Raw genomic sequence first — 230,686 nt, 5'->3', positions numbered from 1 at the left:
CTGGCCGTTATCAGCAGATGCTTCGACATTTACAGGAAGGTGTTTATCACCATCGAATATCCCCACCCATGATAAACTAATTCCTTTGTATCTTGCTCCACGCTGCCAGAATCATCCGACTTAACCCAGATATAAAAAAGCCGGCATCAAGCCGGCTTTTTATGTATTGCTGTAAAGTTTATAGCGAGGGTTCTTCGCTATAATCAATATCATGATAACTGAGGCAAGTGTCTACTTCATTGGCTGAACCTAAAATGACCGCAACACGCTGATGGATCTCTTGTGGGTCGATATCCAAAATATTTTCATAGCCAGTTGACGCTTTACCGCCGGCCTGTTCTACAAGCAATGCCATTGGGTTTGCTTCATACATTAAGCGCAATTTGTACGGCTTCAGTGGGTTCTTGTTGTCGGTTGGGTAAGTAAAAATACCACCGCGAGAAAGGACACGATGTACGTCGCCTACCATTGCAGCAATCCAACGCATATTAAAAGCTTTTTCTCGGGGGCCAATTTTACCTAAAAGCAGGTCAGCAATATAGGTTTGCATTGGCGCTTCCCAAAAGCGTTGGTTTGACATATTAATTGCAAATTCGGCAGTGTCTTTGGGAATGCTCATGTTGGCATCCGTTAACAAAAATTCGTCTGTTTCTGGGTGCAATGTATAGAGCTGAACCCCGTGACCAGTGGTGAGTGCCAACATTGTTGATGGACCGTACAGCACGTAACCCGCAGCAACTTGATTGCGACCAGATTGTAAAAAACTTTGCTCGGTTAGTTCACCTTCCACAGCTGGTAAGACTGAGAAAATGGTGCCAACTAAAGAGTTGATATCAATATTAGAAGAGCCATCAAGAGGATCGAAACATACTAGATATTCCCCGCCTTGATTAACTGCGACGACGTCATCCTCTTCTTCAGAAGCTAAACCATGGACACTATTATCACCCTTCAAAGCACCTTTAAGCATGTCATTGGTAATAATATCTAGCTTCTTTTGTGTTTCTCCTTGCACGTTTTCTTGTTCTGTCGCACCAAGAAGGCCAGCTAAAGCGCCATGTCTCACCGCTTTACTAATGGCTTTAGACGTTTCAGCTAAAGTGAAAATTAATTGCGTCAGCGAGTCGCTAGTGGCTTGCTGTTTGAGGGTTTGCGCAAGGGTTTGCATGGATGTTCCTTTAACGATTTATAGGTGACAGGTTAGCTCTTATTATTCGAGCGATATCATACCTCAAAGTGTTGCCATTTTCAGCGTTGGTTCATTGGTTTTTGTTTTTGCGAGGGTTAAGGCACAATGTGCGTTGCCTTTTTCATCTGGCTTTGGCCTTCGTCTTCGTATTCAAGGAATCATAATGAATACCCATTGGATTAAATTCGCGCTTATGGTGGTGCCTATGTTGCTATCAAATTCTGTTCAGTCTCAAACTTCAGCTATGCCTGAGGCTGGTAAAACACCGTTAACGATTGAGCGCCTGTATGCTTCTCCTGCGCTTGCAGGTTCGAGCCCTCGAGGGTTAAAAATTTCGCCAGATGGCCAGCGGGTGACCTACCTCGCACCAAGAGAAGATAACCAACACTTCTACGATTTATGGCAGATGGATATTAAATCCGGCAAGGTGAGTCGATTGCTGAATGCCGACAAATTGGCAACCGGAGAACTTTCAGATGAAGAGAAAGCGCGCCGTGAGCGGCAGCGGATTTATGGTCAGGGCATTATGGAGTATTTTTGGTCACAAGATAGTCAAGCGATTTTGATCCCTGCTAGTGGCCAGCTTTATTACTACTCAATGAAAACTGGCGAAGTAACACTGCTGCCGATTGGTGATGGATTTGCAACGGATGCTCGCCTATCGCCAAAGGGACATTTTGTGTCATTTGTTCGTGCGCAAAACTTATTTGTGTTGTCCCTTAAAGACAAGCAGTTGCATCAGCTCACCCAAGATGGCGGTGGTGCGATCAAGAATGCGATGGCGGAGTTTGTGGCCCAAGAGGAAATGGACCGAATGACTGGTTATTGGTGGTCACCAGATGAGTCAGCCATTGCATTTACTCGTGTTGATTAGTCTGGCGTGGAGTTAGTCACTCGTAACGAAATATATGCTGATGGCATCAAGTTGACGCAGCAACGTTACCCATATGCCGGTAAAGCCAATGTCAAGATAGCTCTCGGAGTTGTGTCACTTGCGACAGCGACTGAAAGTGCGCGCACAGAATGGGTTGCGCTAGGACAAAACCAAGATATTTATTTGCCTAGAGTGAACTGGCTGCCTGACAGTCAGACACTATCATATCAATGGCAAAGCCGAGACCAGCAAACATTGAAGTTAAACATAGTCGCTCGTGGCATGTTGGACTCTCCAAAGACGGTATTGACTGAAACTAGTGCCGCTTGGGTTAATTTGACCCATAGTTTGCATTTTCTAAAAAATAGCGAACAGTTTATATGGGCATCGGAGCGAGATGGTTTCAATCATCTATATTTATTTAAACAAGATGGCACCTTGATTCGTCAACTGACTCAAGGCCAGTGGGTGGTTGACGAAGTTGAATATGTCGATGAGCAAGGGAACTGGGTCTATTTTTCTGGACGAAAAACCAGTGCTTTAGAGCAACACCTTTATCGCACCCCATTAACTGGCGGCAATATTGAGCAAGTGAGTGAACGCGCAGGAATGCACAGTGTTGTTTTTGCGGACAATAAGCCAGTTTATTTAGATTACTTCAATAGTTTAAGCCAGCCGCCACAAATCAGCCTCCATGATGAAAAAGGCCAACAGTTGAATTGGGTGGCGCAGAACCGGGTCGATAATAATCACCCACTTTACCCGTACTTTGGGCTGTGGCAGTTACCAGAGTTTGGCCAAGTGCCCGCCAACGATGGGCAGGCGTTGCACTATCGTTTGTTTAAACCGGCAGACTTTGATGGAAACAAACGGTATCCAGTTGTGGTACGTGTTTATGGTGGCCCCCATGCCCAGCTCGTCGTCAATAGTTGGAGCAGCCACGATTACTACACCCAATATTTGTTGCAGCAAGGCTACCTTGTATTCCAACTTGATAATCGAGGTTCAGCACATCGCGGTACTCAGTTTGAACATGTGATTTACAAGCAGTTGGGTGACGCAGAAGTTGATGATCAAAAGGTGGGGGTCGATTTCTTACGGTCTTTACCCTATGTGGATGCGAACAATATTGCGATATACGGTCATAGCTATGGTGGCTATATGGCATTAATGAGCCTATTCAAAGCGCCAGACTATTTTAAGGCAGCTATTTCTGGTGCTCCAGTAACCGATTGGCGTCTCTATGATACCCATTACACTGAGCGTTATTTGAGCCATCCTCAGACCAACGCGAAAGGCTATGAAGCCAGTAGTGTCATGCCGTATGTCAAAGGCTATCAATCGGGACTATTGATGTACCACGGTATGGCAGATGACAATGTGCTATTTGAAAACAGCACCAAAGTGTATAAGGCACTACAAGATGAAGGTAAGTTATTTCAAATGATTGACTATCCCGGCTCGAAACATTCGATGCGCGGCGACAAAGTCAAGCGTCACCTTTATCGCTCATTGACCGACTTTTTAGATCGTCAGTTGAAAGGAAGCGAGTGAATTGCTCATTGATATGATCGATGGTCGTGCGGTTGCGCGATCACGCGACCCCGAAGAAAGCGGTTGATATACGTGCTGAAACACTGCGTCATTTGTTTGCGGTGGCTCGTATGCTTATCATTGGTGAATGGCTTCGATTTTTCGAAGCAATATCTCGAATCGCTTCAAAAAGTGAATGGTTCTTGAAGCCTTCAGTTGTTCGGGAAAACTGAGGGCTCTCGGCGAGCCGAGGTTATTGCTCTGAGGGGGCAGCCAATACAGCACTTTGTCGACGTTGTTGTTTCTCGGCAAGCTTAATGACACTTTGCCATTGGCTATGTTCATCGAATGTGATGTCGATATCGGGTTGGGTACTGATCCCGGTAATGCGCTGCCCTTGGTTATCATAGCTTAACGAGCCGCTCATACTGATTTTAAGCCCGCTGTAGGGCAACTCTATATAGTACTTTCTAGCTAAATCTCCAGCGGTTGCTTCTCCAATTAACTGAGCGTTAGACCAGCGTTTGGCATAGTAAGCCAGCCACTGGCAATCCTGTCGGCATTGTGGACCGATGATAAGCGTGAGTTGGTTGGTCAATGGCAGGTAGAATCCAGGTTCAAATCTCAATGTTCGCGCGAACCATTGACTGAAGTCCTGGCTATAGGTGTTATCAATATCTTTGGTAATGCGAATGGCTTGGCGTTCATTGGTGTGACTCAGTTGATGAAGTGGCGTAAATCGTAATGGTTTTAAATAGTCACTTCTTAAGTCCGTCGCCATGCGATAACGACCAAAACCAACAAAATCTTGGTTTAAACGGCGAACACGATCATATTTCATGAGTGTGGCGACAAACCAGTCACTAAAGCCCGTGGCTTGGCGTAAATCCAAAATCAGATTTGGTGCTAGCATGGCTTGCTGTAATGCGAGTCGCTGTTTCTGGCTGTGTTGATATCGGCTGATATCAGTGATGCGCAATACTCGTGGTGTATCACTGTTTAATTTGGGGAGTTCAGCCAAGGCTGGTGGAATTGGGAGCAAGTTCGCGGCCAGTGGCAGTTGCGTCTTTAGATACTCGCCTTGTGAATTCGCCAATGTAATTGAAACGTCGGTTTTCTGTGGTAAACCGATATCATGCCTGAGGATGTTGATTTGTTGTAACCAAGGTCGCAACAGGTTTTTACTGCGGCGCATTTGTGGGGGTAAATATCGTGCAGCTGCAAGCGCCCAAGTTGAGATAGGGATATCATCAATATGCGCAAGAAATGGGTATTCTAGGTTTAAGGTCTCACCTTGGTGGTTTAGGGCGAGCCATTGACTTTGCATGGGCCTTAACCCAATAGGGAGTTTACTTGTTTTTAAATCGGGCTGTATGACGCTTGCGCCGGGATCGGCAAGTAATGCCATGAGTTTGGTGGTCTCAGCTCCGAAATGTTCCCGGCTAATGCGGTGGGGAAAATGCTTGTCAATTTGATTAATTTTTTGGGTGATCTTTTTCTGTAGTTTTAAGCCTTGGATGCTGTAAAAGGCAGAGTGCTGCTCAATTTCATTGAATAAGACTTTGAGATCTTGGCGCATTTGTCGCTGAGATAAATACTGCTTTGTACTTTGCTGCGCATACGTCAGCCAACCGAGGTTCAGCACGCTGAGTAGCATGATTGCAGTAAAACTTAAAATGATTGCTCGATAACCAAATGTCATTTTGAGTCTCAGCGTTGCTTTACCTATAGCTTCCGTTTAAAGAATATCATTGATTGAAACGCCGATGCCGAGTCGGTTTGAGCTGGCGTTATAGTCAATTAAGCTTTCGCCATATCCATTAAAGTATTGTGCGTATAACCTTAAATTGCCCTTTATGGGATAGCTCCAGGTGAGCTCGTAGGCGCCTTTGTTATTTGAGCGGAGGTTATTGCGTAACATCATGGTGAACCGATGTTTTTCATAGCCATAGGCGGCAAAAAGCTCAAAGTTACCCATGTAGTCTTCAATGTCAGGGTTGTCATCACCCCGTGGATCGCCCTCATACTCCTTTTCATCTTCAGGGAGACGCCACCAAACCTTGGCGGCAAGCGCTAGAGGCCCCTTATCAAAGACCATGGTGCCATAAATCCGATTCCAGCTTCTGCTGCGACCGATAGATTGCCCATTGGATTGATGAACGGCACCCACACCCCAAAGTGAATTTGTTAGCCCTGCAATTTCCCAATCATTATTGAACATTAAAAATAGCTCTGGCTCGTGATTGGTTTCGCGAAAAGGAGACGAAATATCTTTGTTGTATACCTGCCAGTAGGATTGGTTAGTATATGCCGCAAATAAGTGACCGTTATCGCCAAACAAATTATAGGCGAGTGGGAATTTAAAGCTTATTTGGAACTTTGCTTCGAAGCGCTCAATGACTGAATCGGGATCAACTTGGCCATCAATTTCTTCCAAAAAGGGCTCGACATTGGGTGATGAATTATAGGTGACTGGCAGAATATAGTTGACCTTATGGGGCGTGATAACAAAGGGTTTTTCGGCCGTTTCTAACTCATCTTTTAATCGCTGTGAGAGAAGGGAATCGCCCCATGCGATGTGGCTGACCATCATCGTGCCCGTCATCGCTCCAGTGAGTAAAAGCCCTTTTATGTTTTTTATCATCTGTTTTCCCAAAGCAGTCCCGATTAATTTTAATGCATTCTATAGTGCTTAACCGTTAATGGAAAATGTTAAAGCATTTGTTCGTTTGGATTTTTTATTAGCGACTCCCCTAGCTAAAGGCGCCCAATCTATAATTTTTTTCCATATGTTAGTGCAAATCGCTTCTCTTGTATTTTTGCTGAATTCGTCATCATTCCGTTGAAAGTATCAAATATCGAGCGAACCCACGTTAAAACAAGCCTGTAAGCGCGTTGTAGCAAATGTATTTGCACATGCCCGCCTTGGTATCTGAATTGATATACCTTTCCCATCGCCCCTTAATAACTAAAAGTTATAAAAACTAACAAATATCTATTTATTGTGGAATATAAGAGCCCGCTATATTCAACGCCTAGCTTATTGAAGAGGAATTGGAATGGATATAGTAGCGCTGCCGGGGCAACAGCTAGGTAAAGTGTGGCTGATAGGTGCAGGTCCTGGTGATGTCGATCTGCTAACCGTGAAGGCATGGCGAGTTCTACAAACTGCTGATGTTGTGCTTTACGATGCATTAGTTAGTGACGATATTCTCAATTTAATTCCTCATCAAGCTGAAAAAATTGCAGTCGGCAAACGTGCGGGCAAACATAGTGCGGCGCAAGATGAAATAAATCAGCTGTTGGTCACGAAAGCTTTTACTAAACAGCGTGTCGTACGATTAAAAGGGGGAGACCCTTTTATATTTGGTCGTGGTGGGGAAGAGCTACAAACATTAGCCGAGTCAGGAGTAGAGTTTGAAGTCATTCCTGGGATTACGGCCGCAAGTGGAGCTGCGGCATACGGCGGCATCCCGTTAACCCATAGAGATTATGCCCAAGGGGTTACCTTCGTTACTGGTCACGGTCAGCCTGGTGGTAAAGGCGTGGATTGGCAAGCCCATGCAAGTAGCCAAAACACTTTGGTAATTTACATGGGAATAGGCAACGCTGAGGACATCAGTCAAGCGTTGATCCAGGCTGGACGCAACCCTCAAACCCCTGTCGCTATTATTTCTAAAGCAACCACAAAAGATCAGCAACGCTTTGTCGGTCAACTCGATCAGCTGGGGGCTTTAGCAAAACATCCCGAGTTACAAATGCCTGCCCTAATCATCATTGGGGAGGTGGTGTCGCTTGCTCAACAACTCTCTTGGTTTAATCCCCAGCAGACATCGTTAGATAACAAGTCATTAGCATTCGATTTATCGCAACACATCAACGTCAATTAAATGGAGACTCCCATGGCAGGTCAAAGATTGAGCCATTTACAGCAATTGGAAGCCGAGAGCATCCAAATTATTCGAGAGGTGGCAGCAGAGTTTGATAACCCTGTAATGCTGTACTCCATCGGTAAAGATTCTTCGGTGATGTTGCATCTTGCCCGCAAGGCATTTTACCCAGGCAAGATTCCTTTCCCACTTTTGCATGTCGATACGGGTTGGAAGTTTAAGGAGATGATCCAGTTCAGAGATGCGCAAGCTAAAGCCTTTGGTTTTGATTTGCTCGTGCATATGAACCCTGAAGGTGTTGAACAAGGAATAAGCCCTTTAACCCATGGCAGTGCAAAGCATACCGATATCATGAAAACACAGGGGTTAAAGCAGGCGCTTGATCAATATGGCTTTGATGCGGCTTTTGGCGGTGCACGGAGAGACGAGGAAAAGTCGCGAGCAAAGGAGAGAGTATATTCTTTTCGCGATCGTCATCATCGTTGGGACCCGAAAAATCAACGGCCTGAGCTTTGGCGTAATTACAATGGGGCCGTGAATAAAGGCGAGAGCATTCGAGTGTTCCCGCTTTCGAATTGGACTGAGCTAGATATCTGGCAGTACATTCATCAAGAAAACATCGAAATTGTCCCTCTCTATTTTGCCCAAGAACGTCCGGTTTTAGAGCGTGATGGGCAAATGATTCTTGCTGATGATGCTCGTTTGACCTTGGAGCCTGGTGAAGCATTGTCCCAGCAAAAAGTGCGCTTCAGGACGTTAGGTTGCTACCCCTTAACGGCCGCAATGCACTCAGAAGCAGATACCTTAGAGAAAATTATTGAAGAGATGCTACTGACTCGTTCAAGCGAACGTGAAGGGCGCCTGATCGATTCAGATCAGAGTGCGTCGATGGAGCTTAAGAAACGTCAGGGTTATTTCTAATCGATTGAATAAACCAGTTAATTTTTAACCTACTGAATAGGCTATAGCGCTTGTAGGTATCGAAAGATTGAAGGTAGAGGACTCTACAATGGATCAAGCAGTAAACAAAGCCAGACTAATGGCGGCTGAAATTGAAGCTCAGGGTGTAACAGCGTATCTCAATAATCAGCAGAGTAAAGGGCTACTTAGACTACTCACTTGTGGCAGTGTCGATGATGGTAAAAGCACTTTGATTGGTCGCTTGTTACACGATAGCGCGCAAATTTATGAAGACCAGCTGGCAAGCTTGAAAAGTGATAGCGCTAAGATGGGGACCACAGGTGAAGCGATTGATTTAGCCTTGCTGGTTGATGGGTTGCAAGCTGAACGAGAGCAAGGCATTACTATTGATGTTGCTTATCGCTATTTTAGTAGTGACAAGCGTAAGTTCATTATTGCTGATACGCCCGGTCATGAGCAGTACACGCGTAATATGGCGACTGGTGCGTCGACTTGTGAGTTGGCCGTGATCTTGGTCGATGCTCGTTATGGCGTGCAAACACAAACCCGTCGACACGCATTTATTGCTTCATTGCTCGGAATTAAGCACTTTATTGTTGCGGTTAATAAAATGGATTTAGTGGATTTTGATGAGGCGGTATTTACCAAAATTCAACAAGAGTTCAATGACTTCAGTGCACACTTAGATGAAATCGAAATTCACTATGTTCCTGTATCTGCACTGGAAGGTGACAATGTCGTTGAGCCAAGCTCGCGTGCTACTTGGTATCAAGGTTCGACTCTGCTTGAGCTTTTAGAAACGATTGAGACGCAAAGGCAGCTGAGTGAACTGCCTGCACGCTTACCTGTGCAGTATGTATCGCGACCCAACTTAGATTTTCGTGGGTTTGCTGGCACCCTTGCATCTGGCGTACTTAACGTTGGAGATGAGCTCGAGGCGCTCCCTTCAGGAAAACGCAGTAAAGTTGCTCGCATTGTTACTTTTGATGGCGACCTCCCGCAAGCGGTAGCAGGGCAAGCGATAACCGTGACCCTTGAGGATGAAATTGATATTTCTCGAGGGGATTTGCTAGCTGAAGTTGATACCAGTTTGCCTGTCAGCAGCCAGATTCGAGCTGATCTGGTGTGGATGGACGAACAGCCTTTACAAATTGGTCGTCTCTATGATGTCAAAGTCGCAGGCAAAAAAACGCAGGCGATAGTGGCTGAGGTTGAATATCAGATTGATGTGAATAGCCTTGAGCAAAGTTCGCCTGACACCCTTGGATTGAACGCGATAGCACGGGTTAAGCTAGAGTTGACCGAAGCAATTGCCGCCGATCCCTATACCAAAATCCGCGATACTGGTGGCATGATTCTGGTGGACCGTCTGACAAATGCGACGGTGGCTGCAATGATGGTTGTTGATGTACTTGATGACGTGTCAGCGGCCTCGAAGGTGCCGAGCCATGAATATAGTGAATTTGAGCTTGAGTTTAATGCGTTAGTTCGCAAGCACTTTCCTCATTGGCAAGCACTGGATATTCGCAAGGCCAGTAAGGGTTAAGCATGGCAGATATTTGGCTGTTAGCTGTTATTGTAGTGAGCCTTGTGTTTGGGCTGATGGCTGGCGTTGCTTCGCCAGCGACACTATTTTTGATTGCAGCTATCGCTACATATTTGTTGGATATGGTGACGATAGAAGCTGCGCTTGCCAGCTTTACCAATGCCAGTTTAGTGACGTTAATTTTACTGATTTTAACGACTGCGGCGCTTGAAAAAACGTCTTTACTTGGTCGTTTAAGTCAGGTGATCGGTAGTGACTCACTTCCCGTCACAATGGCAAAACTAGGATTTTCGACGGCGATACTTTCATCATTCACCAATAATACTGCTGTTGTGGGATCGCTCATAAGCGTGGTGCGCCGCAACCAAACTCATGCGCCTTCTAAGTTATTGTTGCCTTTGTCTTATGCCGCTATCTTGGGTGGCACATTAACTTTGATAGGCACTTCTACCAACTTGATTGTCAATTCATTTGTTGAAAATGCCGGGCTTACGCCTCTTGGTTTCTTCGAGTTTACTCAGGTTGGTTTGGTGATTGTGGTTGCTGGTATAGCGTTGTTAGTTGTTTTAGCTCGTTTGCTGCCAGACACAACCGAAGGGCAGCAAGATGAAAACTTGCCATATTTATTAGAAGCTAAAGTTGCGAATCATTCGAGCCTTATTGGTTCAAGCGTTCAAACGAACAAGTTAAGAGCTTTGAAAAAACTCTATTTGGTGGAGCTGGAACGCAGCGGAATTCGCATTTGCCCTGTGCCTCCGCAAATGATCCTTCAAGGCGGTGATACATTAAGGTTTAGTGGAGCGGTTGAGTCTGTTGAGCTGTTGCATCAATTCAATGGATTGGAGTGGTTTGGTAAGCAGCAAGCTAAAGGGCAAAATTTGGTTGAGGCGGTGTTGGCACCGTCTTCTTCACTCGCGGGAAGCTCCATTAAAGGCGTGAGATTTCGCGAGCGTTATGATGCTGCAGTTATGGCAGTTCGTCGTGGTCAATTGCAGCTCAAAGGGGGGCTCGGCGATATTGTGTTGCAAGCTGGTGATGTGTTGCTACTTACCCCCGGTGACGGTTTTTCTGGTCTCCAAGATCGTAATCGTGATTTCGCGGCGGTGAATGGCTTAGAGCATAATGTTCGGCTAGACGAGCCTCGAAGTCATTGGGTTCTTTTTGGCTTTGTGGCGACGATTGCAGCAAGTTTAATGCAGTGGTTACCGTTAACCAAAGGCTTAGTCTTACTGTTAATCAGTTACGTGGCTTTCGGCGCTGTGAGCATCAATGAACTCCGAAGACGCTTTCCGATTGAGCTCGTCATCATCGTTGGCAGTGCGCTGAATTTAGCGGCTTTAATGCTCAATACTGGTCTTGCTGACAATGTAGCCAATGGTTTATTAGACCTTTTTGGCGGTATGGGGGTGTACGCGGCGTTTATTGGTGTTTATTTGTTAACCCTGCTGTTAACTGAAATGATTACGAACAATGCTGCCGCCGCCTTAGCTTTTCCAATCGCGTATGCGATGGCATTACACTTTGGTGTTGATACGCGCCCTTTCATATTAGCCGTTATCTTTGGTGCTTCTGCCAGTTTTATTTCGCCTTATGGTTACCAAACTAACCTTATGGTTTTTAATGCCGGTCACTATCAATTCAGTGATTTTGTGCGCGTAGGTTTGCCGTTATCCATTTTGTACTCCGGGATTGTTGTTCTCATGGTGCCGGCTTTGTTTCCTTTTTAAGTTTTATATATTTTTGGAGTAGCGCTCATGGACGCACAAACCAAGCTAGAACAACCCGTTGCAGGTTCCAAAAGCTCTGATGTTGTTTGGCATCGCCACAATGTGACTCAATCCGATCGAGGGTTGATGAAAAATCAACAGCCTATGCTGCTCTGGTTTACAGGTTTGTCAGGCTCAGGTAAGTCGACGCTTGCTGGTGCACTTGAAAAGGCACTATTTGATGCCGGGGTTCATACCTATTTACTTGATGGGGACAATGTAAGACATGGATTATGTCGTGACCTCGGCTTTAGTTCGGAAGACCGCGATGAGAATTTACGTCGCGTTGGTGAGGTTGCCAAACTCATGGTGGATGCAGGCCTTGTCGTCCTTTCTGCTTTCATTTCGCCAACACGGGAAGAGCGTGAGGCAATTCGAAGCCAGTTCCCTAGTGGTCAATTTGTCGAGGTGCACGTGTCTACCCCAATTGAGGTTTGTGAGGCGCGTGACCCCAAAGGCTTATACCTAAAAGCCCGCAAAGGAGAGATTCGTGATTTTACGGGTATTTCAGCACCTTATGAGGAGCCTCAATCAGCGGAGTTAACGATCGACACCAGTAATGGAGATCTGGACATACAGGTGAAGGCATTGCTCGACTATTTGTCTGCCATTGGTGTGCACGGAGTCAGTGACTTTCAAATATAAATGTTAACTATTGCCCGCGTTTTGGCGGGCGTTTAAAGTATCACGCCGCAAGAAACGGTTAAGAAATAACAAAATCTTGGGAAAACTGAGCCTTTAAGCTCCGTAAATACTCCAAATCAAATTTAGGTTGGATTAACTGTGACAATTCATCACCAATTGGGGTGAAGCGGTAATAACTAAATAAAAGGTGTTCGCTTTTAGGTCGTAAATGGATCTGCTGATCCATCATTGTTAATGTGATGGGCTCTTTGCGATTTAACAGGCCAGTTTCAAACTCACTACGATGTAAGATACCAGCATCCACTAAAGTCAGGATATTAGAGTAGGGCAAGCCGAATTGTGACAACGCAAGGCTGGTAGCAGGGGATTTGCGAAAAAGTCGCCCAAGGCCGCCAGAGATCCGATAACCGCTAATTAATTTGAGCCGATTCTCTTTATTTACGCGAACGGACATGCCTAATGCTTTTTCGAGTATTTGTGCTTCTCTATGGGTGAGTTGCTGCAGTAAGGCGAGACTTCGGAGGCTAAAGTTACCGGGGCTCGCAATTTCACTCGCTAAAATTCTAGCCCATAAATCTTGCATCTTTCGATTATGGATTTGCTCTGCCATTTGAAAAAACTGGTGGCTCCAGTCCGGATCTAAGTCCACACCGGTAACGTCTGATGAGGTGTAGCTCAATGCTAGCTTATAGACTGTTTCAAGGTTGAGTTGATATTGGTTCAGTAAGCGTTGTTGCCGGTGCTGTGTACGCTCAATGATGGAGGCATTTGCACCTTTATAGTTGTCATCACTCACTAGTCCAAGTTGACGTCCAAGAAGTAGTGCCTTTTTACGGGCCGAGACATCCAATGAACTGTTTGTGGTTTCAGTTTCGGAGATTTCGAACTCTGCTTCTTGGCTCATGACTTCATCCATACTTTACAACGGCACGTGTTGCTAATTTATCCCTAAATTGCGGATTTTAAAAGTGCTTTTAGCTAAGCATTTTCATCCTATACTTTGTGCTTGTACAACAATATAGTTTCGTGACCTGGTTGTGGTGTAACAGGGATGCACCGAGCTAGGGTGAGTGAACATACCGCAAATCCTGCACCAATTAAGAATACAGCTTGTGGCGAGGTCAGCCATAGCAGCCCCAAAAGTGCCGGAATGATGACTGCTGCGATATGATTGATCGTAAAAGATACGGACATGGTCGCAGCGATGTCTTTCGGATCCGCTATTTTTTGAAAGTAAGTTTTTATCGCAATTGCTAAGGCAAAAAATAGGTGATCAAGTACATATAGAAAAGCTGCATATTGTGCCTGCTCAACAAAAGCGTAACTGATGAAAATGAAGATAAGTCCGATATATTCAAATATGAGTGTGCGTCGCTCGCCTATGCGGCCAATAAGTCGGCCTATTGCGGGAGCAAATAGGAGGTTGATGACGTAGTTGATGAGAAATAACGCTGTAATTTCAGTGATGGTATAACCGAATTTTTCAACCATCATGAAGCCCGCAAACACCATAAAGATTTGTCGCCGAGCCCCAGAAAAAAAAGTTAGTAAATAGTATAACCAGTAGCGTTTCCTAAAAATAAGCTTTTTATGCTGTACTTCTTGGGCTTGGTAGTGAGGAAACACTAGGCTCATTGCTATGACCAGTATTAGCCCCATGAGTCCAGCAAGACCGTACATCCAAACATAACCTAATTCGAGCCATGTCATGAGTATCCATATACTGGCGTACGCACTCAGTGCGGCGGCAGATTTCCATGCTAAAGCTTGCCCCATAAATGCAGCGGTTTGTTTTTTTGCAATCCATTGGAGGGTGAGAGATTGATTAATGGTTTCATAATAATGAAAGCCTATGGACATCATTACTGTGGTGCAATATAAGCCAAGAACTGAAGGAAACAGTCCGGTCAGAGAAATACCAATACAAAGTAAAGCAAGCGCTAGTAACGCAAAGGTTTGCTCTTTGAGAATGAGTAAAACAAAAATGGCGGTAAAGGCGAGAAACCCAGGCACTTCACGGAGGCTCTGTAAAATACCAATCTCAGCGCCGGTAAACTGTGCTTGCTCGATAACGAAATTATTGAGGAGGACTTGCCAAATCGCAAAAACGAAAGACATGACTGCGGTCATGAGCAATAGCAGTTGTTGTGGAGTGCGTTGCATTAGGCGATCCGAATTTAATACAGACAATGATAGTAACATGAAGTTTGGGCTCAATTTCTGTTAAAAATCATGTTGAATATTTACAGGAATAACTCCAGTTCACACCTTTGACTGATGCAATTGTTGCTGGGTTGTTGACTCGGCTGAGTTAATCTTAAATTGAGCTTAAAAAAAGGCAGCAAAGTCGTTAATCCACTGAACTTTTTTGATTTTGTGAGGCAGTTTCCATATCCACAATTTGCCACCTTTAGCGCCGACAGTGCGTGATCTAAGACATGACAAATTTACAGCAAATAGCCTAGAATTGTAGTCGTGAAATTTTTTAAATAATGTCACCGATTTGAGTTATAACTTTTATATGTTAGGGGTAACAGTGACCAAAGCACTAATTGTCTATTCGAGTGTACACGGGCAAACCGTCAAAATTTGTGAGTACTTGAAACAGAAACTTTCCGATCTTGGTGAACATGTCACGCTATGTAATATTCAAGACAACCCCGATTTAGCTGGCTTTGATAAGGTGATGATAGGTGCCAGTATTCGCCATGGGAAGCACAACCCAGCGGTATATGAGTTTATCAGTCGAAATCAAGCGCAATTAGAGGCCAAACCGAATTGTTTTTTTGCGGTTAGCCTTGTGGCACGAAAGCCTGAAAAAAACACCCCTGAAACCAACCCTTATATGCAGGCTTTTTTACAGAAAACGACCTGGCGCCCCGCTCAAATTGAGGTGTTAGGCGGTAATCTCAACTATCAGGGCTATGGACCGATGGATAGAAATATCATTCGTTTCATTATGTGGGTTAATAAAGGGCCAACTGAACTGCATACCAATGTAGAATATACGGATTGGCAAAAGGTTGATGCACTTGCCGAAGCCTTTCATCAGCAAGCAAATTAGGACGTGCCATAGCTATGGTTAGAGTGTGGTTAAATCGATTAAGTGAACTTCAACATCTAGCTTTGTTGTTGCTTACCAGTTATTTAATAATCACTAGTAATTGGATATTGATTGGCCGCGCATTACGCGACAATGCCAGCATCTGGGATACAAGCCATGTTTACTTAGGCTTAGTGACCGCAGTTTTATCAACCACCTTCTTAATTCGTAATTGTATACGTGGTAAATGGCGTCAGTATTTTACTTGGCTTGCTGGCGATTTCTCACAAGTAAAGCAAGATATCATTGGTTGCGCTAAGGGGAAGATCCCCGTTGCGGGCGGCAAAGGTTTATATAGTGTGCTTGAGGGAATAGGCATGCTGCTACTTTTTGCTACTGGCCTGACGGGAACCTTTTGGTTTTTGGCTCAAGGGACTGCTGACGCAATGCTGTGGCGTGGATACCATGTTGCATTTGCACAAGGGTTTATCGGATTTTTAATATTACATTTTATTTGCGCCTGCTTGCACGTCGCTGATTTTATTCGTCACTAGTATTCCCTATCGTCGCAATACGCTTGCATCTGTTTTTCTAAATTCCTTTACTTCTGTTTTAAAGGCTTCTTAATATAGAAGAGTCTTGATTAGATGGGAGTTTCTATTGGTATCCTGCACCCCAAAGCAGAGCAAGCCTCGAGTCTTACACCTTGTCGATGACGTTGCTTTAGGCGGCGTTATGGTTGCCCTAGCAGAGTTTGAGCGTTCGCAACTATTAGCAGGTTTTTGCTTCAGCACTCAACTTTTCAATTTTAAGTCGGCCAGAATTAAGAAGCTTAATGCAGATGTGATTTGTGTTCATAGTTCTTGCTCATGGGCAAAGTTAATTGGGTTGATTGCGCTTAGGTTGGTCAATTGGCATACCCCAATACTTCTACAAGAGCATCATTATTGTCGTGGCTTTATGACACATCAAGTGCGATCGCCTTGGCGATTTAAAATGATGTTGAAATGCAGCTACCTTGTCGCAAATCGGGTGTTGGCTGTCTCACGAGAACAAGCTTCTTGGATGCTTGAATGTCGATTGTTGTCTGCCGATAAACTGATCCTGACAGGGCAAGCCAGAGATGTCTCCGCGTTTGCGCATGTTCCAAGCTCTCGAACGAATCTAGACTCACCGATTCGGTTACTTGCCTATGGCCGTTTTGCTTTTCAAAAAGGTTTTGATTTGCTTATTGATGCAATGGCAATGTTACAAGATTTGCCCATTGAACTGGATATTGCGGGTGACGGAGAGTTAAACCAGCAGCTTCGTGCGCAGAGTAAGAATTTGCCTCAAATTCGGTTCATTGGGTGCCAAGCGGATATTCCTACTTTATTAATCAACTATGACGCTGTGGTTATTCCATCCCGTTGGGAGCCTTTTGGTTTAACGTGTATCGAATCAGTGGCGGCCAAAAAGCTTGTTTTTTGTAGTCAAGTCGATGGTTTGATCGATCAAAAACGAATGTTCTCCGATGCCTGCATCGAGCCCATAGATGAGTTAACTGCAGTGGGAATTGCTGAAACTATTCGAAATTATTTCGACGCTGAGCAGCGAGATATATGCGGGTCTCAAGCACTCAGGCCGTTGTCGTCGTTGCAAGAGAGTGCAACTGGCGTGCGAAAAGGCTTTACGTCGAAGTCGCCTAATGAATCGCTTGAATTGAACTTAGAATGGCGGCAGGAATGGCAGCGCGTGATGGCGAGGTGGCAAGCAGTACTGGCGCAGGTGACTCAATAAAAAAGCGACCTTCAGGTCGCTTTTTTATTTGCTTGGAGTCATGAGTGGAGTTGGAGACGCCGTCATGGTTCTTCGCAATTGCTAGCAGGGTGAATGTGTGTTCAGGTTGCTAGCCAGTTTTGAGTGATAAGAAATTAATTAGATCTATAAGTTGCCCAAGTGTACGAATGCTATCCATATTTACTTTGTATTTGTCGTTAATAACAAAGCTGGGTACGCCATCAATATAAAATTCTCTTTGCTGCGAGCGCCATAAAGCGAGTTTTGCATCTGTTTCAGGGCTATCCGCGATGGCATCATACTGTTCAGTATCAATGCCATATTTTTTAAATACGGCTTTGATTTCATCTCGATTATTGATCTTTGGCGTGTGGTCATCACCTGGCGCACCATGGTTATGTCCATGCTGTGCTCCTTCACCTTGTATCGCTGCGAACATTGCTTGATTCATCGTGCTACCTAACTTTAGGTGGTTGATGACAGCGAGCGAGCGCATCACTTCGGTGCCAATTTCACTATTCATATAGTCAACATGCTTGGTATCAAATTGAATGTTCTTATTCAAATTGGCTTTAATGTCAGCAATATAGTTAGCTTCCATGTTGTAGCAGTTATGACAGTAAAATGAGAAAAACTCGGTAAGTTTCGGTTGTTTGGTCGCGGGCTTTTCTGTCACTTGGACATAATGCATGCCTTCAACAAAATTAGCGGCGTAGCTAGTAAAAGATACGAATGTGATGGCCAATGCTAAGGTGATATTCTTAAACAAGCTGAATTCCTTTAAACAAACTAAAAATTTGAAAAGCCGAATATAAACAAGGTTTTGTTAAAAACCTGATGAATAGGGCATATCTTAAAGGGGGATTCTTAAATGCGGCTTAAATACATTTGAAATATTTTTAGAGATTTAAAAGCCACCTTTTAGGGTTTGCCAAGCCTGACATATTTCCCTAAATTTTTCTGCGTTCCCCTGATGGCGGTCAGGATGCCATTTTAAGGCTAGTTTTCTCCACTGTCTGCGCACATCGCGATTGCTTGCTGTTTCTTCTAGTTCAAATGTTCGCAGCGCTTTTTGTTTGTTCATGAGCTTGGGGTTTACGCCTATGTAACTTTGATAGTTGCTCCAAAACGAATCGAGCAATTCACGGACGACATTAGCGCTAGTGTCATAGTTATTCCAGTCCAAATAGTATTCGCGTAATGATGCTTCTTGCGCTAACAGTAATTCAGTATTGCTTGGCGTGACATGGCAAATAAAAATGTCCATTGCGCGTACTTGAAGCCATTGTTTGGGTTGCAACACTTCCTGTAGCTCATATAGTGCGTTCATCAATAGAAAGTTGCGCTTAAATAAGTTCTTTTCTGGATTACTATCTAAATCGGATATAAGCCCTTTATTTTGCAATTCTGCGGCCAAATGGTGCACTTTCCAGCTCTTGTTGGATTCTTGCAGCACACTGAGCAGCGGCCACATCAGCGGGTTATCACCTTTTGTGACTTCAGCACACTTGTTTTCTATCACGGGTTGTTCGGGTTTGAGTAGCATGCATCTGGGGCCATTTGTGAAGATCTAAATTTAACTATACATTGAAATGTTAAAATTGCAGGTTGTTTGCGGAGATTATTCGCCGACAAACGGGTATTCAAGCGTCTGTCGGCTGATTGGCGATGGGGTTAGATTTCGGTAAATGTTTCTGATTGAGGCAACCTTGATTTAGGTAGTTGTGCATTGAAATCATCTTCGGCGTGATAACCCAAAGCAACGACAACAGAGGCGCATAAGCCTTTTTCTCTTAGTCCTAACTCTTGATTTAATGTTGTTGCATCAAAGCCTTCAATTGGACACGCATCGATATCAAGAACGCTTGCCCCGAGTAATAAGTTGCCTAAGGCAAGGTAGACTTGTTTTTCCATCCAATGCTGTGCGTCTTTGAGCTCATTTCGATGCATATTGACGAAGAAAGACCGGCCTTTATGTTGTGCGCTTTTGGCCTCATCGTTTGCGAAACGACCATCTTTTTCTTCTTGTTCAAGTAAATGTTGTAGGTGCTCATTATCGATTGTGGTTCGTGTGCAAAGAACAAATACATGGGATGCATTCATAATCTTGTCGGTGTTAAATCCATAGTTCGTCGTTGATTGAGCGATCTTTTGTTTGCCTTCTTGGCCACTCGTGTAGATAAAATGCCAGGGCTGCGAATTCACCGAGGATGCACTGAACTGCAATAGCGTTTTAATTTCAGCAATTTTTTCTGCATCAATTTTCTTGTTGGCATCGAATACTTTGGTAGTGTATCGCTTTTTAGCTAAGAAACTAACATCGCTCATTGCATACTCCTGCAGTGCTAAGGTTAATAAATCGTTGACCAAACCAGTGTAACGTTTATTTCATTTTAAAAAACCAGCACGATGCCTAAGTTAGTTTCAAAATTATTTTGAAAATAAACGAGGCATTCATCATGTTTTTGTTTGTTATTGCGGATGAATCAAGAGAAGGTGATGCTATTCAATCTTGCTTAATGAATTTTGAAGCGGTAAACGAGGCCACTGCAGACAGTCGCCATCGATTTATTGCTATTGTGTGTTGAAACGATTTTCAACTTTAACTCATAACGCTGGATTTAGGCGTCTTTTAATAGCTTCGCACAAAGCTTAATAAAGTCTGATGAGGTGACAATGCCTTCGACTTTTTTGTTTTCATTCACGACGGGTAAACAGCCATGTTTGTTGCCAATAAATAAATCAACCACGTCACATAATGCTTGGTCACTATTGAGCTGCTGAATTTCTGTTTCAACGATATCGCTGATGGGAACAAAGCGCTCCTTTCTTTCTAACGCACCGGTACCATATTTGTTCAGTAACGAAATGACGCTAGCAACCATTTTCTTATGGGTGACAATGCCTACAAAAGAGCCATCTTCTTCTGAAATGACGGGTAAATGTCGGACACCGCGACTTTGCATTAAGAGGTGTGCATCTTTGAGGCTGGCCTGATCGCTAAGACATACCACTTGGCTTGACATGATATCGCGGACTTTCAATTCAGCGTTCATTCCTATATTTCCTTTAACAGTACCCGTATTGCGTATAGCCGTTATTATGCCCATTAATGAGCATATTAAAAGCTGATTTTTATCAATTTAACCTTTGTTTATGCTAACTTTTTTAGAGCGTTCCACTCCGTAAGTTAATAAATATAATCTAACTGTAGCCAGCTTCTAGATTCAACGTCATCGGCTTGGGCATAGAAGTCAGGAAAATCAATTCCAAAGAACTCACCACTTCGGTGGATCTCTTCATAATGTAGACCGAGTGTCCATTGTTTTGAAATTGCATACTTGAGGTACGCTTGATAGCGATCGCGCTCATCTTTAAAGTCCAGGTCTTTTCGGTTGGGGTTCCAATCGGTAAATCGCTCAATTTTTTTATTGTCTATTGAGTCCCAACGATGAGATTTAGCCAATAGGCCAAATGCAATATCCCGATATTTAGCTTCAAATTCAAGGTTGAGCGTATGTCCTAATGCGTAAGCGTAGCCGTTTTCCCAGAGTGCTGATTTTGAGTTCCAAAAGGTTGCGCGATAATTCTCTAAACCTTGTGTTGCAAACGGCTTCACCATTGCAAAATCACCATATATATCGCCCCGAATTGAGAGTGAGAGTTGGTTTTGTTGCCACTCGCCACCCATGGTAACCCCCAATAAGTTAACTACTGCGTAAAAATCTTCGTCATCCTCTTCGCCAAAGCTAGCGTACTCGACACCAGTTGCTGGGCCAATAAAATAGTGTTGCTGCCAAGCTTCTGGGTTGAGGTCATCTTGATTGATCCAATTATTGTAGCCCCCCAGTAGCAGTTTGTTCGACATTTGCCAATCTTCAACGCCTGCTTCAGAGAGCCCCATTTCCATAGAAACTTCAACCCATGTTGGTGTGCCCCACAGACTATCGTAGTTACCTTTCATGCTATTGATACTGGCATCTAAACCCAGAGTTAGAATGGACTTGTCTAAGTCTCGGGTATCATTGCTGGAGTGCATTGCCCCTGTATATACGGATAGGTCATCAACGACTTTACTGCGATTAAATCTTGGTTTGCTTTGTGCGTCGAACCAACCTCGAGCGACTTGAGAGGGATTAAAAAGCATTTCAAACGTCGTAGGGACCCAGCCTTCTTTATGAGCGAGCATTTCTGCCATTTGGAAATAGCTTTCGCCTAGGACTGAACCGCCCCAAGTTGTCACTATTTGGTCGTTGATACTGACGGCTTCTTGATATTCAACAAAAACTTCCCAAGTGGTTGAGGTTAAAAATGCCGCAAGTGTCGATTCATAGTAATTAAAGTTATAGTTTCGAAATGCTTGGTAATAGAGCGCACCAGCAAACGCATGCCCCCAGTTCATACTCATTGCATTGTCATCGAGTTTCCAATACTTTTTAGTAAATAACCTGTCATGGAAATATTCGAGTGCACCGCCTTCGACATCATAATCAAAATCTTTTTCCATCGTGCTTTCGCCAACTTGGTAAAGTACTTCGCCGAGCAATAAGATTGTCCCTATTTCAGCCAAGGCTCCCCACCAATCTTTTTCTATCAAGCTGTTCACATCTGCTTCGTTAGCTTCTTGTAATTGTTGCTCTACTTGGGGTGAGTTGACTGCGCCTAAACCAAATGTTGACGTATTGCCGATGAATAGCGTTTGGTGCTCGTTAGGGTATATAAAGCTAGCCTGTTCTTGCGAACCTAAGTTGGAGAACAAATGTTGCTGAGATGGCTCTTGTTCGGTCGTTGCCGCGTGCAAACTCGGGCTAAAGATAAAAGTAGAATAAATGAAGTGCTGCGCAATTTTGTTCAAAGCAAATCCTTAAGCAATGGTAATTGGGTTGCGAATACAAGCGATACATTCAGGTAGCAATTAAAGCCTTTGTTCCAAAGGTAGGGCGTGTTTGAACTATACGACCAATATGCTTGTGTCTATATCATAGCTGGCTGTTAGCGAAATGTTAATGTTAGATATTTTGCAATAAAAAAGCCCAGCATCTGCTGGGCCTTGTATACGAATAAAAATTACGCTGGAAAGTTACCAGATTTTGACGCGTTTTTCGGGGGCAATGTACATTTTATCCGTGGGCTTTAGCTCAAACGTATTGTAAAACTCAGGCATATTCGACAAAGCGCCGACAGCGCGGAAATGTGCTGGCGAATGGGGATCTGTTGCCACGCGGTTACGCATTGCTTCTTCTTTTATTTTGGCGCGCCAAATTTGCGAGAAGCCAATAAAGAAGCGCTCGTCACCACTTAGGCCATCGATCACGGGTGCTTCTTTGCCGTTTAACGATTTTTTGTAAGCTTTATAGGCAATCGTTACACCGGATAAATCACCAATGTTTTCGCCCAGTGTTAGCTCGCCATTGACGTGCAGATCATCAAATACCGCATAATCGTTGTACTGGCTCACCAAGGCTTTACCGCGGGCGGCAAACTCTTTTAGATCTTGCTCTGTCCACCAATCACGCAGATTACCTTCGCCATCATATTTTGCACCTTGGTCATCAAAACCATGGCCCATTTCATGGCCGATTACGGCACCAATACCACCATAGTTCACTGCATCGTCCGCTTGCATATTGAAAAACGGTGGTTGCAAAATTGCTGCAGGGAATACAATTTCATTCATGGTTGCGTTGTAATAAGCATTGACGGTTTGTGGCGTCATATGCCATTCCCACTTACGGATTGGCCCGCTTAGCTTCTCCAGCGATTTTTCATGTTGCAATTGACTCGCGCGAATTCCATTGCCGATTAAATCGTCAGCAGTGATGGTTAGTTTGCTGTAGTCTTCCCAGCGTTCAGGATAGCCAATTTTGGGATCAAATTTAGCCAATTTTTCTTTTGCGGCAACCTTGGTGTTGTCGCTCATCCAGTCAAGGTTATCTATGCTGTCGCCATAGGCGCCGCGCAGATTTTCAACCAAAGTTTGCATGCGGGTTTTGGCTTCTGGGGTAAAGTGACGCTTAACATAGACCTTACCCACCACTTCACCGAGAAGCCCGTTGACGGTGGCAACACCGCGTTTCCAGCGTGGCTGTTGCTCAGCCTGGCCGTTTAAGGTTTTAGAGAAAAACTCAAAGTTTTCTTTATCCAGTGGCTGAGAGAGCTGTCCGGCAAAGTGGGTTAGCAATTGCCACTGCATGTAGTTTTTCCACACGTCGAGCTTAGTCTCAGCAACAACCTTATCGAGCCCTTGAATATAACTTGGCTGGTTAATAATGATGTCAGACTGATCTGCAACACCTAGAGCCGTAAAGTAGCCATCCCAATTCATGTTTGGTGAGAGCTCGGCAAGCTCAGCGAGTGTTAGCTTGTTGTAACGCTTAGTGCTGTTGCGGGTTTCAACTTTATCCCAATGATTTTTGGCGATTTCAGTTTCAAGCGCAAGAACCTGCTCTGCACTGGCCTCTGGGTTTGCGAAACCTGCGAGCTGATACATCTTGGCAATATGGGCAACAAATGCTTGGCGGATATTAACGAAGCGCTCTGCATCGTTAAAGTAGTAGTCTTTGTCAGGCAGGCTCAAACCGTATTGCCAAATATGGGTGGCATAGCGGCTGGATTCTTTTGCATCTACACCAATGTAAAATGCCATTGGAGTGCCGCCGCCAAGCACTTGGCTTTCTCCAAAGTAAGCAACCAAGGCTGCTTTTGAGTCAAGCTTGGCGATTTTGTCTAATTCAGCTTGGATTGGCTGAATGCCTAATTTATCTAAGGTTTCTGTATCCATAAACGAGCGATATAGATCAGCAACCTTTTGTTCATCACTGCCTTCGGTGAGGTCTTTGCTTGCTGCAACTTCTTCAATAATTGCTTTGACGTCATCTTTTGATTTTTCACGTAAATCATAAAATGCACCAGCACTGGTTCTGTCGCTTGGAATTTCAGTGTTTTTGATCCAGCCACCGTTGACATAAAGGTAAAAGTCATCTTGAGGGCGAACGGATTTGTCAAAATTAGCAAAGTCGATCCCAGAAGTTAGCGCCTGTGTCACCGCAGCTGCAGTTGCTGTTTTTTCTGCTTTAGGTGCTGCGGTTTGAGTCGCAGGTTTATCATCATTACAAGCACTAAGGCCTGCAATCATGGAGGCACAAATACCACCAATAACTAGTTTTCTCATCTTGATTCCTTGTGATGTATAGGTCCAAATTGGACTCGCATATTTAGGTACTGTGTATTGTTATTATTTTGCTGACATTGATATCAATATTGAAAACGGCAATAACCGAATTGTTGCCTTTTTCGATATCTCTCACTTCAATGGTCGACACGATGTTACACAGAATCATACTTTGGAGGGCTCGGCCCATGCTCAAAATTGCGTAACCGCAATTTTGACAGCCTATGGTATGTGGAAGGTGTTATTTACACAAGCTTTGCGAAGGAGGTGCGTGATTAACAACTGTAAGTAAAGTTGTTTTGTGGGGATTGTTATGCGTTGGCTATAAGCAGCGCTCTTTTCTTGGTCGCTCAAAGTGAGAAGTGAATGCCCAATTGAGTTGCTCTAGTTAGGTGGCCATAGTGTCAATCCAAGTGTTTAATGACTTTTGCCGGGTTGCCACCGACAACGGTTTTAGAGCTAACATTTTTAGTGACGACTGCGCCTGCACCGATGACCGCTTCATCGCCAATCGAAACACCAGGGAGGATGATTGCACCACCGCCAATCCATACTCGTTTGCCGATAGTAATAGGTTTCGCGATTTCAATACCAGCCACTCGCTCTGAAGGAATGAGGGAATGATTTGCGGTGTACATCTGTACATTGGGTCCAATCATGGTTTCTTCACCGATATGGATAGGAGCGTTGTCTTGTAAGGTTGAGTTGGTATTGATAAATGCCCTTTCACCAATATAAACGTGCAGCCCATAGCTTATCGTAAAGGGTTTCATTATCAGCGCAGATGCTGACTTATGAGGCAAAAGTTCTGGGTCAACGTCATCATCGGCAGATTGGTTTGCTAGGCGATTCAATTGCTGCTGTTTTCGCCATATGGTTTGGATTTGTGGGTCGAGGCAGTTGTATTCAAGACTAGCCAGCATTTTTTGATAGTGATCGAGAGCATTCATAGTCAAATCCATCTAGTAAAATCGTCATCAGGTTAATCCCAGCAGGGAAAAGATAGCAAGCAATTGTTGGTCTTTTTTGGTCATGTCTTATAATGGCGCCACTTTAATATTTGCGAGCCTGAAACTAGCCGATGCGTATTGATAAATATTTGTGTGAAAATACATCTCTTACTCGTTCTATTGCCAAAAAATTATTGCGCCAAGGCGAGATCACTTGTGATGGTGAAATGGTCAAAAGTGCGAGCTTTAAGGTTTCTGCAGATATGGAGGTTTGTATAGATGGTGTTGCAATACCACCATTAGGTGAGCGATATATTATGCTCCATAAACCTAAGGATACAATTTGTTCAACCGTGGATGAGGTTTATCCCTCGGTGATCAATTTTCTAGATATAGAGAAGCCGGAAACCTTGCATATTGCTGGGCGACTTGATGCGGATACGACAGGGTTAGTGCTCATTACATCTGACGGCCAATGGTCGCACAATGTAACCTCACCTCGAAAAGAGTGCCAAAAGCGTTATCGTGTAACCCTGGCTGATGGCGTCGATGTATCGTTAGTCGAAGACTTTAAAGCTGGGATCCAGCTACGTTCAGAAGAGGGATTGACGAAACCTGCCAAACTTGAATTGATTGATAGCCATAATGTGTGGTTAACGATTAGCGAAGGCAAATATCACCAAGTGAAACGCATGTTTGCGGCTGTTGGTAACAAAGTGATGGAATTGCACCGGCAAAGTGTTGGGGAAATTGAGCTCGATGACGAACTTGAGCTTGGTGAGTGGCGGTATTTGACTGAGGCCGAGATCGCCTCAATCAAATAGTGACTTCACGTCCATGGGTAGGGTTCGCATTGAACGTGTCTTATTTTTGCAATTTGACGGTGCCGCTAATCGTGTTGATGCGAATATCTGCCTCTCCCGAGCCTACGGCAAACCGTAAGCTTTGGCTTGACGTATATTTAGATTTTTTAGGTTTGTCTTCGGTGAGTTGATTGCGAATTCTGCCGCTCGGACCCCCATCAAAGTCAATTTGTGCATCTGGCAGAGTCGCAAACGTCACGTCCATATCTCCACTGACCGTATTTAAGCGTAAGCTTGATTCAAGTTGATTGAGAGATATCTCCATATCCCCACTGACTGATTTAGCATCGAGATCCTTGACCTTATCTAATACCAGCTCGAGTTCACCGGAGACTAATTCGGCTTCGATTCGTTTCGCGGCTGATTGAGCCTTTAAGTCACCGCTCACAAGTCGGTAATGAACCTCGCCAGTGCTTTCTCTATCGTGAATACTTCCTGACACACTCTCAAGGCGAACTTTCCCGTTGAGTTGATAACTGCGGATATCCCCTGAAACCGTTGCAAGCTGGGTCTTGCCTGAGAGCTCTTTTGCGTCTAATTGGCCGCTGACTGTATCAATGCTAATTTTTCCTTCGAGAGACTCTACTTCAAAGTCGGTCGATACGCCCTCTGCACTGAGCTTGAGCTGGCGAGGCAGAAAGATGGTTAGATCCGAGCCATCACTGTTACTACCGTTATATTTACGAGGTAACTGATCTTCAATCATGACTTGATTGCCTTGTTGAACCAAGATAAAGCCTTCGCTGAGTTCATCTAGCTCACCTTTGACTTGGATCTCTAGTTTGTCCCAGCTTTTAATGGTGACCTGGCCTCGTTCAACTTTAAGTTTCACTTTGGGGGATTCTGAGACACTGATTGACTCATCAATGCTTTCTTGTGCCATGAGTGGTCCGCAACAGCTGATCGCAACGAGCAGGCTGAAGGCGCGAAGCGATCGTATCGGATGCATCGCCTTTGCCTGCGATACGATGTTACTTTTTAAACTTGTCATCATGGTGGGTCATTCCTTAGTCATTTCATTTTAAATATGATTCGTTGGCTTTGGCGTCAAATCAATTTTGCCATTGAGATACTGTTCTTGTGATTGCTGGAGCAATTCGATTTCTCGAGAATGGGTCCATAGCCAGAGTTGCAATAACTGTTTGTCGTGCGGGTCGTTTTTTAATGCTTGATATAAAAGCTGTGCTGCTTGCCGTAACTCTTCAATCGCACCAAACCACGGGCTGTGAGGGTCGAGTGCACTTTTCAATTGCTGGTCCCCAGCGCGCAGGGCAACCGTCTGTGTTGCTGTCGCTTGTTGTAGTTGCTCGATTTGTTGCAAATGCTGCGCATGAATTTGAGCCAACATTATTAAGGTGCTGTCTTGGTTGTTGTTGATGTTCAGGCCTTGCCAATTCAACAAGCCAATGACCGCTAAGAGGGTCATTGAACAAGCAATCATCAGCTTTGGCCAAGAACCTTGCTGGGGAGCGTTATCGACAACATCAAGTCGTGCCTCAATATTTGGCCATAGATCTTTGGCTGGTGTGAGGGTCTTTGGGGTTTGAGCTATCAAGTCATTTAATTTGTCTTCGCTCATGACAGCATCTCCTTTAATAGGTTTCTTGCCCTGTGGTATTGCGCTTTGCTGGTCCCTGGTGCGAGGTTTAGCAGTTTTGCAATCTCATTATGTTGATACCCTTCAATAGCATGTAGGACAAAAATTATTCTGGCTCTTTCGGGTAAACGTACGATGAGCTTGTCTAGGCCATCGTAATTATGTTCCTTGCCTGAACTTTGTGCCTGCGAGGCTTCAATTGGTAAGAATCGTGCCCAAAAACTTTTATGTTGTTTCACGCTATTGAGTGCCTGCCGAACCACTAATGCATGCATCCATGTTGTAAATTGGCTGTCACCACGAAATAAAGGCAATTTTTGCCATAGGCGAACAAAGCAATCCTGTGCGATCTCTTCAGCGAGCTGGCTTTGACCACTTAGTCGATAGCACAAAGCGTAAACTCGTCCTTGATGACGAAGATAAAGCTGTTGAAAAGCTGCCTTGTCTCCCTGTTGCGCTTGCGCCACAAGTAATTGCTCGTCAACTTTTGATTCACAGTCCTTTGAGAGTTTAGTCGTCACCTCAGGTGCTTCCTCATTTCATGTCCGTGGTTATTTGTGCTTAGGTTAAAACATTAGACAGATGCAAGGGTAGAAAAGGTTTAAATACGAAGATAAAAAATATACTTGCTAATGGGAGGGTTAGATTTGAGTTGGCAGCGTGTGCTTTGATTGACTTGTCTTCCCCGTTGTTGCTTGGTCAAAGAACTGGTGTTTGATGGAAGGATGTTGATTTATCGAAATTCAGACACAAAAAAACCTCGCTTAGCGAGGCCTTCAGTGAATGCAGATGAAAGAGTTGAACTTCTTGCTCAGTAGAGCGATGCATCTGAATCCGATTTGTCGTCCATTTTTATTGACTCTCAATAAAGCCAAGTAAAAAGTGGTGCCCGAACCCGGAATCGAACCAGGGACACGAGGATTTTCAATCCTCTGCTCTACCAACTGAGCTATTCGGGCGACGGGGGCAATTAAATAGGGTTTGACGTTCTGAGTCAACATTTTTCTACTGAAAAAGCGTAACTTTCACGTGTTTGAGTATCTTTTAAACGCCGGAGATGGTTTTTGCAACAAATTGGCAATTTGTTTGAACGACAACGCCATCTGTTCAGGTCTATTTGTTAGCAATGCTTATAGAATGGGTTTTAAATGCGCGTCGAGATCCCCCGATATGCCATCGTGATAGTCGAAAAACTGATCTCTTTGAGAGTTTGGGTACTGCTGTTATGGGCGGTGGTATTTGCCGCTGCTTTTATGATCGCAAGCCAATTACAATTTGATGCAAGTTTTAAAAGTTATTTTTCTAAGGCTGACCCAAGATTTCAGCAAAACTTGTCTTTTGAGTCTGACTATCAAACCAGTCAGCTGATTATCGTATTACAAGAATCTCGTTCTTGGCGGCAAGCACCTTTGCAAGCACGGCTCACCGAAATTTCACAGCAATTGCAGCAATTGCCTTTTGTTGAATCGATCGTTTCAATACAGGATCTTAAAGATAGTCAAGCCGCAGTACTTACTTATAAAAAGCATCCTCGAGAATCTTTGCTCATTAGTGAGGATGAACAAAAAGTATTGTTAAAGCTAACGATGACGCTGGAATCACTGCAGGGGAGCAACAGTCAGCTAGTGCAGCGTCATATGGAAGATATTGATGCTGTAATTAGCGCTTGGAAAAAGCAGTCATCCACGCTGGAAGTTTTTTATTCTGGAAGCCATGCGTTGAATCAACAATATGCGGAAGTATTAAAGCATGACTTACGCTGGTTTTTACCCGGATTAGCCTTTGTGTTGGGAATGATGCTTGTTGCCACAGTGCGTCACCGTGCGTGGTTAGTTGGAATCGTAGTGAACTCAAGTTTGACGTTACTGCTGACAATTGCATTTGCGGTGATTTTTGAATTGAAATTGGCTGCAATAAGTGCGGCAGTCCCCATGATTATTGGCAGCTTGTCAATTGCCTACGCAGTGCACCTTTATTTTTCATGGGCGCGTTTTAATCAGCAATTGTTTTCATTTCATGCCGCAATGAAGAAGAGTGTTGAGGAGAACATAATGCCACTGCTGGGTGGCACGATGACGACAGCACTGGGCTTTTCATGTTTGATGTTCAGTCCGTCCCCCCCCATTCAGGGGTTTGGCTTGATGATAGCGTTTGCGGTTGTTGTTAATTTTGTGCTCAATTTCAGCCTGTTACTGGTTATTGCGTCCTTTCAAAGAGTGCAAAAAGTCCGTTGGCAAGGGTTATTTCCCGTATTGGCCAATTTAAATGGTGGGCGACTGAATCGTTACGTTTTTGCTTTGATGGCTGGCTTAACCCTGCTCAGTGCCATGAGCTTGAGTCAGTTATCAGTCAACGACGACCCGTTTGGGTATTTTCCAGAAAATAGTAGCTTCAGCCGCTCTAAGGCCGCGCTTAATGATGGCTTCTTTGGTGTCAATCAAGTGATGTTTGAACTGGATACTCAAAAAGCAATGGGCGTGACCCGTTCTCAATACATTAAATTTGCCAACAAGTTTCGCCGCTATTTGCTGCAACAACCTCAAGTGATTCGAGTGGATAGTTTGCCTGATTGGCTCAAAACGTCCGGTGCGAGTGCCAGCCAATTTAGGCGGCTGTTTCGTGAGTACTCGGTTCCAGCGCTTGGATTAGCCACTGAAGTGAACCACAGTGCAAGTGCCAGTGTTGTCAGTGTGTTTTTACTTCCGATGGATGCATCAGAATTACTTTCGTTTGAAGCTCAGATCCAGGAGTGGTTAAAGAATAATGTGGACTCGTCTGAGCTGAAAGTGAGTCAGGCGCTTGGCTATCAAATGTTATTCGCGCATTTAAGTATCGAGAATAGTCAAAGCATGTTGGCTTCATTTGGATTAACTTTGCTACTGTCTTTATTGTTTGTGTTATGGGTGACCCGGTGCTGGAAGTCGACTGGTTTAGCACTGCTCGCGAATGCACTACCGCTACTATGGGTGTTTGGGATTTGGTACTGGCTTGGTCGTGACATCAGTTTAGGTAGCGCGGTCGTGATGGGAATGATTATCGGTATTATTGTAGATGATACATTGCATATTACTCTTAACGCTAAACCTACATCTCCCGACTCACTTCAACAGCCGTTATCTTTTCCAAGTCTTCCGGCATTAACGTTTACCTCTATGACTTTGGTCGTGGGGCTAGCCGTTGGCTTTGTATCAGAGTTTAAGCCAATTTTTGATTTGAGTTTACTGTCATGTATGACGTTAGTCCTAGCATGGTGGTTTGATGTGTATGTACTTACAAGTTTGATGAGACGATATATGGGGAGAGAGTCGTGAACGCACATGTAAACACGAGGTGTTTTCCTGCCCCAGCAGCGAGATCGGCGCTGGCACCGCGAAAGAACAACTTAAGAATTCTTGACTGGATGGAAACCGAAGGGGTTGACCTTCAAATGTATAGTTCGGCTGAGCAAAACTCCTTGTCGGTACTAATTCCCTTACTTTTATGTGGCGAGCAATCAGCGCAATTGGTATTCAGCCAAGAAGTGGCTCGGCTGGCGCATCAATGCCAACATAGTATGAAAGCTTTGCAAGAGGTCGAGTTGGATGAGTATTACCATGATCTGGCGCTTCAGCATGTGTTAAATCAGTTACCCAAACAGCCATTACAACGGCAGGCACAACGAAAAGCCAAACGCTTTTATACCAGCTTGGCGCGAGCAGATAATTTAAGCCAGCATTTTGTGCGAATTTCTACTCTTGATGCTTGTGTGACGCAATTAATGCAAGCTGTAGAGCATTGCTATTTAGGCGCTCACCATCCCTTTGCTCGTTTATGTGGCTTGATTAAAAAAGATGAAGCAAAACATGTCTATGTCAGCCGACAACACGCATTTCTTCTTGGTGCGACTAAGCAGGATTTTGTTGCAGAGCAACAATTGATTCTCGCCGCACTCTTTAGATTATTGAGCGAATTTGAACAAACTTTTACTCAGCTTGGGATTGATCTTAATCTTGTTTTTCAGCGTTTGGAGGCAAAATGGCAGTAAAATTTGCACCGCAGGATTTATCACTTTTATCACATAGTTACTTGTTACCCAATGAGTCTATTAGCAATGAAAGTTTGTATCATATGCTGCAAACCCAATGTGGTTTTTTCCATGCTCGAAAAGCAAAAATAATTGCGCATAAAATGGGGATTCAACAGCGGCATTGGGTGCGTGATTTATCAAAATCTCGCAGTCAGCCCTCTCCGACGGCTATTGATTTAGGGGCTCAGGTCTTGCGCAAAGCGCTTCAAGGAGCCAACTTAGAAGCCGCTCAACTCGACTATTTAATCAGTCATACATGTACGCCTCATACTCAAGTCCCCCCAAATGCTGCTTGGCTTGCTGATAAGCTGAACTTTGCAGGCCCCTATTTGGAGCTTCGCCAAGCTTGTACTGGTTTTGCGAATGGGCTGCAAGTGGCGTCAGCGTTTGCGGCGGCAGGCAGTGATTACCTTGCGATTACGGGGATAGAAACCGGATCTGTCTATTGTGAAATGAGCAAAGAGTTTTTGAACTCAGAGCAGCTTGTGAATTTGATGCAAATGGGGGATGGTGCTGCCGCAGTCGTTTTGGCACCGGCAAATGGTGGGCGTCAGCGGTTAAGTGATATTTACTTGGGGCAAGTTGGTCAAGGAAAGCAGCCGGGGTTTTATCTCGATGGTGGCTCACACAATATTGGTTTCGGAAATATGGCGCGCTTTAGTCATGATACCGAAGCCGTGCGAGCTCAAGGCAGCCAACTGTTTGAACTTGGGCTAAAAGCGGTGCTTGAGCGTGGTTATCATCTCGATGATTTCAAGTACATTTTACCCCATCAAGCCAATGGCCATATCGATAAGTTGCTGGCCGATGCTCTTGATATTGAGCCAAATCGAATTATCAATCATGCAAAAAATATGGGGAATCTTGGCTCGGCAGCGATCTGGGTTAGTTTTTCGCAGATGTTAGCATCTTACCCATTAGCTGAAGGAGATAAAGTGCTGGTACTCGGTGCTGAAGCGACCAAGTATTTATACGGTGGCTTTGTTTATACACATTAGATTTTGAAACCTCGCTAAGTCGGATATTCAACCCATAAAAAGCGGGCAAAAGTGAATACCTTTGCCCGCTCTTTATGGGTTCATGGTGTGATACGTGATCACATCAATGCTTACGGTTTAGCTTGCTTGCTGCTTCGGTTTAACTTTCTCTGCTTTAACTGCGCAAATCTTAAATTCAGGGATCTTGGACACCGGATCTAAGGCGTTAATCGTTAGCTTATTTGCTGCGGACTCTGCAAAGTGGAAGGGCAGGAATAACACACCAATTTGAGCGCGCTTCGTGACAAAGGCTGCAATCTCAATCTCGCCACGGCGCGTACTGAGCTTAAGCATGTCGCCATTGCCTACACCCAATTTTTCGGCATCGTAGACTGAAATCATTACTTTTGGTGAAGCAAGTAGATCAAGCCCTGGCGTTTTACGTGTGAGCGTACCTGTATGGAATTGCTCAAGTAGACGCCCAGTTGATAGCGTTAGTGGGTAATCTTTATCCGGCATTTCCGCAGGTAATCGATAGCCTACAGGCTTCAATTGCCCCGTGCCGCGAATAAACTCATCAACATGCAATATCGGGGTTCCTGGGTGGTTTTCATCAGGACAAGGCCATTGGATACCATTGATGTTATTTTCTAAGCGCTCCCATGTGATACCGCGATATTGGGGTGTGACTTGGTTTACTTCGGCCCAAATATCTTTTTCAGATTGATAGTTCCAATCTGCGCCCATAGCTTTTGCTATGTTTTGGATAATCTTCCAATCTTCAAGAGCCTGACCTGGCGGCTGCATGGCAACGCGCAGCTGTTGAACTCGGCGCTCGGTATTCGTGAAGTGTCCACGCTTTTCTGCAAATGCAGCAGCAGGGAGAACCACATGAGCAAGCTCAGCAGTTTCAGTCATAAAGATATCTTGGACAATCAAGAGTTCTATTTGATTGAGTGCCTCTAATACGTGTGCTTGATCGGGATCGCTCAGCACTGGGTTTTCACCCATGACATAGAGAGCCTTGAGTTTACCTTGGGTGACAGCATGCATCATTTCCGTCGCGGAGAAGCCCGGCTCCGTTGCAAGGTTGTCATTTTTCCAAGCCTTGGCAAAGGCATCCTTATGTTCAGGGATGTTCGTTTTTTGGTAGCCCGGGTAATAGTTGTATAGCGCACCCATATCGCATGCGCCTTGAACATTACTTTGGCCACGTAATGGGTTAATCCCTGCGCCATCAATTCCGAGGTTACCCGTAATTAATTGTAGGTTTGAGATCGTGGTGACATTGTCATGGCCAGAAGTATGCTGGGTAATTCCCATTGCATAGTAGATAGCTGTTTTCTTGGCCGTACCGATCATGCGTGCCATTGCGGCAATGTCTTGTTCGCTAACTCCCGTAATGATCGCTGCATTTTCTAGACTGTAGTCCTCTTTAAGGAGTTCATCTTTTAGCGCCGCAAATCCTTGCGTTCGGGCATTGATATAATCAAGGTCATGCCAATCATTCAGGATAATTTGTTGCATGATGGCGTTGAGCAACATGACATCGGTGCCAGGTTTTTGGGCAACGTAAAGCTCAGCACTATCGGCAATACCGACTTTCTTTGGATCTGCAACCATAAGGCGAGCACCACGTTCTTGGATCGCATTCTTAATATGGGATGCGATAATCGGGTGTGCGCAGGTCGTGTCAGAACCGAGGATGAAAATCAGATCGGATTGCTTGATGCTTGGAATATCGTTGGTCATTGCACCACTGCCAACGGTTGCGCGTAAGCCTGTTACCGTGGAGGAGTGACATAGTCGTGCGCAATGATCAATATTGTTAGTACCGATAACATTACGAATAAACTTCTGTAATACAAAGTTTTCTTCGTTTGTTGCTTTGGCCGATGACAAGGCTGAAATCGCATGGGACCCATAATCTGCTTTCGTTTTGGTCAAACGAGTCGCGATATATTCAACGGCCTCATCCCAACTTGCAGGTTGTAGCTCGCCATCTTTCCGGATAAGCGGTGTTGTCAAGCGTTTCGGACTTTGTAAGAAGTCAAATCCTGAGCGGCCTTTAACGCAAAGCATCCCCTCGTTGACTGGTGATGTGTCATCACCGGTTACACGCATAATTTTGTTTTTGGCTTCATCCACATGAAGCTCAACACGACAGCCAACTCCGCAATAGGTACAGACGGTTGACGTTTTCTTCAACTCAATGGTGCGACCTTGTGTCTTATCTCGAGCATCAACCAGTGCGCCAGTTGGGCAGACTTGAACACAATTACCACATTGAACACAATCACTATCATCCATTGACGCTTTAAAGCCTACACGAGGTGCAGTGCGCTGTAATTCCTCATTCGCCGTTAGCGATAGGGGCAGGGCTTGATAGCTATCGCGCTCAAAGCAAATTGCGTTATGGCCACTTTGGTTGTGACATGCCTCAACACAGGCGCCACAACTGATACAGCGGTTAGCATCAAAGGTAATAAACGGCGCGCTATCATCGACTTTAAATTTACGCGCTTGGCTCTGATCTAACTTCATGCCATCGACTTTATACTCGGTGGCGTAATCTCGCAGTTTACAATCTGTATTTGCTTGGCAAGCACATTCAAGACAACGCGCAGCTTCTTTCATGGCTTCATCTGGAATAAAGCCAAGTTCGACTTCCGCAAAATCCATAATTCGGCGTAATTCACCTAATTCAGGCATTTTTAAGCGTGGTGTCGGTTTTACCTCAGGGTATAACTCTACAGATAAAGATGCCGTTTTCTTTGCTTTAATCGAATTGAATTCAGCGGGCTCTAGATTACAGGTTAAGCCTTCTTTGAGTTGTTTCTCAATGGCGATAGCAGCTTTACGACCGTCACCAACTGCAGCCACAGCGGTCGCAGGTCCAGTGCGCGAGTCACCAATAACAAAAAGCTTATCGACACCCGCAGACATGGTTTGCTCACAACCTAGGAATGTCTTCCAGCGAGTGAGGGCAAGCTCGCCACTAGTAACATGGTTTTCTGGTTGTTCCAGAAACTCTAAGTCGACTTGCTGAGAGACCGCGGGAATCACTGTATCGAACTCTTGCTCAAACGTTTCACCAGTGGGTTTAGGAGAGCGTCGACCTGAGTCATCTGGTTCGCCTAAAGCCATCTTGGCAAGCGTTATCGATCTTACCCGGCCATTTTCGTCGGCATGGTTTTCAACAGGGTTGGTTAGGAAATGGAATTTAACGCCTTCCACTTCTGCTTCATGAATTTCGTATGGTTCTGCGGGCATTTCATCGCGGCCACGACGATAGATTAGCGTGACGTCTGCGCCTGCGCGTAATGCGGTACGAGCACAATCAATCGCTGTATTACCGCCACCGATGACGGCGACTTTTTTACCCGTTACTAATTTTTGGTCTGTGCAATAGTCGCGCAGATAATCGACACCAAGGTAGCAGCCATCTAAGTCACTTCCTGGGTAATTCATAGGCACCGCTTTTTGTGCGCCAATGGCTAAACAAACGGCATCGTAATCCGCGACAAGCTCGGTGAGGTTGGTATCGCGCCCGAGGCGGACGCCGGTTTGGATATCCATGCCGTTACGAGTGAGTAGTTCGATTTCTTTATCTAGAATGGCCTTTGGCAAACGGTATTCAGGAATACCATATCGAAGCCAGCCCCCAGCTTTAGGGCTAGACTCAATCACCGTGACCTCATGGCCATTGTTTGATAAATAGTAACCCGCACTTAATCCAGCAGGGCCACTTCCAATAATGGCAACTTTTTTACCGGTCGCAGGTGCTCTAGGTGGCACATAGGTGTCAGCATCGTTTAAATCAAGGTCTGCGGCATGGCGCTTGAGCTGGCGAATCGCAACTGGCTCATCAACCAAGCCCCGGCGACATTCGGTTTCACAAAATGCGGGGCAAACGCGGCCAATCGAAAGCGGCAACGGCAAAGTCTCTTTAATGACTTTGACTGCTTCTTTGTGATCACCTTGGGCAATATGGTACAGGTAAGACTGTACATCTACTCCTGCAGGGCATGCGGTTTGGCAAGGAGCCTCACAGTCGGCGAAATGGTCGCTCAAGATTTCTTTCAAAGCGGCTTGACGAACTTTACTGAGGTAGCTGGATTGTGTGATCACATCCATGCCCGACTCTGCCTGTGTTTCACAAGCACGAACACAGCGTTCGCTGCCATCGTTGTTTTTAATCTGGACTTGGCACAAGTTGCAGTGTTGTTTGCCAGCATCATGGGAATAGTCACATAGACTAGGGATGCTTACGCCCGCAGTAGTAGCAACTTTTAATAAGTTGTCACCCTGCGCTAAAGATAGCGACTTGCCATCGATTTTGATATCTATCATCGCGAGGCCTTTATTTCGGTTCAGTGCCATTTATTTCTTAACTGCTTGCATTTGCAATGAGCTATTTTTGGCTTGTAGGGTAAGGCAGAATAAAGAGAGTATACCTACGGTGTTTTTTCATGCAGCGAATGCTGTTTAAGTTTTCACTAAATTTGCAGATGTATTCACAGATGTTCGGCCTATTGTGCAGTTTAAGCTGGCTAGCATGCATTTATATGTGATCTAGATCATTTAAGTTAATATTAGACTAAAGTCTGATATTTGACCCCTTTAAAATCAATGGATTACAAATTCTGGTTTGACCAGTATTTCAGCGTTTTTGCGCTAGGAGCCCACTGGTCTGAGCTGTGCTGCTGTTTTTGTCAGCAGTATATGTGACTTACTTGTTAAACTGGCTTGGGTGACTAAATATCTCTAATTGGGTACATATATACGCACTTGTTATGTGGGTATTGTGTTCAATATTGTTGCTGAAACAATCATTGTATTCCCCGATGTTATTATTGTTAGCGCGTCATTTTTTTTACAAATACCACAACAAACAATGCGATGGTAAAACTGCCAGTAAAAGCTTCCATTGCCGCAATCGCACGACTTAATCCAATGGGCGTAAAGTCACCATATCCTAAGGTCGTAAAGGTGACGACCGAATAGTATATACAGTTGAAAAATAGCGAGACATTAGTTGCAAGGTCGTGCTGTGCTGAAAATACATGAACGGTGCCATCGAACTTGAGCCCAGTAAAGAGGTAAAGGATTGCGCAAATGAGGATGAACAAAGCAGAGAAAACAATGACTCGCAATGGTGCTTCTCCATAGCCGCAAAACAGATCGGTCGCTTTGCTTAGAACCCGAGCGCAGCTAAATTTAGGCATTTGTTGACGTCGCATGACCAATTCTTGACGTAAACAATGTCCTGCAAAAGTAAACAACCCTTCTTTTTCTGCCGCTTTACGAAGGTCACGGTAGATCTCTTCTGCTTGCTCAAAGTAGTCTTTGGCAATATCCCTTTCACCGACTTGTCGTGCTTGAATCGCGAGATTTTCTTGTTTTATTCGTTGTCCAAGCTTGATGTTCTCTATTCTTGCGCCGCGCCATTTCGCACCCAATAAATTACAGTTTAATAAATTTGCACAATGAATATTGGCTTCACGAAGATCGGCTTTCATCAGGCTGGCATTTTCAAGATTGAGGTTGAATAAGTGAGAGCCATTAAGATCGGCACGGTATAGCTCACAGAAACTCATGTCATAACCGGTTTTGGAATGATGTTTGACTAAATCAATGCCTGCTAAATTTGCTCTTTTTAACGCGAGTCCGCGCATCATACCGCCACTTTGGGCGTAAGCTTCAAGGCGTTTAGCATCGTCAGGGCGATTTTTAGTTATTCTTGGGTCGTGCCAGTAGCAAAGACCGGAATCTCCGGCTGGCTCGCTACACGAAAAGCCCTCGTCTTCGTGATAGCAGCAAATATCATCTCGGGTTTCCATAGTTATAAGTATAGCCAAATATTGAATGGACTAATTCTTCGGCCAAACTGTCGTGCACGGGAGATGCTCTATAGTTGAGATGAAACCATATTATTCGTTTTTAAGCGTCATTATTGATTCTGTCCTCCAAAGGGTAGCCAGAGACAATTCTTCAAGGGAATTGTGTGCCTAGGGATTATAATTATTTGCAAAAATATTCAGCATAAACCTGAATTGAGCCTAGGTTTCAATGATGGCATAGGTTAAAATGCCGCCCTTGCAAATCGATTAATCGTAACAAGTTGAAAAAACATGTTTGAAGTAAATCCGGTAAAATTCAAAATCAAGGAGCTGTCAGACCGTACAGAACTCCTGAGGGGGTACCTTTGACTATGACGCAAAACAAGAGCGTCTAGAAGAGGTAAGCCGTGAGCTGGAAAGCTCTGAAGTGTGGAATGACCCTGAGAATGCCCAAGCGTTGGGTAAAGAACGTGCTGCACTCGAAGCCGTTGTGAAAACCATTGATGATATGGATTCTGGGTTAGAAGATGTCGAAGGGTTAGTTGAACTCGCCGTCGAAGAAGACGATGAAGAAACGTTCAATGACGCCAGCAGTGAGCTTGATGAACTAGAGAAGCGATTAGAGGAGCTTGAATTCCGTCGTATGTTCTCTGGTAAACATGATACGGCCGATTGTTACTTAGATATTCAATCAGGCTCGGGCGGCACTGAAGCTCAAGATTGGGCTAATATGGTGTTGCGCATGTTCCTGCGCTGGGGCGAAGCCCACGATTACAAACCTGAATTGATAGAAGTAACAGATGGTGATGTCGCAGGAATAAAAGGCGCAACGATTAAGTTTACCGGTGAGTACGCTTTTGGTTGGTTAAGAACCGAAACCGGTGTCCATCGCTTAGTACGAAAGTCGCCTTTTGATTCTTCCGGTAAACGCCATACTTCATTTTGCTCTGTGTTTGTTTACCCAGAGATTGACGACTCCATTGAGATTGATATCAATCCTGCTGACTTGCGTGTCGACACTTATCGCGCTTCGGGCGCAGGTGGTCAGCATGTGAACAAAACTGAGTCCGCGATCCGGATTACTCACTTACCGACCAATACGGTTGTTCAGTGCCAAAATGATCGCTCGCAACATAAAAACCGTGATTCAGCGATGAAACAGCTGAAGGCTAAATTATATGAGCTTGAAATGCTCAAACAAAATGCAGATAAACAAGCTGCAGAAGATGCTAAGTCTGATATTGGTTGGGGTAGCCAAATCCGCTCCTATGTATTGGATGATGCCAGAATTAAAGATTTACGTACCGGCGTAGAAAACCGTAATACTCAGAGCGTCCTTGATGGCGACCTGGACAAGTTTATTGAAGCCAGCCTGAAGTCAGGCCTGTAACGAGAGAAGAAGATGACTGAACAAGTTCAAGATGAAAACAAGCTAATTGCAGAGCGTCGTGCCAAACTTGCGCACATCCGCGAAAACTGTCCGGCGAATGGTCACCCAAATAACTTCGATCGAAAACACAAGGCTGCGGATATTCAGGCTGAATATGGCCAATATAGCAAAGAAGCGCTCGAAGAGATGGGCGTACAGCGCTCTATCGCGGGTCGAATTATGGCAAAGCGTGGCCCATTTCTTGTGTTGCAAGACGTCAGTGGTCGTATCCAAGCCTATGCAGGCAAACCCGTTCAAAAAGATTTGAAAGCAACTTATCAAGGGTTAGATATTGGTGACATTATAGGTGTTACCGGTCAATTACACCTTTCTGGTAAGGGTGATTTGTATGTCAACATGGAAGAGTATCAGCTACTAACCAAAGCTCTGCGTCCTTTACCTGAGAAATTCCATGGTTTGCAAGATCAAGAGACTCGTTACCGCCAGCGTTACGTTGACTTAATTGTGAACGAAGAGTCTCGTAATGCTTTTGTGATGCGTTCTAAAGTTGTGACTGCGATTCGTAATTTCATGGTCAAAAAAGAGTTCATGGAAGTAGAAACGCCGATGATGCACACCATTCCTGGTGGCGCGTCAGCTCGACCTTTCATTACACATCATAACGCGCTCGATATCGAAATGTATTTACGTATTGCGCCAGAGTTATATTTGAAGCGTTTGGTTGTCGGTGGGTTTGAGCGGGTGTTTGAAGTTAACCGTAACTTCCGTAACGAAGGCCTATCGCCGCGTCATAACCCTGAATTCACCATGATGGAATTCTATATGGCGTATGCAGATTACAATGATCTGATGGACTTGACCGAAGAGATGTTGAGCTCTATCGCAGTTGAGCTTTGTGGGTCGCCACAGCTACCATACGGTGAGCACACGGTTGATTTTGGTGGTCCCTATGCGCGTTTGAGCATGCTGGATGCAATCAAAAAATATAACCCTGACAATGCTGAAATTCAGTCTATGACCTATGAAGAGGTGAAAGACGTTGAGTTTATGCGTAAGCTAGCCAAGAGCCTGCATATTGAAGTGGAGAGCTTCTGGACCTGTGGTCAATTGCTTGAGGAAATCTTTGGTGAGACTGCTGAGCCGCAATTAATGCAGCCAACCTTTATTACTGGTTACCCTGCAGATATTTCGCCGCTGGCTCGTCGCAACGATGATAACCACTTTATTACTGATCGCTTCGAGTTCTTCATCGGTGGCCGTGAAGTGGCAAATGGTTTCTCTGAGCTGAATGATGCAGAAGATCAAGACAACCGCTTTAAAGCGCAAGTTGATGCCAAAGACGCTGGTGACGATGAAGCGATGTTCTATGATGCAGATTACATCGCAGCACTTGAACATGGCTTACCGCCAACAGCTGGACAAGGTATCGGCATTGACCGTTTGGTGATGCTATTTACAAACACTCACACGATTCGTGACGTGATTCTATTCCCTGCACTGCGCCCACAGACTTAAATTTGTAGAGCGAATAGCTAGCCATTAGAAACCAGCCTTCGGGCTGGTTTTTTTGTTGTGGGGTCTGCTGAAATTTTGAGTTGAATTTACAATAGAGTATTGAAAATCAATTGCCTAATATTTAGTGTATGCGTTAAGTATGAAAATAGAGTCGTGCCTTTCATATATCCCATGTATAGATAACAAGGAATTAAGTTATGTCTATTCAAAAATGTACTGTTTTTTTGATTGTACCATTCGCTATTTCAGGTTGTTTGAGTTCAACCGAGTCCGATAATATTGATAATAATGCGCTGTGGGCATCAATAAAGATAGAGGATAGAAATGCAGGGCCAACTGCGAAAGTAACTGCTGAACTGAATGTAGGAGGTTTTAGCGGTACTAACGTTGAGCTTTCTGATGGGGAAAAGCTGGAAGTTACTGTGAATGGGGAAACCAGTGAACTTAAACATGATACTGATTTTCTAGATATTGACTATCAAACCCATGTGCAAGTAACACGGGAAGTGACGTTGTTTACCATTGATTTTTATAGAAATGGAGAACCCGATATTTTAGGTTCGAATGTGGAGTTGCCTTTAGCTTTTGATATAGTGGAGCCAGAGGAAGAACAAAGGATTTTTTCTGATACACCATTGAGTGTGCAATGGAACTCTGCATTATCTGATAGTGAAATGAAAGTTAATGTAAGTGTTAGTTGTGGCACATCTACAGGTGGCACTGTGGCACTAGCAAAGGATTTTATGACAGCTGACGATGGGAATTACAACGTCAACCTGAATACTGCATTTTTAAATGAAATACAGGATCTAGATAGAGAGCAAAGCTGCGATGTTGAAGTTGAATTGCTTCGTCGAAGTGAAGGCTCGCTCGCAGATGGATATGGAGAAGGGGGCGAAATTGTTGCCTTGCGTGCTCGTAAAGTAGACGAAATCACTCTAGTTATTAATAATTAGCTTTCAGACCTTTAAAGATGAAACTATTTTGCATTTTATATGACCAGCCTTCGGGCTGGTTTTTTATTGATTTGAAAAGAAAGTTGGTTACGTCAGGTCTTGTTAATTAACTGCGCTTTATCAAATTTCTTTTTGAATTTTTGAGGGTTCCTATGAAGTTTTGGAAAATCATTTTATTGCTGCTTAGCCATGGTGTTATTGGTTTTGTCGGGTTTGCAGCTGGAATTTATACCTTGCCGATTATAACGGCGCCTGATGCGCCATCAGTTACTGAGGTGCGCCAGCTTGCAGGTGCTGCTGAGTACCGCACTGAGTTTGTTCGAGATTTAAAAGATAGTGATGGACTGCACTGGGGCGAGGGAACGGTTGCGATTAGTGCAGATATAGTGACCTTGATGGGTGAGCTAGCGCCAGGGCCTGACTATCGTCTTTATTTTGCTAAGGAATTTGTTGAAACTGAGTTAGATTTTAAACGACTCAAGTCGACTATGGTGGATGTAGGGGATATTGAAACTTTCAAAAACTTTGCCGTGACCTTGCCTGAGGGCTTTGACCCTAGTGAATACAATACTGTCATTGTTTGGTGTGAGTCATTTAATCAGTTTATTACTGCAGCGCAATATCAAAGCTAAAGTGATGCAATGAGCAGGGCAAAAAGAGCTTTGTCGTTGATGAAGGCATTCAAATGTTTGAATGCCTTTATTTTTTGTCATGATAAAGTCAGCGTTCCTATTCCAAGCCTATGAAGCAAAGCCAATTTGAGGCACAATAGCGCCCAATTTTTATGCTGGCACTAACTAAGGATTTCCCATGGACCAACTAACCATTACTACGCCTGATGATTGGCATTTACACTTTCGCGATGGTGATATGCTGGGGGAAACGGTTCCTGCCACTGCTAGATTATTTCAGCGCGCGATTGTGATGCCTAATTTAGTGCCGCCAGTGACAACCGCGTCGATGGCGGTAGATTATCGAGCGCGTATTTTGGCAGCGCGCCCGCAAGGCAGCAACTTTGAGCCACTAATGACCTTATATCTAACCAATGATACGACGGCGCAAGATATTCGTGACGCCAAAGCTGCTGGTGTTGTCGCTGCAAAGCTTTACCCTGCTGGAGCAACGACCAATTCTGATGCGGCCGTGAAAGCGCTAGATGCCTTATTCCCAATTTTTGAAGTGATGGCAGAAGAGGGCGTGTTGCTGTTGGTTCATGGTGAGGTCACGGAGTCGCATATTGATATTTTCGATCGTGAAAAGGCATTTATCGATCGCTATATGGCGCGCATTGTTGCTGCTATGCCAACGCTTAAAATTGTATTCGAGCATATCACGACTAAAGATGCAGCCGAGTTCGTTACCGATGCACCTAGCAATATTGCGGCAACCATTACTCCGCAACATCTTTTGCTAAATCGTAATGATCTGTTAGTCGGTGGTGTGCGCCCGCATAACTTCTGTTTACCCGTTTTAAAGCGCAATGTTCACCAGCAGGCACTGCAGGCGGCGGTGATGACGGGTTCGAGTAAGTTTTTCTTAGGCACAGACTCAGCGCCACATGAAAAGCATCGTAAAGAGTCTGCCTGTGGCTGTGCGGGTTGCTATAGTGCGTGGAGTGCACTAGAGCTTTACACTCAACTATTTGATGAATTGAATATTTTAGATAAGCTCGAAGGCTTTGCCAGTCACCACGGTGCAGATTTTTACGGTTTGCCACGTAATACTGGAACCGTCACTTTAGTCAAAGAAAGCTGGACGGTGCCAGAGCAAATTATTTTGCCAAATGGCAATCCGATTGTGCCATTCTTTGCTGGCGAGCAAGTAAGTTGGAAGGTCAAACAAGGTTAAATTCGCAACTCAAATGAAAAGGGCTGCGAATGGCAGCCCTTTTTGTTTGTCGCTCTATAGAGCATTGTTATTGATTTTAAGTTATTGATTTTAGTTATTGTTTATAGTACTTGTTTTTAATAAGCCCTTTCACAATTGCATTAAACTGAGGTTTCGAAATAACTGCGGATACAGGTTGAGCAAACTCCATTTCAATTTGGGTTGGGTCATCCGTCCAAGCGTTAATTGGCGTAAAAGTGAGTTGCCCATCGACAGTTTTTTCAATCTCAGCCACATGCCACCACAAACTAATGTCTTCGCTAGGCGGGGCAAATAGGTATTGCTCGTTTTCAAAAATTACTTCAACCCTTGTCGTTTCTGCTTCCATAGCAGGATCTTCAGAGTAGTTGTGGACGTAATAGCTATAAGTTGCGACTTCTGGAAAATCTGGGATTGAAATGACTTCTGGTCCGTAGCTATTTGTATCATCGACATCCAAGAAGATAATACTTTCACCTAGTGTGACCGTCTCGTTGGCAAAATAAACATGCCCTAGCTCTTGGGTCTCATTACGAATAATTAGATGAGAGTCTAAATCGCTGGGCTCGTCTCCCCAATTTAAAGTTATTTTGGTTAAGGCTTCTGAGAGAACGAGGCACTCTTCTAGATCTGTATCTATATCGTGCGAGGAAATCTCTACCGTTCGGCTTTGAAAGCCAATCGTTGCCGAAAGCAATATCGTAGAATTCATCCGAACCTGTATGCTAAATGATCCGTCATCGTTTGAATACGTTGTAGAGCGACCAAGATAGTCACGACCATCAGAAATAATACGCGCATTATTCAGTGGAGTGTCTTGCTCATCTACTACACAACCATTAATGATGACGGTGTCATAGATGCGATCTGCATTCCAGGTTGTGAAGTGACTAACTTGGCCTTGATAGAATTGCTCGCCATTAATATTGGTTAGACTGGCTTCACCTTCTTCAATCCACTTACCTGTGACCGAATCATAGTAATATAGAGGAATCGTTGCTGGCGGTGTTGTGCCTGCAACCGGAATGTTAATTACAGCTGTTTTATCAGATGCAAGTTGCAGTGGCGCTCCGTTTTCATCTTCAAAAGTCACGGTGATGGCGCCAAAGGATTCAATTGGCACGGTTTCACCTGCTGGATTGGTGGTGACCATATCCCCTGGCATCATTTCAATATCAATCGCAGGGTTAATGATCGTTAATTCAGCGGCGACAGCAGTTGTTGCTGGATTGCCATTTGCGTCGACCAAACTATTCTCTGGCAAGGATACCAGTACTGTGTTCTCTACACTCAGATCGGTCGCCTGGGTTGCATCAAACGTAACATTTCCGTGGACAGGTTGTAGCAATAATCGATGGGACTGGGCCACTTCGTTTTGCGCCATACTTAACGCGGCTTCGGCATAACCTGCAGCGTCAGCGGTGAGCGTTAGCCGCTCACTTAGCTTGGTATCTTGAATTTTGGTTTGAAATTCACCTAGGTTGTTCGAGGTTGCTTCGGCGACTATTTCCGCACCGTTGGAAAGCTCGATACGCCCCGCTTCGATTGGTATACCATTAAAGTAGTTTACTGTTGTACCAGATAGTGTCAGAAAGAATCTTTCATTGAGGGCGAATTCAACATCGGCTGGTTGTGCACTATCTTCACCGCCATCAGCGATGCGAATCACAACATTGGATACATTGGTTTGAGTCGCTGAAGATAGGTATGAAATTGCCCCCGTTGGGCTAATTGACATGGTAGCTGGGCCAGATACCAATTCAAAACTAATGTCATTTTGAATATCAGTATCATCAACATCATTCACTACTAATTGATAGTTAAACGTATCACCAGCATCGACCGACTGGGCCATTACGGCAGATACAGTCGGGGCATCATTTACCGGTGTTACCGCTATTGCAAAGGTTTGGCTAGCAGTGGCTGCGTTATCTTCTCCACCATCCGTAACTGAGATAGTAACATCACCAGAGTTGAGAACGCCTTCCGTTGGAAGCCACTCAATTAGACCCGTTGTTGAAACTGTCATACCACTTGGTGCATTCATCAGGCTAAACGTCAGATCTGTGCCATTATTTTCATCGTCGGGATCTGTAACGGCGACTTGATAAGTGTATTGAATATCTTCAACAGCAGCGACAACGGCAGTGGAAGAAATGCTTGGTGCGACATTTGCGCTTGATGAGCTGGGTTGCTCTTGTTCAGAGCTTGATGAACTGCCACCGCAGCCAGTTATCGCAATTGATAAGGCCGAAGCGATAGCTGTGGTTCGAAGTATCGGGATTAAGTCCATTTAAAACTCCATTTTGGTATGATTCGAGAGAACAGATTCGCGTCAGATGTTAAGTATCATTCGTTTTTATTTCAATGACTTGTTAGAATTTAGGTCGTTCGTATGATGTTATTAAGGATTCAAGATGGAACAAGAGAATCTAATCGCTGATTTTTCTAAGTTAGAGATGAAACAAGATCTTGCTCATGACTTTGCCCATGTGCAGCGAGTGGTGGCGATGGCAAAGCATCTTTGCGTAGCTGAGCAAGCAGATGTCAATATCGTAATGCCTGCCGCTTGGCTACATGATTGTTTTGCATATGCAAAGGATCACCCTGAACGACATCTAAGCTCTCGTATTGCAGCGCAGCGTGCCTGTGATTTTTTGAGTTCTATTGATTATCCGGCGCAGTATCTTGATTCGATTCACCATGCGATCGTTGCCCATAGTTTTAGTGCCGGCATCCCGCCACAAACCATAGAGGCGAAAATAATACAGGACGCGGATCGGCTTGATGCTCTTGGGGCTATCGGTATTGCGCGCTGTATTCAAGTAAGTACGACACTCGAGCGGCCTTTATACCAACTCGAAGATCCTTTTTGTGAGCAAAGGGCACCGAATGATCAGCTTTTTACACTGGATCATTTTTATCGTAAGTTACTTTTACTGAGTGACAAGATGAATACTGAGTCAGCGAAAAAAGAAGCACAAAAGCGAACAAAGTTTATGAGAGCATATTTGGCTCAGTTGCAGCGAGAAGTTGCCTGACGACGGAGTTGATGGGCGAGACCTTGTGCGCACCTTTGTCGCAACTACACGTCTACTGATTGTAACTGGGCAACGCTCCCCGGCAATAATTCTTGATTTGCTTGCGCTGCTTTCAGTTGCTCTAAGTTTATCTTGCCAATTCTTACTCTTATTAAGCGTAATGTTGGAAAGCCAACTGCAGCGGTCATTTTTCTAACCTGGCGATATTTTCCTTCATTAATCGTAATTGAAACCCAACTACTGACGCCATGTCGCTCATGACGAATTGCGCGCCCACGTGCTGGAAGCGATGGGGGATTGTCTAGTTTAAAAACGCGACAGGGAAGGGTTTGATATTGCGTACCTTTTATACCAATCGTCACTCCTTGTCGTAATCGGGTGAGCGCTTCATCTGTTATCTCGCCATCAAGCTGCACATAATATTCTTTATCTATTTTCTTGCTGCGAACTTGATGGCTGATCATGCCATCGGTTGTAACCAGTAATAAACCTTCAGAATCATGGTCGAGTCGACCGATTGCCATGGCACCGGGAGGGAAGCTGTGTAATTCGCCGAGTAGTGGCTTCTTTTTACGGGTCTCTGGAACAAACTGGCTTAAAAACCCATAGGGTTTGAATAGCATAAAGTGTTGATGTGAGTTTTGTTGGGTTGTCATTATTGTGGTGTGTTGTTATCGATAAAAAACGCCCTGACTTTATCATAAGTACAGGGCGTTTACTGTGACTAAAAGTGGCGGGGCTTATTGCTTAGAAGCTTAAACCAAGCGCTTTTAGCGTTTCGATATTGATATATTTATCAGTTGGTAGGCTATTGTCAGCCTGGAAAGCATTGACGGCTTTCATTGTATCGCCACCAACAACACCATCAATTTTGCCAGGGTTATATCCTTTAGTGGCAAGGGCATTTTGAATATCCATGATGGTCGAACGAGTCATGTTGGTTTCACATAGAATTGGGCGCCATTCCATGAAGCCATCTTGGCTAATCTTGCTCAAGGTGACAGTGTTATATTCTGCAGGAATTTCAGTGCGAACTTCTGATGCAGCAGAAACCAGCTTGGTTACAGAAACCGACTCATATTTCGCTGGGATTTCAACGCGCTTAGTACCGGCTTGCTGAACAACCACACGACGTTTCACCGTTTCATACTTAGCAGGGGTTTCTGTCAGACAGATTTTATTACCCGTACGTGTCGAAGATGGGTGGTCTAAATTGTGGATTTCATGCCATACAAATGAAACGTCAGCAACTTTTTCAGTGACTTCAAAATCTTTATATTTCGCAGGAACTTGAGTACGAACCTCTTTGGCTTCAGAAACCAGTTCTTGGACTTTCACCATTTCGTATTCAGCTGGGATCTCAACGGTACGCGTCGTTGCTGGAGAGACTAAAACGCGTTTACTGAGTTTTTTGTATGTTGCTGGTACTTCAACCAAACACATGATTTCGCCTGTCGCTTCATCAATTTTCTGAATCGGGCCAGTACCTTTCTTCCAAATCGTATGCGCTGGGACATCCACAACCTCTTCGGTCACGGTTTCGTATTGTGCAGGAACTTGCTCAATACGTGTGCTTGCTTCTTTAACTAACATACGCTTTTCTACCCAGCGGAACTCTGCTGGAAGCGTTTCAACAGTTTCATAAGCTTCACTTACAAGAACTGATTCGTTCTTTTGCTCATACTTCGCAGGCAGGTAATGTTCGTGGTAACACATACCTGGTTGCGCGCTGCTTAAGTCGATGCCGTGATCAGACGCAGCTTTCAATAGTTCTGCACTTGCAGGAGCACTTCCTTTTTTCAGGTCAACAAGCCACTGAGTGCCAGCTTCTTTTACGAGCTTTTGCTCTGTTTCAAAATCATATGTGGCTGGCACTGCGACCATCTTGAAGCTAGCAGGCTGAACCTCAACAGTTTCCTGAACGGTTTCGTAGCGAGCAGGGATGACTTCAATTTTTTGGCTCGCCTCTTTTGCTAGCACTTGTTCAGTATATTGTTCGTACTTAGGCTCAACCCAAACACGTGCATAACATTCGCCAGCTTGTGCATTTGGTGGTAGCAATTCACCATCAGCACTGCTGCGAACCATCGCGTCTTGGGCTTTTGCTTCGCGCTTGGCAACGGCCGCTTCGCGTTCTAGTAGCGCTTGGTTACGTTGCTCAAGCTCTGCGGCAGAATAAGGTGAGACTTCGCCTTGTTGGGATGTGGTTGTACATGCGGTTAACAAAATTGCTGCTGAAATGGTACTGAGTTTGAACAGAGTTGTTCGTGAAGTAGCCATGATTCCTCCTGAATAAATGGGTAACTGCTATCAGTCTATCGCGCAAGGTGCCAATTTTATGACTGTGATATTGATCGCGATTATATATGGTTTAATCCAGTATTTCATGCTGTTAATGAGAAAAAGTTAATTGTAAGTCAAAAGTATGGCGTGGCTGGCGTGTGTGTTGTCGATAAGGGTGGTTGTTTATTGAGCTATCTTGGTGGGCTGACGCCTCAGTTTAGCTCGCAAATGAACAGGAGAGGAGTAGACAAGTTGTTGCTATGCTGTTAGCTTTTTGTGTCTTCTCGCGTTTTGAAATTAGATTGCTATTCGCGTTGAGTTTACTCTTTGTTTGCACCGAAAAGTTTGTAGGAGACTTCATGTCTGAAGCACATTACCCATTAAATGATTTCGTAGAATACCCTGAGTCAGAAATGTTGCAACGGGCTGAAGACAATTATCAACAAGTGAAGCGTCGGCACTCTATACGTAAATTTTCAAATAAAGCGGTACCACAAGAAATTATTGAAAAGTGCATTTTGGCGGCGGGTACTGCACCGAATGGTGCAAATCATCAGCCATGGCATTTTGTGGCCATTCAAGATCCTAAAGTGAAGTCTCAAATCCGAGAGCAAGCGGAAGAACTTGAGCGAGCATTTTATGCAGGTCGGGCTGGCGAGGAGTGGTTGGAAGCATTAAAGCCTCTGGGAACGAACGCCGAAAAACCTTACTTAGAACATGCGCCTTGGTTAATTGCCGTTTTTAGTAAAAAGCGAACCGACAATCATGTCACTGGCGGTGAACAAAAGAGTAATTACTATGTGCATGAATCGGTCGGTATTGCGACAGGCTTTTTAATTCAGGCTTTGCATCATGCTGGTTTAGGAACCTTAACTCATACACCAAAGCCCATGAGCTTTTTAAGCAAGGTGTGTGGACGTGAAAATGACAACGATCGACCATACATGTTGATCATTGCAGGTTACCCCGCGACAGATGCGACGATTCCAGAGCATGCTTTGGAAAAGAAACCGCTCAGTGAAATCTGCACTATTTTGTAGTGCTTTGTGAAGATAGGAAGCAGTGACTTAGGTTGATGAATTGTTGAATATCCTAAGCGTCTCTCACCAAGCCTTTTTCGACGGCTTTTATAACCCTTTGTGTCTTTCTGGTTAATGCGGACTGTCCTTGTTCGAGCTGCATTTGATGTTGAGCAAGGGCCCAATCAATATGCTCGAGCACCATGGCGTCGATTTCTTTGCATTGTTTTTTGAGTTGTAAAGCTTGGCGTAATGGCTCTGAAGTTGGCGCATTACCAATGGCTATGGCGATGTTTCTCAGCCAACGATGATGTCCTAAGCGTCGTATTGGGCTACCTTCTGTTATTTTTAGAAATTTTGCTTCATCCCATGAAAACAGCTCAAGCAGATCTGGGTTGATTAGATTGGCGCGGGTGTGAAAATCTGTTTGCTCCGTTAAAGGTGCTTTTGCATTAACTGGACACACAAGCTGACAATCATCACAGCCGTAGATTCGATTACCGATAAGTGGCCTGAATTCCTCAGGAATCGCTCCCTGTAATTCAATAGTGAGATAGGAGATGCAGCGCCTTGCATCGACGATATAAGGCTCAATAATGGCATCGGTTGGACATGATTTTATACATGCGACGCAACTGCCACAGGCTTCTTCAATCGCAATATCTAACGGCAAAGCAATATCAATAAATAGTTCGCCGAGAAAAAACCAACTACCTGCATTTGGGTTAAGTAATAGTGAATGTTTACCGGTCCAACCTAATCCTGCTTTATTTGCTAACGGGCGCTCTAGCGCAGGGGCTGAATCTACAAAGGGTCGATAATTAGGTGCCGCATAGCCCAATGCTTGCAGATGTGACTGAATTTTTTGCCCGAGTTTTTTCAGTCCATTACGCATCATTTTGTGGTAATCGCGTCCACCGGCGTATCGAGAAATGTAGCCGACCGAAGGTGCTTTGAGTGACGTTGCAAATCCGGCTTGGGGAGGGAGGTAATTCATGCGAGCTGAAATGACTCGGGTCGTTCCTGTGTGGAGTTCCGCTGGTCGAGCGCGCATCATACCGTGGCTTTCCATATAAGCCATTTCACCATGGTACTGTTTATCAAGCCAAGCCTGAAATTTTGGTTCTTCGGCGCTGAGGTCGACATCACAAATACCAATTTGCGCAAAGCCCAGCTCATTACCCCATTGCTTTATTAGCCTAGCTAAAACACTGGCTTCTGATGAAGGTAGCTCAGAGACTGGACGTTGCTGATGATGTGATTGGTCAGACTGGGGCATAATGAACGTTCACTAGTTTATTGGGTCAGCGAGTAGCTCATCGCTTATTCAGGCCGCCATTTTGATGCGGTTAAGCGATGGTCAGCATCTCATTGGTAGCTGCACTGGGTATTTGGGGCGCTATGATAGCAAGACCTAAGCAAGAAGGCTCGTGCCATCAAACGGGATTAACCTCGCTTCACGCAATTGCGCCCCGCTTCTTTGGCTTCGTAGAGTGCTTGGTCAGCACGACTCATTAGCTCTTTAAAGTTTGTTTGCCCGTCTATAGCGGCAACTCCGGCGCTTATCGTGACTCTAAACCCTGGATCTATGTCATCAAGATTTTCATTGGCGATGGTAGTCACTAAACGTTCAGCAATAATTTGGGCTTGGTTTAATGGCGTTTCTCGCAATAAGATTAAAAATTCTTCGCCGCCAATTCGACCTACCATGTCACCTTTTCGCATCATTGATGCACTGAGTTGCGCTAGTTTAACGAGTACATTATCCCCAGCATCGTGGCCAAGAATATCGTTTACCTTTTTGAAGTGATCGGCATCAAATAAAATAATTGAAAAATCAGTGTGATTGGCTTTAGATTTCGCGAACTCCTTTTCGCCGCGAACATAAATATGACGTCGATTTGGCAACTGGGTGAGGTGATCGGTTAGCGCCAAAGCCTCTAGGGTGCGAGTACGACGGAACTGCTTAAGCAAATAGAGCCCTAAAATAATGATGATGACCAGAGCTAATAGCAATACGGCGACTTGAAGGTACTTATTTTGTTGCGTGATGATGTGTTCTTGCTCTTTTAACCGTTTGTACTCGAGCAATTGTAGATTCTCTTGCTCCATTTTATCGCTGTTAAAGCGGCCTCGGATTTCTGCTGTACGGCGAGATTCTTGCTTCGCATCCAGGGCTTTATGGGTTTCGAATAGTTGTCGCTGCGTGTCATATGCGGCTTGCCAATCTTGGTTTTCTCCTAAGATTTGACTCTTAATGAAAAGAGCTCTTTCCTCGCCCCGCTGATTCTTACTTTTCCGATGAGATTTTTCAGCTAAAACCACGTGTTTGAACGCCAATTCAAGTTTAGACGTATTGAGATAGGCTTGAGCTAAGTAAATATTTAACTCGCCATAGAAGCCGATTTGGTCGCTAGCGATGTGAGGTTTAGCCTGCTGCAGGTATTGTAAGGCTTCTTGGGTGCGTTCGAGCCGTAAGAGCGCTGCGGCGACGTTTAAAGCAAAAATCGCCATGTCGAATTCAGCAAGTTTTTTTTGTTCACCGGCTCGATATACTTTGAGGTGTTTTTCAAGTGCTTTTTCGTATTCCCCTAGCTCTTCATAGGAAAATCCTATCTCAGTTTCAATCCCTGTTGCGATGTCTATTTCACCACGTTTTAAGTGTGCTTGTTTTTGTTGTTCAAAGTAGCGGATGGCATTTTGCGGATCGCCAAATCGTCGGTAGCTTGTAGCAATTGAGCCTAAGTTATAGTTGCTCCAATAAGAAAGCTCTTGGTTTTCATATAGGTGTTGAGCAGTAATGAGGTCTTCAAGTGCCGCTGAAAAATTGCCTTGAAATGAAAATAGCTCTCCTCGGATGCTTCTTGCGTCAGCAATAAGTCGATTGTCTTCTAAAGCATAGGCTTGTTTAACCGCTTGGTTGTAGCCCTGCATGGCAATTTCAACTTCGTTTTTTTGTTCTAAATACCATGATTTGCACAAAAGTAATTCAAGCTTTAATTTGGGGTAAGGTGCCATCGAATCATGCTGTAGCCATTGATCAGCATAGGCAATCGCCGCATTGATGACTTGATTATTGCTTATATCAGGCTCCCAACATTTCAACGCATTCAGGCGCATCCTTCTCGGGGTGTCAGATCTGCTAATGAGTGTTTCCAATTCGCTAAGCATTTGTGAGTGGCTGTCACTTGTGCCATGACCATTAATAATCTTTTCAAATATTTCGTCAGCTTTGGGGTTGTCGCTTGCAGCTAGAAGTGGGAATGACCCCATTGTGCAGGAAAAGCAAAATATTAAAACCACAATGGTTTTATAAAAAAGGTTCATAGTGATGGCGGCTCATAGACGAACTTGTTTTTATTATAGGCATAGAGTAACCGCATGCTGGATGTTTTGCCTAGTACAAGATGTGATCAATTTGTTTGTTTTTTGGTTTTTATGTTGAAATATTGCTCTGAATCAAGAATTGAGTGTTTTGAAAAGCAGCTTAATTAAGGAGGCTTTTAGGACGAACCTTTACTTACGACAGCTATGTTTGTGTTCGCTGGCTGATGAGATGGTGCGTGCAGGTAAATTGAGCGAAAACGTCACGAATTAACCTTTATTTTAGTCAGTTTGATGGTTTGTTGTGCAATGGGTGTCTTGTCTTTAATTGCGTAATAATTGGTCATGCCGCACAATTTTGGTATATGGTTAAGCTATGGAACAGATAGAGTTTTTTGACATACCTAGCCCATGTGTTGGGGTTTGCGAAGCAGATAATCGCGGATATTGTAAAGGCTGCCTAAGAAGCAGAGATGAACGGCTGCAATGGCTTAATTTTACTGATGCGAAGAAAGTTGATGTTATTCGTTTGTGTAAACAGCGTAAACGTCGTCGACAACTTGCGTTAATGAAAGCCTATAAACAGCAGGTATTAACTGCGCGTTCTGAAGCCAATGCCCAGTTTGAATTTGACCCTCCACAAGATTAATCAGAGTTGCTTTGGCCAATCGTTATAAAAATGGCATAGAGCCCGATAAATATTGGGTTCATGAGCTTTTCATTTGAGGTAACGTAATGACGAATTGTGTGTGTCCGGGCCGGCTCGAAACATTTACCCAACCTTGATGGCTCTCCGCTACTCTGGTGACAATTGCAAGGCCGAGCCCATGGCCTGTGGAACCATTTTGCTGGGATTGGATTCTATAAAATGGGTCGAACACTTTTGCTTGCTCAGCTGCAGATATACCTTCGCCATCATCAATGACTGATAGTTGATAATAAGATTTACCTTGAATAACCGTTCTTTTTACAAAGACATCAATACGGCTTTTTGCAAAGCGCTGCGCATTTGAGATCAAATTCTGCAGGGCACGTTCAATGAGTTGATTCTCTCCGAGGATGACTGCACTGTTTAATAGAGTTCTGCATCGAATGGGGATTTTGTGATGACGTTGGAGTTTGACAACTGTTTGTTTCGCCGAGCGAAGTAAATCAAGGGGCTGGTGTTGGTGATGCAGGGCTGTTTCAAGGCTTGCATAGGTCAATAGCTCCTGTAGTAAGGATTCCATTTCTTGGATGTCTTGGGTCATACCAGCCAAGTAAGTTTTGGACAGGTTATATTCTGAACGTTGGAAATTCGCTTGGGAAAGCAGTGCAAGTGAAAATTTGAGTCGAGCCAGTGGGGTACGGATCTCATGGGATATCGTGTTGGATAAATGGCGTTGATTTTCGAGCAACGCGCCAATATGTTGCGCCATATTATTGTAGGCTCGCGCTAAAGGCTGAACTTGTGAACTCTTAGAGAGCTCGGTTCGAGTATGCCAATTTGCCTGCTGCAGTTGAACCGCATGTTGCTGTAGTTTTTTTAAATCTCGAGAGAGTGGCCAAACCCATGCCAATGCAGCAAGTCCGATGAAGAGAAAAAACACCAGTGTGTATAAATGACGTTGATTTCCGTAGATGGTGATATCAATTGGCCCAGACATCAATACCTGCTCGCCGACGTTGATAAATTGATATTGCTGCCCGTCATTTACAACGGTAAAAACTTCATAGTCAGTAAGGGGTTGGTTATGAGTTAGGCTCACTTTATTTTTGTCGACTAAACGTACGGGAATGTTAAGCCTGTTAGGAAGTGAGCTTAGATATTGCTCTCGTGCAGAAGTGGGTAGCTTAGTTAGTACATGGGCGAGTGTAATGAGTGGAGCATCTAGATTGATATTCTCATCAACATTTTTGTGCCAGATATTATCTAGAGTCCAGCCAATACTAATAATGCTGATGCTCACCAATAAATAAAGGCTAATAAAAAGTCGTTTCATGGCTCAACTTCTGGAGGGGATATATGTAGGGTTTCACCCTAAAAACTAATTTAATAGCGCTTTCTAGGGTGAGAAATTTGTTACCTGTTGCTTAAGGGATCATCCATGCTTCTGGTGCAAATAGATAACCTTGGCCCCAGACGGTTTTAATTCTGAAAGGGGTTTGGATGTTATCTCCCAGTTTTTTTCGTAAACGTGAAATTCGGACGTCTATCTTTCGATCGCGGCCGTCAAAATCAATATTTAATAAGTATTGGTATATATATTGTCGACTGAGTACTTGGCCTGCTTGAGACGCTAACAGCCACAGCAGTTCAAATTCATGGGCGGTGAGATCAACTTCTACACTACCTAGACGTATCGTTTGCGCATGTGGGTCAATGCTAAGCTTACCGAAATTTAAGCAATGGGAGTGAGTTTGCAGCGGCATCGACTTGCGTTTAAGGAGGTTGTTAATTCGGGCAACGAGCAGCGCTGGGTCCACAGGCTTAACAACGTAATCATCAGCGCCAACTGCTAAGCCTCTAATTTGATCTTCATTACTTCCTAGAGCGCTCATCAGCAAAATTGGACCTGAAAAGTAATCTGGTAGTTGTTCGCAAAGGGTAAGGCCATCTGTACCTGGCAACATAATATCTAGCAGGATGATATCTGGACGGTAGCTAATGAGGCGAGTTAAGACGGTGTCGCCGCGACGTTCTAATTCAACATGCATGCCGTGGGATTTTAAGTAGTCCACGATCAAATTGGCTAAACGGGTATCATCTTCAACTAGCAGTACACGGTAGGTTGGGTGACTGTCGTTCACTTAAATAGACTCCATGGTTTTCGGTAGCGCCTTCTAACCTGCGGCTCAGTTACAGGGGTCACCTTGAACGTCACATCATCGATTTGTTGATTGGTGTTCTCGTTGACAAGCAAGAATTCAATGTCTTCTTGAGTACGGACTTTAACAGCCAAAGATTTAACCTCAGCTGAACCTGTACACCATTTGTTCGATTCAATTGCCGTTGATCGAATACAAACTGGTGCATCAAGTGTCGGCCACTGCAGGGTAAGCGTGATATTACAGCTCGGATCTTCGGGTGTGCTGATGCATAGGCGAGGGGTTATGGATAAAGCCGGTGTGGTGACGCTCTTATTGGAATCAATCTCAGCAGAGGTCGCGATGACCGTGAGCGATGTTGTCAGAGCAAGTAGCGCGACGGGGCATAGAAATAGCCACTTTAGTTTTGTATTCATATCTGTATTCACTTTAGAAAGATGGCCTAACTCAACCGGTGCAACAACTTCCACTGTTTCTTTCGGTTCTCTAGCTTTGATCGTGCCGATCTTGTTGATGTCTATACCTAATATCGAATATCACATCGGCTTTTGAGAACGCCTAAGCTGAGTTTTCTTGAGCACTTCCTGTACTTATTCTGCGGAACGTGCTGTATTTTTCAGGCAATTCGCGTGTTTGGTACATTTGCGATTACGTTGAGCGTATTACCCTGACTTTACGGCGTGGGTTCCCTTTTAGATGTAAAAAATCAATCTGCTTTCTGGAGTTATTGTGATGTATCGATATCTTCAAACCACTAATTTCGCTGGGAGCTAGATGACGGCTGTGGTCGATTGGTTGTGTTTTTTGTTCGTTTTCCTGAACCGTCGAACAGTTTGTGTTAATTGAAAAACGAGCATAAGCCTGCGGATATTCTTCAAAAAATTTGGACCTTATAAATACAGCGAACGAAAGCGGTCATCTGTTCATTTTTTCTTTGGATCTCGTGATCGAGTGCTGAATTGCTGGCGACGGCAGCACTCCTAATTTGAGCTTATGTAGTATTCGAATTTCTTGCGAATGCTATGAACTGCCGGTGTAAAGTTTATTGTGCAGATAAGTCGCTAGCATTTATCGGCTGCCAAAGTGTTTGTTGAGTAAAAGGTATGACAAACGACTTCAAATTGAGCAATATATTAGCATTCACAAACATATCTCTGGATGTGTTTTGCCGCTTGGTCGCAAATTGATACAGATGTGCGGCGGGATATGTCTTTTCTAACATCAATAAATAGAAGATAGGATGCCTTCACATGCCTCGAGTTAATTTTAATTGGCAGGACCCTTTGTTACTCGATAGTTTGCTAACAACTGAAGAGAAAATGGTGCGCGATAGCGTGCGTGACTTTGCGGCTGAAAAATTGATGCCTAGAGTACTGGAGGCAAATCGTTATGAAACCTTTGATTCAGAAATCATGCAGGAGATGGGAGAGCTAGGGATTTTGGGAGCGACTCTTCCTGAAAAGTATGGCTGTGCTGCAACAAATTATGTGAGTTATGGCTTGATGGCGCGGGAGATTGAACGTGTTGATAGTGGTTATCGCTCGGCCATGAGTGTCCAATCCTCGCTCGTGATGTATCCGATTTATCTTTATGGTTCCGAAGCACAGCGACAAAAATATTTACCTAAACTCGCATGCGGACAGTGGATTGGCTGTTTTGGGTTAACTGAACCTGACGTCGGATCCGATCCGCAATCTTTATCTACACGCGCAGAGAAAATCTCAGGTGGCTACCGTTTGAACGGCTGTAAAATGTGGATTACCAACTCGCCTATTGCAGATGTTTTTGTCGTGTGGGCAAAGCTAGACGGACAAATTCGAGGGTTTATTCTGGAACGAGGTATGGCTGGATTAAGCACCCCAAAAATTCAAGGGAAATTTTCGTTGAGAGCATCAGTTACTGGTGAAATTGTGATGGATAATGTCGAGGTGCCGGAATCTGCACTGCTACCTGAGGGCCGTGGATTAAAGGGGCCTTTTTCATGTTTGAATAAAGCGCGATATGGCATTGCGTGGGGGGCACTTGGAGCGGCAGAGTATTGTTGGCATGCTGCTCGGGATTATACGCTAGAGCGGCAACAATTTAGTCGACCTTTAGCCGCAAATCAGTTGATCCAAAAGAAGCTGGTCGATATGCAGTCTGAAATATCACTTGGTTTGCTTGGCTGTTTACAGGCCGGACGGCTTCTTGATAAAGATGCGTTGGCCATAGAGGCTATTTCACTCATTAAGCGCAATTCCTGTGGCAAAGCGCTCGACATTGCTCGGGTTGCCCGCGACATGCATGGTGGAAATGGCATCAGTGATGAGTATCATGTCATTCGCCATATGATGAACCTCGAAGCCGTGAATACCTATGAAGGAACTCATGATATTCACGCACTCATACTTGGGCGCGCGCAAACGGGGTTATCAGCGTTCTAATCAGAGGTTGATGCTCATTAGCGCTTTGGTTAATCAGGGACTGGTAAATACTTCTGCAAGGTTTAATGATGAAAGCGTGTTAATTATTTGTAGGTTATTTGGGATTGGATTGGAGATCCATTTCATTACTCGCTATATTTTACCTCTGAGGTGCTGGTTGTTTTTCAACCAGCGTAGCTTGGCGCTGGTTTTGCCGCATATGTAAATGCTTGAGTTTGATAAACTGATTGAGGAGCGATGGAATGTCTTTAGTCCCTAAGGGTTATGTGAAGTTTAAGTCGACCCCGCTATTTAACAAACAAAGTGTACCGCCAATATTACTGGACAAATATACGACTCAAACAGGAATTTACGGACAGATTCAAGTTCACCAAGGCGAGCTTCGCTTTGTGGGTTTAAAAGATGGTGCGGTGGATAAAGAGCTAATCATCAAAGCCCATGAAACTGCGATTTCTCACCCCAAGTATTGGCATCGTATCGAGTTGCTATCTGAAGATACTCAGTTTCAAATTCATTACTACGCCCATCAGAGTTTATTGCAAGCGGCATTATCGAAAACGTCAGTACAACAGTCTGCATCGCTCAGTGCTGCTTCGGGTTCCTGAGTCCTTATGAATGCATCCCTTGCCAGTATTCTAACGGCAGATGGAACCTAAATGTTTGTTTGCGGTATGTGAATGAACGACGGGTCACATTTGCTTCCTCTTTGACTTACGCTTTGTGCTTATTCAATTACTATTTAAACTTCCTCACCTTAACTCAGTCACTTCGGCGGCGAACTGGCTTACGACTTAGGATGGCAAGCATGGCACGTAAAATAATCTTAGACACAGATCCTGGGATCGATGATGCAATGGCAATTGTTTTTGCAGAAGCACATTCAGGGGTTGAGCTCAAAGCAATTACGACAGTATATGGGAATGCAACCATTGAGAATGCGACCCATAACGCACTGTACTTGAAGCAGTATTTCGGATTGTCAGCAGATATAGTCCAAGGTACCGATAAGCCGCTCCAGCGAAATCCAGTTGGACCAACCGTTGTTGTTCATGGTGAAAAAGGCTTTGGTGATATGCCTGTGCCTGACGTCCTAGAAGCGACAGTTGATGGGCGTCCAGCATACCAGTACATCATTGATTCTTTGAAGCAAGAGCCTAAAGAAATTACGCTGGTGGCGGTAGGCCCTTTGACTAATTTGGCCCTGGCATTGCAAGCTGAACCGGCTATTGTTGATTGGGTGAAAGAAGTCGTGATTATGGGTGGAGCCTTTGGGGTCAACGGGCATCGTGGAAACGTGACGCCATATGCCGAAGCCAATATTCATGATGATCCCCATGCTGCGGATATCGTGTTTGGTGCCAGCTGGCCGGTGACCGTAATTGGGCTTGATGTGACAGAAGAAAGCTTTTATACCCGACCTTACCTCGATAAGCTTCGGGACGATGCGGGTGATGTCGGTCAATTTATTTGGGATGTGAGTCGTTACTATTTAGCGTTTTATTCCGAATATGTTGGTATGCAAGCTTGCCATGTTCATGACCCGTCGGCGATTGCTTATGTTATCGAGCCTGAACTGTTTACAACGAGAAAGGGACCGATTCGCGTCGTGACCGAGGGGCCTGCGATTGGTCATACTATTCAGAAGTTTGACAATCGAAGCCATCATTATGATGAGTGGGAAATTGCTTCGCCTCAAAATGTGGCTGTTACGGTCAACAGTGAGCGATTATTAGAGATTTACCGGCAAGCACTCATTGAATTTGATCTGAGACTAACAGCGGATAAGTAACTCAAGTGATTTAGTGGAAAAGGCTCCATTTGGAGCCTTTTGCGTGTTGGCAATTATTTTAGTTCAACCGCGTCGTTACTAAGCTCGCATCAGGCATGTTGGCTGCGCCAATTCGCTCTACAGCAAGTGATGCGTATGCGTTGGCATACTTTGCAGCATCAAGCAGTGAGTTGCCTTTTACCAACTGTGCTGCCAGTGCGCCATTAAAGGCATCACCAGCTCCAGTCGTATCGACAACGGCACTTTTTATTGCACCGACTTCCATGAACCGGTCGTTTTCATAAAGCAGTGCGCCCTGTGAACCTCGGGTGATCACGACCGTCTCAACTCCCATCTGGTTGATTTTAATTGCGGCTTGTTTTGCTGTAGCTAAATCGGTGACTTCGATACCCGACATCAAAGAGGCTTCTGTTTCATTGGGAGTCACCATGTTCACAAAGGGAATGAGCTCTGGCGTTCGTTCATGGTACGGCGCAGGGTTCAAGACAACTTTTACGTCGTGTTGATGGGCCAGCATCATGGCTTGCTTAATAGCGTCAATGTTGTTTTCGAGTTGAGTGACAAACAGATCAGCACTCAATATATGCTGCTCAGCTTGCACGACTTCTTCGTGTTGAATTGAGGTATTTGCGCCGGAATAGACTGCAATCATATTTTCGCCACCTTGTTCACTGACGTAAATTAACGCATTCCCAGTTGGTTTATCATCTGACTCGATGATTAGGGTTTTATCTATTCCCGTGCTCGCGAGATGCTCTTTGGCGAAATGGCTAAACTGGTCTTTGCCAATCTTGGTCATAAAGGTGACACTCGCTCCCGTTTTCGCTGCGGCATAGGCCTGATTAGCGCCTTTACCGCCTGCGCCGATTGTGCTTCCAAGTGAGTGTAGCGTCTCACCCGGCTGGGGGAATCGCTCTAAGGTTGCAACAATGTCTACATTGAAAGAACCCAAAATAAAGACTTTGTTTTTCATCTGGTTAACTCCATCATCATTGAAGCCTTGTGGGATGATGTCTGACTCAATCCTATCGGTCGCCATTTGAGCCATAAGGCTATCTAGGCTGTACTTATCTGCGTCAAACTGCTCTGAACGCTTAACGCCACCATGGGTACGAATGACCTGTTTCTCTTGCTCTAATTTGACGAGATCACAACGAATCGTTTTTGGGGTGACCTGCATAAGCTTGGCTAGTTGCGCATTTGACAAAACTTTATGCGCGCTAAGCAGTTTTAAGATAACAGTTAGTCTTTCATTGCGGCTGAGTTTGTTCATGGCGGCAAATATACCTTGTCAGAAGCGTCGATGATGTGAGTTAAGCGCTAGCTTATCATGAAAAACGAACAAAATGGTTTGGTTGGAGTGCGATATCAACCTTTAGTGTGCGGTTGATCAACACTTATAAGGGGCAATGTTGTCTAGGTCACAGCTTTGACAGTTGATGGTTCATTTAAAGATTTCAATTGGCTATGGTCGAGAAATGACGAATTAAAATAGAGTAAGAATCGATGTTAAGTAAAGTCCGTTTTGCTGTTGTTGTTGCTTTGGTCGCTGCCGCGCTTATTCCTCAATTATCTCGTGCAGATGTTGATATTCAGTCATTTCTTCAATCCTCAAGTTTTCTCCAAGATTAATTAGTCATTGGCACTCGAATCGCTTATTAAGCCATTATTGTCAGTCGTGTGCTTTGCATCCATACGACTGCTTTGAGGTCTTTCATTTGCCGAGAAGAGAAGATGGTGATGGCCTAGCTTCATGCTATAGTTCGTTGACGAAACCCTTTCTGAATCACGGACAAACAGGTGCAGTCTAAACGGGGCCGACTCGACCGCTTTCTTAGCGTCGCTCTCCATATAAATCGTAAACATGTACGCCTTTTGCTTGCGCAGGGGCGAGTCATCGTTAATGGTGATCCCGCTAAAGATATTGCGCTCCCTATCAATGAGTTTTCTCATATCGTTTGTGACGGACAAGTGCTGCAATGCATCTCTCCTATTTATGTGATGCTACATAAGCCAACCGGTGTAGTGAGCGCAACAAAAGATGACAAGCACACGTGTGTTGTTGATCTGTTGGATGATCAGCTAAAGAAGCAAGTGCATCTGGTAGGCCGACTAGACTTGAATACTTCAGGTTTATTATTACTAACCAATGATAGTCGCTGGTCAGAAGCGTTAATGTTACCCGAAGCCAAAGTGACCAAGGAATATTGGGTTACTTTGGCAAACCCCCTTACTTCTGAGTATGTAAAGGCTTTTGCTGAGGGTATGTATTTTGATTATGAAGGCATAACAACCAAGCCAGCTGAGCTGGAAATAGTAGGCAGTCATCGGGCAAAAGTAACGTTAAGAGAAGGTCGTTATCATCAAATTAAGCGTATGTTTGGCCGCTTTAGAAATCCGGTTGTCGAATTACACCGTCATCAAATCGGGTCGTTAACGCTCGATCCGCGACTACAGCCAGGGCAAAGCCGCAGGCTAACCCAACAAGAACTACAGGCACTTGATGTGCCCTTTGCTCATTCTAGTTAGTTTGTTATTAATTATGAGTTTTAAGCTAGTTTTGAACAAATAACGGTAAGTTGTATTTCTCAAACAGTTTGATCATCGTTGCCTTATAGAGTGGTTTAATGATGTAACCTTTTGCACCTTCTTCTACGGCTTGCTTAACCGTATTTTTATTCTTATTACCCGTTAACATAATAATTGGCGTATCTCGGTTGGGTCCGGTGCCATGGGCAACCTGGTTGAGTAGATATAGGCCATTGGTATCAGGCAAATTGATATCCATCAAGACTAAGTCATATTGACGGCTGTTTAAGTAGGCGAATGCGCGTCGACCTGAGACGGCGGTGTCTATATCTATTTTGTAGTGTTTCAGCAGCATGACAGTTAGATTTAAACTGATGTTGTCATCTTCAACGATTAGAACTTTCGGGATATGCTTTATGCTAATTTCAATCTCTTCTTCAGAGATTGTGGTGTTATGTAAACGATTGAAAGAAGGCTCATTTGGATTTTTCTTTTTAATTTGCTGTTGTTCAAGACCTTTGGTGTCATGATCGGGCGCTTGATGCTCTTCTGCAACGTCGGAGACCACTTGTTGTAGTAAGTTAATTGCTTTGCTTTGTAGCTTTAATAGTTCTGGCCGGATTTCATCCGATCGAATTGCAGAGAGAGTGTCATCTAATCGCTTTAAATCGAGTTGAACAGTTTGATTGGCTTGAATACGCTCAGCGGCTTTATCTAGCGCTTTATCTATTTGATCAATACTTGATTCAAACTCTTGTTTTAATGTGTTTTTACGGACAAGCCCCTTTGTCACAATTGACTTAACATCCGGAGAATAATCTTGGCTGTGGACAAAATCTAAGCCATCTTTCTGGGTCATGGTTAAACCCAGTTCTTTTAACAAATGACTACAAATGACAATGGGGCGATGTAATTCGTATAAAGGCCTAGCGACGAGGTAGTCATCAATAAGACCACTGCTGAACGCTTGATAGGCCTCTTTCTCATCATGTCTAGAAATAAGCGAAACAATACTGTGTTCACAAAGATGCTTATCATGAACCGCATCTAGCGCTTGATAATAAATTGAAATTGTTTCTTGGAACGTACTGGCTGCGACCATGATGACTTTTGGAGCCGGGTCTTTTAATTGCTGACCAATACTGTCAATTGAAGATACAACTTTAAGTTTTGCGTAATGGCTGATCAAAACGCTCATGAGCAACTTATCGTTATCTCTATCATCAGTATATAGCGTGATATGGCTTGTTGATTTGCTGCTCACTTTATGGCTTCCATGACTTAAAGAAGGTGCGCATTCGTGCAAACTCTCGCTCTACATTTTGCCAAATTGCTTCGATTTGTTGCTCATTTTCAGCAGATTTCGCTGCGTGCTCCAAAGCTTGGCAAGCTTGGCTGAGTGGCTTCGCACCTAAGTATAATGCGCTACTTTTAATTGAATGAGCAATACTACTTACCTTGGCATAATCTGCAACTTGCATCGCAAAAGTCAGTGACTTAGCTCTAGTTTCAAGGTTTTGCAAAAACTGCTCTACTAAGTCGATTAGCGTATCGTTATCAACATCCCCTGTAAATTCGTAAATCTGTTGAATATCAACACAAACATCGTTTGTATTCGTGGCACCAGATGCTGAGTTATCAGCGTGATGGTGCGGGGTGTTTTTTACGGCACTAGCCTCGACTTGGCTAGGATCTTTGTCATCGATATTCGAGGTGTGTTCCACGTCGGTAACCGTCGCATTTCGTGTCTCATGGTTATCAGGCTGCTGATTGTGTACACCATCGTCGCACGCTATATCGTTGGCCTCATCGTCGTCATCTGCAAATGGGTCAAGGAATAAATCATCTCGGTCTTTAAAGTGTTCATCTAGGCTGGTGTCAGCATCAAGCTCACTTGTCGGTGCCTTGGGAGATGTGGGTTCCGAAGGTTGAATGAATAGCATATTAATCTGTTGTAACAACTCTTTTAGTTTGCCAAGAGATAGCGGCTTGGCCAGCAGGCGATCGACTTCTGCTGCGTCACAAGCTTGTAAGCAAGTGTCTGAACGGTCTGCGGTTAATACAAAAATCTGGCTATGCTGTTTGCATTTTTCTACCTCATCATCACGGATTTTTTTCGCGAGCTCTGCGCCAGTTAACCCGGGCATTTGGTAATCTGTAATGACAACATCAAAATGTTTGTTCTTGAATAACTCGAGAGCTTCTATGGGATCTAAGCAGAAGTCAGCTTGCACGCCAATACTTTTAATTTGTTGTTTAAATAGATAAATATTGTCTTCATTGTCTTCTACAATCAGTAGCTGAATATGCCAGAGATCATCTTGATTGCCCTTGGCTGCCAAATGGGAACCTGTTTCGAGTGAAGGGGCGTTTTGTTCAACCGTGCGGCTGACGAGGTTCGCAATTTGGTTGAGTTTTAATGGCATCAAGCTGATTTGGGCGATGTCTGATTGCCGATGAACATTTGCTGTTCCGACTAAGCTCGCTTTCTTTTGCGACATCTGGTTGAGATGCTCATGAAAGTGATGGTTATTTGGGATGTCACTTTGATTGAAGTCGATCAATAAGGCTGCATCGAGCTTTAAAATATGGATGAGCTCGGGGCTTGGGACATATTCGACTTTAAAACCTAACATTTGTCCGTAGCGATCTAAACTATGGGTGAACCCTTCATGATTACAATAAAAATCAACGGATGAGTTGCTGAGGCTTTTATAGTTTTCTGGTAACGCCTGATCTGCGCATTCGAAATCAGCGGTAAAGAACAAGCAGGCTCCTTCGCCAACCTCACTGATGACTTCTAGTTGTGATCCCATTAAATGGCATATTTTCTGGCAGATACTTAAACCAAGCCCTGAACCGCCGAACTTGCGATGGGTTTCTTCTGAAGCTTGCATAAAGCCTTTGAAAATCCGTTTTTGTTCCTTTTTAGAGATTCCAATACCATTGTCCAAAACAGATATTTTCAAAGTTTGCTGATTCCCCGTAGTGGCCAGTTTTTCAACAACGATGAGTACGGTTGGTTGGTCTTGGGTATTGAATTTAAGGGAATTACTAATCAGGTTATGCAGAACCTGAGTGAGTCGTACATCGTCACAAAGTACAATTTTAGCCACTTCGGGATCAACGTATAAGTCCAGCCAGAAGTCATGTTGTACAGCCTGAGCTGCAAAGGTTATTAATACGTCTTCACAAAGCTGACGAATATCCGTTGGATTTTTGGTGAGATTGACTTTGCTGGATTCAAAACGCGTGAATTCAAGCACATCGTTGAGTAACGACAGTAAATGCTTTGCACTGCGATGTGCGACGAGTAAATTTCGATTTTCTCTATTTGATGGTTCGCCAAGGCTCAGCTCGAGTAGACCGATAATGGCATTGAGTGGTGTGCGGATTTCATGTCCCATCACTGCCATAAATTGGCTTTTTGCTTCGCTATCTCGGCTGAGTTTTGCAAATGCGTCTTCTAGCTTTTGATTGAGAATTGTGGTTTTCGTGTTATCAATAATCAATCCAATCCGTTCATTTTGCTCAGTTAGGCGATCACGATATTCGAGGTAATGACCGGCCTTGGTTCTGAATGAAAAGCTGAGGGGCTCATTATTTTCAAATTTGCTGTCAATCCAGTGAATCAACTTTTGTGCTTTTTGAGGGTGATCTTTGAGCTCCTGACTCAGCAAGATTTTGGCAAGAGATTGAACCGACCAGCCAGCATATTGTTTATCGGATGTATAAGGGAATAACGTATGAAAACGCTCGTTGAGCAAGACAACTTTACCGAGGTTATCGCAAATAATAAGACCGTCGGTGAGGCCATTCACAGCCTTGAGTAAATAGCGATAACGTTGACTAATTCCTGAGATCGGTTGAAATCCACTGCCTGAATTCTGCCAAGATAATAGGATGATATCCATCTCATCGAGCCCTAATGGCTCAGCGCTAAAAACAAATTGTTGACCTTTATGCAAAACATTTCGTTCACTAAACATGGTTTGTGGCAGTTGTGCTAGCAGTTGCTCTATTTGAGAGTTTGCTTCTTCATCAAATATATTGAGCATTTGATCCTGCACTGGTTGTTGCGCGGTCAATTGCGGATGACTACTACAAATCACCTTGTTTTGGGGATCAAGAATGACGAAGTAGCTTTGTTCCTCTTGGAGCGCTGGCGTGCTAGAACGTCTTTTTAATCGATGACAACTCACGAGAGTTTCATGGCTAACTAGCTTCGTGAGTGACAAGCTGACTCTGTGGTCACTTGAGGTATAAGTGATATTTTTGTGGGAGTCTTGTAAATAAGGACGAATGAAATCACAAAGAGCTTGCTGGTGAAGTGTCAGTATGTCGTCTTGCTGAAAAGCTGTATTTGCACCCAGCCATTTGCCGTCCTGTGCAATTACAAAAGCTGGCGCAGCCAATTCCTGCACCAACGGATGTGCATTTGAGTCCAATTCAACACTCCACATAACCTATATTTCTTATCAAATAATAGCTTGTTCTTGTTGTTTGTGCCTAAAAATTCATAGTTAAATCAACAAATTTTTCGAAGTCATTGGATATGAACATGGCGTTGTTTTGGACGCTATGGCTTGAGAGGGCGCTTCTCACCTTCCATTAATTGGCAATGAGTCCATCAAGGCTACGTACCACGCTAACACTCGCTTGTTCCATCGCCTCTAAATGTCTTACCATGCCGTTGATATCCGTATTTCCACCAGCAACAAGCGCTGCGCGTCCGGAATCATGGACTAGCTTGTGTGGTGCATCAATATTGCTATAGCCTGGATATTGGCAATAGTTTTCGGCGCCATCGCCCTTGAAGTACCACTGACCGAGTCGGCATTCTGTGTGAGTGTTGACTGTTTCGTTGAAGCGTTTGTCGTCGAGTAAGCTATAGATATTATTTTTCCAAACCGCATGATCCAGTTTTACTGTATTTAAGAATGAGCTCGTAGCAGCGGATTCGATTACACTTTGCATATGGTGAGAGGTATCGAGTACTTGTTCTACAACGCGATCAATTTGCGAAGAAGATGCAGCGACTTCTTCTGCGCTTTGCTGATTTTCATCGACGATATTTTTTATCGCTAGAGCTTGTTGCATTATCTGTTTTACCAACGATTCGATCTGGCCACTGGCTTCGTGAGCCTTGCTTGCAAGTTGTCTTACTTCGTCAGCAACGACAGCAAATCCTCGACCGGCTTCACCAGCTCTTGCTGCTTCAATGGCGGCATTCAATGCAAGCAGGTTGGTTTGATCTGAAATGCCCTGAATCGCGGCAACAAAAGTGCTGATGGAAGAGGTGGTTTGATCTAATTCGCCAACGGCAACAAGATTTCGTTCCGCTTGGTCGTTAATATTTTTGGCTCTAGATTCAAGTCGGCTGATGGCGGTGCGGGTTTCATCAAAGACTTCATCGAGTTTGGCTAAGGCGCTTTTTTCATCCATCAGTTGTTCAGCGCTTGCTGCGAGCCCCTCACGGATTGAAGAAAGCATCTCACCGCCTTGAAGCTGGCAGCCAATCACGTTGGAATATTCCTTCTGAGCCCTTTCAGCATCTTTTTTGCCTTCCAATGCTTCTTCGAGTTGCAAAGACAGCGCATCAATTTGTGCTTGATAGCGAGACTCTGATTCAGTGAGCTGCTTTTTGAGTTCAGCATTTTCTATTTTGAGTTGATGACCAAAAAACATGATGAGGACCTTGTTTGAAGTGAATAATAAAACCAGCTTTTAAAGCGCCATTCTTATATAGCGTTCTGCTTGCAATAAACTTTAACGATTATTTATCAAAGTATCAGTATTTTTAGTGGCTTGTATATATTTGATCTGTAAAGCCTTTATGTATTCCAAATTGGAATTTGTGGCTGAGGTTTTTTTCGTTTATGGCATGAGGTGGTGTGTAGAAATTGATGTCACTGGTTGCAATGGACTTGGACAACCTAGGCGGAAATTTTGGCGCTTCTTGGTAGATGAATGCAGTTTGTGATCCAAGTTTTTGCAGCTTTAGTTTATTAGGCTACGCTTAATTTATGTCGATTAAGGTGGGTGTCTTTGTAATTATTGGTCAATGCTCAGGGTGTTTGTGGTCATCGTTATATCGTAGAAATGTGATTGTTATTTATTAATTTAGGGCTTGATAATTAACGGCTCGCTATTTTTGAAAACCCTAAAATAAATCTTTTTGTATCATAAGGTTATATTTAGAGGTTGTTTTTTGAGCGATTTTGCGTTTTTTGGGATGGTGGTCGCTCGCGAGTTATGCATTTTTTCATAGAAAATCCTGTAATTTGTCTTCAAATGTAAACCAATGATTAAATTTGTGAGCATCTGATAAATAAATCGTACTTTGTTTATCTAGATCACGAACGCAAGGTCATCGTGAGCTTAAACGGGGATTAAAACTTGGCATTCAGAGTTGGTTTTAAGATATGTCTCAATAAACCGCTGTGAGCGTGAGTCAGATCGAGTTTTGTAAAAGCTAATGCAAGGCGTTAATCGGAGGTAGTTGATTAAGTTATTGTTTTTTATTGTTTTAGTTGCTTTTTTTTATGAGTTGTTACTTCACGAATACCTTAATTTATTGATAGCTTAAGTTGCTGTTTTATAAGGGTATTAAATTTGTAAAATTATGTTTTCTAGGCTTTGGGTTGATGCTCAAAAGTAAAAATGGTGCTGATTTTCACCTGTTTGATTTGGCTTTTGGCCTTAACTAGAATCAGCCGCCACTGATTATGAAACGTTAAGCTAAATTATTGATGCTGAGTTTGCGGCAGCCTCAATAAGATTGTTGGATTAAACCTCAGGGGTAACCTATGTCTACAGAGTCCAGTTCGTATAAGCAGCTGCATAAGCCAGCTAGCTCATTCGAAACACGTGATAGCTATCTAGAACACGAGCTATCAATCATGAAGTTTAAGCGCTGGGGAATTAACCTACCGTTTAAAGATTATGGTATTGAAATAGAAGATACGATTCCTGCTTTGGCAGCAACCATTGGTAAAGTTGTAATGGTTACCGCGATGGCAGCAGCTTTTGCTACTCAGTTTGGCTTATCACCTGAGTTTGTTGCTGAAAACGTACGTTTAGAGTTATTGATTGCTGGTGTACTTTTCGCAGTTGTTTTTGCAGCAGTATTAAACCCTAATACAAACTTGGCCGGTACTCACGGTCCAATGATTCCGCTGATTCCATTGATTGCTGCAGCAGGTGGTCACCCGCTCGCCTTGGGTATTATGGTGGGTGTATTCGGACTCTTACTTAGTGCCAGTAAAGGTGGTTCCAAGCTCGTTGAACTCAGTGGTGAAGGGGTCCGGGGTGGCTTGCTTATTTATTTAGGTGCAGTTGGTCTGATTGGTCAGGTTGCTAAACTTGAATCTTGGTCAACTGGTATTGAGCGTGGCTATGTGTCATTCGGTGTGATTTTCGTTACGGTAGTGGTTTACGCTTACCTTGCGAAGGTTAACAAGCGTTGGTTAGCGATTCCTCTTTGTTCATTCCTTGCTGGTGTTGTTGCATTCTTAATGGGTACGCCATTTGAATTTGTGACTGAACCAGGTCTACCACCATTGAGCCCAATGTTCTGGTGGGGTGAAAATACTGGTTGGCAGCTAGGCTGGCCTGAGCTAAGCCACTTTGTAGCAGTTATCCCATTTGCGATTCTTGCTGTAGCTATGTGGTCTCCTGACTTCCTAGGTCACCGTGTATTCCAAGAGCTTAACTACCCAAGAAAAGCTGATGGCGTATTGATGAACGTTGATGACACAATGACAGTTTGTTCTATTCGTCAAATCGTTGGTTCGGTTCTTGGTGGTAGTAACTTAGCATCTTCTTGGGGTACATACATGATCCCAGCTGCTATCGCTAAGCGTCCTATCCCAGGTGGTGCGATTCTTACTGGCGTTATGTGTGTGCTTGCTGGTGTTCTTGGTTACCCAATGGATCTAGCAATGTGGGAGCCTGTACTCCGTGTTGCGCTTCTAGTTGGTGTATTCTTGCCACTACTTGAAGCTGGTATGCAAATGGTTCGTGACACTCAAAGTTCACAAACTGCTGGTGTATGTATGTTTGCTTGTGCATTCGTAAACCCAGTATTTGGTTGGGCTCTAACCATGTTACTAGACAACATGGGTCTCATTGGTGACAAAGAACGTGCAGACCGCTTGAAGTTTGCTGACAAGTTCGTTATCCCAATGATTGCATTTGTTATTTGTGTTGGTGCACTTGCACTTGTAGGTCAATTGCCAGGTATCCCTGCAATTCTATAAAACCTATTAAGTTTTAAAGCGGCTAAGGGACTCCTTTAGCCGTTTTTGTTTCAAGCTGCTCAATCTCAGTTTGAAGCCGTATTGCTAAGTGAGGAAATGGACTCTTTTCACTTTAGCGGTCGGGAGTAATAACAACTTATTAGAATAGTTGAAGGAAGTCATCAAATCGGTTCATAAGAAACTGAGGGTGATACAAAATTAGGCTGACAGATTTTATATCTGCCAGCCTTTTTTATGCCCGTAATAAAGTGGCTAGTATAGCCTTGAGGCCGTATAGAAGCGTATTGAGCATGCTTGCAGTTGATCTTAGTTTTTCCGATAGGGCGTCATTTGCCTCAAAATACGCCAGGATTTTAACGCTTAGGGCTTATGTGTTGAGATCTGCTATGAGGATGACTTTAGTATTGTTACTTGTGGGCGAGTATTCATGTCGTGAACGCATTATGTACCGCGAATTATAGGCGTATTGTTAATTGAGCCTGCACTTTCTTATTGCTCCTTTCAACAGACCTCAGAAGTGCGACGCTTGAGTTGCAGCGTAGAAACAGAGGCCGAAAGATAAAAAAAGCATGGCTTAGGCGACAGGGTATAAACATGGTTAGATGTTTTTGGCGGGACTGTACTGGCAATACTGATGGGGTGGCTAACGCGTTTGCGAGCTGAGGTGTTGTTCAGACTAAAGGTAAATTCAAATAAAAAAACCGGCCAAAGCCGGTTTTTAAGAACATTTAATTTACAGGAGACTATTGCTGTTTTTGAAGCTTCAATAGCCATTTGCCGTACAGAAAAATGCCTACCGCTGAAATCGTGCCAATGGCAGCAATAATGTACCAAGCCATTCCTATATTATGAGTGTTATAAAGGAGGGTCGTTAATTCTTGTGCACTTTGACCTGTATAAGCCACTAACGTCGTAAAGGCTTCACCTTGCGGAATTGCTGAGACATCTGCGCTGCTCATGCCTTTTTCGAGCAATAAATCCCGTGAGAACAGCTCTTTTGATGCATAGATTTCGTAGAGTTTAGGACCAAAATACCCTTCAAGTCCCCAGCCAAGGCCTTGGGGGAGCATTACAAAACCAAGGTACATCGCCTTTTTACCTTTAGGGGCAATGTTACCCATAAACTCATTCTTTTTCGGGCTGATCATCATTTCGCCCAACGAGAACATGGCAATCGCGAGCACGATAAACCAAGCGTAATTGGTCGCCCCGATAATGAGGAAGGCAAATATGCTGAGTAGGCAGCCCGCTAACATTGCCGAAGTAATGCGATATTTTGCGGTTAAGGCTGCGACGAGGAAGCAGCTGGTCATAATCATGCCTGCGTTGAGGTTGAGCATGCCCTCAGGCATGACTTTTGTACCTGCGTTATCCAATCCTAACCAAAACTGCAAAATGCCACTTGTCGTCCCTTCAGGGCCAAATAGCGTATTTACAATAATGCTGGTATCAACCCATTCGGCAATATGGATGGGTAATACGTCAAAAAGTGAATTGAACAGGAACCAAAAGCCTGAGAAAACGAGCATGTAATAGATAACGACGGGCTTTTTAAGTTCACGCCATGCATCTTTCCATAATGCTTCTTGAGTTACTTCTCCCGATTTAACTTGGCGAATACGTTCCAAGCGCTCCTCTTTACCAGGCTCTTTATAGGTGAGAAGAAAGAGGAAGTTGAGCGAGATGATTGCAGCACAGGCGTAGAATACATTATCCCAAGATAGCTGACGCATATGTACTGCGACAAGCGGGCCGAGGAACCCACCGACATTGACCACTTGATAGAATATGCCCCACGCCATCGACGTATTATTGCGATTGGTGGCGAGTACCAAAGTTCCTTGAATTCCGGGTTTAAAAATACCGGTACCACCGGCTAATAGCATTGCGCCAAACAAGAATCCCCAGAAACTTGGGAAAAAGGCCATCAATAAATAACCACCAATCTTAATGACGGTTGAAACAAAGATCGTTTCCTTGTACCCCACACGGTCTGAAATCCCGCCAGTAAAAACGGGTACAAAGGTTTGCATGATTGCCCAAAGCGAAATAATGATACCGTAATCGCTTAAGCTAATGCCGAGTCCACCTTCTGATTGAGGCGCTTTTGCGTATAAGCCAGCACTTGCTTTAACGCCGTAATAGGCGATTCGCTCCACAAGTTCCATACCGCCAACAAGCCAAAAAACATAGCTCAAACTGGCGATCGAGGCCCACATGCCTAATTGTTTTACTTCGCGCAGATCATTCTCTGCGTGATGATTTGAATCACTCATACCCTTCCTTTATTTAGACTCCCGATCTTTGGATTCACGCTGAGTTGGTGTCCCGGACCGATGGTTTTATTTATTATATTGAGGCTCACATATTGGAGCTGAGTTTTTGTTAATGGGCTACTTTACCCAATTTGTGAGCAAACACCAAAACTCAAACCATGCTGCGCTTGAGAAAACGTAAGCAGATGTAAATTTACTGATGCTGTTCTTGGTTACCAATAAAAACGGCAGCCTTGCGACTGCCGTTGATAACTCGCTATACAATTAAGCTTCTAGCTTGGCTAGCTCAGCTTTTTGTTCGTTAAGCTTTTCCATATCGCGTTGACATTCAGCTTGCTTAGCACGTTCTTTCTCGATGACAGCTGCTGGTGCTTTCGCGACAAAGCCTTGGTTTGAAAGCTTGCCTTCAATGCGTTTAAATTCTCCAGCAAGTTTCTCCAGTTGTTTATCGATACGGGCCATTTCCGCGTCGACATCGATAAGACCGGCCATTGGGATCAAGAGCTCCATTTCGCCAACAAGTTGGGTTGTTGACATCGGCGCTGTGTCACCATCCGCCAAAATCGTCATGGACTCGAGCTTTGCGAGCGTTGTGAAGAAGGTTTGATTGGCTTCTACACGCGCCTTATCTTGTTCGCTAACGCTGCGAAGCAGGGCGTTTAGCGGTTTAGATGGGGCGATGTTGAGTTCAGCTCTCACGTTACGTACTGCAACGATGACCTGTTTGACCCACTCGAGATCTTCAAGATCTGCTTCATTCACCTGGGTAGCGTCAAACTCAGGGAATGGTGCCTGCATAATGGTTTCGCCACTGACACCAGCGATAGGTTTTACGCGTTGCCAAATGGTTTCAGTAATATATGGCATCATTGGGTGCATCAAGCGTTGCATTGCTTCTAGAACCGTGACTAAGGTATGTCGTGTTCCTCGAAGTTCGGCCTCTGTACCATTTTGAAGTACAGGCTTAGTGAGTTCTAAGTACCAATCACAGAACTGATTCCAAGTAAATTCATACAGTGTGGTCGCGGCAAGATCAAAGCGATAGTTCGCCATATGTTCATCATAAGCTTGAACCGTCTGGTTGAATAAACCAGTGATCCAGCGATCTGCAAGTGAGAATTTCATTTCACCTACATTGCCGTCTGCGTCGGCAAAGCCACAATCTTGCTCCTCGGTGTTCATTAACACGTAACGTGAAGCATTCCAGATTTTGTTACAAAAGCTGCGATAGCCATCGAGACGTTTCATATCCCAGTTAATATCGCGACCTGTTGACGCCATTGATGCGAGAGTGAAGCGAAGAGCATCAGTACCGTGCGCCTCAATACCGTCTGCAAATTCTTTGCGAGTGCTTTTCTCAATTTTTGCCGCCAGTTTAGGCTGCATCATATTGCCAGTACGTTTAGCGACAAGCGACTCTAAGTCGATACCATCAATCATATCGAGTGGGTCAAGGACATTACCCTTTGATTTCGACATCTTGTTACCGGCTTCATCGCGGATAAGACCAGTGACATAAACCGTTTTAAAAGGTACCTGTGGTTTTCCATTTTCATCTTTAATGAAATGCATGGTCATCATGATCATTCTGGCGACCCAGAAAAAGATTATGTCAAAACCAGTGACCAAAACATCAGTCGGATGGAATGCTTTAAGTGCATCGGTATCTTCAGGCCAACCGAGTGTTGAGAATGTCCAAAGCGCAGAGCTAAACCAAGTGTCGAGCACATCTGGATCTTGACGTAAGACGATGCTGTCGTCGAGTTGATGTTTTGCGCGCACTTCAGCTTCATCGCGGCCTACGTAGACTTTGCCTGATTCATCGTACCAAGCGGGAATACGGTGCCCCCACCATAGTTGGCGGGAGATACACCAGTCTTGAATATCACGCATCCAAGAGTTGTACATATTTTCGTACTGTTGAGGAACGAATTTAATGTCACCATTATCAACCGCTTCCATTGCGGTTTTCGCCATTGGCGCAACCGCCACATACCATTGATCCGTCAATAACGGTTCAATAACGACTCCAGAACGATCACCATATGGTACTTTCAAGCCGTGAGGGTCAATTTTTCCAAGTAAACCGAGAGTTTCAAATTCTTCAACAACTGCGGTTCTTGCTTTGAATCGATCTAAGCCAACATATCGCTCTGGCATTGTGGCTGTAAGGTTTTTGTTGATCGTTCCGTCAGTATTGACCACTTCTGCTTCACTGCGGATCGCGGCATCAACCGTTAGAATGTTATACATAGGCAGCGCATGGCGTTTACCCACTTCATAATCATTAAAGTCGTGAGCTGGGGTTATTTTTACACAGCCAGTGCCAAACTCGATGTCCACATAGTCGTCGGCAACAATGGGAATACGACGATTGACGATAGGGAGAAGGATAAACTTGCCCACTAACGAGGCGTAGCGTTCATCATCAGGGTGAACCGCGACAGCACTGTCACCAAGCATGGTCTCTGGGCGAGTGGTGGCGACTTCTAAGTAATCTTTGCCATCCGCGGTGAGCTCTCCATCGGCGAGCGGGTAGCGAAAGTGCCACATGCTGCCTTGCTTTTCTTTATTTTCAACTTCTAGATCTGAAATTGCGGTGTGTAGTTTTGGATCCCAGTTCACAAGGCGCTTACCACGATAGATCATTTCGTCTTCGTATAAACGAACAAACACTTCCTGAACCGCGGCAGACATGCCTTCGTCCATGGTAAAACGTTCGCGATCCCAGTCTACAGAAGCGCCAAGGCGACGGAGTTGTTTGGTGATTGTCCCACCTGATTGTTCTTTCCAATCCCAAATTCTATCGATAAAGGCTTCACGGCCAAGATCATGACGGCTCAGGCCTTCTTCTGCGGCAACTTTGCGCTCGACAAGCATTTGTGTCGCAATGCCCGCGTGATCAGTACCAACCTGCCAAAGGGTATTGAGTCCCTTCATTCGCTGGTAGCGGGTGAGGGTATCCATAATCGTATCTTGGAATGCGTGACCCATGTGCAGGCTGCCGGTAACATTCGGCGGCGGGATCATGATGCAATAGTTGCCTTTTGACTCATCGCCATGTGGCTTGAAATAGCCCTTTTGTTCCCAGTTTTCATAAAGGGACTGTTCGATCGACTGCGGATTATATGTTTTTTCCATGGGAGCGTTTGCTTCTTAAACTAAATTTAGTGGGTGTGTTGCTAAATTTTGCGTCGTCAAGGCGATGCCGAGCGCGCGGTATTGTCGATAACGATCTCTGGCCTTGGCCTTGTCATTATCATTGTTAGCAACAAAATCGAATATTTGGCCAAAGTTTACCGCAAATGAAGGGGTCTGGTCTGCAAGATTTAGTAGCAGATGACGTTTTTTATTGGGTCCAAGGCGATCGAACCCAATTTCAACAGGGGCTCCGGTCATTGGGCCTTCACCTTTTAGGTTATGTGGCACAAAAGCTTGAGGTTCAAATTGCCAAAGTAGCTCATCTATATCATGGGCTTGCTGTTGATCTTGGCAATGAATATAGATCAGTTGTTGTGCCATATAGGCATGTTGAGCCAATTGGCAAGCAAGGGTATAGATCGGATCAGTACCAGAAAGTGAACTGTCAACCTGAGGATCTATGACATAAAACAGTGCTTGGGACATCGTCTATTTGGCTCTCGGTAAATTTGAACCGATTATTTTACACTAACCGCCGCATAGTATTCAGCATATTATTAAGGACTGATTGGTCTGCTGCCATCGATATTTATGCTTCTTGTTCGATATTGCATCGTATGCAGAATAAATCAATTTAATTTGGGGCAGGGTTATTTATACTAAAGCCAACCCATTTGCCACTCATTGGCGTTTTTAAGTTCTCGCCAATCGAGAGCAAATTCTTGTCCTGTAAACTCTGCTCTCATACTGCACTCAATCACTTGCTGCTTTTCGTTGAAGCTCACTTTTATTACCGTAAAGTGTTTGAGCTTATTAATAACTTTGATTTTGGTCCATTTGCTATGAAGCAGTTTCTTCGGGTGAATGAAGTTCATTAAGCTGTCCGAAGGTGCCGCTGTTTTTCCAGTTGCAGCTTGAGTTCATTGAGGTTGGAAATAATCAGGTCTGCCTGATGTTCATAACTTATCTTTGTGCCGTGGTTAATAAAACAAGATTGCATTCCGGCATTGTTCGCCGCTTGAATATCATAAAGATAGTCGCCTACGTACATTAGATTTTCAGGTGCAATAGACCATTGTTTGCTTATGGCATTCAGTGCGTCAGGGGCTGGTTTGGGTGGATAATCTTCTCGTGTCAGAAGTGTTTGAACTTGAATTTGGTTTCTATCCGTTTTTAAGCGCGAGGCTTGGAGGCAATTACGGGTTACAATTGCGGTAGGGTAAGCGTTTTGCTGTAGATAATTGAGTAAAACGGTAGCGCCAGCTATTGCTCGACTTTGAAGGGCATCGATTAATTCATGCTGGATGATGATCTGTAGAGCTTTTTCTGCCGCTTGGGCTGGTTGTAGGTCTTTGATATATCCGAGTATATCCACTTCTAGAGGGCAACCGATTTGTTTTCGAATGAGCTCAAAATTTATGTTCGATGTCACGAGAGTGCCATCCAAGTCAAAGATGACACCGTGAACCACCGGTAATTCTGACATTGCCCCTCCTTAAAAAACTACACTGGCTTTAGTACAAAGCCAAAGCTGCTTTGTTGCTTGTTAGCAATCAAAATACCAACTTTTGTCAGTTTGCTGACATCAAGGCTGTTGCATTTTGAGTGCTGTTTTGTGTTGCTCTTCCAAGACTACACGAAGTTTGGGATGCAATACGAGCCATAGGTTTTTATGGTTCAAAAATATTGTTAAACCGATTTGTTGGTCGCTTGGCTGCGGAACTAAGAGTGCTTAAGGATTTTATTGGGATGAATCAGTTGCTGGTTAATTGCGAACTGGTTTGCTGTGTACTAATAGCTTGCCCTCGGAGAGTTCTTCGTTTGTATTCTAAGAGAAAACTTTCTTTGTTTAATGATTAAGTGACGCAGCTAAAAAGCTTTCTGGATTGAGACTAAAAAAATTAATCGCCAATCCAAGGGGACAAAAAAAGTGGAGTATAAAACTCCACTTCTTTAGAGGCGCTTGAGCTGTTTAGGCTAAAACTCTATTTACTCGCCTTGTTCTACACCTGCACGGTTCAAAACAAACTGCGTCAGGATTGGTACAGGACGACCCGTAGAGCCTTTATTAGCCCCGCTGTTCCATGCAGAACCTGCAACATCGATATGTGCCCAGTTGTACTTCTTGGTGAAGCGAGAAAGGAAACAAGCAGCCGTTATTGAACCCGCAGGACGGCCACCAAGGTTGGTCATGTCAGCAAATGGGCTATCCAATAAGTCTTGGTACTCATCCCATAGCGGCATTCTCCATGCTCGGTCACCACTTTGCTCGCCTGCATTCAAGATTTCATGCGCTAGTGGGTTATGCGAAGAAAATAAGCCTGACGCATGCTTGCCAAGAGCAATAACACAGGCTCCGGTCAATGTTGCGGTATCAATGACTAGTTCAGGGTCGAAACGCTCAACGTAAGTTAAGACATCACATAAAACTAAACGGCCTTCAGCATCTGTATTGAGAACTTCAACTGTTTGACCTGACATCGTCGTTAAAATATCGCCGGGGCGGTATGAGTTACCACTTGGCATATTTTCACAACCCGCGAGTACGGCGACCACATTTACGGGGAGGTTCATTTCACAGATAGATTTCATCGCACCGATGACACCTGCTGCGCCACCCATGTCGTACTTCATCTCATCCATGGCTTCGCCAGGTTTAAGTGAAATACCGCCCGAGTCAAAGGTCAGCCCTTTGCCAACAAGGACAATTGGCTTAGCAGATTGATCTTCTGCGCCTTTGTATTCCATGACGGTCATTATGGACTCATTGGCGCTACCGCGGCCAACGGCAAGGTAGGTATGCATCCCTAACTGCTCCATTTGCTCTTCGCCAATGGTTGTGACTGTTAAGGTGTCATAGGTTTCAGCCATCTGGCGAGCTTGCGATGCCAAATAAGCAGGGTTACAGATGTTTGGCGGCATATTCGCGACATCGCGGCATAAATGCATACCATCTGAAACCGCAACGCCATGATCGATTGCGCGTTCACCGACTGGTAGCTCTCGACGCGTTGGTACGTTAAACACCAATTTACGCAATGGACGACGGGTTTCACCTTTGCGCGTTTTAAGGGCGTCAAAACTATATAAACTATTTTTTGTGGTCTCAACCGCTTGGCGGACTTTCCAATAAGTATCGCGACCTTTCACATGTAACTCAGTTAGGAAGCAAACGGCCTCCATCGAACCGGTTTCATTGAGCGTATTAATCGTTTTCGCGATGATTTGCTTATATTGGCGCTCGTCTAATTCACGCTCTTTACCACAACCAACTAACAAAACACGCTCACTGAGCACATTAGGTACATGGTGCAGTAGTAACATTTGGCCAGGCTTTCCCTCTAGATCGCCGCGACGTAATAGGTTACTGATATATCCTTCACTGATCTTGTCCAGCTGCTCTGCGATACCTGATAAACGGCGAGGTTCATACACGCCGACTACGATGCAGGCGGAACGTTGTTTCTCTGGGCTACCGCTTTTTACGCTAAACTCCATGAGCACTCCTAGATTCTTAAAGACAAATTTTTATATTTATTAGATAATGTCTGCTTGTGCCCAAAACGGGCGACGTTAATACTTCAAAGCTGGTTTATTTTTGGCACATTTGTATGCCATCGAGCCTTGTAGTTGGTCAGAAAACTATCAAAAGTAGACAGTCTACATGAAAGTTTGCCTGACACCAGCAAAAAGATAAGTTTAGACGGCGGAAGCAGCCTGTGATTGTATTTAGATACTTGATTCGAGAAGTTTTAAAAGCGCAGTTGGCGGTGCTTTTGGTCTTATTAACTATTTTTCTTAGCCAACATTTTGTCCGAGTTTTAGCCGACGCCACCGATGGAGAATTCCCTGCTTCATTAGTGCTCACTTTGTTAGGACTTAATTTACCTGAGTTAGCTGTATTGGTGGTTCCCTTAAGTTTATTTTTAGGGATCCTGCTTGCGCATGGACGTATGTATACCGAACATGAAATGGTGATATTGCACGGCGTAGGGATCAGTGAGTGGTATGTGACTCGAGTGACGCTATTGTTAGCCATCGCCAATATGTTAGTTGTCGGTTGTCTATCTGTTTATGTCGCTCCATGGGCGGAAGAAAGGCAAAACCAAGTGCTTGAGCAGGCCCAATCTGAAGCTGGGCTTGCCTCATTGGTGCAAGGGCGTTTTCAAACCAGCCCGAACCGCAGAGCCGTGCTATTTGTTGAGCGTATTGATGATAAGAATGGCCTAGAAAAAGTATTTGTAGCGCAATTGCCAGATCCAGAAGATGAGTCCGGCGATACCAACATTGTTTTAGCTCAGCGTGGAAAAGTTGTCGAGGATAGTTCAGGAAGTCAGTCCCTTCAGTTGAATGATGGTCAGCGCTATCAAGGGAACCCAGAGTCAGTTGCTTATCAAAAACTTGAGTTTACTGGCTATCAAATGGAGATCAAGGAACAAGAAGTTGATGCACGCCGGCGGAAGTTGTCCGCGTTGCCAATAGAGCAATTGATGACTCAGTTGGAAGAGCCCGGTGCGGTTGCAGAGTTTCATTGGCGGCTTGCCATCCCGATAGCATTGATACTAATGACGTTGATTGCGGTTCCTTTAGGTCGTGTGAATGTTCGTCAAGGGAAGTTTGCCAAAATGTTTCCGGCAATCCTTTTATACCTTGGTTATTTTGGGTTGATGATCGCTGGACGCAAAGCGTTAGAGGACGAAGTTGTACCGAGTTATTTAGGCATGTGGTGGATCCATGGTTCGGCCTTTATTATCGGGTTGTTGCTCCTTGGAAAAGATCGACCAGTTGGGTCAAAGTTCTTCGGACTATTTAAGCGAAAAAGGGCGATTGCGTGAAGATAATTGATTGGTACATCGCTCGAGTTATTGTAAGCACTTCAGCATTATGTTTGCTTATTTTAACGGGTCTTTCAGGCATTATTAAATGGGTTGACCAGCTTCGCGTTGTCGGTCGTGGTGCGTATACCATGATGGATGCGGGTATCTATGTGTTGTTTTTGATCCCTCGTGATATTGAAATGTTTTTCCCTATGGCTGTGTTGCTCGGCGCTTTAATCGGTATGGGCGCATTGGCTTCGAACTCCGAGTTAGTGGTCATGCAAGTCGCCGGTATGTCTCGCTTAGATATTACAATGTCTGCGATGAAGACAGCAATTCCGTTGATGCTGCTGGTCATGGCGTTAGGTGAGTGGGGGGCACCTATTGCTGAACAAAAGGCCAACGAACTACAAACAACCAAAATTACTGGCGGCAGCCTCATAAAGTCGAGGCGCGGTATCTGGGCGAAAGACGGCGATTTATTTGTGAATATTGGTGAGATTAAAAACGTCAATCGTTTGCAAAATATAACGCTCTATAAGTTTGATAAGGCACTGCAACTTAACCAGGTCGTGCATGCAGATAGTGCTGAATATGCAAAAGATAAATGGCGTCTATTTAACGTGTCGCGTACCTACCTCTCAGATGAAAGAGTGGCATTGAAGCAGGTTTCTGAAGACGAATGGCGTTCTACATTAACGCCAGATAAGCTTAGTGTTGTCTCGATTAAGCCTGAAGCTTTGTCAATTCAAGGCTTGGTAGAATATTTAGAGTATCTCAAAGTGAATAACCAAGACCAGAGCCGCTATGAGTTGGCGTTTTGGCGTAAATTAATGCAGCCCATTACGGTTGCCGTCATGATGCTTGTTGCGTTGTCATTTGTTTTTGGCCCTTTGCGGACTGTTACCATGGGCGCTCGGGTACTGCTTGGTGTTGTCGCTGGTTTTACTTTCTATATTAGTAATGAAATATTTGGTCCAATGAGCCTTGTTTACGAATTACCGGCGTTTGTCGGTGCTGCTGCTCCTGGATTGTTGTTTATGGGAGTCGCTTTTTATTTTATTCGTCGCTAAAAAGCGGTCTAGATAGAATGAAATCAAGCTTTCTACTTTCACGTTCTTCAATGTTGAAACGCCTGTCGCGCAATTCTGCTGTTGGCGTTTTAACATTTTATCAACTTTTTTGTTGATTTTTAAATTACTGTCATTTCTTTGTACTAGACTTATCAAGTTATCTGAAAACCTACTTTAAGCCTATGATTTATTTTGTCTACTTGTCTTTCATCGCTAGATGAGTAGCTGTATCTAAATTGGGGCCGTGATAATGGGTGCTCGTGTCATAGAATTTGATAAGGAGAGCGTTATGAGTTCAAGGTCATTGTCTATCTTTGTCGTGTGCTTAATTTTTTGTATATTTGGCCTCGCAGCGTTTCAGAGTGCGTCTACGATTGATGGTGCCAAAAATACATTGAACCGCGATTATAAAGAGAGTGTTGAGCGCACCGAGAAATTGGCCGGGATCATAAGTGCAACTATTCAAATCACCCGTGCTGTGAATAAAGCCAATAGTAACTTACTGACCGCTGAGCAATTAGGATTTATCGTGTCTGACGCAATGACACAGGCCGACGCGAAGTGGTCAGCTTATCGGCTATCCAACACGACGCCCGAGATGTCTCAAATTATCCAAGAAATTAAGCTACTCAACAGGGACCTGAATATAGAGCTCGTAAGTCTTCGGGACTTTACCAAGCCACGGCAGGGATTTATTGGGCGGGATTTAGATGCATATGATGGCCCGCTCTATGAAAAAACCGAACCTTTAGCTGCGAAGCTGGCGATGCTTATAGACTTGGAGCAAGAGCGAATCAAGAACAGCATTAAACAAGAATCTATTAATCTGGAAGGATTCAATATACAAATTTATGGCTATTGTCTTTTGGGCGCTATTTGTGGGGCTTTGTTGTTGTGGCTCGTGAGATTGCCGCGAATGCATGTGAGTCAAGCGGGCACTACTTCAGTTAAAGCGGAAAGCCAATCTCAACATCATCGTGTGAGTAGTGGAAAAATGCGCTTTAAAATATTGTCGGCAAGGCAAAGCCATTTGCGCAATAAGCTGCGGCCTCGCCAAGCATAGGTGTTCTCATTTCAGTGGGCGAGGTCAGTTATACGCCTCGCCAGTTACGCATTTGATTTGCTTCCTTCGACAATACCACCACTTCAGAGCGTGTCATCGAGTCTTGTAATGCCAGTTTTTCTGGGTTGATCAAAATCCATAGGTTACCAATGCCCAAGGCGGACCAAACGACTCGTGCACAGCTTGTAATAAAACTTAAATTTTGCCCGTTTGGATGTTGCACTTTCAGGCGCCAAGCTCGCATGCCTAGCGTTTGACCACCACGGTTCCAGAACATAGCATAAAACACTGCGACCCAAATGAGGCTCCATAGTTGATATAGGCCGGCATAGAGTGGTGTACTATTCAGTAAATCGGAAATATGTTCAAAGCCATTCATGGGTATGATTTGAAGCTTCACCAGTGCAGTAAATATGGCAAATCCAATGGTGCCGACCAGCATATAAACCGCAACAGCGAGCAACAGATCATATAACATCGCGCCCAAGCGTCTCACAAAGCTAGCTCGCGGGAAATTAGCATGTTCAGAGTTGTGCATTGTATTCCTTGAATAACTGAATTTTATAGCGATTATTCATCTTCTTCGCGAACAAAATGAATGTTTTCAAAACCAAATCGAGCGAACTCGTTCGTTCGGTAATCCTTGACTGCTTGTGAGCCTTTTGAGGTCATGGCGACTTGCTGTTCCATTGCAAGAAAGCTGGTGAGGTCAATGCCTTCTGCAGCGGCAACTGCTTCATACATATCATGGTACTTGTCGTAAGCAAAGTTAATTACTTTGGCTTGTTTTTTATAGGTGTAGGCGACTTGACGAGCCATATTTTCCTCTTTTTAAATTGATTGGGGCAGTGCAAGCTCCATATATTGGCTGTTTGGCCCATATGGCGAGAGTTCTTTACTGATGTCTAGTGATAGAAAACCCTGGTTGCGCCAGTATTGCTGCGCTTCCGGAATGGATACTAATGCAAGATGCGCTAAGGATAAAGTGGTAGCTTGCTGTTTTAGCGTTTGTAATGTCAATTCAGCTAAACCTCGTTTTCTTGCTTTGGGCAAAATCGCAATATCATGTAGGTATAGGCAATCATAAGCGGGACGTGCGCTAACCTTGGTATTTAAATCAGGGGGCAATTGGCGCTGCCACGGATGAGCCAAACAGTAACCAACGATCTCTTCATTTTGCATGAATACGAAGCAAGTTTCAGGTGATAAACGCCATTTACTTTGTAGACATACCAGTGATTCTGGAGGTAATTGCGGATAGCATGCAGTTTGAATGGATTCAATGTGTTGCCATGATTGCGGCTTTATGGGGTGTAGCAAAAGCAAATATCCTATCTGAGTGAATAGTATTTTAAATTAAGACTTAAGAGAATTTTGGATAGTTAGCACACCCAATTATAACCATCTACCGAGAGCAAAGCGATATTGGAGCTTTAGTGTGAAGATTGTTTATTGAGTTCTAAGGGGAAAGCTTTGTGGCTCATGACAGAAAATAAGTAAGGGAGGCTATATGATTAAAATAAAGGTATTCATTCTGAGTGTGTTGTTGGTGATCGGGGGAGTCTATCAAAGCGAAGTGCAAGCGGGGCCAAGTGAGTTTCATGCGGGAGAGCTTATTCCGAAATATGGAAAAGTAGCCCGCGTGAATACGACTCAAGTGATTCCTGATGAAATGCAGTTTAAAGTTGCATTTGACATGAGTGAGCAGTCAACACCAGGCAGCTTAAATCGCCATTTAGTGAAACTAGCTCGATTTCTAAATATGCACGCGAATACTGGCGTGTCGGTATCGAGAATGAATTTAGCTTTAGTTGTTCACGGTAAGGCGGTACAAGATGTTACCAAGCAAAGTTTTTATACACAAAATCAACCCGGCACAACTTCTGCGAATATTGATTTGGTCCGAACTCTAATCAAGCACGGGGTTCAAATATACGTATGTGGTCAAACCGCTGCGTATTATGATGTCGAAGCGAGCGATTTAGTTGAAGGCGTAGAGATGGCTCTTTCTGCGATGACAGCGCACGCGATATTGGCTGCCGATGGATTTAGTCTGAATCCTTTCTGAATGTAAGCATGGATTTGTGAACTGAAAGCTTGGAAATTGTTCTCAGCTTGTTATGCTGTCACCAAGGTCGTTGGACGGAACCATTGATCTAAAGGATGAAAATAATACATGGAGAAGAAGTATGTTTGCGTTTTTGGTGGCCCAACCAAACTTGCCCTATGCGATTTGTCTCGCCCTTGTCATTACGTTTGCCATTTTCGAAATTGTTGCACTCTTTGCCGGTATAAGTCTTTCAAATGTCGTTGATACGTGGGCACCGTGGGGGATGGACCAAGATCTTGCAGAGGGCAACAAGCACAGTTTAATGGAGTGGTTAAGTTTAGATAAGCTCCCTTTAGTGATTTGGTTTTTACTTGCAGTTATCAGTTTTTGCATCGCTGGCTACAGTTTAAACCTTGCGAGCATTTTCTATCATTCCATTTATATCCCAGAAGTTTTCACGATGCCGATTGCTATGGTTATCGCCTGTATTAGTTGTCGCTATTTGGGGGTGCTTTTGGCTAAATATGTGGTGAAAAGACCGTTGCATAACCTCAAAAATGAAGACTTGAGTGGCTGTTTAGGAACGATTACTTTAGGTTGCGCGATGAAAGGTAACCCGGGTGAAGCTGTTGTAAAAGATAGCTATCAATCCCGCCATTATGTATTGGTTGAACCGGATATTGAGGGCGTTGAGTTTAAAGAAGGCTCTCAAGTTGTCTTGTTGCGGAATCATGGAAGAGTTTGGTCGGCAACCCAGTTTAACTATTGATATGGCTAAATTCTTAGGCTATTCAACTCGATGACTGCAGATTTTTGGTGAGATACAACCATCAGCACTGATCTTTTGTCAATTAGTGAGGAGCCGCATCTTGAGGCATGCTAATTCCTTGTGTATAGCGCTCAACGATTTGTTGATAACGACCCGATTGTTTCATTTCATCTAACACTTGCGTTACTTGTTGCACTAATTCAATTGGTACGGTTTGTTTTGAAAACAGTAAATAAGTTGGCCAGGTCAACACAACGGCATTGCCTGTATCGTCTTGCACGATATCGATGACTGACTCGAGTTTTGCGCGGCGTATTGCATACATTGTTGGTGTGTAGTCACCGACAAATAAATCAACACGGCGATGGAGTAATTTTTTAACGCTCTGCTGGGTAGAGCTTGAGATAGAAATCGCGCCAAATTTCCCAGTATCAAGTGCTTGCCTAAAGGGGCCTGTTCCGTACAAATATCCGCGTTTAATCGCAATTGAATACTGATGAAAACCACTAAAGTCTGGCTTGAATGCGATGTTACTATCTTGGCGCTTAAACAAAACATAAGTTTGATTGATAAGTACCGAGTTTGCGTAATTTCCCCATAGCTTTCTGGCGTCGCTCACCCCCGCATTAAAGAGTATGTCTGCTTCTCCCCGTTGCGTATGAAGTACCGCTCTTTTCCATGGGTAAAACTCGTATCGTATGTTGTAGTTGTCTATCTGCTTAAAGACCTCATCAATAATCTCTATTGCTAGTCCGGAAGCGTGACCATGATCATTGGTGTATTCATAAGGGGGATATTCTAAGGTGTTGGCGACAAGTGTTTTTCTCTCTGCGGCACTCACGCAATTACAACATTGAAAGCCCAATGTTAATAAGCAGATTTGTCGTAATTCCTTATACCAACTTTGCAACCAACTCCTTTGGATATATTGAACACACTTTAACAGCATATTTTGAGGATAGTGCTTCATCGCTGGCTGTCAACATCGGGTAGAGCTCGTGCCAAGAATAATCTAAATGGGGTTCAGGAGGCTATTTTTATGCATGCTCTAGAAACTGAAAGTATTGCGGGCTTTCTGGGGGATTGAACAAATTTTGAGAATTTGCTGCGGCCGGTCAATGCCGGCCTTTTAATTATCCATCTACAGTTGGGGTGACTTCAGGTAAAAGTGTCAGCTGGGGATGTTGGTTATTGGGGTAAAGTATATAGGTAACGTGGTGTTTAATTAGGCTACTTTTCTTGTTTGGCTGACTGAGAAGCAAATCATACTGACTAGAGAGTTCAAGTAGATCTTGTTGAGGGGCGCGAACATAGAGCTGAATAGGCTTGATAAGTTCCCCATCTTGAATATGTTTGCTGTACTGTTCTGCACATACAAGGATGCTGGATTGACCATCGCTTTCTAATTTGAGCTTCTCTTGTAAATGGGTATCGCTGATGACCATCCAACCTTGGGTCTCGAGCGCTGTTAGGAGCTGATGAAGTTGATTGCCGAGTTGTTTTTTATCGGTGCACTTTGAATACCAATAGTTAATTCTTCTCATGGTGTCCGGTAGTGCCGCCCCAGCACCTTGGCTTCTCGCTGCGCGAATCCATGCTTTTAGATCATCAGCAACGAGCTTGGAGAAACGTTTGTTTTTGCTAGATTTGACCATCCAGTTACAAAGAAAATGGCTATGAGCAATGGCCGTTTTTGGGGTTTTATGACTCGTTACAGAAGCATTAAGGTCGGCTAGTGCCGCTTGTGCTAAGTTTAAAATGGCTTGGTTATAGGTTGTCATCTACAGTCCGCTACATAGGTTTCATGATTCAAAGCGGCGTCATTCTAACATTGATTGACACGAAGGCATCCATAACTTTCTTTAGATGCCTTCGTGAGTACATACAGAGCAGAGCGAGTTATTTCACAAGGCTCGCAGCTGTAATGATGAGTTCTGGTGCCGCTCGAACGCGGAAGTTTGGATTTAAATACTGAAACTGAATTAACCCTTTTTTGTCTGCAATATAGATCGCTGGAATAGGAAGAACGAGTCGTTTATCGCCTGTAGGTGTTGTCCACAAAGGATTATCCAAATTTAACTTGGACATATACCGTTGAGTCACTTTTTCACTCGTGTAAAACGCAATACCGAAGTCCTGTGCAGCTTGTAAGTTGGCATCAGATAACAAGGTATAGCTTATTTCGTTGTCGTTCATGGAAGCTTTTAGTTTTTCTGGTGTATCAGGAGAAATGCCGACTAATTGAAATCCCATGTCAATGAGTTTGGGTTCAATGGCTTTAAGTTGTCCCATTTGTGAGTTACAAAATGGGCACCATCCGCCGCGATAGAAGAAAAACACCGTTGGCTTTTTTTGGATTAATTTTGCTAAGTTAACAGGCTTGCCGTCAATGTCCTTTAGCATTGTTGCGGGGATCTGATGGCCGTTCAAAAGCGGCGTTAATTGATCTTCGCTTGGTGCAATATTCGTTGCATTTGCTTGGGTGGAAACTAAAAAAAGCAATCCGGTTAACGTTAAAAATAGGCGGGTCACATTCCGTTTTAGGGAGAAAAAATTCATCTCTTTTTATTCCTTATTGTTGGTTTGACGATCAGACCGCCGACTTGGATTTTTTATTTCAATAATTGCTGAAATAAAAAATATAAATGACAAAACCTGTTGATGCTTGCTGCTAGTGCTTTGAGTTAAAAATGGAAAATATGGGGCTAGATGCCGTCATAGGTCACGTGATGCTGTCTTTTTTATAAGGAGAAGCGGCTGGGCTCTGTTGACCTGAGTTGGTTCCGAGATTTGTTTCTTTGTTGTCTTGCTCGATAAGCGCCAATACTTGAATACAGTCGTATAAGCTGGACGACAACAGAAGTGATGACTGCTGGTGTTTAATGAAAAAAGGCGTGTCGACTGAGCCGCTAATCTCTAGCGGCTCACCTTTTGCAGCCATTTATGGCAATTATCGGCGTTATTATGAATATAGAAATTTGGTTTTATTTAATCTTTTTGGCCTTGCTGGCGCCACTTTTCACTTTGACTCGGCGGCCTTGCATGTTTTTCTCGGCGATCATTTGAGCGCCAGCATTGTCTGTTCGAGCCTGCTTTTTGGCAAAGCTACGACGTTTTTGAAGTTGCTTAATGAGTAAATCGCGGCTACTTACTTCGTAGCCTGGCACACTAATTCGCTTAATCTTTTGGCCGATGAGTTTTTCAATATCTTTTAACGTTCGCTCTTCTTCACGGCTTACAAATGAAATTGCCACTCCGGTTTTGCCAGCACGGCCTGTCCGTCCAATTCGATGAACATAGTCTTCAGCAAGGAATGGAAGATCATAATTGACAACATATTCTAAATCTTCAATATCTAAACCTCGAGCGGCTACTTCAGTTGCGACTAAGGCTCTAACTTTTCCTTCCTTAAATTCTCGTAGCGCTCTTCTTCGCGTGCCTTGAGCTTTTTCTGAGTGGACAACGGCGGCAGGAATGCCATCGAGATTCAACTCTTTTACAACTTCATCAGCAGCACCGCGAGTTGCAGTAAATACCAGTACTTGCTGCCAATTTTTCTTGCCGATGAGTTCAGATAATAATTCGCTTTTCCGGCGTTGCTCTACCGGATAAACCACTTGGCTAATCGTGCTTGCTGTGGTGTTTTGTTTATCTGCATTGATAAGCTTTGGTTTGTTCAACATTTCGTTCGCAAGCTGCTTCACTGCGCTTGAGAAAGTTGCTGAAAACAGCATATTTTGACGATCTTTATTGACGGCTTGCAGGATCTTTTGGATGTCAGAGATAAAGCCCATGTCTAACATGCGGTCGGCTTCATCAAGCACTAAAAACTCAATTTGAGAGAGGCTTAAGTTACATGCTATGACATGTTCAAGGAGACGTCCTGGCGTTGCTACAATGATGTCTGTGCCTTGCTTCAGCTTTTGTGCTTGAGAGGCTGATTTTATTCCACCAAAAATGGTTAATACGTCGATGTCCATGTATTGGCCGTACGTCGCAAAATTATCCGCAACTTGTGCCGCAAGCTCTCGTGTTGGCGCTAAAATCAAAGCCCGCGCATTTGAGTGTTGCCTAGCCTTAGGGTTATCTGCAATTTTTTGCAAAATAGGTAAAGCGAATGCCGCTGTTTTACCGGTTCCGGTTTGTGCACTGGCTAGAACGTCTTGACCGCGGCGAATCGCAGGGATTGCTTGACGTTGAACCGGAGTCATCGTTTGGTAACCACATTCAGTCACTGCACGTATAATTTCGGGAGCGAAACTGAAAGATTCAAATTTCATATTGATGATCCTATTCAACTTAAAATATAGAGTTTACTTTGCTTTGAGGGTAAAGAACCGACCGACGACAGCCCCAACCCTACCCAAGGCGGTGGCGGAGTATAGCAAATTTTGTACACAATTCACCTAGTTTTGGCAATGGAAAATTAGGGCTGATGCCTAAAGCATGTGGTTCTATGAAGGAAAGAAGAATTGATAAACAAGAGAAGGCGGCTTGCAACAACAAGCCACCGACTTAGGGTTACAGTGCTGCAGTCGCTTGTTTGAGCCAAATAAGCTCTGATGCATCCATAAATGGTGAGAGCTGTAGTAATACTTCAGCGTGGTATTGATTTAGCCAATCCACCTCTTGTTGGGTCAGCAAACTTTTTTCTATCAGTCGAGTATCCATCGGAATAAGTGTCATCGATTCAAACATCAACATCTCACGTTCGATACCAGCCAGTTCTAGGCACGGTTTTACGCTAATTAGGTTTTCGAGACGAATACCAAACTCGTCAGCGCGGTAATAGCCGGGTTCATTGGAGACCACCATACCGGGCAGCAGTGGTACATCATTGCTATTCTTCGCGATGCGTTGTGGCCCTTCGTGCACACTCAAAAAGTGTCCGACGCCATGCCCAGTTCCATGATCATAGTCATAGCCGTATTGCCATAGATATTGGCGAGCGAATGCATCGAGTTGTTGTCCAGTAGTCCCTTTTGGGAATTTAGCTTGGTCTACAGCAATATGTCCTTTAAGCACTAAAGTGACCATTTTTCGATGTTCGGCAGTGACGTTGCCAATTGCTATGGTACGAGTTACATCGGTGGTGCCATCTATATACTGGGCACCAGAGTCTACCAAATATAGACTATTGCGTTGCATCTTTGCCGGTATGCCGTTGTTATGGTTGTAGTGACACATTGCCGCATTTGCGCCAGTTGCTGAGATGGTATCAAAACTGGGCTGTTGATATTTCGAATCAAGTTTACGGAAGCTTTCAAGTTTCTCAGCTAGTTCGGCTTCGTCATACAATCGATTGGCTTCAACTTCTTGGTCAAGCCATGCAAGAAAGCGCGTTACGGCGACACCATCACGAATATGGCAGGCTTTCATACCAGTGAGCTCTGCTTGATTTTTTTGTGCTTTCGGTAATGCCACCGGATCGGCAGCGGCAATGAGGCTTGCACCTGCCGATTGAGCAAGTAACTGGCTCCAAGCGTTTGCCGTTGCTGGGTCAGCTAACAAAGATTTGCCTTTCAAAGCCGTTAATGCCGCAGTGAGCTCCTCTTCGTTAGCAAATGTTACCCCTGTGCCCACATGAGCATGAATATCTGCAGGCAGCTTATCCAAGTTGGTGAAAAACTCTAAATCACCATTGGCGTGTAATAGAGCTGTCCCTAAAATAACAGGCAAACACGGAACATCTTGGCCACGAATATTCAGTAGCCAGCAAATTGAATCGAGCGCGGTAACTAATGCTACGTCTGCGCCTAGATCTGCCACAGAGCGGGCAACCGCATGTCGTTTATCAAAACTTGATTGTCCTGCTAATGACTCATCAAAAAGCATGGCACTTGCAGTGGGTGCTTGGGGTCTATTTTGCCAACTCAAGTCGACCGGGTTTTGTTCAAGAGCGGTTAACTCGATACCTGCGGCAGTGAGTCGCTTAGACGCGTGTTGCTGCCAAGCCAATGTATGAAGTCGCGAGTCGTAACCAACTTTGGTGCCAGTTCCCAACTTTTCTATGAGCCAAGCGATTTGAGGTGTGTCAACAAGGCTTAAATACTCAAAAAGCTGTCCATCGACTTGCTGGCGCACTTGGACTGTATAGCGACCGTCAACAAATATGGCTGCACCGTCTTTTAAGACAATTACCATCCCCGCAGAACCGGTAAACTCACTGATCCATAGCAATCTTTCATTATGAGCGGGAACGTATTCACCCAAATACTCATCAGCTCTTGGGATGATAAAAGCATCGACGTTTTGACGTTGCATTTCATGGCGAACAGCCTGTAAACGCTCGTGAATAGATTGCAGCATAGCGGACTCCAATAATTGGCTAGAAGTTAGTTCTAGTTTGGATTGATTATTATGGTGCGGGATTATCGCAGGGTGTTGCGGGGAGGAGCAAGGCTTTCGTCAATTTGGAGAGGTGATGCTGTCGTATTGTGAGGTTTATACTGCCAAAAGGAAATGCACTTTGAGGCACAAGATCACGCTGGTATACTCCGCTACAGTTAAAATAACAGAGAATAGTCATGAACACTGAACAAGCTGAATATAAGCTGCGAGCTGAAAAAGTGGCACTAAATGTCACCAGTATGGTTCTGCCAATGGACTCTTTACCTGAAAGCTTGGTTGAGGCCTATGCGAATCTATTTGAAGAGTTACTTGCTGACGAAGAACAGAAATTTGAAAAGGTTTGGACGAGCTTACCTGCAAGTGCGACTAAGTTAGTGGAAAAAGTCGACTTTCACGGATTCTATATTGCAAATGCTTGGTTGCAACTCAGTCGGGTTGCACAAGATATTGCTGAGTTAGCGGATTCCGATGACGCGATTCAAGAGCATGAGTACAATGATATTTTTACTCGACTTGCTGAAACATCGTTAAAAGAAAGTGCAAAAAAATTAAAAAAAGCGCGGACTGACAGAGTATTACTTAACAGTATGCTTGATGTTATTCATCGTGATTAACGTGTGAAAGTCTTCTTTTGAGAAGATGCTCGTGACAATATTCAGTCAATTCTGAGTGGTCATCACAGAGTCAAAAAGCCCAGTCAAATGACTGGGCTTTCTTTCACATGGTATTGGATAACGATTTGCTATCTTGCCGCGAAGAAATTCAGCAAGTCTGTCGAGTGGATTACTGAGTCCCTATTAACCACCACGGCGCCCTGTTCATAGGGGCACTCGATTGATTTTTGCCCCATGATGTTTTGTGCGGTCAGAATGAGGTGCGTTTGTATTGTCGATATTCAGGTAGCCAAAAATTATCTTCAATCGCTTGCATAATAAAGTCGTCAGTTGCTTGAACCGCGAGCCCTTCAGCAACGGCTGCTTTGGCTACTGCGAACGCAATATGCCGACTAACATCATGAATATTTTCAAGTGCAGGAAGCAAAGGCCCATGTCCTTCTTGTGCAAGAGGGGAACACTCTGCAAGTGCTCGACTCGACGCCATTAACATCGCATCACTCACGCGTGACGCAGCGACAGAAAGTACGCCAAGACCAATCCCAGGAAATATGTAGCTGTTATTACACTGCGCGATTTCAAAGGTTTGATCCCCCACCACTACAGGCTCAAAAGGACTACCGGTTGCGACGAGTGCCTGTCCTTGTGTCCAGTGAAGAATATCTTTCGGTGTCGCTTCCACTCGGCTAGTTGGATTGGAGAGTGGAAAGACGATTGGACGCTTACAATGCTGGTGCATCGCTTTAATGATCTCTTCACTAAAGAGCCCTGGGGCACCAGAAACACCAATGAGTACCGTCGGCTTGGCGTTATTGACTACATCGAGTAGCGAAAGAGTCTCGCTGTAATTTTGCCAATGGGCAATATCATCACGTTTGTGCGCGAGTTTGGTCTGGAAGCTAAGTAAGTTAGGCATATTGTCTTGCAACAACCCCCAGCGATCGACCATAAAGACTTGAGCCCGAGCTTGGCGGTCATCAATCCCCTCAGACACCATTTGTGCAATAATAGCTTCCGCTATCCCACAGCCCGCAGAACCTGCGCCTAAAAAGACGACGCGTTGCTCACTAAGCTTGGTATTTGCCGCTGTACAAGCCGCTAATAATGAGCCAACGGTTACTGCTGCGGTGCCTTGAATATCATCGTTAAAACAGCAATATTTATCTTTGTAGCTTTCGAGGATCGGCATTGCATTTTTTTGTGCGAAATCCTCGAATTGGATGAGTGCCTCTGGCCAGCGTTGATGTACGGCTTCCATAAAGGATTCTACAAACGCTTTATATTCGTCGCCTCCAATTCTTTGGTGACGCCATCCCATATACATAGGATCTTCAAGTAGCGATGGGTTATCTGTGCCCACATCCAGTGTAATGGGTAAGGTGTAAGCTGGGCTGATGCCACCACAACTGGTATATAAAGAAAGCTTACCTATTGGGATCCCCATGCCACCAATTCCTTGATCGCCTAGACCTAAGATGCGTTCTCCATCGGTCACAACAATAATTTTGACTTTGTGCTGGGTTGAATTATTGAGAATATCCTCGATTCTGTCTTTATTCTCATAGGAGATAAATAAGCCGCGGTTGCGACGATAATCTTTGGAAAAACGCTCACATGCTGAACCGACGGTCGGGGTGTAAATGATTGGCATCATTTCACTAATATGATTTTGGATCAGGCGATGGAAAAGTGTCTCGTTGGTATCTTGAATATTGCGCAAATAGATATGTTTTTCTAAATCATTGGTGTAATGCTTAAATTGCGCATAAGCCCTCGATGCTTGCTCTTCAATCGTTTCAATAACACTGGGCAGCAATCCCTCAAGGTTGAAAAACACACGTTCTTCTTCGGTGAATGCACTGCCTTTGTTAATGAGTGGTGCTTCTAGAATGGCGGGGCCAGCAAAGGGCAAATAGAGTGGGCGTTTGCTATCGTTCATTGAACAACCTTAGATCGCATGCAATTTTAAAGAGAAATGATTTTGATTCAAGATTAACACAAAATGTGACCTTTCATGTATGGCTACCTTGGGGAGTTAATGGATTTTTATCGAATGCATAAAAAAACGCAGCGTTTGCTGCGTTTTATATAGGCATCATCAATGCGGTTTGTGTTACTTACCGCGATGCTGAAGAGAAAGTGCTTTAATAAAGTAGCGTAGAACCTGATCGCCACATATTTTAAAATTCTTATGTTGTGGATTGCGAAATAACGCACTCAATTCTGATTTTGACATCGCCATATCAACAGAGTCGAGTAATGCAAGGATATCGCCTTCTTTAAGTTCAAGTGCAACACGCAGCTTCTTGAAGATCATGTTGTTGTTGATTCGAGTGGCAGGTTCCGGAATTTCTGCGCCTGGCTTTAGTCCTCGCTTGGAAATGATGAGTCCATCTAAAAACATGCACAGTGTTTTATCATCACATTCAACAAAGCCTTCTTCGTCATCTTTCTTGAGAAGGTCGATGAGAACCTCTTGCGGCATTTCGTGTTTTACTTTCGCAAACATGCGGATCATTTTGGCGTTATTGAAATCAAACACAAAGCGCAGTCGGCGCAAAATATCGTTGTTAGTCATGTCTTTCTCTGGCGCGGCGGCGCTTTTTAGTGAATTAAGGCCGGATTATACCTGAAAGTCACTTCAATGCGGGGAATTTTAATGGTGAAGTGCTTGTCCGTCATTGCGACTTAATGTGTCAGTTGTCTATATAGGGCTGTATGAATAGGTGATCGACTAAATGGTCATAGAACAAATTTGCTAAGCGATGATAATAGATGGCAGATTAGTTGCGTAAAAGCAAAGGCTTGTTCTCCATCGATCACATAAGGACTATCTATGATCACTTTATATGGCGTCCCTCGTAGTCGCTCACTACGAGTCTCTTGGATACTTGAAGAATTAGGGCTGAATTGGGCTTATCATTTCGTTGATTTTTCCAAAGGTGAAAATTGTAGTGAGACGTTTTTAGCACTAAATGCAAGTGGCAAAATTCCTGTTTTGGTTGAAGATAAATTAGTTCTCACCGAGTCTGTCGCGATCGTGCAGTACCTGGCTGCAAAGTATGGCGGGCACTTAATGCCACGACCGGGAACTAAGGAGTCTGCTCAATTGCTGCAATGGCTGAGTTTTATTACTTGTGAACTAGAGCAGCCATTATGGACAATGGGTAAGCACAAATTTGCTTTACCTGAAGAGCTTAGGCAAAAGAATATGCTGCTAGTGGCGAAATGGGAATTTGAAAAAGCAGTCACGGTTGCCAATGATTGGTTGCCTGCCCAAGGTTACGCTTTGGGTGAGTTTTCTGTCGTTGATATACTACTCGGGCAAACATTGATGTGGGCGGGACGGGCGAAGCTAGAGCTCCCTGAAAAACTAAATGACTATTTGGAATTTGTTTGTCAGCGCCCCGCTTTTGAGCGCGCATTAGAAAAAGAGTTAAAAGCCGCGAACGATTAAGTTTGCTGCAAACATTGCTCTATTAAAGCGCGTCGATAGTCGGGAGTCTTGAGCGGTAACTTTATCTTTTTACCAAGAGGGCAACACTTTTTGAGTGTTGCCCTCTTGAATATTATCGCGGTTAATTGGTGTAGGACACGATGTAATCTTTATCGCAACTGAGCGTTTTACTCATATTTACACCGCTTTGCATACGTTAGTTCACAATCGTCTTTTTATGCTGAGATGTCGATTGGCTTATATTTGGGTCGCGGCCCATTTTGCTCTGTTTTCTCTACTTTCACCTAATCCTTCTTGCTCACGAAACGCTTTGTATGAGTCGACATCAAAACTAACGAGGGTAACGTCCACTTCAAGTACTAATTTACACTCTTTCTTAATGCGCCAAGTTGACGTGTTATAAAGCTCAGTAAATGGTAACGAGCTAATAAACTCTGGATTGTATTGTGTGTATATCGCTTGGGTTGGGTACACGACAAAGCTAAGTCGCCTTTTGGGCTCACTTTTGAATAGAGACTCAATCCCGTCACAAGTATTAAGAACTTGCATTTCTATGATGTCGTCAATCTCTAGCAGCTTTTTTTGAGCGACTTCAGGGATGAGCTGTTCACCCGTTTCCCAAGCTTGCACATCTTCTTCTGTCGCTTTGGTAATTTGAGCAACTTGCGCTTGATTTAGGCCAAGCGAAACCCGTAAACATTGCACTTCAATGGCGTTTAAACTATTTTTCTTTGTCATTTCTCTTCTTCGCCTTCTTTAATCGTTTTGCAGCCAAACGTGTTCAATCCATTGCCAAATTGACTCCCAAGGCTCGTCTTGGTAATCGCCATCCTGCCAAAGATGAACTTGGCCTTCTTGATCCATGCAGTAAAAACTATCACCGACCTGGCATATTGCGACCATTTCTCGGGGGAGGCCAATTGACCAAGCGTAGCTAGCAACTTCTGCCAGGTAGGTGTGTGAGCCAGGATCAGAGACCGTTACAGGTTCTAATGTGCCATATATGACATTGGAACCATGTAATAGGTATTCCTTAAGATCTACAGGTAAAGGAATAAGGATTTGCTCTTCAACTTCAACAAGTTGCTCAAAACTTGGAAGTTCTAAGGGAACTGGCACCGATTCACTTAGGGATTGCAGCTGATCAATGACTTCATTCATGGGTGTATGGAGGTTGTTGAATCGTCGCGGGATTATATAAGAACTAGCATACCTTTGCGAATCATTCAGGTATATTGACGCTTCAATGTTATGGGGTCTTGCAGAGTTATGAGTTGGAGTGCTTGGTTAAGTTTATTAGCGATATGTTGTTTAGGAGCGATGTCTCCTGGGCCGAGTCTTGCTATGATTGTTCGGCACTCGCTTGGCGGTAGTCGCTTGCATGGCGTCATTTGTGCTTGGGCCCATGCGATGGGCATTGGTATATATGCTTTAGTGACTCTGCTGGGGTTGGCTGTTGTGTTGCAACAGGCTCCTACCGTCTTTCAGGCTATTACATTGACCGGTGCTTTGTATCTGGCTTGGATTGGCTTTCAAGCATTACGTGCTAAAGGTGGGATGCAGCAGAAACTCGCTGCCGGTGAAAAGACAAGCCTATGGGTTGCGGCAAGAGATGGATTTGCTATTTCTATATTCAACCCCAAAATAATGCTGTTTTTCTTAGCATTGTTTAGTCAGTTTGTTGGGAGCGCGGACAGCTTTGTGGGCAAAGGCCTCATTGTAACGACCCCTCTCGTGATTGATGGATTATGGTACACCGTTATTGCCGTGATGCTTTCGCACCCGAATGTGCTAAATCGATTGCGAGAGAAAGCCTCATTAATTGACACACTTTCGGGTATCGTATTAATAGCACTTGCATTGCGGGTCGTAGTGACGTTGTAATTTTTAGCCCTCGGGCTAAAGAGGTTGCAATATTGCGCCTTGTAAAAATGAAAAAGCCACCGATGCGGTGGCTTTATTATCAAATTTATTCCCCAGCTGGCTTCGGTGGGTTTTCAATATGATCATCTAGGTTGTCATTGAGCATGTCTTTATATTCAGCGGTAAACCACTCTAGTGCATTTTCTTTTTCTGCTTTAAGATCCGCTGATTTTATTGCCGCTTCAAAAGCGTTAAAACGCGCCGCCGCAAAGCGCAGTGCGGTGCCGACTTTGCTGACATCGTTTTCTTGCTGACTAATTTCATTTGCTAAAGCAATGAATTTATCAGCAATGTGGTAGATAGTGGTTTCTTGTTGATCTGACATGTTGGTTCGCTCTATTTTTATTGATGTGAAAAGATTCTAGCCCAAAGGCTTACCTAAAGTCTTAAGTTATTTGACAAATGCGATCTATATCTTAGGAATTATACCGGTAATTAAAGAAGCATTTTACGTCCGCATTTATAGGCATGCGCCCTTGGCGGTTTGTGGATGTTCACTAACAGGAAATCAAGGTAAGATCTGATTAAACGAATTGGAATTGATGACAAAAATGATGGTAGAAGATTGGTCACAGTTTATTGCTCGAGAGCGTCAACAGGATTACTTTATTGATTTAGAACGCTTTATCGCTGGCGAGCGACGAAGTGAAAAAAATATATTCCCGGCAGAACAAGATGTTTATGCTGCGTTTGATTTGACGCCTCTTGATCAAGTGAAAGTAGTTATCCTTGGCCAAGACCCATATCATGGTCCCGATCAAGCCCATGGTTTGTGTTTTTCAGTTCAAGCGGATGTCAAAGTGCCACCGTCTTTGGTGAACATCTACAAAGAATTAGCCACTGATATTGATGGCTTTGAGATCCCTTCACATGGAAACCTTGCCAGTTGGGCAAAGCAGGGAGTGCTGATGCTAAATACCGTGTTGACGGTTGAGCAAGGGAAAGCTCATTCGCATGCAAAAGCAGGCTGGGAAACATTTACCGACCATGTTGTTGAGCTGTTATCTGCACAAGAACGACCTATTGTTTTTGTACTTTGGGGAAGCCATGCGCAGAAAAAAGCACGTGCTTTAGATAAAGATAAGCATCACGCATTAGTCGGGCCTCATCCTTCTCCTTTATCTGCCTACCGCGGTTTCTTTGGTTGTCGGCATTTCTCCAAAGTGAACCAGCTATTGAAGCAATCAGGTTACATGGAAATTAATTGGCAGGTGTAGCGTGCGCATTCAGTCAATCGAGTGTGATGCCATGGATTAAGTTTGCTGACTATTTCATATGACGCTCAATATAAAAGCCACCGTGCTTAACAAGGTGGCTTTTTAAATGTGCATTCATGATTTGGTAGGGCTGCTATCTGATAAGTCTGACCCAGTTACACCATGTTTTAGTGAATCATTATCGACTAATGGCTGCGCTCGACTGCAATATTCGCGAGCGAAATTAACGCGGCCTTATAATCAGACTCTGGTAAAACCGAGATAGCTTGAATTGCTTTATCTGCTTCTTCAAGGGCTCGTTTATGCGTATATTCGAGTGCACCACAGTCGGTTAATGCATTGACAATTCTTTCTATTTCGTTGCTGCCATCACCTTGCTCAATGGCTTGGCGGATCAGGGCTTGCTCTTCAGGCTTACCATTTGCTATTGCAAAAATTAACGGCAAGGTTGGTTTGCCTTCGGCGAGATCATCGCCAATGTTTTTACCTAGATCTTCCGTTTCAGCGGTATAATCGAGTAGGTCATCGGTTAACTGAAATGCTGTCCCTAGATATTTACCGTAATCAGCCAATGCGTTTTCATAGTCGGCACTGCAGCCGCCTAAAAAACCAGCAAGTCGGGTTGCGGCTTCAAAAAGTTTTGCTGTTTTACAGTAAATCACCCGCATGTAGCTTTCTTCTGTGGTATCTGGATCATTGCAATTCATGAGCTGGAGAACTTCACCTTCAGCAAGCACATTGGTAGCATCTGCGAGAACCGTCAAGACTTTCATGTTTTCCAGCTCAGTCATCATTTGAAATGAGCGGGTATATAAGAAGTCTCCAACCAGCACACTGGCGCTATTGCCAAATAATGCATTTGCAGTTTCACGTCCTCTGCGAAGCGTAGATTCGTCAACTACATCATCATGAAGTAGTGACGCCGTATGAATAAACTCAATAATAGCGGCGAGTTTTAGATGTTTATCGCCTTCGCAGTTAATGGCTCTTGCTGCAAGAATGGATAGCAGTGGACGCATTCGCTTACCACCACCATTGATAATGTAGAAGCCTAACTGGTTGATCAGTGCTACATCGGACTCTAACTGTTTATAGATTAACTGATTGACGGCTTGCATATCGCTTTCAGCTAACTCACGAATGGTGTTCAAATCCATGGTTGGCTCTGATTGATTGGGCATAGGAAACGTTAGCTCTTAATTAATTTTGGGCGTATAATAGACGTATTAAACCGGATTTTACCTAAAAATCTTACACATGACAGCTCGCGTAGAGGGATTGTGGGAGTTATTCCAATCTTTTTTTGATCTTTGTTAATTAAGGCTTGTCAGTTATAGATTCATAGCGTAAAATCCGCGCCCATTGTCAATAAATTTTTTGTGACACCCGCCACCAAAGGTGAGACGGAGTGTTAGAAATTCGGAGTAAAATAGCTATGTACGCTGTTTTTCAAAGTGGCGGTAAGCAACACCGTGTTGCTGAAGGCCATACAGTACGTTTAGAGAAATTAGAAGTAGCAACAGGTGAAACTGTTGAATTTGACCAAGTCCTATTGGTTGCTAAAGGTGATGACGTTAAAGTTGGCGCACCTCTAGTTGATGGCGGCAAAGTTGTTGCTGAAGTGGTAAGCCACGGTCGCGGTGAGAAAGTAACGATTCAAAAGTTCAACCGTCGTAAGCACCACGAGAAAAAAATGGGCCACCGTCAGTGGTTCACTGAAGTTAAAATCACTGCGATTAGCGCATAATTTAGGAGTCTAACTCATGGCACATAAAAAAGCTGGCGGTTCTACTCGTAACGGCCGCGATTCAGAAAGTAAACGTCTTGGTGTAAAGCGCTTCGGTGGCGAATCAGTTCTAGCTGGTAACATCATCGTTCGTCAACGTGGTACTAAATTCCACGCAGGCGTGAACGTAGGTATGGGTCGTGACCATACTTTGTTCGCTCTAACTGAAGGTAAAGTTAAGTTTGAAGTTAAAGGTCCTAATAACCGTAAGTTTATTAGCATCGAAGAGTAATATTCAAACATTAACTCTTGTTCTTCTAAAGCCCTGCCATTGTTGGCGGGGCTTTTGTTTTGTAGGTATGGCGCTTTTGGCTAATGATTTAGCTATAAGCGTGACATTTTAGTTTTTGGCGAGCTGTGGTTTTAAACGGTATAATTGCTGTACTGCACTGTGTCAGGAGAAGGTATGAAGTTTATCGATGAGTCAACCATCAGAGTCGAAGCTGGTGATGGCGGTAGTGGATGTGTCAGTTTTAGGCGCGAAAAGTATGTCCCAGATGGTGGCCCAGACGGTGGCGACGGTGGTGACGGTGGCAGCGTTTATCTGCAAGCTGATGAGAACATGAACACTCTGATTGATTTTCGCTTTGAGCGTTTTCATAAAGCCGAACGAGGCAGCAATGGACGCGGCAGAGATTGTACCGGACACAGTGGTAAAGATCTTGTGCTTAAGGTTCCCGTGGGGACTCGAGCGGCAGATGAAGATACTGAGGAAGTGCTTGGTGATTTAGTTAAGCATGGCCAAAAACTGCTGGTGGCGAAAGGTGGCTTCCATGGGCTCGGGAATACTCGATTCAAGAGTAGTACGAACCGAGCACCTCGTCAGAAAACACTGGGTACTCCAGGTGAAGTTCGAAGCTTAAAACTTGAACTGCGTCTGTTGGCTGATGTTGGTTTACTAGGGTTCCCGAATGCAGGTAAATCTACTTTTATTCGTTCAGTATCTAAAGCAACCCCTAAAGTCGCCGACTACCCATTTACGACTTTGGTACCTAATCTGGGTGTAGTAAATCCTCGACCAGGCCAAAGCTTCGTCGTCGCTGATATTCCCGGCTTGATTGAAGGCGCTTCGGATGGTGCAGGTCTCGGGATTCGATTTTTGAAGCATTTAGAGCGTTGCCGCATCTTGCTTCACGTGATCGATATTGATCCGATTGATGGGACTGATCCTGCTGAAAGTGCGAAGGCCATTGTTCAGGAACTAGAAAAGTATTCACCTATTCTTGCTGAAAAACCTCGCTGGATCGTGTTTAATAAATCAGACCTTCTGCTAGAAGACGAGCTTAATGAGCGAGTTGAGCGTATCGTCAAAGAACTACAATGGGATGGTGAGGTTTATACTGTTTCAGCGTATAATCGCGAAGGAACCTCGGAATTAACCCTTAAACTAATGGACTTTATTTCGAGCTTACCAGCGGCTCTGGAGACAGCAGATGCTGAAGAGGAAGTAGAGTTTAAGTGGGATAATTATCATCAGGAAAGCGTTGATTCCGTCAATGAGGATTACGACGACTTTGACGATGATGATTTTGATGATGATGACTACGATGTAGAGATCATCTATCAACGATAGGAGACGCTTGTCTCATCGAATCATTTCGAGGCGTGTTGAAAATCCAAGCCCTGAACGCAGCATCGCGTGGGGCTTGGGGTGTAAGTACTTAGAGTGTAATTCTTAGTAACTTGAGGCTCCAGTGTACGCCGATACTCAAAATGACATTACGCGCCAAGTCGTGCGAGTTGCACAACTTCTTTTGGCTTATGGCGCCGAATCAGAGCTGATCGAAGAGATTAGTCAGCGATTAGGGAAAGCACTCGGACTCGAGAGTGTTGAATTATCGATCTCATCGAATTCGTTAGTTCTGACGAGTCTTGTCCATGGCCGCTGTGTGACAACGACGAGACGTCTGCGAGAGCATGGTATTAACATGACAATCGTGTGCGAACTGCAGCGGATCTGTGTCTTAACAGAAAAAGGTTTATATGGGCTGTACGAAGTCCGTAAACGTCTGGCTCGTATCGAAGCTAAAACCTACCCCGCGAAATATTTAATTCCAATGATCGGTCTTTCGTGTGCGAGTTTTTGCCACTTGTTTGGTGGTGACTGGCAAGCCGACGTGATTACATTTTTTGCATCGGCAATCGGTATGGCTGTCCGACTCTATATTGCGAAGCGACATTTTAATCTTCTAATTAACTTCGCGGTGACAGCATTTGTGACCAATCTAGTGGCGCAATTTGGCTATATTTATCCGGTTACGGCAACGCCACAACTTCCTATGGTCGCAAGTGTGCTGATGTTAGTTCCTGGTTTCCCAATGATCAACGCTATTTCAGATATGGTGAAAGGCCATATGAACGTTGGCATATCACGTTGGGGGCTCGCAACCTTATTGACGGTGTCTTCAGTGATTGGCATTACGATTGCCATGCAGTTAGGAGGGCGTTTTCTATAATGGAACTGCTATGGATCCTGATTGACGATGCATTTTTTGCAGCTATCCCTGCCGTTGGCTTTGCAATGGTTTTTAATGTACCGGTTCGCTTTCTAAAGTATTGTGCTATCGCTGGAGCTATCGGTCATAGTTTTAGGCGCTTTTTATTGCACTTTGACTTTCCAATTGAGTGGGCTACATTCGCTGCGGCAGCCTTGATAGGAATCATCACAATAAGTTTCGCGAAGCGCCACCTAGCGCCGCCTTTGATGTATGCGGTTGCCGCAATTATACCCATGATCCCAGGATCTTATGCCTTTAATACCGTCATTGGCTTAGTTCAATTGTCGGCGCAATCTGAAGTGAGTGCAGAGTTAACAGCATTTGTGATTACAAATGGTTTGAAAACAGTATTTATTTTAGGTGCCTTGTCAGTTGGTTTAGCAATGCCAAGCTTGCTTTATTATCGAACCCGCCCGGTGATTTAGCCTTAAAACCAAATTTCTTCCGTCAGCCTTAATATCGTAAGGAGCAACAATGCGCATTGCTATGATCGCTGCAATGGCCAATAACCGCGTCATTGGTAAAGACAACCAAATGCCGTGGCATCTTCCAGAAGATTTGCGTCATTTCAAAGAAAAGACCTTGGGCAAACCTATTGTGATGGGTCGTAAAACTTTTGAATCGATAGGGCGCCCCTTACCAGGCCGACACAATATCGTGATTACCCGCCAATTAGATTATTTGCCAGAAGGTGTCACTGTTGTGAATTCATTCGAAGCTGCAAAACAAGCCGCAGGGGATGTCGAAGAGCTAGTGGTTGTTGGTGGCGGGCAACTGTATTTAGAGCTATTGCACCAAGCGAGCGTTCTTTATTTGACTGAGATAGATCTCGAAACTGATGGAGATACATACTTTCCTCACTGGGATGATGGCTCTTGGGAGATCATTGACACACAAACACAAATTAGTGAAAAAGGCTTGCCCTATCGCTTTATAAATTTACAAAAAAAATGTTAATTTATCGCCTCGGCTATGTATCGAAAATGTAACGTCTTCTGGTCGACGTTACGAATTATAATAATACTCGAGGAGTGATAGATGCGTTTTATGCCTATCTGTGCAATAACCCTACTTGCTGCGTCAACTTGTATGACGAGTACACACACTGTAGCCGCTGAATCTCAGCTTGTTGCAAACATCTGCGATTATGTGAAAGCAAATGATAAAAACCGTTTGCGTAAGAAGCTTAAAGAGAATCGCGTAAAACTTCGAAATATTTACGCTGGTGTTTCTTGTGAAGGGAATAGCTTGCTGCGCATGGCAATGCTGTCAAAGTCTGATAAGGTCGGTTCATTTATTGCCAAGCGCCTTTCATCAAAAGAACTTTCCAAAGCTGAGGCTGACGGACAAACGTTATTAGCATGGGCACAAGCCAATGGGCATGCAGGAAGTGCGACGTTTACCGTGATCAAAGAGAAAACGGGAAGCTAATCGGCAGAGGGCCTGTATTGGTTGAGTTATAGATTACTGCAGGGTTGTTGCTGAATCAAAAAAGGCCGAATAAATATTCGGCCTTTTTATTTGGTTTGCAAAAGAACTAAACCTTAAACTCTCTGACTGAGCTTTGTAGTTCTTCAGCTAATAGTGCGACTTGCTGGCTTGACTGCGCAGTTTGGTCGGCGCCAATAGCAGTTTCTTCAGAAATCGCAGCAATGCCTTCAAGCTTCTCAGATACTTGCTGACTCACCGTATTTTGCTCTTGGGCGGCTTGTGCAATATGGCTGCCTGCTTCGTGTGCTTGATTGACCGACGCATGAATTGCTTCCAGTGCCTGATTCGCTAGTTCGGTTTTTTCTACGCATAGGCTTGCTTGTTGGCTGCCTTTTTCCATCACTGAGACGGCTTCTTGGGTGCCTTTTTGCAGCACTTCAATCATTTGCTGAATTTCTTGTGTAGAATCTTGCGTTCGAGATGCCAAGCTTCGAACCTCGTCAGCCACCACAGCAAAGCCGCGTCCTTGTTCTCCGGCTCGTGCAGCCTCAATCGCGGCGTTGAGTGCTAGAAGATTAGTTTGCTCTGCAATGCCACGGATCACATCTAAAATCGAACCGATGGAGTCACTGTCAGCATGTACTTTGTTGATAACATCGCCAGCTTTTGCAACTTCTACGGATAAAGCCTCAATCGTTGAGCGGTTTTCCGTAGCAATGTCGCCCATTTTTTGTGTTTCATCATTGGCGTGACGTATTTGCTCCAATGCGAGGTCTGCACTTGAAGACACTTGCTGTGCGCTTGAGCTGAGTTCGGTTGTAGCAGTCGCTATTTGGTCTACTTGGCTTTTTTGTTCTTGGATGCCACCAGTGGTTTGCGTCGTAATCGCTGAAGTCTCTTCTGCGGCAGCGGCAAGCTGATTAGAACGATCCAAAATACCTTGAATGAGATTGCGTAAACTATCAACCAAGCGGTTGCAGCTCTTAGATAGCTCGGCAAATTCGTCATGACCAGAGGCATCAAGCTTATGGGTTAAGTCGCCTGAAGATAAAATATCGAGCGCTTTATTGACTTTGTCGAGCGAACGTTTGAGAGGGACAACAACAGCGATGCTAATTGCAATAGCAACGACGATAGCCAACAACATCACGAATAAGGTCTCATTCGTCGCCGAATCAATGTCTGCTATTGCGTTGCTACTGACCGTGTCTGCTGCTGCCTCAATTTGGCCTGCTAACGCGGTCATGTTTTGATTTGCTTGTTCTGCATTCCCGTTGACTGCAGACAGTTTAGCGTTGGCGTTCAGGGCATGAGCTAATTGGGATTTTTTATTGGCAATGATAGCTTGCTTACCTTGCAATAAGGCGAATACCTTGTCTATTTCCGCACTAATTTCGTCGATAAGGCCTTCATCGACAATGCCATCACTATGTCGCAGGCTGTAATCCATTTTGTTCTTAATATCGCGAACGATGAAATCAAGTTCTTTGACAATAATATCGAACTTCGCTTTATCTTCAGCCGCAGCAATATCGTATGCAGTCCCGACAATACTGGTTAAGCTGTTGTCGATTGATGACGCAGTCGCAGCAATTTGTTGCTCTGTGATGTCTCGACTAGCTTCTAGGTCAATAAGGTCAAGCAATATCGATGCTGCCTCGTCAACGGCATCTTCTACATCTAAGCGCTGGGTGAGTATTTTTTCCTGCAGTTGTACCGCTTTCAAATGCTCGCTTAGCATATTCGCGCTATTTGATGTAAACGTTTGGTAGCTGTTTTGCAATTTCTGTAACGGCAGCTCAAATTGGCTTTCCTGTGCCGTCAACGTGGAAAGTTCATTGAAATTACGATTGAATTCGCTAGTCAGTTGATTGAACTTGTTGCTGATTGTGGGGATTTTTTGAGATTCGGAACTGTAATAAGCTTGGAGTATTTGACGTTGCTGAGCAGCTAACATGCCAGAAAGCTTGTTGGTCGCTTTTAGCGCAGGCAGGCTTTGCTCTTGGATCATGGCTGTACTTGTTTTCAGTCCGCCATTCGTTATCAAAGATACACCGCCAAGTGCTAGGAGTAGGAGGGTGACAATGGAAAATCCACCAATCACTCGGGCGGCTACGTTAAATTTCATAATATACTCCGGTTTTTATTATAGTATTCCGAAAAACACATCGATGTATTTGCTCTCATCCTTGAGCTAAGATACCCATTCACTTATCGGCGGACTGACCTGAAAGTTTAGTCTCGCTTTAACCTATTTTGGGTGACGAATTCATCCGCTTCTAAATGCCATAGAGTCATATGAGCGCCCCAGCAACATCCTGTATCGAGTGCTTTGATATTATCCTTTTCAACTTTACCCATTAATGCTGCCCAATGGCCAAAAACAATGATTCGTTTCTTTGCGAGCTTATGTGCATGGTTGAACCATGGTTGTAGCTCTGTATTTGTGTTTTTATTTGGTGGCAATTTACAGTCAAAATCGAGCCTGCCGTCAGTATAAAGATAGCGCATTCGTGTTAATGCATTAATTGAGTATCGAATTTGTTCGAACTCAGAGAGAGACTTTGACCAGGCTTCTGGTTCTTGAGTGTACATGCGAGCCAAAATATTCTTGGCATAGTCGGGCTTCGCGAGCGCCTCAGATACTTGCTTCGACGCTTTTCTTAAAGTCTTCATCCCCCATTGTGGCGGGATACCTGCGTGACTCATGACGATCTTGCCATGGTTACTGTCTAGTTCTTGATGCAGGGGCTGTAATCTCAGCCAATTAATCAGTTTTTGAATATCGTTGGCTTGTAGCAGGGCTTGCAGTTGGTCTTTAGGGTTCGATTTCTTAATTTTGTTATGTATCGACATGAGGTGAAGGTCATGATTGCCGAGCACAATTTTAGCACTGCCCTCTAGGGATTTCATGTAGCGCAGGACTTCAAGCGAACCCGGTCCCCGCGCAACTAAATCACCGACTGACCACAATTCGTCTTTGGAAGGGTTAAACCCAACTTTGGCAAGAAGCAATTCGAGTTCAGCGAAACAGCCTTGGATATCGCCAACAAAATAATGTGCCATAAATGCTGTACTTTAATGTCTATACAGAATGGGTTTAGTGCAGTATTTTTGAAACTGCTAGACGAAAAGGCTCTATGGTGGCTTTGAATTTTGTGCCGTCCGTATTCACCATATTGTAGTGGCCTTGCATGATTCCTAAAGGTGTCTCTAAAACCGTGCCACTACTGTACTGGTAAGCCGTGTTCGGTTCGATAGTTGGTGTTTCGCCAACGACGCCAGAACCTTGCACTTCACTTTTATGGCCATTGGCATCTGTAATTATCCAATGCCGGCTTTCCAGTTTGGCTGCTTGTTCGCCTAAATTAATGATAGTTATAGTATAGCTGAATAAATACTGGTCATCTTCAGGTGAGGAGTCTTGCTCAATATATTCGGTTTTGACTTCAACTTTGACAGAGTTTTCTTTGTTGCTCATTCTCAATCCTAAATAAAAATAGGCCATCATTATGGCCTATTTTCATTGTATCTATTTGGCTTTGTTCTCACAAATTAAGTTGGCTATTGATACATACTGCTCGACAGATATTTGCTCCGGACGCAAACTTGAATCAATATTTAGATGCGCAAACTGTTCATCTGTTACTTGCTGTTTTAAATTGTTTCTCAGGGTTTTTCGTCGCATGCTAAAGGCGGTTGTGACGAGACCTCTTAGTACTTCAACATCATGACAAGGATACGGTTTTTCAGTGTATGGTAAAAGACGAACGACCGCCGAATCTACCTTTGGTGCTGGCGTAAAGCACCCTGGTGGCACCTCTAAAACAGGAACAACTTGGCAGTAGTACTGAGCCATGACGGTGAGTCTGCCATAGGCTTTTGTTCCCGGCGACGCAGACAGCCTTAAAACGACTTCTTTTTGCAACATAAAGTGCATCGTTTCAATGAGCTCCGCAAATTCAAATAAATGAAACATGAGCGGTGTTGAAATGTTATAGGGTAAGTTACCAAACACTTTCATCATTTTGCCAGGCTGTGAAAGGCTGGCAAAATCAAATTGCATTGCGTCACCTTGGTGGATCGTCAGCTTCTGTTTCAGTGTTGGGTGATTTTGCAGCCTTTCTACAAGGTCTTTGTCGAGCTCTACCACGGTCAGGTTGTCTATGCTGTTCGCGACAGGCTCGGTAAGTGCACCTAAACCAGGGCCAATTTCTACCATTACATGTTCATTGTCTGGTGAAATTGCACCCACAATACTATTAATCACATTATCGTCAGTAAGAAAGTTCTGTCCGAAACGTTTTCTGGCTGTGTGGCCTAAATGTACTTTATTGCTCATTATCTCTTACTTATTTAATGCTTGGACGCTAATTCGATAGCTTTGTTTAAAGCGCAAACGAAACTTCCCGTATCTGCTTTTCCGCTTCCTGCAAGATCAATCGCAGTGCCGTGATCTACTGAGGTACGAATATAAGGTAAGCCAAGGGTGATATTGACTGATTTACCGAAGCCTTGGGCTTTAAGAACGGGTAAGCCTTGATCGTGATACATGGCTAATATTACATCCGCATCATCCAAATATTTTTGCTGGAATAATGTATCTGCGGGCAAAGGGCCGACAACATCGTATCCTTCTTCAGCACGTAACTCTTCTAAAGCTGGAATAATCGTATCAATTTCTTCTCTTCCCAAGTGGCCATCTTCGCCAGCATGAGGGTTAAGACCACAAACATAGATCCTTGGTTTCGCGATGGCAAATTTCTCAACCAAATCCGTGTGTAAAATTTTAATGATTTGATGCAAACGATCCCGAGTAATGGCTTTTGATACATAGGCTAATGGAATATGTGTTGTGACTAGTGCAACTTGCAGGCCCGGTGTTGCCAGCATCATAACCACATCTTGACAGCCTGCTTGGTGGGCAAAAAACTCAGTATGTCCGCTAAATGGGATACCCGCTTGGTTGATAATGCCTTTATGAACTGGGCCGGTAACGACTGCGTCAAACTCACCTTTCATATTTTTTTCGCCAGCATAACGAAGGGTATCAACTACGTAGGCGCTATTTGCGTCATTCAACTCACCGCATACGGCTTCTTCAGCCAAATTAAAAGGAACAATCGTTAGTGTTCCCGCTTCTTGGGGCTTTGCTTCTTGGTTTGGCTGAAAAGGTTTTAGAGTTAAAGGCAAGCCTAGCTGTTTCGCTCTGCTGGTCAATAGCTCAGGATCTGCACAAACGACGAGCTCAGCAGGCCAAGCTTGCTGAGCTAATTGTACTGTGAGATCTGGACCAATACCCGCTGGTTCACCTGGAGTAATGGCAATTCTTTTGGTTGTCAAAATTCTTAACCTCGTTTGACTTCTGGTTCGATGACTTCGATATATGCGTCTGATCGCATTTCATCTAACCAGTTTTGTAACTCTTCATTATATTTACGACGGTAAATAAGCTGATATGCCTTTTTCTCGTTAAATTTATCCGTAGCATCTGTTTTTCGTCGTTCTTCTAGCTGAGTAATATGCCAGCCATGAGAAGAACGAAATGGCTCACTAATCTCTTTCTCTTTCAGTTCAGCGAGTGCTTGCGAAAAAGCTGGCACGTAGATACTTGGATCTGCCCAACCTAACTCTCCCCCTTTAATGCTAGAACCTGGGTCTTCTGAATATTGACGCGCGAGCTCCGCAAAATCCGCCTCACCGGCACGAATTTGAGTCAAAAAGCTTTTCAGCATGATTTGCGCTCTTTCTTCTGAAAGGATCGGGGAAGGCTTGAGGAGAATATGTCTCGCCCTTACTTCGTCTACTTCTTGGGTTTCTAAGCCTCGGGTATCCAGAATTTTAATAATGTGAAATCCAGCGCCACTGCGAATTGGACCGATGATGTCATTTTGCTTTGCACCATTAACAACCTCGGCAAATAGCGTTGGCATTTCGTTGATATTCATATAATCCCAAACACCACCTTCAAGTGCTTTAGGGCCCGCAGAAGAAGCAATGGCGGTGCTTCTGAAATCTTTGCCGTCATTTAAGCGCTTTAAAACAATGTTGGCACGTTTAGTTGCCGCAGCGAGTTCATCACTGCTAGGTGAACTCGGTACTTCAATCAGAATATGGCCAATTTGGAATTCAACGTTTTTTAGGCCTTGTTCTTCAATCATTTTGACTAGGGTGTTGATCTCCTGCGGAGAAACTTGAATACGGCGCTGGATTTGAATGCGCTGAATTTCGCCAAGTGTGATTTCTTCACGTAAGTCTTCACGATATTGACTAAAACTAATGCCGTCACTGGCGAGAGAGCGGCGCATTTCTTCGATGGTGACTTTTTGCTCTTTTGCGATATTTTCAATCGTTTGGTCAAGTTGCAAATCACCAATACGCAAACCAATACGGTCAGCCATTTGCAGTTGTAGGCGAGTCATAATGAGTCGATCAATGACCTGAGTGCGTAGCGCTGTATCTGATGGCAAAGTTTGCCCAGCAGCTTTTGCATTAGCACGCACAGTCGTCATCATGCTGTCGACTTCACTATCAAGCACAATGCCTTCATTCACTTGCACCGCAACTCGATCCAATTGTTGAACTGCTGCGATGCTCATTTGGCTGAGCGTTAGCCCGAAAAGGGCAAAAATGAGTTTTTTACTGGGTTTCATCCACAAAATCCTTGGCATCTTACTTGGCATATTTGTTATCGGTGGCTAAACAGTACATCCGACAAATAGGCTGAAATTATGTCTACTAAGCGAGTTGGACTCTTTGTCTTAGTTGAGGTTCAGCAATCTAACACAATTTATTGCTAATTCCTCAGGTAAAGTGGTTTTCGGTAACTAAATAGGCCGTCGTTAAGCATGTCGGCAACACCTAATGGCCCTGAGCCACCAAGCCCTTTAATGACGAAGTTGAGGTAGATACCACTTTCAAACAGTTCACGAGATTCTATGCTTGGGTTATCGAAATCGTCATAGTTCGTTTTAATCCGGTAATGGTAACTTAAACGCGCCGCCCAACAGCAAGATTCATACTGGAGGCCAGTATAAGTCTCTACGCTACGCTCTTCTTTCAAGTCATAATACCAATTGCCGACGAAATAAAGGCTATCGTTAATTGGCCAAGCAACTCTTAATCCGGTTTGTGCAATATTGACGGTGTTATTGGTATTGGTATTCAATAAATCAGGTACATAACGGTAACTGACCTGGACGAGTTTATTGGTACTTGGACGATAATCTAAAGCAACTTCGCTTTTCTGTGTGTCATTTCGTTTGGTATCAAATTGAATTGCACTACTAAGAAACCAATCGCTCTGCACGTGCATATCGAGCTCTGCTGCAAGCACTGATGACGATGGCTTATCTTCAATAATGCTCTCGTCCAATTGCACCTTACTATCTTCAAAATACACAATCTGACCCAGACTAAATTTGAATTGCTCATTGTTTGATTCATCAAATAATCGCGTGGTTAAACCATAAGTCAGCTGATTTGCATCGGCAATTCTGTCTAAACCTGAAAAGCGGCGATCTCGAAATAAACCAAAATAGTCATTTTGCAATTGTGCGGTATCGTACAATCCGACTCCGGTTTGATCTTCGTGGCCGGTATATAAATATTGCAATTGAGGTTCTAAGGTTTGGCGGTAATTTTGTTCAAACGCGTAAATCGGGCGCTCAAAATTAGCCTTACCGTGTACTCTAATTTGCGGAATGGTGCGGCTTACATTGTCATCAAGCTGTGTATTATCACTTTGAATGTCTTGCGCGTAATATGTTTGTAACAGTTTTGCCTCGGCGGTAAATGAGCCTGCCGGTTTATGAATTGGCAAAGTTAATGCTGGCTCAATATGTAAGCGCGTTGCTGTATCAAAGCTATTATCTTTGTGGGTGAAGTTAGTGAGTTCAGTATTCAAACTAAAATCTAAATTCTTCCATATGTCCGCTCTAAGGTAGTTAAAGTTTAACTGCGGCATCACTTGATAAGGCTCTTGTATTGTGCCGAGAACATCAATGTCCTGCACACGTGCGCTAAAATTCCAATCTTGTTCAAAGTAGGCCATTTCACCAACGCGAAATAACTGATTGTCCGTTGAGCGGCTGATCTCTGAATCTAAATCGTTAAAGTAGTTGTTGTCAGAAACCTGTGTGAAGTTGGCTCGAACACGCCAGTTTTCATCGATCGCGCCCTGATGTTGCCAGTGGTAAAGGTAACGGTTAGGGCTGCCATCGAGCTTGTCGTCATTGCCAAGAAACTCGATATTCAATTGACCTTGTTGGTCATTGTCAGAAAGGTATCTAAACTCGGTTTTAAGAAATAGTCCGCGAGACGACATATAGTGGGGCGTGAATGTTAAATCATACTCTGGTGAAATGTTCCAGTAATATGGAAGTGCTAGCTCAATACCGTTGGTTGTACTTGAGCTAACCTGTGGGAACAATAACCCCGACTTGCGCTTATCAGAAACCGGGACTGTCATATAAGGAATGTAAAGGATGGGAATATCTGCAATACGTAGTTTTGCATCCCAAATTTCTCCCCATTCTTCTTCACTATCAATTTTGATTTTTTTCGCTTCAAGTAACCACGAAACTTGATCCGGTGGACAAGTGGTAAAGTTTGTCTGGGAAAGAAGAAGGTTGTTATCTTTGGTTATTTCTAAATTCTTAGCATCACCATGCACCTGTTGGCCGTGTAGCCAATATTGGGCGCCTTTTAGTGTTGCTTGATTGCTTCGCATTTGTGCGGTAAGAGACTCGGCTGTCACGGTAAAGCGTTCGTCTTGAAAAATCAGATTACCATTTGCATCAAGCTGCTCTTTATCTTGGTCCAATATGGCTTCTTCTGCAGAAATACGACGGGCTCCCTGAGAAAAGCTGACATTGCCATTGAACTTAGCTCTATTTCCCAGTTGGGCTTCGGTACGCTGCGAATGGATTTTGATTTCTTCTAGTTTTAAATCTGGCGCGTTAGACTCATCAATACGTTCAACCGGCGCGACCGGGGGCGTCACGAGGCATTGAGAACCGCTGGTTGCAACATCTAAGTTGTCAGCAAAGGAGTATATTGGGAAAAGGCATAAGGCCAATAAATAACGGATTTGCATGTTTAGTCAGTAAATTTTGATTTCTTTTATTTGGGTCGTCATGAGTTCGGCTTCGATATCAAATTCATAATACAAAGTATCTAGCTTCACACGATTCGTTGAAAACGTGGGAACTCAAATGCATAGAGAAATTATTGTTTCAATCTTTGCTTTGACTCCGTGTAAGCAAGATTATCCGTCTAAAAAGGTAAATATTATTATCGCAGCTCAATTAGTAAGCTGCTTCCATCAATAACCGTGGCTATAATAAAGCAATTTTTCTTCAAGAGCCATGAGATGAGCCAGCCTGAACCCAGATTTCTTGCATTGAGTCATTGGTTGCAAGACTGTTTGCAACAACCCGTCGATATTGAACTGATATCAGGTGATGCCAGCTTTAGGCGTTATTACCGAGTGTTAACTGCCAAACACCACTTTATCTTGATGGACTCGCCGCCAACACTGCTACCAATAGAACCGTTTTTGGCCATAGCTAAAGCCTATGCTAAAGCCGGTATTTTTGTACCAGAGGTTGTTGCTTATGATGTGCCGCTTGGCGCAGTGCTCTTAAGTGACCTGGGTGATGAGCAATTGCTTTCTGCATTGACCCTAGATTCAGCGCCGCATTTCTACCAGCAAGCATTGGATTGGTTACCCGCAGTTGCCAAGGTTAAAAGCTGTATTTCAATCTCGGCTGGTGATAAAGAAAGTGTACAGTCTCTACCTTGCTTTGATGCGGATTTTATCGACCGAGAACTCGCTATTTTTCGTGAATGGTTTATTGGGCGTCATTTAGATTTGTCTTTGTCTGAGACAGAGCAGCAAATGGTGGCACAAGTCTTTGCACAAATATCTGATGTGATGCTGCAACAGCCTCAAATAGGAATGCATCGTGATTTTCACAGCCGCAATTTAATGATTGTCGACAAGCGGCTTGCCGTTATCGACTTTCAAGATGCGGTGATTGGTCCGTTGACCTACGATTGTGTGTCTTTGTTGAAAGACTGTTATGTTCGTTGGCCAGACACTTTGGTAGAGCGCATGAGCCAGTATCATTATCAACAGTGTATTCAACATTCTCTTCTTTCGCCTGAAGTAGATTATGCGACTTATGAATATTGGTTTGATGTGACTGGATTGCAGCGACACTTAAAAGTGCTTGGTATATTTTGTCGCTTAAATTATCGCGATAACAAACCTGCTTACATGGCCGATATCCCGCTGACACTATCGTATATTCAGCAAGTCACCCAAAAGTACGCCCAGTTCCATCAGTTTCATCATTGGATGCAGCAGCGCGTTGTTCCTGTTTGGGAGGCGCGTCTATGAGAGCGATGATTTTAGCTGCAGGCCGTGGTGAGCGTTTACGGCCGCTGACGGATACTTGCCCTAAGCCTTTGGTCGCCGTTCAAGGCAAACCTTTAATTGAATATCACCTAGAAAAGCTGGCTGCAGCAGGGTTTGCTGACGTAGTGATTAATCATGCCTGGCTGGGCCATTTAATCCCCGAGCGATTGGGTAATGGGTGCCATTGGGGGCTGCGATTACATTACAGTGCTGAAGCAGCCGCGCTGGAAACGGGAGGGGGTATCAAACAAGCTTTACCTTTACTTGGTGATGAACCATTTCTAGTCATCAACGGGGATATTTTTATTGATCAGTTGCCACAGCTCTCAACCTTGTCTGCTGAAGCTGATGCTCACCTTTTTTTAGTAGATAATCCGGTGCAGCATCCAAACGGTGATTTTGCCATTGAAGATGGTTTTGCATCGGTTGAGGGAAGCAATAAATTAACGTTCTCTGGGATTGGGATATACCGACCAAGTTTATTTCAAGATACACCAGATGGAGCGTTCGGGCTTGCGCCGTTATTAAAACAAAAAATGAAACAAGGTCGGGTGAGTGCGACAAAAATGCCTCACTATTGGTGTGATGTTGGAACGGTTGAGCGATTGGCGCAATTGAGTGAACGACTACAGAACAAATAAAATTAGCTTGCGTGTAGAGAATGGCTGCATGGAAGATTTCAAAAAAAGCTCTAAGGTAATGACATGCGAATTTGGGGAAAGTTTTTTGGTGGTGCCATTGGTTTTATGTTTGGCAAGGTGGTTGGTGCAATCATCGGGATTTGGTTAGGTCATCAATGGGATAAACGTGCAAGCCAGTTTGCAGGCATGATGAAGGATAGTAAAAGCAGACAAGCGCTATTTTTTAATTCAACGTTTGCAGTTATGGGTCATGTTGCCAAAGCATCTGGTCAGGTGACAGAGGTTGATATTAAAATTGCGACGGCCTTGATGGATCAAATGAATTTGACTGGCCAAGCTCGTGTTGATGCCCAGCAGGCATTCAGAGAAGGGCGAGATAGTGACTTTGATCTGGCGGCATGTATTAAAGCGTTTCGCTTGATCAGTATGGGGCGCAAAGAGCTCTTACAAATGTTTCTAGAAATTCAAATCCAAACCGCGCTGTCAGACGGCGAGCTTCACCCCAAGGAACATGCCATATTATTGGTGGTGGCCAAAGGGCTTGGCTTTAGCAAAACACAGCTCGATGACATGCTGAAGCGCTGGCAAGCAGAGTTCAAGTTTCATACGCAAGGTCAAACAGAGCAAGTCTCTATTACGGATGCATACCATCTGCTTGGGATGGCGGCGAGCGCGTCAGATCAAGATATCAAGCGAGCTTATCGCAAGCTAATGAATGAGCATCACCCAGATAAATTGGTTGCTAAAGGGCTACCCGAAGAAATGATGGAGCTTGCGAAGCAAAAAGCGCAAGATATCCAAACTGCCTACGATAGAGTAAAGACCGACCGCGGGATGCGCTAGCATTCAACACACTGCTTAGGGACCGATTGTTTGCCAAATCGACGAATTGAAAAGGAAAAACAATGAAAATTGTTGTACTCGATGGATATACGTTAAACCCTGGTGACCTTGATTGGCAGGGATTAGAAAAGCTTGGTCAACTCTCTGTATATGAAAGAACGTCGGTAGACTTGATTGTGGAGCGTGCGATTGATGCTGATATTGTCTTAACCAATAAAACGCCGCTGGACGCGAAGATACTGAGCCAATTACCAAGCCTGAGATATATCGGTGTACTCGCAACGGGTACCAATGTTGTCGATGTCGCTACAGCAAATGAGCGTGGCGTCGTAGTTACCAATGTTCCTGCTTATGGGCCAGATGCCGTTGCCCAAATGGTATTCGCACATATCTTGCACTATACCCAGAAGGTTGCAGCGCATCATCAAGCGGTGCAAGCGGGGCAGTGGCAAAATGGCGACGACTTTTGTTTCACTCTTGCGCCCTTGCAGTCTTTAAAGGGGAAGGTGTTAGGCTTAGTTGGTTTTGGTGATATAGGTCAACAGGTTGCTTCAATTGCCGTGGCATTTGGTATGACGGTATTGATCCATACTCGCCGTCAAAAAGATCATCTGCCTCGTGGCATAACATGGTGTGATTTAGATACCTTGTTTCAGAGTTCTGATTTTGTCAGCTTGCATTGTCCACTGTCTGAACAAACCTTCCAAATGATTAATCAGCAGCGTCTTTCGCAAATGAAATCTTCTGCGATGCTTGTGAATACGGGGCGTGGTGATTTAGTTGATGAAAGCGCATTGGCCAACGCTTTGCTAAACGGAGATATCGCATTTGCTGGTGTGGATGTTCTGTCGAGCGAACCACCACAGCCAGATAACCCACTCCTCAACGTAAAAAATATGAGTATTACGCCGCATAATGCATGGGCAACTCTTGAGGCTCGGCAAAACTTGCTTAACATTGCGGTTAATAATCTAGAATCATATTTGGCTGGCGCGCAAGAAAACCAAGTGTATTAACGGCTGATCCAGTTCTTAATTCAAGCCATTCAAAATATAAAAAAGGCAGCGTAGGCTGCCCTTTTATTTGAACATCGCTCAGTAATTGCACTGCAGTGTTTTCAACATTTAACTTCATGTTGGCAGTGCTGCGCGATTAATCCAAAATCACTTCGACTTTGTTTGCGACACGTACTGACTTATTGATGGCGCTTTCAACATCCGTATCGCGCGCGAGTGCGACACCTAGTCGACGTCGGCCATGAATGTCTGGTTTACCAAATAAGCGCAACTGCGTATCTGGCTCAGTCAAAGCTTGAGCCATTCCGCGATAACGAATGTTCTCTGATTGTCCATCTGCCAGAATCACAGCAGAAGCGCTTGGGCCATGTTGTTCAATATTGGAAATCGGTAACCCTAAAATGGCTCTCACATGCAATGCAAACTCAGATAAATCTTGGCTAATTAAGGTCACTAATCCTGTGTCATGGGGGCGAGGTGATACTTCAGAGAAATAAACATCTTCACCTTTGATAAAGAGCTCTACACCAAATAGGCCATAACCACCGAGAGCATCTACGACCGCTTTGCCAATATGTTGGGCCTTTGCTAGTACCTTTGCTGACATGGCTTGTGGTTGCCAAGACTCTCTGTAATCGCCATCTTCTTGGCGATGGCCTATGGGATCGCAAAAATGGATACCGCTAACCGCGCTAATGGTTAGCAATGTGATTTCATAATCAAATTGAACAAAACCTTCGACAATTACGCGTCCTTTGCCAGCACGTCCGCCTTCTTGTGCGTATGCCCATGCTTGGCCCATATCTGCTGCTTGGCGAATGACACTTTGACCTTTACCCGATGAACTCATGACCGGCTTAATTACGCAAGGGAATCCAAGTTTATCGACTGCAGTTTTGAATTCAGTTTCAGTATCGCAAAAGTAAAATGGCGACGTTGGCAGGCCAAGCTTTTCAGCGGCTAAACGGCGAATGCCCTCTCGGTCCATGGTCAGCATCGTTGCTTTTGCCGTAGGGACAACGTTGATGCCTTGCGCTTCCAACTCGACGAGTGCTGATGTCGCGATGGCTTCAATTTCCGGAATGATTAAATCGGGTTTTTCTAGTTCAACAACCCACTTTAAAGCCTGCGGATCTAGCATGTTAATGACATGATGACGATGGGCAACTTGCATTGCAGGAGCGTTGGGATAGCGATCGACTCCTATCACTTCGACTCCCATACGTTGTAGTTCGATGGCGACTTCTTTGCCAAGCTCTCCGCAACCAAGCAACATTGCTCGTTTTGCGCCTTCACAGTGTGGGGTGCCTATCATCTTGTTTAACCCTAAATTAATGCTGATTGTTAAGCGTCTATTTTACTCTTTCTCGGGGCGTATTATTTCTTGATATTTGCAAACAGTGTGTTTCATCTTTCAGGTTAAAAGTTAGGGTTTTGTCGCGAATTTGATTATTCTGTGGGCTACATCTTAAATATCAGTTAACATCAAGGTTTATTGCATCATTCAATTAAAAATAAAACAAATATTGCCAATGAGTTAGGGCATACCATCTTGCAAGGAGCGAGCGATGTTTTTAGATTATTTTGCCTTGTTTATTCTACTGTTCGTTGTCGTATTTATGTTTTACGGCATTATTGTAATCCATGATATCCCCTATGAAATTGCCAAAAAACGCAACCATCCACAGCAAGATGCGTTACATGTGGCGGGCTGGGTAAGCTTATTCACATTGCATGCGATTTGGCCGTTTCTTTGGATCTGGGCAACCCTTTATCGTGAAGATCGTGGATGGGGGTTTAAAAACCAGACAGAGTCAGAGCAAAAGACCGCTAAAGAGCTAGAGGAATTAAAATTGCGACTTGTGCAATTGGAAGCCAAATTGGCCGGTCAAGCGAGCCCCCAGGCCTCAGCGGTTACTGAGCCCGTTGAACTGAATAAGGAGGAGAAATAATTATGGACTTACTTCTTATCCTAACTTATACGGCGTTTTGTATCGCAATTTTTAAGATTTTTAAAATCCCTTTAAATAAGTGGAGTGTTCCTACCGCGATACTGGGCGGATTAGTGTTAATTGGCAGTTTATTGTTGCTAATGAATTACAACCACCCGTATTCGAAATTTGGTCGTGAAATCTTTGTGACCATCCCGATTAATCCTGCAGTGAAAGGGTTAGTTTCAGACGTTGAAGTCATTCCGAATACCAAGGTAAAGAAAGGGGACGTTTTATTTAAAATTGAACCTCGGCCTTTTGAAGCGATAGTGAAGCAAAAACAAGCTGCCCTTGCAGAAGCTGAATTGCAAGTCCCGCAGTTGGAGGCAAGCTGGCTCGCTGCAAAAAGTAACGTTGAGCGGGCCACTGCCGATCGAGATCGAACCAAAGCTGCGTTTGACCGTTATGACAAAGGCCGTAAACGCGGCGGGAAAAACTCTCCGTTTACAGCATTAGAGCTCGACAATAAACGTCAGCTGTACTTTGCATCAGAAGCGCAACTGCAATCTGCTGCAGCAGAAGAACTGCGTTTGAAACTCGCTTATGAGTCGAATATTGATGGCGTTAACACTAAAGTGTTGCGGTTACAGGGAGAGTTAGATAAAGCTCTTTATGACCTTGAGCAAACTGTGGTGCGAGCGCCGAGCGATGGTACTGTGACGCAATTAGCCGTTCGCCCTGGGATGATGGCAGTTCCGATCCCGTTGCGACCTTTGCTGAGTTTTATTCCTGATGAAGAGCGCTATTTTGTTGGGGCGTTTTGGCAAAATTCATTGCTGCGCTTAAAGGCTGGTGATGAAGCGGAAGTCTTGGTCAATGCTGTGCCAGGAAGAATTTTCTCAGGCAAAGTCGCACAAGTTTTACCTGCAATGGCTGAAGGCGAATTTCAATCCACAGGCTCGTTACAGACTTCTTCACGCATGTTTGTGACAGGGCGTGCGATTGTTCTGATTGAACTCGATGATCATGAAATACTGCAAGGTTTGCCCGCGGGAGTTTCGGGGCAAGCTGCAATTTATACGGAACATTTCAGTCATGTGGCTGTGATGCGCAAAGTCCTGCTGCGAATGCAGAGTTGGCTGAACTATGTCTTTGGAGAAGGGCATTAACTTTCCTGTCATGATGGTTCAGTTTTTATCAGTCATAAAGTCCGCTTTAGCGGACTTTTTTATGGAGCCTGTTTTGTCTAGTTTGGACTTACGTGAACTACCTAGGTTTAATCGATTCTCGGATTGTTGTATGTTTTATATGGATTTTAAGCGAATGAATAGAGTGGATGCGTGATGCAAGATATAACGGATTTGACTGCAGTTTTAAGATCAAGCACCCCTATTGTGGTGATTGAAACCTATGAAGAATATCGTGTTCTTGATTTACTCAAACGGGTATCACGGACCCTTTATCAACCCATATTTAGCTGGTCGATTACGCAAGGTTTGCAGCGGCTAGACAAGCAATTAGGTGTACAGAAATTTAATACAGATCCTACGGATATTTTGGGGCAAATTAAAGCAACCAATCAGCAGGGGATCTATGTGTTATGTGATTACCATCCGTTTGTTGACAATGCGCCGAAAAACGTTCGTTTATTGAAAGAAATTGCGCTTGAATATGAAGCCCTACAGCACACCTTAGTGCTCGTGAGTCATGAGTTTGAAGTGCCTCCTGAAATCAAACGTTACTGCGCACATTTTCGTTTGTCTTTGCCCGGTGCGGAGCAACTGCAAAACTTGATTTATGAAGAGGTGAATCGTCTAGAGCAGCAAGGCCGTTTGCTTGATGTTGATGATGATGCGGTAACACTACTGGCTAGTAATCTTCGTGGGGTTACCTTTGATGATGCCCGGCGTATTATCCGACGGGCGATAGCGAAAGATGGTGCGATTAGTCATTCAGATATTGATTCCGTTAATCAGGCGAAGTTTAAGTTATTGGATATGAGTGGTGTGCTGCAGTTTGAGTATGACACCAGTGACTTTTCACAGGTCGCTGGTTTACATAACCTCAAGCAATGGTTGCAACATCGCTCGCCTGATCATGCATCTACAAGCAGCCATAAACAGCTCGACGCACCGAAAGGTATTTTATTACTTGGGGTTCAAGGGAGCGGTAAAAGCCTTGCTGCCAAGGCTGTTGCAGGGGTGTGGCAGCGTCCATTGCTTCGCTTGGATATGGCAGCTCTTTATAACAAATATATTGGTGAAACTGAAAAAAATCTGCGGAATGCATTAGAGCTAGCGGATTTAATGTCTCCTTGTGTTCTATGGGTCGACGAAATAGAAAAAGGCTTGTCCAATAGCAATAGTGATGAGGGGACCTCAGGGCGAATTCTAGGCACTCTGTTGACTTGGATGGCAGAACGTAAGTCTCAGGTGTTTTTAGTCGCAACAGCAAACAATATTCAAGCGCTACCACCAGAGCTCATGCGAAAAGGACGTATGGATGAGATCTTTTTTGTGGACTTGCCTGATGACAAAATTCGTCAAGCAATCTTTGTGATTCATTGCAAGCGGCGTGGCGTCGATGTGAATCAATTGGATCTGGCTGAACTATCTTCTAAAAGCCATGGTTTTTCCGGTGCCGAGATTGAACAAGCTGTGATTGCAGCCATTTACACCGCGAGAACTTTTGAAAAGCCGGTTGACCAACAATTGTTGCTGGACGAATTAATTAAAACCAGACCGTTATCTGTGGTGATGGGCGAACGCTTGTCTGCATTGCGCCAGTGGGCTCAGGATCGTACCGTGAATGCTCATCAATAAAAATGGCATCCACTGAATCTTCAGGGATGCCAAAGCATTTTCTTTCGCCGAGGGCTTAGTGGGTTCTCGGTTAGTTAATCGCTATCAGCTCTACATCAAAAACAAGTACAGAGCCCGGTGGAATACTGCCGGCACTGCGGTTGCCATAGCCTAGTTCGCTTGGAATAAAGAAACGTGTTTTCTCACCTACAACCATTAATTGTACGCCTTCGGTCCAGCCTTTAATGACGCGGTTTAACGGGAAGTCAATGGTTTGGCCGCGGTCTATAGAGCTATCGAAGACTGTACCATCTGTTAATGTGCCATGGTAATGAACCGTAACACTATCGGTAGCTTTGGGATGTTCATTACCTGTACCGGCGACTAAGACTTGATATTGCAATCCTGAATCTGTGGTTTGTACCCCTTCTTTTTGTTTGTTCTCGGCAAGGAAAGCTTGGCCTTTGGCGACATTTTCCTGAGCTGCTTTTTGATTATTACTTGAGGTATAAAAATAAAAAATAATAGCGGCGATAATAACCACTGCGATAACCATACGCATGAATGAGTTCTCCTGTATTAATTGCCGCTCATGGTACTGAAGCTGTGGCTACGGGTAAAGTGATCTATTGTTCGCAGGTGAATCCCCATGAAATCGTTTGGTGTTCAGTCTGTATGTGTATGAAGGTTATGCGTGCGCCTATGAAGGATAGGTTAGCCAAAACGCGGCTAAAAATATGGAGACATGACTGAGCCATGTGATATGAAACCAAAATTGGAATCGGGGTTTACTTATTTTATGGCGCACTGCGAATTGCATGATTGCCGCCAGAGGCCAGCCGCCCACGAGAGATAAGATGTGGAGTTGATACTCTGCGATACGAGTATGCTGTCGAATCGCGGCCCATTTGTCATAGAGGTAGGCTAGAGCGACAGTGCCGTTGAATACAATGTATATGTAGCTAACAAATACTGGCAATTTATGTTGCTGGACTAACCAGCTCAATCCACCAAGAAAGCATATTGCAAAAATACAATTTAAATATTTCAATAGGTATGAATTCCTTTGAACTTGTTCGACATCGGGGTCGCGTTCATTTTCATTTAGAGGCATAGTGTAGCGTGTCTTATGATAGCTTGTTGTCTAGATTACCAATTTAGGTTTTCTGAGGTCTTTCTCTGTTTTAGTCACTTGATTGCCGCATTTACTGGCTACACTATAATCATTAAACAAATTTCCTAAACGTTTTCATTTTCAAAGAGGGGGCGAGATTGCTCAATACTATTCGCTTGTTCAGTTTGTGTTTGTTGTTGGCTTTTCCAAGTCACGCAAAGAAATTGACGGTAGCGTTTGGAGATACCCTTGCCCCTTGGGTGATGCCTAGCTCAAATAATGGCATTTTGGTGGATATGGTTAAAGAAGCATTTAAGCCTTTGGGATATGAAGTTGAAAATGTCTACTTACCTTATGCGCGCCGGATCCATGCTTTTAAAACACGTCAAATTGATGTGGTTTGTGATATTAATCTAATTAATATCGAACACTCCGGGTTAATGGGATATTTTTCTGGTGTGCTGTATCACTATGAAAACTACTTCTTTGCATTGTCTAAAAATAAATATCAATTCGATGATATCGCGGCCTTAAAACAGCACAGCCTTTTGTCTTGGCAGGGAGCAAAAGTGGTCTTAGGGGGCGGATATACGGCCATGGCAACAGATAACCCGTATTATAGAGAAACCCATAACCAAGCGCAGCAGGTGAAGATGTTGTTTACTGAACGCGTTGATGTGATCCAGCTGGATAAGAACATTTTTAACTATTATCGTTTAAAAATGATCGAACAATCACTCATCGCCGCTGAGCAAGGGGTCGATGTCTTCCCTTTATTAAATACCAATCCAAACGGCTTTCTCTTTCAAGATGTAAACATTCGCAATCAGTTTGTCAGTCAAATCGAAAAGATGAAACTTGATGGACGGTTTGAGCAGTTATTTGATGCCTACCTTAGTCTAGATAAAAGCGTTCACGCTCCGACGCGTAATTGATTTATTAAGCGGCCTTGCGTATCGCTCTTTGATACTGGTTCTGTTTTGATTGCATGAAAACCACCCACAACCCCGCAATTTTGTGGCTTTTTCAAGCTATGATTTTTGACCCCATGCGAGTGTTCGCCAAAGTTTTTCCATCGGGCCTTGTTTGAATAATTTGAAATATCCCCAAGCAAACAATATCTGAACCGCTGAAAATAATAGAGCAAATAAGATGTAATCAATGCGTTCAAACGCAACAAACGTTTGCGGGAAGCAATACCGGAAAATGAATACTCCGACGATTGACTGACTCAGATATAAAGTGAGTGATAATCGCCCAATTTTTTGTAAAACAGTGCACCGATTGTTGCTCGAGCATAGCTGAACAATGCAATGAAGGTAGATTAAAGCACCAAATAGACCACCGAACATCGTACAAAACTCTGCAAGTAAAAAGAGTTCTTGAATTGAAGATTGTTGCAGCGTCATGTCGATGATAAAAAGCGTGACCGTGGCATATACACAAAGCTTTAACCATTTTAAAGGCAGGCCCTTTTCAAAAATTTTGTGCTTGAACAACCCCATACCTATGAGCATGAGGCCACTGATATACCAAAGCGAACTCAAAGGCAGAGAGACGAGAGTAAACACCGTCATCAAGAGTTGGTCGGCTAGTTGATTGAAATAACCGGATTTGAGCTGCGCTAATTCATCGATGTAAAGTATTGAGTCTTGTGTAAATGGTTCGTAGCCAACCCAAAGTGTGAGAGCGTAAGTTAATAATAATCCGAATGCGACGAACTGGCTGCCTTTGTAAATGAGTGCTTTGCCTTGGAGTTCTCTATAGTGCAGTGCAACATAAGCGCAAACGGCATAGGTCAGTAAAATGTCGCCAGACCATATCAGGGTGCTATGACAAAACCCAATTACAATCAGCCATTTCAGTCGAGAAGAGATGTTTTGATAGGCGGGTTTTCCTTTTTGCTCGAGCTGTTGATATTGAAGGAGTAAGCCTGCGCCAAATAGCATCGAGAAGAGACTAATAAAACGAGTTTCTAAAAATAGACTAGCAAAAATATCTATGCTGATATCTAGTGCGCTGGGTGCAGAAGGGGTTGGATAACCATAGGTTGGGCTATTAAAAAAATAGACATTCAAAAATAGAATGCCAAGGAGTGCGAAGCCACGGATAGCATCTAATTGGTACAACCGAGATGGCGTCTGCACTGTCACTGCTATCCTTGCATTTTTTAATGGTGAAATGATGCCTTATACTGGCAACGACTGCAAAGCCTCGAATGCAAGTCATTCAACAGGTGCCCAATCTACTGCTTACTCGGTTTTTCAGAGATCCACAGTTTGATGTGCCCTTTTACCACTTCGATACCTTGAGTATCGTAAGCGGTCACATTCACATACAAGTCACCGACTTGCCACTGCTCAGGTTCAACGGTCGCGACACAGCGAATATCACTTCCTGCTTTGGCAGTATATTCAACATTCATTCCTTTGGGGATCCAGCGTAAATGCTTAGGGATTGATGCTTCGGCCATCACACCCATAGCCATTTCTAGGCCATTACAGATTGCAATTACATGCACCGTTTTTATGTGGTTATGAACCGCACGTCGCTTTGGAACCATGCACTCGCAACGATTGGGTTCCAAATGAGTGATGAGGGGTTTGACTGTTGCAAAGTAGGGCGCCGTACGAGCAACCATCATCGAAAAAATTTTGTCACCAAAAGGATACTTTTGTGTTTTTTGGTAAAGGGATAACACATGATTGGCTGTCGAGGCGTCCATTGAATGTCCTTTTAGTTTGATGTGGGTCACATTTTTCTGGTCGGATGAGTGTAGCAGCAAACAAATCCTGATGACTAGTGTTCGAGAGGGAACGCTCTGTTTATCTGGAAGTTAAAAGGATTGCCTAATGACTTCATTTCGCATAAAAAAAAACACACAAACCGCAAGCGGTTGATATAATTCGCCGCTTGAAATGACAAAAAGGACGAAAAGTTGAAGTACTTGTTTGTGTATCTTAAAGGATTGGCAATGGGCGCCGCGGATGTTGTACCGGGGGTTTCCGGGGGCACAATCGCTTTTATTACAGGGATCTTGGATACATTGCTCAATAGTGTTCGAAAAATAAATCCAAGTTTAATTGATGTTATCCGCAAGCAGGGCTTGAAAGCTGCGTTTATACACGTCAATGGTACGTTTTTAGGCGTCCTTTTAGCTGGAATTCTGACCAGTATCTTTACCCTCGCTAAGCTTATTTCATGGTTGCTCAGTCATCACCCCATTCCGGTATGGTCGTTCTTTTTTGGACTCATCATTATCTCAGTTATTCATATGCTTAAGCAGGTTCAAGGCATTACGCCTGCTCGTGTCATATTATTTATCGCCGGGATCTTATTTGCTTGGGCAATTACCATTCTCAATCCCATTGCACTACAACCAACTTATCTAAATATTATGATTGCAGGCAGTATTGCGATTTGCGCCATGGTATTACCTGGAATTTCTGGCAGTTTTATCTTATTGCTGATGGGGTTATATACCCCAATTTTGGGCGCCGTAAAAAGCTTAGATGTTGCGATTATTATGTGTTTTGCCTGCGGTGCTTTATTTGGCATTTTAACGTTTAGCCACTTGTTGTCGGCGATGTTGCGGCGCTGGCACGATGCGACCTTAGTTTTTTTGACCGGGTTAATGTTGGGGACTCTCGGCAAAATATGGCCGTGGAAACAAACTCTAACTTGGCGCACAAACTCTCGCGGGGAACAAGTTCCTCTAGTGCAAGAGAACCTCTTGCCTAACCAATTTTTAGAGGTCACTGGTCATGAACCGCAAATTGTTTTTGCTGTTGCCGCCATGTTGGCGGGAATTATGCTGGTGTGGGGATTAGAGAAGTTCGCCGCTGATTAGACTTACTTGCAATACAATGGCTTGTTTTTGAAGGCGTCAATCATTTGATTGACGCTTTTTTGTTTTTTTGCAATTGGCTGTACAAAAAGCTGATCTCCGCACATGCTTAATTCGTATAAGGATTTAAGCCAACTGAAGGAGTATTCAATGGCAGCATTTTCCCCTAAGCAGATCCAAATTGGTATCAGTGGCTGTTTGCTCGGTCAAGAAGTTCGTTTTGACGGTGGGCATAAAGCATCCCATTACTGCCAAAAAGAATTAGTGGATCATTTTCGATTCGTACCGATTTGTCCTGAAATGGCAATCGGTATGGGCGCGCCGCGAAAAAGTGTTCGGCTAGTTCGAGAGGGCGAAGTGATTCATATTCGTAGCGCTGATGGCAGCCTTGACGTTACTGAGCAGTTGAATCGTTATAGTGAAGACAAAGTTTCACAACTTGATTTTTTGGGTGGGTATATTCTGTGTGCGAAGTCGCCTACATGTGGCATGGAGCGCGTGACCGAATACAAGCCAAACTCGAATGATGGAGTGCGTGAAGGCATTGGCGTGTTTGCTCGAGAATTGATGAAGCAATATCCATATTTGCCTGTTGAGGAGTCTGGACGGTTGCACGATATGGTGCTTAGGGAAAACTTTTTTACCCGTGTTTATGCCCATCATGATTGGCATTGCATGCTGGCCGAGGGGCTCACGAAACATAAGTTGATTCAGTTTCACTCCCGTTATAAGTATTTATTGATGGCGCACCATCCACAGTCCTATCGTGAACTGGGTCCCTTGCTTGCAGATATTCAAGATCTTCAGCAAGTCGCAACAAGCTATTTTGCGGGGTTCATGGGGGCGTTGAAAAATAGAGCGACTCGCAAAAACCACACGAGTACGTTGCAGCACATTCAAGGGTATTTCAAAAAGCATTTGAGTAAGCCTCAAAAAGAAGAACTAAGTGAGTCGATCATGAAGTATCGAGAAGGTTTATTGCCTCTCCTTGTGCCGATTACGCTGATTAATCATTACTTGCGAGAATATCCAACCCCATATATCGAAGAGCAAGTGTATTTAAATCCGCATCCTGAAGAACTCAAGCTACGCTACGCCTACTGAGGCGCTTTAGCTGTTTCTGTTCCAGTCTACAGATGATATCTCTCAAAGCGCTTGGTTTAAGGTGAAGTGACAAAATGAATAAACTAATGTGGTTTCGGCAAGACTTACGCCTGATGGACAATCAAGCACTCACAGCCGCAATTGAAGCCGCAAAAATCGGTGATAGCCAAGTACGAGCTTTGTTTATTGCCAGCCCTGAGCAATGGCAACAACACAGTGTTGCGCCGATACAAATAGACTTTATTGAGCGGCACCTTCAATTATTGGCGCAAGAGCTGGTGGAGGTAGGCATTGATTTTGAGCTTATCCATGTCGATCTTTATCAAGATATTACGACAACGCTGACACAATATTGTATTGAAAATAACATTGATGCCGTTTATGCCAGTGAAGATCCTGAGTGGAACGAAATTCAACGAGATCGTGATGTTCAGTCTGCACTAAACTCTATTTCGTGCGATTTATTACTCACAAGCCAACACTGTATTTTGCCTCCCGGTTCAGTAAAGAACCAATCCGGAGCAATGTATAAAGTATTTACGCCATTTCGTCAGCGTTGGTGCCAACATGCACGGCAACGCCAGTGGGGATTAATTGATAAACCAGTGGCAATACCAACGCCCCCCAGTGCATCGCAGAAATCGAGTCTCCAATTACTGGCGCCTAAAACATCGAGTGGGGCTTGGCAAGCGGGAGAGCAAGTGGCTCAGCAGTGCCTGAAAGCCTTTGTGAGCCAACAGGTTGGCCAATACAAAGAGGTCCGAGATTTTCCAGCTGTTGCAGGGACTAGCCAGCTGTCTCCCTATTTAGCCATCGGTGTCTTGAGCCCAAAACAATGCCTAGTAGCGCTTCTGAGCGAGTTTCCTGACGTGCTTGTTGATGAAAGTAGTGACGGCAGAACATGGTTAAACGAACTGATTTGGCGCGATTTTTATCGGCATTTATTGGTTGCGTTTCCTCGATTAAGTAAAGGACAAAACTTTAAGCACAACGCTGACCGTATCATTTGGTCGAATCGACAGCAGGACTTTCAAGCGTGGTGTGAAGGGCGGACGGGTTATCCTATTGTCGATGCTGCCATGCGCCAATTGAATCAAACCGGTTGGATGCATAATCGGCTACGGATGATTGTTGCAAGCTTCCTCTGTAAGCATTTATTAATTGATTGGCGATGGGGAGAGACATATTTCAAAACCAAGCTGATTGACGGTGATTTGGCGGCGAATAATGGAGGCTGGCAATGGTCTGCAGGAACCGGGTGTGATGCCCAGCCCTATTTCAGAGTTTTTAACCCGGTAACGCAAGCGCAAAAATTTGATCCTCAAGGAGACTTCATTCGTAAGTTTGTGCCAGAGCTGGCGCATGTATCAGGTAGAGCTTTGTTTCAGCCTCTGCCTATGGTTCGCAAGGATTTACTAACGGGGGATACTTATCCCGCCGCAATTGTTGAGCACAAACAAGCAAGGGTAAGAGCGATAGATGTACTTAGTGTGATTAAGGCAAATTAAACTGATTATCCAGTAAGGAACCTTCAGATGGCGTCAAATCATTGCACAACCTCCGACTTAGACGCTGTTGATATTTCAATTCGAAAGTCTGATTTATTGCCACAAGAAAATCTTCAAGCGAAACAAGTGTCTGTGACGCAAACTAGTGAGGAGATGACGCAGCAGACCGCGGATACATTGATTGCCCTTTATAAAACGCTGAATCGTCATAACTTGCATTTGCTCGACACAGTTTATGCGAAAGATATTTGTTTCATCGATCCATTACATCAAATTCGTGGCCTAGACGCTTTAATGCGTTACTTCGAGGTGCTGTACCACAACGTGCAAAGTATTGAATTCGTTATTCATGAACGGCTCACTCAACCCCATCAAGTTTGTCTGTTTTGGCAAATGTCCTATAGCCATGCCAAGTTGAATGCGGGTAAACCGATATTGGTTGATGGTTCGAGCCATTTAAAGCTCAATGATGAATACCAAATTTGTTATCACCGAGACTACTTTGATGTTGGCCAAATGCTTTATGAACCGATTCCGGTTTTGGGGCATGTCATCCGAAAAATAAAACGAGGAGTTGGCTAATGGGTATGACGACAAACAGGGATGCTTACAAAACGACTGCAACTTCAATGAAAAGTGTGCTTATTACTGGTGCGAGTAGTGGCATCGGCGCTGCATTAGCCAAATATTATCTCAAACAGGGTTGGCGAGTATTTGCTTGCGGTCGCAATGATGAAGCCTTGGCTGAAATTGATGGGGCTGAGTCAGTGATTTTTGATATCACCAAAGTGCAGCAAATCAAAGAGGCTGCGAGGTATATTCAGCAGGCTTTGGGTGGTCAACCCTTAGATCTTGCCATTCTAAATGCCGGAAACTGTGAATATATTGATAATGCAAATCAGTTTGATGGGGCCTTGTTTGAACGTGTTATCCGCACCAACTTGATCGCGACAGGTTATTGTATTGAGGCGTTTATACCCTTACTTCGAGCTAGTTCAAGGCTTGCTTTGATGGGTTCAAGCGTCGTTTATCTCCCTCTGCCACGAGCTGAGGCCTATGGTGCCTCAAAAGCCGGAGTGCAATATCTTGCCGATAGCTTGCGCCTTGATTTAGCGGCGTCCGATATCGGAGTCAGTCTTATTTGCCCAGGCTTTGTCAAAACTCCCTTAACGGATAAAAATGACTTCGCCATGCCGATGCAAATCTCAGCGACAGAAGCTGCGGAATACATAGCGACAGGGTTAAGTAAGAAGGACAACGAAATTCACTTTCCCCTGCGCTTTACCCTATTGCTGAAGCTGTTATCAAACCTACCGCAATCGTTGATGGTGTGGTTAATGAAGCGTTCCACAGGCAAATCTCAAGGAAGTCTCGTATGAAGAATATTGCGGTCATTGGTTCTGGTGTTTCAGGTCTAACATGTGCACATGTGTTAAGCGAGAAGCATAAAGTCACGGTGTTTGAAGCCAATGACTATATTGGTGGACATACAGCAACGGTCGATGTTGACGTGGCAGGGAAAACATATGCTATTGATACTGGTTTTATCGTTTTCAATGATCGCACTTACCCAAATTTTCAAAAACTGCTTGCGAAGTTAAACGTCCAATCAATACCGACCGAGATGAGCTTTAGTGTGCATCATGCTTTGACTGGGCTTGAATATAATGGTCACACACTCGCTAGTATGTTTGCGCAGCGCAGTAATTTATTTAAGGTAAGTTTCTGGAGCTTTTTAGCCGAGATTGTTCGCTTTAACAAAACTTGTAAAGCCTTATATCAAGAGAATCGTTATCCAGATACCAATTTAGGGCAATTTCTTATTGAGGAAGAGTTTTCTGACTTCTTTTGTCAGCATTACATTTTACCGATGGGGGCAGCGATATGGTCATCGAGTATTGATGATATGAGAGCTTTCTCTATCCAATTTTTTGTTCGTTTTTTTGAGCATCATGGCTTGTTGAATATCACCGATAGGCCGCAGTGGTATGTATTGAAGGGGGGCTCTAGAAGTTACATTCCAGATTTAATACGTCCTTTTGCAAATAATATCCGTCTTTCTACACCAGTTGAAGGTGTCCGTAGAACGCCTGAAGGCGTATTGCTTCAGATCGACAAAGAGTGGCATGCCTTTGATGAAGTCATCTTTGCATGTCATAGCGATCAAGCTTTGGGGATGTTGAAAGATGCCACAGAGAATGAAAAAAAAATCTTGCGCGATTTACAATACAAAGCCAATGAAGTGGTGTTGCATACAGACAAAAGTTTGCTGCCAAAAAGAGAGGCCGCATGGGCGAGTTGGAATTATAGGCTTGATGGTGATGTAAAACGCCCTGCTTCAGTGACCTACAATATGAATATCCTGCAACAGCTCCCTCAAGGTGCACCGACATTTTGCGTGACACTCAATCAAAGCGAGTTGATTGATGAGAGTAAGATCCTGCGTAAATTTGTTTATGACCATCCCGTATTCAATGAAGCAAGTTTAGCCGCACAAAAGCAGTGGCACGTAATCAGTGGCATTCAGCATACTCATTTTGCAGGTGCGTACTGGTTTAATGGATTCCATGAAGATGGGGTAAAAAGTGGACTTGCTGTTTGTAAGCACTTCGGTTTGTCGCTATGAATCCAAAAACATCATCGCCATTGATACCGACAGCGCCAGAAGCCCTGAATAGTGGCATCTATCAAGGGGTGATCAGTCATCGACGTTTTACCCCAGCAACCCATCAATTTGATTACCAAATGATGATGATGGCTATTGACTTAGATGAAGCTGAAGAGCTCTCTCATTTCAGTCGGCTGTTTAGTTGTTTTCACTGGGCTCCGTTTAGATTCTCGCCACTAGACTATTTGAATCAAGAGCATCGTGAACTCTGCAAAATCAACGACCTGTCGGCTGTTCAGCTGCTCAAGTCAAGAGTCCTTGAAAAAGCGGCAAAACTCGGCGGCGAAGTCGCTTGTGATCGAGTCATGTTCGTGGGGCAAGTTCGCCACTTCGGCTTGTATTTTAGCCCCGTAAATTTCTTTTTTTGTTTTGATGGGGACAAACCCATCTACATGCTCGCAGAAGTGAGCAATACTCCTTGGAACCAGCGTCATTACTACCTTGTGGACATGAACGCTCCCCAGCCCACGGATAAAAACTTCCATGTTTCTCCATTTATGGATTTGGATATGCGTTATATATGGCACGTAAAAGCGCCAGGCAAACGCTTCAACCTCGCGATAGAAAACGTTCGTGAAAAAAAGTTGTTTCAAGCCCAGATCAAATTTGATCGAAATGAGTTTACGGCGCGTAATTTAAGACAACTGTTGCTTAGCTTTCCTTTAATGACTTTAAAAATTGTATTCGGCATTTACTGGCAAGCGTTAAAGCTGTTTCTTAAAAGGGTTCCTTTTGTTGGGCATCCGAGTTCGCTGGAGAAATCACATGGAAAACGTCGTCAATCCAACAGAAGTTAGGGAAGGAAGCTGGTTAGAAAACGGATGCAAAAGCATACTATTAAAAGTTCTCCCTCATCTCAAAGTTGGTTTTGTAGAGCTGTTTGACGGGAAAGACTGTTATCGATTTGGGAATGCGAACAGTAACTTAAAGGCGCAAATTCGGGTGAAAACCCCACGATTCTATAGAGACATGCTTTTGGGGGGCTCGATTGGTGCGGGTGAATCATATATTCAAGGGTGCTGGGACAGTGATAACGTGACTCAAGTGATCCAAGTGTTTGCTTTGAACTTGCCACTGATCGATAAGATTGAGAAAAAATTCGCTTGGTTAAGCCGAATCGCTTTTCGGATTGAACATTTAAGTCACCGTAACTCTAAAACTGGTTCTAAAAAGAATATTCTCGCCCATTATGATTTGGGGAATGAAATGTATCAATCATTCCTAGATCCCGAAATGCTTTATTCCAGTGCGATTTATCCTGATGCCTCAACTAGCCTTGAAGCTGGACAACAAGCAAAATTACAAAGAATTTGTGAAAAACTTGCACTCAAACCCGGGATGACTTTACTCGAGATTGGTACCGGTTGGGGTGCACTAGCAATTTATGCCGCGAAAAACTTTGGTGTTCATGTCACCACAACGACGATTTCAGATGCGCAACATGAATATGCAATGAAGCGGATTGAAGAAGAAGGATTACAAAACCAAGTCACTCTGTTGGATTGGGATTATCGTCTGCTGGAAGGACAGTACGATCGGGTGGTTTCCATCGAAATGATTGAAGCTGTGGGTCATGAATATTTAAAAGGATTTTTTGCCAAATTAGATCAACTGCTTAAACCCAATGGCAAGATGCTCATACAAGCAATAACCATTGCTGATCAACGTTATGATAGCTACAGGAAAAGTACTGACTTTATTCAAAAATATATTTTCCCCGGTGGATGTTTACCCTGTATTTCGGTAATGAGTAAGCATATTGCCGAGCAAACCAGCATGATGATTGAGTCCATCGATGATATTGGCCTGGATTACGCCCGAACTCTGAATGATTGGCATCATAATTTTGACCAGGCGAAAGCGCAGATTCTGCAACAAGGATACGGTGAAGATTTTATTCGTATGTGGAAGTTCTATTTTAGCTATTGTGAAGGCGGCTTTTTAGCAAGAACGACGAGCACTATCCATCTTGTCGCAAGTAAAGATCAATGTCGCTTCAGTGAATCTCATTAATCGCGTTGAATGTTGCGTAATCCTCGCTTGTCGCGTCCGGTACTGAGTGCAAACTCCTTGCCGTGTGAGCCTTAGTATCAGGCCGATTTGCCAGTTATTCATCTCTCAAAACCAAAGTTTGGAGGCTTTATGCTCCAGCGTCGATTTATCGCAGCACAGGGTTTATCTCGCTTAACCCTGTTTAACTTAGTTGCTTTTCAACTGATCTGGTGGCTGGGTGTCCTCTATGGCAATCAGTCTCTCTTGATTATTGTGATCATTTTGTGGGCTCATCTTTTTATTAGTCCACGACAATCGAGAGACGCAAAGTTGTTTTTGATGGGCGCCCTAATAGGGGCGGTCATTGATGGTGCACTTATTCAATCTGGGCTTTTGATATTTACTGAATTTCCTATATGGCTCGGCTTGCTATGGGGCTATCTATTTGTGTGCTTGCCTTACAGTCTTCGATTTTTCAGTACTTTTCCTGTGCTTGCCAAAGCCTTCATCGGAGGCATTTCCGGTGGTGGGAGTTATTACTCCGGTGAGATCTTTGGTGCCGTTCAACTCCAGTCATTGCATCATTCTGACTTGCCGTTTCTATTGAGTGACGTCGCCGCCGTGAGTGATGGTTCTCAACCAAGCGTCATGTTGAGTGTTCTATGCATTGTTTGTATTTGGGCTGTGCTATTTCCGTTGATGTTTGTAATCGAGCAGCGCATCACCAGTAAAGCGCCGAATGCAACTGGGAGGATTAACCATGTCTAAAAGTCAATACTCACTCCTTTACTCGCGACAGCATCAAGGGGTGGGGCAACAGCTTCAGTCAATGACCTTAATGAGCAACAAGTTGAAGTGGAGTCCGCTTTCTTGCCGTCCATTCAAAGCAAATGTAGCGGCCTTCATTTTGGCGATCATTTCGACCGTCGCTTGTTTGCTGTTGAGCTTTCCTGTGAAAAGTGACGATGCAAACAACTTCAATGATATCGCCAGTGAAAATGCCCATTTCAGTGATGCATTCAGTACTTTTGTCGAGGTTGGAAATGGAGAAATGAACTGGTGGTGGCTATCTTTGTATCGAGCTCGACTGCTCACTCCGACAGGTCAATATCAAGATGGCGAAACGCCGTTATTGCTTACAATTGAATATCACCGAAACATTGCATCTGAACATCTCGTTGAAGCCACCCAAGCGCAGTGGCAACACTTAGGTTTCTCGCAGCAATTGATTGAAGCATGGGGTAAACAAATTCACACGCTTTGGCCCGATGTAACAAAACATGATCAATTAAGTTTTCATATATCGGAAACCGGGCAAGGGCGGTTCTATTTCAATCATCGGCCGCTTCAAGGTGATTTTTCCGCAGCATTTAGCCGTGCTTTTGTCAGTATTTGGCTCGCAGAGCAAACCAGTCGACCAGAGCTGAGGGCCCAGTTGCTTGGTCAAAAATGAGAGAAAAGGTGAGGAGTCCAGCATGGGAGATTTGAAATCGAAGAGTTGCGTTGTCAAAACACTAAAGTGGTTTTTCCTCGGTGGGGCTTGCTTTGTTCTGGCTGCTTGTTCTGGCAATCAATTATCAGCATATAAAAACACTACCCCAGAGCTATCTTTGAAAAGATTTTTTGTGGGTGAATTAACGGCAGCTGGTGTGGTTGAAAACTTTAGTGGGCAAGTTATTCGTAAGTTTAATGTCACGATGCAGGCAAATTGGCAAGCGGATGAATTGACGCTCAAAGAGTGGTTTACGTATGACGATGGGGAAAAACAGCTTAGAACTTGGGTCATTCAAGATTTAGGCAATGGCAGGTATTCGGGAACTGCTGGGGATATTTTAGGAGAAGCGACAGGGCAAGCCATGGGGAGCGCTTTGCAATGGCAATATGATATGAATTTAGTTGTCGATGGTTCAGAGTATCAGGTGTCATTCGACGATTGGATGTTCCTAGTGAATGAAAATACCATTATTAATCGTAGTGACATCAATAAGTTTGGTATTAAGGTTGCCAGTGTCTTACTGGTGATACAAAAGCAGCCGAGTCACTCAAGCACAGTATCGATTGAGTGACAGCTGCGTCAAAGGTAAGCAAATCCAAATTTATCTTAGGTAAAATTAAAGGTGTTAACCCGTTTGACGGCTGTTATCGACTTGTTTCTTTTCGTAGTACTCAAAAGGGAACATATTTCGAATATGCTGAATCGTTGATTCTGGTACGTTCGCCGATACATGAAGACGAACGTCACCATTTCTCTCTGCTCTGACGGTACAGGTGAGCTTCTCTTGTTTGGCAATGGCGCGACATTCTCGTTCAAACTTTTGTTGAATTTTTCCTTTATGAGACGTGAGTCGACCTTCCTTAAAGTGCATTTCAAATAATGTCAGTCCTTTCTTAGCACTAAAAATTAACTTATAAACCAAAAACAATCCTGCGACGATAAACAAAGCTTTCAATGCTGTTGTCATAATTGGCTATCCTTCTCTTAAGTTCTGACTCTAAAATACGCCTGCTAAGAGCAAATTTATAGTGGGGTAGCGCACATTTTAATTGGAAAAGTGAAAACTATAAGTAAGCTGTTTAGCCGATAAGTTGCTGTTACAATTACTAACCTCAGCCATATATTGTGTCTATACTGAAGCTTGAATTGGATATATTCACAACAGATTCACCGGTTTTAAGCCCGCGGGTTTTCCTGTCAATAGACTAATGCAAGGGAGTTGCAATTGCAGTTAGCTGATCCTCAATTATTACGTGATAAAGCCTATATTAATGGCCAATGGTGCCTTGCTGACAGTGGAGATACGACGGCAATATATAACCCAGCGGATGCAAGTTTCATTGGTGAAGTGCCCCAGATGGGAGCAAAAGAAACCCATCATGCCATTCTTGTTGCGCAGCAAGCACAAACTTCTTGGGCTAAACAAACGGCAAAATTCCGCAGCGAAATTATGTTGAAATGGTATGCCTTGGTCATTCAGCATCAAAATGATTTAGCGCACATTATTACGCTTGAACAAGGTAAGCCATTAGCTGAATCTCTGGCAGAGATCCTTTATGCCGCTTCTTTTATCCAGTGGTTTGCAGAAGAAGCAAAACGTGTTTATGGCGATACGATTCCAGCGCCGCAAACCGATGTAAGAATTCAGGTATTAAAGCAACCTGTAGGCGTGACTGCTGCGATTACACCTTGGAATTTCCCTGCAGCAATGGTGACGCGCAAACTTGCACCAGCTTTGGCTGCAGGCTGCTCCATGGTGTTAAAACCGGCGCCACAAACCCCATTTACCGCACTGGCATTGGCTGAGCTTGCCCATCGAGCTGGTGTTCCGCCTGGGCTTTTGAATGTTGTTACCGGCGATGCTGAAGCAATTGGGAGAACCTTATGTGATAGTCCAATTGTTAAGAAATTATCGTTTACGGGGTCAACAGCTGTGGGAATTCACCTCATGCAGCAGTGTGCCCCAACGTTGAAAAAACTATCGTTGGAATTAGGGGGCAATGCGCCATTGATAGTGTTTGCGGATGCAAACGTCGAAGAAGCAGTCGCTGGTGCCATGTTGGCCAAATTTAGAAATGCGGGACAAACCTGTATTTGTGCAAACCGAATTTATGTACACGAAAAAGTTTACCAACAGTTTATCACCCAGTTTGCGCAAGCAATGGCTGAACTGAAAGTCGGCTCAGGATTTGACCTCAGCACAAATATAGGCCCGTTAATAAACTCGGCAGCAAAAGCCAAGATGAAGGAGCATCTCGATGATGCCAAAGCTAAGGGGGCTCAAATTATTCAAGGCGGTCGAGATCACACTTTAGGTGGAAATTACTTCGAACCAACTCTGCTTATTGATGCAACGGCCGATATGTTAATTGCGCAGGAAGAAACATTTGCACCCCTTGCACCGATTTTTAAATTTCATCATGAAGATGAAGTCATTGCGGCAGCAAATGCGACTGAGTTTGGGTTGGCGGCCTATCTCTATACTCAAAATATTTCTTTAATGACGCGTGTTACTGAAGCGCTTGAATATGGGATGGTTGGCGTGAATACCGGCGCAATATCGAATGAAGTTGCACCTTTTGGCGGTGTGAAGTCATCGGGGTTAGGACGGGAAGGTTCTAAGTACGGAATGGAAGAGTATCTTGAACTTAAGTATTTGTGCATAAAGGTATAAGTCGTACTTTTTTGTGACTGCAGTCAATATTAACAGTCAAGATTTGTAAATGTTGATGTCTGAACTGGCAGCTTTATTGAGTTGGCATATATTTAATGAAGTCATGATTGAACAGGTTGGCTGAATTGCTCATGTTTTATCTTTATGGATTGAAACTAGATCGCACGGCTCCGTGCAACAGGTCTAGAAAAGGAAGTGTACTATGTTGAATTTGAAAAACATCTCCATTGGCAAAAAGCTACTTATTATGGTGGTTTCTGCGCTTGTTATTCTGGTTGCAGTCAACGTTTATTATCTATTTGCCGAAAGCGAAAGCGTACTTCATGAGCGTAAACAGAAATTACGCTCACAAGTTGAATCGAGCCTGTCAGTTGCACAGCATTATTACGGACAAAGATCCGTACTTGGCGAAGATAAAGCAAAACAACTTGCGATAGAAACAATCCAAGGTATGCGCTATGACAAGGATAATTACTTCTGGATTACGAGCCCGCAGCAAAAAATTGTCATGCATCCAACGAAGCCTTCATTGAATGGTACCGACGCTTCCATGCTTAAAGATGCCAAGGGGAGTTATTTCTGGCGCGAAATGTCAGAAATTGGCAAAACCAAAGGCAATGGCTTTCTAGAGTACTACTGGCTCGCACCGCAAGGCGGAGAGCAACATAAAATGTCGTATGTTGCTTCAATGAATGAGTGGGGCTGGATTATTGGTAGTGGAATTCTAATTTCTGATATTCAGGAGCAGTTTTATCGTGATGCTGCTACTGCGGCATTTATTACGCTAGTTTCTTCGGCGCTATTAATTTTAATGAGCTTCGTTATTGGTCAAAATATTGTAAAGCCCATTGAAGCATTGATTGAGCACGTCCACAAAATTGCAGATGGAGATATGACCGTTCGCATTCAATATGAACGCAACGATGAAGTTGGTGTGATGGCGGCAGAGCTTGACCGTATGTTGGATAAGCTCCATAAGGCTTTGTTGCTGGCCAATGAGTCCGCATCTCGTTCGGCGGATATGGCTAATAATATTGCATCAGCCAGTGAAGAAAGCTCTACCAGTATGCAGTCTCAGCATATCCAACTTGAACAACTTGCAACAGCAATGAATGAGATGACCGCGACCATTACCGACGTTGCGCGTAACGCTGAGCAAGCCGCGGATGCTACCAATGATGTTACTGAGCAAGCACGACATAGCGGTGAAGATATGCAAAAAACCGCTCAAAATATTAATCGTGTGTCGACTCAAGTGGCAACCGCTGATGAATTAGTGGAAGAGCTAAAACAAGGTGTCATTAGTATTAGTGAAGTGGTGAATGTCATTCAGGCGATTTCTGAACAAACCAACCTACTGGCGTTGAATGCAGCAATTGAAGCCGCACGTGCTGGTGAGCAGGGCCGTGGTTTTGCGGTCGTTGCTGATGAAGTTAGGAGCCTTGCAAGCCGCACTCAACATTCGACTGGTGAAATTCAAGTGACTATTGATAAGTTGACCACAAGTGCGATGAGCGCTGCTGAAGCCATGCGTGTGAGTAACAGTAATGTGGTTGAGAGTGTCCAATCAGTGAATGAAACCCAAGAAGAGCTTGAACGAATGCTAGAAGGGCTTAATTTATCGAATGATATGGTGGCGCAAATTGCAGCCGCAGCCGAGCAGCAAGGTGCGGTATCGGATGAAGTGAACTCAAACGTATCGAGTATTAACCTGTCAGCAAATGAAGTGAGCCAAGCCGCAGAGAGTTTAGCTTATCAAAGCCAGTCGCTAGCAGAGTCGGCGCAAGAGTTAAGCGAGCAGTTGCGATACTTTAAAGTTTAATTAGTTTGATCGACTTTATGGCTGCCACACGTATATCGTGTGGCAGTTTTTTTATGGGGATAAATCTTGGCTTTGTCGATGGTGAAGAACGGTGGTTCAGAGCTCGTATTTGAGCTGGTTCCTCATTAAATAAAAATTAGTTTAAATCTCATTGTGAACATCGTGATATCGCGCACTGTTGGTGATGAATGAATCGGTGCATCATCTCTGTTTACAGAGTTGTTGCGCGCAAAATGAGTAAGGGAATGCAGATGGACCACATTCAAGTAAACATTAGCCTAATCGCGTTAAGTCTTCTGAGTATAAGTGCTGCGGCCAATGAAGACCGTCGCCAAATTGAGCCTGAAGGGTACATTTATGGCTTTGGGTTAGGTCTCAATCAAGAAGTTTATAAAGATTATGACCGCCGCATTATTCCATTACCTATCATTGGTTACCGCGGCAAAGATCTGAATGTATTCGGGCCTTTTGTCTCCTACGATATGCTCGATGTTGGAAATTATAGTTTTTCTGTACAGCTAAAGCCGAGATTTCAAGGGTTTGATGAGGACGACAGCGATATATTCGTTGGCATGGGTGACCGAGACTTTTCGATGGACCTTGGGCTTGGGGTTCAATACAAGAAGGATAATTGGCGTGCAGACATCAATTGGTTACACGATGTTTTAGGTAAGTCTAAGGGATATGAGTCAAACGCGAGCTTGAGCTATGTATGGCGCTATAGACAAGTCTTTTTTGAGCCCAGTATTGGCATGCAATATCGTGATAGTCGAATGACGGACTATTATTATGGTGTTCAAGCAGACGAAATAAATTTAGCGATTGATAGACCGCAATATCATGCCGATTCTGTGCTGAACCAGACAGCGAGTGTCAGTGTTGTAACCCCTTTGTGGGGAGGGTTATCTCGTTTTTCGGTTACTCAAACCTGGTATGGGGATGCCATTGCTGATAGCCCGTTAACGGACAGTGACTCTAGTCTTGCGTTTATCGTGACCTATTCAAGGTTTTTTAAATAATCACAGTCGTAATAACCAAAGTCTCAACAATCAAAGTCGAACTAAACAATGTTGCGCATAAAAAATGCCACACCGCTAACTAAAATTTAGCTGGGTGTGGCATTTTTATATCTCGAGTCATTTAGCAATCGTCCCATGAAAGCCGGTGCGTGATGTATACCGACTTTGTGGACACAGGACGTGCTACTCGATCAATGCGCTCTACGACATTTAGTTCGCTAAGTCGATTTGGTAGACGGCAAAACCAAGTGCATCTGGCTCTGGCAGTTTAGTCAGAGTGCGCTTCATGTTGTCAGTAATGAATGTATCTGCAACGTCTGTATTTGCGGTTTCAAAACGAACATCAAGTGCGACCGTCGTATCAATCGTTTTGAAATCCCAGTTAGCATCAGCTTCAGGGTTGACTGCACTATCATAACCGCCTGCATCATTCGGCTCAGACTCGCTTGTAATATACTGCGCTAATGCTTCACGGTTAGTATCCGGAAGTTCAAGTACTACGTAATCTGAACCGGTTCCCGCAAACTTGCCGCCAAATGCACGATAGTTGTTTGAAGCAATAATAAACTCTTTGCTCGCAAGCTCTGCGCCCGTAAACATATTGCCTTCACCATCGGTAAAAGTAAGGTCAACAATACGCTGTGCATCAGCATTTGCAACGGCACAATCACCATCAAACTTGTTCGGCTGCGTGACGTCTACTTTATAAGTTACACCATCAATAACATCGAAGTTATATGTACGATGAGTGTCCCAATTCACCAAGTATTGAGGTTCTGTCGAACTTGGGTCGATCTGATTGAACATATTCGCGCTACACTCAAGCCAATCCGCCACTTCAGCACCGGTAACTTTTAATGCGACAACCGTATTTGGGTACAAGTACAAATCAGCTGCGTTCTTAAACGTTAGCGGTCCTTGAGGTACTTGAACATAGGAGCTTGCATCATCAGCCGTCGAATGGCGTCCGCCGGCTTTGAATGGTGCAGAAGCTGAAAGAACGGGGAGATCGGCAAGTTCTGGAGGCAGCTTGGCTGAAACATATTCGATTTGCGCATCAGAAACAATTTGCACGCTTGGGTCATCTTGAACGAGCGTCAAGAAGCTATACATGTCAGCAGATGCAACACCAATGGGTTGGTTGACAAACTCTTTGGTTGCTTCATGCTCCATAGCCACGGCATCAACAACACCTTGGTGGCGTTCGGCCAGCGAGCCGTCAGCTTTTGTATAAATTGGACGGGCTTCAGCTTGACGGTCAATAACAACCCACTTGTCATCTTGCATCTCAAGCGTTAAATCAATCAAACCTAGGTTGTCACCCCAGCGGCCTGGCATTACTGCGGCAACGCCATTGAGTGTTCCTTTCTCAATATCAGCATTGCTGACATCTGCAAACAGGGCACTCGGGAACACTGAGTGACTGTGACCGAACATGATGGCATCAATCCCTTCAACGGTACTCAGAGTATGGGTGGCATTTTCAGCCATGGCATCAGCTGGTGCTGTGTGTGAGCCCACACCAGAATGGGGGATTGCAACAATGACATCAGCACCTTCAGCTTTCATCATCGGTACGAATTTTTCTGCAGTTTTTACGATGTCAGCAACGATCACTCGATCAGTCAGGTTTTGTTTATCCCACAATAAGATTTGTGGCGGTACGAAGCCGATGTAACCAATTTTGACAACTTGTTGGTCACCATTGCTATCAATCACGGTTTTTTCTTCAATGATATAAGGTGTAAATAAGTTTTCACCCGCTGTTTTGCCATCCCAGCAGTCAGCTTGGCACAATACGTTGGCATTGATGTATGGGAAGTTTGCACCTGCAAGTGCATTTTCAAGATAATCTAAACCGTAGTTAAATTCGTGGTTACCGATGTTACCCACTGAATAGCCAAGCGTATTCATTGCTTTATAAACCGGGTGAACGTCACCCATGACGAGACCTTTGTCAGCCATATAGTCGCCCATTGGGCTACCTTGAATTAAGTCACCGTTATCAACAAGAACAAAGTTACTAACTTCAGCGCCTGCGGCTTCAATTAAGCTTGCTGTACGAACGAGGCCTATTTTTTCAGTGGCTGCAGTTTCATCAGGCTTGTAGTAATCATAATCCATGATATTGGCATGAAGATCACTGGTCTCTAATAAACGTAGCTCAACTTGAACTGGATCGGTTTGCTTATCATCATCGCTATCACAAGCACTCAGGCCGAGTGACATAGCAATTGCGACTGCAATCGCTGTTTTATTGGTCATGTTATTGTGCATAGTTCCTTTAACCCCGTTATTGATTCGGTGACCTTCGGTGAGATCATCTCGAACTTTTAGTATGTCGTGCGGCAGTATAGAGCAAGAAATATGACAAAATTAAGACCTTGATCTCCTTTTGTTGCCGTAGCCTGTGATCTTGACGCGCAAAGAGGACTGTGTGAGTGAATATATGATTTTTATATATGAATATTCGTCTTTGTGGTTGTTCTTAAACACGAATGTAGTCAAGGCAGGATTGTTGCAAATGTGTTGAGAAGCAGTTGCGGTATGGTTGCTTTTGTTTTTTGGATCGAACGTTAAATGTTCAAATTTATTTGGCTGTGAATAAATATTCATCAGGCTCTTTTCACAATTATTTTTTGTTTATTTGGTGTGTTTGCTGGTTATTTGAGCAGTACGCTGTGCGGTTAATGGTGAAAAAAACGTAAAAAGTTAATGAAATCGCTCGATTTGGCGCTCATTTGTGCTTGTGAATCGCTACTGCTTATTTGCAGTGCGGCGGATTTGTACTTCCAAGAAATGCTTTGGCCTAGCGTTAAATCTCGGTAACGAAATGTATATTAGCTGCACTTAAAATCAAACAGCCACACGCTAAAAAGGGGGGGGCTGTTTTGTCATTTTGAGGCTTGCTTAGTTTTCTGTTTTTAAACCCATAAAGTGATCGTACAGCACTTCATCCATGGACTGCTCAAAAATAAGCATTGCGTAAGAATCTTGATTGATTTGAATTTTTGATTCTAACTCTACTTCGATGATGAAGTTTTCATCCCATAGATAGTAATCTGCATCAATGAAAATACTTGGCACATTTTCATCACTATTAACGATTTCAATCGCTTTTTGTCCATTTGGCGTATCTACAAGCTGCCAACGATATGTATCTTGCTCTGAAATTGTGAATTCATTGCCATCGACACTGAAATCATCTGCTTCAAAATCATAGTTGAAGAAGGTTTTCACGATTAAATGTGTATCTAAATTGTCTGGGCTTGCTACAGGATGATCCCAAGTGAACTGATCATTTTCGTTCGAAGGACGACAAATGACATCATCTTCCATTTCAACATTGAGTCGATACATAGTACGAGGCCAAGTTATATCTGCCAGTTTAAATGCGCTATTGGTCGCGCCAATGAGAGATTGCCAGGCATCTGTCTGTGTATCAAGCTTTGTCACTTGCATATAAATCTCAGTGGAGGTGCCTTCATACACAGTGGTTAGAGTATTGCCGGAGTAGCTCGGTTCAACGGCTTCGGCATCTTCAGAAGAGACCCATTGTGCTTTGTCAACGTTCCAACATGACATTGGAATGATCCCCTCATCGACATCGGGACTCGTTTCTATAATGGTCACCATGTCATTAATTTCAAACCCAACAATGCTTTCATCAATGGCGCCATAGTTTAAGTACACAATATCATTTGGATTCAATGTAAAAGACAGAGCATGGTTGCCAGATTCTGAAGATAGAATCCCTTCATTGATTACCTGCCAATCAGTCGCAGTCATTAAGGATTCATCGATAGGTTGCTCTTTATAACCAAGCGCGATGACTTGTTGTTCAACTACCGTGGTTAAGGCCGCTGGGGCTGAAGCTAAATACTCAGAAGCGGATTGGCCACTTTGTTCAATGAGCATATTGATTTGAGAAAGCGTGGCTGCCAAAACTCGCTCTACGGCGACAACCGCTTCAAGTGTCGACATCGGTTCTTCTATAGCATCAACTTGCGCCGCTAAATACTGATGAACCTGATAAGTTTGGATGAACTGCTCAGAAGATGCTGTAGCAGCATCAAGACGTATTGGGTTCTCGCCAGTCAGCCCGTAGGTTTCGACAAGTAAGCGTTTAAACTCGGCCATGGCAACGATGCGCTGCGCTTCAGACAAATCGTCGTCTTCAGCTAAGCGTTGGTAAGCTTGTACCTGCATGTCAGTCAGGTTGTTAATGAAGCCATTGTTTTCTTGCAAGCTTTGTAGTGTCACTGAGCCATCTGGGTTATTGATGCGTCTTGGCTGCCACTTACTTGTTGATTGGGGCGCTACGGGCACCCAAGTCGCGAGGAGATTAAATGCTGGAGACTCAGTTTCACTCTCCCAATCAATTTGAAACCCACCGTCTTGATCCGTTGTTGACGTTGGCTCACTATCATCGCAGGTAAGGTTCATATTGAGGTCAATACAGGCTTCAGCGCCGGCAACAACACCTAAGTCGACAACAGTACCAATAACTTGATGTGAAAAGCCGGTTTCTACAGGGAGTTGATCGTCTACCTCTGGTGTTGAGGAGTCTGAGCCGCCACAAGCGGTTAGTAAAATCGTCGAGATAATCAGTGAAATTTGGGTGAGTTTTGGCATTATGTTTCCTTACATAACCAATAAAATGTGTAGAGCTTAGAAATTATTAGGCAGCAATTAGATAGAAAAATCCAATCTATAAGCATTTGCCACTTGGCGTATTATCCATAGGTCAGAACATTCGTATGTACTACTTAAGGTTGAAAACAACCTTGTATATCATATGGATATCGCATTATGAGAGGTGGGGGTGTAATGCCAAGCAATAGCAACTCTTTCAGATGTTTCGCATTTAGATACCCGCGATAAAATACCAAGTTGTCATCATTTCAACCTAGTCCTGTTCATAAAAATTCAAGCTGATTAGTCAGTGAGAACACTCCTGTTTTGATTTGAGTAAATAAGTGCAATTCAATGAAAGAGACAATTGCCAAGCAATGGATTTAGATGTCGTAGGTACAAATACATCGAGGCATTAAGTGCTACTTGTTTTGGTCGGATTTCCAGTCAATAGCTAACTGCGATGTGTATGCTTTCATTTGTTAAAAAATGTAAATGATATTTAATATCAATTGCTTATCGTGGTTCGTGTAAAGATGATAGGATGAAAAAACACGCATGCGCGTTTTGACCAATAGTGTATTGAGACTGAAAGCAACTTTAATCTTAAATACAAGGTTTCACTGTGCGCGTTTTCGCTGGTCGAATGAGCAAACCAAAACCGCCGGCAAGCTGACTTGGCTCGTTGCGCTCGCGTTTGTTTGCGGCGTCATGAGTCAGTCTTAATTAGAATAGGGAGCATTCGATAAATATAGAAAAATGGGAAAAAACTCGAATACAAGGAAAGTCACACTTTATTTAGGTTAAAGGCTATTTGTCTTGGGCAGTTATAACGGCAGCGTTGTGGTCAATAATGATGCATGAATAGCTTTTGATTTCATCGGGGGATTACCAGATTCTTTAGGTTTGGCTACTACAGCTGCAATGCCTGTTACTTTCGTAACTCGCTCATACGTAACAGTGCAATATAGGATTAAGCTACTGTTACTGCTAAAAAATAAACAAGCATATAAAAATTAATTTAGTAATACCTTTTAACATCAGTTCGATCAACTACGCTATAAGAGACAATGAAAATAGCAAATAGTGTAGAGAAATATGAAGAGTATACTGAGAGTTCGTGTTTTTGTGGTCTCTATGTTAATTACCCTAATACTAGTTTCCATTTTTTTTACTGAGTACCAACAGTTCCGACACGATGTAAACTCTAAAAACCAAATAAAAAGTTCCGTTCAGCGCGAATTGATTGTAATACGTTCAATACTAGAAGCTGATGTGTACTTAGATACTTTCTATGCCAACAATCTAGCGACAATTATTAGCCTCAGCCCTGAAATATCTGAAAGTCAACTGCGACACTTAGCACAAAAAACATACAGAAAATCGAAGCACTTAAAGAATATTGCTATTGCTCCAAATGATATTATTGAATTTATTTATCCTGTAGAAGGTAATAAAGCAGCACTTGGGCTGGACTACAGAACAGTTCCTGAGCAGTGGGAAACAGTAACCAAGGCCCGTAATCAGCAATCTATTTTTATTGCTGGTCCGTTAGAGCTTGTTCAAGGTGGTGCTGGCCTAATTGCTCGGGCTCCTATTTTCAAAGATCCTCCAAATAATCGTGATTATTGGGGAGTTTGTAGTGTCGTGCTTGATCTCAAGAGCTTATTCAAGGATGCGGGAATATATGAAACCAGCAAGAGATATAATCTTGCAATAAGAGGAAAAGACGGTAAAGGGGCCTTAGGTGATGTATTCTTTGGAGACCCAGCTGTTTTTGACTCCAATTATGTTCAAGAAAAAGCAGTATTGCCTTCAGGTGTATGGGAGATTGCAATATCTCCACCTTTGCTTCATGAGGCATTTCCCTTCTATCAAAACTATATATCGAGGCTAATTGGCTATCCTCTAGTGCTTTTGGTAATTCTTATTTTTGCTTGCATTTATTACTTATACTATAAAGCTTATGGGCACTCTATGCGCGATGCATTAACACTCTTGCCAAATAGGCGATACTTCTTATATGCGCTACAGCAGATGATAAGTACTAGCCGAAAAAAAGGCAGTAGTTTTGTGCTCTTGAATATCGACGTAGACGATTTTAAATCGGTTAACGATACATATGGACATGTAATTGGGGATAAGCTTTTGATTGAGATAGCTTTAAGGTTGAAAGCTGCCGTTAGGTCTTCTGATATTATTGCACGAACTGGTGGTGATGAATATCTAGTCATTATCCCGCGAATGGTTCATGAAGAAGATCTGCAAAGAGTGATAGCTACAATAAAAAAATCGATTAATGAAAAGCCTGCGGAGTTCGGTTATATAAAAATACATACTTCAGTAAGTATTGGTTATGCGATCTATATGGATGAAGAAATGACTGCAGCTGAATTGATGACAGCAGCAGATCTGTCAATGTATGAGGATAAGAAATCTAAATTGGCTCGAAACGGTTCGTTATGATTGATCAGACTTGTAGCTAATTCCAGCCAGTTACCGGATATGGACCGGAGTCGAGACGATAAATTCCAGATATGAAAAAGCCGCTTAGATTCCTCTAAGCGGCTTATCAATAATATGGTGGCCCCTCACAGACTTGAACTGTGGACCTGACGATTATGAGTCGTATGCTCTAACCAACTGAGCTAAGGGGCCGACTTAAGCTAGTCGTCACTAACAAAAGCGGGGCAAGTATACGAAGTTTCATTCCGCTTGTCACCTGTGTTTTTGCAAGATTTCTTCCGAAATGATTCAACTGGTTATCTGTTAATCAGCGTGATTTCAGCATGATTTCAGCTTGATTCTACTTTGCGCAAGTTTTTGGCGTAAGTTCTGCCTGGATCACTGAGTATTATTCATCTCCAGTTTTTACCTAATTTAGCAAAGTGTGCAGTGCCTACACGTTGTTCATGGTGATTTGTGAGCTGCTTTGCAAAATGGATTCCAAATGAGAATATTCCTCAATTGCGATATGTTTTTTGGGCTTTGGTCTGAATGATAATGCTCCTCACTTACGTGGTGATCGTGATCAACTTTTTATTATTTGCGTAGGGTGGATGTGTGATGGGTGCGTGCTGCATGCGTGGTTTGTGATCTTGTTCGCTTGGTGCGCCTGCTTGGTGTGCGCTATCTGTCACGAATGCTGGCTGAATTTCGAGCTGTTTTCCACTTCAAGACAAAGCTCAAGAGTGAGAGCGGATTCTGCATTCTAACTCTGTTAAAAAGGTGGTTACAGATGTTGCTGCGTCAGACAGTAAACCCATGTACTGCCCCATAATAAATGTGTTCTGAATAGCGAGAATTGTTATGGATGCAAATTGTCAAATAAACGAGAACAAATGGAGATACATTCACTAACCATCTTGAAGTCAGCAAAAAATAAAACAAGTAATGGCGTGTTTGTAGCTAAATCGTGGTTCCTAGCAAGTTGGCATTTGCAGAGTCTCAGTAGATAAAACATGGTATGTGCCTGACCTAGAAGCTCATCTTGTTGCAACCGAATGTGAGTTCGGCATTGCAAAACAGAGGCGGAGTCCATAGGGCTCTGTACACTACTTAGATGACATGAATGGGGATAGACATGTTACAAGCTAATTTGACAGTACTAGCAGATAAGTTGGGCCAACTTCTTGAGCCTTCCCGGGTTTATACTGATTACCTACGCCGCGTTGCGTGGGGCACAGATGCATCCTTTTACCAAAAACGCCCGCAAATTGTAATCCATCCAAAAAATGAATCTGAAGCATCAAAAGCTTTGGCACAGTGTTATCAAAATAATACACCCGTTACATTCCGCGCTGCAGGTACTGCACTTTGTGGTCAGGCAATTTCTGACTCGGTATTGATGGTCGCGGGCATGCACTGGGACAAGTTTAAAGTTCTAGATGATGGTAAAAAAGTTCAAATGCAGCCAGGTGTGATTGGTTCGAAGCTGAACCAAGCATTGGCACCATTAGGCTGGAAGTTTGGTCCGGACCCAGCAACCATTGCTTCTGCAATGGCTGGTGGTATCGTCTCGAATAACGCCTCTGGAATGAACTGTGGTACTCACCATAACTCTTACCAGTTAATTGACTCTGCAAGAATTGTATTTGCTGATGGCTCTATTTTAGACACGGGCAGCAAGCAAAGCCGCGAAGCCTTTAAAAAGCATCATCCTGAGATGATTCAAGGAATTGAAGCCATTCGTGATGAAATTATGGCTGATGAAAAGCTAGTGGAGCGTATTAAGCGTAAGTATTCGATTAAGAACGTCACCGGTTTTGGTATGAATTCGTTCGTAGATCATCATGATCCGATCGATATTATTTTACACCTCATGGTTGGCTCTGAAGGCGCACTCGGCTTCTTGTCAGAAATCACCATGAACAGCGTTGTGAAAAACAGCCACTCGGCATCGTCAATGGTTTATTTTGACTCATTGCGTGGTGCGTGTGAGGCGATTGTTGAGCTGCGTCGTGATGCATTCAGCGAAACCAATGCTGCGGAGCTTTTAGATAACTTCGCTCTGAAAGCGGTTGCTGCATCGAAATACGAAACACCTGATTTCTTGAATGAAGTTCATAAAGATGTCACCGCAGTACTGTTTGAGACCTTCGGTGATAGCCAAGAGCAGATTGATGCGAACGTTGCCAAAATGTCTAAGATTATGGGCAAACATGGTCTGTATCGTGACGTAGAATTTACTCAAGACCCAGCTGAAATCGCAAATCTATGGACAATTCGTAAAGCGATTTTCCCACTTGCCGGCTCGATGCGACCTGTGGGTACATCATGTGTGATTGAGGATATCGCCTTCCCAATCGAAGTCTTGCCCCAAGCAACGATTGACCTACAAAACCTATCATTTGAGCATGGTTACGATGATGCGGTGATTTATGGTCACGCGTTAGAAGGTAACTACCATGTTATCTTTGCTCAAGATTTCTCGACTCAAGCAGAAGTGGATCGTTTTGATGGCTTTATGCAAGCGGTTGTTGAGCTTGTTGCCGTGAAGTATGACGGCTCGCTTAAAGCGGAGCACGGTACTGGCTTTGGTATGGCATCGTTTGTTGAGAAAGAGTGGGGCTCTGAAGTTTATGACCTCATGAAGCGTGTGAAGACGACGCTTGATCCAAATGGCATTTTGAACCCTGGCGTTATTATTAACGATGACCCGATGTGTCATGCCAAGGGCTTCAAACCAATGCCGGCCATTCATGACATCGTAGATAAGTGTATTGAATGTGGATTCTGTGAGCCGCACTGTGTTGCCCACGGTTTAACGCTTTCTCCTCGTCAACGCACCGCGGTTGCGCGTGTGATGAATACGCTGGAACGCACAGGGCAAGAGCCTGAAGTGCTCGCTGAATTGAAGAAGAACTACCCTTACTTTGCTATCGACACCTGTGCTGCTGACGGCTTATGTAAGCTAGGTTGTCCAATGGGTATTGATACCGGTAAGTACGTGAAAGTCCTACGTGCTGAAGGCGCAACTAAAACCGACCGTAAGATATCTGACTTTACGTCGAATAACTTCGGAACACTTGAGTCTGTCGCTCGTTTTGCTCTTGGTGCGACTGACATTACACGCAAAGTGATCGGTGAGAATGGTATGGGGGCGGTTACTAAGATTGTACGTAAGATTGCCCCAAGTATGCCTGTACCTTTGTGGACTGAAGGGATGCCAACTCGAGGTAAAGCGTTACCAACGGGTGTGCGTCACGGAGAGATGAAAGCGGTTTACTTCCCTGCTTGTCTGAACCGTATGATGGGAACTAGTGCGAAGAACGACGATCAACGCTCTATGCCAGAAACCATCGCCAGCCTATTTGATAAAGCAAATATTGAGATGGTCTCCGGTGAGAAGCCACAAGGTTTATGTTGTGGTCAGCCTTGGGAATCTTATGGTCATGACGAAGCGGCAGACCGCAAGTCAGATGAGCTATCAAACTGGTTGCTGCAAGTCTCTAACAACGGTCAATATCCTATCTTGGTGGCGACTACGGCTTGTTTAGAACGTATGCGCCGAGCATGTGATGATCGCCTGCAAATGTATGGCCCTGAAGAGTTTGCGTTTGAGTTCCTCGTTGATCGCCTACAGGTGAACAAGGTTGTTGAAAAGATTGCGGTTCATCCAACTTGTACCACTCACAAACTAGGAATGGCAGGTAAATTAACTGAACTGGCTAAAGCATGTGCTACGGAAGTGGTTGTGCCACAGAAAGTTGGTTGCTGTGGTATGGCAGGTAACCGTGGTATGAACTACCCAGAGTTAAATGCGCATGCATTACGTCACCTGAAGGAAGAGACAAAGGATCAGGGTTGTACCCATGGTTACTCTGTTTCAGCGACCTGTGATGTGGGATTGACCACACATTCAGGTATTCCTTACAAGAACATTCTAGCTCTGCTAGATAAAGCTTCGACAAAAAAGCAGCACTAAAAACGCTCGCTTAATCTCGACTTGCCCATGCTCACGCATGGGCTTTTTTTCGCCTGCGGTTTGGGTTGTTTAAAATGTTTCGTTGAAGATTGCTACGTCGATTTAAGCAGGGAAAGCGAAGGTTTTATAGCGTGCAACGCGAGACTGTTTTTGAGGTGGCAGATATTCATGTGTTGGTGAAACCCATAAAAAAACCCAGCTAAAGGCTGGGTTTTTTCTATACATCGTTTCGCTTATTCGTCTAAGAAAGACTTTAAGATTTCAGAGCGAGAAGGGTGACGTAGCTTACGCAACGCTTTGGCTTCAATCTGACGGATACGTTCACGGGTTACATCAAACTGTTTACCGACTTCTTCAAGCGTATGGTCGGTATTCATATCGATACCAAAACGCATGCGAAGTACTTTCGCTTCACGGGCTGTAAGGCCGGCGAGTACTTCGTGAGTCGCGTTTTTCAGGCTTTCACCCGTTGCTGACTCAAGTGGTAACTCAAGCGTTGTATCCTCAATAAAGTCACCTAAGTGCGAATCTTCATCATCACCAATTGGTGTTTCCATGGAGATAGGCTCTTTGGCAATCTTCAGAACTTTGCGGATCTTGTCTTCTGGCATCAACATACGTTCTGCAAGTTCTTCAGGAGAAGGCTCACGTCCCATTTCTTGTAGCATTTGACGAGAAATACGATTCAGTTTGTTAATTGTTTCGATCATGTGTACAGGGATACGGATCGTTCTTGCTTGGTCAGCAATCGAACGAGTAATCGCCTGACGGATCCACCATGTCGCATAAGTCGAGAACTTGTAACCACGGCGATATTCGAACTTATCTACGGCTTTCATCAAACCGATGTTACCTTCTTGAATCAAGTCCAAGAATTGTAGGCCACGGTTGGTGTACTTTTTCGCAATCGAGATAACCAAACGTAAGTTGGCTTCAACCATTTCTTTTTTCGCTCGGCGAGCTTTCGCTTCACCGATAGACATACGACGGTTGATATCTTTGATTGCAATGATTGCAAGGCCTGTTTCTTCTTCAATTGCGGCAAGCTTTGCACGACAGCGAGCGACGTCTTCTTCAACCATTTGCAAGCCTTCAACATAAGGCTTATTGGCTGCGATTTCTGCATCAAACCATTCAGCGCTCGCTTCGTTGCCTTGGAAGGCTTTCACGAAGTTTTTCTTCGGCATTTTTGCTTGTTCAACACAAAGCTTCAGAATTAAGCGCTCTTGCACGCGAACCTTGTCCATCATGCTGCGCATGCTTTTCACAAGGCGATCAAACTGCTTAGGCATCAGTTTGAATTCTTTGAATATCTCGCCAATTTCGAATAGGGCGCGAGTCGACTCAGGATGTTCACGGCCTTTTTCTGCAATGACTTGCTGAGAACGCTCAAAAGCTGCTCTTAGTTCGTCAAAGCGTTCTTTGGCTTCTTCAGGGCATGGGCCTTTCGGGCCTTCCTCTTCGTCTTCATCTTCATCGTCATCTTCGTCATCTAGATCTTCATCAGATAGCTCAGAGCCAACGTGAGTTGCAGTTGGGGCAACGTCATCTTCATCAGGGTTTATAAATCCAGAGATAATGTCAGATAGACGAGTCTCTTCAGCAACGTATTGGTCGTATTGCTCAAGGATCATCGCGATCGCTTGTGGGTATTCTGCAACAGACCCTTGTACTGTGTTGATCCCTTCTTCAATACGCTTAGCGATAACAATCTCGCCTTCGCGTGTCAGTAGTTCAACGGTGCCCATTTCACGCATGTACATACGAACTGGGTCAGTTGTACGACCTAATTCACTTTCTACGGTTGCGAGTGCAGCAGCAGCTTCTTCAGCAGCATCTTCGTCTGTACTGTCTTCCGACATCATAATGTCATCGGCATCCGGAGCTTCTTCATAAACTCGAATACCCATGTCATTTATCATCTGGATAATATCTTCGATTTGATCGGAATCGACCATATCTGCAGGTAAGTGGTCATTCACTTCTGCATAGGTTAAGTAACCTTGTTCTTTACCTTTGGCAAGCAACAATTTTAGTTGCGACTGCGGAGTATGCTCCATAGATATCATCCAAGTTTGGGTAACTGTTACAACGACGGACAACGATATATTTGTTGCCGCGCAAATCGTCAATTATAGCTGCGCACGCTTTCGTGTGCTAGTCCTAGGTCAAAGCAAGATTGCAAAATATGTATTATTTTTGACCTTTTATGACAGATATCAGTCTCTGTAACTGTATCCGCTCTTCTTTTGTATGAGTCTGCTTGAGACTCAGCTCTTGATAGCGTTGTTCAATGTATTGATTGCTCAACCAGATCAGAGCTTTTCTAAACTCTTGCTGCAGGTTTTCAGTCGCCACTTGATGATCCCATTGGGCTAGTTTTTTCAGGGTGGACTCTTGGTCATGACCTCTGAACTGTTCAAGTAGTTGTGCGCTGTTGATTTCCTGATCACGAGTTAAATCTAGTAAGTCGATTAACATTTGGATGCCAGTCAACTTCAAATGTTGTAAGGCTGGCTGGTTTACTAAACCTGTGCCAAGTTTTGGGTACTGTACGAGTAGCGCAATTGCTAATCTTAACGGTGTACCACGACCTTTTATGCCTTGTTGTGCAAGAGGCTGGGTTTGAGGTTTTACATTCACACCGAGCTTCTTTTTCAAATCTTCTGCGCTATTCATGCCCAGTTTGTGGGACAAGTTTTCGAGCAATAAATTCTGTAAAACTGCGTCTTGTATCTTTTCTATAAGTGCAATCGCTTGCTTTGCGAGACTGCTTTTATCGCCGCCAAACTTTTCAGTTAGGGTTGCAAATAAAAAGCTTGGCAAGTCGTCTGCTTTATCAATGAGCTCTTCAAACGCTTCCTTACCAATTTGCCTAACCATTGAGTCAGGGTCTTCGCCTTGCGGCAGAAATACAAACTTAACGAGATCGCCTGGCTTGAGCAGAGGTAATGCCGTTTCTAAGGCGCGCCATGCTGCGTCTTTACCTGCATTGTCGCCGTCATAACAACATACGACTTGCTTGGCACTACGTAGCATCAACTGAAATTGTTCAGCGGTTGTTGAAGTCCCTAGTGAGGCGACCGCATAATCAACGCCAAATTGCGCCAATGCAACGACATCCATATACCCTTCAACCACAAGTACGCGTTGTGGATCTCGGTATTTTTGCTTAAGTTCATATAGTCCATAAAGTTCATTGCCTTTATGAAATATGGGCGTTTCCGGAGAATTCAAGTACTTCGGGGTACCATCCCCTAAAACTCGTCCCCCAAAGCCAATGACGCGTCCGCGACGGTCACGAATAGGGAACATAAGTCGATCTCGGAAGCGGTCATACTGCTTGCCATTATCGTTGGCAATAACCATACCTGCGGTAAGCAGTTTGGTTTGCGCTTCCGTATTTTGTCGGTAACGACTGAGTAACCCATCCCAGCCATCAGGGGCGTAGCCGATACCAAACTGTTCGATAACCTGTGAGCTTAGATCCCGATAAGCAAGATACTTTTCGACTTTGGTTTTATCTGGGTGTTGCCTAAGCTGTTGCTGGTAATAATGGCTAGCTTCTTCCATCAGTTGATAGAGATCGCGACTTGCAGCGTGATCAGTTCGCTTCCCAGTGCCTTTTTCATGGGGGACTTCGACACCAAGCTGGCCGGCTAACTCTTCAATTGCGTCGACAAATTCAAGTCGGTCATATTCCATGACAAAATCGATGATGTTGCCATGAGCGCCGCAGCCAAAACAATGATAGAACTGTTTATCACGACTGACAGTGAATGATGGAGACTTCTCACTATGGAAAGGACAACAAGCTGAGTAATTTTTGCCTGCTTTCTTAAGCGGTACTTTTGCATCAATCAACTCAACCACATCGATGCGGGCAATCAGTTCATTGATAAAATCACGAGGGATAGCCATTTTAAGTTGATACCACGCTTGCTGAATAACAGAACAATATATAGGTCAAAGTCGTCTATATCGTGTGTTGATAAATATTATCAACCAGTTACTGCAATATTGACTGAATAAATCGTATAAATAATTTGCTTAGATCGTCAATGATCTACGACGTGCTATCGATAAAAAAATGTTACTTAATTGAAACAAACAAGCCGCGCTAATGCACGGCTTATTCATACACTCAAACTTTGTTACTTCAGTTTTGCACGAATAAGAGAACCAATGGCTCCCATATCTGCACGCCCCTGAACTTTAGGTTTAAGTGCACCCATCACTTTGCCCATATCCGCCATGGTCGATGCACCTACTTCTGAAATAGTTGCATCAATAATCGCTGCGATTTCCTCTTCGGAAAGTGGCTTTGGCAAGAAAGTTTCAAGAACTTGAATCTCTGCTGCTTCTGCCGCTGCAAGCTCATCACGACCGGCTGCTTCATATTGAGCAATCGAGTCACGACGTTGTTTGACCATTTTGGTTAAGACAGCTAATGCTTGGTCATCGCTCAGACTTTCGCGGCTATCCACTTCAATCTGTTTGATGGCAGCAAGTGCCATACGAATCGTCCCCAAGCGCACCTTTTCTTTGGCACGCATGGCAAGCTTCATTTGCTCTTTTAGCTGATCAATTAGGCTCATAATAGATTAGTATAAACGTACGCGACGAGCATTCTCACGAGAAAGCTTCTTAGCTAGACGTTTAACTGCAGCGGCTTTCGCGCGCTTACGAGCAGTTGTTGGCTTCTCGTAATACTCACGAGCACGCACATCAGCTAGGATACCTGCTTTTTCACAAGAGCGCTTGAAACGACGTAGAGCTACGTCGAATGGTTCATTTTCACGTACTTTAATAATTGGCATACGCCATCACCCCTTAGGTGTAATTTGTAATGGATTAATTCAGAATTAATCCAGGTAAGATTTAAAATGGTGCGGAATTTTATACTGACTCGTGGTGCCTTGTAAACCCCTAAACGCAGATCTAGTTTAGGCCAATTTTACACTTTACCGTCGAGTTGACTGGAGAAATGCTGACCTAGCAGTTAGAATTGGCCGCCTTTCAGATGAAGTAGATGAGATACCATGCGGGTTTTAGGAATAGAAACGTCTTGTGATGAGACCGGAATTGCCATATATGACGACCAAAAAGGGCTGTTAGCGCACACCTTATATAGCCAAATAAAATTGCATGCCGATTATGGTGGTGTCGTTCCCGAATTGGCTTCTCGCGATCATGTGCGCAAGATTATTCCTTTAATACGACAAACGTTAAAAGACGCCAACTGTAAACAAGAAGATATCGATGGTATCGCTTATACAAAAGGCCCGGGGCTGATAGGCGCTATTTTAGTCGGAGCTTGTGTGGGTCGTTCATTAGCTTTGTCTTGGGATAAGCCCGCGATTGGCGTGCATCATATGGAAGGTCACCTTCTGGCGCCGATGCTTGAGGAGGCTGCGCCTGAATACCCTTTCGTTGCATTACTCGTCTCTGGCGGCCATTCCATGTTGGTTGATGTCAAAGGCATTGGTCAATATGAAGTCTTGGGGGAGTCGGTTGATGATGCAGCAGGTGAAGCATTTGATAAAACGGCAAAACTGATGGGGCTTGATTATCCCGGGGGGCCTCGACTCGCCAAACTTGCAGAACAAGGCGTTCCTGCGAGTTATAAATTTCCTCGTCCGATGACAGATCGCCCTGGTTTAGATTTTAGTTTTTCTGGTCTAAAGACGTTTGCTGCCAATACGATTGCCGCAGAGCTTGATGATGACCAAACTCGCGCAAACATTGCAAGGGCTTTTGAAGAAGCCGTCATTGATACTTTATCGATTAAATGTCGCAGAGCGCTAAAACAAACCGGTTATCATCGATTGGTTGTCGCAGGCGGTGTCAGTGCGAATCGTCATTTACGTAGTTCACTTGCCGAAATGATGCAGGCCAATGGTGGAGAAGTTTATTATCCTCGCGGTGAGTTTTGTACGGACAATGGGGCGATGATTGCCTATGCGGGCTTACAACGTCTAAAAGCCGGTCAAACTGATGATTTACAGGTTAAAGGCTTACCGCGCTGGCCGCTCAACAGCCTGCCGGCAGTGGAAGTCGCCGAGTAAAGTAAACCTCACTAATTGATATCTAGATAGTGTGCCGAATATGACGCTCGCAAATATAGAGCCTAGAAGAGGGTTTTTGTACCTTCAGATGGTGTGTTTTATGATTTGCTTTTGCGGTCAGTTACTTTCGGCTCGGTTCGAGCTAGGAGTCGATGAATGTTGTCTTTGTGCCGAGCAATAATTAATGCAGAGAGCATCGCAACCGGCACCGTAAACCTGTCATCATAGAAGTGGGTATAGATAGGTGCTGCCAACGCTGTAACCATTGCGGCGAGCGAAGAGTAGCGGCTGATGACCACGACAACGAACCAGGTACCTAACAAGCTTAATCCCAAATCATTTCCTATCGGAGCCATTGCACCAAAAGCAGTGGCAACGCCTTTCCCACCTTTGAAGCCAAAGAAAATGGGAAAAATGTGCCCAATACATGCGGCGACGGCAATTAAGCCAAGGGCGACGGCGTCAAGTCCAAATCGATAGGCAACGTAAGCTGGAACCGCACCTTTTAGCATATCGCACAGCAAAACTAACGCCGCAGAGCTAATTCCTCCAATACGGAGTACGTTCGTCGCTCCAGGATTGCCAGAACCCTCAGTTCTAGGGTCTGGTAGCCCACGTAGACGACAAATGAGCACAGCACTTGATATGGAGCCTGTGAGATAAGCCACCATGATCATAAATATTGTTAGTGCTGCTACGCTCAAATTGGTTTCCTTTCTCGTCTTGAGGTATTATCGCGCCTCGGGAAAATGAATGCTAATGAAGCAAAGTTGGTTCATTTGCGCGATGCCATCAAGACACTTTGATTTCTGTCACAGACTCGACGATAAAATCGAGATAGCTCAAAGGCATATCCTACTTGGTATTGGCGTGAGTAGAAAGTAACTTTTGGTGACTTCCAGTGCTTTGCGCTGCGGATTATATCTCTTTTCTTGGGTTTAGCTTGTCAGACCTCATCAAACGGGTGTTTTTAGGTGATTTTAGATGGATAAAGTTTTAGTTCGCGAGTTACGTATTGATACGGTTATAGGGGTGTACGAATGGGAAAAGAAGATTAAGCAAACCCTTTTGATAGATTTAGATATGGCATGGGATAACCAGCGCGCTGCAGGTGGCGACCAATATGAACATGCCCTATGTTATGAAACCGTTTCTAATCGCCTTATTGCCCTTATTACCGAGCAGCCAATTGAGCTCATCGAGACTGTTGCTGAAATGATTGCAACCTGTGTGCTCGCTGAATTTCAAGTGCCTTGGGTTAAGGTCAAAGTGATGAAGCCTGGGGCTGTCAAGCAAGCGGCAGCAGTTGGCGTCGAAATAGAAAGAAGCCAACATTAGGCAAATTTGCAGCAATGGTTTTATTTAAGAAGAAAAGCGAATTGAAGACATGAGTAAGGCAACGATTTATATCAGCTTGGGTAGCAACATAGAGCCGGCCAAATATTTACAGTCAGGCTTAGATTGTCTGCAGCGAGAGTTTGGTGAATTAACACTGTCTTCTGTATACGAAAGTGAAGCAGTTGGATTTGAAGGAAGTAACTTCTTAAATATGGTTGTTGCTGCGCAAACAGATTTAGATGTTGCTGAAGTGAATCATTTGTTTAAGCAGATCGAAGCTGAAAACGGGCGTAAGTCTGGCGCCAAAAAATTTAGCCCGCGAACGTTAGATTTAGATTTATTACTTTATGACGAATTAATTTTAAATTCGCCGGTAGAGCTGCCGCGCTCCGAAATATTAACCAATGCATTTGTACTGTGGCCATTAGCCGAAATCGCACCTGCGTTGGAGCACCCAATTGCAAAGCAAAGCTATGCAAAAATGTGGCAAGCGTATGATAAAACCAAGCAAAAGCTTTGGCCAATAGACTTTGAATGGCCAGTGGGCCAAGTGTCTTAATTTCACAGCATATATAAAATAAAAAGGTGCAAAGCAATCCTCAATGCAGGGAGAGCGATAAAGCCGATAAAAGAACTTTTTTGAACTAAAGGGATATCATGGATAGTTTTCAGGTCATCATTTTGGCACTTATTCAGGGGCTGACTGAATTTTTACCTATTTCTAGCTCTGCGCATTTAATTTTGCCGGCGCAACTTCTGGACTGGCAAGATCAAGGCTTATCGTTTGATGTGGCGGTGAATACAGGCTCGTTACTCGCAGTGGTCATCTACTTCCGCCGTGAACTGGCAACAATGTTTTTTGCTTGGACAGGGAGTATTGCCACGCGTCAACACACTGATGACAGTAAACTTGCGTGGTGGATTATTTTAGCAACGATTCCTGCGGTCGTATTTGGCTTTACTGCGAAGGGTTTTATCGAAACGCATTTTCGGAGTATCGAGGTGATTGCAGCCACCACTATTATTTTTGGTTTGTTACTTTGGGTTGCTGACAATATGGCCAATCGGCAGTTAACCGAATATCAAGCGGGGTGGAAAAAAGCCCTTGTGATAGGCTTTGCTCAAGCGCTAGCGCTTATTCCTGGTACGTCACGTTCTGGTGCGACGATAACTGCAGCTTTAATGCTCGGTTTAGGTCGAGAAGCTGCGGCACGTTTTTCTTTCTTAATGTCGGTCCCCGTAAGCCTTGGCGCAGCAATTCTCGTTACAAAAGATTTAATGTCTAGTGGAGAGGCGATAGATTATCAGGCGCTCTCACTTGGTATTCTGGTGTCGTTTGTTGCAGCCTATGCATGTATTCACTACTTCTTGAAAGTGATCAGTAAAATGGGCATGACACCATTTGTCATCTATCGCTTACTATTGGGCGGTGCGCTTTGTGCGGTGATTTGGTTGTGATGACGCAATTGAATGCCGGGTCGGTTTCACGCACAATTTTATATCAATTCACTCAACTTTGGATGTCGATAGCATAATGGCGATTCAGTATCAGTGCCCAGTATGTCAACAAGCTTTGCATACACATAAAGAGTCGTCAGGTTTTTATTGTGATAATAAACATCGATTTGACCGACATGAAAATGGTTATTGGGTCTTTGCGTTGCCTAAGAAAGGTAAAGGGAAACAAGATAGCCGACAACTTATGCGAGCTAAGCGACATCTGTTAACGTCGGGCTTATTATCGCCTGTGGTTGATGCCATGGCGACGTGCGTGTCACCATTGCTTTTGCAAGGTTCATTGCAACAATTAACGCTGAATTGTGGCGAAGGCTATTTTGTGAGACAGCTTGCTCACTCGCTAGCAAGCCCTGAAATGCAGGCGTTGAATGTGCAAAACCATGGACTACAGCAAACGGCGATGAGTGAAGCTGAAAATGCAGTCTTTGCCGCCGTAAAGTCGGATACGGATGCTTTTTATTTATTGGGTGGTGATAAACGGCTGCCATTTGCCGATGAAAGTTTTGACTTGATTACGTTGGTCAATACCGCGCTCAAGGGCAAAGAGAGCTTGCGAGTTTTGAAGTCACAGGGACATTTACTTTATGTCTCTTTTGGACCTCGTCACCTCTGGCAAGTAAAATCTGTGTTGTATGCTGATATGGCCGAAAAGGCAATGCAGGTTGATTTGCCTTCTGGTTTAGAGGTTGTGACGCAACAAAGAGTCCTGTTTCAACATGATGCGAGCTCCGAAACTGCTTTGACTTTATTGGAAATGACGCCATATGCTTGGCGAGTCAATGACAAAATGAAGAGGCAATTAATGTCGCAAGCATATGCGGGGCTTGAGCTTGACTTTGTCGTGACGCTTGCGAAGAAAGTCAGCTAAATTTTTGTTGTATCTTGAAGTGAATACGGCAAACCAATACTAGTATTTTAGATTGAATTAAAAGACGTGAATAGGGATAAGAATGAGCGCCAATGGGCTTATTAGCAAGTACATCGCATTAACTTTGTTGTGGTTTTTTAGTGTCGTAATGACATCTTGTGCTTGGGCAAATGTGTACTCTCTACCTGCTGATGGTGGACGGCTGATTGGGCGTATACAGCATCATGAAGTGCAAAAAGGTGAATATTTTAAAACCATAGCGGATCATTACAATATCGGGATACTGGAGCTCATGGAGTCAAATCCAGGGGTCGATCCCTTTTTACCGACGCCGGGCACTGAGTTAATGATCCCCACGCAAATGCTAATCCCGGATGTTGTTCGCAAAGGCGTGGTGATTAATCTTGCGGAATTGAGGCTGTATTACTTTCCTAAACATCAACGAGAGGTTCATGTCTTTCCAATCGGGATTGGGAAAATTGGCTGGGATACGCCGGAGATGACGACGACAATTAGCTCGCGTATCGAAAACCCAACATGGACGCCACCAAAGAGTATTCGTAAAGCTTACCTTGAAGAAAAGGGAATCGTGCTGCCACCTGTTGTGCCTGCTGGGCCGGACAACCCTTTAGGTAATCATGCTCTGCGATTGGCTTATGGCTATGGCAGTTACTTGATCCACGGTACAAATAAAGATTTTGGCATTGGGATGCGTGTGAGCTCTGGCTGTGTTCGCCTCAACCCGAAAGATATTGCTTGGTTGTTTGAACAAACAAGACGTGGTGAACCGGTCAGAATTATTAATCGCACCATCAAAATTTCTGCTGAGCCCAACGGGGAGAAATGGATTGAAGTTCACTCTCCTTTATCTGAGACAGAAAATGATTCACAAGTGCAGAAAGCGCTAAAGCTAACCAGTGACATTGTCCGTTTTATTAGTGATGCAGATATTGATAACCAAAAAGCGAATGATGCATTGCTTTCTCAAAGGGGATTGCCAGTGAACATTCGTTGGTGATTGAGCTAAAGCTCAAAAACCAGTTAATTGATGATTGGATGACCCATCAACATATTAATTCCTAGGCTAATGATTAATCATTGGCCTTTTTTATGTTCGGTAGAACTTTTGAGCCGATATTCATCTCGATTCAATTCCCCGAATGAAATGAGCGCTGCTGAACAATATTAAATGGAAAGCTATACGGTTTAATTGCAACGTGCTTTATTAAAGAGGCACGGAATTGAGTTGAAGAAGCTACGTTTAAGAAGTGAGAAAAATAAAAGGCTTGGACTTGTAGTCTAAATAAGACCGCAATAATCCAAGCCTCAATTAACAAACCTCATTGCTGAGGAAGGTTAATTTATCATTACTTCTTGTAAGAAGAAGCAACGTTATCAAGACGAGCGTTTGCACGTTGTGCTTCAGCTTGAGCGTCCATAGCTGCAGCTTTCGCATCTTTGATGTCAGCAGACATAGTGCCGTGTTGGCCTTTAAGCATGCTTACTTCAGAAGAAAGTTGGTCAACTTTGTTGCCTAGGTTAGCTACGCTTTCTTCTAGAGCAGTTGTGTTTGCGCAACCACCTAGTAGGGCAGTCATTGCTACGCCAGCAATCATTAGTACTTTTTTGTTCATGGAGAAATCCCTTTAAATAGGTTGGATTTATTTATTAGTCAAACAGTGAATCACTGCCGCGACGACTTCATTATGTCATAGCTATTTTAATTTGCTACGCATTTAGGCGCAGCACTTGATTACCATAGCGAAAATCTATTTAATTGCAAGCAAACTGCTTAATAATGCAGCATAAATTGGGTTATTTTTTATTAATTGCTAGCTTTGGGGATATCATAGCTTTGCTTGATTCGTTCTACTTCATTTATTCGAGCTAAAGTGAGCTGCTTTCTTATCTCTGCACCTTTGAATCCTGCATTTAGGATGGCTTTTATGTCAACTTGGCTCGCAGCGTTAAAACATTGTTGAAGGTAATCTGCTTGAGGGTAAGATGTCTCTTCAAATCCTGTGCGACCTTTAGAGTCAGCCTCGCATATGAGCAACAGTTGTTGCACGCGTTCTGGTTTGCGCCAAAAATCTGCTTTATCAAAAATGTTAATGATTGTGTTCGCTTTTAACGTAAATGCGTTATGAACATTTTGGTGCTGATCACTGCCCAATAGTGCTAAGTCGCGAAAGTCGTTTGGTATTCGCAACCGCTGACAAAGCTGTTTAATGACCCCAAGACCCTTTTGCCCGTGGCCATGGTGTTTCGGCCAATGCTCTGGAGGGCTTAAAGCCTTTCCAAGATCATGCACTAGCGCGCCGAATCGAATGGCTTTATTTTGGGTGATGCGGGCCGATTGTTGTAAAACCATCAATGTATGGATGCCAGAGTCAATTTCTGGGTGCCACTTTTCGGGCTGCGGGACTCCAAATAAGTTATCAATTTCTGGGAGTAATTCTTTTAACGCATCAACTTGGCGTAATACATCGAAAAATACTTGAGGATTGTCAGCTGCAAGTGTTTTGTCTATTTCCAACCAAATGCGCTCAGGAGTTAATGCAGAGAGTTCACCGCTTTGACTAATTTGTTTCATCAGCAGCAATGTTTCTGGTGCTATGGAGAAGCCTAAATGATGAAATCTTGCTGCAAAGCGCGCCACTCTTAATACTCGGAGTGGATCTTCTGCAAAGGCATCTGATACGTGCCGAAGTTGTTTTTGCTGTATATCTCGCTGGCCACCATGGGGATCTATAATTTTACCCCGCGCATCTTGTGCCATGGCATTAATGGTTAGATCCCGACGCAATAAATCTTGCGCTAAGGTAACGTCGTCTTTTGCGTATACGCTAAAGCCGCCATAGCCGCTACCGGTTTTACGTTCGGTGCGCGCTAAAGCGTATTCGTGTTGGGTTTTGGGGTGCAAAAAAACAGGGAAGTCTTTACCCACTTGACGAAACCCTTGGCTAAGCATTTGTTCAACACTTGCACCGACAACTACATAATCTTTGTCTTTTACGGTTTGCTTTAAAAGCTGGTCTCGGACTGCGCCGCCGACAAGATAAATTTCCATGGCGATATTAGCTTATTTTTTCCGAATAAATCTTGGGTTTAAGATAGCGGCTAGACTAGCATAATTTTGATGATATAGGCCCATCAGCTAGCAATTGTGAACTTTCGAAATGAATTTGAGTGAATATTTTGACAAGCCGTGGCCTTGGCTTTACTTTGAGCGTGTAGTTTTACAATAGGATGTTTTACCGTATGTATAAGGCTTTCTACGGGCTCAGTGATAACCCATTTTCAATTGCACCCAATCCCCACTATTTGTTTTTAAGTGATCGTCACCGAGAGGCACTCACTCATTTGACTTATGGGCTTGGTGAAACGGGCGGCTTTGTTTTGCTGACGGGGGAAGTTGGCACCGGTAAAACGACAGTATCTAGAACTTTATTGAACCAGTTACCTGAACATACAGATACCGCATTTATTCTAAATCCTTCTCTGACAGAATTAGAGCTACTCGCAACATTGTGTGATGAATTGGGTATCCAATATGCCGAGTCGCCTACGTTAAAGCAGTTGACCGATTTAATTAGCCAGTACTTGCTTAAGAACCATGAAAACGGTCGTAACACGGTCATGATCATTGATGAAGCCCAGCATTTGCGAGCTGAGGTATTGGAGCAATTACGACTGTTAACCAACTTAGAGACCGATACCAAAAAACTCCTGCAAGTGATTCTTATTGGCCAGCCTGAATTACAACAGCTATTAAAGCGTCAAGAGTTAAGGCAGTTGGCGCAACGAATTACTGCGCGGTATCATTTATTGCCATTGAATGAGGAAGAGGTCGGATTATATGTTCAGCATCGACTACAAGTTGCTGGTCGTTATGAGCCTTTATTCAATAGTGGCGCAATAAAAGCGTTACACAAGCAAACCGGCGGGATCCCGCGTTTGATCAACTTGCTTTGTGAGCGGGCGCTGATGGCTGGGTATGGACAGTCAAAATTACCGATAGACCGAAAAATTATTCAAAGCGCTGCATCTGAGGTTTTAGGGTTGGATGCGCCACAGCAAAGATGGTTTTGGCCTGCAGCATCAGGCTGTGGTTTTGCGGTTTCCTTTGCCGTTGGATTGCTGCTGTTTAGTCCTGAAAGTGTACCTGTGCGTATTCAAGCTGCGCAGCCTAGCAGTCAAGTTCAACAACCTATTCAACCATTGAAGAATATTGCGGTTCAAGGTGCAGCAACGTCGCTCGACCGTGAAAAACGCTACACTATGGACCCGCAGCCTTTCTCGCAAGGTCAACAACCGATAAACGTTAGTCCTAAAGCATTAATAGCTAGCCAGCGATCTGAAGAGGTGCCGTTGGCGGCCGCTTCATTAAACCAGTATCAGCAAGCCTCGATTCCAATGCAGCAACAAGCAATTGCTCAGGAAGAATTAAGTCATGGGGTGGCACGCGCGCAGGCTGCTGACCCCAATATTCGCGAAGCTACAATGTCGGTGGTTCAGCAACATCCGCAACCTTATACTAATAAGCAAAGTGCTTTAGCTAACGCGATAGCACAAAGCCGCGATATAGAGTTGGCTTACGCTGCATTATTTGGGGTGTGGCAAAAGACACCTATACATGGTCTCACGGCTTGCCAAGCCGCCAAAGAGCAAGGGTTATCTTGTTATCAGCAACAGGGTAACTGGTTGTCTATGAGTCAGCTTAATTACCCTGCAGTGGTTTATCTTGTGGATGATAGTTTGCATAGCTTTTATGGCACAGTGGTGCGCATTGAAGGGAGCCAAATGCTTTTACAGTTGGCAGAACAGCAATTGTGGGTTAGTCGAGAATGGTTTACAGAGCACTTCTCGGGGACTTATGAGATTTTTTGGCAACGTCCAGAAGGGTTACCCCAAGAAATTAGTCGCAGTTCAAGCTCAGGACAGATCCAATGGTTAGAAAACAGCCTTGCCAGACTCGATAATAAATCGCCTCGATTGGTGAATCGCTTAGATGCGCAGTTAGAGCAGCGGTTGAAAGCTTTTCAAAGAACGCAAGGCTTGAAGCCTGACGGGATTGCAGGCCGCAATACCCTGATCAAATTGAATCTATTTCTAAGTCTTGATGGTCCAAGATTGCAACAGAGTGAGCGTCTCTAAATGTCGATATTACTTGATGCGGTAGTGCGTAATAAACAGCAAAATAGTGCAGGTAACTTTGATCCTGCACTCACACCACGCCCTCAGACAGGCAAACATAAAAAGAGCATTCCGTTGAAAGGCATTGTGAGTGTATGTATTTCGGTAGGTTTAGGTTTTGGTTTGTCTTGGTTACTTAGTACACAATGGCCGCAACCTTTGACTCGCGTAGGACAAATGGAATCAATTGTTGCTGGCGGGCAAAGTCAGTTGCACCCCCAGAACCAGCAGCAGATCCATGAGCCTACTCAAGCTGTATTGGGGCAGAATTACTCGCAACAGAGTCAAGAGCAAGCATTGGCGCCGAAAATTGCAACGATTTCGGCTCAGCAAATTTCGCCAATCAGAGCTGATCAAGAAATACGATTGGCAGCGAAAGTTGCCCTTCCCGAGGCGAAAGCGCGGCCTCTGCCCACGTACCGACAGCCACAAGCCGAAGCTGGGCAGCGTCGAGGAGACCATCAGGCGCAGAACTCGAAAGATGTTTCAGTTGCTGTAATGGCAGAGAAGCGTAATGGGGGGGCTTTGAATGAATCGAGTCAGCCGAGTCGGGAGTCAATGGGTGAACGTGAGCCCATTATTTTGGGGGCGAATGCAAATGCCCGTGGGCAACAAGAGTTAGCGTCACTCCGCCTTGAAGTCGAAAGGGCTGCGAATGTCGTTGGATTAAACCAACAGCCAGGTGCAGCCGATTTTGCTGAAGTGAGACAAAAGCATGTTAATCAGCCAGATTTGAGCCAGCCAGCAACTCAGAATTCGAGCCAAGCTCAAACTCCTAGATTAACACCTGAACAAAACAATAACTTGGTGGCTGCTTTTGAGGCAGCTTTAAAAGAGGTCGAAGTTGAATCGTCAGTGAATCAAGAATTGACGGCGCCTCAGTTAAACCCAATTCCACAATCTGATACTACAGAGACGATTCCTAAATATGGACAACTGCCTGCGACATTACAGTCGCAAGTGCCAGAATTTAATATCTTTGCTCATGTATATGCAGGAGCTCCAGAGAAGCGTTGGTTGAACGTGGATGGCATAGAGCTTCAACAAGGGGATCTCATCGGTGGGAAATTACGAATTATTGAAATTCGCCCTCGAGATGTTGTACTCGATATTCAAGGGACAGAGTTCAAAGTACCTGCAATATAAAGACTAAGCTGATGAGCTTTGACTCGTTTTCTATAGCTCATCAGTATCTTAAAGCGCCGCAGAGTCTAACCATAGAGTTGACGATGTTGGCGTCCATTTTCGCAAATTTCTTTACTGTCATTGGCTGTAATATTGTCGACGATAAAACCTTACTTAATACCGTTTATTTTGCCGCTTAGGTTTACGTTTTTTTTCTGTCAGACAGATCGTGGTTTGCCTTGCAATAGACTCAGCAAATCAGGTCCGCTCATCGGAGCAGTTTGTCCATTTTGTGTGGAACTCAGATTCACTTTTTTGCGGAAATGGGAGAAACACAGAATGAGACAAATAAATGAAAAAAAATTATCATGATTAGTGCTATTTTTTTGCATCTTCTAAGCTACTCTTTTACAAAATAATTGTGCAAAAAGTAGCCGTAATTAAAAAGTATTAATGTTACTTTGACGCAAAATTGTCACAGTCAAAATATTGACCCTGCCGATCAAAATCAATATATTGTCCCTAAATACGGTATGAACCACTTTATCTAGTATCAAGGGAGGGCGGTAATGAACTTTTTTACTCGAAGTATTCTGTTGTTGATTTCTACGGTTTGGTTAGCAATTTGTGCAAAAGATCTCTATATATTAGGCATTATTGAGCACCCTGAAATCATCACTGAACACTTAACTATTTTAGGGCAAACGATCGTTGCGTTAGTTATTTTGCGTTCAGGATTGTCGGCGAAAAAAGACCCAGGCTTTTAAGCTGAATTGCAAAAAATATTCAACAAAAAAGGGACGCAGATTGCGTCCCTTTTTTGTTGAGATGTAGTTTGATTTTTCTTCGCTAAACTACGCCTTCATTCCGGCTAAAACTTTGTCTGCAGCTAGTAGTGTTTTTTCAATATCTTCATCGGTATGAGCCATGGATAAGAAGCCTGCTTCATAAGCACTCGGTGCTAAATATACACCTTGCTCAAGCATCCCGTGATAGAAGGCTCGGAACTGATCCATGTTGCAACGGGTGACCTGCTCAAAACGGGTGATGTTTTGTTCTTCAGTAAAGAAGAAGCCAAACATGCCACCGACATAATTAATCGCCATAGGTATGCCATGCTTATCAGCTGCAGCCTTTAAGCCTTCGGCAATGGTTTTCGTTTTAGCGGCAAGTGCTTCATAAAGGCCTTCTTCACATAGGGCTTCCATTTGCGCAAGACCTGCGGTCATGGCTATTGGGTTACCAGATAGTGTGCCTGCTTGATAAACTGGGCCTGTCGGTGCGATGTACTGCATCACTTCTTTCTTACCGCCAAAAGCGCCAACCGGCATGCCACCACCAATGACTTTGCCGAGTGTGGTCAAGTCAGGAGTGATACCGTAATAGCCTTGGGCACCGCTTTTTGATACGCGGAAGCCAGTCATCACTTCATCAATGATTAGGAGTGCGCCATATTGATCACATAAGGCGCGCAGTCCTTCCAAGAAGCCTGCAACTGGAGGAATACAGTTCATATTGCCTGCGACAGGCTCAAGAATGATGCACGAGATTTCTTCAGGATATTGCTCAAACATTGTTTTTACTGAATCTAAATCGTTATAGACGGCAGTTAACGTGTGTTTTGCAAAGTCTTCTGGGATCCCTGGAGAACTTGGTTGCCCAAGTGTTAGTGCCCCTGAACCTGCTTTGACAAGTAAGCAATCCGCATGGCCATGGTAGCAACCTTCAAACTTGAGGATTTTGTCTCTGCTTGTGAATCCACGGGCAAGGCGAATCGCACTCATTGTTGCTTCGGTGCCGGAGCTCACCATACGAACTTGCTCCATTGATGGCACCATTTCAATTACTTTTTCAGCCATTTCAACTTCAAGAGCGGTTGGTGCTCCAAAGGACAAGCCATTGTCGACAGCTTGATGAACTGCTTCGCGGATTTTTGGATGGTTATGTCCTAAAATCATTGGACCCCATGAACCCACATAATCAATGTAAGCTTGACCATCTGCATCATAAATAAATGCACCATCCGCCTTTTCGATAAAGCGTGGTGAGCCGCCTACACCGTTAAAAGCACGTACTGGCGAGTTTACGCCGCCTGGAATGGTTTTCTTAGCCTGCTCAAAAAGAGTTTCGGAACGGGTCATGTTGGATCCTTAAAGTTTATGCATCGCAATCTTTGCGAGAATCATGTGAATATTTGGCAAGTCACTGCACTCATCGAACAATGCAAGGTGACTTGCCACCAAGCAGAGTTTACGTCAGCTTGGGTCAATTTTGGCTGCTGGTATCTTACCTTGTTCTTGCTTAATTGCGACTTAACTTTTGCTGCAAATCCATCACTATCGAGCTGTAAATGTGATCTAATACGCATCACTTACTGATGACTTGTCGAACGGACAAGAGATTTGTGACTATTGAGTGCGCTATATTTGACCTGAACGGATTTCTTGGAAAAGCTTTGCCCAGCTAATGACGCCAACAACATTGTCTTTTTCGCCTTGATAAATAAACACTTCACCGGAACGCCGAGGGGCAAGCTCTTGATAAACTTCATTGAGCGTTGCGGTATCAGGCAGACCATGAATGTCGACGCGTGACAAAGAAGATTCCTCCCCTTGGCTCATATTCAGCTGCAAGCGAGCGATAAGATTATTTTCTTTGCGAACAAGTACAGGACGCCCATCAGCACGCTTTAACACCTCTAATTGTAAGTCGGGGTCATTTTTAACCAACACGAACTGCTTATTCATGAGGGCGCGAACCCCCACTTTCTGTAGGCCTTGATTCACTGGGGGAACTTTGTAACCAAGCCCCATAATTTCAAGTTGCTTAAAGAATACCGATCGAGTGTTGAGTCCTTGGTACGCCAATAAGAAGGCAGGGATCGTAACAAACATCGCTGGCATAATCATCGCTGCATCATGGGTCAGCTCCAATAAAGCAACGAGTGCCGCTAGCGGCGCGGTGAGACAAGTCCCCATCATTGCAGTCATGCCGATAATGGCATACAGGCCGATATAAGGGGTAAGGGAAGGGAAATACATGGCGCTGACTAAAGCCAAAATAGCACCGACAAGCGCACCAATACCATAGAGTGGGCCGATGATACCTCCGGGGATCCCAAGTCCTAGTGCAGCAACCGTAGCGATAATTTTTGCAATCAAAATAGCGCATAGTAAACCAAGAGCGGGTTCGTCACTAATGCACTCTGCGATAGCAAGCTCACCGGTACCTAGCGCCTGTGGCAGGACAAAGCCAATGGCCGTGGTGATGAGTCCAGCGAGTAAAAGGCGTTGATGTAGGGGCTTGTTTTGGGTGGCAGCGGTAACACTGAGTAAACTTCGATTAAATGCCGCTGCAATGCATCCGATAAATAGGCCGCCAATTGCCAGTACTGGATAATGCTCTAGTGGAATTGCAATAACCTGGATGTTATCGAGCTCATGAATATTACCGAATACTAGTTGGCTCGACATCGCTCCACAAATGGCCGATAGCATAATGGGAAAGAAATAGTGGACTTTGTATTCACGCAGTACTACTTCAAAAACAAAAATAACCGCTGCTAATGGGGCGTTAAAAGTAGCTGCAATCCCCGCTGCGATACCGCTGGCACTCATAATTCTGACGCTGTTGTCCGGTAAGTTAAATTTTTCGGCCATGACGCTGGCACTGACGGCACCCAGATGAATTGCTGGTCCTTCACGGCCTACGGAAAAGTTGGTACCTAAAGCAAATAGCGCTTGGAAAAACTGACTTGGGGCGGAACCGAGTGGGATTTTTCCATAGTGCAACTTAATGCGGTGAAGCACATAGGCGATGCCCATCCTGCGATATTTTTTGGAACTGATTTTGGCGACCAGCCAAATGAGAAAGGCACCGAGTAACGGGATCAAAGCGCGCCAGCCTTCCATAACACCATGGAAGTCCATATCTTGGGTGTGAGTAAAGGTTTCAGCCCACTGCAGAAGCAGTTTAAATACTAGAATGACGCTGGATGCGACAATCGCAAAAAGCAAAGCTAACAAACAAAGTTGGACGCTTGTCTGGGCCTGTGATAACTGGTCTCTTAAGTCGCAGCTAAAGTAATTTTTGAGTTTGCTTTTAATATTTATCAATGTAGGCAGTTACGCTGCTTAAAAATCGTATCAATGAGATATACGTAGAGTATCTGCGCATAATCTGCTGGGTGAATTTGCATCCTCTAGACGATTGGGTATATTACCTATTTTCTGTTTAAGAGGCTGTTACTTAATGTCAAATTATTATCCGTGGTGGGCTCGGCTGCAAGTGATCGAGCGCAATATTCGCCCATCGAGTCTCTATTTAGTGATGTTGGTCTTTGTCTCTTGGTTATTAGGGGCACTTTGCTATAACGTTTGGTTTAGCGATGGCGATACCCGCGAAAAAATTACCAATCGACATATCGAGCGATTACAAAAAGAACTCTCCACCCAATCTCAAGCGCTTGCTAGCAAAAACCTAGCACTCTCCGTTGCTAAACAGTCTAACAAAGATATGAAGTCGATGTTTGCCCAACAACATCAACAACAGGTCGAGCTTGAGCGCGAGCTTGCTTTTTATCGTAGTATTATGGCGCCAGAACACAATGCTCAAGGTGTTGCGATTCATGGTTTAGAGATGTCTGCGGGCCTTCTACCTGATTCTTATCATATTAAGTTAGTCCTGACTCAATTGAAAAAGCGTAAAGGGTACTTGAAAGGAAAAGTTGCAGTCACTTTGCATGGTACGCTTGATGGTAAGCCGCAATCGATAGCGATGAGTAGTTTGACGGATGAAAAGCTAAAATTTAACTTCCGCTATTATCAGGTGTTTGAATCAAAATTTGAATTACCAGAAGGGTTTAGCTTGACTCAAGTGAAGGTCAAAGTGAATGTGCCAAAGAGCCGTTGGGCGAAAGCAGCTCAAGCTGAGCAAGTATTTAAGGTCTCTGATCTACTTGAAGTTGAAAAAGAGCAGCGGGTATTACTTGAACAAAATAGTCAAGTAATAGATAATCCCGATCAGTCAATGAACGCACGAGGTAGTAATGACTGAACAAGCTGATGCAGCAATGCCGATCCAATTCACTGATGCGGCTGCAACAAAGGTTAAGACTCTGCTTGATGAAGAGCAAAATGATGCATTAAAGCTCAGAGTGTACGTCACTGGCGGTGGCTGCTCAGGGTTCCAGTATGGCTTTACTTTTGATGAAAAAGTAAATGAAGGCGATTTTACTATTGAAAAGCAAGGTGTGGCGCTTGTTGTTGATCCAATGAGCTTGCAGTACTTGATGGGTGGTGAAGTTGATTACACTTCGGGTCTAGAAGGTTCTCGATTTTTTGTGAAAAACCCAAATGCCACCACAACCTGTGGTTGTGGCGCAAGCTTCTCCGTTTAGTATTAAGCGTTGAGACAAAAAAAGCCGTCATGTGACGGCTTTTTTAATGGGCGATGTTCAAGTCGCTAGTGTTTCATATATCTCTAGCCATGCCGTATATTCTGAAGCTATCACAAGCTTCGCTTGGTGACTATTTACCGATGCTGGAGTATTGTTGTCGCATTATTCAAAGTTCTCCTCACAACAGATCTAATTGGTAATCGTATCGACGTCATCATTCCGCTAGGGATTCTGTGAAGTAATTCCTTTGAAATACTTACATTCCACCATCTATTTGAATATGCTGCTGTGCAAGCTTTTATATTAAATGATGCTAAAGCTCATTTTAGGCTTGAAATAGGCTTTCACTTTTTTATCGAAAGCGACCCATACTTGTATAGCGCATATCGCAATGAGAGTGGCAAAGACGACATAGTCGGGTAGGTCGAGCTGCAACCCTGCCAGATTAAATCGGGAGGGACCCGTTTGCACATTCTCCGGCATTTGCAAAATAATGGGTAAGCAACACACGAGTACCAACTGCACAATCGTATAGCCTCGAAGCATCATCAAACCGGCTTTTTGTTTACCAATCAGTGCAAGAACCATCAGTAAGGTGAAAGCACAAAATAAAACGCCTTGATTTGCCATTAAGCCACTAATTGATGCGGCGACATAAAGTACCAGCAGCACGATTAAACGCTTTGGTGGTAGTCTACTTTGCGTTTTGTCATCCGAGACGGCGGTCATGTCTATCGGTCCCTATACAATATTGAAGCGTATTGGTTTAATGCTTGGTCTTTGGTGTCAATCTTTCATTGACTTCAAATGGAGGAACAACAACACCAAGATCATCTTGCATGGGTAAAACAGCGACGAAGAGATCATCATCTTCCATGCCTGAAACCCAGCGGCTTTGCCATTCTTCCAGAGGAATGGCGAACGGCTCGCAAGTTTTCCAGTCGTCTACTGCCCACATTTTTGCAGTTTCCTCTGATGGCCACAGTGGAATGCAGTCTTCTTCTTCCGTGGTTAGCATGACGCATCCTTCAGAATCCTGAAGACTCCATAATACTTTGTGTTGTTTTACTTGCTCAACAAAGTAGTCATAGCGGGCTTCTGGTGTCATAGATTTGATGTCAGCAAGTTTCTTTGCTTGATTGCTCATGGTGTTGATCTCTTTAAATTCACTGGATATGCCTAATGGCATTGATGGCGCAGTTTACCATAGCTCTATCGAGAAGCTTGTATACTGCACCATAAATTAATGGGCTCGTTTTAAGCTGCGCAAAAACGCGCCCCGAGTATTGCTTCTCTAGAGGCTCCGGTAACAGCGGGGAGGTTGGCAGGTAAGCTGTGCTCATAGCGCATAGCAAGCCAAGCAAAAGCGATGGCCTCAACCCATTTTGGCGATACACCAAGTTCACGGGTCGTGGTTGTTCGATAACCTGGAAGTAACTGAGCTATCCGCTTCATCATTTCTGCATTATAAGCACCACCGCCACAAACAAAGAGTTCCCCGTGGGCGGAGAGCTTCATAATGTCACTTGCAATGGTTTGGCATGTGAGATCGAGTAATGTGGATTGAATATCGCCTTCATCGAGTTGCCCATAAGCCGCGAGTTGCTGCTCGATCCAGTTTTGGCTAAATAGCTCTTTGCCTGTGCTTTTGGGGTAGCCCAGAGCAAAATAGGGATGTGCCTTTAGCTGTTGCAATAACGTTGCGTCGGTTGTGCCTTCTTTGGCCCATGCGCCATTGTCGTCATAAGGTTCGCCTTTGACTTGTTGGCACCAAGCATCCAGAAGGGTGTTCCCTGGTCCAGTATCAAAACCAACAACCTGTGATTGGTTATTGCTGTCCTCTGCCGGTAAATACGTTACATTGGCGATACCGCCAATGTTTAAAATCATCCGGTGCTGCTCTGGTGTTGCAAACAGTTGTTGATGAAAGGCGGGAACGAGAGGTGCCCCTTGTCCACCGAGCGCAATATCTTTGCGTCTAAAGTCAGCAATGACGTCAATACCTGTTGCAACTGCGATGGTATTGGGGTCGCCGATTTGTAGTGTAAAACCAATTTCGAGGCTTGGCATATGGCGTACGGTTTGGCCGTGACTGCCAATGGCGATAACTTGGCTCTTATCAATATTTGCTTTCGCGAGTAGCTCATTGACGGCCGCGCCAAATAGCTGCCCGACGCTGCGATCTAGACGGCCTAGGCGGTTAATTTCATCGCTACCCGGCTCACACAAACGTTGTAGCCCTTTGAATAAATGTGTTGGAATAACTTGGGTGTGGCTCGCGACAAGTTGGGGTTGGTCGCCCGCAAAGTCAACCAATACAGCATCGATTCCATCCATGCTTGTACCTGACATTAGACCAATATAATACGCTGTTTTCATAACTAATTTTGTCCTTTTATTGCATTGCGAGCTGGACTTGCTTGTTATGTTCAAGCTTAGCCATGATAGCTTTACTGATAGCTAGGAATTTTGATTTTTCTTTACGAGCAATCGCTTGAGCTTTTGGCAGCTTGATAGTTCTTGGGTTGCGGTGAACACCATTGACAATAAATTCATAGTGTAAATGCGCGCCGGTTACTCGACCTGTACGGCCAAGCGTACCAATAATTTGCCCCTGCTTTACTGATTGCCCTGCTTTTACTTTACGCTTGGTTAAGTGTAAGTATTTGGTGGTGTAAGTGTCATTATGCTTAATAAATACATAGTTACCATTGTACTTATTGTAAGCAGATTTGATGACTCTGCCTTTACCGGCGGCTTTAATGGGGGTGCCAACCGCTGCGACGTAGTCCACTCCTCGATGTGCTTTTACTCGACCCGTGACGGGGTGTAAACGCCGAGGATTAAAGTTAGAACTGACATATTTAAAATCAACCGGTGAGCGAAGGAAAGCTTTCCGCATACTGCGGCCAGAATCGGAATAATATTGGCCGTCGGTATAGCGAACCGCTGTATACCTATCGCCTTGATTCGTAAACTCTGCTGCTAAAATATTGCCATTTCGTAAGAACTCGCCATCGGCATATTCTTCTTCAAATATCAGTGCAAAACTATCGCCTTCACGCAAATCCAGTGCAAAATCAATATCCCAACCGAAAATGGTTGCGAGTTGCATGATTTGATTGGGAGTCAGCTTTGCGGCAACCCCAGCATTCCAGAAGTTGCTAGAAATGGTCGCGCTTGCAAATTGGTTTCGTTTTTCGACTTTCTTATGGGACAGATGCTCTCGGTAACCCTCGGCGTCTTTCTCAATATGTAAGGTGGTTATTTCATTGACTTCATATTCGACTTTAGCTAGGTCACCTAGGTTGTCTTTACTAATACTTAAAGACTCGCCGGGCATAATTTTAAGCAGATTTTTTTTGGCATGAGGCAACAACGTGATTTCATATACATCTCGAGGACTTAAGCCTGCGCGATCAAATAAAGCGGCGAGCGTATCGCCTTTTTTAACTTCAAAGCGCTCAACATCTGCAATGTAACGAGATGGCTTTGTCTTTTGTGCGACAGGGCTTGGCTGGCTTGAAATATTCTCACTTTTGCTTTTCCGTTGACTGGCCTCGGGCTCATCGAGTTGCCGAGAAGGTGCCTCGGGTGTTCTAAATGCAAGGGGGACAGAGTAACGAGTATTTAACTCTTTATTGTCAGATACTTGTGGTGCTTGATTGGATGCTTGGCTGTCATCTGATGGAATGCAAATAACTATGAAGGTGGCAGCAAATAAAATACTAACTAATAGTTGATGCTTTTTTGGCAGCAATTTAAATAAAGTAATGACCTTTCTCATTGACCTCGATACCAAATTCTCTACGTCTTTGTTATCCCCTTAGTGTACACACTTTCAATTGTGGTGGCTAACAAGTACCATAGTTCTCTTTATTTTGTATGGCGCTCAGGAGTTGTTGCCGAGATGGCTGATTTAGATCAAGCATTAGCTGAAATTAAACGTGGTACAGATGAGATTTTACTTGAATCTGATCTAGTTGAGAAACTGAAAGAAGGGCGTCCTTTACGTATTAAGTTAGGTGCTGATCCTACCGCACCAGATATTCATTTAGGTCATACCGTCATCCTAAATAAAATGCGTACTTTTCAGGAGCTCGGTCACGAAGTCATTTTCTTGATTGGCGACTTTACCGGTATGGTCGGTGACCCAAGTGGCAAAAATAGTACACGACCACCACTGACGCTTGAGCAAGTGGCAGCAAACGCCGAAACGTATAAAGAGCAGGTTTACAAGATTTTAGACCCTGCGAAAACTCGAATTGAGTTTAACTCTAGCTGGCTTGAGCCGTTAGGTGCTGCTGGCATGATCCGTCTTGCATCACAACAAACGGTTGCACGCATGATGGAACGCGATGACTTTAAAAAGCGTTACGCTTCAGGTCAGTCCATTGCAATCCATGAATTTATGTATCCACTGCTTCAGGGGTATGATTCGGTTGCACTTGAGTCGGACGTTGAGCTAGGTGGTACGGATCAAAAATTCAATCTGTTAATGGGCCGTGAACTGCAAAAAACAGAAGGGCAGAAACCACAAACCGTAATCATGATGCCGTTACTCGAAGGCTTAGACGGTGTGAAGAAGATGTCTAAGTCTGCTAATAACTATATCGGTGTGAGTGAACCTGCGGGTGAAATGTTTGGCAAAATCATGTCGATTTCTGACGATTTAATGTGGCGTTACTTTGAGCTACTGTCTTTCCGTCCATTGGCTGAAATTGAGCAATTTAAAGCTGATGTCGCAGCTGGAACCAATCCCCGCGACGTGAAAATTGCTTTAGCAAAAGAAATTATTGCTCGATTCCATGATCAAGCCGCAGCTGAAGCCGCTCATCAAGAGTTTATTAATCGGTTCCAAAAAGGTGCGGTGCCAACGAATATTCAAGAAATGGATATCGAAGTCGGTGATGGACTTGCAATTGCAAATGTTTTGAAACAAGCCGGTTTAGTCGCATCAACTTCTGATGCCATGCGAATGATTAAGCAAGGCGCAGCTAAAATTGATGGCGTAAAAGTGGAAGATACTAAACAGGTGATGAACGCGGGTTTAACCGCTGTATTCCAAGTGGGTAAACGTAAGTTTGCCAAAATTACTTTGGTATAACACTCTACAAGAACGTCGGTTTTAAAAGGCTTACTCACAGAGTAAGCCTTTTTCATTTTGATGTCGTTTAGTCGTGTTCAGACGTCTTGACTCAAGCATGTTTTAAAGTGTTGATACCACTTTATTTCGGCCATTATTTTTGGCTTTATAAAGACACTTATCGGCAATAGAAACGGCGGATTCAAATTGCTTGCTATCTTCCATTGTGGCAAGACCTGCGCTAAAACTTGCGGTTTGTTCTTGGTGGTTAAATGTAAATCTATATTGAGCAAACTCATGATTGATTTTTTGAACTAGGCGCTCTGCTGAGCAAAGGTTAGTATCGTATAAAACTAACAGAAACTCTTCTCCTCCCCAGCGCGCGGTAATGTCTCCACCTTTCGTATGTTTCTTTAGTAAATTCGCTAGTTTTTTTAACACGATATCGCCGGCATCGTGACCATGAGCATCGTTTACTGTTTTAAAATGATCAATATCTAAGAGGGCGACAATAGCCGCATTGCAAGTTTCTTTTGCTTCGATAAGGCTTTTGGTTCCTAAGCGGTTTTGTAGACCCGTTAATGGGTCGGTATTGGCGAGTTGGCGATGATCTTCTGATGCCTTGGAGATTGCGCCGTAGGAGTGAACTCGAACCCATTCACTCATGAGAATAAGTCCGCCAAGGGAAAACGAAGAGATAACGATTCGTTTGGATTCGACATCCGTATATGGGTAGATAAATTCAAAGTTGCCAAATAGCAGCATAAAATTGGCCACCATATACAGCGCCATAAAGATACTGCCGATATGAGGGCCCACCATGAGCACCATGAAAATTGAGACTGAATACGTCCAGTAAGCCCCTGTTCCTTCTGCTCCACCACCGAGTAGTAGGTAAATAGAGAGTAACAACAGCAAAGAGGAAAGGCTGATTGCGATGGGCTGAACGTGCCGGGCTTTTTTGGTTGCTTTGGCAGCGATAAGCGCGATGACAAAAAAGAAACTCAAAATGAAGCCTAACTGATAGCGTTCTGCGAGGAATGAAGTGACGGCAAATGTGGAAAGAAAAGTGCTGCCAAAGATGACAAAGGTATAAATCAATATCCTTTTGCGTTCATTCTCAATCTGACGTGGAGTATTTCCAAAATTCACATAGACTCCCTTGGCACTGCACTCTTAAGACTACACTAAATTTTTACCGGCTGGAGTTCTGAGAGCTAAAGCACATCTTGGATATCCCTTTCCCCAAGCTTTACCGATTTTGCCCGTATTCGTACGTTTTATCCTGTGAGCATTTACAGAGAAAATATTTTCGTCTTATGTTTTATCACTTGCAGATATTCAATTCTTAAAGGGCTTCAAGGTATCGTTGAAGTGCTGTCATCAAGTGCTGCTCCAGTTGCAGGTGTAAACAAGAATTGGCAGGCAGAAGTGAGTTTAATGGTTGGCGATGATCGTGTTCGATTGAGTTTCAGGTTTAGCTACGTTAATTTGCAACAGCAAAAAAACTTTGTTCCCCTATGTTTTATGATACCTAACATGGAAGTCTATCTATGCAGAATTGTTCCACATTTTTAAGCATGCTTTTTGCTTCACTAGCGCTGGCTTTTGGCGCTGCCAATGTTCATGCGGAAGAGCATCATTATTTTCCGTCAGATTCACACCCAAATTTACCCTTCTCTGAAGCTGTTTCCTATGCTGGAGTATTATACCTTTCTGGTAGCATCGGTTTAACCTCAAAAGGTCGGCTAGCCGAAGGTGGTATTACACCTGAAACCCATCAAACAATGGATAATATTCAGGTGTCACTGAAAAAGCACCAGCTCGATATGGATGATTTGTTGAAGTGTACGGTTTTTTTAACGGATATGTCTGAATGGCCAGCTTTTAACAAAGCGTACGCAAGCTATTTTGAACCTGGCCATTTTCCGGCGCGCAGCGCAATGGCGGTGTCCAAACTCGCCCTAAATGCGAAAGTCGAGGTGGAGTGCATCGCGGCGTTGAATTAGCAACGCCTGCTTTCTTCACAAGTAAATGCGCTTATTGTTCAGCCAGTTGATCGGTCATCGTTTGATAGTCTATCAAATCTGTATGTTGGCGAACTCGTCGAGTGTTCATATCTAGCTTCAGTGTGGTGACTCCGGGAATTGCAATCTTAACAATTTTACCGGGTTTGCCAAATTGATCACCGGGCCCTTGGTAGTGATAGTTGCCGATCATAACCACTAAGCTACCTGTATTGAACATATGCTCAATGTTAAAGTTGTATTCAATCACGCCTTTTTGCGCACGCTTTAAAAAGGCGAGTATATGGCGTTGACCTGTGAATTTTTTATTTGCGGTCTGATCATATAGCAAGCTGCTTCTAGAGTAGTAACGCTTAAGCTTTTCATAGTCTCGACTGGTGAGTATTTTCATATATTCGTTTGCTAATTGCTGCTCTTTAGGCATATCAGCCGCCGAAGCAAAAACAAGCTGGTTGAGGCTCATAAGGGTAAATAGGCTAGCAAAGAATAAATAGACAATAATTCTCACGGTATATCTCAAGGCAGTTATACAAGTGCGTGGTTTTGCGACGGTTTACTTTGGCTTTTGGCTGCGTAAATCAAAAGCGGGCAGTGATAGATGCCAAGTAATTGCAGCCAAGCGTATGGCAAATGCCGTGCTCATTGCAAGAAACATTGCAGATAAATCTGCCATTCCAAAGCTTAAGCTACAGGTATAGCCAATTCCTCCGGCTATCGAAGCCGTTGCATAGATTTCAGTGCGTAATACCATTGGCACCTGACGACAAAGAATATCTCGAATAATACCACCACCAACGCCGGTGATGAGTCCCATGATGACTGCACTCATACCGCTGAGCCCCATAGATAATGCTTTTTCTGCTCCGATAATTGTAAAGAGCGCTAATCCTAACGCATCGGCAATTGGGAGAACTTTTTGTGGGACACGTTTAGGCTTGCGTACCAGTAAAATGGTAAGGAGAACGGTCGAAAGAATCACAATAATGTAGGTGGGATCGTTAATCCAAAAAACTGGGGTGGCGCCCATCAGTGTGTCTCGAATACTGCCACCGCCAACAGCGGTGACCGACGCTAAAACGATCACGCCAAATGGATCCATTTTATGGCGCCCTGCTGCTAGCGCACCTGATAGCGCAAACACGGCAGTGCCGCAAAGATCAAAAAAGTAGATCCACTCTGGCATTAACTCATCTCTTCCAAGTGAATGTTAAGCGCATCAACTGAAATGCGAATTTCAGCAACAGAAAGGATTAATGAATACAAGAGCAGCAATAGACTCAAACCGAAGACCACCGAGCCAGCTTGGTTTTGCCCTAAATAGATTAAAATCATGCAAAGCACACACATCGCAAAACTTGAAACGCCGCCTTCTTGCATGCGACGGATTAATTTAATTCGCTTTTTAAGGTTTTTAATTTGATCGGTATGGACACTGGTTTCTGCTTTGCTCAAGTTGCGGATCAATGCTGCAAGTGAGAAAAACCGATTGGTATATGCAAGTAGAAGCAGCGATATTGCGGGAAATAATAAAGCCGGGGTAGTTAAGGATACGTGTAACATTTCTAACAAGGGTACGTTCTCAAGTAATAAATTCGATAGTTTGACCAGATTATATCGTAAATTTATTACATTTGCGCTGTCTGGTTGATGTTTTTTTGCGCGCACTTGGTGCGGGTGAATTCAGTGATCCACTTTGTTTAAAAGTCAGATTCATACCTGAACGTAGCGTAGCATCGACCAGAGGAGAGGCAGAGTGATCAGGAGCCCTAACCAGATCCCAAAGCCTTTAGATGTATAACTAATCGCATTTCCGATGTCTTGAGCGACTGGCTGGCGCCCTTTATTGGCATAAGGTAAAGCGACGCGCTGAGCTAGATACTTTCTTGGCCCTCCAAGCTCAATATTAATCGCTATCCCTGTGATTCTTTGTATGAGATGTTCTAGTGGGAATGGCGTTGGAACATTCGTTGTTTGAATGAGTGCTTTATAACCTAAGGGGCCGGTGAGAATGGTTAGCGTAAAGGCCCACAAAAAATTCGGTAGTATTTGCAAAATTGTATTGAGCTTTGCGATGGCAATACCAAAGTTTTTAAATCGTGGATCGGCGATAGGCCAAGCCATTTCAATTTGTTTGACCATTCTGACAGCGAGCACCAAGGGTGCGCCGGCTACGGCGAAGTAGAATATGGTTGCCACCACTCCATATACATGGCTATTGGCAAGCTTTTCAATAGTTGTTTTACAAATACCGACTTCAGATAAAGACTGGGTATCTTGTGCAACCCAAGGTTGTAACAGTTTTTTGGCCCGTGCTTTATCATCGCTATTTAATGCAAGGCGTATTTCTTGGGCAATCTGTTTGAAGCATGCGTCACTGAGGCATAAATATAAGACCAAAAAGTCGAAGAACCAAGGGTAGGCTGCCAGCTGCATTAAGAACGCGCAAATAATCCAAAAAGGGATAACTAATAAGATTGCCGCCATAACGCCAGCGGTCATTTGCTGGATTGAAGAACGCTCGGTGTGATTGACTTTCACGGCCAACTCCTTCGCGAGCTGACCAAGCCAAATTATGGGTTGGAGGTTACGAGGTAATGGCGCTATTCGTGAAAGAATCACCGCAGAAAGCAGTACCAAAAAATGGCCGAAAAGCTGACCATCTTGGCGAATTAATTCTTCAAAAAATTGCACCATAATCACGACAACCTAAAGTTGCTTCAATAGAGCGATGACCATCAACGCGCTATGGTGACCAGCCTTGACTAGATAAGCATCAAAATCAACCGCGGAGTCATCGTTTGCGTTGTCTGATAGAGAGCGAATCACCACAAAAGGCATTTCAAACTGATGACATGCTTGCGCAATTGCTGCAGCCTCCATTTCACAAGCGGCTATGGTTGGGAAGTTGGCGACCATAACTTTAGTTCTTTCTGGATCACAAATAAAGCTATCTCCAGTACAAATGAGCCCTTCAATCGCTTTGACTTGAGCCACTTCTGCTACAGCCTTTTTTGCCGCTGCGACGAGGTGTGGCGCAGGTGTAAATGCTGCGGGTTGTTGAGCCATTTGTCCGATTTCGTAGCCAAATGCTGTGCAATCGACATCATGATGGCGTACTTCTGATGAAATGACGATATCACCGATGGTTAAATCACGGACAAAGCCTCCGGCGGAGCCAGTATTAATCACAGCATCTGGCGCGAATTTTTCAATCAGTAAAGTCGTTGCGATGCTTGCAGCAACTTTGCCGATACCAGAGCGTGTCACAATAACTTGCTTGCCAGCAAGTTCACCACTAACGAATTCAATACCAGCAACTGTTTCTGATTTTGCAGCAGACATTGCTTCAATGAGGTGAGCTACTTCTGGCTCCATTGCACCGATAATACCAATTTTCATTTATCAACCTTTAATCGCAACAAGCGTAGATTTGTGTCTATAGAATATGGCGCATAATATACCATAAGCTGAATTGGTTGCGTGACTTAACTCATCGATGATTGGTTGGGAAATGGTGTTCGCTGTTTAACCTAAACCGCAGTGCGACGGAATAGCAGAAATGACAAAAAATAAGCAAGTAAAAGCGCGACATGAGCCGAGCAAGGCAATTGATGTCACCACTCAAATAAAGACTGACGCCAGCAAAGAATGTAACGCTATCTCCGATGCCGCGGATTTCGTACTTTTTGACAGTGCAGATCATGAATTAGATATCCCGAGCTTAGAAGCATCTGGGATGGACTTGTCTCCTTGGGATCTTGAGTCACACAGTGCTAATGGAAACGACTTAAAACCTATTGGATTGATAACGGGCACAAAAGAAACGGATGTAAATTGTCTGGCGGTGTCTATGTCACAGCCCGGTTATCAAGCATTGCCTGCATCTGAATTTGTGGAGCCAGCTTGTCCCCATCCTGATTTACACCTGTTTGGTCCGATGCCAATAGAATACTTTTTGCAACATGGTATTGATCCTGAAGGGTTTGAAATCCTTAAGTCTGATGATGCGATTCTGCAAAGCACAGATACAAAATAGCAAATGTGCCGAGTTGGGAACTGGACTCGGACTCGGTGCGGGCATTCTATTATTGTTACGTCAAAAAAAAGCGCATCATGTGATGCGCTTGAATCAAAATTTGATCAATGGGTTGATGTTCTTTGTCGGTAAACTCTAGTCAAAAGAGTTTAATATTCCGATCGCTGCGTCTCGGCCTTCAGCAATTGCGGTGACCACAAGATCTGATCCTCGAACCATATCGCCGCCAGCAAATACTTTGGGATTGGTTGTTTGGAATGGATTTGCATCATCTTTACTCGCTTTGACCAGACCCCATTCGTTTAACTCAATATTATGATCGGCTAACCAAGGTGCTGGGCTTGGTTGGAAACCAAACGCCACGATTATCGAATCAGCATTGATTAGCTGTTCACTACCTTCAATGGGCTCTGGACGTTGTCGACCGCTTTCATCGGCTGCGCCAAGCTTGGTCTCGATGCATTCGATTCCAACGACCTTGCCATCTTTGGTTTTGATTTCAGTTGGCTGACGGTTGAATAAGAAGTTCACTCCTTCTTCACGTGCGTTTTGTACTTCTCGGCGAGAACCTGGCATGTTTGCCTCATCACGACGATAAACACAAGTGACTTCTTTTGCCCCTTGACGAACGGCGGTTCTAACACAGTCCATCGCAGTATCACCACCACCCAGTACAACAACGCGTTGACCAGCTAAGCTTTGGTACGGCGTTTCATTACTTTGGGTGCCCATGAGCTCATGAGTATTACCAATCAAATAAGGTAAAGCTTGAATGACACCTGCTGAGTCCTCACCTGGGAGGCGGGCTTTCATCGCTGTGTAGGTGCCCATTCCCAAAAAGACTGCATCATATTCTTTCAATAGTTCTTCAAACATGATGTCTTGGCCAATGGTGACACCAAGTTTGAATTCAATTCCCATTCCCTCAAGTACGGTACGACGCGTGGCCATGACTGACTTATCCAGCTTGAATGATGGAATACCATAGGTTAATAGGCCACCAATTTGTGGATATTTGTCATAAACCACGGCTTGTACGCCATTGCGTGCAAGAATATCAGCGCAGCCAAGCCCTGCAGGGCCTGCGCCAACAATTGCAACTCTTTCTTTTCGAGGTTCGATGGTACTCAGATCTGGGCGCCAGCCTTGTTCGATCGCGGTATCTGTAATGTACTTTTCAACATTACCAATAGTTACAGCACCAAACTCATCGTTTAACGTACATGCACCTTCACACAAGCGATCTTGTGGACATACACGGCCACAGATTTCTGGCAGCGTGTTGGTTTCATGTACCAGATCGGCCGCTTCGGCAATACGTCCTTGTTTAGCCAGTGCCAGCCAATTCGGGATGTAATTGTGGAGTGGGCATTTCCACTCACAGTACGGGTTACCACAGTCTAAACAGCGATCAGCTTGCTCATTGACTTGTTCTTGTTCGAATGGCTGATAGATCTCGATAAACTGAGACGCACGATATTTTGCGTCATGTTTGTTCGGATCTTTGCGGTCCACTTCGATAAATTGAAAATTGTTGCTCATTCTGAAGTTACCCCGCTTTAACAACTAGTTCAGGTTCAACTTGCTTCGTTTTTAGCAAATCCGCCAGTTCGATATTTTTTGGTTTGACCAATACAAAGCAATCAATCCAGTTTTCAAAATCGCTAAGGATCATGCGTCCATGTTCGCTGCCTGTTTCTTCAACATGCTCTTCAATCAGCCCTTTAAGGTGCTCTTGAAGGATCGGCGTGTCGACTTTCAGTAGCTCAACGAGTTCTTTATTGACTCTCGGTTGGAAGCGCCCTAAACGATCAAATACATAGGCAAAGCCGCCAGTCATACCTGCACCGAAGTTAACACCTGTTCGGCCTAAGACCACAACAATGCCGCCAGTCATGTACTCACAACCGTTGTCACCTAAGCCTTCAACGACTGCGATTGCACCAGAGTTACGGACTGCAAAACGTTCACCGGCTTGGCCAGCCGCAAATAACTTGCCACCAGTTGCGCCATATAAACAGGTGTTGCCAACGATTGTGGACAGGTTGGATTCAAAATGGCTGCCCATTGGTGGTTTAATACTAATCTTACCGCCAGACATGCCTTTACCAACATAGTCATTGGCATCGCCACGGATTTTCAACTCAAGACCAGGACTATTCCAAACCCCGAAACTTTGGCCTGCGCTACCTGCAAACGTTAATTTGATGGGCGCTTTTGTTCCTTTAACCCCTTTTGTACGAGCAATATAGCCTGATAGTGCAGCACCTACTGAGCGGTCAGTGTTATTGATGTTGAAACATGCTTCTAGCGTTTGATCTTTATCAATATAGCTCTGACATTCATTAACAAGGTGTTGATTGAGAATACCTTGGTCTGCTGGTGGGTTTGTTTCTAACCAAACTCTCGCAGAGGTTTCTGGCACTTTTGGCTGGTACAAAATTGGCTCTAAATCTAATCCGAGCTGTTTGTCGGTTTTGCCTTCGAGTGCTTCTAGCCAATCACTGCGGCCAACGAGCTCTTCAAATTTTGAAACGCCCAGATCTGCCATGAGATCTCTTACCTCTTGTGCAACAAACTCAAAGTAAGTCATCACGCGCTCAGGTAAGCCATGGTAATGCTTTTCACGCAACTCAGTATTTTGAGTCGCTACACCAGTCGCACAGTTGTTCAGGTGACAAATACGCAAGTATTTACAGCCCAGTGCAATCATAGGTACGGTACCGAAACCAAAGCTTTCTGCGCCAAGTAGAGCGGCTTTAATTACGTCCAAACCGGTTTTTAGTCCGCCATCGACTTGCAGACGAACTTTATGACGAAGTCCATTTTCTACTAATGCTTGTTGAACTTCAGCAAGGCCTAGTTCCCAAGGACTACCTGCGTATTTCACTGAGGTGATTGGGCTTGCAGCCGTACCGCCATCATAACCAGCGACGGTAATCATATCTGCATAGGCTTTTGCCACACCGGTGGCAATTGTGCCAATACCAGGCTCAGATACCAATTTCACAGAGACTAGTGCGGTTGGGTTGATTTGCTTCAAATCAAAAATTAACTGCGCTAAATCTTCAATCGAGTAAATGTCATGATGTGGTGGTGGTGAAATCAGTGTCACACCGGGTCTAGAGTGACGTAGACCTGCAATTTCAACACTTACTTTGCCGCCTGGTAGCTGACCACCTTCACCAGGTTTTGCCCCTTGAGCGACTTTGATTTGCAACACTTCTGCGTTGACCAAGTAGTGGGCTGTTACCCCAAAGCGGCCTGATGCAATTTGCTTGATTTTCGAGTTACGCTCGCTATTGAAGCGTCGTGGATCTTCGCCACCTTCACCAGAGTTAGAGCGACCACCTAAGCGGTTCATCGCGATTGCGAGTGCCTCATGTGCCTCGGGACTAAGTGCGCCAATACTCATTGCGGCACTATCAAAGCGCTTGTAGAGGTTTTCTGGCCCTTCAACTTCGTCGGTTGTGATTTTAGCGTCGGTTTCTTTGATACCAATCAGATCACGTAGTGTTGCGACAGGACGATCATTAACAAGCTTGGTGAACTCTTTATAGGTGCCGTAATCTTTGTTATTCAAACTTGATTGTAGGGTGTTAACCACATCTGGGTTAAAGCTGTGGTATTCACCGCCCTCGACATACTTGAGTAGGCCACCTTGAGGGAGCGGGATATGAGCTCGGAAAGCTGCTTGATGAAGTGCCGCTTCATCACTGGCAATATGTTCAAAGCTCGCACCTTCAATACGAGAAACAACGCCGTTAAAGCATAGATCAACGACATCTTTTGAAAGACCCACCGCTTCAAACTGTTGACTACAACGGTATGACGCGACAGTACTAATTCCCATTTTTGACATGATCTTACGCAGACCTTTGTCGATACCCGCGCGGAAATTGAGTAGCAGAGCTGTCATATCTTCTTGATTATGGCGCTTGGCTAGATCTGCAATTGATTCGTAAGCTAGATATGGGTAAATTGCAGTTGCACCAAAGCCTAGTAAAACGGCGAAGTGATGCGGGTCTCGGGCTGATGCGGTTTCCACAATAATGTTGGTGTCACAGCGTAGATGCTTCTCAACAAGCATATTTTGCACCGCACCGACAGCCATTGCTGCAGGAATCACTTGAGCATTCTTTGCCGTATTTCTATCAGATAAGATAAGCAATGTTGTGCCAGTGCTGGCAAGCTTTTCTGCCTCATTACAAACGCGCTCTACAGCGCCTTTTAATCCTTCTGCAGCATCATAGTTTAGACAAACGGTGTTGGCATGGTAATCATCATTGTCTAACTCTCGAAGTTGATTAAAATCGCTCAAGAGCAGGATCGGAGAGTCAAACATGACGCGGTAGGCGTGGCCTGTTGTTTCATTAAACAGGTTTTGTTCACGGCCAACACACGTTGCTAATGACATAGCGTGCTTTTCACGTAAAGGGTCAATTGCAGGGTTGGTGACTTGAGCAAATTTTTGTCTGAAATAATCGTATATTGAACGGTTCTTTTTCGACAGCACTGCCATTGGCGTATCGTCGCCCATAGAACCTGTTGCTTCTTCACCGCGGCTCGCGAGAACCCAAATGACTTGCTCTAGTTCTTCACGTGTATACCCAAATTGCTTTTGATATTGCAGCAATTTAGTTTCGTCAAACTCGCTTTTACCTTGTTCTTCAGGAGGAAGTTGCTCTGCAGGTACTAAAGTACGACTATTCTTTTTCATCCATTCTTTGTATGGATGGCGACGTTTCAAATCATCATCGATTTCGAATGAGTGATATAAACGGCCATTAAGCGTATCAAGTACTAATAATTCACCTGGACCCACGCGACCTTTTTCGACCACTTCATCAGCTGCGTAATCCCAGATACCGACTTCTGAAGCAAGGGTGATAATTCTGTCTTTGGTAATCACATAACGTGATGGACGCAAGCCATTACGGTCTACAGCACAAGCGGCATGACGACCATTGGTCATCACGATGCCTGCTGGACCATCCCATGGTTCCATATGCATGGAGTTGAAGTCGTAGAAAGCTTTTAACTCTTCGTCCATTTCAGGGTTACTTTGCCATGCAGGTGGAATAAGCAAACGCATCGCACGGTATAAATCCATGCCGCCAGAAAGTAGCATCTCCAACATATTGTCGAGTGACGATGAGTCAGAACCACTTTCGTTCACAAACGGTGCGGCTTGTTGCAAGTCAGGAAGTAAAGGAGCACTAAATTTGTATGCTCTGGCTTTTGCCCACTGACGGTTACCTGCGATGGTATTGATCTCACCATTATGCGCGAGGTATCTAAATGGTTGAGCTAATGGCCACTTAGGATGTGTGTTGGTAGAGAATCGCTGATGGAATAAGCAAATTGAGCTTTGAAGGCGCAAATCGGCAAGATCGAGATAAAACTCCGGAAGATCCGCCGGCATCATCAGGCCTTTGTAGACGATAACCTGACCTGAAAGACTGGCAACATAAAATTCACTGTCATCGACAAGCTGTTGTTCAAGACGGCGTCTCGCCATATAAAGGCGTCGCTCAAGATCTTTTTCTCGCCAGCCCACTGGCGCATTAATTAATACTTGTTCAATTTGAGGTAGGCTCTCTTTACCAATTCGACCAAGCATATCTGGATTGGTTGGCACTACACGCCAACCAGCAATACTGAGTGTTTCTTTCTCTAGTTCTTTTTTTAGAATAGCTTTCGCAGCTTCTGCTTTTACAGGGTCTTGGCTTAAAAACAGCATGCCCACAGCAAAGCGACGACTTAAATGGAAACCGTTTTCTTCTGCAACGGCTTCAAAGAATTTGGTGGGCATTTGCATTAATAGCCCGCAACCATCACCGGTGCGGCCATCAGCTGCAATACCACCTCTGTGTTTCATTCGATCTAAGCCATGGATGGCTGTTCGCACAATACGGTGACTCGCTTCGCCATCCATTTGCGCAATCAATCCAAAACCACAGTTATCCCGTTCGAAACTAGGATGATACAAGCTCATACAAAACCTCCCTTACTACCTTAACAATTCGCCATTCGGGATAAAATTGTATACTTACTATAGATATGCACCCGAACCACCCAAATTAACGTGTGATTAAGCAAACGTCAAATCAATTAATTGCATAATAAGTGGGTAAATACGCAGGTTTTATGGCCATTGTGCAATGGGTTTACGTTAACGTAAGGTTGGTCCTGCAGGCTCTATCTGCTTGTTATAAATAAAAATTAATGCTTTGAGAACGTATTATTTACTTGTTGGTAACATCTATTCTCTTTCTGAATTTAATGACGAACATTGATTTTGAATATATGTACAATTGCTAAATTTTTATACAGTCATTGTGACTAGCTATTCATGTTGTGATCTGGGTTTTGCATGGTTTTCTTGCTGGGTGATCTAGGTCACTTCATTGGTTTCGCTGTGTCCTCAGTCTGGTATTTGCTTGAGTTAAGCGTTCTTGATTCAGTTTTTCCTTATAATCCTCGTTTTTGTCGGTGGAGAATGAAGTGGGATTGGACCAATTTGTGAATACCTTTGGTAGTGTTTGTAAGGCTACTTATGGTTCAAGAATTCGAAAGCTGACTATTGATGCAAAATTCACGTGTCCAAATCGTGATGGAACTTTAGGAGTTGGTGGCTGCACATTTTGTAATGTTGCCTCATTTAGTGCAGAAGAAGGCTCGAAGCTCTCTATCTCTGATCAAATGACTCAAGGTAAAGCGAGATTAGTATCAACGAGTGGAAAATACATCGCTTATTTTCAAGCGTATACCAGTACATATGATGAGTATGAGTATTTAAAGAAGAAATATGATGAAGCGATCGCCGATCGAGATATTGTTGGTTTATGTGTTGGCACTCGCCCGGATTGTGTGCCTGATAATGTCTTAGATCTACTGGTGCAGTACCAAAGTACTGGTTTAGACGTTTGGTTGGAGCTGGGGCTGCAAACTGCGAATGACAAAACCCTAAAGCGTATTAACCGCGGACATGGTGTTTCTGAATATATCGATACCGTAAAGCGGGCAAGAAGTCGTGGTTTGAAAGTTTGTACACATTTGATTTTGGGCTTGCCAGGTGAAACCGATGAAGACTACCAACAAACCCTAGATACAGTGCTAAGGCATGGCGTCGATGGGTTAAAGCTGCACCCATTGCATATCGTTGAAGGGAGCGTGATGGCGAAAGCTTGGCGTGCCGGAAAAATCAAGCTCCTTGAAAAAGAGAGTTATGCCAAGAGCGTTGCAAAGTTAATTCGACAGACACCCAAAGAGATTATTTTTCATCGGGTTACAGCTTATGCCAAAAAACCAATGCTTTTAGCGCCTGATTGGTGTGGCTTTCGCTGGGACGGTTTGGTGGCAATTGTTGATGATCTCGCTGTAAATGGCGGTCAAGGAAGTGCACTTTCAAAAGCTTCTAACAGCTAGAATTTGTTCTGTTACAAGAACGGTACGCCAGCAAAAAACGGGTTTGTGAGCTTTCTCTTGGCATGAAAATAGGTTATCAACGCTGATCTGTTCGTCAACAATTTGAATTAGTGTTTATATAATTGAACATGCGAAGTTAATAAAGGGTTAAATCTCAACGGGAATTTTCTCGGTTCTGCGCGTATGAGTTGCTTCTAATGGTAGGCTCGGTATCATGTGAGTTCAGACGCATGTAATAAGTATTAAGGATCCACTCTGATGAACACTGTTGAGCTAGATACAATTTTGGATATTAACACCCTAGATCAATATTGTAGTGCTATCGGCGCAGGAACCTTACTGAAAAGTGTTGTACTGTTTGAGCAGCTCATGCCTGAATATGTCGATAGCTTGGTGTCAGCCCATGGCGAGAATGATAAAGAGACGCTTTGTGCTGAGGCGCATAAGTTTAAAGGTGCTGCTGGGTCTGTGGGATTGAAGCGTATCCAAGAGTTTGCCCAATTGTTGCAACATGGAGAAGAAGCAAGCTGGGAGTTGAGTAAGCAATCTTGGTTGGATGGTATTACCCAAAATGTCGAGAACGACTTACAACAATTGAAACATTACTTAGAGAATCGTGCTTAATTCCGGACCGAATATATTGAAGCTCTGGTGCTTGCGGCTAGCTTGGTGATGTGCCGACAAATACTATATGCATCATATTAAATTTGCTATTGGGCTTTGACCAAATACGGCTTACTTGGCGCCAATTGAATTTTATCACGCCCTTCGCTTTTTGCTTGATATAACACTTTATCTGCACTTTCTATCAAGTGAGACTCCGAACAGCTAAGGTCATGGACAAATGATGCGACCCCTTGGCTGAGAGTCACTCTTATTTCACCTTTACTTGTTTTAAATGGCTTTTCTTTAATGGTGTCTGAAATACTCTTGGCAATATGAGCTGCACCAATAAGGTTCGTATTGGGTAATAAGACCGCAAATTCTTCGCCACCATAACGACAAATGGAATCAGCAGGGCGTTTTAATGCGAAATAAAAACGCTTGGCAACTGCTTTGAGTATCTCATCGCCAACCTGATGACCGTATTCATCATTTACTTTTTTGAAGTGATCTAAGTCAATCAGGATCAGTCCAAGAGGCTTGTTTTCTCGAGCGCTGATGGCGAGCTCATTTCTATACTTCTCATCGAAGAATTGTCTGTTTTTCAGTCCAGTCAGGAAGTCGATGGCGTTTTTCTCTTGCAGTAACCTATGCTCGGCTTCTAGCTCTTGAAGCTGTTTTTGTAATTTTTGGCTTTTACTCGGTTTGTTTGCACGTTTTGCAAAAGCAGCTTTCGGTTGTGAGTGGGCGGCTAACCCAGAATCGGCGAGGTCGAGCTCTGATATTTGATCGTAAATGAGTAACAGCGCCAATATCATACCAAAAGTTGCTATCGCAATTACTGGTGCATAGAGCTGATTCACTTGGGTAACTTGAGTGTATTGCGCTAGCGCTAGCGCCAACAGAGCCATCGACACATATAGTCCTAGGACAGGGAAGTAACCGGATTGGTATCTCTTTTTCAGTGAATAGAGCACCAAAATTGCTTGCACAAAGGTATTTAGTATTAACCCTAATAACGTCGCTGCTCCGAGTTTGTCATTACCGATTGCAATATAAGCCAGCGCAAGTATGAGCGTGATTAAGGTGAGTCCTTTGGTCACCGTAATGTAGTGACTGGGAACCTTCTTATCAAACAATGGCATCAAAAGTTGTAATAGCATCATTTGGCTGACAGTGATAAGCACTGGCCATAAGGTTAATGGTGAAGGAATGTTAAACCAAGTGTGTGCTAGTCCGAGTTGTTGGCCAAGAACAATCATACTCAGGCCGGTAATAAATAAGATACTCTTTGGCAGCAATGGAAACGTTAGGAGTAAGCAAATTTGAAGGATTAAAACGGTCAACAATACCCCCCAAGCAAAAGACAAATGTGATGACTTGTCTTCGGCATATTGCGACCACCATGCTTGGTTCCATATCTGTGTCGGTGCTTGCTTTATATAGGGGACAAAAAGCTCGAGTATCGCTTGGTTTTCGATATCGATAGTGTAGTGATAACTATTAATTGGCCATTCTTGTTTATTGGGTTGGATGCTCATAAAACCCTCTGAATTATTGAGGGACTTTAAATACAAGGTTGGTGCTGAATTTTTGTGTGTTGGCCGTGTTAGCACCCAAGACTGTGGGGCTTTGCTATGGCTTTGAATATGAAGCACATGCCACTTAATATCACTTTTATAGTTGTCCGGATGATTTTTGAGAAGGTATTGGTTGAGTGCGGTAATTTGTTTCGCATGAGCAGGCTCATACAAGGTATCAATAGGGAGTAAACGGTTGCTATCTGTGAGGCTTACATGGGCACTAGCTACTGCACTCACGAGTAGTAGTAGTCCGATGATGAATTGAATAATGTACTGCCTCATTCCTTGAGGTATCCCCTGAATACACTTGCAGTATGTAAGTATATAACTCACCGCTGATTAGGCAAGTTTTTTCAAAGATGCTCAATAACTTGTGCTATAGCTCGCAAGAATCGACACTCAATATGTGGTAAGTTAACAGGAACAATTAATTCATTTAGCAGCGGGTAATCGAAAGAATGAAACCCATACCAAGTCTAAAAAACCTGTACTATTTGGTGAATCTACATCAGCAGCAAAATTTTAACCGTGCTGCAAAGGTTTGTTTTGTGAGCCAATCCACCTTATCCAGTGGTATTCAAAATCTAGAAGAACAGCTGGGTCACCAGTTGATTGAGCGGGATCATAAATCATTTATGTTTACTGCGATTGGTGAAGAGGTGGTGCAGCGGGCACGTAAAGTACTCACTGATGTTGATGATTTAGTGGAATTGGTGAAGAACCAAGGTGAGCCCATGACGGGCGAAATTCGATTAGGGTGTATCCCAACGATTGCTCCATTTTTGTTGAGTAAAGTCGTCAAACAATGCCAAGCATCTTATCCCGATTTAAGTTTATTACTGAAAGAAGACACGACCGAAAGACTGTTGCAGGCTTTAGGAAAAGGAGAGTTAGACCTCTTAATTCTTGCCTTGCCGGTGGACGTTGGTGGATATCATAGTATGAAGGTGGGAATCGATCCTTTTAAAATGGTTGTCCATAAAGACTTAAAGTCCACTATTCCAATGCCGGTTGATTATCAATCGATGCCAGACGAAAGTATCTTTTTATTGCAAAGTGAACACTGCATCACTGGCCATGCCATTAGTGCTTGTCAGCTCGAAGATTCGGCGAAAGTGAATCCATTTGCGGCTACGAGTTTGCATACGTTAGTGCAAATGGTAAACAGCAAGTTAGGCACAACCTTTTTACCGCAGATGGCGATAGATTCTGGAATATTGAGAGACACGGACCTTGTAGTTGTTGATCCACCTGGAGACAGCCCATATCGAGATATTGGCCTGGTATGGCGTCAGACCACAAGTAGAATCCTGACGTTTAGAACCATAGGTAATGAAATTGAATCGTTGCTGACACAGTAAAAGATTTAAGGTTTAGTCATGGATAACGGTGGAGGCGAAATAACTTTCCACTTACTTCGGATGAATACCAAACACGTCTGTGGTTTGTTGTTTCCCCTTTAATTTCACAGGGCCTAGATTTGTGATTTTATATTGAGTCTCACGGGTTTCCAGTTGAGACTCAAGTTCTCCTGAAATTAACATTCTTTGTCCAAGAGGATTACATTGATCTTGTAGGCGTGCGAGCGTATTGATGACATCACTGAAATAGCTGATCTCTTGTTTTTGAACGCCGACGACTGCTGCGACAACTTGACCACAATGCGCTGCTGCTTTGAACTTAGGGACAAAGCCGTAGTGTTCTTCAAAGTATTTGCGTTGCCAGTTGAGTTGTTGGCTAAAATCAAAATAAATATTCATACAGCGGTCATTCACAACCCCTTTATTTAAAGGCCAATGAATAAGAACCGCATCTCCCATATATCGATAGATTTCTGCTTCGTTGTTGGCCACAGTATCGGATAGCAGACTAAAGCTATCCTGAATCAATCGACTAAATCGATAGTCTCCGAGGGATTCTGCATGGGTCGTTGAAGCAACCATGTCAATATACAGAAATAAGCTTTGCTCATAACGCGGCTTATGATATTTGCCAAGGCCGATATTTAGCAAAACGCGTGGTCCGACTAATAATGCCATTTGCTCAATAAAGGCGAGTCCTACGCGGACTGCAACAAGGTATATAATCAATGCTTGAAAGGATGGGCTGTAAAGAATGTGAACCGTTAACATTTGTCGTAACGTCGCCATATGGTTCTCGATGGCCCACATATTCAGGTATTGCGTGATATATGCCAGAGTCATTGCCCCAAGAAGAAGGAAAATGCCTTTGAAAATGACGGAAAAAATATAGGGGAGCCGGCTGATGGCACTGAAGTCTGAAATGAGGTTGGACAGCCAGTGCAGGCTGCCAAAAATAATCCCCATATATATGGCTAGTGTTGCGAGATCCGCTGAGCCTACCGCCCATTGCGGTAATTCAGGGGTTTGTGCATATCGAAAAAACACAAACGAAGCCATGGCTATAGCCCAAGCTAAAATCGCAAAAAGTAGTCTTTTTGCTTGTCGACGTGCTCTCACCGGCTAATTCGTATCCAAATACTGCAGAAAACTTCAGAAGGCGCTAGTGTATAGAAAATAACCCTCTAATTTCCAGTGAACTATGTGATCTGAATCAATCCTAGAGCAGTTGAGGCCTAAATTTGTCCAAAAAAACGAGAAATAATTGATTGAGTGAACTGTGTCTTTAGGTAAAACCCTCTTGGGTTGACCATTTGAATGGTGCCATTTGCACCAATACTTTCAGTCAGTGCTCGGCTATTCGCCGCTTTGGGCCTTAATTGTAAGACTTCGCCATGTCTAGCCGTTATTTTTTCTACTTCTCCCAAGGCGATTCGTTCGATAATTTCTTCCCAGTCTTGTTTGAGCAGTCGGTATTCATCGTCATTGGGCTGCCATAAAAAAGGCGTTCCAATTTGCCGTTCTCCTACTGGTATATCCCGGTCTCCTTCGATGGGAACCCAAAGAACTTGCTGCAATTTGTGGCAAACTAAACTGTTTTCCCAAGTTAACCCTTGTAAATTTACCAATGGCGCGACACTGACATACGTGGTTTCTAGGGGAGTACCTTTGGCACTAATTGGAATTGTTTTTAATTCTACGCCTAAATGAATAAAGTCTTGCTCGGGTTTTGAACCCGCTATCGCGCCCAGTTCTAACTCGATAAGCTGTCCAATCCAGCCTTTGTCGCGTTTTAAACTATTCGGAACTTGGACTTGGTGACTATCAGCCAGTTGCCCCAAAGTCAGGCCTGCCATATTGTCGGCCCTATCAAGTAGCTCTTGGAGGTCTTTTGGTGGTGATATTGAGGTTTTCATGGCTTGAGTGTATCGAATTGCTGGTTGATTTCAACTTGGTTGAAATTTGCTCGGTGTCTTGTTTGAATAATAAAGGTAGGCCGTTGGTTGTGTAAGTGTCTGTTTATAGTGGCTAAAATTTGTTGCTAGGGGCGAAATTTACTTGCGATTGTCAAGTTGCCTGTGAATTCACAGACTTTTCCAACATAGTTATCCACAGAAACTATGGATAACTCTCGAATTAATATTGGTTACTCGATAAAAAACTTGCGGTCAAGCTAACTTTTTAGTTTTTTTTAATGTTTTTTATGAAAAAAAGAATTGACCTTGTGCATAAAATACATGCCGCATATACAGCCAATCTCGTTTTTATTCAGCTGTACAAAAAAGCACCTTTGATAAGTTTTATGGCATACCTCCCTATGGTTTGTTGCTTTAAGGTGTTGTATTAAAAGCGAATGGTGTTAGCCCTGTTCATCGCGAACTATATGTAAAACTGAGAGTTATGGTTGAGCTTTTGATAGTTTCAAACAGAGATATCCACAGATTCTGTGGATATCCTTCGTTCGCCAACTAGCTTGGTGTTGATAACGTTGCTGTAAGGTGGTTTTTATCCAACAAGTTGCCATAATTGGGATTTGCCGCTAGCTCTGCTTTATGAAACAATCGAGTTATTGATATTTAAGCGTATTTGGAGTCCGTGTGATTGATAGTGACGGCTTTCGCGCAAATGTAGGCATTATTGTCTGTAATAAACAGGGCCAGGTCATGTGGGCTAGACGTTTTGGTCAGCACTCATGGCAATTTCCACAAGGTGGTGTTGATGATGGCGAAACCGCCGAGCAGGCCATGTATCGAGAACTGTATGAAGAAGTTGGGCTAAAACCAGAACATGTTCAAATATTAACATCGACGCGTTCATGGCTAAGATACCGACTTCCAAAGCGTTTGATCCGACAAGACAGTAAGCCGGTCTGTATAGGGCAAAAACAAAAATGGTTTTTGCTGCAATTAAAAAGCCAAGAAAGTGCGATTAATTTGAACAGTTCAGGTCATCCTGAGTTTGATGATTGGCGCTGGGTTAGTTACTGGTACCCCGTACGACAAGTCGTGTCATTCAAAAGAGAAGTCTACCGCAAAGTGATGAAAGAGTTTGCATCCACGACGTTGGCTTTCCAGTCTCAAGATCAGCACCACAATAATAGAAGGCAACGCCGTAGAGGCTACGGATAAAGTTAAATAGACAAACCAATGGAGGGAGAGTGTGCTTAATACGCTAAGAGATATAACCCAAGCGGTCGCAAGTGCCCAAAGCCTTGACGTTGCGTTAAAGCAAATTGTGCAGCGTACTAAAGCGGCAATGCTCACCCAAGTTTGTTCAGTTTATTTACTCGATAAACATCAAGTTGACCAACAAGAGCTTGTTTTGTCTGCAACCGATGGTCTTGATGCCGATGCTGTTGGTCGTGTTAAAATGCCGCTTACAGAAGGACTTGTTGGGCTCGTCGCACAAAGAGAAGAAGTCGTGAATCTCGCCGATGCGCGTCGGCACAATCGTTTTAAGTTGTTCCCTGAAATTGCAGAAGAAGAGTATCGAGCTTTTCTCGCAGCCCCCATCATTTATCAAAAAAAAGCACTAGGCGTTATTGTTGTACAGCAGGATTCTGCTCGCTTATTTAGTGGGGATGAAGAAGCCTTCTTAATGACATTGGCGGCTCAGCTTGCGATGGCGCTTAGGGGCCTTAAACAAAAAGCTGATGTAAAAGAGCATCAGCATCAAATTCTATTTCAAGGCACGTCAGCGTCAAATGGTATTGCGATTGCGCATGCCCTCGTATTAGGTGGCGAAATATCACTTGAACAACCTCAAATTCAATGTACCGATATTGCGGCTGAGCTGAAACGCTTAGGCGAAGCGACAGAGCGAGCGAAAGATGCTGTAAGTGCTTTGACCCAGCGATTTGACCGTGAACAAGATGATGAGGTTGCTTCAATCTTTTCAGCGCTTCTTTTGCTGCTTGATGATGCCAGTTTAGGGGGCGAATACGTTGCGGAAGTAAAGGAAGGCTGGTCAGCCGAGACAGCCGTTAGTCGAGTGTCTCTTCGGTTTATCGAGCAGTTCTCCAGTATGGATGACCCCTACCTAAAAGAGAGAGCTTCTGACATTCGCGACTTGGGGCAAAGAGTTTTACGCCAATTGATTGAGCCAGGCCGCTTAGAGGTTGAACCGGATAAACCTGTCGTGTTGGTCGCACGAGAAGCAGATACTACCTTACTCGCCGAATTTCCTCGGAAAAAGCTCGCGGGGATCGTGACGGAACTTGGTGGGGTGAACTCTCATGCCGCTATTCTGGCAAGAGCTTTAGGTGTGCCTGCGATTGTTGGGGTGCAGCAAATTCTGACCTCAGATATCGATAAACAACTTGTCGTGGTAAATGCCAGTCGTGGTCAGCTGTTGGTTTCTCCTTCTGCGTCAGTTATTCAGGAATTCAAAGGCTTCATATCTGCCCAGAAAGCACTCCAGAAAAAGTATGCGGCTGAGCAAAAGTTAAAGACAGAGACCACAGACGGGTGCCGAGTCAAATTATGCGTGAATGCCGGCCTTCTCAGTGGAATTGGTGCCAGCATTGTTGATGGCGCTGATGGCATTGGATTATACCGTACCGAAATCCCCTTTATGTTGCAGCAGCGTTTCCCGAGTGAGTCTGAGCAGATTAAAGGGTACCAACAAGTGTTATCTGCAGCGGGAGGTAAGCCTGTTGTCATGCGAACCTTGGACGTTGGGGGTGACAAACCTTTACCTTATTTTCCGATTAAAGAAGAAAACCCCTTCCTTGGTTGGCGTGGTATTCGTTTGTCCTTGGACCATCCGGAGATTTTTCTGGTCCAAATTCGTGCGATGTTACAAGCAGCTGAAGGGAGTGATCAGTTACAAATACTTTTGCCCATGGTGAGTACACTTGATGAAATAGATCAAGCGTTAAGCTATGTGCGTCAAGCATTTGATGAGTTGAAAATCGAAGCCGGTTGTAAAATTACCTGGCCCAAACTGGGGGTCATGCTAGAGGTCCCAGCGTTGCTTTATCAACTCGATGAAGTTGCAAAACGCGTCGATTTTGTGTCTGTTGGGAGCAATGACTTAACCCAATACTTACTCGCAGTAGATCGGAATAACCCGCGAGTGAGCTCCCTTTTCGATAGTTATCACCCTGGGGTTTTACGGGCGCTTGAGCGAGCCTGTAGTGACTGTCAACGTTTAAGTTTACCCATTAGCGTGTGTGGTGAACTAGCCAGTGAACCTATTGGTGCGATGATGTTGGTTGCGCTGGGGTATGACAATTTAAGTATGAACCAAGGTGCATTGGCTCGAATCAATTATTTGATGCGCCGGTTGTCATTGGCAGATCTTCAAGATCTCTTGTCAGCAGTTTTACAACAAAAAAATGGTGAACAAGTCCGTTCAGTGGCCATTAACTTTTTGAAGCAAAAATCATTAGCATCAATTCTTAACTAAGAGAGCAATATCTCTTAATAGATTTGGATTACCCAAACACAGAGTGATAATGAATCGCCTTGTAGAGCAAGCTAAAGGTTTAACGTGAAGTTCGCTCAGCAATGGTTGTGTTCTACAGCGCGAAGTGAGTGTGTTATCGCTTTTGTTTTATCTAATCTAATTTCATCACTCTGCTTGTCATACTTTAGCCAAACTTATCTTAGTTTATAGAGGTTTGCTTAGTTGCGGGGGTTACTAGCTCTGGCAATTTCGATTAAGCTACTTAGCCTACTCTCATCGATTCAAATAAGGTGCTCGCGTTGGAAAGTCTGATTACCGTGTTTATTTGCTGTGTTGTTCTTGGGTCATTTGTTGGCTTTATGGCGGGCTTGCTTGGCATAGGCGGCGGCTTAATTATTGTTCCCGCGCTTTTATATATATTGCCGTTTGCAGGAATTGAAGTGGCTTACCCAACGCATATTGCGATTGCAACCTCACTTGCGGCGATTATCTTAACCTCTGCGTCTTCAGCAAGGGCCCATCATAAGCGGGGGAATATTCCTTGGGAGCTGTTTAAGCCAATGCTGCCTGGTATTATTTTGGGTGCAATTGTTGCTGGATCAATCTCAGAACTTATTTCAGCGGAAGATTTGAAACGAATTTTTGCTGTATTTGTCGTCCTGATGGCGATTCAAATGGCATTCCCATTTAAGTCAGAAGTCGAAAAAGAACTGCCGGGAAAACCTGTATTATTTGCAGTCTCTATGTGCATCGCGTTGATTGCCGGCTTAATGGGGATCGGTGGTGGGGTGTTATTGGTTCCTTACCTCACTTGGAGTGGTTTACAGATGCGAAAAGCCGTAGGCTTCTCATCGGCAACAGGGCTAATGATTGCGTCATCAGGAACCATTGGCTACATCATTGCTGGCTGGGATGTAACAGATTTGCCGACTGGAGCGATTGGTTTTATCTATCTACCTGCACTCGTAGGAATCGTGGTGACATCCATGTTGACTGCACCGCTGGGGGTGAAAGCGGCGAGTACTTGGCCAACACCAGTACTAAAGAAAATATTTGCAGTATTGCTTGCGGTAATTGGACTGAAGCTCATGCTATCCTAGCGCCGAAAATTTACATCATCTTGAATTTAGAAAAGAGGTTTTAGGGTTCATGCAGCAATATCTTGATTTGTGTCAGCGCATTGTGGAACAGGGTGTTTGGGTTGAGAATGAACGAACCGGAAAACGCTGTAAAACAGTGATCAATGCAGACTTGACCTATCAAGTCGCTGATGGGCAATTCCCTCTCATTACGACACGTAAAAGCTTTTGGAAGGGCGCGATTGCAGAAATGCTTGGTTATTTGCGTGGTTATGATAATGCAGCTGATTTTCGAGCTATTGGATGCAACACGTGGAATGCCAATGCTAATGAAAACCAAGCTTGGTTAAATAATGCTCACCGGAAAGGTGAGGATGATATGGGGCGCGTCTATGGCGTTCAAGGCCGAGCATGGAGTAAGCCTGATGGTGGCAGTATTGATCAGTTCAAAAAGATTGTTGATAACTTAAGCCGTGGTATTGATGATCGTGGTGAGATTTTAAGCTTCTATAATCCTGGTGAGTTCCACATGGGGTGCTTGCGCCCCTGCATGCATACCCACAATTTTTCGTTGCTTGGTGATACCTTGTATCTCAATAGCTTCCAGCGTTCTTGCGATGTACCACTAGGCTTAAACTTTAATCAGGTTCAAGTTTATTTTTTATTGGCGATAGTTGCACAAATTACCGGGCATAAGCCTGGTGTGGCTTACCATAAAATTGTTAATGCGCATATTTATGAAGACCAGTTGGACTTAATGCAGTCTGTGCAGCTCAAGCGCGAGCCATTTCCCTCACCTACGTTAAAAATTAACCCAGATATTAAATCTTTAGAAGATTTGGAAACTTGGGTGACTCTAGATGACTTTGAATTGGAAGGTTATCAACATCACGAAGCGATTAAATACCCGTTTTCTGTTTAAGTCCTTATTTTTGTTTTGTTGAAAAAGCACTCGCAAGAGTGCTTTTTATTTGTACAAATCATTACAAAGTAAATCAATAGCTCGGAATATCCGATGTTAATGGCTTGAACTATCGATTATTCATGTGTCATTGCAGCCATTAGACTACCCCAATTCAAATTGGAGGAATTCATGGAACGGGCAATTAAAAACTTTTTAAGTCAGGAATCTGCTGGGGGCATTTTACTTATGCTTGCGGTTGTCGTGGCGATGTTATTGGCGAACTCACCATTTGCGAGTTATTACTTAACTTTTTTAGATACGCCAATGCAAGTTCGTGTTGGTGCACTAGATATAAATAAACCACTTTTACTTTGGATAAACGACGGTTTAATGGCTATCTTCTTTTTGCTCATAGGTTTAGAGGTTAAACGAGAGCTTTTAGAAGGCGCACTTTCCACTAGGGCGCAAGCATCACTTCCTACGTTTGCTGCTATTGGTGGCATGATATTTCCTGCGTTAATTTACTTAATGTTTAACAGTGGCGACCCAACCACAAAAGTCGGATGGGCGATTCCTGCCGCGACTGATATTGCGTTTGCCCTTGGCATCATGGCTTTGCTAGGCAGTCGTGTGCCAGTTGCTCTTAAAATTTTCTTATTGGCGTTGGCCATTATTGATGATTTGGGTGTGGTTGTGATTATCGCACTGTTTTACAGCAGTGACTTGTCGATGATGAGCCTTCTTATTGCAAGTATTGCGATTGTAGGTTTAGTGGCCTTAAACCGTAAAGGGGTAACGGCACTAGGTCCATATGGAATGCTTGGCGCGGTACTTTGGGTTGCAGTTTTGAAATCAGGGGTTCACGCAACTCTGGCTGGTGTCATTATCGCATTCTGTATTCCACTGCGAGCAAAAGATGGGAGTTCGCCATCGGAGAAGCTGGAACATAGTATTCACCCATGGAGTACCTTTTTAATTCTACCTTTATTTGCGTTTGCTAATGCTGGTGTTGACTTAAGTGGTATGCAATTGACGGATATTGTTTCACCGGTACCTGTGGGTATTGCTTTAGGCTTGCTCGTTGGTAAGCCTCTGGGTGTAATGCTAATGAGTTATATGGCCGTTAAATTGAAATGGGCGGAATTACCCAAAGGAATTGGGTGGCAGCACATAGCGCCTGTAGCGGTGATGTGTGGTGTGGGCTTTACCATGTCTATGTTTATCGCCTCCCTTGCATTTGAGCATGGCGGAGAAGCTTATAGTGACTTAGCACGACTAGGAATTTTAGTTGGCTCACTTGCTTCAGCATTAATTGGATATGTTTGGTTAGCCAAAGTGCTGCCCAACACCGAGCCTAAATCAGTTTAATTCAAAAAATTGCAGGATAATGGATATGAATATATCGATTATCCTGTCAACGATTTGCTGCGGTTGACTCTCAGCATGTCAATTGCTGATGTCGAATCGCTGAAAGCTTATCCATTGGGTGGAAGCTCCATCCAACGATAGCCTAATGGGGAAGGAATCATCGATGGTGTGCTTAGATATATATAAATCTATTGCTTCACGTGTTGGCTGTTATGACGATGACAATCGGATGCGAGCATACCGCTCTGAAATGCACTTTCAATAAGCTTATACCACTTCTTACGAGTCATAGTTCCATGTCTGCAGGTGATCAAAGCCGGTGTGATTGAAACCGAAACACAGTTCAAAGTTGAACACCAACAGCAGTTGACGGATATTGTACAAAACCTGTTAGACTGCCAAATAGTTCAGTAGCGTTTTAGGCAGAGGAGCGCATGAAGCACCTAAATTACAATCACTTGTACTATTTTTGGATGGTTCATAAAAAAGGCTCTGTGAGCAAAGCGGCAGAGGCATTATTTTTGGCACCACAAACTGTCACTGGGCAGATACGTGCTCTTGAACAACGCCTAGATGGACGCTTGTTTAAGCGTGTTGGTCGGAAACTGGCGCCCACTGAACTGGGGGAAGTAGTTTATCGTTACGCTGATAAAATGTTTAGCCTCAGCTATGAAATGGTGGACTTATTGAATTACCAAAAGAATAAGTCGACTTTGTTTGAAGTTGGTATTGCTGATGCTTTATCAAAAGCATTGTCAAGTCGGGTGCTGTTGTCAGTCGTGCCGAGCGACGGCACCATGCATTTGGCATGTTACGAGTCCACTCATGAGCATTTAATTGAAAAATTGCGAGCGCACAAACTCGATATGATCCTTTCCGATTGTGCTGGCGAATCTCTAAAGTACCCCGAAATATTGTCAAAAAAGTTAGGTGAGTGCGGCATCAGTTTTTTTTCATCGCGGCAATATTCTAAGCCATTTCCTCAGTGCCTAGAGCAAGATAAGCTTTTGATCCCCGGAATTAAAACTTCTCTTGGTCAGCAGCTTTATCGATGGTTTGATGCTTGCCAACTTCAGGTCAGTATTCTAGGGGAGTTTGATGATGCTGCGATGATGAAAGCTTTCGGCTATTTTAAACAAGGGATTTTTGTCGCGCCTTCTATTTATCAGCAAGACATCTTAGCCCATGGTGTGGCTTTAATTGGACAAACCGATGAGATAAAAGAAGAATATCATGTCATGTTTGCGGAGCGGATGATTCAGCACCCAGCGGTTAAGCGTCTTCTAGAAACTGACTTTACAGAGCTTTTTTCAGGGCAAGATATTCAATCACAACAGTTTTAGCTTGCATTTGGAGCTGCTAAACTAGTGAAGCATTTTTTAGATTTTGAACGGGAGTTGCTATTGTGCAATTGATGGATATTGCGAGAGTTAGATGGGCGTGTCGCCGAGGTATGTTAGAGCTTGATGTATTATTCCAGCCTTTTGTAGAGAATCAATATCAGCATCTCGATGACCAGGGAAAATCAGACTTTATTCGGTTGTTAGAGTGTGAAGACCCAGAATTATTTGCTTGGTTTATGGGGCATGAACAATGCCCAGATCAAGCGCTTGCAGATATGATTGTGAAAGTTCGTGGACGCGCAGCACCTTAACATTCGAGTTGTTGCTTCTTTTCAGCAACGGCTAGCATGGCTGGTGCTCGGCGCGGTCTGTTTGACTTCGATGCTAGCTTGGCCCCCGGTAGTTAATCACTTTGAGCTCGCGATGTTTTGGTTAAGCTGTTTTTTCTTATGTTCTTTTTTTGGTTGGCAATTGTGGCAGCTACAGTTTTGGCAGTGCCAACTCATGTTAAATATGGACGGGCAGGGCAAGCTAAGACGTCATTCTGATTCAGAACCGCTTGAGTTTGAATTGGCTTCAAGGCGTTGGGTTACTCCCTTAGCATGCTGTTTCTATATTCGCTTTCATCATAAAAGCCAAAGGGGGGGTAAGCAGCTGATCATTATTTGGCAGGATATGTTACCGACGAAACAATATCGGCACTTAAGTCGAATCTTGATCAACTCAAAACCTATAAATATTTAGGTTGTCGTTGCGTCTATAGAGTGAATTACTGTCAAGCGTAGAGATTGATCTCCTGCTCGACATTAGTTTTGAAAGCTGTTGAATCTTGAACAGTTGAAACGTTGGTTGATTTTTGGCAGCAAGCTGAGTTGCTGCCGGTTAATGGTCATCTAGGGCTTAAGTATTGGGCTGCAAAATTGTCGGGGTAGGGCTGTCGACTTGCAGAGGGTGGTCAATATTATAATGCAAGCCTCGGCTTTCTTTACGTTCCATTGCACAGCGAATAATGAGTTCCGCTACTTGCACTAAATTACGAAGCTCCAGTAAATTATTACTGACTCTGAAGTGACTGTAATATTCGTGTATTTCCTGCTGTAGCATATTACAACGTCTTAAAGCGCGCTCTAAACGTTTGTCGCTTCGTACAATGCCGACATAATCCCACATAAATAATCTTAATTCGTGCCAGTTATGGGCAATGATTACCTCTTCGTCGGAGTTGGACACTTGGCTTTCGTCCCACGCAGGGATCTCAGCGATGTCGATGGTTTTATTTAATGAACCTTCAATATCATGGGCCGCAGCTCGAGCAAAGACCAAACATTCCAACAAAGAGTTACTTGCCAGTCGGTTAGCACCATGTAAACCGGTATAGGCGACTTCACCGATGGCGTATAAACCATTCAAATCCGTCTGACCAGTTAAGTCGGTCATGACACCGCCACAGGTATAGTGCGCAGCAGGGACGACTGGAATCGGCTCTTTGGTAATGTCGATTCCGAGCTCTACACACCGTTGGTGAATGGTTGGGAAGTGCTTGGTAATGAACGCTTCGGATTTATGACTAATATCTAAATAGACACAATCTACACCGAGTCGCTTCATTTCAAAGTCAATTGCACGCGCTACGATGTCTCTTGGAGCGAGTTCTGCACGCTCATCAAATTCTGGCATAAATCGACTGCCATCAGGGCGAACAAGTATGGCCCCTTCACCTCGAAGTGCCTCCGTCAGCAAAAAGTTTCTAGCATCTGCATGATACAAGCACGTTGGGTGGAATTGATTGAACTCCATATTGGCAACTCTGCAACCAGCGCGCCACGCCATTGCTATACCGTCTCCAGATGCAATATCTGGGTTCGATGTGTACTGATATACTTTCGAACAGCCGCCGGTTGCCAGCGTTACAAATCGAGCTTTGACGGTTTCGACTTGTTCCAGTTCGCGATTCCAAACATAAGCGCCTAACACGCGGTTGCCTGATAAGCCGAGTTTACGTGTGGTCACCAAATCGATAGCATTATATCTTTGTAAAACGGTAATGTTTGGATGCGAGAGCGCGCGGGCTTGTAAAGTATTTTGGACTTCTCGACCGGTCGCATCAGCGGCATGTAAGATGCGTCGATGGCTATGCCCGCCCTCCCGTGTAAGATGATACGGTGCATTTTGATTGTCACCGGAAGTGGATTCTTCTTTATCAAAAGCGACTCCGCAATCAATAAGCCATTGCATCGCACTTCGAGCATTTTCTGCTGTATAACTGACAACAGGTTTGTGACACAGGCCTGCGCCAGCGATTAAGGTATCATCAACATGGGATTCGACAGTATCGGTTTCGTCAAATACTGATGCGATCCCGCCTTGCGCGTAGTATGTGGAACCTTCAAAAAGTGGTCCTTTGGAAAGCAAAATAACCTTAGCTTTTTCTGCTAGGTGAAGCGCAAGAGTAAGGCCAGCGGCACCGCTGCCAATAACCAATATGTCAGATTGGTGTTCAACGAACTGTTTCATCAGGTATCATAGTATTGATAAGCATAAGCGCTATGGTAAACCAAGACGTGGTTTATGGGTATATTCAAGAATATTTAAAATAAATAGAACTTTTTCAGACAACGTTAGTCTACATATGTGCATATGATTCGAGCGACTGAGAAATCAGCATTACAGATTTAGGAGTAGTCGGCTCGGATGAGTGGACAATTAACAGATAAACAATTAGTTGAGCGGGTTCAACAGGGAGATAAGAACGCATTTAACCTGTTGGTGCAAAAGTACCAAAGTAAGGTTCTGAACCTGATTTCGCGATATGTGCGAAATCAAGCGGATGTTGCAGATGTTGCACAAGAGGCTTTTATAAAAGCATACCGTGCATTGCCTAACTTCCGCGGTGAAAGTGCGTTCTATACTTGGCTGTATCGAATTGCAGTGAATACGGCAAAGAACCATCTGGTTTCGCAAGGACGTCGAGCGCCTGCGAATGATATCGATGTCGAGGATGCTGAATATTATGACAGTGGTAATGCGTTAAGAGAGGTCGCCTCTCCTGAACGCTTAGTCTTGTCAGATGAAATTAGGCAAGTCGTTTTCGATACGCTAGATACATTACCAGAAGAGCTCAAAATGGCGATATCTCTCCGAGAACTTGATGGGATGAGTTACGAAGAAATTGCCAATGTGATGGAGTGCCCTGTTGGCACAGTTCGATCGCGAATTTTTCGCGCTCGTGAAGCCATCGATAAAAAGTTGCAGCCATTGCTGGAACAATAAAACCTTTTATTTAGACAGGTGAAGAATGGATAAATTAGGTCAAGAGTGGGTTTCATCAGTGGTTGATGGTGAAGCTAGTGAGCAAGATCTTGCTCATTTGTCACAAGACAAAGACGCTCAAGAAAAATGGCAAAATTATCATTTAATTGGTGATACGATCCGTGGTGAGCTACCACCAGCGTTGTCGCTTGATTTAACGCAAAGCATTGCCGATGCGATAGAAAAAGAGCCTTCAATTGTGGCTCCTGGTCATGCCAATAAGCCTGTTTCCAGCGATGAATTGAGTGATGTAGTAGAAGGTAATCCTGCCAGTGTGGTTGGCTTAGATATAGCGCCGACGGCAAAACCGTCTAATGTTGTGCCATTATTTAAGCAGCTTGGCCAATATGCTATTGCAGCGAGCGTTGCTTTAGTCGCGGTGATAGGTGTTCAAAATTATAACGTGCCTGCAGACATTGAGTCGTCTCCACTTCCTGTGTTGAATACTCGCCCATTGATTGGTAGTGCCTCTCCTGTGAGTTTGCAAACTGGGCAACCTAAAGCGACGAGCCAGAATGCGAGTCAAGGCTACAGTGAAGCTCAGTTAAATGAGCAGCGCCGACGTATCAACACCTATATTCAAGACCATATGTTACAGCAAAAGTTAAATACAGCGGCTTTGCACCAACATAAATCAGAGAAAGCTCAAGAAGAGCCGCAAAAGTAATTTCACCTTTCTAGAACGCACCTGTATTTGGTTCTTAGCAAATCTAGGATTTGCATCGGGAGTTGAATACAGGTGTTGTTATATATGACAATAGTAAAATTCAGAGTCGGTACTTTGCTGATCAATTGACGAGGAGTGAGTTTGCGTCTCTTACTACTAGCCTTCCTAGCCCTAAGTTTTTCTAGTTTCGCTGAACAGCAAAATGAAGAAGAGTCAAAAACGGCTGCGTTTGAAAATCTCTCCGCGAAAGCCTGGCTGCGAAATATGAGTCATGCATTGCAACAGCAACAGTTTAAATTGTCGCTCATAAAGTTAGATGCCGATCAGATCAAACCTATGGTTTATCTACACGGGAGAGTACAAGAGCAAGAAGTTGCGTTTTTAGAGTACCTCAATGGTCCTCCGAAGAACGCTGTTAGAGTTAACAATACGATTACATTTATTGAGCACGATAAGCCTCCTTACAGCGTGTCCGGTGGGCGGATCGAAGGGTTATGGCCCGCCGTTTTTGCTGCTAACATTGAGCGGCTTGAACAGGGATATCAATTTGTTTTAGGAGGCCGGAGTCGTATCGCAGGTCGACCCGGTCAAGTCATCCGCATCTTACCGAATGATCCACATCGCTTTGGTTACCAAATCTGGCTCGATATGGAGCATTTCCTACCTTTACGCTTTGATATGATCAGTAGTGAACGTCAATTACTTGAGCAGATTTTGGCGGTAGAACTCATCGTTCTACAAGAGACGCCATCGCTTCTTTTAGAGGCTTATAAACAGAAGTGGCCGCTAGTCATGAACCATACCGAGCGCCAACAAGGGCAAGATTGGCAGTTTCAATGGATGCCAGGTGGTTTTGAAGTTGTGGTTAGAGATCTCCGTCGCTTAATGGGTAGCGATTCGAGTGTGGAATATATTGCGCTCAGTGATGGACTTGCAAGTATTTCAGTTTATGTTGCGCGTGCTGGTGAAACGCCTTTACCCAATGAGCTAGTGGCAACCAATGGATTGTCAATTGCGACAGAACGGGTTGGTAATGTGGAAGTCGTCGCTGTGGGAAAAGTTCCTCCTGCAACCTTAAGTCGTTTAGCTCAAAGCTTGACTCTGGAATAACGGCCTATGATGGAAGAGATTGCCCGTGTTGTGTCTTATCAGGATGGTTGGGCTCAGGTTGAGGTTGAAGTGAAAAGTGCCTGTAACCATTGCAACAGCCAAGAGTCATGTGGCACTTCTGCTGTTGCCAAAGCGTTTAGTCGAAAAACACAACAGTTTTCTTTACCTTGCTCAGAGCCGTGTTCTGCGGGTGATCTATTACGGATAGGGTTACCTGAAAGTGTTATTTTGAAGGCTGCAGCATTGATTTATCTAATGCCGATCATTGGTTTTTTATTGATTGGTAGTATTGCGAATATGGTGTTACCAGTATTGGGTTTAGTTCATGAATTATTTGTTGCTTTGCTGGCAGTGACCAGTGGTTATTTAAGCTGGCGATATGCCAAAAAACGCGCAGCGCAATTAGAAAAAGATGCCACCCCAATTGTTATCGCGAATCTCGGTCGTGAAATGAGCTTACAGCGGGGTTAAATCAGAGTTCACCTCAGAAGCTGCTATCGCCACACTTAGCCTTGATAAAGATTGATACAGTGCTTGAAACCAAGTTCGCATAGAAATAATCAATTAAGCCTGCTTTTGGCGATTCACAGCAATTCTCGTTGGTATTAGCGCTGTGATCAGGTACAATTTTGCACTTTTGATTTTCAATCCATTTTGAGTGTAGTCATAACAGCATAATGAAACACATAAGAAACTTCTCAATTATTGCCCATATTGACCATGGCAAATCGACCTTGTCTGATCGCTTGATCCAGGATTGTGGTGGTCTTTCAAACCGTGAAATGGCGGCTCAGGTACTAGACTCCATGGAGATCGAGCGTGAGCGCGGCATTACGATTAAAGCGCAGAGTGTAACGCTCGAGTACAAAGCGAAAGACGGTGAAACTTACCAGTTAAACTTCATTGATACACCTGGCCACGTTGACTTTTCTTATGAAGTGTCACGCTCGCTGGCAGCGTGTGAAGGTGCTTTGCTAGTCGTAGACGCTGGACAAGGCGTAGAAGCACAAACCCTTGCAAACTGTTATACAGCGCTTGAGATGGATCTTGATGTTGTCCCGATCTTAAACAAAATTGATTTGCCACAGGCTGATCCAGAGCGTGTAGCAGAAGAAATTGAAGACATTGTTGGCATTGACGCTGTCGATGCGGTGCGTTGCTCTGCGAAAACGGGTTTAGGTATTGAAGATGTACTTGAAACCATAGTCGCCGATATTCCACCACCAGAAGGCGACCTTGACGGTCCCTTGCAGGCCTTGATTATTGATTCATGGTTCGATAGCTATCTTGGCGTTGTTTCATTGGTGCGTATTAAAAATGGCATCTTGAAGAAAGGTGACAAATTTAAAGTGATGTCGACTGGTCAAAACTATAACGCTGACCGCGTAGGTATATTCACACCAAAGCAAACCGATACACCGGAGCTCAAAGCCGGTGAAGTAGGTTTTGTGATTTCTGGAATTAAAGAGATCCATGGTGCGCCAGTTGGTGACACGCTGACACATGCTAAGCATGGTGCTGAAGAGCCATTGCCAGGATTCAAAAAGGTTACGCCTCAAGTTTATGCGGGTGTATTCCCGATTTCTACGGATGAGTTTGAAAGCTTCCGTGAAGCGCTCAATAAACTTAGTTTGAATGATGCATCGCTGTTTTTCGAACCAGAGTCATCCTCGGCGTTAGGGTTTGGTTTCCGGATTGGTTACCTTGGCCTGTTGCACATGGAGATCATTCAAGAGCGTTTAGAGCGTGAGTATAACCTTGACCTGATCACTACTGCGCCAACGGTTGTTTATGAAGTACAAATGACCAATGGTGAAGTTTTATATGTTGATAATCCATCGGGTTTACCAGCAATCAACAATATTGAAGAGATTCGAGAGCCGATTGTTGAAGCTAATATGCTGGTGCCAAAAGACTATTTGGGTAATGTGATCACCTTATGTGTTGAAAAACGCGGCGTACAAACCAATATGGTTTATCACGGCAACCAAGTTGCCGTAACGTACGAATTGCCGATGGCTGAAGTTGTGATGGACTTCTTTGACCGATTAAAATCAACCAGTCGTGGCTACGCGTCATTGGAATATAACTTCATTCGCTTTGAACCGGCAGATATGGTGCGCTTAGATATTTTAATTAATGGCGATCGTGTGGATGCGCTAGCAATGGTGATCCATCGTTCTAATATTCGTCATCGTGGTATCGCATTGGTTGAGAAGATGAAAGAGCTGATTCCACGACAGATGTTCGATATCGCGATTCAAGCGGCTGTTGGTAGCCAGATTATCGCGCGTTCTAACGTGAAAGCAATGCGTAAAGACGTTACTGCAAAATGTTATGGTGGTGATGTTTCACGTAAGAAAAAACTATTGAGTAAGCAAAAAGAAGGTAAGAAACGCATGAAGCAAGTCGGTAATGTGGAAGTTCCACAAGAAGCCTTCCTTGCCGTGCTTAAATTAAGCGATTAATTCAGTCTGACCTTTTGAAATCAAGAGATTAAGGCGCCGCTACTTGCGGCGCTTTAATTGTTTTTAGCCTTTTGGTATTGAGTGATTTAATCGCGTGATAGAAAGATTTACATACAATCTAAAGTTCAGGCTAGTGCGACTATTTCGTTAGAATAATGTGACGTGTTATCAGAGCCATCACAGATGTGCTTCTGGCTTTTGCAACTCGATAACGCGACTTGTTAAGATAGCTTTACATAAGGGTTGATTATCCCTTTTTCATTTTCAGGCGGGAGTTAGAAATACATGGCAGCCTATTTTTCCATTATTTTGGTATTAGTGACCTTGGGCAGTGGTCTTATCTGGGCTGTTGATGCCATGTTGTGGGCACCTAAGCGGCGAGAGCGCCTTGCTGTAGCGCAAGCAACAGAAGCAACAATCACCGAAGAAGTAGCAGATAAAATTACCCAAGAGCCTGTTGTTGTTGAAACGGCCCGATCAATTTTTCCTGTGATTACCTTTGTTTTGATTTTGCGTTCATTCTTATATGAACCGTTTCAAATACCATCGGGCTCAATGATGCCGACACTGTTGGTGGGTGATTTTATTCTCGTCGAAAAGTTTACTTATGGATTGAAAGATCCGGTTTGGCGTAATCAATTAGTGGATATGGATGACCCCAAACGCGGTGATGTGGTTGTGTTTAAATTTCCTGAAGATACGCGAATTGATTACATCAAACGGGTGATTGGCCTACCAGGTGACAAAGTTATCTATCGTAATAAACAGCTCTATATTCAAGAAGCTTGTAAAGCTCCGACGAATTGTCCAAAGCCTAAGCTAATCCAGCGAAGCGCTGTGAACGAAGGTGAGTTTAAGCAGCGTGGCGTGTCTTTATTACGCTTTGAAGAGCAATTGGGTGATGTTACCCATGATATTTTAGTGAACCCAAGACGCCCGGACCCCATTGGCTACTACCATCGAGCGCCAGGCTTAAAAGCGGGCGAGTTTGTTGTGCCTGAAGGTCAGTATTTTGTCATGGGTGATAACCGTGATAATAGTACTGACAGTCGATTCTGGGGGTTTGTTCCTGAAGAAAACTTAGTCGGTAAAGCGACCGCAATATGGATTAGTTTTGAATTTGGAAATCAGCCATCTGATTTTCTCCCAACTTGGTTGCCGACCAATGTTCGCTTTAGCCGTGTAGGTGGAATTATTTAAAATGGAGCCGGTGAAAAACTTTCCTCGATTATGTCGAACATTGGGTTATGAATTTAATAACCTTGATTTTTTAAAGCAAGCGCTGACTCATCGTAGCGCAGCGAATAAGCATAATGAGCGCCTTGAATTCCTCGGAGATTCAATACTCTCCATTGTGATTTCAGATGCGCTTTATCACCAGTTTCCCAAAGCGACAGAGGGAGACTTGAGCCGTATGCGAGCAACACTTGTACGTGGTGATACATTGGCCAAAATCGCACAAGAATTTAAATTAGGCGATTATTTAAAATTAGGACCTGGTGAGTTAAAGAGTGGCGGCTTTCGCCGTGAATCTATTTTAGCCGATGCCGTCGAGGCCATTATTGGCGCCATTTATCTTGATTCTGATCTCGAGAAAATACGCATTATTTTGCTGGAGTGGTATGCCAAGCGGCTTGAAGAAATTCAGCCTGGTGTAAATCAAAAAGATGCCAAAACTCGTTTGCAAGAGCACTTACAAGGTTTTAAAAAGCCTCTGCCTGTTTACCAAGTCGTCAGTGTAGAAGGTGAGGCACATGATCAAACATTTACCGTAGAGTGTCGTATCGACGGCTTAAAAGATGCCGTTATCGGTGTGGCACCCTCAAGAAGAAAAGCTGAGCAGATAGCGGCGGCTCAGGTATTGGAGTTACTGAAAAAATGACCAAAAAAACAGACTTGCCAGCGGGAGTCCCCGAACAGGAACCAAGTCTAGATGATTTGTTAGCACAGATGAATCAAGATAATGCGACGCCTAATTTTGAGGTGACGTATTGCGGTATGGTGGCGATCGTTGGTCGCCCCAATGTGGGTAAGTCAACCTTGCTCAATCGTCTTTTGCAGCAAAAGGTCAGTATTACCTCGAAAAAACCACAAACAACGCGTCACCGTATTATGGGGATCCATACTGAAGGGGATACACAAATCGTTTTTGTCGATACGCCAGGTCTGCATATCGAAGAAAAACGAGCCATTAACCGCTTGATGAACCGTGCTGCCGCAAGTTCATTAGGCGATGCCGCGATGGTCGTGTTTGTTGTTGACGGAATGACATGGACCGATGATGACGAAATGGTATTAAAGAAGCTTGGTGGCGGAGAAGAAGAGCGTAAGGTGATTCTCGCCATTAATAAAGTTGATAATATCGAGGATAAAGAGTCACTTTTCCCATACTTAGAAGCAATTTCTAAAAAGTTCGAGTTTGATGAAATTCTTCCTATTTCCGCAACGAAAGGCACGAATGTCACTCGGATCATGGAACTCGCAAAGGAGTGCCTGCCTGAGTGCCCGCATTATTTTCCAGAAGATTATGTCACAGACCGCTCTCAGCGCTTTATGGCTTCAGAAATTGTTCGTGAAAAGCTGATGCGTTTTCTTGGCGATGAGTTGCCCTATGATGCAACTGTTGAAATTGAACAGTTTAAAATGATGGAGAATGGGGTTTATCAAATCAATGCGCTTATTCTTGTGGAGAGAAAAGGTCAGAAGCGAATGGTCATTGGTAAAAATGGTGAGCGTATTCGTACAATAGCGACTCAAGCACGGATAGATATGGAAGAGCTATTTGATAACAAAGTCTTCTTAGAAGTTTGGGTCAAAGTTAAATCGGGCTGGGCTGATGACGAACGGGCATTACGCAGTCTAGGTTATGGCGAAGAATAGTTAAACGCCGATGAAGCGCGGCTATATTCTGCACCACCGGCCCTACCGCGAAACAAGTGTTTTGCTTAACTTGCTTGTTGATGGGGTTGGACGGGTGGATGCCGTAGCTAGGCTCGGTTCTGGGAAGCGGTCGATTAAAAGTATTATTCAACCGTTTCAACCCCTATTATTTGAAATTTCTGGCAAGTCTGAATTAAAAAACGCCTATCAAATCGAACCCGCATCACCAGCAGTCCCAATTCAAGGCAATCCACTATACGCAGCAATGTATTTGAATGAGTTATGTGTTCGTTGTCTCAGCTCATACCACGGTGCGGAAAACCTTTTTGTAAGTTACCACCAAACCCTGATGGCGTTAGCCTCGTCATTTCAGCAAGCAGATTTGCGATATTTTGAGAAAGCGCTGCTGCTTGAACTCGGTGCGATGCCAGCTTTAAATATCGATGTTTATGGTGATGATATTTGCGCAGAAAACTTATACTGTCTGCAACTAGAACAGGGGTTTCAACCGGTCACTATGGCTCGAGAAAACCAGAAATATACGCAAGAAGCGAGTCAAATTTTTCAGGGAGAAATGTTGCTTCAACTCCAGCGCCAGCAATTGAATTTAAAGTATGAGCGTCAAGCGAAGTACTTGATGCGTTCGTTGTTCAGCCCACTCCTAGGTGGTAAACCACTTGCTAGCCGGCAACTGTTCCAACAAAGTTCGAGTTGAATTATTTACAAGTCTTCGATGTAATTTCAAAGGGCTCACAGTACAATGCAAACTAGAATCTTAATGAGCCTCACACTATGACCAAGGAGTATCCGTTGAGCAGAATTCTATTGGGCGTCAATATCGATCATATCGCGACTTTGCGCCAGGCCCGAGGCACAAACTACCCTGACCCAATTCATGCTGCAGCCGTTGCAGAGCATGCGGGCGCTGAAGGGATTACGATTCATTTGCGCGAAGATCGCCGCCATATTATCGATCGTGATGTATACACCTTGGCAAAGACGCTAAAAACCCGCATGAACCTTGAGATTGCGGTCACCGAAGAGATGCTCTCAATCGCCTGTGAAGTGAAACCTGCTTATGTCTGCCTAGTGCCAGAAAAGCGCGAGGAGTTAACGACTGAGGGGGGGCTCGATGTAGCCGGACAACTCGAGAAAATGAAGCAAGCCGTGATGCGACTCACTGAGGCCGGAATTAAGGTGTCACTGTTTATTGATGCAGACCAGACGCAAATAGATGCGGCTGTTGCGGTTGGTGCGCCTTATATTGAGATCCATACAGGCTGTTACGCCGACGCCCAAACTGATGCAGAGCAATTAGCCGAGTTTGAACGGATCCGTACGATGGCAACATATGCTCATGCGCAAGGGTTAGTCGTGAATGCTGGTCATGGGTTGCATTATCACAATGTCAAACCCATAGCTGCAATTCCAGAGTTGTATGAGTTAAACATTGGTCATGCTATCGTCGCGCGTGCTGCAATTGATGGTTTAGACAAAGCAGTGCGAGATATGAAGCAATTAATGATTGAAGGCCGCCGCGGAGAATAACGCAATGGCAATTGTAGGGCTTGGCACCGATATTGTTGAGATCGCTCGAATAGATGCTGCAATTCAGCGAAGCCCTCGGCTTGTTGAGCGTGTACTTACACCACATGAGCAGGCAATTTTCGCGAGCAGTCAGCAACCGGTGCGTTATTTTGCGAAGCGGTTTGCTGCAAAAGAAGCGGCAGCCAAGGCTTTGGGAACGGGAATTGGCCGTGGTGTGTCATTTCAGCATATTGATGTGTCTAATAACGATTTCGGAGCGCCTGTCATCACATTAAATGGTGGTGCCACAGCGCGATTAAAGCAAATAGGTGGGATGCAGTTATTTCTGTCGATTGCAGATGAACAACATTATGTGACTGCGACAGTGGTCATAGAGTAGGATGCTCTAACTGTTTACAAAGATGAAAGGCGCCAATGGCGCCTTTTTTGTTTGCTAAGAATCGAGTAGATTAAGAAAATACTAATAATGACAAGGCAAGGAATTGCGATATGAAATCTGCTGTAGAACAACTCGCCACATATAAAAGCGTGCACCTTAACCCGAAGAATATTCAGACCCATTTTGTTGGCGTTCCACTTATTATTTGGTCACTGTTTTTGGCACTAAGTCTCGTTGATTTTGATTTGGGCGTTGGTGTGTCGATAAGCCTTGCCGTGGTATTTGCAGCAGTTGTTCTTGTTTACTATTTTATTTTGCATGTAAAACTGGCGTTTGGCTTAACTCTATTTATTCTTCCTGTTTTGCTCACAAGTGCATGGGTAGCGCAAAGCGAGTACGCGATTTGGATTGCCGTGAGCGTGTTTATTATTGCATGGGCGATACAATTTGTAGGGCATCATTATGAGAAGGCAAAACCAGCATTTGCAGATGATATAAATCAATTGTTAATTGGCCCATTTTTCCTTATGGCGGAACTCTACTTTATGTTTGGCTTAGAGCAGCAGCTCGCGCAAACGATTAAGCCTTTAGCTATCGAGAAGCGTCGCGCACTTGAAGCTGCAAGAAAAAAAGATGTGGCTTCGTGACTGACGAGGTGAGTGAGGCGCGATCGCCTCAAGTTGAATCTATTTTTACCTTTGCGTGTCAATTGAGACTATGTGACTAAAACCACAGTGGTTGCAATTTATTCTAAACACTTCAATTGTTTAGCTTTGTGGATTACTATGCTCTCAATTAAAGGGCGTAGAATTGAATTCGGAGAAAGCATGAAGTTTACGGCCAGAATGGTGCGAAATCACTATGTGAAGCGTGTGCTGACGTTTGGGGTTGCGACCATGCTCCCAGCGATGCTTTGGAGCCTTTCTGCTGTGGCAAAGCCAAGTTTAAAAGATGTCCCTATTTTTGGTGGAGTCATCACGTACGCCGGCGTGCTTAAAAACCAGCTACAGGATACTTGGCAGTTTTCACAACGACTGGTTCGAGATACGAGTGTTTTTCTTGTTGCTGGTATGACGTTAGATGCTTATATATTAACGCTTCCCATTGATCGCCAGCTAAAACAGCGGCTGTTAGTGCAAATTTCTGACCCAACCTATGCTATCCCACTGGTTTATTTTTTGCGGATGTTTTATGACCGCTATACTGGCGTCGCTGAAGGGGATCTGTTCAAGGCGTATATGCAGCAAAACTATTCGCCAGCAGCGTTAACTCAATATGAGCATTCTCTATTTCAAATCACTGAGTCTAGCTTTGCTGAGTCAGAGCATACTGCTCCAGCTGGTGAACACAAGTCTGTGTTTCCATTGAGTCGTGACACGATAAGTGCAATTTTGATTGTTTATGATGCGCTGGTAGACATTGGTACTTGGCAAGACGATGGTCAGCTACCCGAGCATTATCAATATTTAACAAATTCCGCAGCAGATCAAAAGGTTATTGAGCAAGTTCGTCCTATTCTAATTGACGCTTTAAAAAAATTGTTGAGCTCCATGGATGACGGCGATATCAAACAAGCTGTGCAGCATGTCGTTGAGGATGAGAATACAGCAGAAGCCGTCACGGTCAGCTTAATAGACTTTGTTCGGTTAAATGTTTTAAAAGCGTATCGACAGTATGCGAATGAAATTCACCGCAAGCAGCAATTAAAAGCTTGGCTCAACTCAAGTTTTAAGCAAACCCCCCATGACGTCGTTGAGTTTTTGCAGTCACAGAATGAAAGAAAACTCGCTGTGCAAATTGTTGTTGATGGATTGCAGCAAGGCTTGCTTGAGGGGTTAGTCAATCCTCACTTCCCATTTATCCAGCAAGCATTTGCTCAGCATAAGCTACAGTCTCAATCCACTTCGGCTGGGATGAAGCCTATAACGTATACGCAGCAAGTGGACTTCCTTCAGCGCTTGCAATCACCCTATGAGGATGCGCATTACCTACCATTCTTTAAGCAACTCTATCGCACACAGCGTGCTGGGATAGTTCAGCATGGTATTGCGTCTACGCCAACGATCTCAGTGCGCAATTTACCGATAGTTAAAACAGGAGCGAAAGTTTCTGGGGAAATGGGGACTGGTATTCCTAACTTCCATTTTGTGGATCGAGATAAAGATCGCGCTTATTACTTCTATGGTAACGATGCATTGCAGTTAGATCGTTTAGTCGAAGAGAACCAAGTCAAAACGATGTTTGAGCGTTTACATCATCTAAATACACTGAACTGCAATGCACAATATGATTGGTATGCGCATACAAGTTACGATGCGCTGTTAAATCTTGCTATTGGTGAGAAACAGCGAGATTTCGGTGAAAAACGTTGTTTAAGAGAGTTACAAGTACGTGGCAAAGCCGAGGTAAAGCTGAGGCAACATCGAGCAAAGCTATTAGCACAAATCGAGCGGTTTAGTTCGATGTCGAATTGGCGTTTTTTTGCAAAATTCACCCTTTATTGGGAGTTGCTTGAGGCGCTGAATGATTATGGTGATATCGCTTTTAACGGCCTACCAGACTATACGTTAATTTATAATCCGTGGCCTGATCATTTTGCTCACTTTAAAGGGCCATTTAGTGACGAAATAATTGCGCCGACCGGAGAGCTGAATCGACTGGATTATTGGTTGCAGCAATATAGCAATGCGTATACACATGCTGGTGTTGCTGACAAAACGCTTTGGGGAATGGCAGGAGACCATGGTTTAACGCCAGTTTATCAAATCATAAATCCAGAAGAGGTTGCGCTTGAGCCTCTTGCAGCCGAGTACGACGTAGCAATAGAAGTCCGTAAAATTTCATCTGACGAGGGTGAAGGGCCAAAGCTAACGAACGCGATGAATCCTCCGAGTATGAGAGATGTTGACATTGTGGTTGCTTCCACTGCAGGCGGCAATTATATGCTTGATTTGTTTAATTCGAGTCAGGGCTGGCATGTTCAGCCGCAGTACTCTGAGCTACAACAGTGGCGACCAATTGCCGCCAGCCACAACAAGGTAAAGGCGCCACTGAATGATACGGCACCGATCTTAAGTATTCCCTTAGTTGATGAACTCGCTATGCGGCTGAAAGACTCTCTTGATTATATGGTAGTGCGCGAAGATGATTGTGGTGACTTGTCTTGTAAAGTTCGCCTTGTCGGCCATCGATATGGCAAGCGTCATGATGAAATAATTGAATTGAAAGACAAGTTCATCAGCTATTATTCACTCACGGCAAGTGAGCCTGTATTACTTGGTGTTCGAGATAACAACGTCTATTTGAATCCTGCGTCGACGGTTGCATCGGCTTGGCGTCAGGAGTTAATTCAAACATGCCTCTCTCACAGCCAACAGCAAAAGTGGTGCACTGCCGCTCAGTGGCGAGAGGTGAGCCTCGGTTCACCGAAACCTGATTCGGTAAATCAATTGATTCAGCTATATCAAGAGCCCAGGGCGGGGACTATCAACCTATTCCCGTTACCAGGCATGGGTTACAACACAAAAGTACCCGGACGTCACGCAGGAGAGAGTTACCTAGAAAAAGATGCTTTCATTGGACTGTGGGGCGCTGGTGTGGCGCAGGATAAGCCAAGATTGAGTGTTGGCGAAAATGGTTCCCTTGCACCAACGATTTATCAGTACTTAACCCAAGAACCTGTGCATGCTGGAGAGAAGGGTTGGGGCTATCCTGTGTTGCAGATCAAATAATTGCAATATTAACGCAAGATAATGAGATGTAGCGGCATAAGCTTTCTATACTTGCATACAAAATCCGTGTTTAACGCAAGGTTTGATGCTTGTGGCATCTGGCTTTGTTACCCACGAATTGATTTTTTCCACTAATATTAAGTAAGTTGCTACGAGTTTTTGTGAACTAGATATCGCTAAAATATATTAGATATATCTTTTGGAATGCAATACGCAATACAATGGAATGTTTCAGTTTTATGACACTGGTCGGAGGCAGTCCATTGAAGATTTTGTCAAAGTTAGTCTGTTCATTATTTGTTATATCCCCATTAGTCAGTGCAGAAGATACTCTGCCTGATTTAGACCTCGATGCTCTCATGGCAATGGATGTGCAAGTCACTTCAGCGATGAAGCGTGCGCAATCTGCATTTGAAACCGCATCCTCGATTTATGTATTAACCAATGAGCAAATTGTACGGTCAGGGGCAACATCAATTCCCGAAGCATTAAAAATGGTGCCTGGCCTTGCTGTTCGGCAGCTTGATAATAATCAATGGGCTATTTCTGCTCGAGGCGTCGCATCACGATTTTCCAGCAAAATGCTTGTCATGGTCGATGGCCAGAGCTTTTACACGCCTAAATTTGCGGCGGTTTATTGGGAAACCTTGAACGTTCCGCTGTATGACATTGAACGAATTGAAGTGATTCGTGGTCAAGGTGGGCAGTTATGGGGAACCAATGCCAATAATGGAGTGATTAATATAATTACCAAAAACAGCATTGATTCCCGAGGCTTACACGCCGACATTAGTGCTGGTGATCAAATTAATTTCGATGCAAACCTTCGTTATGGTGGCGATATTAGCAATAAAGGCAGTTATCGTATCCATGGCCATGTGCGTGATGGTAACCGTTCGTCAAAAGGTATAGAAGTCGCACCTGTGGATACGACTGAGCAGCATTCTTTTGGTGCGCGAATGGACTTGACGCCCAGTGATGAATGGTCAGTGATGATCCAAGGCAATTTGACAGAGTCTGATTTAGGTCAGAATTATCGTGGTGTACTTGATGAAACGAATGCAAATATTGCGCGTAGCGGAATTCTTGAACGGACAGATGCACGCTTTATGGCGCGGGTTGAGAATCGCATTTCTGCAGATGCGAATCAGATGCTGCAGGCATCTTGGTTAAAGCAGAGCGGCACCCAAGCATTTTTGCAAGAAGAATATGAAGCGCTCGATTTAGATTATCAAATGAACTTTTTAGTCGATGATTGGCAAATCGACTGGGGCGTTAATTACCGCAAAAACGTTGTTGAGTTCGATGAAAGCGTATTTTTAACCAGTGATCGTGAATATGATGCATTAGAGCAGTATGGTGCGTTTATTCAAGCTCAAGTGGCACTCATCCCTGACGAACTTTCACTGATCTTTGGTGCCAAGAGTGAGCACAATGAGTTAACCGGATGGGAGACACAACCGCTCGCCCGTATGATGTGGACCTTTAGTGAGCAACAGGCATTGTGGACTTCGATCTCACAAACCGTTCGTATACCTACCTTAATTGAATTTAATGATAACTTTGCGGTTCAAGGTCGAAGAATCGGTGAGGTGATGCCGACGGGCGTGCCTTTAATTGATGCGTATCGTGTCAAAACATTCTTAAATGGTAATGATGCCGTTAAGCCGGAGACGTCGCTGTCATATGAGCTGGGTTATCGTATATCGAAGGCACAATGGGCCTTGGACGTATCTGCTTATCATACCTTAGCTGAAGATGTTGCTGTCATCCGCTCTGATCCAAACTTAGAGCAGTTCATTCCCGCGCTCGCATTGTTGCAATTAGGGATGGTTAACGAAGCGGTACAAGCATTAAGCGAAACTCGGATTGATTTTAATGTGGTTTCTGAAGCTGAGTTGATGACCGAGGGAGTCGATATTGTCTTGTCGTGGCAGCCAACTGACTATTTTAGTGGCGAATTGGGTTATAGCTATAATACGTTTGAGTACGATATGCCCGATGATACGTTCCCTGCGATCGGCTTTGATTCAACGAGCCGACAGTTATTTGCAAAAGCTGATGTAGATTTTTTAGAACATCACAATGTATTTGCTACAGTGCGAGTGGAAAATAGCGATGCATATCAAACGGACACATTCACGGCGATGGATATTGCTTGGAATTGGCAACTTAATTCAGTATGGAAACTGTCATTGACAGGTAAAAACCTGTTTGCTGGTTCTCATGTTGAATATGGCAATACCTCTGAAACCTACACGATTGCCAATTTCATTGATGAAAGCTATACCATCAAAATCACTGCTGATTTTTAAGGGAGCGATGAGAACGTTGAAAAGGCTGTTTAGCGGATTGCTCTTAACACTCTTGCTTTTAGGTGAGAGTGTTGCTGCAGTTGATAAAGAGTACGCGTTAAAGGCTGGTTTTTTATTTAACTTTGCTCGTTATGGCGAGTGGAGCCCTGAGCCTGCGGCATCGCCAGCATTTTCTATATGCAGTCCAGATGCGAGTTTTATTGAGGTTGCAGGTAAAGTTCTTAAAGGGCAAAAAGTAAGTGGCGCACCAATTGAATCTATCGTTGTCGATTTAACTGCTCAATCGCTTGAATCATGTAGTTTATTGTTCATTACCGCTGCGACAATGCCGGCGTGGGCAGGTGTGGACAATAAAGAATTATATAACGTTATGGTGGTCGGAGAGAGTGAAGGTTTTATCGAAGCCGGGGGACAAATTCGATTCTTCCTATCAGGCGGTAAGATCCGTTTTGAAGTTTCCCCTAAAAAACTAAAGCTCTCCGGGATCTCGATGAGCTCCCGCGTTTTGCGTTTAGGCCGAGTGTTGGAGAGGTGATGCGATGAAGCAACTCTTCTCTTTAAATACGATTAGTAAGAAGCTGCTATTCATCTTAATGAGCGTTGCGATTGTATCGACTGCTATGGTCGCATCGGTGTTTAGTGCGTATGAACTTAGCACTGCAAAGCGTGAACAAGTTGCGAGTTTAAATACCTTAGGTGAAATGCTTGCCGCAAATATTACTGCAGCTGTGTTATTTGATGATCAGGATGCCATTCAAGAGCTTATCAATCCAATTTTGCTGCGTTCTGATGTTGTTTCTGTCAGTGTGACTGGCCCGCAGGGCAATACACTCGCAATTGCTGCGCAAGGCTCGAATTCGGATGCGCAAGTGGCGCAAGATCCGACAGAAACCGTTCTCATTACAACGGTATTAAGCCTTGAGGGGCAAGACTATGGCTTCCTTCGGATCCAAGCCGATGATAGCTATGTCAAAGAGCACGTAGCGTTCTACAGTCAGTTTTTACTGTTACTGTTGTTTGTGACGTTTGGTGTGAGCTTCTTCTTATCTCTACTCCTTCGAAAACGCTTTCTAAATCCGTTATTACATTTAGCGAGTGTTGCTGAAAATGTAACGACTTCAAATGATTATAGCCTGCGAGCGCAAGAACTATCTCAAGATGAAATCGCTGATTTAACCTCCTGCTTTAATGGGATGTTACATACAATTGAGCAGCGCGATAAGTTACTCGAAAGCCAAGTGAAGGAGCGCACTGAAGAGTTAGAAGCAGCTAACGTGCAATTGCACGAATATGCCTATAAAGATGGTCTAACACACTTGCCCAATCGTCGTTTTTTCTATGAAAAACTCCAGTCATTAATCGACACCAAAGATATGAAATTTGCGTTGATTTTTTTAGATCTCGATGGGTTCAAAGAGGTCAATGATACCCTTGGTCATGACTATGGTGATTTGCTGCTCAAGAAGGTTGCGAAACGTTTAACTCGATGTGTTCGAAGCAAAGATACTGTCGCACGGCTGGGCGGAGATGAGTTTACTTTGATCATAGAAGGCATTTGTGAGCAGGGCAGAGCTTGCCAAATTGCAGAGGTTGTCAAAACAAGCTTAATGCAACGCTTCATGATTAAGAATGAAGAAATATATGTGACTGGCAGTATCGGGCTTACCTTTTTCCCAAGCGACGGAACAACGGTTGACTCCTTAGTGAAACATGCGGATCAGGCTATGTATTTGTCTAAGAATAAAGGTCGAAATCGGTATGAGTTTTTCTCTTACCTTATGGAAGATGAAGCACTGGAAAAACGCCGATTGATTGAAGACTTAAGAATTGCAATTCGGGAAGAACAATTTGAATTGTATTACCAGCCTATTTTTAGTCTTGATGGACAATGTGCCGCGAAAGCTGAAGCCTTGATCCGCTGGAATCACCCCAAACGCGGACTCGTTTCACCAGGGGAGTTTATCGAAGTTGCGGAAAGTAGCGGTTTGATAGGGTTAATTGGAGACTGGGTTCGTAAACAGGCCATTTCAGATGCTGCAACATGGTATGAAAAAACCGGCCACGTTGTGCAAATCAGTGTTAATACATCGCCCTTGCAGATTGACCAAGGGGGAAATTGGGCAAATGCGTGGATTGAGCAAACCGCGGCCAAAGATTTGCCTCCACAAGCCATTCTTTTAGAAGTTACTGAAAATACCTTGATGGACTTAAGCTCGCCAATTCAAGAACAAATTGAACGGTTAAGTCAGCATGGAATTAATATCGCCATTGATGATTTTGGCGTTGGCTACTCTTCTTTAGCCTATCTACAAAAACTGGATATTGATGTACTCAAAATTGACCGCTCGTTCATACAAGATTTGCAAACGAATGAGAGCAGTGTTGCATTGATCCGAGCGATTATTACCATGGCACATAACCTTGAGGTCTTAGTGGTCGCAGAAGGGGTCGAAACTGAAGTTCAGCAACAACTGCTGCAACAGCTTGCTTGTGATTACCTGCAAGGATTCCTGTTTGCTAAGCCGATGCCAGCACAAGCGTTCTATGAATCTTATGTGGAAGGTGCTCCCGTTAAAACTAAACGGATTTCTGGCTAGTTGTTCAATCAACAAAGTGTGTTGATATAAAGCGTACCGGTATTTGTCTATTGCGATTAAACGATTGATATATCGTTATAGAGCGGTCAGCGGCGCAAGGATTGAACTTGTAAAAAGGCACCGAAAGGTGCCTTTTTTATTCTCATATGTGCCAAAGCTTTAAGTTGCTGGTGGCTCATATTGCTCGGGAATAACACGAACGGTTTTCACCATGTTATCTGCTACGTCGATGACTTCGACTGGATAACCTGCAAGGCGCATACTTGTATTCGGAGGCGGGATATCTTCGACATATTCGAGGATCAGGCCATTCAACGTTTTGGGACCATCTGTGGGGAATTGCCAATCCATCTCCTTATTGAGTTCCCGAATGTTCACTGTAGCATCAATTAAATAGCTACCATCTTGCTGAATATTAACATCTTCACTGGCGGCGGGAGCCATTGAGGTTGTAAAGTCGCCGACGATTTCTTCGAGGATATCACTCAGAGTGACAAGGCCTTGAATATCGCCATACTCGTCTACCACGATACCAATTTTTTCTTTATTTTGCTGGAAGTTGGTGAGCTGAACATTGAGTGGTGTACCTTCCGGAATAAAGTAGAGCTCTTTCACTGCGCGAAGTAATGAAGATTTACTAAACTGTTCTTTAGACTGCAACCTTAAGGCATCACGTAGATGCACAAAACCAACGGCATCATCAATATTATCTCGGTACAGTAATACGCGGGTATTTGGGCTTAGAAATACTTGCTTATTAATGCTCTTAAAATCATCGTTAATATTAATGGCATAGATTTCAGACCGCGGCACCATAATGTCTTCAACCGTGACTTTTTCTAAATCTAAGATTGAAATAAGCATGTCTTGGTGACGTTGCGGGATCAAGGCTCCAGCTTCGTGTACCACGGTTCTTAGTTCTTCCTGGCTGAGTGCATCTTGGGTGGTTACAGAGCGCACGCCAAAAAGTCGCAAGAAGCCGGACGTGATCAAGTTGACGGTTTTTACGAGCGGCAGGAGTACGATGAGCAACCCTCGCAGCAAAAAGCTGGATGGGAAAGCTATGCGCTCAGGGTGCAATGCGGCAATTGTCTTTGGTGTCACCTCGGCAAAAATAAGGACCACTAAGGTCAAGGCTCCAGTTGCAATAGCAACGCCAACATCTCCCCATAAACGAATTCCGATAATCGTCGCAATTGCAGACGCGAGAATATTAACTAAGTTATTGCCGATGAGAATGAGGCCAATTAAGCGATCAGGACGCTCAAGAAGCTTTGATGCTCGCAGTGCTCCTTTATGATTATTGGACGCCAAATGCCGTAAACGATAGCGGTTGAGTGTCATCATTGCTGTTTCTGAACCCGAGAAGTAAGCCGAGATCAAAATCAAGATAAATAGGAAAAACAGTAACGCGCTGGTAGAGATAGCGTCCAAAAAGGGGCTCCATTGTGGTTAAGAAACTATGTAGATACTGATATTTTGTGGGGATGTCAACAGAGGTGAAAATTTATTCAATTCACCTCTTTAACGAAATAAACAATAAGTTATTGAATAAGAATGACTTCCTTCACAACTCTCGCGCCAAAATAAGCGAGGGTTAGTAAAGATGCGCCAGTTAAAGTGTAGAGGACTGCTGTGCGAATTCTGCAGCCGACTTT

General features: G+C 44.0%; 200 protein-coding genes, 2 tRNA genes and 2 pseudogenes (2 of these 204 only partly in view). 109 read left to right on the top strand and 95 right to left on the bottom strand.

Going from position 1 to position 230,686, the window contains the following annotated elements:
• On the top strand, nucleotides 1-80 hold the 3' end of the coding sequence (locus tag IEY18_RS02560) for a substrate-binding periplasmic protein (RefSeq protein ID WP_188917479.1). Its footprint begins 814 nt before the window's first position; the window shows 80 of its 894 coding nt (coding positions 815-894); its start codon lies off the left edge, out of view; it ends in the stop codon at nucleotides 78-80.
• A gap of 98 nt (nucleotides 81-178) precedes the next feature.
• On the opposite strand, the gene IEY18_RS02555 is transcribed toward IEY18_RS02560, so the two are convergent.
• On the bottom strand, nucleotides 179-1,168 hold the full coding sequence (locus IEY18_RS02555) for a class 1 fructose-bisphosphatase (protein WP_188917477.1): 990 nt from the start codon (nucleotides 1,166-1,168) through the stop codon (nucleotides 179-181).
• A gap of 214 nt (nucleotides 1,169-1,382) precedes the next feature.
• On the opposite strand from IEY18_RS02555, the pseudogene IEY18_RS02550 reads away from it, so the two are divergent.
• Nucleotides 1,383-3,617, top strand: a pseudogene (locus IEY18_RS02550) (S9 family peptidase).
• Between the two features lie 232 nt (nucleotides 3,618-3,849).
• On the opposite strand, the gene IEY18_RS02545 reads toward IEY18_RS02550, so the two are convergent.
• Both IEY18_RS02545 and IEY18_RS02540 read right to left on the bottom strand, forming a co-directional pair.
• A complete protein-coding gene (locus IEY18_RS02545; protein WP_188917475.1) occupies nucleotides 3,850-5,298 on the bottom strand; it encodes a S41 family peptidase in 1,449 nt (482 codons plus the stop codon).
• A 36-nt stretch (nucleotides 5,299-5,334) separates the two neighbouring features.
• Nucleotides 5,335-6,201 (bottom strand): phospholipase A, encoded by an 867-nt coding sequence (locus tag IEY18_RS02540; protein ID WP_229779719.1) that lies wholly within the window; start codon nucleotides 6,199-6,201, stop codon nucleotides 5,335-5,337.
• Nucleotides 6,202-6,655: 454 nt separating this feature from the next.
• Here IEY18_RS02540 and cobA point away from each other — a divergent pair, with 454 nt between their 5' ends.
• From cobA to cysC, 5 genes are all read left to right on the top strand, one after another.
• Nucleotides 6,656-7,486, top strand: coding sequence for a uroporphyrinogen-III C-methyltransferase (gene cobA / locus IEY18_RS02535; RefSeq protein ID WP_188917471.1), 831 nt, complete (start codon nucleotides 6,656-6,658; stop codon nucleotides 7,484-7,486).
• A 12-nt stretch (nucleotides 7,487-7,498) separates the two neighbouring features.
• Nucleotides 7,499-8,407 (top strand): sulfate adenylyltransferase subunit CysD, encoded by a 909-nt coding sequence (gene cysD / locus IEY18_RS02530; RefSeq protein ID WP_188917469.1) that lies wholly within the window; start codon nucleotides 7,499-7,501, stop codon nucleotides 8,405-8,407.
• An 88-nt stretch (nucleotides 8,408-8,495) separates the two neighbouring features.
• Nucleotides 8,496-9,953, top strand: a complete 1,458-nt coding sequence (gene cysN, locus IEY18_RS02525) for a sulfate adenylyltransferase subunit CysN (RefSeq protein WP_188917467.1) — start codon at nucleotides 8,496-8,498, stop codon at nucleotides 9,951-9,953.
• A gap of 2 nt (nucleotides 9,954-9,955) precedes the next feature.
• Nucleotides 9,956-11,680 carry an SLC13 family permease gene (locus tag IEY18_RS02520; RefSeq protein WP_188917465.1) on the top strand — a complete coding sequence of 575 codons (1,725 nt, stop codon included), beginning with the start codon at nucleotides 9,956-9,958 and terminating at the stop codon, nucleotides 11,678-11,680.
• Between the two features lie 27 nt (nucleotides 11,681-11,707).
• Nucleotides 11,708-12,364, top strand: a complete 657-nt coding sequence (cysC, locus tag IEY18_RS02515) for an adenylyl-sulfate kinase (protein WP_188917463.1) — start codon at nucleotides 11,708-11,710, stop codon at nucleotides 12,362-12,364.
• Between the two features lie 58 nt (nucleotides 12,365-12,422).
• Here the strand turns inward: cysC and IEY18_RS02510 are convergent, their stop codons facing one another.
• Both IEY18_RS02510 and IEY18_RS02505 read right to left on the bottom strand, forming a co-directional pair.
• Nucleotides 12,423-13,268 (bottom strand): TIGR03899 family protein, encoded by an 846-nt coding sequence (locus IEY18_RS02510; protein ID WP_188917461.1) that lies wholly within the window; start codon nucleotides 13,266-13,268, stop codon nucleotides 12,423-12,425.
• A gap of 89 nt (nucleotides 13,269-13,357) precedes the next feature.
• Complete coding sequence (locus IEY18_RS02505) at nucleotides 13,358-14,527, bottom strand: MFS transporter (protein ID WP_188917459.1); 1,170 nt, start codon at nucleotides 14,525-14,527, stop codon at nucleotides 13,358-13,360.
• Nucleotides 14,528-14,900: 373 nt separating this feature from the next.
• Here IEY18_RS02505 and hemG point away from each other — a divergent pair, with 373 nt between their 5' ends.
• From hemG to IEY18_RS02490, 3 genes are all read left to right on the top strand, one after another.
• The gene (hemG, locus tag IEY18_RS02500) at nucleotides 14,901-15,428 is read left to right on the top strand and encodes a menaquinone-dependent protoporphyrinogen IX dehydrogenase (protein WP_188917457.1); all 528 of its coding nucleotides are present in this window, start codon (nucleotides 14,901-14,903) and stop codon (nucleotides 15,426-15,428) included.
• A 14-nt stretch (nucleotides 15,429-15,442) separates the two neighbouring features.
• The gene (locus tag IEY18_RS02495; protein WP_188917455.1) at nucleotides 15,443-15,961 is read left to right on the top strand and encodes a cytochrome b/b6 domain-containing protein; all 519 of its coding nucleotides are present in this window, start codon (nucleotides 15,443-15,445) and stop codon (nucleotides 15,959-15,961) included.
• A gap of 106 nt (nucleotides 15,962-16,067) precedes the next feature.
• A complete protein-coding gene (locus IEY18_RS02490) occupies nucleotides 16,068-17,186 on the top strand; it encodes a glycosyltransferase (RefSeq protein WP_188917453.1) in 1,119 nt (372 codons plus the stop codon).
• Between the two features lie 109 nt (nucleotides 17,187-17,295).
• Here IEY18_RS02490 and IEY18_RS02485 read toward each other — a convergent pair whose 3' ends face one another.
• The 7 genes from IEY18_RS02485 to IEY18_RS02455 all read right to left on the bottom strand — a co-directional run bounded on the left by IEY18_RS02485 (nucleotide 17,296) and on the right by IEY18_RS02455 (nucleotide 25,307).
• A complete protein-coding gene (locus IEY18_RS02485) occupies nucleotides 17,296-17,955 on the bottom strand; it encodes a thiol:disulfide interchange protein DsbA/DsbL (RefSeq protein WP_229779697.1) in 660 nt (219 codons plus the stop codon).
• 138 nt (nucleotides 17,956-18,093) lie between these two features.
• A complete protein-coding gene (locus IEY18_RS02480) occupies nucleotides 18,094-18,732 on the bottom strand; it encodes a DNA-J related domain-containing protein (RefSeq protein ID WP_188917451.1) in 639 nt (212 codons plus the stop codon).
• Nucleotides 18,733-18,860: 128 nt separating this feature from the next.
• Complete coding sequence (gene nfsB / locus IEY18_RS02475) at nucleotides 18,861-19,514, bottom strand: oxygen-insensitive NAD(P)H nitroreductase (protein WP_188917449.1); 654 nt, start codon at nucleotides 19,512-19,514, stop codon at nucleotides 18,861-18,863.
• Nucleotides 19,515-19,807: 293 nt separating this feature from the next.
• Nucleotides 19,808-20,230, bottom strand: coding sequence for a CBS domain-containing protein (locus IEY18_RS02470; protein WP_188917889.1), 423 nt, complete (start codon nucleotides 20,228-20,230; stop codon nucleotides 19,808-19,810).
• A 146-nt stretch (nucleotides 20,231-20,376) separates the two neighbouring features.
• Nucleotides 20,377-22,041, bottom strand: coding sequence for a DUF3943 domain-containing protein (locus IEY18_RS02465; RefSeq protein ID WP_188917447.1), 1,665 nt, complete (start codon nucleotides 22,039-22,041; stop codon nucleotides 20,377-20,379).
• Between the two features lie 225 nt (nucleotides 22,042-22,266).
• The gene (locus tag IEY18_RS02460; protein WP_188917445.1) at nucleotides 22,267-24,357 is read right to left on the bottom strand and encodes a M13 family metallopeptidase; all 2,091 of its coding nucleotides are present in this window, start codon (nucleotides 24,355-24,357) and stop codon (nucleotides 22,267-22,269) included.
• A gap of 404 nt (nucleotides 24,358-24,761) precedes the next feature.
• Nucleotides 24,762-25,307, bottom strand: a complete 546-nt coding sequence (locus IEY18_RS02455; RefSeq protein ID WP_188917443.1) for a sugar O-acetyltransferase — start codon at nucleotides 25,305-25,307, stop codon at nucleotides 24,762-24,764.
• Nucleotides 25,308-25,438: 131 nt separating this feature from the next.
• Between IEY18_RS02455 and rsuA the strand changes: the two genes are divergently transcribed.
• Nucleotides 25,439-26,131: a 16S rRNA pseudouridine(516) synthase RsuA gene (gene rsuA, locus IEY18_RS02450; RefSeq protein WP_188917441.1), complete on the top strand. Its 693-nt coding sequence runs from the start codon at nucleotides 25,439-25,441 to the stop codon at nucleotides 26,129-26,131.
• Nucleotides 26,132-26,171: 40 nt separating this feature from the next.
• On the opposite strand, the gene IEY18_RS02445 is transcribed toward rsuA, so the two are convergent.
• From IEY18_RS02445 to IEY18_RS02430, 4 genes are all read right to left on the bottom strand, one after another.
• Nucleotides 26,172-27,164, bottom strand: coding sequence for a DUF4097 family beta strand repeat-containing protein (locus IEY18_RS02445; protein WP_188917439.1), 993 nt, complete (start codon nucleotides 27,162-27,164; stop codon nucleotides 26,172-26,174).
• Between the two features lie 27 nt (nucleotides 27,165-27,191).
• Nucleotides 27,192-27,749 carry a hypothetical protein gene (locus IEY18_RS02440; protein WP_188917437.1) on the bottom strand — a complete coding sequence of 186 codons (558 nt, stop codon included), beginning with the start codon at nucleotides 27,747-27,749 and terminating at the stop codon, nucleotides 27,192-27,194.
• On the bottom strand, nucleotides 27,746-28,288 hold the full coding sequence (locus tag IEY18_RS02435; protein ID WP_188917435.1) for an RNA polymerase sigma factor: 543 nt from the start codon (nucleotides 28,286-28,288) through the stop codon (nucleotides 27,746-27,748). The genes IEY18_RS02440 and IEY18_RS02435 overlap by 4 nt, the downstream gene beginning before the upstream one ends.
• A gap of 362 nt (nucleotides 28,289-28,650) precedes the next feature.
• Nucleotides 28,651-28,726, bottom strand: a tRNA-Phe gene (locus IEY18_RS02430).
• A 189-nt stretch (nucleotides 28,727-28,915) separates the two neighbouring features.
• Here IEY18_RS02430 and IEY18_RS02425 point away from each other — a divergent pair.
• The 3 genes from IEY18_RS02425 to IEY18_RS02415 are packed head-to-tail and all read left to right on the top strand — an operon-like array spanning nucleotide 28,916 to nucleotide 32,831.
• On the top strand, nucleotides 28,916-31,078 hold the full coding sequence (locus IEY18_RS02425; protein ID WP_188917433.1) for an efflux RND transporter permease subunit: 2,163 nt from the start codon (nucleotides 28,916-28,918) through the stop codon (nucleotides 31,076-31,078).
• On the top strand, nucleotides 31,075-31,791 hold the full coding sequence (locus IEY18_RS02420; RefSeq protein WP_188917431.1) for a hypothetical protein: 717 nt from the start codon (nucleotides 31,075-31,077) through the stop codon (nucleotides 31,789-31,791). The genes IEY18_RS02425 and IEY18_RS02420 overlap by 4 nt, the downstream gene beginning before the upstream one ends.
• Nucleotides 31,782-32,831: a 3-oxoacyl-ACP synthase III family protein gene (locus tag IEY18_RS02415; protein WP_188917429.1), complete on the top strand. Its 1,050-nt coding sequence runs from the start codon at nucleotides 31,782-31,784 to the stop codon at nucleotides 32,829-32,831. Before IEY18_RS02420 ends, IEY18_RS02415 begins: the two co-directional genes overlap by 10 nt.
• Nucleotides 32,832-32,948: 117 nt before the next feature.
• Here the strand turns inward: IEY18_RS02415 and fdhF are convergent, their stop codons facing one another.
• Nucleotides 32,949-37,163, bottom strand: a complete 4,215-nt coding sequence (gene fdhF / locus IEY18_RS02410; protein ID WP_188917887.1) for a formate dehydrogenase subunit alpha — start codon at nucleotides 37,161-37,163, stop codon at nucleotides 32,949-32,951.
• Between the two features lie 506 nt (nucleotides 37,164-37,669).
• Nucleotides 37,670-38,653, bottom strand: a complete 984-nt coding sequence (locus IEY18_RS02405; protein ID WP_188917427.1) for an ion channel — start codon at nucleotides 38,651-38,653, stop codon at nucleotides 37,670-37,672.
• 291 nt (nucleotides 38,654-38,944) lie between these two features.
• Between IEY18_RS02405 and prfB the strand changes: the two genes are divergently transcribed.
• The 5 genes from prfB (at nucleotide 38,945) to pyrC (ending at nucleotide 44,362) form a co-directional block, all read left to right on the top strand.
• A protein-coding gene (gene prfB / locus IEY18_RS02400; protein ID WP_188917425.1) for a peptide chain release factor 2 occupies nucleotides 38,945-40,043 on the top strand; the annotation gives its coding sequence in 2 pieces (ribosomal slippage) (nucleotides 38,945-39,019 and nucleotides 39,021-40,043; 1,098 coding nt in all).
• Between the two features lie 12 nt (nucleotides 40,044-40,055).
• Nucleotides 40,056-41,558, top strand: a complete 1,503-nt coding sequence (lysS, locus tag IEY18_RS02395; RefSeq protein WP_188917424.1) for a lysine--tRNA ligase — start codon at nucleotides 40,056-40,058, stop codon at nucleotides 41,556-41,558.
• A 197-nt stretch (nucleotides 41,559-41,755) separates the two neighbouring features.
• Nucleotides 41,756-42,514, top strand: coding sequence for a hypothetical protein (locus IEY18_RS02390; protein ID WP_188917422.1), 759 nt, complete (start codon nucleotides 41,756-41,758; stop codon nucleotides 42,512-42,514).
• Nucleotides 42,515-42,666: 152 nt separating this feature from the next.
• On the top strand, nucleotides 42,667-43,146 hold the full coding sequence (locus tag IEY18_RS02385; protein ID WP_188917420.1) for a DM13 domain-containing protein: 480 nt from the start codon (nucleotides 42,667-42,669) through the stop codon (nucleotides 43,144-43,146).
• A gap of 178 nt (nucleotides 43,147-43,324) precedes the next feature.
• Nucleotides 43,325-44,362: a dihydroorotase gene (gene pyrC / locus IEY18_RS02380; RefSeq protein WP_188917418.1), complete on the top strand. Its 1,038-nt coding sequence runs from the start codon at nucleotides 43,325-43,327 to the stop codon at nucleotides 44,360-44,362.
• A gap of 94 nt (nucleotides 44,363-44,456) precedes the next feature.
• On the opposite strand, the gene IEY18_RS02375 is transcribed toward pyrC, so the two are convergent.
• The gene (locus IEY18_RS02375) at nucleotides 44,457-46,673 is read right to left on the bottom strand and encodes a YfaP family protein (protein WP_188917416.1); all 2,217 of its coding nucleotides are present in this window, start codon (nucleotides 46,671-46,673) and stop codon (nucleotides 44,457-44,459) included.
• A 124-nt stretch (nucleotides 46,674-46,797) separates the two neighbouring features.
• Here IEY18_RS02375 and IEY18_RS02370 point away from each other — a divergent pair, with 124 nt between their 5' ends.
• Nucleotides 46,798-47,421 carry an HD domain-containing protein gene (locus IEY18_RS02370; RefSeq protein WP_188917414.1) on the top strand — a complete coding sequence of 208 codons (624 nt, stop codon included), beginning with the start codon at nucleotides 46,798-46,800 and terminating at the stop codon, nucleotides 47,419-47,421.
• Between the two features lie 44 nt (nucleotides 47,422-47,465).
• Here the strand turns inward: IEY18_RS02370 and IEY18_RS02365 are convergent, their stop codons facing one another.
• Both IEY18_RS02365 and IEY18_RS02360 read right to left on the bottom strand, forming a co-directional pair.
• Nucleotides 47,466-48,077: a pseudouridine synthase gene (locus tag IEY18_RS02365; protein ID WP_188917412.1), complete on the bottom strand. Its 612-nt coding sequence runs from the start codon at nucleotides 48,075-48,077 to the stop codon at nucleotides 47,466-47,468.
• Between the two features lie 91 nt (nucleotides 48,078-48,168).
• On the bottom strand, nucleotides 48,169-49,701 hold the full coding sequence (locus IEY18_RS02360; RefSeq protein ID WP_188917410.1) for a peptidoglycan-binding domain-containing protein: 1,533 nt from the start codon (nucleotides 49,699-49,701) through the stop codon (nucleotides 48,169-48,171).
• A gap of 362 nt (nucleotides 49,702-50,063) precedes the next feature.
• On the opposite strand from IEY18_RS02360, the gene IEY18_RS02355 reads away from it, so the two are divergent.
• On the top strand, nucleotides 50,064-50,744 hold the full coding sequence (locus IEY18_RS02355; protein WP_188917408.1) for a nitroreductase family protein: 681 nt from the start codon (nucleotides 50,064-50,066) through the stop codon (nucleotides 50,742-50,744).
• A 52-nt stretch (nucleotides 50,745-50,796) separates the two neighbouring features.
• Here the strand turns inward: IEY18_RS02355 and queG are convergent, their stop codons facing one another.
• Together queG and IEY18_RS02345 are read right to left on the bottom strand one after the other, a co-directional pair.
• The gene (gene queG, locus IEY18_RS02350; RefSeq protein WP_188917406.1) at nucleotides 50,797-52,002 is read right to left on the bottom strand and encodes a tRNA epoxyqueuosine(34) reductase QueG; all 1,206 of its coding nucleotides are present in this window, start codon (nucleotides 52,000-52,002) and stop codon (nucleotides 50,797-50,799) included.
• Between the two features lie 167 nt (nucleotides 52,003-52,169).
• A complete protein-coding gene (locus IEY18_RS02345; RefSeq protein ID WP_188917404.1) occupies nucleotides 52,170-54,050 on the bottom strand; it encodes a tetratricopeptide repeat-containing diguanylate cyclase in 1,881 nt (626 codons plus the stop codon).
• Between the two features lie 373 nt (nucleotides 54,051-54,423).
• Between IEY18_RS02345 and IEY18_RS02340 the strand changes: the two genes are divergently transcribed.
• The gene (locus IEY18_RS02340) at nucleotides 54,424-54,696 is read left to right on the top strand and encodes a DUF1289 domain-containing protein (RefSeq protein ID WP_188917402.1); all 273 of its coding nucleotides are present in this window, start codon (nucleotides 54,424-54,426) and stop codon (nucleotides 54,694-54,696) included.
• Nucleotides 54,697-54,754: 58 nt separating this feature from the next.
• Here the strand turns inward: IEY18_RS02340 and IEY18_RS02335 are convergent, their stop codons facing one another.
• The 3 genes from IEY18_RS02335 to IEY18_RS02325 all read right to left on the bottom strand — a co-directional run bounded on the left by IEY18_RS02335 (nucleotide 54,755) and on the right by IEY18_RS02325 (nucleotide 57,271).
• A complete protein-coding gene (locus IEY18_RS02335; protein ID WP_188917401.1) occupies nucleotides 54,755-56,029 on the bottom strand; it encodes an ATP-binding protein in 1,275 nt (424 codons plus the stop codon).
• A gap of 91 nt (nucleotides 56,030-56,120) precedes the next feature.
• Nucleotides 56,121-56,837: a winged helix-turn-helix domain-containing protein gene (locus IEY18_RS02330; protein ID WP_188917399.1), complete on the bottom strand. Its 717-nt coding sequence runs from the start codon at nucleotides 56,835-56,837 to the stop codon at nucleotides 56,121-56,123.
• Nucleotides 56,834-57,271 (bottom strand): DUF3019 domain-containing protein, encoded by a 438-nt coding sequence (locus IEY18_RS02325; protein WP_188917396.1) that lies wholly within the window; start codon nucleotides 57,269-57,271, stop codon nucleotides 56,834-56,836. Before IEY18_RS02325 ends, IEY18_RS02330 begins: the two co-directional genes overlap by 4 nt.
• An 834-nt stretch (nucleotides 57,272-58,105) precedes the next feature.
• Between IEY18_RS02325 and IEY18_RS02320 the strand changes: the two genes are divergently transcribed.
• The 3 genes from IEY18_RS02320 to IEY18_RS02310 all read left to right on the top strand — a co-directional run bounded on the left by IEY18_RS02320 (nucleotide 58,106) and on the right by IEY18_RS02310 (nucleotide 61,067).
• On the top strand, nucleotides 58,106-59,278 hold the full coding sequence (locus tag IEY18_RS02320; RefSeq protein WP_188917395.1) for an acyl-CoA dehydrogenase: 1,173 nt from the start codon (nucleotides 58,106-58,108) through the stop codon (nucleotides 59,276-59,278).
• Nucleotides 59,279-59,520: 242 nt separating this feature from the next.
• Nucleotides 59,521-59,883 carry a TehB-like domain-containing protein gene (locus IEY18_RS02315; protein ID WP_188917393.1) on the top strand — a complete coding sequence of 121 codons (363 nt, stop codon included), beginning with the start codon at nucleotides 59,521-59,523 and terminating at the stop codon, nucleotides 59,881-59,883.
• 200 nt (nucleotides 59,884-60,083) lie between these two features.
• Nucleotides 60,084-61,067 (top strand): nucleoside hydrolase, encoded by a 984-nt coding sequence (locus tag IEY18_RS02310; RefSeq protein WP_188917391.1) that lies wholly within the window; start codon nucleotides 60,084-60,086, stop codon nucleotides 61,065-61,067.
• A 58-nt stretch (nucleotides 61,068-61,125) separates the two neighbouring features.
• Here the strand turns inward: IEY18_RS02310 and rbsK are convergent, their stop codons facing one another.
• Nucleotides 61,126-62,340: a ribokinase gene (rbsK, locus tag IEY18_RS02305; RefSeq protein ID WP_188917389.1), complete on the bottom strand. Its 1,215-nt coding sequence runs from the start codon at nucleotides 62,338-62,340 to the stop codon at nucleotides 61,126-61,128.
• A 233-nt stretch (nucleotides 62,341-62,573) separates the two neighbouring features.
• On the opposite strand from rbsK, the gene IEY18_RS17445 reads away from it, so the two are divergent.
• Together IEY18_RS17445 and IEY18_RS02300 are read left to right on the top strand one after the other, a co-directional pair.
• Nucleotides 62,574-62,699 (top strand): hypothetical protein, encoded by a 126-nt coding sequence (locus tag IEY18_RS17445; RefSeq protein ID WP_268244241.1) that lies wholly within the window; start codon nucleotides 62,574-62,576, stop codon nucleotides 62,697-62,699.
• 168 nt (nucleotides 62,700-62,867) lie between these two features.
• Nucleotides 62,868-63,596 (top strand): pseudouridine synthase, encoded by a 729-nt coding sequence (locus IEY18_RS02300; RefSeq protein ID WP_188917387.1) that lies wholly within the window; start codon nucleotides 62,868-62,870, stop codon nucleotides 63,594-63,596.
• A 25-nt stretch (nucleotides 63,597-63,621) separates the two neighbouring features.
• Here the strand turns inward: IEY18_RS02300 and IEY18_RS02295 are convergent, their stop codons facing one another.
• From IEY18_RS02295 to IEY18_RS02285, 3 genes are all read right to left on the bottom strand, one after another.
• Nucleotides 63,622-64,860: a response regulator gene (locus tag IEY18_RS02295; protein ID WP_188917385.1), complete on the bottom strand. Its 1,239-nt coding sequence runs from the start codon at nucleotides 64,858-64,860 to the stop codon at nucleotides 63,622-63,624.
• A gap of 1 nt (nucleotide 64,861) precedes the next feature.
• On the bottom strand, nucleotides 64,862-68,044 hold the full coding sequence (locus IEY18_RS02290; protein ID WP_188917383.1) for an ATP-binding protein: 3,183 nt from the start codon (nucleotides 68,042-68,044) through the stop codon (nucleotides 64,862-64,864).
• 163 nt (nucleotides 68,045-68,207) lie between these two features.
• Nucleotides 68,208-69,284: a methyl-accepting chemotaxis protein gene (locus tag IEY18_RS02285; RefSeq protein WP_188917381.1), complete on the bottom strand. Its 1,077-nt coding sequence runs from the start codon at nucleotides 69,282-69,284 to the stop codon at nucleotides 68,208-68,210.
• A 1,121-nt stretch (nucleotides 69,285-70,405) separates the two neighbouring features.
• On the opposite strand from IEY18_RS02285, the gene IEY18_RS02280 reads away from it, so the two are divergent.
• Nucleotides 70,406-71,857 (top strand): DUF3360 family protein, encoded by a 1,452-nt coding sequence (locus IEY18_RS02280; protein WP_188917379.1) that lies wholly within the window; start codon nucleotides 70,406-70,408, stop codon nucleotides 71,855-71,857.
• A 743-nt stretch (nucleotides 71,858-72,600) separates the two neighbouring features.
• Here IEY18_RS02280 and IEY18_RS02275 read toward each other — a convergent pair.
• From IEY18_RS02275 to pepA, 6 genes are all read right to left on the bottom strand, one after another.
• Entirely contained in the window at nucleotides 72,601-74,133 is a 1,533-nt protein-coding gene (locus tag IEY18_RS02275) for an MFS transporter (protein ID WP_188917377.1), read from the bottom strand.
• A 264-nt stretch (nucleotides 74,134-74,397) separates the two neighbouring features.
• Nucleotides 74,398-77,274, bottom strand: coding sequence for a valine--tRNA ligase (locus IEY18_RS02270; RefSeq protein ID WP_188917374.1), 2,877 nt, complete (start codon nucleotides 77,272-77,274; stop codon nucleotides 74,398-74,400).
• 15 nt (nucleotides 77,275-77,289) lie between these two features.
• Nucleotides 77,290-77,760 carry a DNA polymerase III subunit chi gene (locus tag IEY18_RS02265; protein ID WP_188917372.1) on the bottom strand — a complete coding sequence of 157 codons (471 nt, stop codon included), beginning with the start codon at nucleotides 77,758-77,760 and terminating at the stop codon, nucleotides 77,290-77,292.
• Nucleotides 77,761-77,933: 173 nt separating this feature from the next.
• Nucleotides 77,934-78,149 carry a TIGR02450 family Trp-rich protein gene (locus tag IEY18_RS02260; protein WP_188917370.1) on the bottom strand — a complete coding sequence of 72 codons (216 nt, stop codon included), beginning with the start codon at nucleotides 78,147-78,149 and terminating at the stop codon, nucleotides 77,934-77,936.
• Nucleotides 78,149-78,760 (bottom strand): HAD family hydrolase, encoded by a 612-nt coding sequence (locus tag IEY18_RS02255; protein ID WP_188917368.1) that lies wholly within the window; start codon nucleotides 78,758-78,760, stop codon nucleotides 78,149-78,151. Before IEY18_RS02255 ends, IEY18_RS02260 begins: the two co-directional genes overlap by 1 nt.
• Nucleotides 78,761-79,263: 503 nt before the next feature.
• Nucleotides 79,264-80,772, bottom strand: coding sequence for a leucyl aminopeptidase (gene pepA / locus IEY18_RS02250; RefSeq protein ID WP_188917366.1), 1,509 nt, complete (start codon nucleotides 80,770-80,772; stop codon nucleotides 79,264-79,266).
• Nucleotides 80,773-80,993: 221 nt separating this feature from the next.
• Between pepA and lptF the strand changes: the two genes are divergently transcribed.
• From lptF to IEY18_RS02235, 3 genes are all read left to right on the top strand, one after another.
• On the top strand, nucleotides 80,994-82,109 hold the full coding sequence (gene lptF, locus IEY18_RS02245; RefSeq protein WP_188917364.1) for an LPS export ABC transporter permease LptF: 1,116 nt from the start codon (nucleotides 80,994-80,996) through the stop codon (nucleotides 82,107-82,109).
• Nucleotides 82,106-83,164 carry an LPS export ABC transporter permease LptG gene (gene lptG / locus IEY18_RS02240; protein WP_188917362.1) on the top strand — a complete coding sequence of 353 codons (1,059 nt, stop codon included), beginning with the start codon at nucleotides 82,106-82,108 and terminating at the stop codon, nucleotides 83,162-83,164. The genes lptF and lptG overlap by 4 nt, the downstream gene beginning before the upstream one ends.
• A gap of 289 nt (nucleotides 83,165-83,453) precedes the next feature.
• The gene (locus tag IEY18_RS02235) at nucleotides 83,454-84,227 is read left to right on the top strand and encodes a hypothetical protein (RefSeq protein ID WP_188917360.1); all 774 of its coding nucleotides are present in this window, start codon (nucleotides 83,454-83,456) and stop codon (nucleotides 84,225-84,227) included.
• Nucleotides 84,228-84,255: 28 nt separating this feature from the next.
• Here IEY18_RS02235 and IEY18_RS02230 read toward each other — a convergent pair whose 3' ends face one another.
• From IEY18_RS02230 to IEY18_RS02220, 3 genes are read right to left on the bottom strand one after another with little or no spacing between them, the layout of a single operon-like run.
• Nucleotides 84,256-84,765, bottom strand: coding sequence for an RDD family protein (locus IEY18_RS02230; RefSeq protein ID WP_188917358.1), 510 nt, complete (start codon nucleotides 84,763-84,765; stop codon nucleotides 84,256-84,258).
• A gap of 32 nt (nucleotides 84,766-84,797) precedes the next feature.
• On the bottom strand, nucleotides 84,798-85,046 hold the full coding sequence (locus IEY18_RS02225; protein WP_188917356.1) for a DUF2960 domain-containing protein: 249 nt from the start codon (nucleotides 85,044-85,046) through the stop codon (nucleotides 84,798-84,800).
• A 12-nt stretch (nucleotides 85,047-85,058) separates the two neighbouring features.
• Nucleotides 85,059-85,547, bottom strand: a complete 489-nt coding sequence (locus IEY18_RS02220; RefSeq protein ID WP_188917353.1) for a GNAT family N-acetyltransferase — start codon at nucleotides 85,545-85,547, stop codon at nucleotides 85,059-85,061.
• 190 nt (nucleotides 85,548-85,737) lie between these two features.
• On the opposite strand from IEY18_RS02220, the gene IEY18_RS02215 reads away from it, so the two are divergent.
• Both IEY18_RS02215 and IEY18_RS02210 read left to right on the top strand, forming a co-directional pair.
• A complete protein-coding gene (locus IEY18_RS02215) occupies nucleotides 85,738-86,295 on the top strand; it encodes a DsrE family protein (protein ID WP_188917352.1) in 558 nt (185 codons plus the stop codon).
• A gap of 121 nt (nucleotides 86,296-86,416) precedes the next feature.
• Nucleotides 86,417-87,046, top strand: a complete 630-nt coding sequence (locus IEY18_RS02210) for an OB-fold-containig protein (RefSeq protein WP_188917350.1) — start codon at nucleotides 86,417-86,419, stop codon at nucleotides 87,044-87,046.
• Between the two features lie 82 nt (nucleotides 87,047-87,128).
• Here the strand turns inward: IEY18_RS02210 and IEY18_RS02205 are convergent, their stop codons facing one another.
• The 6 genes from IEY18_RS02205 to IEY18_RS02180 form a co-directional block, all read right to left on the bottom strand.
• A complete protein-coding gene (locus IEY18_RS02205) occupies nucleotides 87,129-87,956 on the bottom strand; it encodes a substrate-binding periplasmic protein (protein ID WP_188917348.1) in 828 nt (275 codons plus the stop codon).
• A 223-nt stretch (nucleotides 87,957-88,179) separates the two neighbouring features.
• Nucleotides 88,180-88,827: a DUF2913 family protein gene (locus tag IEY18_RS02200; protein WP_188917346.1), complete on the bottom strand. Its 648-nt coding sequence runs from the start codon at nucleotides 88,825-88,827 to the stop codon at nucleotides 88,180-88,182.
• Nucleotides 88,828-88,945: 118 nt separating this feature from the next.
• Complete coding sequence (locus IEY18_RS02195; RefSeq protein ID WP_188917344.1) at nucleotides 88,946-89,605, bottom strand: peroxiredoxin-like family protein; 660 nt, start codon at nucleotides 89,603-89,605, stop codon at nucleotides 88,946-88,948.
• Between the two features lie 163 nt (nucleotides 89,606-89,768).
• The gene (locus IEY18_RS02190; protein ID WP_188917342.1) at nucleotides 89,769-89,987 is read right to left on the bottom strand and encodes a hypothetical protein; all 219 of its coding nucleotides are present in this window, start codon (nucleotides 89,985-89,987) and stop codon (nucleotides 89,769-89,771) included.
• Between the two features lie 43 nt (nucleotides 89,988-90,030).
• The gene (locus tag IEY18_RS02185; RefSeq protein WP_188917340.1) at nucleotides 90,031-91,326 is read right to left on the bottom strand and encodes a DEAD/DEAH box helicase; all 1,296 of its coding nucleotides are present in this window, start codon (nucleotides 91,324-91,326) and stop codon (nucleotides 90,031-90,033) included.
• A 241-nt stretch (nucleotides 91,327-91,567) separates the two neighbouring features.
• The gene (locus IEY18_RS02180) at nucleotides 91,568-93,355 is read right to left on the bottom strand and encodes an aminopeptidase P family protein (RefSeq protein ID WP_188917338.1); all 1,788 of its coding nucleotides are present in this window, start codon (nucleotides 93,353-93,355) and stop codon (nucleotides 91,568-91,570) included.
• Between the two features lie 218 nt (nucleotides 93,356-93,573).
• Between IEY18_RS02180 and IEY18_RS02175 the strand changes: the two genes are divergently transcribed.
• Nucleotides 93,574-94,011 (top strand): DUF3069 domain-containing protein, encoded by a 438-nt coding sequence (locus IEY18_RS02175; RefSeq protein WP_188917336.1) that lies wholly within the window; start codon nucleotides 93,574-93,576, stop codon nucleotides 94,009-94,011.
• Between the two features lie 250 nt (nucleotides 94,012-94,261).
• Here IEY18_RS02175 and IEY18_RS02170 read toward each other — a convergent pair whose 3' ends face one another.
• Both IEY18_RS02170 and IEY18_RS02165 read right to left on the bottom strand, forming a co-directional pair.
• Entirely contained in the window at nucleotides 94,262-95,950 is a 1,689-nt protein-coding gene (locus IEY18_RS02170) for an NAD-dependent malic enzyme (RefSeq protein ID WP_188917334.1), read from the bottom strand.
• 174 nt (nucleotides 95,951-96,124) lie between these two features.
• Nucleotides 96,125-96,589, bottom strand: a complete 465-nt coding sequence (locus IEY18_RS02165; RefSeq protein ID WP_188917332.1) for a YehS family protein — start codon at nucleotides 96,587-96,589, stop codon at nucleotides 96,125-96,127.
• A gap of 258 nt (nucleotides 96,590-96,847) precedes the next feature.
• Here IEY18_RS02165 and IEY18_RS02160 point away from each other — a divergent pair, with 258 nt between their 5' ends.
• Nucleotides 96,848-97,468, top strand: a complete 621-nt coding sequence (locus IEY18_RS02160) for a glutathione S-transferase family protein (RefSeq protein ID WP_188917330.1) — start codon at nucleotides 96,848-96,850, stop codon at nucleotides 97,466-97,468.
• A 237-nt stretch (nucleotides 97,469-97,705) separates the two neighbouring features.
• On the opposite strand, the gene IEY18_RS02155 is transcribed toward IEY18_RS02160, so the two are convergent.
• Nucleotides 97,706-98,206 (bottom strand): DUF4447 family protein, encoded by a 501-nt coding sequence (locus IEY18_RS02155; protein ID WP_188917328.1) that lies wholly within the window; start codon nucleotides 98,204-98,206, stop codon nucleotides 97,706-97,708.
• An 18-nt stretch (nucleotides 98,207-98,224) separates the two neighbouring features.
• Entirely contained in the window at nucleotides 98,225-98,629 is a 405-nt protein-coding gene (locus tag IEY18_RS02150; RefSeq protein WP_188917326.1) for an SMI1/KNR4 family protein, read from the bottom strand.
• Between the two features lie 108 nt (nucleotides 98,630-98,737).
• Between IEY18_RS02150 and IEY18_RS02145 the strand changes: the two genes are divergently transcribed.
• Entirely contained in the window at nucleotides 98,738-99,352 is a 615-nt protein-coding gene (locus tag IEY18_RS02145; protein ID WP_188917324.1) for a LysE family translocator, read from the top strand.
• An 85-nt stretch (nucleotides 99,353-99,437) separates the two neighbouring features.
• Here IEY18_RS02145 and IEY18_RS02140 read toward each other — a convergent pair whose 3' ends face one another.
• Complete coding sequence (locus IEY18_RS02140) at nucleotides 99,438-99,716, bottom strand: DUF3144 domain-containing protein (RefSeq protein WP_188917322.1); 279 nt, start codon at nucleotides 99,714-99,716, stop codon at nucleotides 99,438-99,440.
• A gap of 226 nt (nucleotides 99,717-99,942) precedes the next feature.
• On the opposite strand from IEY18_RS02140, the gene ung reads away from it, so the two are divergent.
• On the top strand, nucleotides 99,943-100,608 hold the full coding sequence (gene ung / locus IEY18_RS02135) for a uracil-DNA glycosylase (RefSeq protein ID WP_373290708.1): 666 nt from the start codon (nucleotides 99,943-99,945) through the stop codon (nucleotides 100,606-100,608).
• A gap of 185 nt (nucleotides 100,609-100,793) precedes the next feature.
• Here ung and ispB read toward each other — a convergent pair whose 3' ends face one another.
• Nucleotides 100,794-101,765: an octaprenyl diphosphate synthase gene (gene ispB / locus IEY18_RS02130; protein ID WP_188917885.1), complete on the bottom strand. Its 972-nt coding sequence runs from the start codon at nucleotides 101,763-101,765 to the stop codon at nucleotides 100,794-100,796.
• A gap of 278 nt (nucleotides 101,766-102,043) precedes the next feature.
• Between ispB and rplU the strand changes: the two genes are divergently transcribed.
• From rplU to IEY18_RS02095, 7 genes are all read left to right on the top strand, one after another.
• Complete coding sequence (gene rplU, locus IEY18_RS02125) at nucleotides 102,044-102,355, top strand: 50S ribosomal protein L21 (protein ID WP_188917318.1); 312 nt, start codon at nucleotides 102,044-102,046, stop codon at nucleotides 102,353-102,355.
• A 16-nt stretch (nucleotides 102,356-102,371) separates the two neighbouring features.
• On the top strand, nucleotides 102,372-102,626 hold the full coding sequence (rpmA, locus tag IEY18_RS02120; RefSeq protein ID WP_188917316.1) for a 50S ribosomal protein L27: 255 nt from the start codon (nucleotides 102,372-102,374) through the stop codon (nucleotides 102,624-102,626).
• A gap of 174 nt (nucleotides 102,627-102,800) precedes the next feature.
• Nucleotides 102,801-103,967 carry an Obg family GTPase CgtA gene (cgtA, locus tag IEY18_RS02115; protein WP_188917314.1) on the top strand — a complete coding sequence of 389 codons (1,167 nt, stop codon included), beginning with the start codon at nucleotides 102,801-102,803 and terminating at the stop codon, nucleotides 103,965-103,967.
• A gap of 121 nt (nucleotides 103,968-104,088) precedes the next feature.
• Nucleotides 104,089-104,850: a threonine/serine exporter family protein gene (locus IEY18_RS02110; protein WP_188917312.1), complete on the top strand. Its 762-nt coding sequence runs from the start codon at nucleotides 104,089-104,091 to the stop codon at nucleotides 104,848-104,850.
• The gene (locus IEY18_RS02105; RefSeq protein WP_188917883.1) at nucleotides 104,847-105,317 is read left to right on the top strand and encodes a threonine/serine exporter family protein; all 471 of its coding nucleotides are present in this window, start codon (nucleotides 104,847-104,849) and stop codon (nucleotides 105,315-105,317) included. Before IEY18_RS02110 ends, IEY18_RS02105 begins: the two co-directional genes overlap by 4 nt.
• A gap of 49 nt (nucleotides 105,318-105,366) precedes the next feature.
• Entirely contained in the window at nucleotides 105,367-105,849 is a 483-nt protein-coding gene (gene folA, locus IEY18_RS02100; RefSeq protein ID WP_188917310.1) for a type 3 dihydrofolate reductase, read from the top strand.
• 81 nt (nucleotides 105,850-105,930) lie between these two features.
• The gene (locus IEY18_RS02095; protein ID WP_188917308.1) at nucleotides 105,931-106,323 is read left to right on the top strand and encodes a DUF3718 domain-containing protein; all 393 of its coding nucleotides are present in this window, start codon (nucleotides 105,931-105,933) and stop codon (nucleotides 106,321-106,323) included.
• Nucleotides 106,324-106,429: 106 nt separating this feature from the next.
• Here the strand turns inward: IEY18_RS02095 and IEY18_RS02090 are convergent, their stop codons facing one another.
• The 7 genes from IEY18_RS02090 to lptD form a co-directional block, all read right to left on the bottom strand.
• A complete protein-coding gene (locus IEY18_RS02090; protein WP_188917306.1) occupies nucleotides 106,430-108,451 on the bottom strand; it encodes a methyl-accepting chemotaxis protein in 2,022 nt (673 codons plus the stop codon).
• 107 nt (nucleotides 108,452-108,558) lie between these two features.
• Nucleotides 108,559-109,389: a symmetrical bis(5'-nucleosyl)-tetraphosphatase gene (locus IEY18_RS02085; RefSeq protein WP_188917304.1), complete on the bottom strand. Its 831-nt coding sequence runs from the start codon at nucleotides 109,387-109,389 to the stop codon at nucleotides 108,559-108,561.
• A gap of 34 nt (nucleotides 109,390-109,423) precedes the next feature.
• Entirely contained in the window at nucleotides 109,424-109,804 is a 381-nt protein-coding gene (gene apaG / locus IEY18_RS02080) for a Co2+/Mg2+ efflux facilitator ApaG/CorD (RefSeq protein ID WP_188917301.1), read from the bottom strand.
• A gap of 51 nt (nucleotides 109,805-109,855) precedes the next feature.
• Nucleotides 109,856-110,665, bottom strand: a complete 810-nt coding sequence (gene rsmA / locus IEY18_RS02075) for a 16S rRNA (adenine(1518)-N(6)/adenine(1519)-N(6))-dimethyltransferase RsmA (protein ID WP_188917299.1) — start codon at nucleotides 110,663-110,665, stop codon at nucleotides 109,856-109,858.
• A 14-nt stretch (nucleotides 110,666-110,679) separates the two neighbouring features.
• On the bottom strand, nucleotides 110,680-111,666 hold the full coding sequence (pdxA, locus tag IEY18_RS02070) for a 4-hydroxythreonine-4-phosphate dehydrogenase PdxA (protein WP_188917297.1): 987 nt from the start codon (nucleotides 111,664-111,666) through the stop codon (nucleotides 110,680-110,682).
• A 5-nt stretch (nucleotides 111,667-111,671) separates the two neighbouring features.
• A complete protein-coding gene (surA, locus tag IEY18_RS02065; protein WP_188917295.1) occupies nucleotides 111,672-112,976 on the bottom strand; it encodes a peptidylprolyl isomerase SurA in 1,305 nt (434 codons plus the stop codon).
• Between the two features lie 143 nt (nucleotides 112,977-113,119).
• Nucleotides 113,120-115,420 carry an LPS assembly protein LptD gene (gene lptD, locus IEY18_RS02060; RefSeq protein WP_188917292.1) on the bottom strand — a complete coding sequence of 767 codons (2,301 nt, stop codon included), beginning with the start codon at nucleotides 115,418-115,420 and terminating at the stop codon, nucleotides 113,120-113,122.
• A 276-nt stretch (nucleotides 115,421-115,696) separates the two neighbouring features.
• Between lptD and IEY18_RS02055 the strand changes: the two genes are divergently transcribed.
• From IEY18_RS02055 to IEY18_RS02040, 4 genes are all read left to right on the top strand, one after another.
• Nucleotides 115,697-116,728: an aminoglycoside phosphotransferase family protein gene (locus IEY18_RS02055; RefSeq protein WP_188917291.1), complete on the top strand. Its 1,032-nt coding sequence runs from the start codon at nucleotides 115,697-115,699 to the stop codon at nucleotides 116,726-116,728.
• Nucleotides 116,725-117,387 carry an N-acetylmuramate alpha-1-phosphate uridylyltransferase MurU gene (gene murU / locus IEY18_RS02050; RefSeq protein ID WP_188917289.1) on the top strand — a complete coding sequence of 221 codons (663 nt, stop codon included), beginning with the start codon at nucleotides 116,725-116,727 and terminating at the stop codon, nucleotides 117,385-117,387. The genes IEY18_RS02055 and murU overlap by 4 nt, the downstream gene beginning before the upstream one ends.
• A 63-nt stretch (nucleotides 117,388-117,450) precedes the next feature.
• Nucleotides 117,451-118,230, top strand: coding sequence for a co-chaperone DjlA (djlA, locus tag IEY18_RS02045; protein ID WP_188917287.1), 780 nt, complete (start codon nucleotides 117,451-117,453; stop codon nucleotides 118,228-118,230).
• Between the two features lie 62 nt (nucleotides 118,231-118,292).
• Nucleotides 118,293-119,246 (top strand): D-2-hydroxyacid dehydrogenase, encoded by a 954-nt coding sequence (locus IEY18_RS02040; RefSeq protein ID WP_188917285.1) that lies wholly within the window; start codon nucleotides 118,293-118,295, stop codon nucleotides 119,244-119,246.
• 136 nt (nucleotides 119,247-119,382) lie between these two features.
• Here the strand turns inward: IEY18_RS02040 and purT are convergent, their stop codons facing one another.
• A complete protein-coding gene (gene purT, locus IEY18_RS02035; RefSeq protein WP_188917283.1) occupies nucleotides 119,383-120,561 on the bottom strand; it encodes a formate-dependent phosphoribosylglycinamide formyltransferase in 1,179 nt (392 codons plus the stop codon).
• A 253-nt stretch (nucleotides 120,562-120,814) separates the two neighbouring features.
• Between purT and IEY18_RS02030 the strand changes: the two genes are divergently transcribed.
• The 3 genes from IEY18_RS02030 to IEY18_RS02020 all read left to right on the top strand — a co-directional run bounded on the left by IEY18_RS02030 (nucleotide 120,815) and on the right by IEY18_RS02020 (nucleotide 123,999).
• Nucleotides 120,815-121,198: a DUF3302 domain-containing protein gene (locus IEY18_RS02030; protein WP_188917281.1), complete on the top strand. Its 384-nt coding sequence runs from the start codon at nucleotides 120,815-120,817 to the stop codon at nucleotides 121,196-121,198.
• Nucleotides 121,199-121,200: 2 nt separating this feature from the next.
• Complete coding sequence (locus IEY18_RS02025; protein ID WP_188917279.1) at nucleotides 121,201-122,346, top strand: HlyD family secretion protein; 1,146 nt, start codon at nucleotides 121,201-121,203, stop codon at nucleotides 122,344-122,346.
• A gap of 174 nt (nucleotides 122,347-122,520) precedes the next feature.
• On the top strand, nucleotides 122,521-123,999 hold the full coding sequence (locus IEY18_RS02020; RefSeq protein ID WP_188917277.1) for an AAA family ATPase: 1,479 nt from the start codon (nucleotides 122,521-122,523) through the stop codon (nucleotides 123,997-123,999).
• A 70-nt stretch (nucleotides 124,000-124,069) separates the two neighbouring features.
• Here the strand turns inward: IEY18_RS02020 and bamJ are convergent, their stop codons facing one another.
• Nucleotides 124,070-124,540, bottom strand: a complete 471-nt coding sequence (gene bamJ, locus IEY18_RS02015; protein ID WP_188917275.1) for a BamJ family beta-barrel-assembly machinery protein — start codon at nucleotides 124,538-124,540, stop codon at nucleotides 124,070-124,072.
• Between the two features lie 138 nt (nucleotides 124,541-124,678).
• On the bottom strand, nucleotides 124,679-125,092 hold the full coding sequence (locus tag IEY18_RS17495) for a DUF1294 domain-containing protein (protein ID WP_373290697.1): 414 nt from the start codon (nucleotides 125,090-125,092) through the stop codon (nucleotides 124,679-124,681).
• 158 nt (nucleotides 125,093-125,250) lie between these two features.
• Between IEY18_RS17495 and IEY18_RS02005 the strand changes: the two genes are divergently transcribed.
• A complete protein-coding gene (locus IEY18_RS02005) occupies nucleotides 125,251-126,027 on the top strand; it encodes a substrate-binding periplasmic protein (protein ID WP_188917271.1) in 777 nt (258 codons plus the stop codon).
• A 96-nt stretch (nucleotides 126,028-126,123) separates the two neighbouring features.
• Here the strand turns inward: IEY18_RS02005 and IEY18_RS02000 are convergent, their stop codons facing one another.
• Nucleotides 126,124-127,245, bottom strand: coding sequence for a DUF418 domain-containing protein (locus tag IEY18_RS02000; protein ID WP_188917269.1), 1,122 nt, complete (start codon nucleotides 127,243-127,245; stop codon nucleotides 126,124-126,126).
• Nucleotides 127,246-127,337: 92 nt separating this feature from the next.
• Nucleotides 127,338-127,817, bottom strand: coding sequence for a hotdog fold domain-containing protein (locus IEY18_RS01995; protein WP_188917267.1), 480 nt, complete (start codon nucleotides 127,815-127,817; stop codon nucleotides 127,338-127,340).
• 213 nt (nucleotides 127,818-128,030) lie between these two features.
• Here IEY18_RS01995 and IEY18_RS01990 point away from each other — a divergent pair, with 213 nt between their 5' ends.
• The 11 genes from IEY18_RS01990 (at nucleotide 128,031) to IEY18_RS01940 (ending at nucleotide 138,277) form a co-directional block, all read left to right on the top strand.
• The gene (locus IEY18_RS01990; protein ID WP_188917265.1) at nucleotides 128,031-128,942 is read left to right on the top strand and encodes a polyprenyl-phosphate transporter; all 912 of its coding nucleotides are present in this window, start codon (nucleotides 128,031-128,033) and stop codon (nucleotides 128,940-128,942) included.
• Nucleotides 128,943-129,089: 147 nt separating this feature from the next.
• Complete coding sequence (locus IEY18_RS01985) at nucleotides 129,090-130,043, top strand: YbgA family protein (protein WP_188917263.1); 954 nt, start codon at nucleotides 129,090-129,092, stop codon at nucleotides 130,041-130,043.
• Nucleotides 130,044-130,117: 74 nt separating this feature from the next.
• The gene (gene phrB / locus IEY18_RS01980) at nucleotides 130,118-131,551 is read left to right on the top strand and encodes a deoxyribodipyrimidine photo-lyase (RefSeq protein WP_229779696.1); all 1,434 of its coding nucleotides are present in this window, start codon (nucleotides 130,118-130,120) and stop codon (nucleotides 131,549-131,551) included.
• A 27-nt stretch (nucleotides 131,552-131,578) separates the two neighbouring features.
• Nucleotides 131,579-132,133 carry a nuclear transport factor 2 family protein gene (locus tag IEY18_RS01975; protein ID WP_229779695.1) on the top strand — a complete coding sequence of 185 codons (555 nt, stop codon included), beginning with the start codon at nucleotides 131,579-131,581 and terminating at the stop codon, nucleotides 132,131-132,133.
• Nucleotides 132,133-132,930, top strand: a complete 798-nt coding sequence (locus IEY18_RS01970) for an SDR family NAD(P)-dependent oxidoreductase (protein ID WP_229779694.1) — start codon at nucleotides 132,133-132,135, stop codon at nucleotides 132,928-132,930. The genes IEY18_RS01975 and IEY18_RS01970 overlap by 1 nt, the downstream gene beginning before the upstream one ends.
• Entirely contained in the window at nucleotides 132,927-134,177 is a 1,251-nt protein-coding gene (locus IEY18_RS01965) for an NAD(P)/FAD-dependent oxidoreductase (RefSeq protein WP_188917261.1), read from the top strand. Before IEY18_RS01970 ends, IEY18_RS01965 begins: the two co-directional genes overlap by 4 nt.
• The gene (locus IEY18_RS01960; RefSeq protein WP_188917259.1) at nucleotides 134,174-135,016 is read left to right on the top strand and encodes a DUF1365 domain-containing protein; all 843 of its coding nucleotides are present in this window, start codon (nucleotides 134,174-134,176) and stop codon (nucleotides 135,014-135,016) included. Before IEY18_RS01965 ends, IEY18_RS01960 begins: the two co-directional genes overlap by 4 nt.
• Nucleotides 134,985-136,232, top strand: a complete 1,248-nt coding sequence (locus IEY18_RS01955; RefSeq protein WP_188917257.1) for an SAM-dependent methyltransferase — start codon at nucleotides 134,985-134,987, stop codon at nucleotides 136,230-136,232. The genes IEY18_RS01960 and IEY18_RS01955 overlap by 32 nt, the downstream gene beginning before the upstream one ends.
• A 129-nt stretch (nucleotides 136,233-136,361) precedes the next feature.
• Nucleotides 136,362-136,979 carry a DUF2878 domain-containing protein gene (locus tag IEY18_RS01950; protein WP_188917255.1) on the top strand — a complete coding sequence of 206 codons (618 nt, stop codon included), beginning with the start codon at nucleotides 136,362-136,364 and terminating at the stop codon, nucleotides 136,977-136,979.
• Nucleotides 136,972-137,664 (top strand): chalcone isomerase family protein, encoded by a 693-nt coding sequence (locus IEY18_RS01945; protein ID WP_188917253.1) that lies wholly within the window; start codon nucleotides 136,972-136,974, stop codon nucleotides 137,662-137,664. Before IEY18_RS01950 ends, IEY18_RS01945 begins: the two co-directional genes overlap by 8 nt.
• Before the next feature lie 22 nt (nucleotides 137,665-137,686).
• Nucleotides 137,687-138,277, top strand: a complete 591-nt coding sequence (locus IEY18_RS01940) for a DUF3833 domain-containing protein (RefSeq protein WP_188917251.1) — start codon at nucleotides 137,687-137,689, stop codon at nucleotides 138,275-138,277.
• A 54-nt stretch (nucleotides 138,278-138,331) separates the two neighbouring features.
• Here the strand turns inward: IEY18_RS01940 and IEY18_RS01935 are convergent, their stop codons facing one another.
• Complete coding sequence (locus tag IEY18_RS01935) at nucleotides 138,332-138,673, bottom strand: DUF3634 family protein (protein WP_188917250.1); 342 nt, start codon at nucleotides 138,671-138,673, stop codon at nucleotides 138,332-138,334.
• Nucleotides 138,674-138,931: 258 nt separating this feature from the next.
• Between IEY18_RS01935 and IEY18_RS01930 the strand changes: the two genes are divergently transcribed.
• The 3 genes from IEY18_RS01930 to IEY18_RS01920 all read left to right on the top strand — a co-directional run bounded on the left by IEY18_RS01930 (nucleotide 138,932) and on the right by IEY18_RS01920 (nucleotide 143,221).
• The gene (locus tag IEY18_RS01930) at nucleotides 138,932-140,380 is read left to right on the top strand and encodes an NAD-dependent succinate-semialdehyde dehydrogenase (protein ID WP_188917248.1); all 1,449 of its coding nucleotides are present in this window, start codon (nucleotides 138,932-138,934) and stop codon (nucleotides 140,378-140,380) included.
• A gap of 202 nt (nucleotides 140,381-140,582) precedes the next feature.
• The gene (locus IEY18_RS01925; protein ID WP_229779693.1) at nucleotides 140,583-142,202 is read left to right on the top strand and encodes a methyl-accepting chemotaxis protein; all 1,620 of its coding nucleotides are present in this window, start codon (nucleotides 140,583-140,585) and stop codon (nucleotides 142,200-142,202) included.
• A 251-nt stretch (nucleotides 142,203-142,453) separates the two neighbouring features.
• Entirely contained in the window at nucleotides 142,454-143,221 is a 768-nt protein-coding gene (locus tag IEY18_RS01920) for a MipA/OmpV family protein (RefSeq protein ID WP_188917246.1), read from the top strand.
• 210 nt (nucleotides 143,222-143,431) lie between these two features.
• Here the strand turns inward: IEY18_RS01920 and IEY18_RS01915 are convergent, their stop codons facing one another.
• Both IEY18_RS01915 and IEY18_RS01910 read right to left on the bottom strand, forming a co-directional pair.
• A complete protein-coding gene (locus IEY18_RS01915; RefSeq protein WP_188917244.1) occupies nucleotides 143,432-145,486 on the bottom strand; it encodes a bifunctional 2',3'-cyclic-nucleotide 2'-phosphodiesterase/3'-nucleotidase in 2,055 nt (684 codons plus the stop codon).
• A gap of 645 nt (nucleotides 145,487-146,131) precedes the next feature.
• Entirely contained in the window at nucleotides 146,132-147,856 is a 1,725-nt protein-coding gene (locus IEY18_RS01910; RefSeq protein ID WP_188917242.1) for a hypothetical protein, read from the bottom strand.
• Nucleotides 147,857-149,131: 1,275 nt separating this feature from the next.
• Here IEY18_RS01910 and IEY18_RS01905 point away from each other — a divergent pair.
• The gene (locus IEY18_RS01905; protein ID WP_188917241.1) at nucleotides 149,132-150,322 is read left to right on the top strand and encodes a diguanylate cyclase; all 1,191 of its coding nucleotides are present in this window, start codon (nucleotides 149,132-149,134) and stop codon (nucleotides 150,320-150,322) included.
• A 115-nt stretch (nucleotides 150,323-150,437) separates the two neighbouring features.
• On the opposite strand, the gene IEY18_RS01900 is transcribed toward IEY18_RS01905, so the two are convergent.
• Nucleotides 150,438-150,514: transfer RNA gene (locus IEY18_RS01900), tRNA-Ile, on the bottom strand.
• A gap of 925 nt (nucleotides 150,515-151,439) precedes the next feature.
• Here IEY18_RS01900 and IEY18_RS01895 point away from each other — a divergent pair.
• Nucleotides 151,440-154,283, top strand: a complete 2,844-nt coding sequence (locus IEY18_RS01895; protein WP_188917240.1) for an FAD-binding and (Fe-S)-binding domain-containing protein — start codon at nucleotides 151,440-151,442, stop codon at nucleotides 154,281-154,283.
• Between the two features lie 233 nt (nucleotides 154,284-154,516).
• Here IEY18_RS01895 and rpoD read toward each other — a convergent pair whose 3' ends face one another.
• The 4 genes from rpoD to rpsU form a co-directional block, all read right to left on the bottom strand.
• Nucleotides 154,517-156,352, bottom strand: a complete 1,836-nt coding sequence (gene rpoD, locus IEY18_RS01890) for an RNA polymerase sigma factor RpoD (protein WP_188917875.1) — start codon at nucleotides 156,350-156,352, stop codon at nucleotides 154,517-154,519.
• A gap of 124 nt (nucleotides 156,353-156,476) precedes the next feature.
• Nucleotides 156,477-158,204, bottom strand: coding sequence for a DNA primase (gene dnaG, locus IEY18_RS01885; RefSeq protein ID WP_188917239.1), 1,728 nt, complete (start codon nucleotides 158,202-158,204; stop codon nucleotides 156,477-156,479).
• Nucleotides 158,205-158,437: 233 nt separating this feature from the next.
• A complete protein-coding gene (locus IEY18_RS01880) occupies nucleotides 158,438-158,881 on the bottom strand; it encodes a GatB/YqeY domain-containing protein (RefSeq protein ID WP_188917238.1) in 444 nt (147 codons plus the stop codon).
• Between the two features lie 6 nt (nucleotides 158,882-158,887).
• Entirely contained in the window at nucleotides 158,888-159,103 is a 216-nt protein-coding gene (gene rpsU, locus IEY18_RS01875) for a 30S ribosomal protein S21 (RefSeq protein WP_013050163.1), read from the bottom strand.
• Nucleotides 159,104-159,325: 222 nt separating this feature from the next.
• Here rpsU and tsaD point away from each other — a divergent pair, with 222 nt between their 5' ends.
• Entirely contained in the window at nucleotides 159,326-160,351 is a 1,026-nt protein-coding gene (tsaD, locus tag IEY18_RS01870; protein ID WP_188917237.1) for a tRNA (adenosine(37)-N6)-threonylcarbamoyltransferase complex transferase subunit TsaD, read from the top strand.
• A gap of 98 nt (nucleotides 160,352-160,449) precedes the next feature.
• Here the strand turns inward: tsaD and plsY are convergent, their stop codons facing one another.
• A complete protein-coding gene (plsY, locus tag IEY18_RS01865; RefSeq protein WP_188917236.1) occupies nucleotides 160,450-161,055 on the bottom strand; it encodes a glycerol-3-phosphate 1-O-acyltransferase PlsY in 606 nt (201 codons plus the stop codon).
• 280 nt (nucleotides 161,056-161,335) lie between these two features.
• On the opposite strand from plsY, the gene folB reads away from it, so the two are divergent.
• From folB to IEY18_RS01840, 5 genes are all read left to right on the top strand, one after another.
• Entirely contained in the window at nucleotides 161,336-161,689 is a 354-nt protein-coding gene (folB, locus tag IEY18_RS01860; RefSeq protein ID WP_188917234.1) for a dihydroneopterin aldolase, read from the top strand.
• A gap of 49 nt (nucleotides 161,690-161,738) precedes the next feature.
• Nucleotides 161,739-162,248 (top strand): 2-amino-4-hydroxy-6-hydroxymethyldihydropteridine diphosphokinase, encoded by a 510-nt coding sequence (gene folK, locus IEY18_RS01855; RefSeq protein WP_188917232.1) that lies wholly within the window; start codon nucleotides 161,739-161,741, stop codon nucleotides 162,246-162,248.
• A 98-nt stretch (nucleotides 162,249-162,346) separates the two neighbouring features.
• Complete coding sequence (locus tag IEY18_RS01850) at nucleotides 162,347-163,147, top strand: undecaprenyl-diphosphate phosphatase (RefSeq protein WP_188917231.1); 801 nt, start codon at nucleotides 162,347-162,349, stop codon at nucleotides 163,145-163,147.
• Nucleotides 163,148-163,223: 76 nt separating this feature from the next.
• Entirely contained in the window at nucleotides 163,224-164,075 is an 852-nt protein-coding gene (locus tag IEY18_RS01845; protein WP_188917229.1) for a putative RNA methyltransferase, read from the top strand.
• Between the two features lie 82 nt (nucleotides 164,076-164,157).
• Nucleotides 164,158-165,093 carry a L,D-transpeptidase family protein gene (locus tag IEY18_RS01840; protein ID WP_188917227.1) on the top strand — a complete coding sequence of 312 codons (936 nt, stop codon included), beginning with the start codon at nucleotides 164,158-164,160 and terminating at the stop codon, nucleotides 165,091-165,093.
• Nucleotides 165,094-165,442: 349 nt separating this feature from the next.
• Here IEY18_RS01840 and IEY18_RS01835 read toward each other — a convergent pair whose 3' ends face one another.
• The gene (locus IEY18_RS01835; protein ID WP_188917225.1) at nucleotides 165,443-165,709 is read right to left on the bottom strand and encodes an Lpp/OprI family alanine-zipper lipoprotein; all 267 of its coding nucleotides are present in this window, start codon (nucleotides 165,707-165,709) and stop codon (nucleotides 165,443-165,445) included.
• 191 nt (nucleotides 165,710-165,900) lie between these two features.
• Complete coding sequence (locus IEY18_RS01830) at nucleotides 165,901-167,145, bottom strand: multifunctional CCA addition/repair protein (protein ID WP_188917224.1); 1,245 nt, start codon at nucleotides 167,143-167,145, stop codon at nucleotides 165,901-165,903.
• Between the two features lie 191 nt (nucleotides 167,146-167,336).
• Here IEY18_RS01830 and IEY18_RS01825 point away from each other — a divergent pair, with 191 nt between their 5' ends.
• The 3 genes from IEY18_RS01825 to IEY18_RS01815 all read left to right on the top strand — a co-directional run bounded on the left by IEY18_RS01825 (nucleotide 167,337) and on the right by IEY18_RS01815 (nucleotide 171,163).
• Nucleotides 167,337-169,232, top strand: a complete 1,896-nt coding sequence (locus IEY18_RS01825; RefSeq protein WP_188917223.1) for an ExeA family protein — start codon at nucleotides 167,337-167,339, stop codon at nucleotides 169,230-169,232.
• Nucleotides 169,233-170,417, top strand: a complete 1,185-nt coding sequence (locus IEY18_RS01820; RefSeq protein WP_188917222.1) for a general secretion pathway protein GspB — start codon at nucleotides 169,233-169,235, stop codon at nucleotides 170,415-170,417.
• A gap of 548 nt (nucleotides 170,418-170,965) precedes the next feature.
• The gene (locus tag IEY18_RS01815; protein WP_188917221.1) at nucleotides 170,966-171,163 is read left to right on the top strand and encodes a hypothetical protein; all 198 of its coding nucleotides are present in this window, start codon (nucleotides 170,966-170,968) and stop codon (nucleotides 171,161-171,163) included.
• Nucleotides 171,164-171,250: 87 nt separating this feature from the next.
• On the opposite strand, the gene hemL is transcribed toward IEY18_RS01815, so the two are convergent.
• The 3 genes and pseudogenes from hemL to IEY18_RS17490 all read right to left on the bottom strand — a co-directional run.
• A complete protein-coding gene (gene hemL, locus IEY18_RS01810) occupies nucleotides 171,251-172,537 on the bottom strand; it encodes a glutamate-1-semialdehyde 2,1-aminomutase (protein WP_188917220.1) in 1,287 nt (428 codons plus the stop codon).
• A gap of 41 nt (nucleotides 172,538-172,578) precedes the next feature.
• Nucleotides 172,579-172,764, bottom strand: a complete 186-nt coding sequence (locus IEY18_RS01805; RefSeq protein WP_188917219.1) for a hypothetical protein — start codon at nucleotides 172,762-172,764, stop codon at nucleotides 172,579-172,581.
• 553 nt (nucleotides 172,765-173,317) lie between these two features.
• Nucleotides 173,318-174,220, bottom strand: a pseudogene (locus tag IEY18_RS17490) (chloride channel protein); the annotation flags it as partial.
• Between the two features lie 427 nt (nucleotides 174,221-174,647).
• On the opposite strand from IEY18_RS17490, the gene IEY18_RS01795 reads away from it, so the two are divergent.
• Both IEY18_RS01795 and erpA read left to right on the top strand, forming a co-directional pair.
• Nucleotides 174,648-175,451 (top strand): DUF6776 family protein, encoded by an 804-nt coding sequence (locus tag IEY18_RS01795; RefSeq protein ID WP_188917217.1) that lies wholly within the window; start codon nucleotides 174,648-174,650, stop codon nucleotides 175,449-175,451.
• On the top strand, nucleotides 175,444-175,794 hold the full coding sequence (gene erpA / locus IEY18_RS01790) for an iron-sulfur cluster insertion protein ErpA (RefSeq protein ID WP_188917215.1): 351 nt from the start codon (nucleotides 175,444-175,446) through the stop codon (nucleotides 175,792-175,794). The genes IEY18_RS01795 and erpA overlap by 8 nt, the downstream gene beginning before the upstream one ends.
• 303 nt (nucleotides 175,795-176,097) lie before the next feature.
• On the opposite strand, the gene IEY18_RS01785 is transcribed toward erpA, so the two are convergent.
• From IEY18_RS01785 to IEY18_RS01770, 4 genes are all read right to left on the bottom strand, one after another.
• Nucleotides 176,098-176,523, bottom strand: coding sequence for a hypothetical protein (locus IEY18_RS01785; RefSeq protein WP_188917213.1), 426 nt, complete (start codon nucleotides 176,521-176,523; stop codon nucleotides 176,098-176,100).
• 37 nt (nucleotides 176,524-176,560) lie between these two features.
• Complete coding sequence (locus IEY18_RS01780; RefSeq protein WP_188917211.1) at nucleotides 176,561-176,941, bottom strand: DUF2750 domain-containing protein; 381 nt, start codon at nucleotides 176,939-176,941, stop codon at nucleotides 176,561-176,563.
• A 110-nt stretch (nucleotides 176,942-177,051) separates the two neighbouring features.
• The gene (locus IEY18_RS01775) at nucleotides 177,052-178,173 is read right to left on the bottom strand and encodes an anhydro-N-acetylmuramic acid kinase (protein WP_188917209.1); all 1,122 of its coding nucleotides are present in this window, start codon (nucleotides 178,171-178,173) and stop codon (nucleotides 177,052-177,054) included.
• 16 nt (nucleotides 178,174-178,189) lie between these two features.
• A complete protein-coding gene (locus IEY18_RS01770) occupies nucleotides 178,190-179,581 on the bottom strand; it encodes a peptidoglycan DD-metalloendopeptidase family protein (RefSeq protein ID WP_188917207.1) in 1,392 nt (463 codons plus the stop codon).
• Between the two features lie 123 nt (nucleotides 179,582-179,704).
• Here IEY18_RS01770 and tyrS point away from each other — a divergent pair, with 123 nt between their 5' ends.
• On the top strand, nucleotides 179,705-180,901 hold the full coding sequence (gene tyrS, locus IEY18_RS01765) for a tyrosine--tRNA ligase (protein WP_188917205.1): 1,197 nt from the start codon (nucleotides 179,705-179,707) through the stop codon (nucleotides 180,899-180,901).
• 102 nt (nucleotides 180,902-181,003) lie between these two features.
• Here tyrS and IEY18_RS01760 read toward each other — a convergent pair whose 3' ends face one another.
• On the bottom strand, nucleotides 181,004-182,032 hold the full coding sequence (locus IEY18_RS01760; RefSeq protein ID WP_188917204.1) for a GGDEF domain-containing protein: 1,029 nt from the start codon (nucleotides 182,030-182,032) through the stop codon (nucleotides 181,004-181,006).
• Between the two features lie 401 nt (nucleotides 182,033-182,433).
• Here IEY18_RS01760 and IEY18_RS01755 point away from each other — a divergent pair, with 401 nt between their 5' ends.
• Complete coding sequence (locus tag IEY18_RS01755; protein WP_188917203.1) at nucleotides 182,434-182,889, top strand: RidA family protein; 456 nt, start codon at nucleotides 182,434-182,436, stop codon at nucleotides 182,887-182,889.
• Nucleotides 182,890-182,920: 31 nt separating this feature from the next.
• Here the strand turns inward: IEY18_RS01755 and IEY18_RS01750 are convergent, their stop codons facing one another.
• From IEY18_RS01750 to IEY18_RS01730, 5 genes are all read right to left on the bottom strand, one after another.
• Nucleotides 182,921-183,370, bottom strand: coding sequence for a nuclear transport factor 2 family protein (locus IEY18_RS01750; RefSeq protein WP_188917873.1), 450 nt, complete (start codon nucleotides 183,368-183,370; stop codon nucleotides 182,921-182,923).
• A 90-nt stretch (nucleotides 183,371-183,460) separates the two neighbouring features.
• Nucleotides 183,461-184,090: a trimeric intracellular cation channel family protein gene (locus IEY18_RS01745; protein ID WP_188917202.1), complete on the bottom strand. Its 630-nt coding sequence runs from the start codon at nucleotides 184,088-184,090 to the stop codon at nucleotides 183,461-183,463.
• Complete coding sequence (locus IEY18_RS01740) at nucleotides 184,090-184,467, bottom strand: DUF2721 domain-containing protein (protein ID WP_188917872.1); 378 nt, start codon at nucleotides 184,465-184,467, stop codon at nucleotides 184,090-184,092. Before IEY18_RS01740 ends, IEY18_RS01745 begins: the two co-directional genes overlap by 1 nt.
• 150 nt (nucleotides 184,468-184,617) lie before the next feature.
• Nucleotides 184,618-185,601, bottom strand: coding sequence for a cobalamin biosynthesis protein CobD/CbiB (locus IEY18_RS01735; protein WP_229779691.1), 984 nt, complete (start codon nucleotides 185,599-185,601; stop codon nucleotides 184,618-184,620).
• A 12-nt stretch (nucleotides 185,602-185,613) separates the two neighbouring features.
• On the bottom strand, nucleotides 185,614-186,306 hold the full coding sequence (locus IEY18_RS01730; RefSeq protein ID WP_188917201.1) for a 5'-methylthioadenosine/adenosylhomocysteine nucleosidase: 693 nt from the start codon (nucleotides 186,304-186,306) through the stop codon (nucleotides 185,614-185,616).
• A 160-nt stretch (nucleotides 186,307-186,466) separates the two neighbouring features.
• On the opposite strand from IEY18_RS01730, the gene IEY18_RS01725 reads away from it, so the two are divergent.
• The gene (locus tag IEY18_RS01725) at nucleotides 186,467-186,943 is read left to right on the top strand and encodes a hypothetical protein (RefSeq protein ID WP_188917200.1); all 477 of its coding nucleotides are present in this window, start codon (nucleotides 186,467-186,469) and stop codon (nucleotides 186,941-186,943) included.
• A gap of 135 nt (nucleotides 186,944-187,078) precedes the next feature.
• Here IEY18_RS01725 and IEY18_RS01720 read toward each other — a convergent pair whose 3' ends face one another.
• Together IEY18_RS01720 and gltB are read right to left on the bottom strand one after the other, a co-directional pair.
• Nucleotides 187,079-188,485, bottom strand: coding sequence for a glutamate synthase small subunit GltD family protein (locus tag IEY18_RS01720; protein ID WP_188917199.1), 1,407 nt, complete (start codon nucleotides 188,483-188,485; stop codon nucleotides 187,079-187,081).
• A gap of 7 nt (nucleotides 188,486-188,492) precedes the next feature.
• Nucleotides 188,493-192,941, bottom strand: a complete 4,449-nt coding sequence (gene gltB / locus IEY18_RS01715) for a glutamate synthase large subunit (protein WP_188917198.1) — start codon at nucleotides 192,939-192,941, stop codon at nucleotides 188,493-188,495.
• Between the two features lie 509 nt (nucleotides 192,942-193,450).
• On the opposite strand from gltB, the gene mnmL reads away from it, so the two are divergent.
• Both mnmL and IEY18_RS01705 read left to right on the top strand, forming a co-directional pair.
• Complete coding sequence (mnmL, locus tag IEY18_RS01710) at nucleotides 193,451-194,374, top strand: tRNA modification radical SAM protein MnmL/YtqA (RefSeq protein ID WP_188917197.1); 924 nt, start codon at nucleotides 193,451-193,453, stop codon at nucleotides 194,372-194,374.
• A gap of 258 nt (nucleotides 194,375-194,632) precedes the next feature.
• The gene (locus IEY18_RS01705) at nucleotides 194,633-194,998 is read left to right on the top strand and encodes an Hpt domain-containing protein (protein ID WP_188917196.1); all 366 of its coding nucleotides are present in this window, start codon (nucleotides 194,633-194,635) and stop codon (nucleotides 194,996-194,998) included.
• Nucleotides 194,999-195,084: 86 nt separating this feature from the next.
• Here IEY18_RS01705 and IEY18_RS01700 read toward each other — a convergent pair whose 3' ends face one another.
• Nucleotides 195,085-196,842, bottom strand: coding sequence for a GGDEF domain-containing protein (locus IEY18_RS01700; protein ID WP_188917194.1), 1,758 nt, complete (start codon nucleotides 196,840-196,842; stop codon nucleotides 195,085-195,087).
• A 176-nt stretch (nucleotides 196,843-197,018) separates the two neighbouring features.
• On the opposite strand from IEY18_RS01700, the gene oxyR reads away from it, so the two are divergent.
• On the top strand, nucleotides 197,019-197,921 hold the full coding sequence (gene oxyR, locus IEY18_RS01695) for a hydrogen peroxide-inducible genes transcriptional activator OxyR (RefSeq protein ID WP_188917192.1): 903 nt from the start codon (nucleotides 197,019-197,021) through the stop codon (nucleotides 197,919-197,921).
• 51 nt (nucleotides 197,922-197,972) lie between these two features.
• On the opposite strand, the gene IEY18_RS01690 is transcribed toward oxyR, so the two are convergent.
• Nucleotides 197,973-199,040, bottom strand: coding sequence for an adenylate/guanylate cyclase domain-containing protein (locus IEY18_RS01690; protein ID WP_188917190.1), 1,068 nt, complete (start codon nucleotides 199,038-199,040; stop codon nucleotides 197,973-197,975).
• Between the two features lie 116 nt (nucleotides 199,041-199,156).
• A complete protein-coding gene (gene mutH, locus IEY18_RS01685) occupies nucleotides 199,157-199,837 on the bottom strand; it encodes a DNA mismatch repair endonuclease MutH (protein WP_188917188.1) in 681 nt (226 codons plus the stop codon).
• A gap of 681 nt (nucleotides 199,838-200,518) precedes the next feature.
• Here mutH and rppH point away from each other — a divergent pair.
• From rppH to IEY18_RS17485, 8 genes are all read left to right on the top strand, one after another.
• Complete coding sequence (gene rppH, locus IEY18_RS01680) at nucleotides 200,519-201,049, top strand: RNA pyrophosphohydrolase (RefSeq protein WP_188917186.1); 531 nt, start codon at nucleotides 200,519-200,521, stop codon at nucleotides 201,047-201,049.
• 31 nt (nucleotides 201,050-201,080) lie between these two features.
• The gene (gene ptsP / locus IEY18_RS01675) at nucleotides 201,081-203,330 is read left to right on the top strand and encodes a phosphoenolpyruvate--protein phosphotransferase (protein ID WP_188917184.1); all 2,250 of its coding nucleotides are present in this window, start codon (nucleotides 201,081-201,083) and stop codon (nucleotides 203,328-203,330) included.
• Between the two features lie 299 nt (nucleotides 203,331-203,629).
• Complete coding sequence (locus IEY18_RS01670; RefSeq protein ID WP_188917182.1) at nucleotides 203,630-204,430, top strand: sulfite exporter TauE/SafE family protein; 801 nt, start codon at nucleotides 203,630-203,632, stop codon at nucleotides 204,428-204,430.
• A 49-nt stretch (nucleotides 204,431-204,479) separates the two neighbouring features.
• Nucleotides 204,480-205,331, top strand: a complete 852-nt coding sequence (locus IEY18_RS01665; protein WP_188917180.1) for a thymidylate synthase — start codon at nucleotides 204,480-204,482, stop codon at nucleotides 205,329-205,331.
• Nucleotides 205,332-205,502: 171 nt separating this feature from the next.
• Complete coding sequence (gene nhaA, locus IEY18_RS01660; protein ID WP_188917178.1) at nucleotides 205,503-206,681, top strand: Na+/H+ antiporter NhaA; 1,179 nt, start codon at nucleotides 205,503-205,505, stop codon at nucleotides 206,679-206,681.
• A 434-nt stretch (nucleotides 206,682-207,115) separates the two neighbouring features.
• Complete coding sequence (gene nhaR, locus IEY18_RS01655; protein WP_188917175.1) at nucleotides 207,116-208,024, top strand: transcriptional activator NhaR; 909 nt, start codon at nucleotides 207,116-207,118, stop codon at nucleotides 208,022-208,024.
• A gap of 62 nt (nucleotides 208,025-208,086) precedes the next feature.
• The gene (locus IEY18_RS01650) at nucleotides 208,087-208,335 is read left to right on the top strand and encodes an FAD assembly factor SdhE (protein WP_188917173.1); all 249 of its coding nucleotides are present in this window, start codon (nucleotides 208,087-208,089) and stop codon (nucleotides 208,333-208,335) included.
• Nucleotides 208,316-208,768, top strand: a complete 453-nt coding sequence (locus tag IEY18_RS17485) for a protein YgfX (RefSeq protein ID WP_373290696.1) — start codon at nucleotides 208,316-208,318, stop codon at nucleotides 208,766-208,768. The genes IEY18_RS01650 and IEY18_RS17485 overlap by 20 nt, the downstream gene beginning before the upstream one ends.
• A 156-nt stretch (nucleotides 208,769-208,924) precedes the next feature.
• On the opposite strand, the gene nadB is transcribed toward IEY18_RS17485, so the two are convergent.
• Nucleotides 208,925-210,538, bottom strand: a complete 1,614-nt coding sequence (gene nadB / locus IEY18_RS01645; protein WP_188917171.1) for an L-aspartate oxidase — start codon at nucleotides 210,536-210,538, stop codon at nucleotides 208,925-208,927.
• A 177-nt stretch (nucleotides 210,539-210,715) separates the two neighbouring features.
• Between nadB and rpoE the strand changes: the two genes are divergently transcribed.
• The 16 genes from rpoE to IEY18_RS01565 all read left to right on the top strand — a co-directional run bounded on the left by rpoE (nucleotide 210,716) and on the right by IEY18_RS01565 (nucleotide 229,028).
• Nucleotides 210,716-211,294: an RNA polymerase sigma factor RpoE gene (rpoE, locus tag IEY18_RS01640; protein WP_188917169.1), complete on the top strand. Its 579-nt coding sequence runs from the start codon at nucleotides 210,716-210,718 to the stop codon at nucleotides 211,292-211,294.
• Nucleotides 211,295-211,319: 25 nt separating this feature from the next.
• Nucleotides 211,320-212,000 (top strand): sigma-E factor negative regulatory protein, encoded by a 681-nt coding sequence (locus IEY18_RS01635; RefSeq protein WP_188917167.1) that lies wholly within the window; start codon nucleotides 211,320-211,322, stop codon nucleotides 211,998-212,000.
• 141 nt (nucleotides 212,001-212,141) lie between these two features.
• Nucleotides 212,142-213,110 carry a MucB/RseB C-terminal domain-containing protein gene (locus IEY18_RS01630; RefSeq protein ID WP_188917165.1) on the top strand — a complete coding sequence of 323 codons (969 nt, stop codon included), beginning with the start codon at nucleotides 212,142-212,144 and terminating at the stop codon, nucleotides 213,108-213,110.
• 6 nt (nucleotides 213,111-213,116) lie between these two features.
• The gene (locus IEY18_RS01625; RefSeq protein ID WP_188917163.1) at nucleotides 213,117-213,581 is read left to right on the top strand and encodes a SoxR reducing system RseC family protein; all 465 of its coding nucleotides are present in this window, start codon (nucleotides 213,117-213,119) and stop codon (nucleotides 213,579-213,581) included.
• A gap of 206 nt (nucleotides 213,582-213,787) precedes the next feature.
• Complete coding sequence (lepA, locus tag IEY18_RS01620; protein ID WP_188917161.1) at nucleotides 213,788-215,578, top strand: translation elongation factor 4; 1,791 nt, start codon at nucleotides 213,788-213,790, stop codon at nucleotides 215,576-215,578.
• Nucleotides 215,579-215,863: 285 nt separating this feature from the next.
• A complete protein-coding gene (gene lepB, locus IEY18_RS01615) occupies nucleotides 215,864-216,778 on the top strand; it encodes a signal peptidase I (protein WP_188917159.1) in 915 nt (304 codons plus the stop codon).
• A gap of 1 nt (nucleotide 216,779) precedes the next feature.
• Nucleotides 216,780-217,460, top strand: coding sequence for a ribonuclease III (rnc, locus tag IEY18_RS01610; protein ID WP_188917870.1), 681 nt, complete (start codon nucleotides 216,780-216,782; stop codon nucleotides 217,458-217,460).
• Nucleotides 217,457-218,458: a GTPase Era gene (era, locus tag IEY18_RS01605; protein ID WP_188917157.1), complete on the top strand. Its 1,002-nt coding sequence runs from the start codon at nucleotides 217,457-217,459 to the stop codon at nucleotides 218,456-218,458. Before rnc ends, era begins: the two co-directional genes overlap by 4 nt.
• 10 nt (nucleotides 218,459-218,468) lie before the next feature.
• Entirely contained in the window at nucleotides 218,469-219,173 is a 705-nt protein-coding gene (gene recO, locus IEY18_RS01600) for a DNA repair protein RecO (RefSeq protein ID WP_188917155.1), read from the top strand.
• 95 nt (nucleotides 219,174-219,268) lie between these two features.
• The gene (pdxJ, locus tag IEY18_RS01595; protein ID WP_188917153.1) at nucleotides 219,269-220,006 is read left to right on the top strand and encodes a pyridoxine 5'-phosphate synthase; all 738 of its coding nucleotides are present in this window, start codon (nucleotides 219,269-219,271) and stop codon (nucleotides 220,004-220,006) included.
• Nucleotides 220,007-220,010: 4 nt separating this feature from the next.
• Nucleotides 220,011-220,385: a holo-ACP synthase gene (acpS, locus tag IEY18_RS01590; protein WP_188917151.1), complete on the top strand. Its 375-nt coding sequence runs from the start codon at nucleotides 220,011-220,013 to the stop codon at nucleotides 220,383-220,385.
• A gap of 110 nt (nucleotides 220,386-220,495) precedes the next feature.
• Nucleotides 220,496-221,032: an Mpo1 family 2-hydroxy fatty acid dioxygenase gene (locus tag IEY18_RS01585; protein WP_188917149.1), complete on the top strand. Its 537-nt coding sequence runs from the start codon at nucleotides 220,496-220,498 to the stop codon at nucleotides 221,030-221,032.
• Between the two features lie 180 nt (nucleotides 221,033-221,212).
• Nucleotides 221,213-224,116: an alkaline phosphatase family protein gene (locus tag IEY18_RS01580; protein WP_229779690.1), complete on the top strand. Its 2,904-nt coding sequence runs from the start codon at nucleotides 221,213-221,215 to the stop codon at nucleotides 224,114-224,116.
• Nucleotides 224,117-224,379: 263 nt separating this feature from the next.
• Nucleotides 224,380-226,431: a TonB-dependent receptor plug domain-containing protein gene (locus IEY18_RS01575; RefSeq protein ID WP_373290706.1), complete on the top strand. Its 2,052-nt coding sequence runs from the start codon at nucleotides 224,380-224,382 to the stop codon at nucleotides 226,429-226,431.
• 7 nt (nucleotides 226,432-226,438) lie between these two features.
• Entirely contained in the window at nucleotides 226,439-226,966 is a 528-nt protein-coding gene (locus IEY18_RS01570; RefSeq protein WP_188917145.1) for a YfiR family protein, read from the top strand.
• A gap of 4 nt (nucleotides 226,967-226,970) precedes the next feature.
• The gene (locus IEY18_RS01565) at nucleotides 226,971-229,028 is read left to right on the top strand and encodes a putative bifunctional diguanylate cyclase/phosphodiesterase (protein WP_188917143.1); all 2,058 of its coding nucleotides are present in this window, start codon (nucleotides 226,971-226,973) and stop codon (nucleotides 229,026-229,028) included.
• A gap of 159 nt (nucleotides 229,029-229,187) precedes the next feature.
• On the opposite strand, the gene IEY18_RS01560 is transcribed toward IEY18_RS01565, so the two are convergent.
• Both IEY18_RS01560 and IEY18_RS01555 read right to left on the bottom strand, forming a co-directional pair.
• Entirely contained in the window at nucleotides 229,188-230,462 is a 1,275-nt protein-coding gene (locus IEY18_RS01560) for an HlyC/CorC family transporter (protein WP_188917141.1), read from the bottom strand.
• Nucleotides 230,463-230,572: 110 nt separating this feature from the next.
• Nucleotides 230,573-230,686 carry the 3' portion of a cytochrome C assembly family protein gene (locus IEY18_RS01555; protein WP_188917138.1) on the bottom strand. It continues 678 nt past the right edge of the window, so the window shows 114 of its 792 coding nt (coding positions 679-792); its start codon lies off the right edge, out of view; the stop codon is at nucleotides 230,573-230,575.

Origin of the sequence: Shewanella gelidii, assembly GCF_014647855.1 — a bacterium.
Lineage (GTDB): Bacteria > Pseudomonadota > Gammaproteobacteria > Enterobacterales > Shewanellaceae > Shewanella > Shewanella gelidii.
This window is presented reverse-complemented; position numbering and strand designations above follow the sequence as displayed.

Excerpts from the sequence above, each read along its gene's own strand:
- IEY18_RS02260 (WP_188917370.1), bottom strand. The coding sequence starts at position 78,149 with ATGAACTTCATTCACCCGAAGAAACTGCTTCATAGCAAATGGACCAAA.
- IEY18_RS01880 (WP_188917238.1), bottom strand. The coding sequence starts at position 158,881 with ATGAGCCTAATTGATCAGCTAAAAGAGCAAATGAAGCTTGCCATGCGT.
- IEY18_RS01720 (WP_188917199.1), bottom strand. The coding sequence starts at position 188,485 with ATGAGCAACAATTTTCAATTTATCGAAGTGGACCGCAAAGATCCGAAC.
- IEY18_RS02210 (WP_188917350.1), top strand. The coding sequence starts at position 86,417 with ATGTTTGCGTTTTTGGTGGCCCAACCAAACTTGCCCTATGCGATTTGT.
- IEY18_RS02390 (WP_188917422.1), top strand. The coding sequence starts at position 41,756 with ATGTCTATTCAAAAATGTACTGTTTTTTTGATTGTACCATTCGCTATT.
- fdhF (WP_188917887.1), bottom strand. The coding sequence starts at position 37,163 with ATGATAGATATCAAAATCGATGGCAAGTCGCTATCTTTAGCGCAGGGT.
- tyrS (WP_188917205.1), top strand. The coding sequence starts at position 179,705 with ATGGCTGATTTAGATCAAGCATTAGCTGAAATTAAACGTGGTACAGAT.
- rpmA (WP_188917316.1), top strand. The coding sequence starts at position 102,372 with ATGGCACATAAAAAAGCTGGCGGTTCTACTCGTAACGGCCGCGATTCA.
- nadB (WP_188917171.1), bottom strand. The coding sequence starts at position 210,538 with ATGAAACAGTTCGTTGAACACCAATCTGACATATTGGTTATTGGCAGC.
- IEY18_RS01570 (WP_188917145.1), top strand. The coding sequence starts at position 226,439 with ATGAGAACGTTGAAAAGGCTGTTTAGCGGATTGCTCTTAACACTCTTG.
- IEY18_RS02090 (WP_188917306.1), bottom strand. The coding sequence starts at position 108,451 with ATGAAATTTAACGTAGCCGCCCGAGTGATTGGTGGATTTTCCATTGTC.
- IEY18_RS02200 (WP_188917346.1), bottom strand. The coding sequence starts at position 88,827 with ATGACAACCTATAACCAAGCCATTTTAAACTTAGCACAAGCGGCACTA.
- IEY18_RS01705 (WP_188917196.1), top strand. The coding sequence starts at position 194,633 with ATGAACACTGTTGAGCTAGATACAATTTTGGATATTAACACCCTAGAT.
- IEY18_RS02025 (WP_188917279.1), top strand. The coding sequence starts at position 121,201 with ATGGACTTACTTCTTATCCTAACTTATACGGCGTTTTGTATCGCAATT.
- IEY18_RS01910 (WP_188917242.1), bottom strand. The coding sequence starts at position 147,856 with ATGCCAAAACTCACCCAAATTTCACTGATTATCTCGACGATTTTACTA.
- nfsB (WP_188917449.1), bottom strand. The coding sequence starts at position 19,514 with ATGAGCGATGTTAGTTTCTTAGCTAAAAAGCGATACACTACCAAAGTA.
- IEY18_RS01830 (WP_188917224.1), bottom strand. The coding sequence starts at position 167,145 with ATGGAAATTTATCTTGTCGGCGGCGCAGTCCGAGACCAGCTTTTAAAG.
- djlA (WP_188917287.1), top strand. The coding sequence starts at position 117,451 with ATGCGAATTTGGGGAAAGTTTTTTGGTGGTGCCATTGGTTTTATGTTT.
- IEY18_RS02320 (WP_188917395.1), top strand. The coding sequence starts at position 58,106 with ATGCCTCGAGTTAATTTTAATTGGCAGGACCCTTTGTTACTCGATAGT.
- IEY18_RS02265 (WP_188917372.1), bottom strand. The coding sequence starts at position 77,760 with ATGTCCCAAGCACTGTTTTATGTCATAGATCCTCAGGTTGACAGTTCA.
- rplU (WP_188917318.1), top strand. The coding sequence starts at position 102,044 with ATGTACGCTGTTTTTCAAAGTGGCGGTAAGCAACACCGTGTTGCTGAA.
- rpoD (WP_188917875.1), bottom strand. The coding sequence starts at position 156,352 with ATGATATCTATGGAGCATACTCCGCAGTCGCAACTAAAATTGTTGCTT.
- IEY18_RS02335 (WP_188917401.1), bottom strand. The coding sequence starts at position 56,029 with ATGAAACGACTTTTTATTAGCCTTTATTTATTGGTGAGCATCAGCATT.
- IEY18_RS02270 (WP_188917374.1), bottom strand. The coding sequence starts at position 77,274 with ATGGAAAAAACATATAATCCGCAGTCGATCGAACAGTCCCTTTATGAA.
- IEY18_RS02405 (WP_188917427.1), bottom strand. The coding sequence starts at position 38,653 with ATGGAAACCCGAGATGATATTTGCTGCTATCACGAAGACGAGGGCTTT.
- dnaG (WP_188917239.1), bottom strand. The coding sequence starts at position 158,204 with ATGGCTATCCCTCGTGATTTTATCAATGAACTGATTGCCCGCATCGAT.
- IEY18_RS02425 (WP_188917433.1), top strand. The coding sequence starts at position 28,916 with ATGCGCGTCGAGATCCCCCGATATGCCATCGTGATAGTCGAAAAACTG.
- cysC (WP_188917463.1), top strand. The coding sequence starts at position 11,708 with ATGGACGCACAAACCAAGCTAGAACAACCCGTTGCAGGTTCCAAAAGC.
- IEY18_RS02170 (WP_188917334.1), bottom strand. The coding sequence starts at position 95,950 with ATGAACGATAGCAAACGCCCACTCTATTTGCCCTTTGCTGGCCCCGCC.
- IEY18_RS01750 (WP_188917873.1), bottom strand. The coding sequence starts at position 183,370 with ATGAGCCTCAACCAGCTTGTTTTTGCTTCGGCGGCTGATATGCCTAAA.
- nhaA (WP_188917178.1), top strand. The coding sequence starts at position 205,503 with ATGGAACGGGCAATTAAAAACTTTTTAAGTCAGGAATCTGCTGGGGGC.
- IEY18_RS02255 (WP_188917368.1), bottom strand. The coding sequence starts at position 78,760 with ATGTCAGAATTACCGGTGGTTCACGGTGTCATCTTTGACTTGGATGGC.
- IEY18_RS02340 (WP_188917402.1), top strand. The coding sequence starts at position 54,424 with ATGGAACAGATAGAGTTTTTTGACATACCTAGCCCATGTGTTGGGGTT.
- folB (WP_188917234.1), top strand. The coding sequence starts at position 161,336 with ATGGATAAAGTTTTAGTTCGCGAGTTACGTATTGATACGGTTATAGGG.
- IEY18_RS02020 (WP_188917277.1), top strand. The coding sequence starts at position 122,521 with ATGCAAGATATAACGGATTTGACTGCAGTTTTAAGATCAAGCACCCCT.
- lepB (WP_188917159.1), top strand. The coding sequence starts at position 215,864 with ATGGCAGCCTATTTTTCCATTATTTTGGTATTAGTGACCTTGGGCAGT.
- IEY18_RS01965 (WP_188917261.1), top strand. The coding sequence starts at position 132,927 with ATGAAGAATATTGCGGTCATTGGTTCTGGTGTTTCAGGTCTAACATGT.
- IEY18_RS02155 (WP_188917328.1), bottom strand. The coding sequence starts at position 98,206 with ATGACAAAGAAAAATAGTTTAAACGCCATTGAAGTGCAATGTTTACGG.
- IEY18_RS01755 (WP_188917203.1), top strand. The coding sequence starts at position 182,434 with ATGCAGAATTGTTCCACATTTTTAAGCATGCTTTTTGCTTCACTAGCG.
- IEY18_RS01840 (WP_188917227.1), top strand. The coding sequence starts at position 164,158 with ATGAGCGCCAATGGGCTTATTAGCAAGTACATCGCATTAACTTTGTTG.
- IEY18_RS02165 (WP_188917332.1), bottom strand. The coding sequence starts at position 96,589 with ATGACTAACAACGATATTTTGCGCCGACTGCGCTTTGTGTTTGATTTC.
- IEY18_RS01915 (WP_188917244.1), bottom strand. The coding sequence starts at position 145,486 with ATGACCAATAAAACAGCGATTGCAGTCGCAATTGCTATGTCACTCGGC.
- IEY18_RS01945 (WP_188917253.1), top strand. The coding sequence starts at position 136,972 with ATGTCTAAAAGTCAATACTCACTCCTTTACTCGCGACAGCATCAAGGG.
- IEY18_RS02445 (WP_188917439.1), bottom strand. The coding sequence starts at position 27,164 with ATGATGACAAGTTTAAAAAGTAACATCGTATCGCAGGCAAAGGCGATG.
- IEY18_RS02510 (WP_188917461.1), bottom strand. The coding sequence starts at position 13,268 with ATGAGCCAAGAAGCAGAGTTCGAAATCTCCGAAACTGAAACCACAAAC.
- oxyR (WP_188917192.1), top strand. The coding sequence starts at position 197,019 with ATGAAACCCATACCAAGTCTAAAAAACCTGTACTATTTGGTGAATCTA.
- IEY18_RS02385 (WP_188917420.1), top strand. The coding sequence starts at position 42,667 with ATGAAGTTTTGGAAAATCATTTTATTGCTGCTTAGCCATGGTGTTATT.
- IEY18_RS02495 (WP_188917455.1), top strand. The coding sequence starts at position 15,443 with ATGGTTAGAGTGTGGTTAAATCGATTAAGTGAACTTCAACATCTAGCT.
- IEY18_RS01820 (WP_188917222.1), top strand. The coding sequence starts at position 169,233 with ATGTCGATATTACTTGATGCGGTAGTGCGTAATAAACAGCAAAATAGT.
- gltB (WP_188917198.1), bottom strand. The coding sequence starts at position 192,941 with ATGAGCTTGTATCATCCTAGTTTCGAACGGGATAACTGTGGTTTTGGA.
- rpoE (WP_188917169.1), top strand. The coding sequence starts at position 210,716 with ATGAGTGGACAATTAACAGATAAACAATTAGTTGAGCGGGTTCAACAG.
- IEY18_RS02195 (WP_188917344.1), bottom strand. The coding sequence starts at position 89,605 with ATGAATTTTTTCTCCCTAAAACGGAATGTGACCCGCCTATTTTTAACG.
- IEY18_RS01825 (WP_188917223.1), top strand. The coding sequence starts at position 167,337 with ATGTATAAGGCTTTCTACGGGCTCAGTGATAACCCATTTTCAATTGCA.
- cysD (WP_188917469.1), top strand. The coding sequence starts at position 7,499 with ATGGCAGGTCAAAGATTGAGCCATTTACAGCAATTGGAAGCCGAGAGC.
- IEY18_RS02230 (WP_188917358.1), bottom strand. The coding sequence starts at position 84,765 with ATGCACAACTCTGAACATGCTAATTTCCCGCGAGCTAGCTTTGTGAGA.
- IEY18_RS02325 (WP_188917396.1), bottom strand. The coding sequence starts at position 57,271 with ATGAATACAAAACTAAAGTGGCTATTTCTATGCCCCGTCGCGCTACTT.
- rsuA (WP_188917441.1), top strand. The coding sequence starts at position 25,439 with ATGCGTATTGATAAATATTTGTGTGAAAATACATCTCTTACTCGTTCT.
- IEY18_RS01585 (WP_188917149.1), top strand. The coding sequence starts at position 220,496 with ATGAAATCTGCTGTAGAACAACTCGCCACATATAAAAGCGTGCACCTT.
- IEY18_RS02095 (WP_188917308.1), top strand. The coding sequence starts at position 105,931 with ATGCGTTTTATGCCTATCTGTGCAATAACCCTACTTGCTGCGTCAACT.
- IEY18_RS02480 (WP_188917451.1), bottom strand. The coding sequence starts at position 18,732 with ATGCTACTCAAACCCGAACAACCCGTGATAGAAAACAAGTGTGCTGAA.
- IEY18_RS01950 (WP_188917255.1), top strand. The coding sequence starts at position 136,362 with ATGCTCCAGCGTCGATTTATCGCAGCACAGGGTTTATCTCGCTTAACC.
- IEY18_RS02415 (WP_188917429.1), top strand. The coding sequence starts at position 31,782 with ATGGCAGTAAAATTTGCACCGCAGGATTTATCACTTTTATCACATAGT.
- mutH (WP_188917188.1), bottom strand. The coding sequence starts at position 199,837 with ATGAAAACCTCAATATCACCACCAAAAGACCTCCAAGAGCTACTTGAT.
- IEY18_RS01780 (WP_188917211.1), bottom strand. The coding sequence starts at position 176,941 with ATGAGCAATCAAGCAAAGAAACTTGCTGACATCAAATCTATGACACCA.
- IEY18_RS02085 (WP_188917304.1), bottom strand. The coding sequence starts at position 109,389 with ATGGCACATTATTTTGTTGGCGATATCCAAGGCTGTTTCGCTGAACTC.
- IEY18_RS02055 (WP_188917291.1), top strand. The coding sequence starts at position 115,697 with ATGAGCCAGCCTGAACCCAGATTTCTTGCATTGAGTCATTGGTTGCAA.
- surA (WP_188917295.1), bottom strand. The coding sequence starts at position 112,976 with ATGAAACCCAGTAAAAAACTCATTTTTGCCCTTTTCGGGCTAACGCTC.
- IEY18_RS01955 (WP_188917257.1), top strand. The coding sequence starts at position 134,985 with ATGGAAAACGTCGTCAATCCAACAGAAGTTAGGGAAGGAAGCTGGTTA.
- IEY18_RS02370 (WP_188917414.1), top strand. The coding sequence starts at position 46,798 with ATGGAACAAGAGAATCTAATCGCTGATTTTTCTAAGTTAGAGATGAAA.
- cysN (WP_188917467.1), top strand. The coding sequence starts at position 8,496 with ATGGATCAAGCAGTAAACAAAGCCAGACTAATGGCGGCTGAAATTGAA.
- IEY18_RS01635 (WP_188917167.1), top strand. The coding sequence starts at position 211,320 with ATGGATAAATTAGGTCAAGAGTGGGTTTCATCAGTGGTTGATGGTGAA.
- IEY18_RS01785 (WP_188917213.1), bottom strand. The coding sequence starts at position 176,523 with ATGACCGCCGTCTCGGATGACAAAACGCAAAGTAGACTACCACCAAAG.
- era (WP_188917157.1), top strand. The coding sequence starts at position 217,457 with ATGACCAAAAAAACAGACTTGCCAGCGGGAGTCCCCGAACAGGAACCA.
- IEY18_RS02175 (WP_188917336.1), top strand. The coding sequence starts at position 93,574 with ATGAACACTGAACAAGCTGAATATAAGCTGCGAGCTGAAAAAGTGGCA.
- IEY18_RS02040 (WP_188917285.1), top strand. The coding sequence starts at position 118,293 with ATGAAAATTGTTGTACTCGATGGATATACGTTAAACCCTGGTGACCTT.
- IEY18_RS01835 (WP_188917225.1), bottom strand. The coding sequence starts at position 165,709 with ATGAACAAAAAAGTACTAATGATTGCTGGCGTAGCAATGACTGCCCTA.
- IEY18_RS02360 (WP_188917410.1), bottom strand. The coding sequence starts at position 49,701 with ATGGCTACTTCACGAACAACTCTGTTCAAACTCAGTACCATTTCAGCA.
- IEY18_RS02225 (WP_188917356.1), bottom strand. The coding sequence starts at position 85,046 with ATGGCTCGTCAAGTCGCCTACACCTATAAAAAACAAGCCAAAGTAATT.
- IEY18_RS02030 (WP_188917281.1), top strand. The coding sequence starts at position 120,815 with ATGTTTTTAGATTATTTTGCCTTGTTTATTCTACTGTTCGTTGTCGTA.
- IEY18_RS02545 (WP_188917475.1), bottom strand. The coding sequence starts at position 5,298 with ATGACATTTGGTTATCGAGCAATCATTTTAAGTTTTACTGCAATCATG.
- IEY18_RS02285 (WP_188917381.1), bottom strand. The coding sequence starts at position 69,284 with ATGTTTTTTGGTCATCAACTCAAAATAGAAAATGCTGAACTCAAAAAG.
- queG (WP_188917406.1), bottom strand. The coding sequence starts at position 52,002 with ATGCCCCAGTCTGACCAATCACATCATCAGCAACGTCCAGTCTCTGAG.
- IEY18_RS02160 (WP_188917330.1), top strand. The coding sequence starts at position 96,848 with ATGATCACTTTATATGGCGTCCCTCGTAGTCGCTCACTACGAGTCTCT.
- ispB (WP_188917885.1), bottom strand. The coding sequence starts at position 101,765 with ATGGATTTGAACACCATTCGTGAGTTAGCTGAAAGCGATATGCAAGCC.
- IEY18_RS01625 (WP_188917163.1), top strand. The coding sequence starts at position 213,117 with ATGATGGAAGAGATTGCCCGTGTTGTGTCTTATCAGGATGGTTGGGCT.
- IEY18_RS01700 (WP_188917194.1), bottom strand. The coding sequence starts at position 196,842 with ATGAGGCAGTACATTATTCAATTCATCATCGGACTACTACTACTCGTG.
- recO (WP_188917155.1), top strand. The coding sequence starts at position 218,469 with ATGAAGCGCGGCTATATTCTGCACCACCGGCCCTACCGCGAAACAAGT.
- lptD (WP_188917292.1), bottom strand. The coding sequence starts at position 115,420 with ATGCAAATCCGTTATTTATTGGCCTTATGCCTTTTCCCAATATACTCC.
- IEY18_RS01735 (WP_229779691.1), bottom strand. The coding sequence starts at position 185,601 with ATGGTGCAATTTTTTGAAGAATTAATTCGCCAAGATGGTCAGCTTTTC.
- IEY18_RS01805 (WP_188917219.1), bottom strand. The coding sequence starts at position 172,764 with ATGCGTATTAGATCACATTTACAGCTCGATAGTGATGGATTTGCAGCA.
- IEY18_RS01895 (WP_188917240.1), top strand. The coding sequence starts at position 151,440 with ATGTTACAAGCTAATTTGACAGTACTAGCAGATAAGTTGGGCCAACTT.
- rsmA (WP_188917299.1), bottom strand. The coding sequence starts at position 110,665 with ATGAGCAATAAAGTACATTTAGGCCACACAGCCAGAAAACGTTTCGGA.
- IEY18_RS01975 (WP_229779695.1), top strand. The coding sequence starts at position 131,579 with ATGGCGTCAAATCATTGCACAACCTCCGACTTAGACGCTGTTGATATT.
- IEY18_RS02455 (WP_188917443.1), bottom strand. The coding sequence starts at position 25,307 with ATGAATGCTCTCGATCACTATCAAAAAATGCTGGCTAGTCTTGAATAC.
- lepA (WP_188917161.1), top strand. The coding sequence starts at position 213,788 with ATGAAACACATAAGAAACTTCTCAATTATTGCCCATATTGACCATGGC.
- pyrC (WP_188917418.1), top strand. The coding sequence starts at position 43,325 with ATGGACCAACTAACCATTACTACGCCTGATGATTGGCATTTACACTTT.
- IEY18_RS02140 (WP_188917322.1), bottom strand. The coding sequence starts at position 99,716 with ATGTCAGATCAACAAGAAACCACTATCTACCACATTGCTGATAAATTC.
- ung (WP_373290708.1), top strand. The coding sequence starts at position 99,943 with ATGATGGTAGAAGATTGGTCACAGTTTATTGCTCGAGAGCGTCAACAG.
- IEY18_RS01770 (WP_188917207.1), bottom strand. The coding sequence starts at position 179,581 with ATGAGAAAGGTCATTACTTTATTTAAATTGCTGCCAAAAAAGCATCAA.
- hemL (WP_188917220.1), bottom strand. The coding sequence starts at position 172,537 with ATGACCCGTTCCGAAACTCTTTTTGAGCAGGCTAAGAAAACCATTCCA.
- IEY18_RS02375 (WP_188917416.1), bottom strand. The coding sequence starts at position 46,673 with ATGGACTTAATCCCGATACTTCGAACCACAGCTATCGCTTCGGCCTTA.
- IEY18_RS01940 (WP_188917251.1), top strand. The coding sequence starts at position 137,687 with ATGGGAGATTTGAAATCGAAGAGTTGCGTTGTCAAAACACTAAAGTGG.
- IEY18_RS01725 (WP_188917200.1), top strand. The coding sequence starts at position 186,467 with ATGACAAAAAATAAGCAAGTAAAAGCGCGACATGAGCCGAGCAAGGCA.
- folK (WP_188917232.1), top strand. The coding sequence starts at position 161,739 with ATGAGTAAGGCAACGATTTATATCAGCTTGGGTAGCAACATAGAGCCG.
- IEY18_RS01740 (WP_188917872.1), bottom strand. The coding sequence starts at position 184,467 with ATGTTACACGTATCCTTAACTACCCCGGCTTTATTATTTCCCGCAATA.
- IEY18_RS02365 (WP_188917412.1), bottom strand. The coding sequence starts at position 48,077 with ATGACAACCCAACAAAACTCACATCAACACTTTATGCTATTCAAACCC.
- acpS (WP_188917151.1), top strand. The coding sequence starts at position 220,011 with ATGGCAATTGTAGGGCTTGGCACCGATATTGTTGAGATCGCTCGAATA.
- IEY18_RS01665 (WP_188917180.1), top strand. The coding sequence starts at position 204,480 with ATGCAGCAATATCTTGATTTGTGTCAGCGCATTGTGGAACAGGGTGTT.
- murU (WP_188917289.1), top strand. The coding sequence starts at position 116,725 with ATGAGAGCGATGATTTTAGCTGCAGGCCGTGGTGAGCGTTTACGGCCG.
- IEY18_RS02185 (WP_188917340.1), bottom strand. The coding sequence starts at position 91,326 with ATGAAATTTGAATCTTTCAGTTTCGCTCCCGAAATTATACGTGCAGTG.
- rnc (WP_188917870.1), top strand. The coding sequence starts at position 216,780 with ATGGAGCCGGTGAAAAACTTTCCTCGATTATGTCGAACATTGGGTTAT.
- apaG (WP_188917301.1), bottom strand. The coding sequence starts at position 109,804 with ATGAGCAACAAAGAAAACTCTGTCAAAGTTGAAGTCAAAACCGAATAT.
- tsaD (WP_188917237.1), top strand. The coding sequence starts at position 159,326 with ATGCGGGTTTTAGGAATAGAAACGTCTTGTGATGAGACCGGAATTGCC.
- IEY18_RS02345 (WP_188917404.1), bottom strand. The coding sequence starts at position 54,050 with ATGAACCTTTTTTATAAAACCATTGTGGTTTTAATATTTTGCTTTTCC.
- cobA (WP_188917471.1), top strand. The coding sequence starts at position 6,656 with ATGGATATAGTAGCGCTGCCGGGGCAACAGCTAGGTAAAGTGTGGCTG.
- nhaR (WP_188917175.1), top strand. The coding sequence starts at position 207,116 with ATGAAGCACCTAAATTACAATCACTTGTACTATTTTTGGATGGTTCAT.
- IEY18_RS01920 (WP_188917246.1), top strand. The coding sequence starts at position 142,454 with ATGGACCACATTCAAGTAAACATTAGCCTAATCGCGTTAAGTCTTCTG.
- IEY18_RS02145 (WP_188917324.1), top strand. The coding sequence starts at position 98,738 with ATGAGTTGGAGTGCTTGGTTAAGTTTATTAGCGATATGTTGTTTAGGA.
- pepA (WP_188917366.1), bottom strand. The coding sequence starts at position 80,772 with ATGGAGTTTAGCGTAAAAAGCGGTAGCCCAGAGAAACAACGTTCCGCC.
- IEY18_RS02180 (WP_188917338.1), bottom strand. The coding sequence starts at position 93,355 with ATGCTGCAATCTATTCACGAGCGTTTACAGGCTGTTCGCCATGAAATG.
- IEY18_RS02190 (WP_188917342.1), bottom strand. The coding sequence starts at position 89,987 with ATGGCTGCAAAAGGTGAGCCGCTAGAGATTAGCGGCTCAGTCGACACG.
- IEY18_RS01970 (WP_229779694.1), top strand. The coding sequence starts at position 132,133 with ATGGGTATGACGACAAACAGGGATGCTTACAAAACGACTGCAACTTCA.
- IEY18_RS01995 (WP_188917267.1), bottom strand. The coding sequence starts at position 127,817 with ATGGACGCCTCGACAGCCAATCATGTGTTATCCCTTTACCAAAAAACA.
- cgtA (WP_188917314.1), top strand. The coding sequence starts at position 102,801 with ATGAAGTTTATCGATGAGTCAACCATCAGAGTCGAAGCTGGTGATGGC.
- IEY18_RS17495 (WP_373290697.1), bottom strand. The coding sequence starts at position 125,092 with ATGCCTCTAAATGAAAATGAACGCGACCCCGATGTCGAACAAGTTCAA.
- IEY18_RS02555 (WP_188917477.1), bottom strand. The coding sequence starts at position 1,168 with ATGCAAACCCTTGCGCAAACCCTCAAACAGCAAGCCACTAGCGACTCG.
- IEY18_RS01845 (WP_188917229.1), top strand. The coding sequence starts at position 163,224 with ATGGCGATTCAGTATCAGTGCCCAGTATGTCAACAAGCTTTGCATACA.
- lysS (WP_188917424.1), top strand. The coding sequence starts at position 40,056 with ATGACTGAACAAGTTCAAGATGAAAACAAGCTAATTGCAGAGCGTCGT.
- folA (WP_188917310.1), top strand. The coding sequence starts at position 105,367 with ATGCGCATTGCTATGATCGCTGCAATGGCCAATAACCGCGTCATTGGT.
- IEY18_RS02275 (WP_188917377.1), bottom strand. The coding sequence starts at position 74,133 with ATGAGTGATTCAAATCATCACGCAGAGAATGATCTGCGCGAAGTAAAA.
- rbsK (WP_188917389.1), bottom strand. The coding sequence starts at position 62,340 with ATGAACAAACTCAGCCGCAATGAAAGACTAACTGTTATCTTAAAACTG.
- IEY18_RS01935 (WP_188917250.1), bottom strand. The coding sequence starts at position 138,673 with ATGACAACAGCATTGAAAGCTTTGTTTATCGTCGCAGGATTGTTTTTG.
- IEY18_RS02315 (WP_188917393.1), top strand. The coding sequence starts at position 59,521 with ATGTCTTTAGTCCCTAAGGGTTATGTGAAGTTTAAGTCGACCCCGCTA.
- IEY18_RS01795 (WP_188917217.1), top strand. The coding sequence starts at position 174,648 with ATGTCAAATTATTATCCGTGGTGGGCTCGGCTGCAAGTGATCGAGCGC.
- IEY18_RS02280 (WP_188917379.1), top strand. The coding sequence starts at position 70,406 with ATGTCTACAGAGTCCAGTTCGTATAAGCAGCTGCATAAGCCAGCTAGC.
- erpA (WP_188917215.1), top strand. The coding sequence starts at position 175,444 with ATGACTGAACAAGCTGATGCAGCAATGCCGATCCAATTCACTGATGCG.
- IEY18_RS02310 (WP_188917391.1), top strand. The coding sequence starts at position 60,084 with ATGGCACGTAAAATAATCTTAGACACAGATCCTGGGATCGATGATGCA.
- IEY18_RS02520 (WP_188917465.1), top strand. The coding sequence starts at position 9,956 with ATGGCAGATATTTGGCTGTTAGCTGTTATTGTAGTGAGCCTTGTGTTT.
- IEY18_RS02460 (WP_188917445.1), bottom strand. The coding sequence starts at position 24,357 with ATGAGAAAACTAGTTATTGGTGGTATTTGTGCCTCCATGATTGCAGGC.
- phrB (WP_229779696.1), top strand. The coding sequence starts at position 130,118 with ATGAATAAACTAATGTGGTTTCGGCAAGACTTACGCCTGATGGACAAT.
- IEY18_RS02355 (WP_188917408.1), top strand. The coding sequence starts at position 50,064 with ATGTCTGAAGCACATTACCCATTAAATGATTTCGTAGAATACCCTGAG.
- bamJ (WP_188917275.1), bottom strand. The coding sequence starts at position 124,540 with ATGCGTATGGTTATCGCAGTGGTTATTATCGCCGCTATTATTTTTTAT.
- IEY18_RS01850 (WP_188917231.1), top strand. The coding sequence starts at position 162,347 with ATGGATAGTTTTCAGGTCATCATTTTGGCACTTATTCAGGGGCTGACT.
- IEY18_RS01730 (WP_188917201.1), bottom strand. The coding sequence starts at position 186,306 with ATGAAAATTGGTATTATCGGTGCAATGGAGCCAGAAGTAGCTCACCTC.
- IEY18_RS01985 (WP_188917263.1), top strand. The coding sequence starts at position 129,090 with ATGGCAGCATTTTCCCCTAAGCAGATCCAAATTGGTATCAGTGGCTGT.
- IEY18_RS17445 (WP_268244241.1), top strand. The coding sequence starts at position 62,574 with ATGTTAAGTAAAGTCCGTTTTGCTGTTGTTGTTGCTTTGGTCGCTGCC.
- rpsU (WP_013050163.1), bottom strand. The coding sequence starts at position 159,103 with ATGCCAATTATTAAAGTACGTGAAAATGAACCATTCGACGTAGCTCTA.
- IEY18_RS01925 (WP_229779693.1), top strand. The coding sequence starts at position 140,583 with ATGTTGAATTTGAAAAACATCTCCATTGGCAAAAAGCTACTTATTATG.
- IEY18_RS02150 (WP_188917326.1), bottom strand. The coding sequence starts at position 98,629 with ATGAATGAAGTCATTGATCAGCTGCAATCCCTAAGTGAATCGGTGCCA.
- IEY18_RS02215 (WP_188917352.1), top strand. The coding sequence starts at position 85,738 with ATGATTAAAATAAAGGTATTCATTCTGAGTGTGTTGTTGGTGATCGGG.
- IEY18_RS01960 (WP_188917259.1), top strand. The coding sequence starts at position 134,174 with ATGAATCCAAAAACATCATCGCCATTGATACCGACAGCGCCAGAAGCC.
- IEY18_RS02440 (WP_188917437.1), bottom strand. The coding sequence starts at position 27,749 with ATGAGCGAAGACAAATTAAATGACTTGATAGCTCAAACCCCAAAGACC.
- IEY18_RS01580 (WP_229779690.1), top strand. The coding sequence starts at position 221,213 with ATGAAGTTTACGGCCAGAATGGTGCGAAATCACTATGTGAAGCGTGTG.
- IEY18_RS01775 (WP_188917209.1), bottom strand. The coding sequence starts at position 178,173 with ATGAAAACAGCGTATTATATTGGTCTAATGTCAGGTACAAGCATGGAT.
- IEY18_RS02235 (WP_188917360.1), top strand. The coding sequence starts at position 83,454 with ATGAGTTCAAGGTCATTGTCTATCTTTGTCGTGTGCTTAATTTTTTGT.
- IEY18_RS01745 (WP_188917202.1), bottom strand. The coding sequence starts at position 184,090 with ATGCCAGAGTGGATCTACTTTTTTGATCTTTGCGGCACTGCCGTGTTT.
- IEY18_RS01565 (WP_188917143.1), top strand. The coding sequence starts at position 226,971 with ATGAAGCAACTCTTCTCTTTAAATACGATTAGTAAGAAGCTGCTATTC.
- purT (WP_188917283.1), bottom strand. The coding sequence starts at position 120,561 with ATGATAGGCACCCCACACTGTGAAGGCGCAAAACGAGCAATGTTGCTT.
- IEY18_RS02505 (WP_188917459.1), bottom strand. The coding sequence starts at position 14,527 with ATGCAACGCACTCCACAACAACTGCTATTGCTCATGACCGCAGTCATG.
- IEY18_RS01815 (WP_188917221.1), top strand. The coding sequence starts at position 170,966 with ATGAACTTTTTTACTCGAAGTATTCTGTTGTTGATTTCTACGGTTTGG.
- IEY18_RS02540 (WP_229779719.1), bottom strand. The coding sequence starts at position 6,201 with ATGACGGGCACGATGATGGTCAGCCACATCGCATGGGGCGATTCCCTT.